We start from the raw sequence: 230,686 nt of genomic DNA on the forward strand, positions 1-230,686 counted from the left end.
AACTAGCTTTGATTTTTTAACCTGGTTGTCATCCAGGTGACTCGATCTCATCACTAAAAGTGACTTGACCCGCACATCTGTCAACAATATTCAGTTCTCAAAGTTCGTCTCACTGTCTCAGCGACAGCTTCTATATAATACCAGACTTTCGTTTCTTTGTCAACAACTTTTTTTCTTTCAATGTTTCAGTTGAAACATTTTGTTGTTGGAAACCCAGTCGGTCGTTGCCTTCTCAAAGAGAAATCTTGTATATAATATCAAAAACAGAGACAGCTGTCAACAACTTTTTTATTCTGCCAGTCCATATTCATTCTGACCCGGCTGGCTTTCTGCAAAAAGCAGGTACAGGAACATGAGCAGGTTCAGGGCCGGCACCACACAAACAAACATCCAGAAGCCGGAATGGCCCCGGTCGTGGAGCCGCCGGACCGCCAGGGAGATCTGGGATACAAAAAGCCCCAGAAGTGCCAGATAGCCCAGGGGAGCCAGGAAGGGAAGGATGCCGCAGATAAGGCCGATGATCACCGCTGCCAGCAGCAGCACCAGCCACCGGCAGATATAGGTCCCCCGGCTCATCCGTCCGTTGAAGGAGAAGTACATGGGTTTCCAGGTGTTGGCATCGGGGATGTTGGCCTGGAACCGGGCACTGAAGCTGGGGTTCCCGTTGGGACCATACTGCTGGTACTGCTGTTGCTGGTACCCCTGCTGCCAGTTTCCCTGACTCTGCTGCTGCCAGGTCTGTTGGCCCTGGGTTTCCCCGGCAGACCCCTCTCCCTTCTGATCAGGAGCCGGTTCCGCCGGTACTGCCGGCTGTTCCGGCTGGGCGCCGTCCCCCCGCATGGCCTGACTCACCGGAGTCAGCACCAGGGGCGTGCCGTCTTCCGAACAGAAATTCTGGGAATCCTCATAGATTTTATGACATTTGGGACAGGTTTTCATGATTTGCTCCTCTGCTTTTTCTGGGGATGCTTTGCATAATAGGTGGCCAGCTGGTCCCCGATATATTCTCCGTAGGTGTCGCCTTTTTTGTTCCACACATCGTTCACCGCATAGTGATCGGTCATGTTGTTCTCTTCGTCAAAGGTACACAGATACAGGGTCTTCGCCTTTTCGTTCTTTACATCATACCGGGTCTGGGACACCAGGATCTTGGTGCCGTTCACCGGCTTTTTCATGACGGTCTTTTCCCACACCTGATAGGTGTTGGGGCCTTTCTTTTCCAGGGAATCCGGATTGAACCATTTCCGGCCCAGACCAGGGAGGGTCTTAATGAACACCCAGGGTCCCCGCCACCGGGAATAATCCCATTCGTACCGGGCCCGGGTAAAGAGACTGGTCATGGGCTGGAATTCCTGCCATTCCTGGACCTTCCGGTTCCCGGCAGTCTTCCTCCCTTTGGCATCCAGCTGATAGCTGCTCAGCTGCCGCCACTTTTTCCCCTTCATGTCGTATTCCCGGTGCCGGAGTTCGCCAGTCATTCCTTTGGCATCGGGCTGATCCCAGAGAACTTTCTCCCAGACCAGCAGGGAGGTGTCCTCCGGCCGTTTCAGGCTGTCCCGGTCCATAAAGATCCGGCCCTCTTCGCTGCCCCCCAGGGTCATCCAGTGGACGGCCAGGGCCGGCAGGGGAAGGACCGTCAGGAGCAGGCCCGTCACACAGGCTCCCAACCACTTTTTCATAACTGACACCTCCGGAAATTTTCTGCTTTGCCCCCCATTATAACATGAAAAAAGGGGCTGTGAAACAGCCCCTTTTTTCAATCTTCCTTATGCACCAGGACTTCCCGCACGGCCTTTTCGAACTTGGCCCTGGGCAGCAGCACGTAATGGCCGCAGCCCCGGCATTTAATGCCGAAGTCCATGCCCACCCGGAGCACGTCCCATTCATAGGATCCGCAGGGATGGGCTTTTTTCATCCGGACAATGTCCCCCACTTTGTAATCCGTGTCAGTTTTCATGGGCATCATCTACTTTCAGGGTGGAAATGTCGGTGATCACGAACCCGGCATCTCGGATGGTCTGGATGATGTCCATGGCGTTTGTCAGATCAGCCCGTACGGTAATGGCAGCCCGTTTGGGTCCGATCTTCCGGGTCAGGACGGAAATGATGTTTACGCCCCGTTTCTTGAAGATGTCTGCCAGCTCGGCCAGCACCCCTACCCGGTCCTGGGTATCCACAGTGATCTTGGTGGACGTCTTGGCATAGCCCAACAGGTCCACAAAGGCCTTGAACACATCCGTATCGGAAATGATCCCCACCACTTTGTTGGCGGTATCCACCACCGGCAGGGCTCCGATTTTGAATTTGTACATGAGATAGGCGGCGGTTTCCACCCCGTCTTCCGCCTTGACGGTGATCACCGCCTTGGTCATCAGGTCCTTGGCTTTCAGTTTGCCCAGGATGTAGTTGGCTTCATACCGGTCCAGGGTACTGGCGTCGGAAGGCGTGGCCCGGGCCACATCCCCGTCGGTGACAATGCCCTTCAGGTGGCCGTCTCCGTCCACCACCGGGATCCGGCGCAGGTTGTTGTTCAGCATCAGTTCCCGGATTTCCAGCAGGGACTGTTCCCCGGTGACTACTTTTACGACTTTGGTCATCAGATCTTTCACTTGCATGGTTCTGCCTCCTTGTCAGCCGCCCAGATAGGCTTTCTGCACGGCTTCACTGGCTGCCAGTTCGGCGGCCGTCCCGGACAGGACCACCCGCCCGGTTTCCAGTACATAGGCCCGGTCTGCAATGGACAGGGCCATGTTGGCGTTCTGTTCCACCAGGAGGACCGTGGTGCCTTCGCTGTTGATTTCCTTGATGATGGAGAAGATTTCCCGCACCAGAAGGGGCGCCAGCCCCATGGAAGGTTCGTCCAGGATCAGCAGCTGAGGACGGCTCATAAGAGCCCGGCCCATGGCCAGCATCTGCTGTTCCCCGCCGGACAGGGTGCCGGCGGTCTGGCTGATCCGTTCCTTCAGACGGGGGAATTTTTCAAAGACTTTCTCTTTGTCCCGGGCAATGCCGTCTTTGTCGGTCCGGAGATAGGCCCCCATGTCCAGGTTTTCCATAACCGTCATTTCCGCAAACACGTGACGGCCTTCCGGCACCTGTACCAGCCCCCGTCCCACCAGTTTGTGGGCGGGAATTCCCACGATTTCTTCCCCTTTATAGAGGATGCTGCCGGTTTTGGGTTTGATCAGTCCGGAAATGGTATGAAGGGTGGTGGATTTCCCGGCCCCGTTGGAACCGATCAGGGTGACGATTTCCCCATCCCCCACTTCCATGTTCAGATCCTTCACGGCGTGGATGGCCCCGTAGTAGACATTCAGATTTTTGATGGTGAGCATCAGGATACCTCCTCGCCCAGATAGGCCTTGATGACCCGTTTGTTGTGCTTGATTTCCTCAGGGGTGCCGTTGGCAATGCAGATGCCGTATTCCAGCACATAGATTCGCTGGCACACGTTCATGACCAGGCCCATGTCGTGTTCGATCAGGAGGATGCTCAGGTTGAATTCCTTTTTGATCCACCGGATCATTTCCATCAGTTCCTTGGTTTCCTGGGGGTTCATGCCCGCTGCCGGTTCGTCCAGCAGCAGCAGTTTGGGAGAGGTGGCCAGGGCCCGGGCGATTTCCAGCCGCCGCTGTTCCCCGTAGGGCAGGTTCTTGGCGGTTTCGTCCCGGAGCTTCTCCAGGTGGAAGATCTTCAGCAGGGCCAGTGCCTTTTCCTCGATGGATTCCTCTTCTTTGAAATACCGGCCGAACCGGCCGATGGCTTCCACCAGACCGTACCGGACCTGGCTGTTGAAGGCGATCTTTACATTGTCCAGCACCGACAGTTCTGAGAACAGCCGGATGTTCTGGAAGGTCCGGGCGATTCCCATCTGGGTCACCTGATAGGGTTTCTTTCCGTTGATCCGCTGACCGTTGAAGGTGATTTCCCCTTCAGAGGGTTCATACACCCCGGTGAGCATGTTGAAGGCCGTGGTTTTCCCGGCGCCGTTGGGACCGATGAGACCGATCAGTTCTCCTTCGTCGATCTGCATGGTCAGGTTGGATACAGCCCGGAGGCCCCCAAAGATCATGGACGCGTTATTCACTTTGAGCAGTTCCGCCACGAGACCCACCTCCCAGTTTCATAGATTGGAACATTTTCAGGCTCAGTTCCTTGTTGCCGAAGATCCCCTGAGGCCGGTTCAGCATCAGGACGATCAGGACGATGGAGTAGATCACCATCCGCCATTCCGGATAATCTGCCAGGGCGGCGGAAATGGCCGTCAGCAGCACAGCCCCGGAAATGGACCCGCTGATGGAGCCCAGACCTCCCAGCACCACCATGGTCAGTACGTCAAAGGAACGCATGAAGGTGAAGGATGCAGGATGGGCGATGTAGTAGTAATGGGAGAACAGGGCACCGGCGGTACCGGCAAACCCGGCGCCGATGGTGAAGGCCATCACCTTGTACTTGGTGGTGTTGATGCCCATGGTTTCCGCGGCGATCTCGTTTTCCCGGATGGCCAGGCAGGCCCGGCCGTCAGCGGAATTCTTGAAGTTCTTGATGAAATAGACCACGAACACCGTTATCCAGAAGGCAATGGGGAAAGTGGTCAGCCGGGGGATCCCCATAAAGCCGGAGGCCCCGCCCACATAGTCGATGTTCAGGATGGCGATCCGGATGATTTCCCCCAGGCCCAGGGTGGCAATGGCCAGATAGTCCCCGTTGAGCCGCAGGGTGGGCATGCCGATCAGGAAGCCCAGGAAGGCGGCGGACACGGTGGCCACAATGAGAGCAATGGGGAAATCCATCCCCAGCTTCACGGTGATGATGGCGGAAGTATAGGCCCCTACCGCCATGAAGCCTGCATGGCCGATGGAGAACTGGCCGGTAAGGCCGTTGATCAGGTTCAGGCTCACGGCCATGATGATGTTGATCAGGATCAGGATCACGTTGGTTTCCCAGTAATCATCCAGGATCTCTTCGTCAAAGAGGAAGTAGAACACAACAAAGAGGATCACCATGATTCCCAGGCCCAGCAGGTCCTGTTTGTGGAGGGATTGACGTAAACTCTTCATGGCATTCACCTACACTTTCTCTTTCACGTTCTTGCCCAACAGACCGGTCGGCTTGTAGAGCAGGATCAGGATCAGGATGGCGAAAGCCGCCGCATCCCGGTAGGTGGAAGAAAAGAAGCCGGAGACCATGGCTTCCACCAGGCCCATGATGATGCCCCCCAGCATGGCGCCGGGCAGGATCCCGATGCCGCCCACAACGGCGGCGATAAAGGCTTTGATCCCGGGCATCATGCCCATGAGGGGATCGATGGAGTTATAGTAGATCCCCACCAGCACACCGGCAGCCGCTGCCAGAGCGGACCCCAGGGCAAAGGTGGTAGAAATCACCCGGTCGGTGTCGATGCCCATGAGCTTGGCGGCATCTGCATCATAGCTTACCGCCCGCATGGCTTTCCCGGCCTTGGTCTTGTTGACGATGTAGGTCAGGGCCAGCATCAGCAGCAGGGCGCTGACCAGGATCAGGATCTGCTGGTTGTTCACCACCACGCCCCCGATATGGTACACCGTGGGAGCGAACACCGGCGGGAAGGTCCGGGGCTGGGGAGAAACCAGCAGGATCATGCCGTTTTCCAGAAAGAAGGAAACGCCGATGGCGGTGATCAGAGCCGCGATCCGGGGCGCGTTCCGCATGGGTTTGTAGGCGATCCGTTCAATGAGGATCCCGGCCAGGGCCGCCCCGATCATGGCCACGATCAGGGCCGGAAAGAACGGCAGTCCGGCTTTGGTAATGGCCACAAAGCCGATATAGGCGCCCAGCATGTAAATATCCCCGTGGGCGAAGTTGATGAGTTTGATGATCCCGTAGATCATGGTGTAGCCCAGAGCGATCAGGGCATAGATGCTGCCCAGGGATACCCCGTTGACGATCTGTTGGGCGAACTGATGGGCAAAGGATCCGGTATCCATAAGCACCCCTCCTTGTGAAAAAGTTTGGCGTCAGACCGGAGACCGATCCGACGCCGTATGGTAATGGTTTCTTACAGCGTAATCTTTTGTTTGAAGGTCTGTACGCCGTCTTTCATTTCGATGATGATCCCGCCGGAAACAGGGTTGTGATCCTGGTCCAGGGTGTATTTGCCGGTGGCAACCTGCAGATCCTTGATCTTGCTCAGGGCATCAGCAATCTTGGTGCCGTCGGTGGAGCCGGCCTGTTTGATGGCTTCCGCCACAGCCAGGGTCCCATCGTAAGCATGGATGGCGAAGGTATCCGGTTCTTCGTTGAATTTGGCTTTGTAGTCCTTGATGAACTGCTGGACATGAGGATCCTTGTCCTGGGCAGAATAAGCGCTGGTGAAGTAGGTGCCGTTCAGGGCTTCTGCACCGGCGATCTGGGCCAGTTTGGGAGAATCCCAGCCGTCGCTGCCCAGGATCGGGCAGGTCAGCCCAACTTCACGGGCCTGTTTGATGATCTTGGAGACTTCTTCATAGTACCCGGGCACATACAGAGCTTCCGGATTGGTGGCTTTCAGTTTGGTCAGTGCGGACTTGAAGTCCTGGTCCTTGGCCAGGAAGGCTTCCTTGCCTACCACCTTGCCGCCTTTTTCTTCCAGGGTCTTGCCGAACACATCCATCAGACCTTTGGAGTAGTCACTGGAAGAATCATAGAAAATCGCAACGTTCTTCAGTTTCAGGGTATCTACGGCGAACTTGGCCATCAGTTTGCCCTGGAAGGGATCCGTGAAGCAGGCACGGAAGATGAAGGGCCGTACCTTGCCTTTTTCATCCACGGTGATCCCGGGAGCCGTGGCCACAGGAGCCATCAGAGGCACCTTGCTGTTGGTCACTACCGGCGTGGCGGCAGATACGCAGCCGCTGGTGGCCGGCCCGATGATAACCGAAACCTTATCCTTGGTGATCAGCTTGGTGGCTGCGTTCCCGGATTCGGAAGGCTCGGACTTGTTGTCCGCTTCCACCAGCTTGATTTTCTTGCCGTTGATGCCGCCTTTGGCATTGATCTGTTCCACCGCCAGCTGTACCCCTTTGTAGGTGGATTTGCCGTAGTTGGCTACGTTCCCCGTCAGTTCGAACAAAGCACCGATCTTGATTTCATTGCCATTGTCTTTCGCTGCATCTTTCTTGCCGCAGCCGGTAAACATAGACGCCACGAGAGTTGTCATCGCCAGCGCGCCGACCGCTTTTTTCCATGCTTTCATCAACAACACCTTTGCTTTCCTGGTATTTCTTGCCGGGGACCCGTATAAAATGACCGGTCGGCCTTGCAAGCTATAGTTATTATACGCACTAATTCACATTTTTGCAACATTCTTTTTTACAAAACATATTACGATTTTTAAAAATATACAGTTGTTTTATGTACATTTTTTAACTAGTTCGTCTGGAAAGGATTTTTGTATTTATTTCAAGAACATTTTCTGAAAACAAGGAGGGCCGCTGAACTTTCTCCTTTGGGCACGAAAAAAGAGCTGCCGCTTTCGCAACAGCCCTTTTCTCTTACAGTTTCCGATATTCCGCCTTCCACCGGATGGCTTCGATGGCCTTTTTGGGATCTTCCACAGGGATCCCGTTCAGCCCTTCCTTCACTGCCTGGCACACCACTTTTTCCGCCAGGATCTTGGTGAAATTCCCCATTTCCCGGACAGGAGGCAGAACGGAAGCCCCGGGCTTTTTCATGTCCACCAGATCGGTAAGGGCATGGGCCGCTGCTGCCAGCATCCCGGGAGAAACCTTCCGGGCCCGGCAGGCCGCCACAGCCAGCCCCATCCCCGGGAACACCAGGGAGTTGTTGGCCTGGCCGATTTCAAAAATGGTCCCGTGATACACCACTTTCCGGGAAGCGGTACCCGTGGCCACCAGGGCTTTTCCGTCGGTCCAGTGGAGCAGGTCGTCAGCATTGGCTTCCGCCAGGTCCGCCGGATTGCTCAAAGGGAAGATAATGGGCCGGGGAGTATGGGCGGCCATTTCCTGGACGATTTCCTTGGTAAAGGCTCCGGCGGCGGTGGAAGCTCCCACCAGGATGGTGGGATGGATGGCCTTCACCACGTCTTCCAGATTGTCCAGTTTGGCTCCTGCCGGGAATTCACTCCGTTTCCGGGCATAGGGTTTCTGCTGGGGCGTCATCCCTTCCGTATCTTCAAACAGCAGCCCCTGCTGGTCCACCAGATAGAACCGGCTCCGGGCTTCTTCCTCGCTGAGCCCCTGGAGCTTCATTTCTTCAAAGACCTGCCGGACAATGCCCATGCCGGAGGTACCGGCCCCGAAGCACAGGAAGGTCTGGTCCGTAAGCTTTTCCCCGGAGGCTTTCAGGCCCCCCAGGATGGCAGCCAGGGTCACGGCTCCGGTGCCTTCGATGTCGTCGTTGTACACCGCGTACTGGTCTTCATACCGTTCCAGGAGACGGGCGGCATTTTCCCGTCCGAAGTCCTCGAAATGGACATACAGATGAGGAAAGAGCTTTTCCGCGGTCTGGAGGAAGGCATCCACAAAGGCGTCGTACCGTTCGTCGCTGATCCGTTCGTGATGGAGTCCCAGGTACAGAGGATCATCGATCAGGGCCTGACGGTTGGTCCCGGCATCCAGCACCACCGGCAGTACCTTGGCAGGATCGATGCCGGCGGCCGCGGTGTACACCAGGATCTTCCCGGTGGAAATGCTCACTCCGTTGGTGCCCCAGTCCCCGATGCCCAGGATGCTTTCCCCGTCGGTGACCACAATCAGCTGGATTTCCCGGCCGGAAGCCCCGTTCTTCAGGGATTCCTCAATGTCGTCCATATTGTCGATGGACAGGTACACGGCGTTCTGGGGAGTGGTGAACAGTTCGCTGTACTGCTTCACACTTTCCGCCACCCCGGGAGCATAGAGCACCGGCATGAGTTTTTCCAGGTGGTGGGAGAACAGATGGAAGAACAGGGTCCGGTTCCGGCTGAACAGCTTCATCAGGTAATGGCGCTGGACCGCCTTGTTGGGCCGTTCGCAGAAGTTGTCATAGGCCTGTTTGTCCTGGAGTTCGATGGTTTCCACCTGAGGGGGCAGAATACCGATCAGGCCGTACTTTTTCCGTTCCTCCCGGGTGAAGGCCGTTCCCTTGTTCAAAAATGGATCATTCAGCAGATCATAACCGCGTTTGCTGATTGTCATGATAATTTCCTCTCTTTCCCACTGCACAGCAGCCATGGACAGGTTGTTTCCAGATTGTTTTCGTATGCCCATTGTATCCATTGAAACAGAAAAAGTACAATATTTTATTTTCTCTGACCCAAACTTCAGGTTATAATAAAATGACAGCTGACCGCTGACCGTTTTTTAACAAGGAGCCCATCATGAAACTTACTCAGATTGAATATTTCATCGCCGTCTGCGAATGCGGGAGTTTTTCCCGGGCGGCGGAAAAATGCCATATTTCACAGCCGGGAATTTCCAAGGCCATCCGGGAACTGGAGGAGGAATGCGGGGTGGCCCTGTTCCAGCGGAACCGGAACAACATCCAGATCACCCGCCGGGGCCGGATCCTCCTGGAACACGCCCGGCAGTTCCAGAACCACTACCGGAACCTGTGCCAGGTGGTCCGTACCCTGGGCACCGGAAAGGCCCTGATCCGGATCGGCATCGCCACCATGCGGGGAAACACCATCTTCCCCCAGATCCACGGGGCCTTTCTGAAATCCCACCCCCAGATCACTATCGAAACGGTGGAAGAGACCACCAAGGTGCTCTACGAACTGCTGGACCGGCAGGAAATCGACTTTGCCCTGTGCGTCACCAACCGGCTGCCGGAGGAACCCAGCCACTGTCTGCTGCTGCGGAAAAGCTATCTGAAGCTGTTCGTCCGCCAGGACCATCCCCTGGCCCAAAAAGAGGCGGTGGATCTCCTGGAGCTCCGGAATATCCCTCTGGTGCTGTTTTCCGACCATTTCGACCAGACCGCCTACATCCGCCGCATGTTTGCCCAGAGCGGGGTCCATCCCTGGATCCTCCACCAGACCACCCAGGTGTTCACCATCCTGGAATACATCCGGTCCGAAGGGGCCGCCGGATTCCTGACGGAAGAAATCGCCCAGCAGGAACCGGACCTCCATGCCCTGTCCGTCCGTCAGTTCCAGCCTGCCTTCATTACCCTGGACTGGAACAAAGACCTCCATTTCAACCCGGCCATGGAGGAATTTGTGCGGTTTGTGAAAAAGGGTCTGCCGACTGTATAAAAAACAGTCAGCAGACCCTTTTGTCAGCTGTTATTCCCAGATCGTCTTCATGATTTCTTTGTACTTCTCGTCCAGTTCCTTGCTGATCATCTGGAACAGGCCATACATCATGTTCCCGTCCACCTGGGGTTCCCGGAAGATCACGCAGGTGTCCATGATCAGGGATTCTTCCTTGTCCAGATAGAATTTGAAAGCCTTGTAGGTGCTGTTGTACTGGTTCAGCATTTCCAGCAGGGCTTTTTTGTTGCTTTCTTTCAGGGCCTTGGGAGCCAGCAGCACCCGAATCACCCCGAAGGCGCTGTCATCCAGTACCACGATCAGCTGGAGGGGAGTCCCTTCCACGTCCAGATGGGACCGGAACACCACCGTATGGAACGGATCGTCTTTGATGGGATCCACCACAAAGGCCTTGGGATCTTTCTTTTCTACAAAACGCTTGAAGCTTTCCGCTTTCTGGTTCAGTGCTGCCATTGGTATCCTCCTTCAGCGGGAGCGGTCCCGCTTTCTTTCTTAACAGGATAAGCCATGGAGGAAATCCCGTCAAGTTTTCCACTTATCAACAGGCTTATCCACAAAAATGGTCAGGTTATCCACATTTCCTGTGGATAACTCTGTGGGTAAGTCCCAGATATAGTGCAAAAGTCCGTTCACCCCACAATATCCAGAGCCACTTATCCACTTGTGCACAGGATATCCACAGGAAAAGGGGGCTGTTGCATGAGCAACAGCCCCTCAGTCAGAAGTCCGGAGTCTGAAGTCGGAAGCCTCAGGACAGGATCCGCCTGGCTGGACGGATCCTTTTGATTATGTAAAACCAGAATCGAAATCAATCTGAGCAATCATTTCGTCCAAAGGTTCTACATATTCAAAAATTTGCATGCAAATTTAACATTCGGCTCCAGACTTCAGACTCCAGACTTGAGCCGCTACGCGGCTCTACAGCTAGGGGGGTGTTGCACGTAACGTGCAACACCCCCCTTTTTCTTACTCTTCCTCACCCACCGTATTCACTACGGCCAGTGCGGCTACTTTATCCCCTGCTTCCAGATCCATGAGCTTTACGCCCTGGGCATTCCTTCCGTAGGTGGAAATATCAGCGGCGTTCATCCGGATGATGATGCCCGCTGCGGAAATCAGCATGATTTCCTGGGATTCGTTGATGAATTTGGAGCCCACGATCAGGCCGGTCTTGTTGGTCACCTTCAGGTTGATGATCCCCTTGCCGCCCCGGGTCTGGACCCGGTATTCAGAAATGTTGGTCCGTTTCCCCTGGCCCTTGTCCGTTACCGTGAGCACTTCTCCCGTGTCGTCCACACAGCTGTCCATGGAGACCACGCTGTCGTGAGGCCGCAGGTTGATGCCCCGTACCCCGTGGCTGGTGCGGCCCATGGACCGTACGTCGTCTTCCTGGAAGTGGATGGCGTACCCGTCCCGGGTGGCCAGCAGGATGTCATTGTGGCCGCTGGTGAGCTTCACGTCGATCAGCTCTTCCCCTTCGCCCAGGTTGATGGCAATCAGGCCGCCTTTCCGGGCGGACTTGAATTCGCTGACGCTGGTCCGCTTCACAAAGCCCAGGTTGGTGGCCATGAACAGGAACTTCTTCTCGTCCTCGCTGATGCCGCTCTTTACGGCAATCACCGCATTGACCTTTTCGTTCTCTTCCAGAGGCAACAGGTTCCGGATAAAGGTCCCCTTGGCGGTGCGGCTGGCTTCCGGGATCTCGAATCCCTTCTGCCGGTACACCCGGCCCCGGTTGGTGAAGAACAGGATGTTGTCATGGGTGCTGGCCATGAGCAGATGTTCCGAGAAGTCTCCCTTCACCTTGTTGTCTTCCTTCACAATCTTGCCGCTGCCGGCTTTGATGCCCCGGCCGCCCCGGTTCTGGTTCCGGAAGTTGGTGAGAGCCTGGCGCTTGATGTAGCTCTGGTGGCTGATGGTAATCACCACGTCTTCTTCGGCGATCAGGTCTTCGGTTTCCAGATCCCCGGTGTCCGGCACAATGGAAGTCCGGCGGGCATCCCCGAACCGTTTCTTCACATCCAGCAGGTCTTCCCGGGCAATGCCCATGATCTTGTGTTCATCGCTGAGCACGTCTTCCAGGTAGGCAATGGTGGCCATGACTTCTTTATATTCATCCTCGATCTTCTGCCGTTCCAGACCGGTGAGGCGCTGGAGACGCATATCCAGGATGGCCTGGGCCTGGCGGTCGCTGAGGCCGAATTTTTCCATCAAAGCGGCCTTGGCCACGTCCCCATTGGCGCTGGCCCGGATGGTGGCGATCACTTCGTCCAGATGGTCCAGGGCGATCTTCAAGCCCTCCAAAATGTGGGCCCGTTCTTTTGCTTTCTTCAGTTCATACCGGCATTTCCGGGTAATGACGTCCTTCTGGTGATCCAGATAGTATTCCAGAATCTGCTTCAGGTTCAGGATCCGGGGATGGCCGCTGACCAGGGCCAGCATGATGATCCCGAAGGAATCCTGGAGCTGGGTGTGCTTGTACAGCTTGTTCAGCATGATCTCCGGGACTACATCGCTGCGCAGTTCGATGACGATGCGCATGCCCTTCCGGTCCGATTCATCCCGCAGGTCGGTGATCCCTTCCAGGGTCTTGTCCTGGACCAGGTGGGCGATGTTCTCGATGAGCTTGGCCTTGTTCACCTGGTAGGGGATTTCCGTCACCACGATCCGGTTCTTGTTCTTGGGCATGGGTTCCACATGGGTCTTGGCCCGTACCTTCACAACCCCCCGGCCGGTGGTATAGGCCTGGCGGATCCCGGACAGGCCCAGGATCTTGGCCCCGGTAGGGAAGTCCGGCCCTTTGATGGCGGTCATCAGCTGGTCGATGGTGGCATCCGGATTGTCGATGAGCATCACGCAGGCATCCACCACTTCTCCCAGGTTGTGGGGCGGAATGTTGGTGGCCATGCCCACGGCGATCCCGGCGGAACCGTTGATCAGGAGAGCCGGCACCTTGGCAGGCAGCACCGTGGGTTCCTTCAGGGATTCATCGTAGTTGGGGATGAAATCCACCGTATCCTTTTCGATGTCCCGGAGCATCTCCACGGCGATCTTCCCCATCCGGACTTCCGTATACCGCATGGCGGCCGGTGGGTCCCCGTCCACGGAACCGAAGTTCCCGTGGCCGTCCACCATCAGATACCGGGTGGAGAAATCCTGGGCCAGACGCACAATGGCGTCATACACCGAGGAATCCCCGTGGGGATGGTATTTCCCCAAAACATCGCCCACGATACGGGCGCTTTTTTTATAAGCCTTGTTGGGCAGCATCCCTGCCTCGTTCATGGCATAGAGGATGCGGCGGTGGACCGGCTTCAGACCGTCCCGCACATCCGGCAGGGCCCGCTGGACGATGACGCTCATGGCGTAGTCGATGTAGCATTTCTGCATCTCATCTTCCACATAGACGGGGATTACCTTGCCGGCAGAGATGGTCTGCTTGTCATTCTGCTGATCATCCACGTTCTCACGCTTCCTTCCTGCGTCTTTTTGACGCGGTTATTTCAAGAAAAGGTCATAGACCTGCTTGCCGATCAGCAGGACGGTCATGACCAGGTACAGGGTGCGGATGTAGCCCACACCTTTTTGTATGGCAATCTTCGCTCCCAGCCGGGCGCCCAGGATCTCCACCAGCCCCATGGGCAGGGCATAGGCCAGATACACCCGGCCCAGCATCAGGAAAGCCACAAGGCCTCCCAGGTTGCTGGCCAGGTTCAGGGCCTTGGTATTCCCGGCAGCGGTTACGAAGTTATAGCCGAAATAGAGGAATCCGAAGATCAGGAACGAACCTGTCCCCGGTCCGAAAAAACCGTCGTACATGCCCAGGAACCAGGCCATGGCGGCGATGCCCAGGGCAACGGACCGGGTCATTTCGGTCATTTCATTGACCCCGTCCCAGTTTTTCCGGTAATAGGTATAGCAAGCCACTCCCACCAGGGCCAGCACCACAATGTACCGGAGCAGCTGTTCCGGCAGCAGGGAGGCAATACAGGCCCCGGCGGCACTGCCCAAAAAGGACAGGGGCATCATCTTCAGGATCTTCCGGTCCACTTTCCCGGACCGGGCAAAGGTAAAGAAACTGGTCACCGCGCCGATGGAGGAGGCCAGTTTGTTGGACCCCAGGGCAAAGGGGGTGGGGATGCCGGTGGCCATAAAGGCCGGCAGGGTGATCAGACCACCGCCGCCTACCGCCGCATCTACAAAAGAGCCGATGAAGCCGGCTGCCAAAAGGAAAATCAAATCCTGCCAGTGGAATTCCAGCATGGGGTCACTCCTTCCAGGTGAAATAGACGCCGGCGATGCCCTCCCGGCAGAAGGCATTCAAGGCCGGCTCCGTCATCTTGTTGCTGACGGCATAAGGGTTGGCCTGGGTCAGTTCCGCATTGTCCAGGGGCCAGCGGACCCCGGTAATGCTTACCCGGCAGGAGGGAGTAAGAGGCAGCAGGCTCACTGCCCGGGGCCGTTTCCTCCCGGCGGTAAACCGCAGACCCTCTCCCGGCTGCAGGTAGCACAGCATTTCCTGGTCATCGGCCAGGATGGCGCTGCCTCCCCTCCGGGCATAGGCCAGCAGGGTATACAGATTGCCGAACAGATGGTCCGCCCGGCCGCCCCAGATGCCGGTGGCCAGCACCGTCCGGTCACCGGGGATATCCTGGAGCACCAGGGACAGATCCGTATCGTCCTTGTTCACCGGGTAGGTCTTGACCCGGGCGCCCTGGCGGGCAAATGCCTCCCAGGCTCCCGGTGCCGCACTGTCCCGGTCCCCGTACAGGAACCCGGGCACCACCCCGGCCGCCCGGCAGTGGTCCGCGCCCCGGTCCGCCGCTGCCACCACAAGGCCGGCGGCAGCCTTTTGCAGCCACTGGGGATCCGGGCGCCGGCCCCCGGCCACCACCATCAGGAGCGGTCCTCCCGTCCGGCTGCACTGGAGCTTCCCCTGGGGAAGCTGGATTTCCATGGTCATGAAACGCTCCTTAGAAGTCCAGGTTGGTAACCTTGCCGGCGTTTTCCTCGATGAACTGCCGGCGGGGTTCCACCTTGTCCCCCATGAGCACGGAGAACACGGAATCCGCCGTGGCCGCATCCTCCAGCTGCACCTGGAGCACTGTCCGCTTGCTGGGATCCATGGTGGTTTCCCACAGCTGTTCCGGGTTCATTTCCCCCAGGCCTTTGTACCGCTGGACATAGGGGTTGTTCTGACGTCCCACTTCGTCCAGTTTCTTCTGGAGTTCCTCATCGCTGTAGGCATAGGTGTGCTTCTTGCCCGTGCGGATCAGGTACAGAGGAGGCTGGGCAATGAACACGTTCCCGTGGATGATGAGGGGCTTCATGTACCGGTAGAAGAAAGTGAGCAGCAGGGTCCGGATATGGGCCCCGTCCACATCCGCATCGGTCATGATGATGATTTTCCCGTACCGGGCTTTGGAAATGTCGAATTCCTCCCCGATGCCGCAGCCAAAGGCGGTGATCATGGCCCGGATTTCCTGGCTGTTGAGCATTTTGTCCAGACGGGCCTTTTCCACGTTCAGGATCTTGCCCCGGAGGGGCAGGATGGCCTGGAAGTTCCGGTCCCGGCCCTGTTTGGCGCTGCCCCCTGCGGAATCCCCTTCCACCAGGTAGATTTCCGTTTCTTCCGCGTTTTTGCTGGAACAGTCCGCCAGCTTCCCAGGCAGGCTGCTCACTTCCAAAGCCGATTTCCGGCGGGTCAGGTCCCTTGCTTTTCTGGCGGCAGACCGGGCCCGGCTGGCCATAATAGCTTTTTCCACGATTTTCTTGGCCACCGGCGCGTTTTCTTCGAAGTATTCGGTGAGGGTTTCCGTCACCATATTGTCCACAATGCCCCGGACTTCGCTGTTCCCCAGCTTGGTCTTGGTCTGGCCTTCGAACTGGGGTTCCCGGACCTTCAGGCTCATGACACAGGTGAGCCCTTCCCGGACATCGTCCCCGGACAGGTTGTCCTCGTTGTCCTTCAAGAGGCCGTTTTTCCGGGCATAGTCGTTGATGCACCGGGTCAGGGCCTGTTTCAGCCCGGCCAGATGGGTGCCCCCTTCCTCCGTGTTGATGTTGTTCACGAAGGTGTAGATGTTTTCCGTGTAGGCGTCGGTGTACTGCATGGCCACTTCCACAATGGTGTCCTGCCGTTCCCCTTCCACGTAGATGGGTTTGGCATGGAGGGGTTCCTTCCCTTTGTTGACGAATTCCACAAAGGAAATGATGCCCCCTTCGTAGTGGAACACCTCATCCTGGCCGCTCCGTTCGTCGGTGAGCTGGATCTTGACCCCTTTGTTCAGGAAAGCCAGTTCCCGGATCCGGTGCTTCAGGGTGTCATAGCTGTAGACGGTTTCCGTGAAAATGGTGTCATCCGGCCAGAAGGTGACGCTGGTGCCGGTTTCGTTTTCCGGGCATTCTCCCTTCACATACAGGGGACGGGTGGTCTTGCCTTTGGAAAATTCGATGCCGTAGATCTTCCCGTTCTTCTTGACCTCCACCACCATCTTCTTGCTCAGGGCGTTGACGCAGGAAACCCCCACGCCATGGAGCCCGCCGGAGACCTTGTAGCCGCCGTCGCCGAATTTGCCCCCGGCATGGAGGACCGTCATGACCACTTCGATGGCCGGTTTCCCCACCTTGTGCATTTCCACCGGGATCCCCCGGCCGTTGTCCGTAACAGTGATGCTGTTGTCCTGGTGGATGATCACCCGGATATGGTCACAGTAGCCTGCCAGGGCTTCGTCGATACTGTTGTCGATGACTTCGTACACCAGATGGTGAAGCCCCCGGCCGCTGATGCTGCCGATGTACATGCTGGGACGTTTCCGCACGGCTTCCAGGCCTTCCAGGACCTGGATCTGTTCCGCCCCGTAATCCCCGTGGACGGCAATCTCTTCTTCAATCGTCTGTTTCTTTTTCGCCATACAAACCTCCCGATTTTATCGCTTGCGCAGGGTCCTGCTGGAAATTCCCGACAGGATGATCTTGTCCCGGGTGACCACACAGCTGGCCGGCGGGTAGTCCTCGGTCAGGTCCACCACATTGTCCCCGCCCAGTCTGGGCTTCAGGAAAAACCGGTAGATGTTGGTCCGTTTGTTCCGGATGTCGAAGATCCCGATGATCTCGTCGCAGCGCACCACATAATTATTTCCTACGTGCAGGTACATAAGTCCGTCTCCTTCTGGCTTTTTCCAGGGTTTGCCGGATGGTTTCCTCCGAAAGGGCTTCCGGCCGGAGGCCTGTTTCCACCATGACGGCAAAAGCCTTTTCCCCGGCAGTGGCACGGGGGTCCAGAGCCCGGTTCAGGGCCCATTCCTCCAGTACTGCCTTCACGTCAGTAAATGTTATTCTATCACACTTCACCAGCTCCCGGCAATCTTCATACCGGAGCCAGGGCCGCAGATCCAGCTGTTTCCGGATTTCCCGGCGCAGTTCTTCCTGCTGTTTCCGGCGGCAGCCGGAGCAGATTTCCTCATCTCCGATAAGGGGTACTCCGCACAGAGGACATTTCCGGCTGTCGTCCCGCCGGGGCATGAAGGGTTTTGCCTCCTGTCGGGGCTGGGGTTCTTCCTCAATGACCCCGTGGTAGAACTTCAGTTCCCGGATCAGCCGTTTCCGTCCCTGGAGCGCCGGCACCAGGAGCCGGTTCAGCTGATTCAGCAGTTTCCCCTGCATCATGTGGAACTGGTTGGACCACATGGGATTGTCCGTATGGACGTACAGGACTCCCTCTTCCAGCCGGTAAGGCTGGGAATGGCTGGCCCCGGTGTGGCCCAGGATCTCCGGCCAGTGGCTTTTCAGCCAGTGGAGCAGGAACTGCTGCCGGGCCCGGGGAGTCCGGAGCACTTTCAGGATGAGAAGTTCCGAATCTTTCATGGCTGTTCCTCCAGGGTTCCCTCTGCCACCCGGTAAGCCGCCACATCTCCTTCCACCGGAGCCAGATGACGGTCGTTGACGGTCAGGAAGGTCTGGACCGTTCCGTTGATGAAGCCCAGGAGCTTCTCCCGCCGGTGCTGGTCCAGTTCACTGAGCACATCGTCCAGGAGCAGCACCGGATATTCTTCCCGGACGGACCGGATGAATTCCAGTTCCGACAGTTTCAGGGCCAGCGCGGCGGTCCGCTGCTGACCCTGGGATCCGTAGGCCCGGAGAGGCCTTCCCTCATGAAAAATCTCCAGATCGTCCCGGTGGGGCCCCAGGCTGGTGTAGCCCCGGACATAGTCCAGCCGGTGGCGCAGCTGGAGCTGCTGCCGGTAAAAAGTTTCCCAGGCTGCCGGCCCGGGGTTTTCCGTAATCCCCTGCTCCCCTTCGCTGCGCTTCTGCACATAGGAAAGGGTCAGGGCACCCTGGGTGCCGGTGATCCCGTCATAAACCTGTTGGGCCGCATGGACGATCCCCGCCAGGGCCTGGAGCCGCAGGTCCAGGATCCCCGCCGCCAGCCGGGCCAGGGCTCCGTCCCACACCAGCAGCTGGGCTTCCTCCAGCTGTTCCCGGTCCCGGCACTGTTTCAGGAACCGGTTCCGCTGCTGGAGCACCCGGTTGTATTTGGTCAGAAGGTCATAGTACACCGGGCTGGTCTGGGCGATCTCCATATTCAGAAATTTCCGCCGGAGGGCAGGATCCCCTTTCACCAGCTGAAGGTCATCGGGGGTAAAGAGCACCAGGTTCACCAGGCCGTACTGTTCCCGGGGGCTTACCGGGTTCCCGTTCAGGAGATTCTCTTTTTTGGTCCGGCCCCGGACCGGATACCGTTTCACCAGCAGGCGGTTGGACCCGTACCGGTCCCGGTACTGGAGTTCTGCCGCCCATTCTTCCGCTCCGAAGCTGGGCAGCTCTTCCTCATGACGGGTCCGGAAGGAAAACCCCCGGGCGGCAGTATAGATCCCTTCCAGCAGGTTGGTTTTCCCCTGGGCGTTGTCCCCATAAAAGATGGTTATATCATGTGCAAGAGGAAGGGACACCTGGCTGTAGTTCCGGAAATGGAGCAGCCGCAGGTTTTCCAGGCGCATCAGAAGATGACCCGCACCGGGGTCAGGATGTAGGTGTAGCTTTCATCCCCTTCCGGCATGAGCCGGGCCGGAGACAGAGAGGCGTTGGTTTCCAGGCTCACCCGGTCCGTGCCGCAGTTCTTGAAAAAGTCGGTCATGTACCGGGAATTGAAAGCGATGTTCAGCGGCAGGGATTCCCCCACGGTCTGGCAGGCGATGATTTCCTTCCCCTGGCCCATGTCGCTGACGGCGGAAGACAGCACGATCCCGTCTGCATCAATGGCCAGCCGGACAATGTTGTAGTCGGACTGGGAAAACAGGGATACCCGCTGGATGGCCTTTTCCATGTCCACCCGGTTGAAAACCGTCCGGTTGCTGAAGGAAGGAGGGATGGGTCGTCTGTAATCAGGGAATTTTCCTTCGATCAGGCTTGAAATAATGGTGAGATTTCCCATCTGGGCCATGATCTGCCGTTCTTTCAGAGTCAGGGTCACCGGTTCCGGCAGTTCTCCGTTCAGATTGCTGCCGATTTCCTTCAGGAGACGGGCAGGGATCAGCAGGGAAAATTCGCTGTCATCCCCCTCCGGCAGTTCCAGATCCTTGATGGCCAGACGGTGGGTATTGGTGCCCACGGCAGTGAGCCGCTGACCGGATTTTTCCAGGTAGACCCCGGTGTACAGCGGCCGGCTGGCATCAGTGGAACAGGCGTACACCGTGGTGGAGATCAGTTTCCCCATCACTTCTTCGGAAAGCCGGAGCACCCGGTCCCCTTCAAAAGAGGGCATGGCCGGATATTCTTCCGGGTCCATCAGGGGAATGTGGTACTGGCCTCTGGCCTTGGCTGCTTTCAGGGTCATTTCTTTTTCACCGGGCAGCTGCTGAAGGGTGAGCACTTCGTCCGGATCGAAACGGGCCAGCAGATCCCCGATGGCTTTGGCGGGGATGAGAAGCTCTCCGTCCTCCTGTCCGTTCACGTCCATTTTCTTGTTCATCATGTAGGTATTGTCCATGGCAATCAACTGAAGGGTGTTTCCTTGGAGAATGGCATGGATCCCGGAAAAAATCGGTGCGTTATTGCTGGATGAAATGGCTCTTTTTACGATATTGACGCTCTGAGCCAGTTCTTTGCTTTCACATGAAAACTGCATGGCAGTACCTCCTTGTTTCTAAAACGATGAAATTATAAAAATTCGTAGTCTTCGTAGTAGGGCCTGTGGGTATGTGGAAAAGTCGCTCCAGCCCCATTCCAGGCTGTTGGAACCATTGGGATAACTCTGTGGATAACCGGTTTTCACTTATCCACATATCCACTTTTTCAGGGACTTTCCGGGTTATCCACAAAATTACCAACAAGTTATACACAAGATTATCCACAAGTTGTGGATAACTCAGGGATCATTTCTTCAGATCTTCCACCAGTTTGGCCAGCTGCCGTTCCAGATTGTCATTTTTCGCTTTGTCGTCAGCGATCTTGTCACAGGCATGGAGGACTGTGGTGTGGTCCCGGCCTCCGAAACATTCTCCGATCCGGGGCAGGGACAGGTCCGTCAGTTCCCGGGTAAGATACATGGCGATCTGCCGGGGATAGGCGATGGAGCGGGTCCGTTTCTTGGCTTTCAGGTCTTCCACCCGGATCTTGTACCGGGCGGCCACAAGTTCCTGGATGGCTTCCACGGTGATCACCTTGTCCACAGTGCTTCCCATATCCAGGTCCTTCAGGGCTTTCCGGGCCAGTTCCATGGTCACCGGCTGGTGGTTCAGGTTGGCAAAGGCGTGGACCTTGGTGTAGGCGCCTTCCAGCTCACGGATGTTGGTCTTTACATTGGTGGCGATCAGCTGGATCACTTCCAGAGGGAATTCCAGATGGTCCTTTTCCGCCATGCTCCGCAAAATGGCACTGCGGGTTTCGAAATCCGGGTGGTTGATCTCGATGATCAGTCCCTGCATGAACCGGCTGGTGAGCCGCTCTTCCAGGGTGTCCAGTTCCTTGGGAGGCCGGTCGCTGGAGATGATGATCTGTTTGTCCGCCTGTTTCAGGGCTTCGAAGGTGTGGAAGAATTCTTCCTGGGTGGATTCTTTTTTCCGCAGGAACTGGATATCGTCGATGAGCAGCACGTCGATGTTTCGGTATTTGTTCCGGAAGGCTTCGTTGGTGTTGTGCTGGATGGCGCCGATCAGTTCATTGGTGAAGGTTTCACTGGAAGTGTAGAGGATCTTCATCTGGGGGAATTTCTTGTGGATATAGTTGCCGATGGCGTTCATCAGGTGGGTTTTCCCCAGGCCCGGGTCGCTGTACAGGAACAGGGGGTTGTAGCTTTTGGCCGGTGCGTTGGCCACCCCCATGGAAAAGTTGAAGGCTTCTTCATTTGATTTGCCCCGGATGAAATTGTCAAAGGTGTATTTGGGGGACAGATGGGAATCGAATTCCTGGGCCGGTTTGGCCGCCGGCTGGGGTTCCGGCTGGTAGGCTGCGGGAGCCGGGGCTTCTTCCGGCTGGGCAGGGGTGTCCGGAAACAGGTTCTGTTCCTCTTTGGGCGGTTCCACTACGTCGATCTGGATCTCCATGGGCTGGCCGCAGATCTGGGAGAGGCTTTCTTCCATCATGGGCAGGTATTTTCCCTGGAGGGTATCCTTGGTGAACTGGTTGGATACATCCAGGGACAGGGTATTGCCCTCCAGGGTCCGGGGATGTGCCGCATCCATCCAGATTTTCCAGCTCCGGCCCTCCATGCTGGCGGAGAGGGCTGCAAGCATTTCGGCCCAGACCTGGGCCAGGTTTTTCGTCGTCATATCCGATCCATCCTTTATCCTTTTAATAGAGACTTCATTATATCACGAAACAGGCCGGTCCTGTGGAAAAACCTGTGGACAATGTGGATAACTTTTTTCCCGGGCCGCCGGAAGAACGGGGCAGGGGGCCCGGTTCCGGTTATCCACAAATCCAGAGTTATACACAGGGAGTTATCCACAGATGTGGATAACTCCCTGTTGAAAAACATGGTCAGCGGTTGAACAGACGGTCCCAGAAACTCCGGTTCTTCAGCCGGGAGGCTTCTTCTTCCGCGGCTTTGGCCCGGGCTTCCGCCGCGGCGATTTTTTCATCGGCGGCCTTCAGACTGGCGGCGGCGGTTTCCTTGGCGGCGGTAAGGGCGCCGATCTGCTGTTCCTTCAGCCGCAGCACCGCTTCCTGCTGGTCTGCTTTGGCCTGGGCGGCGTCCCGGGCCCGGGCCAGATCCTTCAGCTGGACTTCCTTCTGTTCCGACTGGGCCTTGTATTCCAGATACTGGACCTTTTCCTGGGTCAGCAGCTTGGTGGCGTTCATTTCCGCAATGAGCTTCTGCTGGACTTTCCCCAGCTGGTCCTGGACCGTATTCATCTGGATCAGCAGCACTTTGTTTTCGTGGCGGAGCTGTTCCAGTTCCTCATCCTTGTTCTGTTCATAGACGATCACGGGGTTTTCCGACCGTTTGCTGTCCAGGAACTGGACGGCTTCGTCATCCAGCATCAGGAAACGGTTCTGTTTGACCAGGTGGCCTTCCAGTTCTTCTTCATACCGTTTGATCTGTTTGCGGATGGCTTCGTAGGAAACTCCCTTTTGTTTGGCATAGTCTTTAATGGTGATCATGGCGGACATCCCTCAATATGATATAGATTTCCAGAACAGGAAGAAAACCGCCAGGGGCCCGGCGGCTTTCCAGACAACCGGCGTCCTGCAATGTTCCCACAACGTTGTATGGAAAAGGAGCCGGCCGGTTCCAAAGGTTGTATGAGTATAGTATAGCATATTCCGGCCCGTTTGTCCGGCCCCTGTGCATAACTGGAGGAAAGAAACCGGAAAAAGCCCGGCCAGCCAGGGGTCCCCGGGTTTTCCACAGGGTAAAAAGTTTTCCACCGGAAGTTATCCACAGATGTGGATAACTTTGGGGATAAGCCCATTTCATGGGGGCGGAGAGGGAGGAGGGGGTGTGGATAACTTAAGTCAGGAGTCAGGAGTCTGAAGTCGGAAGCCTCAGGACAGGATCCGTCTGGCTGGACGGATCCCTTTGATTCTGTAGAACCAGAATCAAAAGCAATCTGAGAGATCATTTCGTCCAAAGGTTCTACACATTCAAAAAATTTGCCTGCAAATTTAACCTTCGGCTCCAGACTCCCGACTCCAGACTTGAGCCGCTATGCGGCTCTACAGCTAGGAGGTGTTGCAGGTTTTGTACAACACCTCCAGTGGACATGTGGATAAATCTGGGGATAAAGTCCCGGATCCGGCATGGGCTGTGGCTCCAGGGGTTTTCCACAAGCCAGGGAGTTTTCCACTGAAAGTTATCCACAGGTGTGGATAAGTATGTGGATAATCCCTTTTTATGGGGCTTCCTGGCTGTGGAACAGGGATTTCCCCTGTGGAAAACTGCTTCCCACCGGGCAAAAAACACCCCTGTCCCTGTGCAAAGAGCAGGGACAGGGGTTACAGAGAGCTGGGATGCAATAGGGGGTGTTCCATGGAAAATGCAACATCCCAGTCCCGGGTCGCGACCCGGGACTCTCGGCTCGGGAACGGGGGTGTGAAGTTTTCACACTCCCTTTTTCAACGCAGCCGTCAGGGCCTCGATTTCCTTGTTCAGCTCCGGATCTTTCTGCCGGTCTTTTTGGATCTTTTCGCAGGCGTGGATGATGGTGCTGTGGTCCCGGCCCCCGAAACATTCTCCGATTTTCTTCAGGGACAGGCCGGCCATTTCCTTGGTCAGGTAAATGGCGATCATCCGGGGCACCGCCACCCGTTTGGTCCGTTTCTTTTCGATCAGTTCCGACCGGTGGAGCCGGAAATGGTCCGCCACCTGCTGCTGGATGGCGTCCACGGTAACGAACTGGGGGGTGTCCAGCAGGGCCAGTTCTTTCAGGGCCCGGCGGCACAGATCCAGGGTAATGGGTTCCCGGGTCACGGTGGAATAAGCGCAGACCCGGTTGTAGGCTCCCTCCAGTTCCCGGATATTGCTGGTGATGCTGCTGGCAATCAGCAGAATCACATCGTTGGGAAAGGGAACCTGCTCTGTATGGGCCAGGTTCTGGAGGATGGCCATCCGGGTTTCCAGATCCGGGTGCTGGATGTCGGCGGTAAGGCCGGAATTGAACCGGCTGATCATCCGTTCTTCCAGGGTGTCCAGTTCCCCGGGGGGACGGTCGCTGGAAATGATGATCTGCTTGTTGGCCTTTTCCAGGGTGTTGAAGGTGTGGAAAAACTCCTCCTGGGTGGATTCCCGGTTCCGGAGGAACTGGATGTCGTCGATGAGGAGCACGTCGATGTTCCGGTATTTTTCCCGGAAGGCTTCCAGCCGGTTGTGTTCCACGCTTTCGATCAGCTCATTGGTGAAGGTTTCGCTGGAAATGTACAGCACTTTCATATCCGGGTGGTTCTTCCGGATCTGGTTGCCGATGGCATTCATCAGATGGGTTTTCCCCAGGCCGGAGTCGCTGAACAGGAAAAAGGGGTTGTAGGCAAAGGCCGGGTTGTTGGCCACGGCCATGGCGGCTGCCTTGGCAAATCGGTTGGAATTTCCCACCACGAAATTGTCGAAGGTGTACCGGGGAGAAAGGTTGGTGACAAAGGGCTTTTTCAGGACCGGGGGAGCCGGTCTTTTCCGGGCCGAGGGCGGGGGGGACGGATGTTCCGCTGCCGGTTCCTGCTCGGCGAACAGGTCCAGTTCCACCAGTTTTTTCTTGGCCATGACAAACCTCCTTTCTCCTGTAAGGGATATTTTTCATTATACCATATTCCCCGGCATGTGGATAAGTGCCGGGAGCAAGAGGGGGGAACCCGCAGAAAACCTGGCTCCAGGGAGTTTTCCACAGGAAAGGGAGTTTTCCACAGAAAGTTATCCACAGGTGTGGACAACTTTGGGGAAAACCCCGGAAATACAGGCCGGACGGGGGATTTGTGAACGTGCGTTCTGTGGACAAAGGGATGCTGGGAAGCCGCAGCCTTGCATCTCCTTTCGCAATTTCCTATAATGGAACCAACTGCAGCGCCGGGAAAACCGGCGGAAGGAGGAAACTTATGAGCAAATGCCGCATTGCCATTACGGCGGATACCTATCCTTATGCATCGGAGGTGACCAACCTGGTGGAGGCGCCTTTTGCCCCCCGGGGACTGGTGGAAGTGATTGCCCGGCTGGGGGCCATCCCGGTGGTGCTTCCAGATGTGCCCGGAGCCCGGGGGGAGGACTATGTGGACCTGTTCGACGGGCTGATCATCCCCGGAGGGCCGGACGTGGATCCCACTCTGTTCGGGGAGGAACCCAAGTGGAAGATCGGCCGGACCAACTACAAACGGGATCTGTTCGAACTGGAGCTGTTCCGGGCCTTCTACCAGGCCGGAAAACCCATTTTCGGCATCTGCCGGGGCTGCCAGCTGATTAACATCGCTCTGGGAGGGAATGTGTACCAGGATCTGCCCAGTGAGGATCCCCAGTGCACCATCCGTCATTCCCAGGGGGCACCGGGAGGGTATCCCACCCATCATGTGACTTTAGTTCCCGGCAGCAACCTGTTTGAGTCCCTGGGAGAAAAGGCTTATGTAAACTCCCGGCACCATCAGGCCATCCACCGGGTCGCAGAGGCCCTGGAAGTCACCGCCGTGGCTCCTGACGGGGTCCAGGAAAGCGTGGAATCCCACGACCACAAGCAGATAGTAGCCGTCCAGTGGCATCCGGAAAACATGTGGCAGGAGCATCCGGAACAGCTGAAGCTGTTCGAGGATTTCCTGGCACGGGTAAAAGAAAAGGTGTGAAGCGCTGCTTCACACCTTTTCTTGTCAGCGGTCAATGGCCGCTGACCGCTGACAGGGCTGCTGCGTACCCAGCAGCCCTGTTTATCTATCCGTACTTCTCCTTCCGTACATCACGCCCTTGTCCTTGTACATCTTCCGGTCCACCTGGGTGATGATCTGGTCCACGTCAGGGATGGGGGTCCGGCAGGTAACGGCGCCCAGGGCCACGCTGATGCCCCGGGCTTTGTACCGGTCCTTCAGGCTGTGGATCAGCTCATCAGCCTCTGCTGGAGCGTCGATTTCCCGGATCAGGAGGAATTCATCGCCCCCCATCCGGAACACCTTTCCCAGGCCTTTCATTTCGTCCAGTACCTGGGCGGCGGAACGGATCAGCCGGTCTCCCGCTTCATGGCCCTGGGTGTCGTTGACCCGCTTCAGGCCATTGATGTCCCCGAACACAAAGACCAGATCCTGTCCACTGGGCAGGGAGGCTATGGTGTCGTGGAAGGCATACCGGTTCCCCAGGCCGGTGAGCTGGTCCGTCCGGCTGTTGGCCTGGAGGGTCCGCCGGTTGTTCCGGATCCGGAGCATAATGGCAAAGAACCGGGTCAGGGTGGCCAACAGCAGGCTGGCGGACCGGAAGGTATCCGGGGTGGGGTTCACCACTTCCGTATACCCCAGGGACCGTTCCCCCTGGGTGAGATGGCCGGACACAATGCTGCGGATCCCGGGAATCCGGAGATGGAAATCCGGTTGTTTGGCCAGCAGCTGGGGCATATCCGGGATCAAGGCCAGTTGTTCCTTGTCAAAGGAGTTGTACAACAGTTGTACGTCTTTTTTGGGTACGTGCTGGAGCTGATCCTTCATGGGTTCCAGCCCTTTCCGGACCCATTCATAGGTGGCGCTCACCGTGTCATCGGGGCCTTCCTCAAAAATGTAGAACCGTTCCGCTCCCATGTTTTCCGCCAGTTGGATGATCATTTTCTGGATCCCCAGGTCCGGATCTTCTTCCCGGAGACCGATGGCAATCGCGTCATTGGCGGCGGCTTCCCGGAAGATCAGATCGTTCCGGGCAATGTCCATATCCACATATTCCTTCAGGTTCAGGGCCATGGAGAAGTGGAGCACCCGCCCCCGCCAGGGTACCAGAGTATCCCGGACCAGAAGGTCCAGGCCGGATTTCACACTGTGATGGGTGGCGGTGTGGAACCGGTCCTGCCGGAGGATGGACAGGGGACAGTAGGCACAGGGGGCCTTCTGTCCTTCCAGCAGTTCGTAGCATTTTTTCTCTTTATACTCCCGGGGCCCGTCCACGTGGTAGGCCTTTTGGGCAGCCTGGTTCATGTAGACCATCTCATAGGTTTCCGGATCGCTGATCATCACCAGTTCGTCCATGGTGTCGAATTTTTCCCGGTCAAAGACGATCCGGTCTCCGATGAACACCGATTCCCCGTACCGCTGATCCCGGGATTCCTTCAGCCGTTCCGTGAGAAGGGCCAGCAGGTTGTCCAGGTTGTCCACTTCCGATCCCCGGGCCAGGGCATACTGGAGGTACAGGGTGCAGCTGTAGCCGTCCACTTCCGTAATGCTGTGGATGGCCTGGGTCAGCTTTTGGATCTGGCTGTCCAGCTGGTCCTTCAGGGTGGTCTTGGTAAAGCCCAGGAAGCAGCAGCTGCCGATGTGAGCCAGGGAAATGGTGGGAAGATGGAGATGCTGGAAGGTTTCTACCACTTTGGTCAGCAGTTTCCGGCCCGCTTCCGGCCCGTAGGTCCGGCGGAACTGGTCGAATTCCGGGATGTCCAGCAGGAAGGCGGCATAGTCATCCTGCTGGTACCGCCAGGAATCCGTATATTGGAGGCCGGCTTCCAGCATGCCCCGGTAGCTGAGAAAGCCGGTTTCCGGATCTTTCAGATTCAGGTCCCGGATCAGTTCCGCCTGGGCGGGATAGTTCTCCAGATCGTCAAAATAGCCCAAAAGTCCCACAATCTGATTCCCTTTGTACAGAGGGGATTTGGTGGCTACAATGGGATGGGGGACTCCCCGGACAATGCAGGTCCCCAGGTGCTGGGTAATGGTCCGGCCCTGATGCACCACCTCTTCCTCATCGTTCTGAAAGGTGCCGGGCATGGGGTGCCAGCCCATTTCCTCGTCGGTTTTCCCCAGGATGTCCTTTTCTTCCAGGCCGTAGAATTTCAGGAAGGAGCGGCTGGCACCCCGGAACCGGCGCTGGCTGTCCTTCCAGAAGAATTTCAGGGGGGAGGTGCGCACCGCATTCCACAGCAGGGTCTGGTAGTCGTGTTCCGTCTGGGGTATCTTTTCCAGAGGGACTCCCAGGGACATGTTGAACAGAGGCAGTTCTTTCCGGCGGGTGGTCAGATCCTTCCGTTCCCACACATTGTCCTGGACGGTCAGCAGGATGTTCCGGGTGGGATCTTTGTACAGGAACATGGCATGGAAAATCATCCACCGGTAGTTTCCGTCAGGCCGGCGGATCCGGAACTGGTCCTTGGCATCCACCCGGCCCTGTTCCCGGCCCTGGGCGTGGAGACTGTCCGGATCTGTGAACTGGAGAAATTTTTCCCGGTCGTCCGGATGGACGAATTTCTTGGCGTAGCGGGCCAGGAAGCCGGCAATGTCCGGATAAACGGCGTCACTGTTCAGGGAAGGCACGGAGCTTTGGAGCACCTGGACCTGGTCTTTCCCGATATCCAGATACATCAGGGAGTCGTACATGAGCACCAGGTTCCGGAACAGTTTGTCCAGTTTGTGGTGGAGCCGGGTGTTTTTGTCAAAGGTGATGTTCTGGATTTCCAGCCGGCCCAGACAGAACTGGGGATTGCCCATGATTTTCCGGGCCTTGATCCGGATGTACTGGCCGTTGTCCACATATACCAGGGAATGGGTGGCGGTGCTGTCCGCCACCTGGTCCAGGAACATCCGGAACTTGTCCCGGAAGGGATAGGCGGGATCCAGCAGGTTCTCATTGGCTTCTTCCAGGGAATGGGTGCCCACACTGGCCAGAACCTTCTGGTAGGCCTCGTTGATGTACAGCAGGGTGGCGTATTTCCGGGTATATCGGAACAGGCCCAGGGGGGCTTCGGACACCACGTTCATGAGACCGGCCTGTTCATAGCACTGGTTTTCCAGGCTGTTTTCCGGCTTGATGTGCATTTTCATCAGATGGGTCAGGAGCTTTTCGTAGGGCAGGGGACGGCTGTAGTAGAATCCTTGGATCTTTTCACAGCCGATCTTTTTCAGGAAGGCCAGCTGTTCTTCCGTTTCCACGCCTTCTGCCAGGGTATGGACTCCCAGGGTCTTGGCCATGAGCACGATGGAGGTGATGATTTCCTTCCCCTTGTCGTTCAGGTTCTTCAGGAAGGCCTGATCGATCTTCAGCTCATCGAAATGGTAGTTGTGGAGCACGTTCAGGGAGGAGTAGGCACTGCCGAAATCGTCCAGCCAGATTTTGTAGCCGCTGTTGTGGAATTTCTGGAGGGTCTGGAAAATGTGGGAGGAATGCTGGACCAGAGCGCTTTCCGTCACTTCAATGCACAGGAAGTTCCGCTGGAGCCCGTATTTCCGTACCACTTTTTCCACCAGCTGGAAGGGGTCGGTGACCAGGAAATCCACCCGGGAGAAGTTCACGGAAATGGGGATCATGGGCTGGTGGTTCCGCCGCTGTTCCCGGAGCAGTTTGCCGGCCTGGCTCAGTACATACTGATCCAGCTGGTGGATCAGCCGGGCTTCTTCCAGGATGGGCACAAAGATCCCCGGAGAGATCATCCCCCGTTCCGGATCGATCCATCGGGCCAGGGCCTCCAGGCTGCACAGTTTGCCCGTAAGGCTCCGGATAATGGGCTGGTAGTACACCTGGATCTGGCCGGACTGGAGTGCCCGGGAGAAGTTTTCCAGCACAAAGACCCGGGTCTCCTGCTGGGCGGCCAGTTCCGGGGTATAGACAGCCCAGGACTGGATGGCGTTTTTCTTGATGGAATCGCAGGCGAATTTGGCCATGTCGAAGGCATGGCGCAGATCCGTCAGGGAAGTTTTTTCATTGGGGGGATAGATTCCTGCCTTCAGCTGGATGGTGGGGTTGCCGGTGCACTGGTCCACCTGCCGGGCGGCTTCCTGGAGTTTGTCCCGGAGCTTTTCCGCCGGAGCCAGGAGCACAAATCCGTCCCCGGTAAGCCGGGTCATCAGCTGGCCCGGGAACAGGGACTGGAGAATGCTGGCCACGGACCGGAGCAGGTTGTCCCCGGCCTGGATCCCCCAGGTGGCATTGTACAATTTGAAGTTGGTCAGGTTCAGGTATACCGGGTTGTAGGATTTCAGTCTGCCCTGGGCCTTTTTTTCCAGGGACAGGTTCAGGGCAGTCTGGTAGAAGGCACGGACCCCCATAAGCCCGGTGACCGGATCCTGTTTCCGGACCAGCACTTTCTGGGAGCTGCTCACCAGGTTCATGATCCATACGGTACCCACCTGGGGCAGGGTGCCTTTGGACAGGGTCCCTTCTATCCGCCGGAAATGGCCTTCCCGGGTCTTGATCCGGAAGGTCAGGTAAATCTGGGTCATGCCGGTTTCCTGGTGAGAGACAGCGGCGGCCTTCTGGCCCAGGGTTTCCAGGGGCTGGTAGTCTTCCGGATCCACCATGCCCTGGAAGGTGCCTCCGGTAAGGACCTGGAATTCCTCTTCAGTGGTGCAGGAATACAGGGACAGGAAGCCCGGGTTCACAAAAAGGATCTGTTCTGATCCCTGGGTGGTAAAAAGACAAATCCCGCTGGGCAGGGTATCGTAAAAACTGTGGAGTTCCTGGAATTTGCCCGGTGTATTCAAAAAAATCCCCCTCTTTGCCTGTGACAGATCCGGAAACCGCTGTGGAAGCAGTGTGTCCGGTCATATGTCCATAATCATATCCTTATATTATACTCCATCTGGAGGGTTCTGCCAGAAAAAGTTAACTGGGGATGTTAATTGCCAGCGGAAAGAAAAAAATTCTGATCACCCTTTACAAAAAAGAAAAAATTTGCTAAAATACAATCTATCTGATGCGGGCATAGTTCATTGGTAGAATGAAAGCTTCCCAAGCTTTAGAGGTGGGTTCGATTCCCATTGCCCGCTCCATATTGAAAGACGGAAGGCTGTTGCTGAGGCAACAGCTTTTTTTGTTTTCTCAGGAGCCAGGGTATGATATAATAATCTTTTACAGAAAACGAATTTGATTTGTCTGGAAGAAACGGGAGGAAGACATGGCGGAGTACAATTTACTGCAGAAAAAGATCCTGGCGGACGGCATCATCAAAAGCGGGGATGTGCTGAAGGTGGACAGTTTCCTGAACCACCAGATCGATGTGCCCTTCATCAGCAAGCTGGGAGAAGAATTCTATCAGCTGTTCAAGGACCGGCCCATCAGCAAGATCCTGACCATCGAGGCTTCCGGCATCGGCATTGCCTGCCTGACGGCAGTCCATTTCCGGGTGCCGGTGGTGTTTGCCAAGAAAAGCGCCGGCAGCAACATGGACAAAGAAGTGTACAGCACGGAAATCAGATCCTTTACCCACAACAAGGTGAACCATGTAATCGTTTCCAAGAAGTATCTCAACGCAGGAGACCATGTGCTGATCATCGATGACTTCCTGGCCAACGGCTGCGCGGTGGAAGGCCTTATCGACCTGGTCCACCAGGCCGGCGCCGAAGTGGAAGGGGTGGGCATCGCCATCGAAAAAGGTTTCCAGGGAGGCGGGGACGCCCTGCGGAAGAAAGGTTATGATGTAAAGAGCCTGGCTATCATCGAAAAGATGGATGCGGCCACCGGCACCATCGTATTCCGGTAAGGGGGCGCCATGGAAGAAGAAAAAATCCAGGAACCGGCCCAGACTGGCACTGACCCGATTTACCAGTTTGATGGAAAAATCTCCCTGAAGAAAGCGGCGCCTTTCGGACTCCAGCATGTACTGGCCATGTTCGTGGCCAACATCGCTCCCATCCTGATTGTCACCGGGGCGGTAAAGATGCCTACGGAACAGGCGGCGGCCCTGATCCAGGCGGCCATGATCATGGCCGGGGTAGGGTCCCTGTTCCAGATGTTCCCGGTGGGGCCTCTGGGCAGCCGGCTGCCCATTATCATGGGGATCAGCTTCACCTTTGTGTCCACCTTCTGCGTCATCGGAGCCAAATACGGCTATGGGGCCATCCTGGGGGCGGCTCTGGTAGGGGGCTGTCTGGAAGGGTGCCTGGGGCTCATTGCCCGGTGGTGGCGCCGGTTCATCCCTCCCATTGTGTCCGCCAGCGTGGTGACCTCCATCGGGTTCTCCCTGCTGGGGATCGGGGCCAATTCCTTCGGAGGCGGCTTCGGGAATCCCCATTTCGGGGAAGCTCCCTACATGATCGTGGGTACCGTGACCCTGGTTTCCTGTCTGCTGTTCAACATCAAGGCCAAATCCTTCTACAAGCAGCTGTCCGTGCTGTTTGGCCTGGTGGTAGGGTACATCACCGCCTTTTTCTACGGTATGGTGGATCTGTCCAAGATCAGTTCCGCCGGGCTGTTTTCCCTGCCCCAGCCTCTGCCCTATGGGCTGGAATTCCATCCGGATGCCATTTTTTCCGTATTCCTGATTTTCCTGGTGTCTGCCACGGAAACCCTGGGGGATACCTCTGCCTTGACGGTGATGGGCTTCGGCCGGAATGCCACGGATAAGGAAATCGAAGGGTCCATCGGAGTGGACGGGTTCATCAGTGCCCTGTCCTCCCTGTTCGGCTGTCTGCCTATTACGTCCTTCAGCCAGAACGTGGGGCTCATTGCCATGACCCATGTGGTGAACCGGAAGGCCGTGGCCAGCGGGGCCGCCATTATGATCCTGGCCGGACTGTTCCCGGTGCTGGGAGTGATCCTGGCTTCCCTGCCGGAAGCGGTGCTGGGAGGATGCACCCTGATGATGTTCGGGTCCATTGTGGTCAGCGGGGTCCGGATGCTGGGCAGCTGCGGCTACAGCCAGCGGAACATGATCATCGCTGCCCTGAGCCTGTCCATCGGCATCGGCTTCACCCAGAATCCCTCCATCTTTAAGATTTTCCCGGACCTGATGAAAAGCGTCTTCGCAGAAAACTGCGTGGCGGTAGTGTTCGTGGTGGCCGTAGTGCTGAATCTGATTCTGCCGGATGAGATGAAATAAGGGCTGCTGCACGCAGCGTGCAGAAGCCCGGTCGCGGCCCGCGACCAGAAGGCTCCTCACGTTAGCGTGAGGAGCCTTCTTTTTTATTCGAAACAACCGGTTGTTTAACCGGTTGTTTTCCTTTATTCGCCGCCTGGTTCAGCTTTTCCACCCATTGGGCTCCGTTGTCCCCATACTGGAGGCTCATGATCCGCTGGCCGCCGAAGTAGAGATTGCTGCCATCCTGTTCAGCAGAAGGTTGTGTATTGGGTTGTTCGTGGTAGACTTTGGCCAGGCTGCCGGCCACCAGGTAGGTCCGCTCCCGGCTGCTCATATCCCCTCCGGGCTGGACCAGCCCCAGGTCCTTTTTGTTCACCAGGATGGCTCCGGTCTTTTTGTCCACATTCACATGTTTTCCGCTGTATTCATACAGCCGCTGGGTATACTTGTCCCGGCGGGATCCGTTGTTGGGATGGTCGCTGGGCATGAAGATGGTGCCCAGGAAGGTTTCCCGGTTGTTGCCCATCTTTTCCATTACCCGCTGCCACAGGGCACTGCCGGCTCCCGGGTTGTATCCGGCTTCCGTGGCGTAGGTGAAGCCCAGCTCATCCGCTTTCTTTTCCATAGGCAGGGTCACCAGCTTGGCACTGCCCAGGTTGGCCAGCAGGTTGGTGCCCACTGCTTCCAGCATATTGCTCTGGCTGCCGGCCACGGCTGCCAGAAGGGCAATGGGGAAGGTACGCTTCACTCCGTTGGCCGGGTCGTGCTGCTCCCCGTGACCCAGTTCATGGCCCAATACAAAGGCCAGTTCGTCCTCGTTGTAGTTCAGGGTGGTGAACAGGCCCATGTTTACGGATACATTGTGGCCCAGGGTGCAGTAAGCATTGAATTTGGTGCTGTCGTTGACAAAATAATGATAGGGATTCTTTTCGATGGAAGGATCAGTCTTGGCAATGGCGGCGGACAGCCGGCCCATGACCCGGTCCAGCATGGCATTGGCTTCCGGATCCTCATTGACCCCTTCCTGCTGCTTGATCTGATTCAGGTATTCTCCCCGGCCCTTGCCGTCCAGGTAGGCCACCTGCTTGTTCAGCATGCTGTACTGGGCGGACACCAGGACGATGGAGCCGATGGCATTGCTCCAGTCAAAGGCTTCCGCTGCCGGCAGGGCGGACAGGGTCAGGGATGTGGTCAGGACCAGGCCGGACAGGGCCAGGGCCAGCTTTTTCTTCAGGTTTCGGGTGTGCAGACAGATCATGGGAATTCCCCCTCCAAAGGTAACAGAAAATATATAAACAACCATAAAACAACCATTGTTTTATACCAAAACAACCGCATACAACCTTGAAAAATCCGGGAAACCTGTCACTTCCTCTGTCTGGATGACCTACATATGATATAATTGTTTCTATAGATTATAGAACAAGGAGAACCAGAAATCCATGAAAAAAATACTCTTTCTGACCACTGGCGGCACCATTGCCTGTACGGTAACCGATGAAGGCCTGGAACCTACCCTGAAGGGAGAGGACATCCTGAAACAGGTGCCGGAACTCCGGACCCTGGGAGAGATCACCGTCCGGGATCTGACCCTCCTGGACAGCAGCAATCTGGAACCGGCCCACTGGAGCGCCTGGGCCCGGCTGATCGGGGACAATTACAGCGATTATGACGCTTTTGTGCTCACCCACGGCACCGATACCCTGGCCTATACCTCCAGCGCCCTGTGCCGGATGCTGATCAATCTGGGGAAGCCGGTGGTGCTCACCGGGGCCCAGGTCCCCCTCAGCCTTACCAACAGCGATGCCCGGAGCAACCTGGAACTGGCTTTTTCCGTGGCGGCCAGCGGTCTGCCCGGGGTGTTCGTGGCCTTCGGGAACAAGGTGATCAAAGGGGACTGCGCCAAGAAGATCTTCACCCGGAACCCCAATGCCTTTGAAAGTGTCAATGAAGCTCCCGTACTGTATTTCGGCAAGGAGGGGGTCAAAAAGAACCTGCCCAGCCGGGAAAACGTGGGTGGCTTCCGGGTGGAAGAGAAACTGGAACCCCGGGTGATGGCGGTGACCATGACTCCCGGGCTGAAACCGGATATCATCGATTATGCGGTGGACCGGGGCTACAAGGGCCTGGTGCTGGAATGCTACGGAGCCGGCGGGGTGAATACGGACCAGCAGAACTTCCTGCCGGCCATCCGCCGGGCCATCAAAAAAGGCGTCCGGGTGGTGTGCGTCAGCCAGTGCCTTTTTGACGGGGTGGATCTGTCCCTGTATCCCATGGGGATCCTGGCGGCCCAGGCCGGAGTGGAATCCGGGGGCCCCATGACCCTGGAAGCGGCCGTGACCCGGCTTATGTGGAGCCTGGCCAACGAAACAGAAGAAGCATAAAGGAGGGAATCGTATGGCCGGAGATGCCAAAGCCCTGGTATCCCAGTTCCTGCAGGCCTGGCAGCGGGAACGGGACCATAAAATCAAGATCTGCCTCTTCGGGCAGCCGGGAGCCGGGAAAAGCTCTCTGATCAATGAACTGGCCGGCCAGCGGGTGGCCCGGGTGAGCCAGGCCACGGACACCACCCGTCAGGCCCAGATCGTGGAGTGTCCGGATGTGATCTATGTGGACCTGCCCGGCTATGACACCAGCCTGTTCCCGGAAAATGCTTATTTCAGCGCCTTCAATCCTCTCCAGTACGACCTGTTCCTGTGCGTGTTCGCCGGAAAGCTCCATGAGGCGGATGTGGAATTTTTCGGGAAGATCGCCCGGACCGGTCGGGTGTGTCTGTTTGTCCGGAACAAATGCGACGGGCTCTACGATCCTTCCTGCAGCCGGGAAGAGCTGGAGGAGAAGATCACCCGGGATGTCCACCATCTGGTGGGACCCCGGGAACAGGTGGTATTCACCAGCTGCCGGCGGAACCGGCCGGCGGCGGAACGGGGGATCCTGGAACTGGAACGGGCCATGGGGGCGCTTTTGCCGGAAGCCCAGCGGGACCGGTTCTTCCGCCATGCCAAAGCCTATACGGAAGAAGCCCTGCTGGTGAAGCGGAAGGCGGCGGAACGGTCCCTGAAGAAATTCATGGTCCTGGCGGCGGCCAACGGCCTGAACCCGGTGATCGGCATGGACGCGGCCCTGGACAGCCAGATCCTGAAAAGCCTGTACCGGGCCATCCGGGAAGCCTTCGGAGTCAGCGAAAAGGAAGTCCAGCCGGAAGGGCCCAGTTCCCAGGTGGTGAAGAAACTGGCGGAAGGAGTCACCGGAGAACGGGTAACCAAGGGGCTGACCTGGCTCCTGCGGAAAAAGGCCTCCGGGAAAGTGGCCAAAGTGATCCCGGTGGTGGGGGGCGCGGCAGTAATGGGCTTCAACGCCGGAAGCATGTACTTTTTAGGTGAAAAATACATCGATGCCTGCTGGGAGTACGCCCTGGAACGGCTCCAGGCGGAAATCCAGATGGGGGAACCATGACAAAAGACGGAAATGCCATCAGAGAAAAACTGAAGAACCTGGATCAGGAGAATGTGACCATTGTGCTGTTCGGACAGCCGGGCTCCGGGAAGTCCAGCCTGATCAATGCCATCTGCGGCTACCAGGCGGCCCCGGTGGGGGTGGAAACGGACACCACCCGGGAGCCGTTGTTGGTGGAGCACGGGGATGCCACCTTTATCGATCTGCCGGGCTATGGGACAAAATCCTTTCCCTGGAATGAGTTCATAGAACAATTCCATCTTTTCAAGTATGATATGTTCCTGTGCGTATTCTCCGACAAGCTCCACCAGGGGGATACGGAACTGTTCCGGCAGCTGACCGCCCAGGGCAAGTCCTGTATCTTTGTCCGGAACAAGACGGACCTGATCTATGAGGAGGGGCTGAGCCTGGAGGAAAGCGAAGAGGCCATCCGCCGGGATGTGGCCGGACAGCTGGGCCGGGAAGACTTTGAACTGGTCTTTGTGTGTGCCCGGAAGGATGCCCCTTCGGGGCTGGATGAACTGAATGACGCCATCATCCGGAAAATGCCTGCGGCCCGGCGGGAGAAGTACATCCTCACCGCAGAGGCCCGGACCCGGCAGCAGCTGGATGCCAAACGGGAAGCGGCCCGGAGCTATGTGCGCCGGAGTTCCACCTACGCCGCCTACAACGGGATCAATCCCATCATCGGGGTGGATGCGGCAGTGGACCTTCTGATCTTGTACCAGATGTACGGATGCATCCGGGATGCCTTCGGGATCACCCCGGAACTGATCCACGGCAGCCGGAAGGTGTCTCTCCGGGACAAGGCCATGGTCCTGGGGGGCATGAGCAAGGAAGGGATCAAGGTGATCATCAAGACCCTGGGCCGGAAATTCGCCGCCCGGAGTTTCCTGAAGGCGGTGCCGGTGGTGGGCCAGGCAGCTTCGGCTCTCCTGGGGTACCAGCTGGTGCGCCAGGCAGGGCTCACCTATATCGATGCCTGCTATGAACTGGCCCGGGAACGGCTTCTGGACGAGCTGGACGCCCGACGGGACAAGCCGGGGAAGAAGTAAAACAACCTGTGTCCGGCAATGGTTGTACAACAGTTGTTTAAGAAAAAGGGAGGTCGAAACCTATGAATCTGGAACCCTATGAAAAGGAACTGGAGAAACTGAATGCCTGTATCTGGGACTTTGCAGAACTGAAATTCCAGGAATTCCAGTCCGCCCAGGCTATGGAGGATCTGCTGGAGCGCCACGGTTTCCAGGTGACCCGGGGACTGGCCCACATGCCCACCGCCTTTGTGGCGGAATACGGCAGCGGGAAGCCGGTGATCGCCATCCTGGGAGAATATGATGCCTTGAGCGGTCTCAGCCAGGAAGACGGGATCTGGGAGGAGAAGCCCCGGGAAGGGAATCCCAACGGCCACGGCTGCGGCCACTGCCTTCTGGGCACAGCGGCAGTGGGGGCAGGCCTTCTCCTGAAGGATTACCTGGCTGCCCATCCCGGCCGGGGAACCGTACGGGTCTATGGATGCCCGGCGGAAGAAGGGGGCAGCGGCAAAACCTACCTGACCCGGGAAGGGGCTTTTGCTGACGTGGATGCAGCCCTTACCTGGCATCCCGGGACCCAGAACGAAGTGATGGTGGGATCCAACCAGGCCAACATCCAGGCGGCCTTTACCTTCCGGGGCCGGGCGGCCCATGCGGCGGCTGCTCCCCAGAACGGCCGGAGCGCCCTGGACGCGGTGGAACTTATGGATGTGGGAGTCAACTACATGCGGGAGCATATGGCGGATTATGATCGGGTCCACTATGCCATCCTGGACACCGGCGGGGTTTCACCCAACGTTGTACAACCCAAGGCGGAAGTGCTGTATCTGGTCCGCTCCCGGACCAATGAAGAGACCAAACGGCTGTATGACCGGGTGGTGAACATTGCCCGGGGGGCGGCTCTCATGACGGAAACGGAGCTGTCCGTCCGGTTCGACAAGGCAGTGTCCAACCTGGTGCCCAACCGGACCCTGGGAAAAGTGCTGCATGATGCCATGGTCCAGGTGGGCGCTCCCCTCCGTACGGAAGCGGAAAAAGCCTTCCTGAAGAAGTTCCAGGACCAGCTGGCTCCGGAACGGGTGTGGCAGGATCCCGGGATGGCGCCTTTCCCGGATCCGGAACTCCGGGAGGAACTGATCCGGAAGGACCCCACCGGAGCCTATATCCTGCCCTACCAGCCCACCAACGCGGTGGCCATGGGGTCTTCGGATACCGGGGATGTAAGTTATGTGACTCCTCTGGCCCAGTTTGCCGCCGCCTGCTTTGCCATCGGCACCAGTGCCCATTCCTGGCAGTGGGTGGCCCAGGACAAGGGCACCGTGGCCCTGAAGGGCTGCTTCTTCGCTGCCCGGGTGCTGGCGGAAGGGGCCCGGACCCTTTATGAACAGCCGGCGGTGCTGCAGGAAGCCCGGGCCGAACTGGAAAAGCGTATGGCCGGCCGCACTTACCAGTGTCCCATCCCTCCGGACGTGATGCCCAGAGGGTATGGAAAATAAGGGTGCTGCTGCAGAGACAGCAGCCCCATACACAAAGGAGGTTGATACCATGTTCCGTCCCATGCGGCGATTCAAACAGGCCCTTCCGGAAGAGGAATGCCGGAAGGTGCTGGAAGAGGAAAAACGGGGGACCCTGGCTCTGGCCGGGGATGAGGGATATCCCTATGCCCTGCCCATCAACTATTATTACCACCGGGAAACCGGCCGGATCTATTTCCACGGAGCCGGGGAAGGCCACAAGATCGATGCCATCCGGCGCTGTGACAAAGTGTCTTTCTGCGTCCACGATGCCGGAGTGAAGCTCCCGGGGGACTGGGCTTACACAGTCCGGTCGGTGATCGTGTTCGGCCGGCTCCATGTGCTGGAGGATCCGGAACGGGCCATGGCCCTTTTGCGGCAGATCGGCCTGAAATACTACCCTTCGGCGGAGGAAGTGGACCAGGTGATGGCCCGGGCGGCCAGCCGGGTGACCATGCTGGAACTGGTGCCGGAACACATTACCGGGAAACGGGTCCATGAAAAGTAAAAAAATCAGTCATTTTCTCCTCTTTTCTTTGTAAATATATTGACACCCTCCCTTTTTCCTCTTATAATGATATGAGCTGTCAAACGATTTACTTATTATAGATCTTGACGTATCTTTGGAGGCAAGGGAGGGTTAGGAACATGAAGAGAACTTTTCAACCGAATAACAATCGGAGAAAAAAGACTCATGGCTTCAGAGAAAGAATGAAGACTCTGGGTGGTAAACAAGTCTTGAAAAGAAGACGTGCAAAAGGCAGAAAGAGATTGTCTGCATAAAGATCAAGATAGGCCGCTCTTCGCGGCCTATTTTACTACAAGGCAGGTGCAGGACTTTGGAACAGAATGTTCCTCCAATGAAATATACCCAGGCCAACCGGGTCAAGTCCCACCAGCGGTTCCAGGAGGTCTATGAAAAAGGCCGTTCCTTTGCGGACCGGTACGGGGTCTTTTACGTGCTCCCTTCCGAAAACGGAGAGAACCAGCTGGGGACGGCTGTGGGCAAAAAGCTGGGACATGCTGTGCTGCGGAACCAGGTAAAGCGCCGGATGCGGGAGGTGTTCCGGAAGGAACAGGCCCGTCTGAAGGGGAAACACGCCATTGTCTGGGTAGCCCGTCATCGTCTGGCACACGCTCCCTATGAAGTTTACGAGGAAGTTTTCCGGCGGCTGGCCAGAAAGGCCGGGCTGCTGTAAAACCCCGGAGGGTCTATGAAAACAATTGCCATTGCCCTGATCCGTTTTTATCAGGTATGGATTTCTCCCTGTTTTCCGCCCCGGTGCAGGTTCGTACCCACCTGTTCCCAATATGCGCTGGAGGCAGTCCGGAAATACGGGTTCCTGAAGGGATCCTTTCTGGCTGTGAAGAGAATACTCAAATGTCATCCTTTCCACAAGGGAGGATATGATCCTGTACCGTAACGGACAGGAAGAAAAGGAGTCGAACTTTGGAAATTTTAAGCTCGTTTGTCCAACAGGTTGTGGCCCACATCTATGAACTGACCCGTCTTATCGGTGAACCCAGCTACGGCCTGGCCATCATCATCATGACCATCCTGATCAAACTGATCCTGTGGCCCCTTACCGCCAAACAGATTTCGTCCACCCGGGCCATGAGCCGGATCCAGCCCAAGATGAAGGAGCTGCAGGCCCGGTACAAGGATGACAAGGTGACCCTGAACCAGAAAATGTCCGAACTGTACAAGGCCGAAGGGGTGAACCCCCTGGCAGGCTGCCTGCCTCTCCTGATCCAGATGCCCATCATGATCGGGATTTTCTATGGCATCCGGGATTTCCAGTATGCAGGCCCCAGTTCCTTCCTGTGGATGCAGAGCATTGCGGATCCGGATCCCTATTACATCCTGCCCATCCTGTCCGCACTGACCACTTTTATCCAGTCCAAACAGACCATGCCGGCTTCTGACAATCCCCAGGGGAAGGTCATGCTGTATTTCATGCCCCTGTTCATCGGGTACATCAGCTTCAAGTTCCCGGCGGGCCTGGTGCTGTACTGGGTAGTCATGAACATTATGCAGATTGGACAGCAGTTCCTGCTGGACCGGAAGAAATAAGAAGACAAAACAGGTGCCTCGGGGCCTGTAAGGAGGCTTGAAGATGAACATGGTGGAAAAGACGGGCAAAACCGTCGAGGATGCAGTGAAGGCAGCGCTGGCCGAACTGGGCGTCAGCCGGGACCAGGCGGAGGTGGAAGTCCTGGAAGAATCCAAACCTTCCCTCCTGGGCCTGTTCGGAGGCCGGGATGCCAAAGTCCGGGTAACGGTGAAGGAAGCGGAACCGGAAGCTCCGGCGGCTCCGGAAGCAGCGGAAGCCCCTGTGGAGAAGACGGAAGCGGTTCCCCAGGAGGATGCCAAGGCTCCGGAGGACCGGGAAGAGGAACGGCAGGCGGCAGCAGCGGCAGCCAAGGCCTTCCTGGAAGAAATCTTCCGGGCCATGGGCATGGATCTGCTCATCGAAAAATTCATCAGCCGGAAGGATGAGGAAATCATCCTGAAGATCCACGGGGACGGCATCGGCGTGCTGATCGGCAAACACGGCCAGACCCTGGATGCCCTCCAGTACCTGACCAACCTGGCCGGGAACCGGGGACGGAAGAACTGGAACCGGATCATCCTGGATGCGGAAAACTACCGGGAACGCCGGCGGGAAACCCTGGAACGGCTGGCCCGGAACCTGGCGGACCGGGTGAAACGGACCCGGAAAAAAGCCATGCTGGAACCCATGAATCCCTACGAACGGAAGATCGTACACATGAGTCTCCAGAACGATCCGGCGGTGACCACTTACAGCGAAGGGGAAGAACCTTACCGGAAAGTGGTCATTGATTTGAAATAATGGAACTGCATGAGGGGGTGCTGCACATGAAAAGCGGATATGCAGCACCCCCGTCAATGGTCAATGGTCAGTGGCCGGATGATAAAATTTGCAGGCAAATTTTTTTGGATTGAATCAAACCTGGTCTTAAAATAGACAGTCATTGCTAGAGTAAGCACGATATGTTTTTGCATAATAAAAGAATCTGTCTGACAGGACAGATTCTTTCCTTCGGCAATTGACCATTGACAATTGACAATTGACAAGGGGTTGTTGCTCAGGCAACAACCCCTTTTTTTGGAGGAAAAAAAGATGGATGATACAATCAGTGCCATTGCCACTGCCCTGGGGGTGGGCTCCATCGGGGTGATCCGGATCAGCGGGCCCCACAGCCTGGCCATTGCAGACCGGCTGTTCGACGGCCGGGAAAAGCTGGGGAAGGAAAACGCTCGGAAGTTGTTGTACGGCCATATCCGGGACGGCAAAGGCCAGGTGGTGGATGAGGTGCTGGCAGTGTACATGCCCGGCCCCCATTCCTATACCGGGGAGGATGTGTGCGAGATCCAGTGCCACGGAGGACGGGAAGCCCTCCAGGAGATCCTGTCCCTGACCTTCCAGGCAGGGGCCCGGCCGGCGGAACCGGGGGAATTCACCAAACGGGCCTTTTTGAACGGCCGTCTGGACCTGGCGGAAGCGGAAAGCGTCATGGACATCATCAACGCCCGGAGCCGGCAGGCCCTGGCGGCAGCCAACCGGGGCCATCAGGGCGGTCTGTCCCGGCAGGTGAAGGCCCTGCGGAAGAAGCTCCGGGATCTGGTGGTCCAGCTGGAAGCCTGCATCGACTATCCGGAAGACGATATTGAAGAAGTGACCTATGACCGGACTGTGTCCATCCTGGAAGAAGGAAAACAGGCGGTGGAGACCCTGGTACGCCGGGGCACTGCCGGACGGATCCTCCGGGAAGGGCTGCGGACTGCCATTGTGGGCCGGCCCAATGTGGGGAAATCCAGCCTGCTGAACAGCCTGCTCCAGGCGGACCGGGCCATTGTTTCCAACATCCCCGGCACCACCCGGGACATCATTGAAGAACAGATGACCATCGGAGGGATCCCTCTGGTGCTCACCGATACTGCCGGGCTCCGGGACACCAGCGACCTGGTGGAAAAGATCGGGGTGGAACGGTCCCGGGCGGCCCTGGAAGATGCCCAGCTGGCCCTGGTGGTGCTGGACGGCTCCCAGCCGCTGGATCCGGAGGACCGGCAGCTGCTGGACAGCCTCCGGGACCGGAAGAAACTAATCCTGGTGAACAAGGCGGACCTGCCTCTGGCCCTGGACGTGGAAGCCCTCCGGAAAGCCTGTGGGGACAGGGATGTGATCGTCCTGTCCGTGAAGGAAGGCCGGGGCCTGGACCAGGTGGAACAGTGGCTCCGGGATTTCGTGTACGGGGAAGGCTCTGACAGCGAAAGCAGCAGCATGACCCAGAACGCCCGGCAGCAGAACCTGCTGGAAAAGGCCCTCCAGAGCCTGGAGGATGCCCTGACAGGGGCCCGGCAGCACCTGCCCTATGACTGTCTTACCATCGACCTGACCCAGGCCCTCCATGACCTGGGGGAGATCACCGGGGAAGATGTGCCGGATGAAATCATCGATGAGATTTTTGCCCAGTTCTGTGTGGGCAAGTAAAAGCGGAGGAAAACAGCATGATCGTAGTGGATCATTATGATGTGGTTGTTGTGGGAGCCGGCCATGCAGGGTGCGAAGCGGCTCTGGCAGCAGCCCGGATGGGACAGAAGACCCTTCTGGCTACCCTGTCCATGGACAATATCGCCCTGATGCCCTGCAACCCTTCCGTAGGGGGACCGGCCAAGGGACACCTGGTCCGGGAAATCGACGCCCTGGGCGGGCAGATGGGCCTGGCGGCAGATGAGGCCTGCATCCAGATGCGGATGCTGAATACCGGGAAAGGGTATGCGGTCCAGGCGCTCCGGGCCCAGGCGGACAAGCCTTTGTATCACACCATCATGAAGGAAGTGGTGGAAAACCAGGACAACCTGGATGTGAAGCAGCTGATGATCGACAAGCTGCTGGTGAAGAACGGCCAGGTCCAGGGGGTGGAAGCGGAAACCGGGGAAGTGTTCGAAGCGGATGCGGTGATCCTGTGCACCGGTACCTATCTCCGGGGGAAGATCCTCTACGGGGAAGTGGCCTACATGTCCGGCCCCATCGGCCAGCGGTCCGCCATGAAGCTTACCGGGTCCCTCCAGGAAGCGGGACTCCAGCTCATGCGGTTCAAGACCGGCACCCCTGCCCGGGTGGATGCCCGGACCCTGGACTACACCAAGATGGAACCTCAGTACGGGGATGAACGGGTCCGGAACTTCTCCTTCATGAGCACCATCACCACCCGGAACCAGGTGCCCTGCTATCTGACCTACACCAATCCCCGGACCCATCAGATCATCCGGGACAACCTGGACCGGAGCTGCATGTTCAACGGCATGATCGAAGGGGTGGGGCCCCGGTACTGCCCCAGCATCGAATCCAAGATCATCCGGTTCGCCGACAAGGACCGGCACCAGCTGTTCCTGGAACCGGAAGGGCTCCGGACCAACGAAGTGTATGTCCAGGGCATGAGCTCTTCCCTGCCGGCGGAGATCCAGGTGGCCTTCATGCAGACCATCCCGGGGCTGGAACACTGCAAGATGATGCGGGCCGGCTATGCCATCGAATATGACTGCCTGGATCCTCTCCAGCTGAAAGCCAACCTGGAACACAAGGCCATCAGCGGCCTGTTCAGTGCCGGCCAGGCCAACGGCACCAGCGGGTATGAAGAAGCCGCTGCCCAGGGCCTTATGGCCGGGATCAACGCAGCCCTGAAGCTCCAGGGGAAGAAGCCCCTGATCCTGAAACGGAGCGATGCCTACATCGGGGTGCTCATCGATGACCTGGTGACCAAGGGGACCACGGAACCCTACCGGATGATGACCAGCCGGGCGGAATACCGGCTGCTCCTCCGCCAGGACAATGCAGACCTGCGGCTGACCCAGAAGGGCCGGGATGCGGGGCTGGTCACCGATGAGCGGTATGACGCCTTTACGAAGAAGCGGGACATCATTGAACGGACCCTGGCCAATCTGTCCAAGATCAACCTGGCCCCCAGCGAGGAAAACCAGGAAAAGATCACCGGCCTGGGATCCACGGCCCTCCGGAGTTCCATCAATATGCTGGATCTCCTCCGGCGGCCGGAAGTGACCTATGAAAAACTGGCGGACGCCTTCGGCCTGGAAAAACTGCCGGTGGATGCGGCGGAACAGGTGGATGTGCAGGTGAAGTACCAGGGCTATATCCGGAAACAGAAACAGGAAGTGGAACGGGCCCTGAAACTGGAAGACAAGCTGCTGCCGGAGGACCTGGACTACAGCCGGATCCAGGAACTGTCTTCGGAAGCCATGGAGAAGCTCACCAAACAGCGGCCGGTATCCATCGGCCAGGCCAGCCGGATTTCCGGGGTATCCCCGGCGGACATCAGCGTGCTGATGGTGTATCTGGAGACCCAGCGGCGGAAGGGAGAAGAAGCATGAGTTACCGGGAAACACTGAAACAGGCGGCAGAGGCTGTCGGCTTCCCTCTTACGGAAGGACAGCTGGACCAGTTCCAGCAGTATGGGGACCTGCTGCTGGAAACCAACAAAAGCCTGAACCTGACCGCCATTACGGATCCGGAGGAAGTGGCGGTGAAGCATATGGTGGACTCCCTGCTGGTGTACAACCGGGAAGCCTTTCACAACCACACCATTGTGGACGTGGGAACAGGGGCCGGTTTTCCGGGACTGCCCCTGAAGATCTATGATCCGGGGATGCGGGTGACCCTTATCGATTCCCTCCAGAAACGGCTGAACTTCCTGGGTCAGGTGGTGGAGACCCTGGGCCTGGGGCAGGTCCGGCTGGTCCACGGCCGGGCGGAAGATGCCGGGAAGGATCCGGCTCTCCGGGAGAAATTCGATGTGGCGGTGGCCCGGGCGGTGGCGGCTCTGCCGGTGCTGGCGGAATACTGCCTGCCACTGGTCCGGGTAGGCGGAGTGTTCTACGCCATGAAGGGCAGCAAATACCAGGAAGAAGCGGATGCCGCCCGCCATGCAGTGGAAGTGCTGGGCGGAAAGATCCGGGAGGTCCGGCCGGTGCAGCTGCCGGGGCTCACAGACAAACGGGCCATCATCACCATAGAAAAAGTCCGCTCCACCCCGAAACAGTATCCCAGAAAAGCGGGGACGGCAGTAAAGAAGCCTTTGTAAGCGGCAAAAGAAAGGCAATGTTTCACGTGAAACATTGCCTTTTTTATAGTCGAGAGTCGGAAGTCTGAAGTCTGGAGCCTCAGGAAAGGATCTGCCTGGTTGGGCGGATCCTTTCGATTATATAGAACCGGACTCGAAATCGACCCGGGATATCATTTTGCCCAAAGGTTCTACACATTCAAAAATTTGCCTGCAAATTTATCCTTCGGCTCCTGACTTCAGACTCCGGACTTGAGCCGCCATGCGGCTCTACAGCTTGGGATTGTTGCACAGAACGTGCAACAATCCCATTTGTCACACAAACGTAACTTCTTTATGATATCCTAGGGGAGATACAACCGGAAGGAGGCTCCATCATGAACAAAAAAATTGCAGCTGCGGTACTTTCCGCCTATCTGCTGGGGGCAGGTACCGCTGCCCTGCCGGCTCAGGCCTTTGACCTGGGATCCGTGCTGAAACTGGGAGGCATCAGCTACCTGGTCAGCCGGTTCGGCGGGGAGATCAACACCTTCATCAACAAACTGACTCTCCAGAAAGGCCTGGATACCCACTACGCCACCAAAGTGGTGCCCATTCTCAGTATGGGCAGCGGAAGCTATATCGGGGCCGTCCAGGTGGTGGGCCCCAAAGCTCAAGTGGACAAGGTAAAAGCCGTGGGACAGCTGGAAGGAAAATTCCTCAGCGTGGCCCGGGTCAAGGCCATGATCCCCATCGACGCCACCAGCATCACCAACATCAACCGGGTTGACGGAGTGGGCGTGGGAGCCATTGTGGATTTTAAGCTGTGATAAGGTGTGAAAAGCAGGCTTTTCACACCGTCAATAGTCAATTGACCATTGACAATTGACATGGGGACAGCTTTTTGTCCCCCCCCAAAAAAATCGGAAAGGAATGATACCATGATCGACTCCCAAAAAATCACCAACCGTTTCCTGAACTACGTTTCTTTCGATACCCAATCCAGCGAAGAAAATGACCGAGAACTGCCCAGCACACCGGGCCAGATGGTGCTGGCCAGATTCCTGGCGGAAGAACTGAAAAGTCTGGGGCTTACGGATGTGTCCCTGGATGGCCAGGGGTATGTAATGGGCACCCTGCCGGCCACAGAAGGGATCACCGGTTCCACCGTGGGATTCATCGCCCATATGGACACCAGTCCGGAAGCTTCCGGCAAGGACGTGAAGCCCCTCCTGGTCCGGAACTATGACGGAAAAGACATCCTGTTGAACCGGGACAAACAGATCCTGTTTTCCACGGAAGATTTCCCGGAGGTCAAAAAGTACCGGGGCCAGGATATCCTGTTCACCGACGGCACCACCCTTTTGGGGGCGGACGACAAAGCCGGGGTGGCGGCCATTGTGACGGCTCTGGAATATTTCCGGGACCATCCGGAAATTCCCCACGGGACTCTCCGGGTGGGCTTTACCCCTGATGAGGAAACCGGCCGGAGCTCCTCTGCCTTCGATGTGGCAAAATTCGGGGCGGACTTTGCCTATACCGTGGACGGGGGCGAACTGGGAGGCCTGGAATATGAGAACTTCAACGCGGACAATCCGGTGATCACCTTCCACGGCCGCAGCGTCCACACTGGCTCCGCCAAAGGGAAGATGAAGAATGCCCTGACCCTGGCCATGGAATGGCAGCAGGCCCTGCCTGCCGGGGAAAAGCCGGAATATACCGAAGGGTACGAAGGATTCTTCCATGTACACAAGATCACCGGGGATGTGGAGACCTGCAAAATCCACATGCTGATCCGGGACCATGACAAAAAGCATTTTGAGGAACGGAAAGCCTTCCTGGACCGTCTGGCCGCTTTCCTGAATGAAAAGTACGGGGCCGGCAGCGTGGAAGTGGAGCATCGGGACATGTACTTCAACATGGGGGAAAAGATCCGGGACGGACACATGGCCGTAGTGGAACTGGCCAAAGAGGCCATGGAAGCCGTTGGGGTCACTCCGTCGGTGGATCCCATCCGGGGCGGCACCGACGGAGCCCGGCTGTCCTGGCGGGGTCTGCCCTGCCCCAACCTGTTCACCGGAGGAGCCAATTTCCACGGCCGGTTCGAATACCTCCCCATCCCCAGCCTGGTGAAAGCCTGTGAGACGGTGGTGGAAATCGGGAAGAGAGGATACAGGGTTTAGGGCCGTAAAACCGCATGAGGTTGTTGCTGCTATGTGCAACAACCTCATTTCTATGTTACAATATCCTACAGTGTCCCAAAAAGAAACGAAAGGAGTGGACCCTATGACCCGAGTCATTGCCGTGGCCAACCAGAAGGGCGGGGTGGGGAAGACCACCACCAGCATCAGCCTGGCGGCCTGTCTGGCGGAAAGCCGGAAAAAGACCCTGCTGGTGGACCTGGATGCCCAGGGAAACGCCACCAGCGGTCTGGGTATCGATAAAAGCAGCCTGGCCTGCTGCATGTACGATGTGCTGATCAACAATACGGAGCTGGACAGCATCATCCAGCCCACTGCCTGGAAGAACCTGTGGGTGGCTCCCGCCACCATGAACCTGGCAGGGGCGGAAATCGACCTGATCGAAAAGAAGAATCCCGCCAATGCCCTGAAGAAGCATCTGTCCAAAATAAAAGACAATTATGAATACGTAATCATCGACTGTCCTCCTTCCCTCAGTTTCCTGACGGTGAATGCCCTGACGGCGGCGGATGGAGTGCTGGTTCCCATCCAGTGCGAATTCTATGCCCTGGAAGGGGTGACCCAGCTGCTGGCTACGGTGGACCGGATCCGCCAGTCCACCAATCCGGACCTGGCCATTGAAGGGATCGTCATGACCATGACCGACAGCCGGACCAACCTGTCCAATGATGTGGTGGGCCAGGTGAAGGAACATTTCCCGGATCTTCTGTTCAAGACCATGATCCCCCGTTCCGTACGGCTGGGAGAGGCGCCCAGCTACGGCCAGCCCATTACGGTGTACGATCCCCACGGGAAGGCGGCAGAGGCTTACAGGAGCCTGGCAAGGGAGGTGAAGCGCCGTGGCCGGTAAGAAAGGCGGTCTGGGCATGACGGGCCTGGACAAGATGTTTGGAGGGCGCAGGACCAAGGCACCGGCTCCCAAACCGGTGGTGGAAGAAAAGAAAGCCGGGGAAACCGTAGGGGAAGTGGCCCTGAAGAATCTGAAGCCCAATCCCTACCAGCCCCGGAAGACCTTCGATCCGGACAAGCTCCGGGAACTGGAGGAAAGCATCCGGCAAAGCGGGGTGATCCAGCCTCTCATCGTCCGGAAAAAAGGCCGGCAGTATGAAATCGTGGCCGGAGAACGGCGCTGGCGGGCGGCCAAAGCCGCCGGGCTCACCAAAGTGCCGGTGGTGGTCCGGGAATACGATGACGGTGCCATGATGGAAGTGGCCCTGGTGGAAAACATGCAGCGCAGCGATCTGGATCCCATGGAAGAGGCCCGGGGCATCCAGAACCTGATGGAAAGCCTGGGGCTCACCCAGGAGGAGGCTGCGGCCAAGCTGGGGAAGAGCCGGGCTGCGGTGGCCAATGCCCTGAGGCTGCTGAAACTGCCTCCTGAGGCGGCGGAAATGGTCTCTGCAGGCAAACTTACCCCCGGCCAGGTACGGCCGCTCCTGGGACTGGATGCGCCGGAGAAAATCACGGAACTGGCCCGGAAGGCAGCGGAAGGAGGCTGGTCCGCCCGGGTGGTGGAAGAAGTGGCCAAGGCGGAACGGGAAGGGAAGCCCTGGCATCTGTATTTCCAGACGGAAGAGGACCTGATTCCTCCGGAAAAACCGGAAAAACAGAAGAAGGGCGGTAAGAAAGCCGCCGGCAGGGAAAGCCAGCCCCAGGATACGGATACCCATGCCTTCCAGGAAAAACTGATCCAGTATCTGGGGACCCGGGTGAAGATAGAACCGTTCAAAAAGGACAGAGGAGGACGGATCCTCATCGAATACTACGGGCCGGAAGATCTGGAACGGCTCTATGATCTGCTGAAAGGGCCGGAAAAAAACGTCGGCCGGAAAAAAACCGGCCGCTTTACCGTGTAGGAGGCGGCTATGGTGGGAATGGGAACGGTTGTGAATGTGGCCGCCATTGCAGGAGGCAGTCTGATCGGTCTTTTGGTGGGCCGGGGAATCAAGGAAAAATACCAGGAAACCGTAATCTACGGACTGGCTTTGTGTGTCATTGTACTGGGGATCCAGATGGCTCTCCAGGGGCAGCACATCCTGCTGACCATCATCAGTCTGGTGGTGGGCTCCATCCTGGGAGAAGCCCTGGGTATTGAGGAAAAACTGGAACAGGTGGGAACCCTCCTGGCTGAAAAATTCCAAAAATCCCGGAAGAAGGGGGATGCCGGGACGGACGCCTTTGTGGAAGGGTTCCTGAACGCCAGTCTGCTGTACTGTGTAGGGGCTATGGCCATTGTGGGGTCCATCCAGGACGGGCTGTCCGGGGATCCCACCACCCTTTACACCAAGGCGCTGATCGACGGTCTCAGCGGCATTATCTATGCTTCCAATTTTGGGGTCGGTGTCCTGTTCTCGGCTCTGTCCGTTGGGGTTTATCAGGGAATCCTTACCGCTCTGGCAGGATTCCTGGGGCCCTGGATGAGCCAGCTTGTGGTCCAGGAAGTTGCCGCCTGCGGCGGACTGATGATCCTGGGGATCGGCATCAACATGACTAAACTGTTGAAGATCCGGGTGGGAAACATGCTGCCGGGGCTGTTGGTGGTCGGCGTGGCTGCCGGAATTTTTTTCTAAAAAACCTTGCATTATTTGGACAAGTAGCGTATAATACAATTTATCGGGATTATAGCTCAGTTGGTTAGAGCGCATCGCTCACATCGATGAGGTCTACGGTTCGAATCCGCATAATCCCACCAATTGAAAATGAAAAGAAGCTGTTGCTCCGGCAACAGCTTCTTTTTTTATTTGTGCCAAAAGAAAAAAGAGGAAAAGGGCGGTGGGTTGGCAGCCGCGGGTTTCCTCCTTCAGCTGTTGACCATTGACTGCTGATCGGAGGCTGCTGCCTCTGCAGCCGCCTCCTCCCCTTTTTCCTGTAAACTCCTACACTTTTTTTATGCACTTTCCCCGTTAAGGCTGTTTTTTCCATTCCAAAACCGTTCTTCCTCTTGTTCCACGGGCCTTTCGGTGTTACACTCCTTCTGGAAACACAGTTTTTTACTCTATCGGAAATGAGGTCTTGCCATGTACACTTCTCAACTGAAACATTCCCTGGCTGCCGGGGCGGTTGTACTGGTCCTGGGCACTGCCGGCCTGGGGGCTGCCGCTCCTGCTGACGAAGGATCCGTCCAGATCCCCAACCCCATTGTCAGTTATGGAACCTATGGATCCGCCGCCCGTGTCCTGGGGTTTGCACCACTGACCCTTAGCCTGGATTCGGGGTACGCTCCAGATGGATTTTCCGTAATCGGAGGACGGTTCGCAGACTTGTCTTTTCTTCGTCTGGGACAGCCAGAGACCAAGGTGAGGATCCGCACAGGCTTGAAAAAAGAGATAAACAAAGAAGAATTAAGTGGAATATATGGAAAAGAATGGCATAAGCAACGTATAAATGAGACAAATGCGGAAATTGCCCAGCTGGGCCCCCCAATCCTACGCAGCCCGCTGGGAAACCGGGAACTATGTGTTCGCTGTCCAGGGAGAGGGGATGGAACCGGCAGCCTTCCGCAGCCTCCTGGCCAACAGCCTGGTGGAAGATACGGAACACTATTTCATCTCCATGGAAAAGAATCCAGAGAAAAACGAAAAGAAATCCATTTACAGCAGTTTGTAAAAAAAGGGGGGTGTGAAAAAATTCACATCTCCTTTCTCAATTCCCTGGGAACCCACAGGGTCCGGTCAAACTGAGGCAGCCACTGATGGGTTTTGTGGCTGTAGGTGCGGATCAGGATCTTTTCCGGGTACAGGTACAGGGAATTGGTCCATACCTGTTTTCCGTCCCAGGTGGGGTTGTACACATCCAGGATGGCTGTACCGGCAATCTGGTTCACCGGATTGGAAAAACTGGGATTTTTGGGAGAAGTATGGGTATGGCCGGAAACCCACAGGAGGATCTGGGGATTGGCCCGGAGCAGTTTGCCTATGGCTTTGGCCGGCTGGACATAATTCCGGGGTTTGTCCAGTTTGCTGCCGGGGACCATGGTTCCGGTGACAGGGGCATGACAGAAGATCAGGGTGGGTTCCTGCCGGTGGTCTTTCAGTTCCTTTTTCAGCCAGTCCAGCTGTTCTTTGGACAGTTCCACTGCATATTTGCTTTCCAGGGTATCCGGGGACAGGAACAGCAGGAAGTAGGGGCCCAGTTTCCGGGAATGATACAGGGGACCAAAGTCCTTTTCATACTGTTGCATATGGAGACCCCGTTCGTAGGAATCTGCCGGAACCAGTTTTCCGGTGCTGGACAGATCCCGGTGGTAGATGATTTCGTGGTTCCCGGCCAGGAATTCCTTGGGCTTTTTCAGATGATCCGTCAGCTTCCGGGCCAGTTTGTAATCTGCCGGGCTGCCGGTTTTCTGGACCATATCCCCGGTAAAGACGCACAGGTCCACATCCTGCCAGCGGTTGATGTCCCGGACCGCCTGTTCCTTGTTGTGGATCTTCCGGGTCCGGACGTCCGGCTTTTGGGATTTGCTCCCATAATGGATGTCACTGAGGATCACCACCCGCTGGTACCGGCGGGCCTCCGCGGTGGGGGCCAGGACCTCCATGGGCAGCAGACAGGCCAGGACCGTCAGCAAGGCGGTCATCGAAAGCCAAAATTTTTTATACATGGGGAACACTCCTTTCAGACAGGACCCATTATAGCAGTTTTCCAGGATGCTGCAGAGCAGCACAGGCATGGTGTGAAATCGTTTGCAGGAGAAAAACGGAAAAAGATAAAAAATGGAAAAAAGCCGAAGGAGCGCATCAATACTAGGTAAGTCCTGAAAATTGCAATGCAAAAAATTGCGGAACTGTCAGAAAATATTGACGGGGAACCGGAAAACATGATATAAAATAGCCAAGGTTGATGCAAACGATTGCAGAGACAAGCGAAAAATATAAGATCATTTTCAGGAGGTTTTCACCATGGCAAAAGTAAAGAACTTCAAGACCATTTTCCCGGCGGTATCCGTTCCTCTGAATGCTGATTATTCCATCAACGAACCGGAATTCAGAGCGTACCTGCGCTGGATCAAATCCTTCTACAACAAAGGCATCGAAGGCCTGGTCTGCAACGGCCATACCGGCGAAGTCACCGGCCTGACCCGGGAAGAACGGAAACGGGTTACGGAAATCTGTGCGGAAGAATGCGGGGATGTGATGACCATCATCTCCGGGGTCAACTGTGAAAATACCGAAGGCGCCATCGAAATGGCCAAAGATGCCAAAGACGCCGGGGCTGACGGGATCCTGCTGATGCCTCCTCATATGTGGCTGCGTTTCGGGATGAACCCCAAAGCTCCCTTCCAGTTCGTGAAAGACGTGGCTGACGGTGCCGACATCGACATTATCATCCATCTGTATCCGGCCACCAGCAAAGCCTTCTATCCGGTGGAAACCCTGATCAAGATGGTCAAGGAAATCCCCCATGTAAAGGCCATCAAGATGGGCACCCGTGTCACCGCCATCTACGAACATGATGTCCGTGAACTGCGGAAAGCCTGCCCGGATGTATCTCTGATCACCTGCCATGACGAAACCCTGTGCGTATCCTGGTTCCCTGGCATGGACGGCGCTCTCATCGGGTTTGCCGGCTGCGTGCCTGAACTGATCACTGCAGCCTGGAACGTCTTCAAGGATCCAGCCAACCACACCCTGAAGGAAGCCCAGGATGCTTCCAACAACATCTACCCCATCAGCCAGGCCATTTACGGCGGCGGCCAGCCTTCCGGTGAAGCCCATGCCCGCCTGAAGGAAGCTCTGGTACAGCGGGGCGTATTCACCAGCGGCCTCATGCGGAAACCGGTGCTGCCTCTGGACCAGGAAGAAAAAGACTGGGTGGCAGAAGGTCTGAAAAAGAGCGGCCTGCCTAAAGTGGATATGAAACCGTTTGAAAAATAAACAAACCCATCCTCCTAAAACAGGCGAAAACAATCCCTTTTAACGGATTGATTCAATCCACCCTTCTTACCTTCTATAAAGGAAACTGCAAAGCGGCTGCTCATCCAATGACGGGCAGCCGCTTTATTATCAGCAAAGGAATACACAATGGAAACAACAATCAATAAACAACTCGGATTCGACCCGGCGACAGTCAAACGGCTGACTGCCCTGGAAATCCTCAAACGGATCGGCCCCGGGATCATCCTGGCCGGGGTGGTGGTGGGGCCGGGAGCCATTACCACCGCAGCCATGCTGGGTTCCAGCTATGGGTACAGGATGCTGTGGCTGTTCATTCCCATTTTCATCATGAGCATTACCTTTATGCTTACCTGTTACAGGCTGGCCATGCTTACCGGGATGCCTCTGCTCCACGGCATCCGGCATTATTATGGCAAAGGAGCAGCGGCCTTTGTAGGCATCTGCCTGTTCTTTTCCTGCCTGTTTTTCACTTTTGGGAACATTTCCGGCAGCGGGGCAGGGATGAATCTGCTGTTTGGGGTGGACTGGAAGGTGGGAGCGCTGATTATGCTGGCACTATTGCTGGGGCTGTATTTTTCCAAGGACACCTATTCCAAAATCGAAAAAGGGGTGATGGTCTGTATCCTGGGCATGATCGTGGCGTTTTATGCCACGCTGTACGCTTCCGGGGGACCGGATCCCCAGGGCTTTTTCCAGGGAATCATCCACTGGGGATTTCCGGAAGGGAGTGTCCTAAGCTCTCTGGCCTTTCTCAGCACCCATGCGTCCATTACCGCCGGGATTTATGGAACGTATCTGGGGGCAGAGAAAAAATGGAAGAAGCAGGATCTGTTCAATGGGACCATGCTGTCCGATGCCTGTGCCCATGTCCTGACGGTCATCCTGATTTCCGGGGCCATTGTGACCGTGGGAGCCATTGTGCTCCACCCCAGGGGCCTTCAGATCAGCAGTCCGGTACAGATGGCCGGGATGCTGGAACCGGTCCTGGGAAGCAAAGCCCGCTATGTGATGGGGGCAGCGCTGCTGGGATCTGCGTTTTCCGCTCTTATGGGGAACACCCAGCGGGGAGTGGTGCTGCTGAACGCCGGAATGGACTGGGAAGTGAGCCTGGAAAGCAAACGGGTCCGGTGGAGCTGCGTGGCCTGCCTGCTGCTGGGGGTGGCTGTGTGCTTTGCCTACAGTGGGTCTCCCACCCAGCTGATTTTCCTGGCCAACCTGGCCACCAGTATCGGAACGCCTACAGCCGGTCTGTTCGTTACATTGATGATCTGGCGGAAAGACGTCCAGGCCGGCCTGAAGCCGCCCCGGCTGCTCCAGATTGCCATGACTGTATGCTATCTGTTCACCACGGCCTTGACAGTATACAGCTTCGGTTCAAAATTTATGTAAAAAAGGGAGCTGTGAAAAAAAGATTTCTCATTTTTTCACAGCTCCCTTGGTCCGCCCGCATCCAGTGACCAGTGAGAAGAGGCCAGTGACAGGGGTGTTGCACACAACGTGCAACACCTTTTTTCATCCAACTCATGTCCTACAATGGTTGCACAACAGTTGTATCAGGTGCTTTCCCGCTCGATCAGTACCGAATCATAGACCACATGCTGGATGGCCACGGCACTCCGATCCTTGGCTTCGATCTGTTCCAGCACCAGCTGGGCGGCTTTCCGGCCGATTTCCCGGGCGGGCATTTCCAGAGTGGTCATGGTGGTTTCCAGCATACTGCCGATTTCGTGACCGGTCAGACTGATGATCCGCACATTTCTGGGGACCTTTTTCCCTGCTTCCTTCAGGGCCCGCATGGCTCCGATCCCCTGGGCATCCATGGCCGCCAGGATGGCGTCCAGTTCCGGATGCTCCTGGAGCATCTGCCGGGTGGCCTGGTAGCCATATTCCAGGGAATTGGTGAAACCTTTGGCTTCGGAGGTGATCTCTTTCAATCCCAATTCCTCCAGGGCCTCCTTATAGCCCTGATACCGGAATTTATAGGGAGACAGTTTCAAAGAACCGGTTATGAGACCGGGATGGCGGCTGCCTTTGGCATACAGGTACTTTACCGCTTCGTAGCCGCATTTTACATAGTCCACGGTAACACTGGACAAGGTATCGTCCTGGATCCGGATCACCTGGGTCACCGGGATCCCGGAGGCCTGGATGTCCCGGACCAGTTTTTTGTTCTTGCCGGTGCCTGCCAGCAGGATCCCGTCCACCAGGCCGTTCCGCAGCCGGCTGAGGCCGTCTTTTTCCATCTGAGGGTCATCTTCCGTGCTGCACAGCAGTGTGGCGTATCCCTGGTCACGGGCCGCCTCCTCGATGGCCTGGGCCACGGTGGAGAACACTGTCAAGTGGAGCCGGGGAACCACCACTCCGATGGTGTGGCGTTTGCCCTGGCGCAGACCTTTGGCCAGCAGGTTGGGCCGGTAGCTGAGCTTTTCCACGGCGGCCATGATCCGGGCTTTGGTTTCCGCGTGGACACAGGGATTGTTGTTCAGGGCCCGGGAGACCGTGCTTACGTCCACACAGGCCAGCCTGGCCACGTCTTTCAGGGTTGGCATGGGTTTCCCTCCTTTCCGGACGGACCTTTTCGGACTGCGTCTGGATTTTTTTCTATTTCCGCTGATTTCTGAAAACGTTTGCAGATAAGAAATACATATCATACCTGGTGAAAAAAGTCAATAAAAAGCTGAAAAAGCCCGTGAATACTGATTATATAGTGCTGCTCACCCTGCAAGAAATTGCAGAAGTATCAGAAAACATTGACGGAAACAGGAGGAAAATGCTATAAAATAACCAGAAATAATGCAAACGATTGCAAGCAGCTGCCCCAAACAATCCCAAATTACCCGCTGCCGTCGGCCGGGAACCGGCAGCAGCGGACATGGACAAGGAGAAGGTATTATGTACATTGAACATTTGGGCTTTGACCCGGAGACGGTTCCCAAATTGACTTTTCTGCAGATGCTGAAGCGGATCGGTCCCGGCATCGTGCTGACCGGGGTGGTCATAGGCCCGGGAGCCATTACCACCGCCTCCATGCTGGGGGCCAACTATGGCTATGACATGCTGTGGCTGTTCATCCCCATTTTCATCATGGGCATCACCTTCATGCTGACCTGCTACCGGATCACCATGCTCACCGGACTGCCCATCATCCACGCCATCCGGCATTTTTACGGAAAAGCCGCAGCTGCTTTTGTAGGCTGCTGTCTGTTCCTGGCCTGCCTGTTTTTCACTTTTGGGAACATTTCCGGCAGCGGCGCCGGCATGAACCTGCTTTTCGGCATCAACTGGAAGATCGGATCCCTGATCATGATTGCCATCCTGCTGGCCATGTATTTTGCCAAGAATACCTATTCCAAAGTGGAAAAGGGAATCCTGCTGTGCATCCTGGCCATGATCGCCGCCTTCTACGCCACCCTGTATGTAGCCGGGGGACCGGAATGGGGCGGGTTCTTCCGGGGTGTTACCCACTGGGGCTTCCCCAACGGCAGCATCCGCCACTCCCTGGCGTTTATCAGCACCCATGCGGCCATTACCGCCGGGGTCTACGGCACCTACCTGGGAGCGGAAAAGAAATGGAACAAAAAGGACATGTTCAACGGCACTATGCTGGCGGACGCCATTGCCCATGTGGTGACGGTGATCCTGATTTCCGGGGCTGTGGTGCTGGTAGGGGCCATCGTCCTCCATCCTCAGGGACTGCGGATCAAATCCCCTGTCCAGCTGGCGGATATGCTCCGGCCCTTCCTGGGCAGCTATGCCAACCTGGTCATGGGACTGGCTCTGTTGGGAGCCGCTTTCTCCAGCCTGCTGGGGAATACCCAGCGGGGCGTGGTGCTGCTGAACGCAGGGCTGGACAAGGATGTGAGCCTGGAAAGCAGACTGGTCCGGTGGAGCTGTACCGCCTGCATCGTGTTCGGGACGGTGATCTGCTTCCTGTACAACGGGTCTCCCACCCAGCTGATCTTCATTGCCAACCTGGCCACGGCCATCGGTACCCCCACCGCCGGGTTCTTCGTTACCCGGATGATCTGGCGGAAAGACGTGAACGAAGGGCTGAAACCGCCCCGGCTCCTCCAGATTTCCATGACCATCTGCTACCTGTTCGCCCTGGGCATGACCATCTACGCACTGGTGGCGAAGTTGTAAAGAGGTGGGGTGAAAATCACCCCACACCCCCCGTTTTTGTTGCCAACTTCCTTTTCATCCGGTAATATAATATAGAAAACAACTGGGAAAAGGAGCGATCGTATGGGAAAATACAACTTTGACCGGATCATCGACCGGAAGGGCACCAGCTGCCTGAAATATGATTTTGGGATGAAACGGAAGGGGCGGACGGATCTTTTGCCCATGTGGGTGGCAGATATGGATTTCGCCCTGCCGGAAGAGATCCTGGAAGACTTCCACAAACGGATCGACCACGGGATCTTCGGTTACACGGATCCGGACGCCGAATATTTCACCGCCCTGGACCGGTGGTTCTCCCTTCACCACGGATACCACATCCAGCCGGAATGGGTGACCCTGGGCTGCGGAGTGGTCTTTGGCCTGGCCACCGGGGTCAAGGCCTTTACCGAACCGGGGGATGCCGTGCTGATCCAGCAGCCGGTGTACTACCCCTTCCGGGAAGTGATTGAAGACAATGGACGGAAATTCATCAACAGTCAGCTCCATTACGAAAACGGAAAATATACCATTGACTTCGCTGATTTCGAGCAGAAAATCCTAGAGAACCAGGTAAAGGTATTCCTGCTGTGCAGTCCCCACAACCCGGCAGGACGGGTGTGGACCAAAGAAGAACTGACCCGGCTGGGAGATATCTGCCTGAAGCACGGGGTGATCATCCTGGACGACGAGATCCACTGCGACTTTGTCTATGCGCCCCACCATTTCACCAGCTTCCTGGCCCTGGATGAAAAGTACAGAGACAATCTGGTTGTTTTCAACTCCCCCAGCAAAACCTTCAATGTGGCGGGACTCCAGCCCGGGAACATCATCATCCCCAATAAAGAACTCCGCCGGAGATACCGGAAGGCCAACGCCGCCGCCGGCTACAGCCAGGGCAGCATCATGGGCCAGGTGGCAGTGAAGAGCTGCTATACCAAAGGGGATGCATGGGTGAAGGAACTGGTGGAATACATTGCCGGGAACATTGCCTGGGTACGGGATTTTGTGAAGGAAAACCTTCCCAAAGCCACCTTTGTGGAACCGGAAGGCACCTATCTGGTGTGGATCGACTTTTCCGGCTACGGGCTCTCCGATGAGGAACTGGAGCACCTGGTGGTGGATGAAGCCAAACTGTGGCTGGATTCCGGGAAGATCTTCGGACCGGCTACCTCCCAGTTCGAACGGTTCAACATGGCTTGTCCCCGTGCCACCGTGGAAAAGGCCTTCCACCAGCTGAAAGACGCACTGGAGGAAAAGGGGCTTTAAAAAAGAAAATTCTCTGTCTTGTAAAATAATATACTCTAAAGTATTATACTCTAGAGTATATTATTTTTTTATAAACAGGATAAAAAACAGGGCAGAAAGGAGGAAGAAAACCTATTATGAACATGACAAAACTCACTCTGGCTCCCCAGCAGAAACAGCAGCTGAACCTGTATCTGGTCCAGCAGATGAAGCTGCTCCAGCTGGGAGCTCTGGAAATGGAACAGTACATCCAGGAGGCGGTGGAAGCCAATCCTCTGCTGGACTTTCCCGGGGAAGGGACGGCTCCGGACTGGCGGGAGACGGCGGGAGAACAGAGGCGGGACCGGACCGTCCGGGACCGGGAGGATGATTCCCTGCCGGACCCGGTAGCCAATGCAGGCCGGCAGGAAAAGACTCTCCAGCAGGTGGTGGAGGAACAGGTGGGGTGTCTGCGGCTTTCCGGAGCAGAACGGCACCTGGCCTTTTACATAGCCGGGACTCTGGACAGCCGGGGCTGGTGGACGGAAAGCGTCCCGGATACTGCCCGGGCCTTCGGGGTCACGGAAGAAAAGGTCCGGAAGGTGCTGGGGCTGATCCAGCAGCTGGAACCGGCTGGGGTGGGAGCCCGGGATCTGTCCCAGTGTCTGCTGCTCCAGCTGGAAAACCAGGGGAAAGAGGCGGACCTGGCCCGGAAAATCGTCCGGGAAGGACTGGATCTCCTGGGGCAGAACCAGATCCCGGCTCTGGCCCGGAAATTCCGTTGCACCCAGGAAGAAGTCCTCAAAGCCCGGGAACGGATCCGGGCTCTGGATCCCAAGCCCGGCAGCCGGTATGCTGCCAGTGGACCGGTGGTCTATCAGCGGGAAGACGTATGGGTGGAAGATACGGGAAAAGAGCTTCAGGTGACAGTCCATGATCCCTGGGGCCGGAAATTCATCCTGAACCAGGCGTACATGGACTGGGGCCGGAACCAGGGAACCCAGGTGAAATCCTATTTGAAGGAACAGCTGATAAAAGCCCGGCAGCTTCAGCAGCTGCTGAAGGAACGGCATCAGACCCTGCTCCTGGTGTTCCAGGCTCTGGTGACTCACCAGGAAGCCTTTTTCCGGCTGGGTCCCGGCCACCGGAAGCCTTTGAAGCTGGCGGATCTGGCGGAAGATACAGGACTGTCCCTGTCCACGGTGAGCCGGGCCCTCCAGCACAAGATCCTGGGGTGCCGGTGGGGCAGCTTCACCGCCGGCAGTTTCCTCCAGGGTCAGGCGGCCTCCCGGGAAGAGGGCCAGGTGACGGAAGAGAAGCTCCAGCAGCTGATCCGGGAACTGATCAACGGAGAAGACAAGCACCACCCCCTCAGCGACCAGGCTCTCTGCAGGGCCCTGGAACGACAGGGCATCCAGGTGGCCCGCCGGACTGTGAACAAATACCGGATAAAGATGGGAATCGGGGATAAAAGTGCCAGAAGGGAGTGGTGAGTGGCAGGGGCTGCTGTATGGGCAGCAGTCTTCCTTAAATTATCTCAAATTCCGTAAAATTATTTACAATTTACCCCTGAACAAAACATCTAAATGTGAACTGAATGTGAAGTACTATACATGAACAATACATGAGTTATAATAAAGACAGTTCGGAAATAGCCGAACAAAAAAGGAGGGGTTCTTATGGGAATGAATGGTAAAATGGAAACGATGGCTCGCACGGAAGCCGGCAGCGTAGAAGAGAAGATCCTGGAACTGTTCGCTCCCAGCCTGTCCGGAAGCGATGTCCCCAGCCTGAAAGACTGGGATCCCATGGGGTATTTCGATTTCGAGTAAACGGAACCGGTCCCTGGCATGATGGCAAGAAAGTAGGAGGGATGGATCATGGGAATGACAGCGAAAAGCGGTTACGAAATGACGAAAAAAGTGGAAGGGTTGCTGGATATCCTGACATTGGGTGTCCTGGCCACCAGTAAAGCGAAATCCAAAGTCACCGGGTATGAAGTAGAAATACCGGGGATGGTAAGACGGGAATTTCGGGTATAAAAAATAAGGTGTGCTGCAGAAAAAACTGCAGCACACCTTATTTTTTATACCGGCCATTGACAATTGACCATTGACCGCTGACAAAAAAAGGGGCCTGCGCCCCTTTTTTTATTTCGTCGCCTTATCCGCTGCCGCTTTCACCAGGGCCTGGAAAAATTTCAGGGACACTTTGGTGTCGCAGTAGTCTTTGGCGTCTTTTTTGTTGATCAGCACCTGTTTCAGGTCGTTTTCCGGATGGAACTGGAGAGCCACCGTAAAGGTGTTCTTGGGATATTCCACCCCTTCGATGATGGAAATGCCATTGTAGGTAGTTTCTGCCGTCTGGACCAGATCCGTTCCGGTGATGCTGCCGATAGCCTGATGGTGCCAGGAAGAAACGTTCTTCAGTTCATCAGCTCCCACGATTTCCCGGAGATGGGAATGGGCCGGCAGGATGTGCACATCATGACGGGCATAATCCCGGTTGGGGGTTCCCGGAGGCATCCGGTGGAAGTCGTCATGATAGGTCTTCCCCTGTTCCTTGTAGTAATCCGTCAGATCCTGGATCATTTTGGCTCCGGAGACAACCCCCAGCATCTGTTCGCTGCGGCATACATCCAAAGTAGGGATGTTGTTGGCCAGGCAGTAGGCCTGGAGGGTATAGTCGGAAATATCCCGGGTGGCGTTGATCCCTTCCCCGTGGTTCTTTTCCTTTTCCGCATCTTTGTACAGGGACGGGCTGATGTCCTCTCCGCCGGTACCGAAGACCCCGTCCACACCCTGCATCACCGTGGCGATGTTGGTTTTGGCAAAGTCTTTGGCTTTGATCTTGTTGGCGTATTTCTGCTTCAGCATGCCGGATTTTTCCAGGGCAGATTTGTCCACGGCACCGTCGCTGTCATATTTCACATCCGTGCTTTTGATCTGGCCCAGTTCCACCGGAACCCCGCCGGCCAGTTCGATGATCTTTTTGAAGGCCGCATAATCCTGTTTGTTGCTCTTCCAGGAAATCCCGATCACCGGTTTCCCTCCCACCATGGCATGGACATCATAGGCCATCCCCAGGGAGAAACTCAGGGATAGGGCAGTTACCGCAAGGACTTTTTCCAGTTTCTTCAGCTTCATGGACATGCACTTCCTTTTTTAGAATGGTTCCGGATTCATAATGAACAGAACAAGGTCAGTGTAGCTGATTATTCACAAAAAGTCAAAAAATATGTGAATGGTTCGTAAAGAAATGTTAAACTTGTTAGGAATGATACAGGAAAATAAGTATAAGCGTCTGCTTATACTGAACTATTTTTATAAGTAAAGATGTGCAGTTCGGAAATTAAAGCTGCTGCAGGGCTGCTGTCCCCCTTGCATTCCTTTCCTCTACCCGGTACAATACGGTCAAAAGAGACAAAAAGGAGCGAGACACCATGATCCTGTTTTATGGAAGTGAAATCTGTATCGACTGCCGGAATACCCTGGCCATCCTGAAGGCCCGGAATCTGGAGGACAAGTTCCGGTTCATCGACATGACGGCGAATACTGACAATATGAAAGACTTCCTTACCCTCCGGGACCGGGAAGCTGCCTTTGCCCCGGCCCGGGAAGGGGCAAACGGCCGTTCCTTCATTGGCATCCCCGCCTTTGTAAACGAAGAGGGAAAAGTCACCCTGGACCTGGACCAGGCCCTGGCCTGGCTGGGCCAGCCGGCGGTGAAGGAAGCGGAGATTGTGGAGAGGTAAGCCGGATAAAAATCCTGCTGGCAGGCTGAAAAGGAATTATCGTTGACTTGAAGGAGGTTGTATCATGCTGACTCTTGAATCCATCTTTCAGGCACAGAACCGGCTCCGGCCCTATGTGCTGCACACGCCGCTGCTCCGTCTTCCGTCTCTGGATGCTCTGTTGGGCTGTCAGGTCTATGTGAAGGCAGAATGCATGCAGCTGACCCATTCTTTCAAGATCCGGGGGGCTCTGAACCGGATCCTGCAGCTGACTCCGGAAGAACGGGCAAAAGGTGTGGTCACGGCTTCCAGCGGCAATCATGGCAGGGGCGTGGCCTATGGGGCAAAAATGCTGGGAATCCAGGCTACGGTGGTCATCCCGGAACATGCGCCGGCCATCAAGATCCAGGCCGTCCGTGACCTGGGGGCCAATGTGATCCTGTGTGAAAAGTCCCAGCGTTTTGCCATTGCGGAAAGGATGCGGGACGAACAGGGACTTTGCTATGTGCCACCGTTCAATGATTATGATGTCATGGCCGGTCAAGGGACCATTGCACTGGAAATCTTCGAAGATCTGCCGGATCCGGATGGAGTGGTTGTTCCTCTGGGCGGGGGCGGTCTTACCAGCGGGATTGCCACGGCTGTCAAAGGCATCCGTCCGGAAACCCGGGTCGTTGCCTGCGAACCGGACCGGATCCCCCGTTTCACCGTAAGCCTGAAAGAAGGGCGGCCCATAGAAGTTCCTCAGGCGGATACCATTGCCGACGGAGTGGCTACCCTGTGCCCGGGAGACAAAACCTTCCCCCTTGTCCGGGATAAAGTGGACCAGGTCATCGACGTGCCGGAAGATGCTCTGCTCCCAGCCATGAAGCTGCTCCTTACAGAAGGCAAGGTCCTGGCCGAACCCTCCTCCACCATTGGTCTGGCGGCCATCCAGAGCGGGAAACTGGCCTTCAAACCGGAAGACAAAGTGGTGTTTATCCTTTCCGGAGGAAATGTGGATTTTTCCCTGGTACAGGGATTGTAAATTCGATGCTGTTGGAAATCAATTTTTGCAAATTGATCTTGAAATGGAAAAAAACGGAGGCAGATGGGGAACAGCTGGTTTCCTTTGGCAACAGCACTGAACTGGTGATAAGGACGGTCCCAAAGTCCGCCCTGTGAGGGGCGTAAGCAGGCGCCCGACGCTTCAGCGGCGTTGGCGGTCGCTTATGCCGTAGCTGGGGACCGTGCGGAGCACGGTGGTGGGGGCATCGGCGATAGCCGATATTTTGCAGGACCGGCCGAAAACAAGGGCGTGTCCGGCAGAAGTAGAAATATGATGACCGCAGTATCCATTGCTGTCTCTCAGGTAGATAGTTCCGATACCACCGTCAAGGTATTCGGTCCTTTCAGGACCTCATGCCCCCACCACCGGGCAAGCCCGGTCCCCCGCCCCTGCAGGGCGGACTTGGCCTCCGGCCTTGCTGGTACTTTGTACGGGTATACATCGATTCTCCGGGAGCCGGGAGGGAATCCGTTGAAGTCCGTCCCCTGAAAGGGGCGGGGGACCATTGCGCTTGTGCAATGGTGGTGGGGTTCTCCTATTCGTCACATCCGTCGCGGGAGACACAGCCCTGCGGGCGGCATCGCAATGGGCCATCCAACTGCGCCGACATCTCTCTGCACTCTTCACTTTCGGACATGAATGAATAACTATACTGTGATGAAGGCTTTACCGAGAACTTGTTGACACATACCTGCAGCCCCCTTTTCCCTTGACAGAATCCCTGCCAGTTCGATAGACTATAAAAAATACCATTTTAAAGGAAACGAGGTTTTTCCTATGTCCATTCACGAATTGGAAGAAGCCAACCGGTGTCTCCAGTGCAAAAAGCCCCGGTGCCGGGAAGGCTGTCCCATCCATACCAATATTCCGGAAATGATCCGGCTGTTCAAGGAAAACGACCTGATGACGGCCGCCCAGATGCTGTTTGACAACAACCCTCTTTCCGTAGTCTGCAGTCTGGTGTGCAACCATGCAGCCCAGTGCGAAGGTCACTGCATCCGGGGCATCAAGGGAGCTCCCGTGCACATTTCCGCCATTGAAAACTACATCTCCGATTCCTGCTTCGACCGGCTGAAGATCGACCAGGCTCCCTCCAACGGGAAAAAAGTGGCCATCATCGGCGCCGGCCCTGCCGGGATCACCATTGCCATCATCCTGGCCAAACGGGGCTACCAGATCACCGTTTTCGATTCCCGGGACAAGATCGGGGGCATCATGCGGTACGGGATCCCGGAATTCCGGCTGCCCCGGTACATCCTGGACCGGTTCGAAGACCGGATGAAGAAAATGGGCATCAAGTTCCGGTTCAACTTCACCATCGGCGGCAACATCACCCTGAAGGACCTGTTTGCCGACGGGTACAAATCCGTGTTCATCGGCACCGGTGCCTGGCGGCCCAAACGGATGCTGATCCCCGGGGAAACCTTTGGGAATGTCCACTATGCCATCAGCTACCTGAACAACCCGGATGCAGTGGATCTGGGCCAGAGCGTGGCCATTTTCGGGTCCGGGAACTCCGCCATGGACGTGGCCCGTACCGCCGTCCGTCACGGCTGCAAAAGCGTCACTGTCTATGTGCGCCGGGACCATGTGTCCGCCTCCCAGGATGAATACGAATATTCCCTGCTGGACGGAGTGAAGTACGAATTCAACAAAACCGCCGTGGCCATCAAGGACGAAGGCCCAATGGTGGCGGATACCAAAGTGGAAGACGGCCATGTGATTGTGCTGGAAGACACCGCCCGTCTGGTGCCGGTGGACAGCGTGGTGATCGCCGTATCCCAGGTGCCCAAGCGCCGGCTGGTGGAACACAACGAAGGCCTGGAGCTCAACGACCGGGGGAACCTGAAGACCAGCGAAGACGGGGAAACCACCCTGCCCGGGGTCTTTGCCTCCGGAGATGTGGTCACCGGAGCCAAGACCGTGGTCCATGCGGTGGAGTATTCCAAGAAGATTGCCGACGAAATGGATCTTTACATGAAAAATTTGGATAAAAAGGGTTGACAAAATCCGGTACTTCACGCTATAATGATTAAGCTGTAACGCAATGATTCACTAGCTCAGTTGGTAGAGCACCTGACTTTTAATCAGGGTGTCCCGGGTTCGAGTCCCGGGTGGATCACCATTTGAAAGCCAAAGGCCTGTCCCGTTGGGACAGGTCTTTTTTTGTGTGCGGCGGGCGGACCGGGCGGCACAGCTGCGCCGGTCCAGGGCAAAATGTGGGCAGAGCCGCCTGCAGCTTGCCGGCCTGTTTGAACGTGTACGCCGGATCCGTAGGGGCGGCAGGCCCGGCCGCCCGCAGTCACTACGGACTTCTGTGCATTGGACAATCCATAAGACACAAAAACGCCATAAATAAATTTGATAAAATTGTGAATTGGAACATATAAAAATCAATTATTATGAACAAATAATGTCTTTATGCAATCTATTGTATACAATAGATTGAACGATTTCATGTTGAATCCGAGAAAACTGTATGTTATACTGAATCCATAGAATTCACGGAAATATGAAAATAAACAATAATTTTATCAAATATAAATTCTGCTGATAGCGGATTGCCTTTTTATGATTTACCCCCTTTTCTTTCTGAATTCAGCCCTTCACCGGGTTTGAAGAGCCTTTATTCCATCAATCTAAGGAGGGATTATTGTGAAAAAGTGGTTTGCAGTATTGATGGCAGGGATGCTGGCCGTAACAGCCGCAGGCTGCGGCGGCTCCGGGGACAAGAAATCTGCTGACGGAAAACTGGACCGGAGCAAACAGTTCATCACCGTGCTTACCGGTCCTACCAGCGGTATCTATTTCCCTATCGGAGGCGCTTTCTCCAAAGTCGTCGGGGAAATGGGCTACAAGACTTCTGCTACGGCTACCGGGGCTACGGTGGAAAACATCAACGGGATCCTTACCGGCAAGGGTGAAATGGCCATTGCCATGTCCGACTCGGTGATCCAGTGCCAGGACGCTTTCGGGGCCTTTGAAGGCAAGAAAAAGGAGCCGGACCTGCGGGTGATGATGGGTCTGTGGCCCAACGTGGTCCAGATCGTTACTACGGAAGATTCCGGCATCAAGACCTTCCAGGACATCAAAGGCAAGAGAGTGGGGGTCGGGGCTCCCAACTCCGGGGTGGAACTGAATGCCCGGATGATCTTTGAAGCCAATGGCATGAGCTACAAGGACGCCAAGGTGGACTACCTGTCTTACGGGGAAGCCATCGACCAGATCAAGAACGGCCAGTGCGACGTGGCCTTCGTGACTTCCGGCCTGGGAAATGCCACCATCAAGGAACTGGGCACCATGAAGAAAATCCGGTTCATTCCCATCGACGGGGAAGCCATCAAGAACCTGACCGCCAAGTATCCCTTCTACATGCCCTTCAAGATTCCCAAGGAATCCTATGACACGGACGCGGATACGCCTACCGCTGCCGTTATGAACGTGATGCTGGTGGACAAGAAGCTGCCTGATGATGTGGTGTATGACCTGCTTACCGGGATCTATTCCCAGAAGGGGCTGGAAACCATCGGAGCTTCCCATGCTACGGCCAAACGGGAAATCACCCTGGATACCGGTCTGAGAGGCATCAAAGGGACCTCTCTGAAGCTGCATCCCGGGGCGGAAAAATTCTGGAAAGAAAAAGGGAAGCTCTAAGGCTGTCCCGTGAAGGGTAAAACAAGGATCCTGGCCTGTCTGGCCCTGCCCTTTGCCATCGGACTGCTGTTCTGGTGGCACTGGGCCGGCCGGACAGTCCTGCGGATCAGGGATTATCAGACAGGGAAAATTTATGTGGAATATCCCGCCGGGCCGGGGGACAGGCTGTTTTTCGGATGGATCCATTCTCTGGAGCACATCCACTGGCATGAATATTTCCATGTGGCGCCGGACAACAGCCTGGTGCTGGATACCATTTCCTTCCCGGCTTTCGGGGCGGGGATTCCGGAAAACAGGGGGAAGAAGACCTGGATCGATGAAAAAGGGAACATTTACATGGACCAGATCGACCAGGTGTTTCCCCGGATCGACTGGCTGAACTCCCATTACGCCACCCGGGAGATCCGGATCAACGACCAGCTGCTCACCAGCGGCCGGCTGTTGCCGGAACATACCCGGCTGACCCTGATCATAGAGAAAAGGGGGTATTTTGATGGACGACTTGAAGAAACGCTCTGCAGCTCCGGGCTCCGACGCTTTCTCCCAGGCTCCCGTCAATAAGGACGGGATCATCACGGGAGACATGACGGAAGAAATGGCGGCCAAGACCAATGCCATCATCGAAAAGGTGGACAAGGAAAGCGCCACCCGGAAATTCACCGGCAAAATCAAAAGTTTCTTTTACATTTTTGCCATCCTGGTTTCTCTCTACCATCTGTATACGGCTATTTTTGGACCTCCGGTGACCCTGGTCCACCGGTCTCTCCATGTGGCCATGATGTGTTCCATGTGCTTTTTGATGTATCCCATGAGGAAAAAATCCAGCCGGACTACCCCCAGCTGGTTCGACTGGTTCCTGGCGGCCATTTCCTTCGTGATTCCTTTCTACATCTGGCATGATTACCTGGGTGTGGTGGAACGGGCCGGACGGGCCAGCGATATGGATATGGTCATGGCTACCCTGCTGGTGGTGCTGGTGCTGGAAGCCACCCGGCGCTGCAGCGGCAAAGCCCTGCCCATCTTGAGCATCTGCTTCATCCTTTACGGGATGTATGGCCGGGAGTTTCCCGGGATGTTCATGCACCGGGGCTACGACTGGCTCAGTCTGTCCAACCATTTCTTCGCCAATACGGAAGGGATCTACGGCACTTCCGTCAACGTATCTTCCAGCTATATTTTCCTGTTTATATTGTTTGGCTGCGTCATGACCAAATCCGGCATGGGAAAGTTCTTCAATGACATTTCTCTGTCCATTGCCGGTCACACCAAAGGCGGTCCCGCCAAGGTGTCCGTGGTGGCAGCAGGGCTCCTGGGCTCCATCAACGGCTCTGCGGTGGCCAATGTGGTGACCACCGGGTCCTTTACCATTCCTTTGATGAAGAAGACCGGTTATTCGGCGGAATTTGCCGGCGCGGTGTCGGCGGCAGCTTCCGTAGGAGGCCAGCTGCTTCCGCCCATTATGGGGGCGGCAGCCTTCATCATGGCAGAAATCCTGGGGGTCAAGTATTCGGAAATCATCGTCTGGGCGGCCATTCCGGCGCTTCTGTACTACATGGGGATCCTGATCCAGGTCCAGCTCCGGGCGTCCAAAGACGGTCTGGTAGGGGTACCCAAAGAACAGCTGCCCCGTACCCGGGATGTGCTGAAGGCCCAGGGCCATCTGATCATTCCCATTGTGTTCCTGCTGTACATGCTGTTCATGTCCGGTTCCACGGTGGTTTATGCGGCGGTGCTCACCATCGGGGTGACCATCCTGGTGGCCGCTTTGAAAAAAGCCACCCGGATGAAACCCAAAGCCATTGTGGATGCCCTGGCGGAAGGAGCCAAGCAGACGGTCAGTGTGGCCATTGCCTGTGCCTGCGTGGGCATTGTGGTGGGGGTTTCCTCCAAAACCGGGTTCGGGCTCACCATGGCCAACACCATCATCAGTCTGGGGAATACCAGCATCATGTTCACCCTGGTGTTCACCATGATCACCTGCATGATCCTGGGGATGGGACTGCCTTCCATTCCTTCCTACATCATCACTTCCTCCATTGCGGCGCCGGCCCTGTTCAAATTGGGCATCCCCAATGCGGCGGCCCATATGTTCAGCTTCTACTTTGCCATGTTCGCCAACCTGACGCCTCCTGTGGCCCTGGCGGCCTTTGCCGCGGCAGGGGTGTCCGGCGGGGATCCCATGAAGACCGGCTGGACCTCGGTGAAGCTGGCAGTGGCCGGGTTCATCATTCCCTATATTTTCGTCTTGTCGCCTCAGCTGATGCTGATCAATACAACCTTAGGGGAAGGGTTGTTTACGGCGGCAACGGCGGCGCTGGGGGTGTTCCTCCTGGCGGTGGCCTGCGAAGGATATGTGTACGCACCGGTGAATGTGGTCATGCGGTTGGTGTCCCTGGTCGGGGCCCTGCTGCTGATGATCCCGGGAATCCAGACCGATATTATCGGAGCCGTGATCCTCATCGGCGTGATTTTCTTCCAGAAAAAGAAAGCGGCTTCTTTGCAGGCGGCATAAAGAATGGCCTCCACCGGCCGTTGACTTCTGATCGATGATAGAGGGGACTGTTGCATGCGCAACAGCCCCTCTTCTTCATTTGACAAACCTCCAGGGCTATGGAATAATGCAGATATCATAGGAAAAGCGAGGGGATATCATGGCGAAAAAAGAGGAATGGCGTCTGGAACGGGATTCTATGGGTGAAATCAAAGTCCCGGCGGACAAATACTGGGGTGCCCAGTCGGAACGGAGCTTTGAAAACTTCAAGATCGGTACGGAAAAAATGCCCCTGGAAGTGATCCGGGCCTTTGCCTATCTGAAGAAAAGCGCGGCCCAGGCCAATGGGGCTCTGGACAAACTGGACAAGAAACGCTGCCAGACCATCGGGAAGGTCTGCGATGAGATCCTCAAGGGCAAACTGGACGAAAACTTCCCGCTGGCGGTATGGCAGACCGGCAGCGGCACCCAGAGCAACATGAACGTCAACGAAGTGATCGCCCACCGGGGCAATGAACTGGCCGGGGAAGCCCTGCTCCATCCCAACGACCATGTGAACATGTCCCAGAGCTCCAACGACACCTTCCCCACCGCCATGCACATTGCTGCCGTCTGGGAACTGGAAAAACACCTGCTGCCGGCCCTGGATGAGCTGGTGGCTGCTTTCAAAAAGCTGGAAAAAGAAAACAAAGGCATTGTGACCACCGGCCGGACCCATCTCCAGGATGCAGTGCCTGTGGCTTTCTCCCAAGAAATCTCCGGCTGGCGGACCATGCTGGAACGGAACCGGCAGGAAATCAAAGCCGCGGAAAAAGGGCTGCTGGAACTGGCCCTGGGGGGCACGGCCGTAGGTACCGGCCTCAATGCCCCCAAAGGCTTTGACAAAAAGGTGGCGGGCTTCATTGCCAAGAACACCGGGTTCCCCTTTGTGACAGCCCCCAACAAATTCCATGCTCTCACCAGCCTGGATGATATGGTCTTTGCCCATGGGGCCCTGAAGGCCCTGGCCGCCAACCTGATGAAAATGGCCAACGATGTGCGCTGGCTGGCTTCCGGCCCCCGGGACGGACTGGGAGAGATCACCATCCCCGCCAACGAACCGGGTTCTTCCATTATGCCCGGGAAGGTGAACCCCACCCAGTGTGAAGCGGTGACCATGGTGGCGGTGCAGGTGATGGGCAACGATGCGGCCATCGGCTTTGCCGCTTCCCAGGGGAACTTCCAGCTGAACGTGTTCCTGCCGGTGACCATCTACAACTTCCTTCAGTCCGTACGGCTCCTGGGAGATGTAATGGAATCCTTCCGGAAGAACTGTGTGGTGGGCATTAAGGCCAACAAGGAAAAAATGGCCCACAACCTGCACAATTCCCTGATGCTGGTAACGGCCCTGAGCCCCTATATCGGCTACGACAAATGTGCCCAGGTGGCCAAACTGGCCTTCAAGGACGACATTTCCCTAAAAGAAGCCGTCCTGAAGCTGGGCTTCATGGAAGAAAAAGAATTCGACAAAGTGTTTCATCCGGAGAAGATGGTATAAAAAAGGAGCTGTTGCACATGCAACAGCTCCTTTTTTTTTATTCCCCCAACATCTCCAGAATCTTCGCTCCGGCGGTGCAGGCGGGGCAGAAGCAGTACTTGCCTCCTTCTGCCTTTACTTTCTGGCCCTGGGCCAGCAGCTGGGCAGCGGTTTCGGCTCCGAAGGCCTTTTTGGCCTCGTCAGAAGCGAAGAAGGGCAGCACCTGGTCAATGGTGTTTACATCTTCCTTCAGGGCAGCCCGGAGCAGGGCCGTCAGGTTGGCCTGGGCGGCGGTGCCCTCAGCGGCCAGCCATTGTTCCGCCAGATCTTTCAGACCGCTGTACACGCTGGGGGCTGCGGCCAGATTCTTTACTTCAGCAACCAGTTCTTCATGATTTGCCATGGGAATCATCCTTCCTGTAATAAGATTAATTACATCATACCCTCTTTTCTCCAAAACTGCAAGCGTCTCTTTTCCATCGATATTGTGATAAAAATGAAAAGTTCGTGAAATATACACTTGTAAAAAAGAAGGCTTTGGGAACACAAGGCGTTTTCCGGGACGGGAGAAAGTTTCCTCTGGTATAGTGAAGACGTGGAAAACTACCACAGATCCTGGAACGAAGAGAAGCGCAGGATTGCCGGCACCTGTAGAGGAAACAAGGCCACTCGCACAGAACCCGGGAAGCAGGCGAACCCCTTCCGGACAGGAAATTACCAGAAGGAGGATTTTTATCATGAAAAAAAACTTAGTGTGTGCTCTGGCTATGGCTATGGGCATCAGCGCCACGGCATTTGCCGCCAACCCGTTCTCTGATCTGCCTGCAGGCCACTGGGCTTATGGAGCTGTAGCAAAACTGGCTGCTGCCGGTGTGGTGGACGGATATCCTGATGGCACCTTCAAAGGTGACAAAACCATGACCCGGTATGAAATGGCACAGATTGTAGCCAAAGCTCTGGCCAAAGGAGCCATCGGTGCCGATGACAAGCTGGTCAGCGAATTCGCTGATGAACTGGACAACCTGGGTGTCCGGGTGGCCAAACTGGAAAAGAACGCCGACAATGTGAAGATCACCGGGAACGTCCGGCTGAGCTATGATCACAGCTCCGGCGGTGCCGTAAACAAATGGCAGGCTGCCAAAGCCGGCCGTGACAACGACGACGCCCGGCTCCGTACCCGTCTGTTCCTCACCGGCGAAGTCAACGACAACTGGCATTACGTATCCATGCTGGAAAACAACCAGCACTTCATCGGCCAGAACGAATCCGGTGACGATGACACGGAATTCCAGAGAGCTTACCTGACCGGGAACATCGGGGTGGTAAACCTGACCGGCGGCCGGTTCCAGGACTTCATCGCTGACGGGAACATCTACGATAGCCGTGTGGATGCCATCAAAGCCGATGTGAAGATTGGCCAGGCCTACATCACCGGGGTCTGGGGCAAAATGGCCAACAAGAGCGAATACAGCTGGAGCGATTCCAACAACGATTCCGTGGCCGACAAATACTGGAGGGCGGAAGTAGGCGGCCGTTGGGGCAACCTGAACATGGCAGCCAACTACGTCCGGGCAGACGATGTAACCGCCATGGGCATGGGCAAAGATGATGACTCCATCTGGACGGTCGGTGCCGACTACACCGCAGGCAAGTTCAACTTCGGGGCCATGTACCTGAACGGGGACAATGATCACCTGGATGACATGGGTAAAGATGACGACGGGGTCGTTGCCTGGCTGCAATACGGCGGCGCCACCGCTTCCAAACCCGGCAGCTGGGGCCTGTTCACCAAATACTATGATCAGGCGGCCACCACTACCATTGCTCATACCATGAACGGCCGGTATGATGTGTTCCCGGAAGAAGGGTTCAAGGGCTGGCACTTCGGCGGCAACGTAACCTTGGCCAAGAACATGGTGGCCCAGGTGGAATACTTCGACCTGAAAGGCAAGGACAGCGACGAACATGCACGGACCCTGTGGTCTCAGATGGTCGTAACCTTCTAATCAGCAACCAACACGAGAGGACTGCATACTGGCGGCAGTCCTCTTGTTTTTTTAGCCGGAAGGGATTTGGTATAATGGAAACAGAAGCTGCGGCAAAGGAGGATGTTCTGATGGGAAGACGGAAAAAGGAAGAAAAACTGCTGGAAGAAAAGGATGAGGCCCTGCACCGGAAGATCCGCCACCGGGCCAAGGAGATGTTCCTGGAACTGGGATATGTGCGGACCACCCTGCCCAAACTGGCGGAATCCCTGGGGATTCCCCAGCGGCAGATCAGTCTCTGGTACCGGACCAAGGAAGAACTGTTGGATGACCTGGCTGCCCAGCTGATGGAACGGACCCGGGATTATATCTGCCACACCTTCCTGCCAGATGAGGCTTTCCCCGAATCCTGGACCCGGGAGGAAATGGCCCTGTACCGGTATGTGATGCTGCTGGGGATGGAAATGGAGGTACTGGACACCAACACCATGCTGTGGAGTTTCTGGAAGACTGCCTACTGTATCCCCCATCTGCTCGAACGAGTGGTGGCCCGCCATTACCGGTATGTGACCAGACTGTTTTCCGTCCGGATGTCCAGTCAGTTCAGCTACGAAAAGATGCTGCTGGTGTGTTCCGGACTGGGAGGCTATGTGATGGCCCACGGGTTCCGGAAGCCCTACCACTGGGACCGGATCCGCCGGACCTTCCTGACCCATTCCCTACGGATCTTCGGGATTTCTTCCGGGACCATCCAGAAAATGCTGGACCGGCTGGAGGAGCAGCGGCCCCTGCTGGAGGAAATCAGCGGGAAAATCCTGGGGAGCTTATAGGCATTCCGGCGGAAATCTTTTATAATAGGGAGAAGAAATACGGATGCCCGAGGGCCCTTTCCGGAAAAAGGGCCGGGCCGTGAAAGGAACGGATGGATATGAAACTTTTCCCAAAACTGACTTCTGCTGTGCTGGCCGGCCTGCTGGCCGCCGGCTTCTCCCTGCCGGTGCTGGCGGCCAACCGGAACTTCAGTGATGACATGAAATTCCAGGAACCGGCGAAAATCACCCAGGACCAGGGGGCTGCTTCCATAGAGCGGAAGCTGGATCACAAAAAGACCATTTATTACACTCACCCGGACTTCTACCATATGCATTCCAAAGGGTCCCTGGTGCTGCTGCCGGCTTTCAAGACCATCCAGCAGTCCAGTGAATGGTCCTGCGGACCGGCGGCAGCCCTGATGGTGCTCCGGTGGTATGACCGGCAGAAGGACTGGACGGAACAGAAGCTGGCGGATCTGCGCCATCCCCTGAAGGACGTGAATGTCCCTGGCTTCCCGGACGGATATCCGGGCACCACCCTGGAACAGATGAAGGACATGTTCCAGAAGGTGGGAGGGTTCGACTTGGTGACCACGGAAGACTATGCAAAGGCCGGGAAGACCTTCGGACCGGAAGACATCAAGGCCACCCTGAAGGCCGGAAAGCCTATCCTGGCAGGATGGATCGACTGGGGCGGCCACTGGCAGGTAATCATCGGCTATGATGACATGGGCACCGCCGACACCCAGGACGATGTGCTGATCGTGGCGGATCCCTACGACACCACGGACCATAACCAGGACGGCTACGGCATCTACCCGGCCGCCCGGTTCTTCTCCACCTTCGACATGTACGGCCAGTTCCCGGAAAAAGAGGGAGGGAACCACAATCTGTTCCTGATCGCCTCTCCGGCCCGGGTGAAGCTGTGATTTTTTAGAGGGGCTGCTGCACATGCAACAGCCCCATTCCTCTCCTCTAAAAAGTCAAAAAAACTTTGACTTTTTAGCACTCAATGCTTGACAGTGCTAACAACCTGTGCTATTATAATACCAGAACGAAGGAAAGACCACAGAGAAGGGTTCCCAAGAGAACCTGGAACGTAGGACGGGCCCCTGAGGGGCCGCAGGAATCCAGCCTTTCGGTAGTTCCAAAAGCTGACCTTCAAGGCCAAGATTGAATGGAGGAATGGCTTATGTTACTGCCTAGCGTTTTCAATGACAATGTGTTCGATGATCTCATGAATGACTTTGATGATGTGTTTACGGCCAGAAATCCTCTGTACGGGAAACACTCCAGAAATATGATGAAGACCGATGTGCGGGATGTGGGCGACCACTATGAACTGGACATTGACCTGCCGGGGTTCAAGAAGGATGAAATCCATGCACAGCTGGAAAACGGATATCTGACCATCAGTGCCAGCAAGGGTGTGGACAAGGATGAAAAAGACAAGAAAGGCCAGTATATCCGCCGTGAACGGACCTTTGGCCAGTGCGCCCGGAGCTTCTATGTAGGCGAAGGGGTCACCGAGGCTGATGTGAAGGCCAAGTACGAAAACGGTATCCTGGAACTGAGCATCCCCAAAAAGGAACCCCAGAAGGTGGACAACAAGAAATATATCGCCATCGAAGGATAACGAGGGCGGGAGACTCCGTGGAAAGTCGGAGCTCCATAGAGAAAAAGGACTGCTGCTTGAGCGGCAGTCCTTTTTTTGTGCAACAAATGTATGACTGTATAGTCGGAAACAGACTGTTTAGTCATGGCTCAAGTGCAAGAAGTTACAGGATTTTCGAGGGATACTTGTGGCAGAAAAATGAAAACAATGAATTTTTTCGCTATTGATTGATGAAGTTTTTGCCCCGTGATACACTAAAATCATACCGCAAAATATTGCAGGAAGAATGGAGTCACAGGATTTATGGGCAGAAATCGAAAACAACCGTTGGCAGACGTTACTCCACAGGACCTGACCGGCCGGGAACGGGTCCTGAAAAGTGCAGCCAGACTGCTGCTGGATGTAGGCTACCAGCGGATGACTCTCAGCCGGATCAGTGAGGAATCTGGAGTGGGAGGGCTGGAGATCCGCCGCTGGTACAAAACCAAGGACGAAATCCTGGCGGCTCTTTCGGAGCAGCTGAAACGGCTGATCCTGACCCAGGCCCTGGAGATTTTCGGGGTGCCGGAGAAAAGATCGAACTACTCCTGGTGGAACTGGAAACCCAAAAAGAGAAAATGCTGGAAATCGGGCAGCAGCTGTTTGAAGAGCTGTGAGACCGTTGAAGGGGTTGTTGCTTAGGCAACAGCCCCTTTTTCCTTGACATCCTCCCCCAGTCCCCATAAACTATATTCTATACTGTATTGTAGCAAAGGAGCATCGCAGCATGGAAAAACCGATTCCGGAACTGATTACGGTGGAAGCAGCCCGTGATACCCATCGCTGGGTGGCCATGACGGCCCTGCTGCTGGCCATTGGGGTCATCCTCCATACCATCAGCCCCAACGTGGGCGGGGTCACCCCCAACTGGACCATCGCCATGTATTCCATTACCATCTGTCTGACGAAGCCAGGGCCCACCCGGGCTTTGGGCATCGGCTTTGTGGCCGGGCTCACCCTGATCCCTTCGTCCAAATCCGCCTTCCCGCTGGGGAACATTGCCAGTGAACTGTGCGGGGCCCTTACCGCCTGTATCCTGGTGAAGGCCTTCGCCCTGGCCCACTTGGAACAGCTGAAGGTGAAGCCTTTTATTGTAGGGTTCCTGGCCACTTCCGTCAGCGGCAGTGTGTTCACCTACATCTTGAAACTGGTGCTGGGGCTGCCCCTTGCCGTGTGGACTCATGCCATGCTGCCGGTGGTGCTCACCGTAGGGGTCCTGAACGGTGTGGTCACCCAGGTGCTCTACGGCCCGGTACGGAAGATTTTCTTTGCTACGGAGGGGAAACACCATGTGTGAAACAGCCATCCGGATTTCTGATTTTTATTTTGCCTATCTGAACAGTGACCTGGTGCTGAAAGACATCAACCTGGACATCCAGAAAGGCAGCTTCACCGCCATTGCCGGGCCCAGCGGCGCCGGCAAGACCACCCTGTGCAAGGCCATGACCGGCATCGTCCCCCATTATTACGGGGGCCGGTACCACGGCAGGGTGGAAGTGCTGGGAGAAGACCTGAAGGGCCGGAAGATCTCCGAAATCGCCATGCGGGTGGGGATCATGATGGACGACTACGAAAGCCAGATGGTGTCCCTGACTGCCGGGGAAGAAATCGCCTTCGGCCTGCTGAACCACGGGTTCTCCCCGGAAGAGGTGGATGCCCGGGTGAGCCAGGCCCTGGAGGATGTAGGGCTTCCCGGCCGGGAAAACTACCAGCTGGACGAACTGTCCGGAGGCCAGCGGCAGCGGCTGCTCCTGGCATCCGTGCTGGCCTGCCGTCCGGAAGTGCTGATCCTGGATGAACCGGTGTCCGCCCTGGATCCTGACGGGGCCCGGTCCCTGTATGCCCTGCTGTACAAGATTTACCGGCAGCATCAGATGACCGTAGTGGTGGTGGAACATGACCTGAACTACCTGCTGCCCTATATGACGGACCTGGTGCTCATCAGCCAGGGAGAGGCCCGGGTCCAGGGACCCTTTGCCGAAGCCGCCCGGAACGCCTTCGCCCAGGAGGACCTGCGGGAGAACCTGCCGGAACTGTGGCAGGTGAAACTGGGCCTGGAAGAAAAGTACCAGGTGAAGCTGGGAGACTGGAGAACGGAAGAAGAAGCAGAAAAGGAACTGCTCCAGAAATTTCAGGGAGGCGCCAAGGAATGATTGAAGCAAAAGCAGTGAACTTTGCCTACCGGAGAGGCATCCCTGTGCTCCAGGACATCAGCTGCCAAGTGGAAGACGGGGAAGCGGTGGCTCTCCTGGGCCACAACGGCAGCGGCAAGACCACCCTCAGCCGGCTGTTCATGGCCCTGAACCATCCCCGGAGCGGCCAGGTGCTGGTGGACGGAGTGGATATTGCCGGCTACGAACCGGCGGACCTGGCGGACAAGGTGGGGTATGTGTTCCAGAATCCAGACCTCCAGCTGCTGGGGGATACGGTATATGATGAAGTGGCCTACGGCCTCCAGAACCGGAAAATGCCCAAAGAGGCCCTGGACCGGCAGGTCCGGGATGCGGTGGAAGCCATGGGGCTGACCCCCTGCCTGGACCAGTATCCCCGGGGGCTTTCCTTCGGCCAGAAACGGCGGCTGGGGGTGGCAGTGGCGCTGGCTCTCCAGCCCCGGACTTTGATCTTGGACGAAATCACCAACGGTCAGGACGAACAGGAAAAACAGCATATGATGGACTACCTGGCCAAACTCCAGAAAGAAAAACACATGACCCTGATCCTGATCACCCATGATATGGAAATCGCCCGGAAATTCACCACCCATGCCCTGGTGCTCCACGACGGCCAGCTGGTGTATGACGGGAAGACCGGCAATCTGTTCGACGGAAAGCGGCCCATTGAGGAATGGGGTCTGAAGCAGCCGGTGCTGTCCCGGCTGGGAGCCCTGTTCGGGGTCCAGGCGGACAGTCCGGAAGATCTGTGCAGCAAGATCCAGCCGAAAGAAGGTGCCAAAGCATGAAGATCACAGCCTTTACCAAACTGATCCTGGTGCTGGCGGTCACCGCCTGGGTGTTCCTGCTGCCGGTGCCGGCGGTGGCCACCCTGCTGGTGCTGGAACTGGTGATCCTGCTGTATATCAAACGGGACCGGATGACCATGGCGGCCATCGGCACCCTTACCGTGTTCACCGGCATGATGGTGCTGCTCCAGCTGCTGTTCGGTTCTCCCTTGTATGTGGCCCTCACCGGGGGCCTGCGGATGTTCGTCATGACCACCGCCTTTCTGTGCCTTCTGGCCTCCACCCGGATCCAGGACATTGCCCAGGCTCTGGTGGAAAAATTCCATATGCCCTATGAATACGCCTTTATGCTCACTACGGCTCTCCGGTTCGTGCCGGACTTCCTGTCCGATTCCGCCATTACCCTGGACGCCCAGTCCTGCCGGGGCTATTCCAACCGGGGGAACGCCTTCAAACGGCTTTACGCCTATCTGGCGGTGGTAAAACCCCTGGTCATGCGGGCGGTAGCCAAATCCGACACCCTGGCCCTGTCCATGGAACTGAAAGGGTTCGGTCCCAACACCTATAAAAACCGCCGTCCCATGAAGCTGCATCTGGGGGATTATGCTACCTTGCTGGTAGTGGTCATTCTCAGTACATATCCGATCTGGATAAAACATATTTAAGGACCGGCGGAGCCGGTTTCCTTCGGTGACTGGTCTCCAGCTGAATGAGAAATTTGCAGGCAAATTTTTTTGAAGGGAAACGCAGCTGGCGCTGCTAACCCACCACCAGCCTGACGGCTGGTCTCCCGCCCTTGAAAAGGGCGGATAATAAGTACGTGGGCTCATGCCCTTGTACTGAAAAAACAATGGCCGCCAGCCTAAGCGTATATCCGCCCTTTTCAAGCCCATACACTGGCTGCCACCATGATACCTACGGTCAGCGCCAGCCAGAGCGTATATCCGCCCTTTTCAAGGGCGGGGGACCGTTGCGCTTGCGCAATGGTGGTGGGTTAGCAGCCTTTGGCTGCGTTTTCTTTCCCGGAAACCCGTTGCCGCGGGTTTCTTCCTTCGGCCATTGACTATTGACCATTGACGGGAGCTGCTGCTTGTGCAGCAGCTCCCTTTCTGTGAAAGGACAAACCAATGAAACCAACTGACATCGCCCCTCTCATTGCCCGGGAACTGTCCGTCCAGCCCTGGCAGGTGGAAAAAACCGTGGAACTGCTGGACGGAGGGAACACCGTTCCCTTTATTGCCCGGTACCGGAAGGAGGCCACCGGATCCCTTCTGGACGAACAGATCCGGACCATCGAAGAACGGCTGGGGACCCTCCGGAACCTGGTGAAGCGCCAGGAGGAGATCCTGGCCAAAATCGACGAACAGGGGAAACTGACCCCGGAACTGCGTACCGCCATTGAAAAGGCCCAGAAACTCACAGAACTGGAAGATTATTACCTGCCTTACAAGCAAAAACGGCGGACCCGTGCTCAACAGGCTCGGGAAAAAGGCTTGGAACCCTTGGCCACAGCCTTCCTTCTCCAGCGGGACCAGAAAGGGGATGCCCTTTCCGCCGCCCGGGCCTATGTGGACCCGGATAAAGGGGTGGAAACCCCGGAAGACGCCCTGGCCGGAGCCCGGGACATTGTGGCGGAACTGGCGGCGGAAGACCCCACCCTCCGGCAGATCCTCCGGGACCAGCTGTGGAACCACGGGATGATCCGGACGGAACTGGTGGAAGATGCTGAGGGAGCCCAGACCTTTCTCATGTACAAGGACTATCAGGAACCGGTCCGGACCCTGCCCTCCCACCGGGTGCTGGCCATCAACCGGGGAGAAAAGAAAGGCTGCCTGAAGGTCCATCTGGTGTGGGAGGAACAGAACGCCCTGCGGAAAATGGAATGGCGGGTCCTCCGCCGTCCCTGCATCTACCGGGACCAGCTGAAGGAAGCCCTGGCAGACAGCTGGAAGCGGCTGCTGTTCCCGGCTTTGGAACGGGAAATCCGGAACCGGCTTACGGAACAGGCGGAAGCCCAGGCCATCAGGATCTTTGGGGCCAACCTGGGCCAGCTGCTGCTCCAGGCACCTCTGGGAGGCCATACGGTCATGGGCCTGGATCCGGGCTATCGGACCGGCTGCAAAGTGGCGGTGGTGGATCCCACCGGCCAGGTGGTGGACCATGGGGTGATCCAGGTGACCCAGAACGAAGCCCGGAAGAAGGAAGCGGAAGCCCTGCTCCTTTCCATGATCCGGAAGCACCATGTGACCCTCCTGTCCATTGGCAACGGCACCGCCTCCTATGAAACAGAACAGTTTGCCGCCAGCCTGATCCAGGCCCACCATCTGGACGTCCATTATCTCATTACCAATGAAGCGGGAGCTTCTGTCTATTCCGCTTCCAAACTGGCCCAGGAAGAGCTGCCGGAATACGATGTGACCATCCGGGGCGCCGTATCCCTGGCCCGGCGGGTCCAGGACCCTCTGGCGGAACTGGTGAAGATCGATCCCCAGGCCATAGGGGTGGGCCAGTACCAGCATGATGTGGACCAGAAGGCGCTCACCGGTACCCTGGACGGGGTGGTGGAACGGGTGGTGAACCATGTGGGAGTGGACCTGAACACTGCGTCCCCCGCCCTGCTCCGCCATGTGGCCGGGATCACCGCCGCCACCGCCGGGAACATAGTGGCCTGGCGGAACGCCAACGGCCGGTTCACCGGACGGCGGCAGCTGCTGAAGGTGCCCCGGCTGGGGCCTGCAGCCTTTACCCAGTGTGCCGGGTTCCTTCGGATCCACAACGGGAAATCTCCTCTGGACGATACCCCGGTCCATCCGGAATCCTATGATCTGGCCAAGAAAATCCTGGAAAAACTGGGCTTCGGCCTGGAAGACCTGAAGGACAGGGAAAAACTGGCCCGGCTGGCCACCCGGCGGAAACAGGTGGATGAAGCCCGGCTGGCCCGGGAACTGGAAGCCGGGGAACCCACGGTCCATGACATCCTGGATGCCCTGGTGGCTCCCGGCCGGGATCCCCGGGCGGACCTGCCCGCACCTCTTACCCGGCAGAACATCGTGAAGCTTTCCGACATCAAAGTGGGCACCATCCTCCGGGGCACCATCCGGAACGTCACCGACTTTGGCGCCTTCGTGGACATCGGCATAAAAACCGCCGGCCTGATCCACATTTCCCACCTGAGCCAGAAAAAGATCAAACACCCTCTGGATGTGGTCAGTGTAGGAGAAACGGTCCAGGTGAAGGTGATCAGCGTAGAGGAGGAGAGGGGGAGGATAGGGCTGGCCTTGGTAACGGCTGACGCATAACCCAGGCGCACGATATGGGCCCATCTGCTTTGTCAGGAGGGATTTGGAAGCCGGGCATATACCACTTGGTAACGGCTGACGCATAACCCAGGGGCGGAATATGCACCCATCTACTTTGTCAGCAGCGGATTTTGACTGGAGCATGTACGTCCTTGTACTATGCCTCAGCCAAAATCCGCTGCTTTCGCGTATCTGGGCACATCTTCCGCGCCTGGCGGGAAACCGAAGGTTATGCCACGAACCAAATCCCACGCTTTCGCGTATCTGACCCACTCTGACGCCCAGGGAAGAGGTCGGGGATGAGTACTATGCCTCAGCCAAAATCCGCTGCTTTCGCGCATCTGGGCACATCTTCCGCGCCTGGCCTCCCTCTTTTTTTATCCGCCCTTTTCAAGGGCGGGGGACCATCCGCAAGGATGGTGGTGGGTTAGCAGCCATAGGCTGCGTTTCTCTTTTTAGAAAACCGCGGTGCGGTTTTCCTCCTTTGGCTGGAGACCAGTGACTAGAGGCCAGAGACTGATGCGGCTGCCCAGGCAGCCGCATCCTATGCTATAATATCTCCAAAACACCCAAGGAGGAATTGCCCATGTCTCAACTGACCCAACAACTGCTTGACCGTTTTCTCCGGTATGTGAACATCCCTTCCCAGAGCCGGGCCGGAATTTCCTCCGTCCCCAGCACCCAGGACCAGTGGCATATGGCCCGGCAGCTGGAAGCGGAACTGGAAATCATGGATCTGGAGGACCTGCATCTCAGCGACCGGTGCGTCCTTACCGGATACCTGCCGGCCAACCTGCCGGAAGGCTTCACCGGTTCTGTGCCTAAAATCGGCTTCTGCTGCCATCTGGATACGGTGGATGTGAACCTGAGCCCGGAGGTCCATCCCCAGGTGGTCCGGAACTACCCTGGGGGAGACCTGGTCCTCAACGCTGAAAAAGGCATCCTCATGAAGGCCGCCGAACACCCGGAGCTGGCGGATTATGTGGGACAGGACATTGTGTTCACCGACGGCACCAGCGTCCTGGGGGCGGACAACAAGGCCGCGGTGGCCAATGTAATGACCATGCTCCAGTATTTTACGGACCATCCGGAAATCCACCACGGGGCCATTTACGTGGCCTTCGTCCCGGACGAGGAAGTGGGGCTGAAAGGGTCCAAAGCCCTGGACATCAGCCGGTTCCCGGTGGATTTTGCCTACACCATCGACTGCTGCGCCCTGGGAGAAGTGGTGTACGAAACCTTCAATGCCGGTTCCGCCCAGGTGGACATCCAGGGGGTCAGCGCCCATCCCATGAACGCCAAGGGGAACCTGGTGAATCCCACCCTGCTGGCGGTGGATTTCGCCAACTTCTTCGACCGGAAGGAAACTCCGGAATGCACCGAAGGGAAGGAAGGCTACATCTGGATCAAGAGCATCCAGTCCAACGCCACCCACGCCACGGTCCAGCTGGCCATCCGGGACCATGACAAAGCCCGTTACGAGGCCCGGAAACAGACCATCCTGGCCAATGTGGAACGGCTGAAGCAACAGGAACCCCGGGCCCAGGTCCGCTGCACCCTGGAAGACATCTACGGGAACATTGCTGACGCCATGACTCCGGACAACCGGCAGGCAGTGGACTTCCTCTACGAAGCCCTGGACGAACTGGCCATTACTCCCAAAACCATTGCCATGCGGGGGGGCACCGACGGCTCCTATTTGTCCACCCGGGGGATCTTCACCCCCAATTATTTCACCGGGGCCCTGAATTTCCACTCCCGGTACGAATTCCTGCCCCTGCCTTCTCTGGAAAAATCCTGCCAGGTGACCCTGAAACTGGTGGAAAAAGTCTTCCGGAAGGCTGCTGGAAAATAAAACGGAAAAAATCCGAAAAGTTCCTTGAAAAATGGACCCGTTTCCTGTAAAGTGTAAGGAGCTTCTATTGCCATTCTGTATTTGAGGGAAAGAAAGAGGAATCCTTATGCTTCAGCGCAAGATCGAAAAATTCCTGCAGACCTGGAAACAGGTTCCGCAGCACAATCCCCTGGTGGTCAAGGGATGCCGCCACTGTGGGAAAACCACTTCCATCCTGGATTTCGCCAAAAAGGAATACGACCATGTGGTGTATCTGAACTTCCAGGAAAAGCCCGACTATGCGGCTATTTTCCGGGACTCCATGGATGTGAACTACCTGGTGATGCTGATCACCGCCCTGGCCGGTCCCGAAGCGGTGTTTGAACCCTATAAAACCGTCCTGGTGCTGGACGAGATCCAGGAATGTCCCGAAGCCCGTACCGCCCTGAAGGCCTTTAAAATAGACGGCCGGTATGACGTGATCGCTGCCGGATCCCTGCTGGGGGTGAAAGGCTACGGCAAAGAGCCCGCTCCCATTGCGGTGGGCTGCGAAACCGTGGTGAACATGGTGCCCCTGGATTTTGAGGAATTCCTCTGGGCCAACGGGATCACCACTCCGGTGCTGGACATGCTCCACCAGAGCCTGGACAAGGAAACCCCCGTGCCGGAAGCCCTCCACCTGCGGCTCAACGAACTGCTCCGCCAGTATGCCCTGGTAGGCGGCTACCCTGCCGTAGTGGAAACCTATGTCCAGACCCATGACATGAATGCGGTGCTGGAACAGCAGCAGGCCATCCTCCGGGATTATGAGGAGAACCTGTTCGTGGACGTGAACAAACGGGCCCGGGCCAAGCTGAAGACCGTACTGGACGCGGTGCCCCTCCAGCTGAACAAGGAAAACAAAAAATACCAGTATGCCCAGCTGAAAAAAGGCTCCAAGGCCTCCCAGTTCGAAGGGGCTCTCTCCTGGCTGGAAGAGGCGGGCATCGTCAGCCGGTGCTACAACCTGACGGAACCGGGGCTGCCCCTGGAACGCCATGCCATCGATTCCATTTTCAAGGTCTATATGAAGGACGTGGGCCTCTATGCCGCCATGCTCACCGGGGATGACCGGCTGAAGCTCCTCCAGGGAGATCTTTCCGGCTGCCAGGGCGCTGTCTACGAAAGCCTGGCTGCCGATCTCCTCAGCAAGGGCGGCCGGAAACTCTACTACTACCACAAGAACTCCGGCCTGGAAGTGGATTTCGTCATCCGCTGCCAGGGCAAGAGCACCCTGGTGAAGGCCACTCCCTCCACCGGCAACACCAAAAGCCTCAAGACCCTCCTCCAGCAGCCGGAAAAATACCAGGTGGAACAGGCCATCCAGTTGACCACCGACAACGTGTCCCGGAAAGGGCAGGTGGTGGAGATGCCGATGTATATGGGATTTTTGCTGGGCTGAGCTAACGCATAACCCAGGCGCACGATATGGGCCCATCTGCTTTGTCAGCGGGGATTTTCGAAAGCGGCATGTACCCTTTAGTACTATGCCGCCCTCGAAAATCTCCGCTTTCGCGCATCTGGACCCATCTCGTGCGCCTGGAAGAAGTCGGGGCATATGCCACGAATCAAATCCCGCGCTTTCGCGCATCTGACCCACTCTGACGCCCAGGGCGGGAATCGGAGGCGAGTACTGTGCCGCCCTCGAAAATCCCCGCTTTCGCGCATCTGGATCCAACTCGTACGCCTGGCCCCCTCTCCCTTTTTATATCCGCCCTTTTCAAGGGCGGGGGACCATCCGTAAGGATGGTGGTGGGTTAGCAGCCTTTGGCTGCGTTTCACTTTCCAGAAAACCGCGGTGCGGTTTTCTTCCTTAACGACGAACGACAAACGATGAACCCACAGCAGGCCGCCCGACGTGCGGCCCCTACGGACTGGTGTACACTGTCTTCTTTACAAGGAGGTATTCCCATGGATTACAATCTTTCTTCCTATCCTTATCCTTCCCGCCGCCGGGTGATCCTGGCCCGGCGGGGGATGGTTTGTACCGGCCAGCCTCTGGCGGCCCAGGCGGGGCTCCGGATGCTGCTCCAGGGGGGCAACGCGGTGGACGCTGCCCTGGCCACTGCCATCTGCCTTACGGTGGTGGAACCTGACTGCAACGGCCTGGGCAGCGATGCCTTTGCCCTGGTGTGGATCAAAGACCGTCTTTACGGTCTCAACGGCAGCGGCCCGGCCCCGGCGCGCCTGACCCGGGAAAAGGTCCTGGCCGCCGGGTATACGGAAATGCCCCAGCGGGGCTGGATCCCGGTTACCGTACCCGGGGCTGTGTCTGCCTGGGCAGAACTCCACCGGCGGTTCGGCCGGCTGCCTTTTGCCAAACTCTTTGAACCAGCTATTGAATACGCCCGGGACGGGTTCCCGGTTTCCCCCATTGCGGGAAAACTGTGGAAAGCCGCCGAAACCACCTTCGCTCCCTTTAGGGACGACCCGGCTTTTGCCGGCTTTTTCTCCACCTTCCTGCCCACAGGATCCGCTCCGGAAGTAGGGGAAACCGTTGCCTTCCCGGACCATGCCCGGACTCTGGAACGGCTGGCCCAAACCGGCGGCGAAGCCTTCTACCGGGGTGAACTGGCAGACAAAATCGACCAGTTCAGCCGGGCCACCGGAGGCTATCTCCGGAAAGAAGACCTGGCCGGCTACCGGGCCCAGTGGGTGGATCCCATCCGCACCGACTACCGGGGCTATGATGTGTGGGAGATTCCTCCCAACGGCCACGGGATCACCGCCCTGATGGCCCTGAACATCATGAAGGGCTTCCATCTGGATAGCCGGGAAACCCTGGACAGCTACCACAAACAGATCGAAGCCATGAAACTGGCCTTTTCCGATGCCCGGCACTATGTGGCGGACCCCCGGTTCATGCACGCCCGGGTGGAAGACCTGCTGAGCCAGGACTATGCGGACCAGCGCCGGAGCCTGATCGGGGACCGGGCCCTGGAACCCCGGTGGGGGAAACCCTTCAGCGGAGGCACCGTGTACCTGTGCACTGCTGATGGAGAAGGGAACATGGTATCCTTCATCCAGAGCAACTTCCGGGGCTTCGGCTCCGGCATGGTGATCCCCGGCACCGGCATCGCCCTCAACGACCGGGGAAACAATTTCAGTCTGGATCCGGCCATGGACAACTGCCTGGCCCCTGGGAAGAAACCCTACCACACCATCATCCCCGGCTTTCTTACCAAAGACGGAAAGGCCGTGGGGCCCTTCGGGGTCATGGGAGGCTTCATGCAGCCCCAGGGCCATCTCCAGGTCATCCTGAACACCCTGGATTTCCATATGAATCCCCAGGCCGCCCTGGATGCACCCCGGTGGCAGTGGATCGAAGGGAAAAAAGTGGAAGTGGAAGCTCAGGTGGATCCGGCCATTATAGAAGGCCTCCGGGCCCGGGGCCACGAAATCGTCGTGAAACAGGACCGCTCCACCTTCGGCCGGGGCCAGATCATCTGGCGCCGGGAAGACGGCACCCTGGTGGGGGCCACGGAGGGGAGGACGGATGGGACGGTGGCGGCGTTTTAGGGCTACCGCATAACCCAGGCGCGGAATATGCACCCATCTACTTTGTCAGCGGGAGTTTTGGAGCTGGGCATGTACCACTTAGTACTATGCCCAGCTCCAAAACTCCCGCTTTCGCGTATCTGGGTACATCTTCCGCGCCTGGCGGGAAACGGGTGCCCATCTCTTTTCGCGCATCTGACCCATCTCGCGGGCCTGTCTCCTCCTTCCTTCGGCTGGAGACTAGTGACTGCCGGCTAGTGACAGGAAGTGCTGCATCCGGCAACACTTCCTTGTTGACATTCCATTGCAACGGCTGTATAATGCAAAACATCAAGTACAGAGGGGTTGATGGATTATGGCATCCGTTAATGTAAATATCCGTATGGATGCGGATCTGAAAAAAGAGTTTGAGGAATTTTGCAGCAACGTGGGCATGAACATGACCACTGCTTTCACCATTTTTGCCAGAAGAACGGTCCGGGAAAACCGGATTCCCTTTGAAGTGTCCGCCGACTGCCGCCGGGCAGCCATCCACCAGGTACCGGTGGATCCTACTCCGGCCCAGGGAACGGCCACCAAGAGACCGGAAGACATGTTTGAGGAAATCAAGCAGGATTTCAATATTTGAAAAAAATCCGGCTGCCGCCAGAAAAAACTGGAGCAGCCGGATTTTTGTCACTCGACCAGTGACAAGTAACAAGAGAACAGTAACCGGGGGTGTGAATTTTTTCACACCCCCTTTTTAATTGTTTCAGGGTTTGGCATCCTATGGGAAAGGAACCCATCTGCCGGAGGCAGATGCTGTTGAAGGGAAACGCAGCCATAGGCTGCTAACCCACCACCAGCCTGGCGGCTGGTCCCCCGCCCTTGCAAAGGGCGGATAAATTGATCGGAAGCATCTACGTGCTGGAAGCCCTGTCCCTCCCGCCCTTGCAAAGGGACGGATAAATGGCACGCAGGCTTCGCCCTGGGGCCAGAAGCGAGGGCGTCAGCCCCAGCGTATATCCGCCCTTTTCAAGGGCGGGGGACCGTTGCGCTTGCGCAAGGGTGGTGGGTTAGCAGCGTCGGCTGCGTTTCCCTTTCAATCCGGCGGAGCCGGTTTCCACAACCACCAACGATGAACCCCAAGGCACCTAACCACCTAACCACCTAACCACTTAGCCACTTATCCCCCCTGTCCCCCTCCAACCTCATGTAAAATGATACCAAATACAAAGAAAAAACGAATAAATAACCAATATTGACAAGCATCTTACAGCCACATATAATGGAAATATAATATGTATAGAACGATGTTATGTTTTCTATAATTTAAAAGTACAGCAAAAGAGTAGACTTTTTACGGCAGAAAGAGGAATCTTTCAGGGAGGATATGGTCATGAACAAAATCTACAAAGTCATCTGGAGCCGGGTCCGGCACTGCTATGTGGTGGTGTCTGAGCTGGCTAAACGGGCTGGAAAGGAAAAAAGCACCTGTCTGTCCACGGCAGGAAAGACGGTAGCCGTGCTGGGCCTGGGAGCGGTGCTCTTTATGGGGAGCCCCTGTTCAGAAGCGTTTGCGGCAACAGGGAAAGTCACTGGGGGTGCTTCAACCAACCAGGCAACAGGAGAAAATGCCACAGTCAGCGGTGGTGAAAAAAACAAGGCCGAAGGGAAAAATTCCAGCGTTAGCGGCGGTGGTGATAATGAAGCTGTAGGCGAATCCTCCAGCATTAGCGGTGGCATGCAGAATAAAGCCACCGGGAAACATTCCAGCGTTACCGGCGGTACTCAGAATCAGGCAGGGGGCCAATTTGCCACGGTCAGTGGGGGCAGCGGCAACAAAGCCTTTGGCGCAGATTCTGTGGTTATTGGGGGTACCGGCAATATTACAGGTAAAGTGGCTGTAGATAAAAACGGGGATCCTCTTCTGGATGCCAACAGAAATGAATATGCGGCCGACGCCTCCAATCCATTTCCTATTTATGGGGTAGGCTCCGTAGCCATAGGCGGCTATTCTTCCACTATCCAGGGAAACTATTCCGTAGGCATCGCTGGCGGCAGCACCAGTGCAGGGGCTGCCAGCGCTGTGGCGGCCGGCAACCAGGCCACGGTGACTGTGGCCAATGGGGTGGCCATCGGCTATGAAGCCACGGCTTCTGTCATTGATTCTTCTCGTGCAGCCGATACAGAAGGTCGTATTGTATCCTTTGGCCATAAAAAAGGTGATGTATATTATACGGTACAGTATCAGAATCATACCGTTACGGAAAACACCTATGATTCTGACGCCTACAACCGCCTGGTCAACGTAGCCGACGGCATCGATGACCATGACGTGGTGGTCATGGAACAGTTGACCAAGGCCAAAGCGGAAGCGGTGGCAACGGCTAAAAACCAGATCAAGGTCAAGGGTGATGAAACCAACGTCCATGCGGAAGAAACCACGGACCAGGACGGCGTACAGACCACCACCATCAGCCTGAAGCCCAAGGTCACGTTGAAGGACAGCACCGACACCACCGGTGCCAAGCAGGTGGTGCTGGACGGCACGGCTGGCACCATTTCCGCCGGCCTCAGCACGGACACGGGGAATTTTATTTCCCTAGACGGGACCCAAGGCCTTGCCAAGGTGGGAGCAATCCAGATCGGCAATCAGTCCTTTACCTATGATTATATGAAGCCGGGCAGTCTCAATGACGATGGGGCCACCCTCAAGCTGGAATCTGTCCGGGCAAGTGCATCGGGGAACTTTGTGACGGGCCTTTCCAACCGTACCTGGACGCCGGGAAATTATGTGACCGGCCGGGCTGCCACGGAAGACCAGCTGGAACAGGCGGGCCGCCACTTCCTGAGCATCAAGACGGCCTATAAAGATGATGATGGCAATTCGATAACGCCGGTTGCAGAAAACAGCTTGGCCAATTACTACAATGATGGAGCCAGTGGCTCGGCTTCCATGGCCTTTGGCGTGGGAACTACAGCATCCGGCGATTTGTCTTTGTCCATGGGTGTGAACAGCGCTGCTTCAGGTATCAATTCCTTGGCCATCGGCTATGGCAATGAGGCTGCTGGTACCCAGTCGGTGGCTGTGGGCAACAGTACCAACGCCAGCGGAAATTTTTCGGTTGCCATGGGCCTTGGAGCCCAGGCCGGTACGAAAAATGATGATGCAGAGTCCACCGAACATGGAGCCGCTGTGGCCGTGGGTTATGGTGCAGAAGCGGTGGAAACCGGTTCTGCTGCTTACGGCTATTCGGCTGGGGCAAATGCTGTCGAATCTTCCGCTTTTGGTACCAGTGCTAATGCCACGGCAGATGGTGGCGTAGCTTTAGGCGCACACTCTGTTGCCAATCGGGAAAAAGGATCTACCGGCTATTTGGCTCCGGATATGACGGATCCTGCCAATGCAGCTAAGGCAGCCACTTGGGTGTCCACTTCCGGGGGTGTTTCCCTGGGGGGGACAGATGTAGAAGGTAAGACCATCAGCCGCCAGATCACCAATTTGGCTGCCGGGTCTGCGGATTCCGATGCGGTGAACGTGGCCCAGCTGAAGGCTGTGGAAACCAAGGGCATGAACTTCCAGGGCAATGATACTGACACTTCTGTCCATGTAGACCAGGGGGGGACTCTCCAGATCCAGGGCAGCGGCCGGAAGGAAGATACGGAATACTCCACCCAGAACATCAAGGTGCTGACGGATACGGCCAACAACCGGCTTTCCATTTCTCTGGACAAGAATCCAGTGTTTGATTCCGTCACTGCCGGTACGGAAAGGACTTCCGCTGACGGAGGCCAGGCCGGCTCCCTCAAGATCGTAGGAGCGGACAGCAGCAGTACCAACAAGGCCACCACCATCACTGCCGGTTATGTTGATACACCGGAACTTTCCGGTACCACTGGCACGGGCCGCCTCAGCTACACCGATGGGGATGGCGCGGCCCATACGGTGGCTACTCTCGGGGATGGTCTGAAACTGGCTGGAGATACGGGAACGGGCAGCGTTGCACTGGACAAGACGCTTGACGTAAAGGGCGGTGCAACTGACCTGGCAACGGGCAATAATATCGGCGTTACCGCCAATGGTTCCACCCTGTCCCTGAAACTGGCCAGGGATATCACCGGGCTGGATACAGTGACCGCTGGGGGCGCTAAATTGGGCACCCAGACCGACGGGAATAATCCTGCCCAAAGCGGTGACTATCTTACCGGATTGGACAATACCACCTGGACCGTAGGGCAGACCCAGCCTGTCACCGGCCGTGCGGCTACGGAAGATCAGTTGAAGAGCGTGTCCGATGTGGTGGACAGCAACAAGACCCAGATTACCACCAATACGGAAGCCATCGCCCAAGGCCTGAATTTCTCGGCCAGCAACAAGGTAGATGGCACCTATAAGACGGTCAAAAAGAACCTGGGCGATACGGTGGCCGTCCGCGCCAACGATGCTCAGGATGGGCACACCTACAAGACGGACAACCTGACCACGGAAATCGACGATAACGGCATCATCACCGTGAAGATGGACACCCAGCTTACGGCGGACAAGGTGACTGTGGGAACAGGAGATAAAACCATTACGGTGGATGGAAATAGTGGCAATATGACCACTGGTTCTTCTACTCTGGGCAGCAACGGCCTGACCATCAACAATGGTCCCAGTGTCACCCTCAGCGGCATCAGCGGCGGCAGTAAGCAGATTTCCGATGTAGCCAGTGGCAAGTCTAGGGATGATGAATCCGGCAACCCTGTTTATGAAACAGAAACCAATGCCGCCAATATCGGCGATGTGAAGAATATCGCCGCCAAGACCGTAACCGTCAGCGGAGATGGGGCGAATACGAAAGTCGAAAGAACTCCTAATACCACAGACGGAACAGTGGACTACAAGGTTTCCCTGAATGACACCGTGACTCTGGGCAGCGATGCCGACAAGAAAATCGCTCTTGATGGCACGGCTGGCACTGTTTCTGTAGGGGATAAAGTCACCCTGAATGGAAATACAGGAACGGCCACCATTGGCGGAGCCACCCTTGGCAAGTCTGGCTCGGATACATATCTGACCGGCCTGACCAACAAAACTTGGGATGGTACAGCTGTGAGTGGTCGTGCGGCCACCGAAGATCAGCTGAAGAGTGTGTCTGATACAGTGAATACTGGCTGGAATGCCAAAGTGGGAGACCAGATCCTGGCGGTTACTCCTGCCAATAAGACCCTTACTTTTACAGCGGGAGATAATATTGCTCTTACACCAACTGACAGCAGCAAAACCATTACCATTGCTACCCAACCCAATGTAAACTTCACCACGGTCCGTGTGGGAAGTACGGATGGAACCGATGGTATTTACATCGGCAGCCAGCCCGGCGGCGGTGCCAACGGCAGTGCCACGTCAAACATTACCAGTATTACAGGACTCAAAAATACAGCATGGGTGACGGACCATTTTATGTCCGGCCGGGCAGCTACGGAAGATCAGCTGAATGAAGTAGCGAAAACCATCAAAGGGGAAGCCAGTGCTTCGGATATTTATGTAGAAAGTGGCTCCGTTTCTTATGGCAATAATGGGGAAGGCACAGGGACTTTAGTCAGGAAGAATGACAAGACCACTGGGCAACTCACCGGGCTCCACGATTACTATGTCACCGGCGGCAGTGTCAGCACGGATGGTAAGACCCTGAATCTGACGAAAAATGGCGGTGATGCCATTCCGGGCATTGATATGACCAATGTGCTGAAGCTGAATCAGGACAGCCATCTGGTGGCTGCCGACAGTGGTGAATACACGGTAGGCAGCGACGGCAAGGTAACGCTGAAGGTGAAAAATAACGCAGCGGGAAGCACTCCTACGGATGTGGTGATTTCTGGTATTGCCAGCAATGCGGCTCTGCAGCAGGGCTTGAATTTTGAAGCCAATGAGGCAGAGAAGGAGGGCGGAAGTGCTGCCTACAAGGCTCAGCTGGGCGGCAAAGTCAGTATCAAGGGTGGTGCTGCTCAGAACGGCCATACATACAATACGGACAATATCACCACTACCATGGATAATGGCACCATCACAGTGAAGTTGGACAATGACCTGACGGCTCACAGCCTGACGGCCGGGTCCAGTACGGTCAACGGTACGGTCAGAGTGACCGGTACCGGCGGAGCTTATATTGAAATGGATGGCAGTGACGGGTCCCTCCATATGGGGAACAATGGCGGCCGGTATTCTGCTCTTTATCAGGATTATGGCGGTGCCGGTTTCCTGAATTCTGCAGACAGCTCACCTCGGCTGAAATATGATGTGGATACCGCCAAAGGCACCTATCATACCATTGCTACCCTGGAAGATGGCCTGAAATTTGCCGGTGATGATGCCAAAAATGATACATCCAAAGTCGTCAGCACAACCCTCAACAGCACCCTAAATATCACCGGCGGTGCTGCCGGCAATCTGACTGATAACAACATCGGCGTGGTGAAGAACGATGCTGGCGACGGCCTGGCAGTCAAGCTGAATAAGGACCTCACCAATATGGGCACCATCAGCTTTGCACCCACTACAGGGACTACAGGCAGTGGTATCAAGATTGGTTCTCAGACCATCGCCAACAATGGCACCAGCCCCAATGATGCTGCTGGGGATTACATTACGGGCCTGACCAACACCAAATGGTCGAAAGATGGCATCGTCAGCGGTCGGGCGGCTACGGAAGACCAGCTCCAGCAGGTGGCCAAGTCCATTGTGGACGGGAAGGAAACCGGCGGTGGCTTCGGCCTCAGCGACAATGCAGGCAATGTGGTGAAGCAGGATCTGGGCGGTTCCATCCAGCTGAAGGCGGCAGACGACAATTTGACCACCACAGCGGATACCACTGGCAAAGCCATCACCATTGGTCTGAGCAGGACGCTGACCGATATGACCAGTGCCACCTTCAAGGACGGCACCAGCGGAGCCACTGCCGTAGTGGATGGCAAGGGCATTGTGGTGACGCCGAACCAGGGAAGCGAAGCCGACAAGGTGAAACTGACCGCCGACGGCCTGTCCAATGGCGGCAAGCAGATCACCAATGTGAAGAGCGGACTCTATGATACGGCACAGAATAAGCCGGTGGATATCTCCACCATTACGGCAGGCAGCCCTATGCTGCAAAATGGGGCCACTATCGGCGATTTGCAGACCGTCAGCAATGGTGTGAAAACAGAACTGACGGACAAGGGCCTGAACTTCAAGGGCAATGACGCTACCACCACTGTCCATAGAAATCTGGGCGACACCCTGACCATCCAGGGAACCGGCGCGGATGGCCGTGACTACGACGGCGGCGCCAATGTGCAGGTCAAGGCGGATAAGAATGCCAATACGCTGACGGTCCAGCTGGATCGTGACCTCAATGCCCATACCCTGACGTTGGGGAAAGCATCCACCGGAACGGGAACAGGGGAAGCAGGGAAGCTGATCCTCAATGGGACCAACAAGGATAATGGGATGAGCCCGGTATCCATCGGTGTCACCTATCGGGGAAATCAGGACAAAGAAGCCATGAAGACGGCCATGTCCCGGATTACCTATAAGGGCGGTAATGGAAATGACCACACCGTGGCTACCCTGGAAGACGGGCTGCAGCTGGCCGGGGACAATGGGGAAGCCCTCAATACCACCCTGGACAAGAAGGTGACCATCAAGGGCGGCGTCGCGAAGGACAAGCTGGTGGACAATACCACGGACCCCACGAAGAACAACAACATCGGCGTCGTTGCCAGCCAGGATAAAGATGGCAATACCACCCTCTCCCTGCAGCTGGCCAAGGATATCACCGGCCTTAATACGGTGACGGCCGGCACGGTTGTTATGGGGAATCAGAGTGTCGTCAGTGACGGCAAGGTTACAGAAACAGGAAACTTTGTTGCCGGGCTTGAGAACACAGACTGGGATGGGAAGGATTATGTTTCCGGCCGGGCGGCTACGGAAGACCAGCTGAAAAAGGTCAATGATTCCATTACCAAAGTCCTGGGCAATGGGACATTTGCCATTACGGCCGGTGGCAGAGGGGAAGCCGTGGATGCCACCATTGAACAGAATCTGGGCAGTGCCATCCGGATTTTTGGGGATGCCCCTGTAACCAACGAGAAAAACGATGGCTCCGGGGATTTCTGGGATCGGAGCAAGGCCAATATCCTGACCAAGGTGAAGAAAGACCATGATGGAAATGATTACGTTTCCGTAGAACTCCAGGATCATCTGGACGTGGGTGTCCATGGGGATGGTAAAACCATCGAAGGCACGGACGGCAGCATGCAGTTTAAAGGCAAGTCTGCCAAAGAAGTAAATATTACCGGCGATACCGGGATCACCCTGAGCGACAATGGCAAAAAGGCCGTTGCTCTCCGCCAGGCTGACGGCGCAGGCTATCTGGATCTGACGGGGACGGCTGGAACCCAAGCTACGGTATCCGTCCATACCGTTGCCAAGAACCTGGCCCAGCAGGACCAGACTCGGCTTACCTATACCGACCAGGGCAACAAGGCTCATGAGGTGGCTACCCTGGAGGATGGGCTGATCTTCGCCGGGGATACTGATGACAATGTGAGCCGGACCCTGAACGGCACCCTGAAGATTTATGGCGGTGCAGATGTAAACAGTCTGTCCGATGGGAAGAATATCGGTGTGGTGGCTTCTTCCGACGGCCTGCAGCTGAAACTGGCCAAAAATCTTACCGGCATCGAAAGCATCACCGGGCTGACCAATACCACCATTACATCTGCTGATTTTGCCACCAAAGGCCGGGCAGCTACGGAAGAACAGCTGAAACAGGCCATGAGCAGCGTTACCACAGTCACTTCCGGAGGCGGCTTCGGGCTGACGGCAGATGATGGGAAATCGGTTAAAGCGGATTTGGGCCAGACGGTTTCCGTCAAAGGGAGCAGCAACATCACCACTTCCGTGTCCGAAGATGGCAAGTCCATCAACATCAAGCTGAACAACAATGTGGATTTGGGCTCTGAAGGCTCCATTTCTGCTGGTGGCGTGACCATCAACAACAGTGGCATTGATGCCGGCGGCAAGAACATCACCAACGTGAACAGCGGCATCGTCAAGGGCGATGACAGCGACAACACCAACGCCGCCAACATCGGCGATGTGAAGAAACTGGCCGGTGAAGCGGCCCAGGGGGCTGTGGACAGCCTGGGTACCCGGGACTTTACCGGGGATGACGGAGAAACAATCTCCCGAAAACTGGGCAAATCCATGAAACTGTCCGGCGGGGCAGATACGGCCAAACTCACCGACAAGAACATCGGTGTGGTGAAGAACGCCGACGGCACCGGCCTGGACATCAAACTGTCCAAGGAACTGACCGGCCTTACCAGCGTCACCACCGGCAACAGCACCTTGAACAATGATGGCCTGACCATCAACAACAGTGAAGGCAAAGCCGGTACGACCATCACCAACAGCGGTATCAAGATTGCCGCCAATGGGGAGGGGACCCACAATGTGGAAATCAGCAGCAGCAATGTAAGCATGGGAGGCCAGCAGATCCACGATGTGGCTCCCGGCACGGCACCCACCGATGCGGTGAACGTAAGCCAGCTGGGGGGTGTGGTCAATGGAGTGAACAATGCCATTACCCGTCTGGACAGCCGGGTGGACCGGGTGGGGGCCGGCGCCTCTGCTCTGGCGGCTCTCCATCCGCTGGAATTCGATCCGGAAGACAAACTGAACTTCGCCGCCGGCTTCGGCCATTACCGGAGCGCCAATGCGGCGGCCATCGGGGCTTTCTACCAGCCTACGGAAAGCGTCCGCTTCAATGTGGGCGGCAGCTTCGGGGGCGGGGAGAACATGGTGAATGCCGGGGTGACCTTCTCTCTGGATCCCCAGCGGCGGGACCGGTTCCAGAGCCGGATCGCTCTGATGCGGACGGTCCAGCAGCTGCGCAGCGACAACGAAACCCTGCGTCAGGACAACCAGAAAGTCCACGCCCAGCTGGACGCCATGAACGACCGGCTGAACAAGCTGACGGCCCTGGTGGAACAACTGAGCGCGAAGCAGTAACAGGCAGGAGGCTTCCGACTCCTGACTTCCGACTAAGAGGCTGTGAAGAAATGCACGATGCATTTTTTCACAGCCTCTTTTTCACGGCTTCAACGGTTCCAGCACGAACCCGATCAGCTTATCCAGCAGCTGTTCCGCCGGACATCCTTCCGGGTTCAGGGACAGGGGCCGGTCTTTGATCAGGAACAGCATTTCCGTAATGGCCGTCAGGATGAAGGTGACATATCCATAGCCGTGGTCCTGCTGGGGTGTCCGGAGCTCGCCAGCCTCCACCGCTTTTACCAGCAGGCTCTGGATGTAGTCTCCCAGCCGGGTGAGCCGCTGCCAGGAATCGTCGTTCAGGAGCCCGGAGGGGGTGAGCAGTTCCTGGTACAGGATGATCATGTGCTGGTGAGGATCCAATTGGCTTTGCAAAATGGCGTGGAGGTATTTCTTTAGCCGCTGGAGAGGCGGTTTTGCCTCTTTTTCGATGGATTCTTCCAACCGGTGGAGCACTTTCAGCTGGCTGTCGATAATGGACTGGTACAGGGCCTGTTTGCTGCCGAAATGATAGGAAATCAGGGCACTGTTGCATCCGGCCAGCCGGCCGATCTCCTTGATGGAAACATTGTGGTATCCCTTTTTGTCGAACAGTTCCGCCCCGGCATCCATCAGCCGCTGCATGGTTTCTTCCGAATTCCGTCTGTGCATGATTGCTCCCCTCTTTACTTAAAATAATTAGTTATGTGATTAATTTAATTATAACGCAGAAAAGGGAGGGGGTAAAGGCAAAAACACCTGTTTGCTGCCCTTCTTTTTTGCTATAATGGAAGAAGAATTTTACGAAAGGCGGAAACTGTCATGGAAACCATTTTGCTGGGGGCGGTGCTGTGCGCCCTCCTTGTTTTGATCGTGCTGCTGGTCCAGCTCCAGAAATCCCTGGGGGCCCAGGAAGAAGTCCGGGCCCAGCAGGCCCGGGAGGAGGCGGACCGGCTCCGGGACAGCCTGGACCAGAAGGTGACCCTGTCCATGAGCGTGGTCAGCGACCGGCTGGCTATGGTGAACCGGGGCCTGGGGTCCATGCAGTCCCTGGCCCAGGGCGTGGGGGATCTGAAGAAGGTCCTGACCAATGTGAAGAACCGGGGGATCTGGGGGGAAATGCAGCTGGGAAACCTGCTGGGAGACATGCTGGCTCCGGAACAGTACGGCACCAACGTGGCCATCCGTCCCCGGAGCCAGGAACGGGTGGAATTTGCCATCCGGCTGCCCGGCCGCACCGGGGATGCCCCTGTATGGCTGCCCATTGACGCTAAATTCCCTCTGGAAGACTACCAGCGGCTGGTCCAGGCCCGGGAAGACGGAGACGCCGACGCCGAAACCCTGGCCCTGAAACAGCTGGAAATCCGGCTGAAAAGCGAGGCCAGGGACATCCGGGACAAATACATCGCCCCTCCCTATTCCACGGATTTCGGCCTGCTGTACCTGCCTCTGGAAGGGCTTTTTGCAGAAGCCGTGTCCCGGCCGGGCCTCATCAGCGAACTCCAGCGGAAATACCGGGTGACCCTGGTGGGGCCCACCACCCTGGCCGCTGTGGTGAACAGCCTCCAGATGGGCTTCCGTACCCTGGTGGTCCAGAAACAGACCAGCCAGGTGTGGCGGCTGGTGGCCCAGATCAACACCGACCTGGGTGCCTTCGAAACGGCAGTGGAACGGGCGGAAAAGAAACTGGCCGAAGCCCAGTCCGCCATGGAGTCCGTGGGGGACCGTACGCGGATTCTGAAAAAGCACCTGGACCGGGCAGAAAAATTTACGAAAGCACTTGACAATACAGTAGAGAATGAGTAAAATCGTAAGCAAGTGCTTGATGTACCTAAATAGATATACTGAATAAACTGTCCATGAAGGAACCAAGTACACAAGGCCTTTTCTTCCAGAGAGCTGCTGGGTGTGGGAAGCAGCGGAAGACCCTGTGGAATCCACTCCTGAGACGATGGGGGCAGCAACCCATCCGGCCAAGCCGTTATCCTGGAAATGAGGCTGCAGTGCAGCGAAATAAGGTGGCACCACGTGAGAGGTTCTCCCGTCCTTGACATACCCGTTTAGGGGGTCAGGCACGGGAGTTTTTATTTTATACAAGGTACCCGTGAGGGGCGAAGGAGAGACAATCATGGACAAGAAAAAAGTCATCGTGGTGGAACGGATTTCGGACAAGGGCGTGGAAATGCTGAAGGCCCAGCCGGACCTGGAAGTGGATGTAAAGTTCGACATTCCCCGGGAAGAGCTGCTGAAGATCGTAGGGGCCTATGACGCCATCATCGTCCGCAGCGTCACCAAAGTCAACGAAGAATTCTACAAGGCGGCCAAGAACCTGAAAGTGGTGGGCCGTGCGGGCAACGGGGTGGACAACATCGATATCGAAGGTGCCACCAAACGGGGAATCATTGTAGTGAACACTCCGGAAGCCAACGTGATTTCCGCTGCCGAACACACCATCGGCCTGATGCTGGCCTCCTGCCGGAACACCGTACGGGCCCAGAAGATGATCGAAAGCCGGGTCTGGGACCGGAAGAACCTGAAGGGAGTGGAACTGTACCACAAGACCCTGGGGATCATCGGCCTGGGCCGGATCGGTACCCTGGTAACCAAACGGATGCAGGCTTTTGAAATGAAGGTCATCGCCTACGATCCCTACATCCCGGATGCCCGGTTCAAACGGCTGGGTGTGGAAAAATGCGAAACCCTGGATGATCTGCTGGCCAAGGCCGATATCATCACCATCCATACTCCCAAAACGGAAGAAACCATCAACATGATCGGCAAGGAAGAACTGAAGAAATGCAAGAAGGGCGTCCGTCTGGTGAATTGCGCCCGGGGCGGCCTGTACAATGAACAGGCAGTGGCGGAAGCCATCCAGGAAGGCCAGGTGGCCAGCATCGGTCTGGACGTGCTGGTGGACGAACCCAAACCCATTTCTCCCCTGATCGGTCTGGACCAGTGCGTGCTGACGCCCCACCTGGGAGCGGACACCGTGGAAGCCCAGGACAAGGTGGGCATTTCCATTGCCCAGGAAGTGGTGAACGTGCTCAATGGTCAGATGGTGCCCAACGCGGTAAACCTGCCGGCCCTCCATCCTCAGGAACTGGAAGGGATGTTGGGATACCTGCAGCTGGGTGAATGCCTGGGCAAACTGTACTACCAGCTGGAAAAGGATCCGGTGGATAAGGTGGAAGTGGTTTATGAAGGCCCTGCCGCCAACCTGGAAACCACCCTGATCACCCGGAGCATCCTGAAGGGCCTGTTCGATCCCATCCTGAAGGAACGGGTGAACATGGTCAATGCGGAACTGGCTGCGGAAACCCGTGGGGTGGCCGTGGTGGAAGGGAAGATGAACGGGGAAGACCGGCTGAACCGGGTATCCGTGAAGATTTCCAGCGGGAACAAGGTATTCACCGCCGCCGGCATGGTGGCACCGGACGAAACGCCCCACATTACGGAAGTCCAGGGCTACCACTATGACCTGGTGCCGGAACACTACATGATCCTGGCCAAGAACGACGACAAGCCCGGGATGATCGGCCAGATGGGGACCCTCCTGGGGGCGGCTCATGTGAACATTGCCAACATGCAGGTGGCCCGGAAGCCCAAAACCGGCAACGCCATGATGATCATGACCGTGGACAGCCCGGTGGAAAAAGCCACCCTGCAGATGATCGCCGGCCTGGACGGGATCCAGAGCGCGGATTTTGTGACCCTGTAAAGAGAACGGCTGCCGCAGGCAGCCGTTCTGTCACTGGTCTCTGGTCACTAGTCACTAGCGGAAGGAAGGAACCCGGGCAGCGGGTTCCTTTTATTGAGAACGCAGCTTTCGGGCTGCGTTTTTTTGCAGCCGGCCGGGAAGGGCGGGCCTGCGGCACGCCCCTGCCTCGTTGCTGTCGGACCATGGTTTCAACGGTCGGAGAAACGGGGTCTTCGACAATGCTGTTATTGTGATTTCGCCCGGACCTTTGACCCCAACGGCGTAGGGGCTTGCCGTGGCGAGCCCATCCCGGCCCCCATTCCATCGGTTGTCCGTGCAGACGGGATGACCGGGCGGGATTGCAGGGGCAGCCCTGGGTCAAGATGGCTCACTTCATTGTCTTGCAATTCTCCAGGTCAGATGATATACTGGCAGTAGGCAAAATGTTGACAGTGCTCTTGAAGCACGCGAAAAACCCGGTGCGGCAACACCGGGTTTTTCTGTACCATTTTGGAGAAGGCGGTTTAAACCTCAGGCTGACTACCGCTGATGCTTCTCGTCCAGCCATTTGCAAAGGTAGTAGGCGACTACGCTTGCCGCGCCAGAGAGCAAAAATGTTGACAGAAGACTCAAGAAGCACACCCCCTTCCTTCTACCTGTCTGGGGGTGGTAGCCGTTTTAGTATAGCATATAATACAGAAAAATCAAAATAAATAGATTAAAACTTACAAATAATAAATTTTCACAGACTTGTAGGGGGCAGCCGTAAGGGCGGTTCAAGACTTTTGCAAAGCAAAATGTCGCCAGAGCCGCCCGCCAATGCCCCAACAATCGGTGCAGCAGGTCCGGGATGACCGGGCGGGATTGCAGTGCAACCCTGGGTCATCCCCTACGGGGTACAGCCAACCTAAATACAACCCTCGTACAACCTGCGTTGTTCCAAAATCTCATGGCATAATCCTGTCAAAAGGCGTATAATATGCAAATCAAAGCATAAATATACACGGAGGGAACTGCCATGAAAAAACTGATGACTGCCATCCTGACTGCCGGACTGCTGGGGACCTGCATGGCCCGGAGCCTGGCTGCGGAACCTGTTTACAAATACGGGAACGGGGAGAAAAAAGGGAATATTTTAACGGTGGCTGTGGCCTGGAAACAGACTGCTGCCGAATACCGGGCCCTGTACCACCAGGCTTTCAATATTGCCCAGGAACGGGTGGACCAGGCCCTGGCTGCCCGGAAGCCCGGGGACAAACCCCTGTGCGTGGTCACCGATGTGGACGATACCCTGATCCTCCATCCCGACTACTGGGGCTCCCTGATTGCCACCAAACACGACGCCTTCGATGATCCCCTGTGGGACGAGCATATCAAACAGGACAAACTGACCGCAGCTCCCGGAGCCCTGGACTTCCTCAACTACTGTAAATCCAAAGGAGTGGAAGTGTTCTACGTCACCAGCCGGGACCAGGGAGAAGGCACCTACGGCTATGCCCTGAAGAACCTCCAGGACCTGTCCTTCCCCTATGCCGACAAGGACCATCTCACTGTGCTCATCGACACCTCCAACAAGGAAAAGAAACAGAAAAAAATCGCCCAGACCCACAATATTGCCGTGTATCTGGGGGACAGCCTGAATGATTTCCAGCGGGTGTACTATGTAAAGGACGTGGATCAGCGGAATGCCCTGATGGAAAAGGACAAAGACCTGTTCGGGAAAAAATTCATCCTCATGCCCAACCCCACCGACGGCCATTGGGTACGGGCCATTTTCGGGGAATCCGAACCGGCTCCCACCAAGAAAAACCGGGAAACCTGGAAAAAAGCCGCCGAAAAGCAGCAGAGCCAGTTGATCCGGGAACATATGGGGAAATGAAGGCGGTCAACGGCCGAATGATAAAATTTGCAGGCAAATTTTATTGAATGGATAAAACCGCAGGCCGGGAAGGGCGGGCCTGCGGCACGCCCCTACCTCGTTGCTGTCGGACCATGGTTTCAACGGTCGGAGAAACGGGGTCTTCGACAATGCTGTTATTGTGATTTCGCCCGGACCTTTGACCCCAACGGCGTAGGGGCTTGCTGCAGGCAAGCCCGTCCCGGCCTCCCGGCAGGGCACTACTGCAATGGACAATACGATTGTACCGGGTCCGTAGGGGCGGCAGGCCCGGCCGCCCGCAGACGGCCTGTTGTACAGCCCCTGTAGTAATCTATTTATTCAAAGTCACTAAAAAATACGGAGAAAATCGGAAAAAGATTTATCGTTTTCGTGCAAAATTGGCCTAAAACATTTATTGTTTTCGTGCTATAATAACCTAAAAGATTTATCGTTTTCGTGCAAAAACGAGGATAAACATTTCTTGTTTTGTGTAAGCCATAGCAAAAGGAGGGTATAGGGTGCTGTTTCGGAGAAAGGTTTATGAAAAACTGCTGTATTGGAAAAAAATGGCAGCCGGTTCTACTGCGGTACTGCTGGAAGGGGCCCGCCGCATCGGAAAAAGCACCATCATTGAGGAATTTGCCAAAAACGAGTATGATGATTATCTGATTTTGGATTTTGCCCTGGAAAATCAGGATATCAGAGAGATTTTCCGGGAAAACCTGAACGACTTGGATGCTTTTTTTCGTACCCTTTTCCTTTTGAAAGGGAAATCGCTCAAGGGAAAACGCTGTGCCATTATTTTCGACGAGGTGCAGCTTTTTCCGGAAGCCAGACAGGCCATCAAGTATCTGGTGAAGGACGGCCGGTACGATTACCTGGAAACAGGCTCTCTGATTTCCATCCGCAAAAATGTACAAAATATCCTGATTCCTTCCGAAGAATATCGGATAAAAATGTTTCCTATGGATTTTGAAGAATATCTGTGGGCCATTCAGGATGAAATCACAGCGCCGGCCATCAGGGACGCATTTGCAAGAAGAAAACCATTGGGTGATAAAATCCATCGGGCCGTTATGAAAAAATTTCGTACCTACATGGCCGTAGGCGGAATGCCCCAGGCGGTGGAGGCACTTGTGGAAGGCAAGGATTTTGCCCAGATCGATTTTATCAAACGCAATATCCTGGACTTGTATGAAGAAGATCTGGCAAAATATGATCAGCAGAATCATGAAAAGGCTTCTGTGGTGTTCCGCACAATCCCGGAGCAATTGGAGAACAAGAATTCCCACTTTAAACTGTCTCTGTTGGAAAAGAACGCACGGTATCGGAACTATGTAGAGGCCGTTTCCTTTATAGCAGATTCCATGATCGGCAATGAATGCATCAACGTAACCAAACCGGAACCTGCACTGGAACTGTTTGCAGACCGCAGCAACTTTAAACTGTATATGGGAGATACGGGGCTGCTAGTGACCCAGATCATGCGCAGTGATGCAGAAACGGGGAATGCCCTGTACAAGGCGCTGATTACCGGCCGGTTGGGCATCAATGAAGGGATGGTTGTGGAAAACATGGTGGCCCAGATGCTGCGGGCAGCCGGACATGGACTGTATTTCCATGAATACCGCTACCGTCCTGAAGGCAGCCAACGGGAGAATTCTTATGAAATCGATTTTCTAATTGTACGGAATAAGAAAATCTGTCCCCTGGAAGTCAAATCATCAGGCTACCAGACCCATAAATCCTTTGATTATCTGATGAAAAAGTACCAGATGAAAATGGAAGAAAGATACATACTCTATACCCGGGATCTGCAAATGAAAGACGGTATCGGCTTCATCCCTTTGTATATGACCATGTGTCTGTAAAACCAGGAAATAAGGGAGAAAACCATTTATGGACACCAGACTCATTGAACATATCCTGAAAATCGCAGAAGAAAAGAGCATCACCAAAGCGGCGGAAAAGTTGTTCCTGACCCAGTCAGCCCTAAATCAGCAATTGCTTCACTTGGAGCACGAACTGGGAACTCCTCTCTTTAAGCGCAGCAAAACCAATTGGGGTCCGACACGGGCAGGAGAGATCTACCTGGAAGGAGCCCGGGAAATGCTCCGGGTGAAGCAGAACACCTACAGCCGGATCAGCGATCTGACCCATGGGTATACGGGGACTATCCGTGTAGGGATGACCCCGGTACGAGGACCAGAGATGTTCATCCATGTATATCCGGCTTTTCATCGGGAGTATCCCAACCTGGTGGTGGTTCCCTATGAATTGAACGTGTTTCAGATGCAGAAACTGGTTACGGCAGGAGAACTGGACCTGGGGTTCATGACATTGTTCGAAAGTCAGCGGGATGACAATGAGTATGAGGATTTGTACGAAGAGGAAATCCTTATTGCTGTTCCGGAAAGTTGGAAACTTGAAGGTACCGAGCAAACAGAAGGTGAACAGCGGCCCCGTCTTCCTCTTCAGGCGTTGAAAGGGCGTCCCATGATCCTGCTGAGAAAGCAGACCACCATGCGGCCTGTGCTGGATAAACTTTTCAGAGCCCGGCAGATGGTACCTCAGATCCTGTTTGACACGGCCAATCCAGCTACCATTCTGGAAATGGTCCGGGCTGGGATCAGTTGCGGCATTGTGGCTGAATCCACAACCAGGGAATTTCAGAAAGGTATCCGGTATTATTCTTTCGAAAAGCTATTGCGGTGGAATGTGGCAGTCTGTTATCCCAAGGGAGCATTCCTGAATCAGGCAGAGAAGCTGTTTATTGCCCAGGCCAAGGAATACTGGGGGAAAAAAGAATAAAAGGAAAAAGCTGGTCAAGAGGAGCTTTGACCAGCTTTTTCCTTTTTTATGAATTAGCACCATGACAGGATGGGCAGCTAACATCTTAGACCAATTTTAATTAATGACTTAAATTTTTGTTGATTTAAAACAGGCACTAATATAAGGAATATTGCTCTTTTATATGGTTTACAAATGACTTTAGAAGAGGGAAATAATTTAACTGTTTCCGATAGACCATATAGATGGTGCGTGTAATAGGAGGGTTGAGTGGCCGTAGAACGATATGAGGAAAGTTGTAATAAGAAGCTACTTCCTGACTGCAAAAAGTGATGCCCATGTTTTTATCCACAAGAGCCAGGCTTGCTTCAATCTGATTGCATTTATGACTGTATTCCGGGAATATCTGACTGTCAGTCATGCTTTTCAGGATAATATGCTGCAGCACGAAGCTGTCTCCGCTGATAATTAGGGATTCATGGATCAGCTGTTGAGGCGCAATCCAGGGCTGGGCCGCCAGTGGATGAGATTCATGGACAGCAGCATAAATGGTGGACATCTTTAAGGGGAGGGCTGTTACTTCTTTTTTTAAATCATCTTTTTCCAGGATGGCAATAATAACATCCAAGTCATCACCAGCCAGTTTTTTCAGTAAATGAAGGCTGCCATCTACCATCAGACTTATTCTGATTTGAGGATATTCTTTTTGAAAAGAGGCAACAGCTTCTGGCAGAGATAAAGAACAAAGGATAGGAAGCAGCCCCAACCGCAGAGAACCTTTTTTCAGCTGGGAAAATTCTTCCATTGTATGTTCCAGATTCTGCTCCTGGTTGAGGATTTTTTGGGATTGGGTAGCAAAATATTGGCCGGCGTCTGTTAAATAAACCCTTTTTCGGCGTCGTTCCAATAAAGAGATGCCCAACTGTTTTTCTAAAGCGATGATCTGATTGCTTAAAGAAGGCTGTGAGATATGGAGCTGTTGAGCCGCTTTCGTAATATTGCCGGTCTGGGCTACGGCCAGCAGATATTTCATTTGGAGATGACTGATCATAGAATGGCCTCCTTTAGAAAATGGAGATAAGATAGTTATAACCTATGAACTTTATAGAATCAATGATTTTTACCAGAAATAAATAGAATATTATAATTACAGGAGACGAAAGGGGCGATGCTGATGATTCAAAAAAAATATGATGTGATAGTAGTTGGAGGTGGGGCTTCTGGAATGGCGGCTGCCATTGGAGCTGCTAAAACTGGTGCCAGCTGCCTTTTGATAGAACGGTATGGCTGCTTGGGTGGGCAGGCAACCACAGCCAATGTCTCGTCCTATTGCGGCTTTTTTACCCATGGGGATAAAGCGCAGCAGATTGTCAAAGGAGTAGGCCAGGAAGTATTGGAGGAGCTGCACCGCCTGGGACAGTATGATGGCTATACACTTTCTCCCGTGGGAAATGCCATTGTTGCCCTGGATCAGGAAGCTGTGAAATTTGCCTTGGATGAAGTGCTTTTCCGGTATCCCGTGGATGTGCTGCTCCATTGCCGGATGGTGCAGGCAGAGGCGGACCGGCAAACAGGGAAGATCCAAAAAGTTGTATGTGTAGATGACCAGGACCGTTATGAATTTACGGCGAATGCTTTTGTGGATGCCACCGGTGATGCCAATCTGGCTTATCTTGCAGGAGCCAAGCTGCGCTATGGAGATGGAACTGGAAAAGGTCAGGCTTCGACTCGGATCCTGATGCTGGATAGAGTATCCCCCGATGTACGTTTCAAACCAGCGATTTTGGAAGAAGTCCTTACAAAGGCCAAAAGAGATGGATACAAGAATCTGACAAAAGAATCCGGGATTGTTTTCCGGGTCAATGATGATACGGTATGTGCCATCTTACCCAGTGTATGGGTTCCAGATTTAAGTGCAAAGACCCTGACTGCCTGCGAAAGAAATACACGGAGACAGGCACAGGAATATCTGGAAGTGTTCCACAAATATATGCCGGGTATGGAAAAGTGCCGGCTGATTTCTACTGGCGTGCAACTTGGGTTAAGGGATACCAGACATGTTCTGGGAGAAAAGACTTTGACTGGAGAACAGGTGCTGCACGCAGTGAAACCCAAAGATTCAGTGGCACGAGGTGGCTGGCCCTGCGAAATGCATCTGGATGTCAATAAAATTGCAAAATACATTTTCGTAGATAATGATGACTATTATGGGATTCCTTTGGGGTGCCTCAAAGCAAAAGGGTGGATGAATTTGTGGTGTGCAGGCAGAACGATCAGTGCAGACCCTACCGCTTTTGCTTCCGTACGGGTCATGGGATGCGGTTTTGCCACTGGCCAGGCAGCTGGAGTTGCGGCGGCTCTTTCTCAAGGGGAAAACGGTGCCGTTGAAACCGTGCAAAGAGAATTGGTACGCCAAGGAGCTTTGATTTAAGGGGGTATGCAGGATGAAGCGGCAAACGGCTGTAATTTTAGGGCTGCTGTGCATGTTTTTGGGAAAAGTGCTTCCACCGATGGGCGGTCTGACCTCGGCGGGAATGCAGGTACTTGGGATTTTTGCTGGTGTATTGGTTATGTGGCTGACCATAGCCATCCATTGGCCCAGTTTATTGGGGATTGCCATGCTGGCTACAGTACCCGGGTTGAATTTAAATAAATTACTGGCAGTATCCGTAGGAAATTCCACTTTTTCTTTTTTGCTGTTTACTTTTATGTGTACTTATGCGTTGTCGAAGACACCCTTTGTAAAACGGTGTGCCATTCGATTTATCTGCAGCCGGATAGCAAGGAAAGGGTCCTGGTGGTTCCTGATTTCCTACTGTGCCTCGGTTCTTATTATTGGGATGTTCATGTCTCCAGTGGTGCTGTTTGTTATTTATCTCCCCATATTGGATGCGATTTGCGAAGAACTGCAACTGCAGAACAAAGATTCACTGACCAACAGCATGGTTTTGGGGCAGCTGATTTGTGCAGAAATGTCCTGTGGTATGACTCCCATAGCCCATGTATTCCCAATTATGGCACTGGGCTTTTATAGTGCAGCCACTGGGAAAACCATCGCCTATGGGGATTACATGATGTTTGCGGTACCGGTAGGGCTGATTTGCTTTGGGGCTCTTATGCTGATATTCCGTTTTGTACTAAAACCTAATATGTCAAAAATCGCCAATTTGGATTTCGATGCCTTGGAAAAGACAGTGCCTCCCATGGAAAAGTATGAAAAAATCGTTCTTTCCATTTGCGCATTGGTGGTTATTATGTGGATCGTTCCAGGCTTTTTGAAATCCTCTTGTCCTGGCATTTATCAGTTCTTTAAAAATCAGGGAACCGCTTTCCCGCCTCTTGTAGGAGCCAGCCTGCTGTGCTTATTGACGCTAGGAGGAAAACCACTGCTTGACTTTAAAGAAGCCGTCAGCAAAGGTGTTGATTGGAGCAGCATCATTATGGCAGCCGGAACGCTGGCACTGGGGGCAGCTATGACAAACAAGACCGTGGGGATCACGGAATGGATTACGCAGACCATAGCACCTCTGCTGCAATCAGCCTCTGCGGCTTCGCTGGTACTCTTTCTTATTGCCTGGGCGTCCATCCAGACCAATGTATCTTCGAATATGGTAACGGTTACTGTGGTAACTGCCATTGCCATTCCTTTGTGCAATGCCACCAATGGGGCAGTAAATACTGCTGTTGTCTGTGCATTGATTGGGATGATTGCCAGTTACGCTTATGCAACGCCCCCGGCACATCCGGCGGTGGCACTGGCCATAGGATCTGAAAAAACGACTACTGGCCAAGTGCTGAAACTGGGGATTGCCATGATGATCGTAGCTGTGGCAGTAACGGTAGCGGTGGGCTATCCTTTAGGTGTGGCTGTTTTGGGATGAGGTTAAAATTTGATATAAAGTAGACTATCTAAGTAAATTCTACCAAAATTTAGTAATCACAAGATTATCATGTGGATAATCCAACGTAATAGTCCCTGCCAATCAAAGTTGGCAGGGACTATTGATTGCTTGCATGTTTCTAGAATGCATCAGGCTAGGGTATCAACAAAGTTTTTTCCCTTTTGCCAAAGAACAGAAAATAGGTTAACTAAAGGTGTGATTCCATATAAAACTGATTTTAGCGTGCTTACATAATAGGATGAAGTACAAGTTTTTTCTTGTATTAGTACAAAATTTAAAAGGGGAAAGCAACACTATTGAATATCAGATGAATCAGAAAATATGAAAAACATGAAAAAAGAATACAAAAACAAGTTTAATCTTGTAAACATACTGAAATTACTTGTTTTTCCTTGTATTAAATCCATGCTACAGTATATTTGAACAAAGCGAAAAGGACCGGTCCCCCATAAGCTTTGACGATTGAAAATGTGTCAGAAATTGTGGGAGATAAAGTATGGACAATAAAAGTTTACTTCAGAGAGCAAAAGAATTACAGAGAGGCGCCTATGATTTGCACGTACATTCTTTACCATCGGTGTTCCCTAGAAAGTTAGACGGAGCAGAAGTAATTCGAGATGGTGAACAATCTGGTATGGCGGGAATCCTTTTAAAAAGCCATTATGAGCCGACGGCGTTACGAGCAACGCTGATCAATAAATACAGCCATTGTCAATGTAAAGCATTTGGTGGTCTGGTTTTGAACTGGCCAGTGGGTGGATTGAACCCTTATGCTGTGTATGAAGCTGTAAGGGCTGGAGCAAAAATCATATGGATGCCTACAAGAGATGCGAAAAACAGTCTGAATTTTGGAAATATGGATGGCGATTTTTTCAATAGACCTGGAATCAGCATATTGAATGAGAACGGCAAAATTAAAGATGTAGTTTATGAAATTATGGATATTATTAAAGAAAGGGGCGGATGCCTGGCAACAGGTCATATTAGTCCACAGGAATCTATTGTGCTGTGCAAAGAAGGGCGAGCTAGGGGTGTTCCTATGATTCTCACCCATCCCGAATTTCAGAGAACAAAGATTTCAGGTGAGATACAGAAGGAATTGGCGGAGCAAGGTGTATTTATCGAAAAAAATTGGCTAAATCTTGTAACGGGTTCTGTGACAGCAGAGGAAATGGCTGCCAATATTCGATTGGCGGGTGTGGAACATGTATATTTGGCAACAGATCGAGGACAGAAAATTGGGCCTTCTCCAGTAGACGAATACAGAAACTTTATTCTGGCAATGCTTGAACAAGAATTTACAGAGAAGGAAATCCTCATTATGACTCATAAAGTTCCGGCACAAATTATCCATTTATCTGCATAAAGGTCAGGGGGAAATAAAATTATGAAAACAAGAAAAATATTTTTGGGACTGCTTATGGCAGTACTTGTAGTAAGTGCTTCTGGCTGTGGTTTATTTTCATCTGAAAAGAAAAAAGATGGAACGATAACAATCGGTATTGGATATACCACAGCAGCGAACCCCGATGATCCATATCATGTAACAGCTCTGGCTTTTAAGAATTATGTAGAAAAACATACAAATGGACGGATTAAAGTTAATGAATATCCGAGTAGCCAGCTGGGAAGTGAACCAGAAATGTGGGAAGGTATGCAAATTGGGACTTGTGATGCTGCAGTATTAACGAATGCTTACGTTGCTTCCTATGTTCGTGCAAATGGTGCCTTGGACTTACCTTTTATTTTTAAGGATGTAAAGCAGGCAAGAGATATCTTAGATGGAAAATTCGGGCAGGAACTTATGGACAACATGAAAGAAACAGGAGTTACGGCTTTGGCTTATTCAGAAGGCGGATTTCGACAGTTATGCACCAGAGATAAGGCGATTCGGAACCCTGAAGATTTGGTTGGCTTGAAAATTCGCTGTATGGAAACGAAAACTTATTTGTCTGCATATCATTCTTTAGGGGTAAATGCAACTCCCATGGCATGGGGGGAACTTTTAACAGCGTTGCAGCAGGGAGCAGTAGATGGCTGTGATGCACCTCTTAGTGTATTGTATACGAATGGATTTCCAGATATTTGCAAATATATTGATAATGTGAACTTGTTTTATTCTCCGCTTCCGGTATGTATTTCGACAAAAGTTTATAATAGCTTGACTCCGGAAGATCAAAAAATTGTGAAAGAAGCCGCAGTTGAAGCTGCAAAAGCAGCACGAAAAAATAATGATGACTCTGCTGCACGTATGGAAAAAGACTTAAGCAGTAAGGGAATGACCATTATTCCGGAGAAAGAAGTCGATAGTGAAGGATTCCGTCAGGTTGCAAAGTCCTGCTATAAAGAAATGGAATCTTATATTGGCAGTAAATGGGTACAGAAGCTGGAAAAAGAAGTAGGCCTTCTGTAAGCTTTATGGAAGGGGAGAGCACAATGGGAAATTTAGTAAAAGTATCAGATCGAATCAATAAAATTGTAAGCCATGTAGGTGCCGTTAGTTTCGTTGTTCTTATCTTTGCCTGTGTCTTACAGGTGTTCTGCAGATTTATCTTAAATCATTCTCTGTCCTGGACGGAAGAATTGGCACGGTATGCTTTTATTTGGATGCATATGATAGGAGCTTCCTTGCTTATTGGAAATGGAGGCCATGCAACTGTAACGGCTATTTTAGATTTACTGCATGGAGGATTGCGGAAGAGTGCTGATTTGTTCATTGAAGCAGTAATCCTCATCGATGGGGTACTCATGACCTATGCTGGCACGTACCTTTCTTATGCTTCTCGAACCAATTTGAGCACAGCGATGTCGGTTCCCATGTGGTGTATTAACTCATCAGTAGCTGTTGGAGGGATTCTGTTGATCATCCAGGCTTTGGTGAAAATAATTATAGTCTGGAATGGGGAGAAATAATAGAGAAGGGGGAGATTGAATATGAGTATAGTATTTATCGTCCTTTTTGGACTGATGCTGATAGGCGTTCCTGTTGCCTTCGCTATTATGAGTTCCGGAGTTGCCTATCTGGCAATCACAGATACGAATGTAGCAGTTTTGGCACAGCGTATGGTCTATGGAATGAATTCTTTTACTTTGCTTGCAGTACCATTGTTTATTCTTGTAGGAAATTTAATGGACTTCGGCGGAATCTCCAGACGGCTAACGGATTGGGCAAAAAGTCTGTTGGGATGGCTACCTGGAGGCTTGGGTGTGGTTACAGTATTTAGCTGTGCAATTTTTGCAGCTCTAACTGGATCTGGGCCTGCTACAGTAGCAGCTATAGGATCGATCATGCTGCCGGCAATGACGAAAGCTGGTTATTCAAAAGAAACAAGTGCTGGATTGGTCGCTTCTGCAGGAGCGTTGGGCCCAATTATTCCTCCGTCCATTCCCATGATTGTATACGGTGTAACAATGAATCTTTCTATTCCTGCAATGTTTGTATCGGGGATTATACCGGGTTTAGTGATTGCTGGAGCACTTTCTATCGTAAATGTTATCTTTGCATACCGGAATCCAGAGGTATTGAAGTTTGCCGGAACTGTAAAATTTGATGGGGCCTACTGTTTGAAGATGTTCTGGAAAGCCTTAGGTGCATTGGGATTACCTGTTTTAATTCTCGGAGGTATTTATGGTGGGATTTTCACTCCGACGGAATCAGCTGCAATTGGGATTGTTTATGCGTTGATTTTAGGATTTGCTTTGGGAGAATTAAAAGTAAAAGATCTTCCCAAAATACTCATTTCCTCTCTAAAGACATCTACAATGGTGAATTTTATTATTGCAGCAGCTTCTTTGTTTTCCTGGGTTATATCCAAGAGTCAAATTGGCATAACAATTTCGCAAGCTTTTATTTCTATGGTTGCGGGAAGCCGTACCATTTACTTATTGGCACTGGTCGTAATTCTGCTGATTGTTGGTTGCTTGATGGATAACATTGCGGCAACTCTTATCTTGGCACCCATTATGATTCCTGTTGGCATCAAACTGGGATGCAGCCCACTTCATCTTGGCATGCTGTTCTGTATTTGTTTGGTAGTAGGCTTCGTAACTCCGCCTTTTGGATATAATCTGTTTACGGCCATTTCAATTTCAGGACTTAACTTTAAACAGATTGTTCGAGGATCCTTACCCTTTTTAATGGTCGAAATTGCGCTACTGTTTGTATTTGCATTTATCCCAGGTATTATTACTTGGCTTCCGGGTTTAATGGGATTTAAGATTTAACAGTTATTCATGAGAAGTATGAAAAAAGCAGCTTTTCCTTGTGAGATGAGCTGCTTTTTTCTATAATGGAAAACAAGACATATTATTCTGTTAAGAATGGGAGAAATCTGATGAAAATAGGGTTTGAAGTTTTTTTGACAGTGTGTGAAGAAATGAGTATTACCAGGGCGGCCAGACGGCTTTTTATAACACAGCAGGCGGTCAGTGATCATATCAGACGTCTGGAAGAAAAATATAAAATTAGTCTTTTTCAAAGAAAACCAGATTTTCATCTTACTGCGGAAGGTGAAATTATGCGCAGCAGCCTGCAACAGATGAAAATTATGGAAAGAAATATGGAAAGAACTCTTTCTTTTTATTCAAAGGGAAGTATGGGAAATTTTACAGTAGGAATCAGTACCTCTAGGGCACCCATTATATTACCACAGATTCTTCCAGAGTTTTCGCGGGAATTTCCATTGGTCCGCGTTTCTTTTGATGAAGAAGATACACAAATTTTGGAAGAACGATTGCGACAGGGAAATATCGATCTTTTTATTGGAGTTAACACAACGCCTGATGATAACTTGGAAATACATACAATTGCATATGATGAAATCATGCTGGTGGTGCCGGAGAACCTATTGCAGCAATATTTTTCTCCTGAACAGGTGAATGCAATGAAAGGAACTGCTGACTTGAGAGATTTTATTAAAATTCCTTTTGTGTTGCCAAATTTCATGACAGGGAAAGTCAGTCATGTTATACAGGAATACTTAGCATCACATCATGTGCAGCTAAACGTACAGTATAATATCAGTGATAGCGAAACTCAAATTGATATTTGCTCAGCAGGAAAATGTGCAGCTATTTGTCCTCGTATGTTATTGGGATACGTAGATCAAAATAACCGTCTTGCTGGGAAAAATGTTCAATTAAGGGTATTTTCATTGAAAGATATCTGGGAAAAGTTAAGTATTGATTTGGTTATTCATAAAAGAGTAGTATATCCTCCCTATGTGGTGCGCTTTATGGAATTGGTGAAAGAGAAGATTGGGACACCTATGCATTAAATATATAATTGCATGTATACTTTTTCGCTTTATCCACCAAAATATATAATACCATTTAAATAAATAAGTTTTTACTAGTATTGCTGGAAAAATCTGCCTAAGCAATAAATAGTTGTATTGCAATGAAGGCTTTGCCAAGAACTTATTGATGCATAATTAAGGCAGCTCTTCCTTGAGAGACAAGCTGCTTTTCTTTATAATAGGAGATGGAATTCCTTTTGCAACGGGAACTCCCTATGGAAAAAATTGGAAAAAGTGGGACTTTGATATACTAAACGCTTATATAATATGGAGAAACCCAATCGAAATATAGCAAACAGAAGCAGATCGATTTGTGAGGATTTGGAAATATGGATGACAGAGATTTACTGATTTTGAAGTATTTGGCGGAGTTCAAAAATATCACCAAGACGGCAAATGCATTGTTCATTTCTCAGCCGGCTTTGACAAAAAGAATCAAACAACTGGAAAAAGAGTTGGACACACATTTGATTCGGAGTACCAATAAAGGGATTGCACTGACGCCAACCGGTATGGAAACAGCAGCATATGCGGATGAGGCACTGCGCCATTATGATGAATTAAAAACGAGGATTACAGCCATTGACAACCGGAATGCTGGCATCATCAAATTGACGGCGCCCAATATTATTTGTGAATATTATTTCCCGACGTTGATCAAGGAATTTAAGAAAAGCTATCCTGAGGTAAAATTTTCCATTACCATGGCACCCTCCAGCAAAGTGGTTTCGTTGATGAACAACAACAAATGCCATTTTGGTTTTTTACGGAATGATTTTGGCTGGGATGAGAGCCAACGGATCCATCTGGCGACAAATTTCATTGCAGCAGCCTCCACTCAGCCTTTTCAGTTGGCAGACTTGGCAAATATGAGCCGTGTTGCTTATACAACGGATGCATATTATATGAAAATGCTGGACTTATGGTGGGACAATAATTTCAAGACCCCTCCCCATACGGAAGTGTTGGTCAACAGTCTGGATCTTTGCAGGGAAATGGTGTTCAGCGGCATTGGGTTTGGTCTTTTGCCTTCTGTGCTGCTCACGGATGCGCCTTTTCTCCATCAGCTGATTTTAAAAGATAAAAATGGTTCTCCGATTCAACGACATACTTGGCTGATATTTAAGAAAAAGAATATCAATACACCGTTATTGAAGAATTTCATTGAGTTTATAAAAGAACGAGAATTTAAAGATTTTTTGCAGCCTAAAGAAATCCCCTTTAATGGATGACTGATAAAAGCACCTTGCAAGATTTTGGCAAGGTGCTTTTTTGTGAGTCCTACCATGCATTTTGGTTATGATGGTCATCCAATTATTCCATTATACAAACTGAAAATATTCAGATATATTTGAAGTGTAAGAGGCACAGGATGAACCGGTTCTGGCAGAAAAGGATTCATGAAAGGAGCATTGTAAATGGGCGGCATGATTGGATTGGGAATTATCTCATTGGTTTTGTATGTTGCAATTATCTTAATACTCAATGTAGGATTTAAACGCCGAGCTTCTGAAGCGATGATGTGGTCATATCTCATTATTGTAGCCATTGCGGGAGCTTTTTCAAAACATTCACTGCAGTCGGTCTTTGTAAAAAGTTTTTCTTACGGAATCCATGCAGAAGTTGTTTATGCAGCAATGGCATTTGTATTCATGTCTTATCTGATGGAAAAAACAGGTGTGATTATGCGTTTGGTCAATATCTTAAACAGTGTGATTGGACGTCTGCCTGGAGGGAGTGGCTATGTGTCCACTATTGGTTCTGCTCTTTTTGGTATGGTGTCAGGTTCCGGATCGGGAAATGCAGCAGCCATCGGTTCCATAACGATTCCATGGATGATGCAGACCGGTTGGTCTGTTGAACAGGCTACCTTGATTTGTGCCGGCAATGCCGGGATGGGAATGATTTTTCCGCCTTCCACCTCCATGCTGCTCCTGTTGGGGATGGAAAGTATTGAAAAAGAATTGTCCCCGGGGACATTATATGTAGGCTTACTGGGGGCTGGTTTTATTATCCTGGCTTATCGCTTGGTAGTGATTTATTATTTTGCCAAAAAATCAGGATTGAAACCCATTCCTGCTGAAAAAATCATACCTTTTGGACAGGCTTTGAAAGAAAATGGCTCTTCTCTGCTGATTTTCTTGGGTGTTCTGATTCCTTTGGCAGCTACGATGGGACCTACTGGGGCGTGGGTAAAGAGTGCCATGAATGGTTCATTCCCGAAAGCTTTTAAATCTATTTCCATCGTATTCTGGATTCCCATCTGGATGTCTTTGTTTACCATGATTGAAGGATGGAAATATCTTCCTCATTCTTTCGCTGGATGGAGAAAAATGATCAAGGAATCCATAGGAAAATATGCAGATGTTGGCATGCTGCTCTTCACGGCATTCGCTGCTTCCGGGGTTCTCAATCAATTGGGCATGACCCAGGAAGTCAAGAATATCTTTGCCCATCTGGGATCTTATTCACCTCTCCTTGTCATTCTCGTTATTGCAGTACTGATTACTATGATGGATGGTCCCTTTTCAGGGACTGCAACTACAAGTGCGCTGGGAGCCGCCGTATATGCAGCCTTACGGGCCATTGGGCTGCCACCTGTCGTATGCTGTGTTGCTTTCTTGAATTTGATTTCTAATGAAGGCGCAATCCCTCCCAATGCGGCACCTCTTTACATTGCCAGTGGGATTTCGGGATTGGAGGATCCTTCTAAAATTTTCCGTCCCATCATGGTTTATTATGTTCTGCCTACCATGTTTCTAGCGATATTGATTATGGCAAGGATCATCCCTGTTATTGGTGCGTGAGGTGATGGAGAGATGGAGAAAACGTTAAAAACGTTGTGCATGACGGTATTTGAAATTACGATGCCATTGTTTATGTTGGTGGGAATTGCTCTTGTGCTAATCCAGACGATGGCCATTTTTAGCGGAAATGGGAGCTTGTTGGTGTGGATACGGAAAACGTTATATCCCTGGGCTTCTAATGCCTCAAGTGTCTGTATGTTTGCTGCATTTATTTTCAGCTATGTGAAACATGCTGAGTGATACTGATTGCTGAATTTGATTTAGAGGAGGTCTTATCAGATGGAGTTTTCTGCAAACGCAGTCCGTGCAGGCAGTGATGCCAAGCATGACCTGATGGTCCAGCTGGAACTGGGCGGAGATGCCAGAGAAGTGGAAATCCACAGCAAAGTGGAAAAAAAATTCGGAGAAGCCATCCAGGAGGATGTGGAACAGGTCCTGGACGAATTCGGGATCTGCGGCGTAAAGATCCAGATTGATGATTTGGGAGCATGGGACTTCGCTATCAAGGCACGGGTCCGCACCGCTGTGAAGCGGGCACTGGCTCAAAAAGGAGGCGAACCGGCATGAACTCTTTATATAGGACCATGTTCTTTGTTCCGGGGAATGCCCCTGGAAAAATCGCCAAAGGCGAAATCTACGGAGCCGATGCCCTGATCTACGATTTGGAAGATGCGGTATCCGTCAATGAAAAAGATGCCGCCAGAGATCTTGTCTGCAGTTTTCTTTCCACCTATCGGCCGGACTGCCGGATTGGGATCCGGATCAACGGCCAGGATACGCCCTATTATGAAGACGATGTCCGGGCGCTGGTGCCCCTGAAACCGGATTTTCTCCGCTTGCCCAAATCGGAGACAGCGGAAAATGTCCAGGCTCTGGATGCGCTGATTACGGAAGTAGAACAGGCCAACAAGATACCGGTAGGGACTGTGAAGATTGCCTGTACCATTGAGACAGCTCTTGGCGTTTATAATGCTTATCAGATTGCCAAAGCGTCTCCCCGGGTCTTTGCCATCGGCCTGGGGGCCGAGGATTTCCGCACGGATATGCGGATGGCCCGCAGCGAAGATGCGGAAGAGATCCTTTTTGCCCGGAACCAGATTTCCCTTTGTGCCCATGCTGCCAAGGTCATCCCCATGGATTACGTGAACAGCAATTTCAAGGACCCGGAAGGTTTCAAGAAAGACGTAGCCTTTGGGAAAATGCTGGGCTTCACCTGTAAATCCGTGATCCACCCCACCCAAATCGGGTTGGTCCATGAAGTCTATACTCCCACTGATAAGGAAATCGAACATGCTAAAAAGGTGGTAGCTGTCTATGAAGAAGCCATGGCCAACGCTTCCGGTGTCATTGCCCTGGACGGGAAGATGATAGATATGCCCATCGTGACCCGTGCCAAGGACGTACTGGCCTATGCCAAAGCGGCCGGAAAGGAGATCTGATCCATGGTTGATGAAAAATATATGGAACAAATCCGAAAAGTTCCTGGATGGGAAACAAAACATGCCTTTTCCGGTGCCTACAGTGCCCATCCGGAAGGCTTCCGGATGGCACCTCGCCCGGTCAAATTTTTCCGTCCTGGTACGGATAAAGTGAAAAGCCTGGACTACATCCTGGATGCCATTGGGCTGAAAGACGGGATGACCATCTCTTTCCATCACTGCCTGCGGAACGGAGATGCAGTCATGCTGTATGTGGTGGACGCCATTGCCAAAAAAGGGATTAAAGACTTGACCCTCTCTGCCTCTTCGCTGAGCAAAGTTCAAGACTGCCTGCTGCCCTATTTTGAAAGCGGTGTAATCACGGCCGTGGACACCAGCGGTGCCCGGAGCAAGCTGGGTAGCTTCATCCAGAAAGGCGGCCTGAAGAAACCGGCCATCTTCCGTACCCACGGAGGACGGGCCCGGGCCATTGAAACAGGAGAGCTCCATATCGATGCCGCCTTCATTGCAGCCCCTGCCTGCGACCGGTTCGGCAATCTGAACGGTGTGGAAGGCAAAAGTGCCTGCGGGTCCCTGGGCTATGCCATGCCCGATGCAGAGTATGCGGACCATGTGATTGCCGTCACCGACGGGCTTTCCGATACCCCACTGGATTATGTGAGCATTCCCCAGACCCAGGTGGATTACGTAACTACTGTGGATTCCATCGGGGATCCGGCAGGTATAGCTACCGGGTCCATTCGAGTCAGTAAAAATCCGGCGGAACTGATCATTTCACACTATGCTGCGCAGGTCATTGCTGCAACGCCTTATTTTCATGACAATATGGTATTCCAGTTCGGCAGCGGTGGTATGGCCATTGCCACGGCCGGCTATATCCGGCAGGAGATGCTGCAGAAGGGATATACAGCAGCGGCCGGTGTAGGCGGAGTTTCGGGATTCCATGTACAGATGCTGAAGGAAGGCCTGATTAAGACTTTCTATGATCCTCAGGATTTTGATCTTACGGCTATCGATTCCCTGCGGACTGATATTAAACATCATGAAATTTCTGCTTCTGCTTATGCCAATCCTTTTTCTGCCTGTCCCTATGTGAATATGCTGGACTTTACCGTACTTAGCGCCACTGAAATCGATGTGGACTTTAACGTAAATGTTCTGACTGACTCCTACGGAAAACTGCTGGGTGCTCCTGGGGGACATCCAGATGCTGCCGCAGGGGCTCAGATGACTCTGATTACTATGCCTCTTCTTCGGGGTCGGTTGCCCATGCTGCTGGATCATGTGACCACTGTAGTTACACCTGGAGAAAGTGTAGATGTACTGGTGACAGAATATGGTATTGCGGTAAATCCTCGGCGTCCGGATATTGCAGAATGTTTGAAGGGCAAAGGCCTGCCGATTACTTCCATTGAAGCTCTGCGGGAAAAGGCCGTGAAACTTTCTGGTAAAGCCTCTCCTTTGGAACTCAGTGATAAAATCTGTGGCGTTGTGGAATACCGGGATGGTAGCATCATTGATGTGATCCATGAATTATAATGACCGTTTTTACAGCTCCTGTATTTTACAGGCTGATTAAGACGTAGATGAATTTACTGATAAAACATATGGTTGTGAAAGTTTCCAGTTATTTTACTGGAAACTTTCACAACCGCTTTTATTTTTTCTCGTTATAACCAATCCGTTAGGGGATGCAGTAGGAGAAAAAAGATATTCTTCAGTTCCCCTTCATTAGCCTCCACAAGGTTGTTCGACTAATGCCCAGACGTTTAGAGGCTTTTGTCTGATTGTTGTTTTCTTCCTGCAGAACTTTTGCTACAACCTGCTGGATAATTTGATGGAGTGGCTGATCCAAGTCCAACTGGGACTGGGGGAACTGCAGGGATGAACGCTGTTCTTCCTGGAGCGCAAGACGAATGGTTCGGGCTGTGATCCAGGGAGCGTCCGTGGACAGTACAGCTTTTTGCAGCACCCGTTGCAGCTGCTTCAGGTTCTGGGGCCAGTTATACTGACACAGTAAGGCAATTGCTTCCGGTTCCATGCCAGCAATGTGTGTGTCTTCCGCATGATTGTGGGATTGGATATATAAAAGAGCATAATTTAGAATTTGGTCTCCTTTATTCCGCAGCGTAGGAAGCAGAATCGTATGGAGCTGAAACCGATCCTGCAGTTGCTGATGCCGTGATTCCAGATTTCCCTGACGGTTCGTCCCTTCAAAGGAAAAATAGAGACTGGCGGTGCTTTCATAGGATGCAATGCTGAGTTCCTCTACCAGATATCGGAAACAGGCGTCATCCATCTGGGCCAGGTTCCTGAAATAGAGGACAGCATGGGGATGAAAAAGGGGTGAATGGGAATTGATACAGAGCTGGCGGATATCATTTTCCTTCAACAGCAGAGAATTGATACAGTACAATGGTTCTGTGGTATTGGAACTTTTTTCATACAGGGCATAGGCTAAATTGTCACTGTCCGTTCCTGCTTCTCCGATAAGACAGCAGTTAAAACCATTGGAAACAAGCTGCAGGGCTCGTTTCCAGGCTGCCGGGGAAAGCAACTGCAGGATATTGGGTAGCCGCTGGGGCAGAGGACGGAGAGTAGAGGGCTCAAAGAGCGAAAGGTAGGGAGTATTTTCTTCTCCTGGTCTTAGAGAAGCAAGCTTTTTTATACTGAAAAGATAATATGGGAGCTTACGGACCAGAAAACGGTTCCCTCGGATTTCAAGGAAATTGCCCTGCCATTGTTTCTGGGTAAGTATTGTTTGATTTTTTTCCAGAACGGGAATCTGGTGAGCACAAAAGGTTTGGAGAGGTTGCTCGTCCGCGTCTCCTTCTGTATACAAGAGCTTTTTCTGGCAGTCGAAATAGAGAATGTTTTCCTGATGGCTTTGACAGTAGTGATGGAACAGGCTGACATCAATCTGAAAGGGTTCCATATAGGAGCAGACTTTAAGGATTTGGTCGAAAGCGTCCCGGACGCTGGCGGCACTGGAAGTCAGCAAGATACTTTGGATACCCAGTTTTTCCGCATGGATTACGGAAACCGCATCGCCGATGATCAGGGTATAACCCTGATCTTTCAGCTGCTGAACTTTTTCCTTGGCATTATGCCAGGCGTTGATAATGAAGATGTTATAAGGAAAATGCAGCAGATTGCAGAGAACTTTAGCCGCATGGGCAATGTTTTCATAGGTCAGGATGGCGATTTTTCCCTGGTAATGTTCCACCAGCTTGATTATATTCAATAAGTCAAAGTAGGAGATGGGAATCTCAAAAACGGGCAGGGTGGTATGCTTTTCGATTTCCATTTTAGTTCCGCCCCGGGACAGGATGGCATCGAACTGGCTTAGGTCATATTTCTGAAGTCTTTTCAACCCTTCGTAGATGGGGCCCACTTCCACTGTTATGTCCAGCTGGGGATATTCTTTGGCTGTCTGCAGCAGGACTCCCTTCAGACTTTCGTAGGGGGCCACTGCTAAAATTTTGAATTTCCGGTTCATACTCTCACACTCCTGTTTCATATTTTAACGATTTAATATAAAAATTACAATAAAATTAAAAATAATAAAAGCGTTTCAGATATAAACAATTATCAGAAAAAACAGCATTGTCTGTCTGCTGGATATTGGATACAATGAAGTCATCTTAAGGGGGCATTGAACAATGCCAGAGGAGGGTTTAAAGATGAATGCGGTCATTCATGTAAACAGCAAAGACAATTTGGTAACTTGTCTGCGTCCCATCAAAAAGGGCGAGAAAATCGAGTTTGAAGGAAAAACCTATATTGCAACCAGTGATATTCCCAAGTTCCACAAAATGTCCGTGGCTGATATTCCCAAAGGAGGATATTGCTACAAATATGGTCAGATTATCGGGGAAGCTCTGGAGGATCTGCATCCTGGCGATTACGTCCATGTGCATAATCTGGCAAGTACCCGCGGCCGTGGGGATCTAAAGGCATAAGGTTTACAGGAGGAATGGACATGAAAATTTTGGGATACAGACGGGAAAACGGAACTTTTGGCGTACGGAATCATCTGCTGATTCTGCCCACATCTGTGTGCGCAACGGATACCGCAGAAAAAATCGCGGCTCAGGTACCGGGAGCCATTGCAGTGCCGAACCAGCACGGCTGCTGCCAAATCGGTTCTGACCAGGAACAGACGGAACGGACCCTGGAAGGCTTCGGGAAGAATGCCAATGTAGGGGCTGTACTGGTTGTAGGTCTGGGCTGTGACGGGATCCAGGCTGCCGAACTGGCTCAGCGGATTGCTGTGACCGGCAAACCGGTGGAAGCAATCACCATCCAGGGCTGCGGCGGTACCCTGAAAGCCATTGCCAGAGGCGGCGAAATTGCCTGCGCTATGGCTGCCAAACTGTCTACGGAAGTCCGGACGGAAGGGGATATCAGCGAACTCATCCTGGGGATGGAATGCGGCGGATCCGATCCTACCAGCGGACTGGCTTCCAATCCCACCATTGGTTATGTATCCGATAAACTGGTTTCTCTGGGCGGCAGCAGTATCCTCAGCGAGACCACGGAAGTCATCGGGGCAGAACATATCCTGGCTCAACGGTTCGGTGACCCGACTCAGCGGGAAAAATTCCTGACCATGGTCCACAATGTGGAAGAACGGGCCTTGAAGCTGGGCGAAGACCTGCGTACTGGCCAACCCACTCCCGGGAACAAAGCAGGCGGACTGTCCACCATCGAAGAAAAATCTCTGGGCTGCATGTACAAAGCCGGGAATACGGCACCGTTCCAGGGCGCCCTGGAATATTCCGAACCCCTGCCTCTGGATAAAAAAGGCCTGTATTTCATGGATACCCCTGGCCAGGATATTGATTCCATCACCGGTATGGTAGCCGGCGGCGCCACTGCTATTGTGTTTTCCACCGGACGGGGAACGCCTACTGGTAGCCCCATTGCTCCTGTTATCAAAATTACCGGAAATACGGATACTTTCAACAATATGCCGGACAATATTGATGTAAACGCCGGTAAAATCATTACTGAAGGGGCTACTATTAAAGATATCGGTGAAGAAACCTTCCAGCTGCTGGTGGAAGTCTGCAACGGGAAGTTTACGAAGGCAGAAGCTCTGGGCCATCGGGAATTTGGCATTTACAAAGTTTCTGGTACCTTCTAATCTGAAATGAAGCTGGCTTTTAGGAGGATATTATGAAAATCTTGCAGACCGTAAAGAAATGTCCAGGGGGACTGATGATTGTTCCGTTGCTGCTTGGCGCTTTGGTCAATACCCTGGCTCCGCAGTTCTGGGTTATTTTCAAAGAAACTTTTACCACTCATCTCTGGAAAACGGGTGCTATGCCCCTCCTGGCAGCCTTCCTGTTTTGCAACGGTACCACCATTGATGTGAAGCAGGCCGGAACGACGCTGACCAAAGGGGTCCTGCTCACCGCCGTGAAGGTCTTGGTGGGCATGGGAATCGGGATTGCCGTCAGCTATACCTTTGGGGAAGCGGGAATTTTCGGTTTAGCACCTATCGCCATCATTGCTGCCATCGCTAACTCCAACGGGGGACTGTATGCGGCTCTGGCTGGGGAATATGGTGATGCCACGGATGTTGGGGCGGTATCTGTCCTGTCCATCAATGATGGGCCTTTCTTCACGCTGTTGGCTCTGGGAGCTGCCGGATATGGGGTACCTGTTGAAGTACTCATCGGCTGTGTCATCCCCATTGTGGTAGGCTGCGTATTGGGGAATCTGGATCCGGAAATCAAGAAATTCTGTGAACCGGGGACTACTCTGCTGATTCCTTTCTTTGCCTTCCCTCTGGGTGCCGGGCTGACTCTGACTTCCATTGTAAGCGCAGGCCCTTCCGGGGTCCTGCTGGGAGTTGCTTCCACGGTTACCACGGGTCTTGCCGGATATGCGATGTACAAAGTAATGAAATACAAACATCCGGAAGTAGGGGCTGCCATCGGGACCACCGCAGGGAATGCGGCCAGTACTCCGGCAGCAGTGGCGGCAGCAGGGGTTATTTCTAAAGCTCTTAGCGATGCGGCTACAGTTCAGGTTTCTGCGGCCATTATTACCACTGCTATCCTGTGCCCTCTTCTGGTAACTTTCCTGCATAAGAAAGAAGTGCAGGCTCATCCGGAAAACTATAAATGAGATATCATGAATCATTGGGGGTGCTGCATGTCCATATGCAGCACCTTTTGTCTTCTGCTATTTGCATAAGGGAAGAAAAAATTTTAAAATAGGGAAGAGAACGGGAAAGAAAGAGGAGATGACGATGGATTTATTGATCTTGGCGGATGACCTTACAGGAGCCCTGGATACAGGAATCCAGTTTGTGGCGGCCGGAGCTGCTACTCGAGTGGTCCTGGATCCCCATTATGATTTACGGCAGGTGGATCCAGAGGTCCAGGTTCTGGTGGTGGATACGGAATCCCGGCATATTGCCCAGGAAGACGCAGCAACCCTGATCCAAGGAATCGTCCGGCAGGCCGTGGGACTTTCGGTTTCCTGTATCTACAAAAAAACCGATTCGGCACTCCGGGGCAACGTGGGTGCAGAATTGGGGGCAGCCCTGGAGGCCAGTGGAGCAGAGCAACTGCATTTCATTCCAGCTTATCCCAAAACAAAAAGGACAACAAAGAATGGAATCCATTATATTGATGGAATTCCAGTAGGAGAAAGCGTTTTCAGAAATGACCCTTTCAATCCGGTCTTGTGCTCCCGAGTGGCAGAAATCCTTTCAGAAGGCAGCGGACTGCCCATGATATCCGTGAAAAAGGAAGAAATAGCAGGAGAACTTCCAGGAATCCAGATCTATGATGCGGAAACCGATGCGGATATCCTGGAACGGAGCCGTGAACTCCAAGCCAAGGGGAAATTGTTTTTGCTGGCCGGTTGCGCCGGCTTTGCCTCAGTGCTGTCGGAATTGATGGATCTCCGCAGCAAACCGGCAGAGACACTGGAGCTGCCTGGAGCCTTCCTGATGGCCTGCGGCAGCGTGAACCCTATTACCCGGGAACAGGTCAAAGAAGCCGTGGAAAGCGGCCGTTTCCAGTATTTTCCCATTCCTCCGGAAGAAAGCCTGACGCCCCATTGGTTCACGGCGAAAGAAAAAGGACAAGCCCAGGTACAAGAGTGGGCGGACTATTTGGCACGGGGCGAAAAGTGCATCCTGGATACCAATGATATCCCCGGCCGCACCACGGCTTATGAATATGCCCAGCAGCAGGGATGGACCCTGGAGGATGTCCGGCACCAGATTCCCGTCGCTATGGGAGAAGCCTTGCGAGCCCTTCTGGAAAAGGACGTGGAGGCGACTCTGATGGTGACTGGGGGCGACGTCCTGATGGGATTCATGCGGGAAATGGAAATCTGTGAAATCGAGCCGGTCCAGGAACTATTCACCGGGACCGTCCTGTCCTATGTGCGAATCAACGGGAAAAAGCAACCCCTGATTTCCAAATCTGGCGGGTTCGGTTCTCCGGATCTGCTGCTCCAGCTGCTGGAAAAACTTAGTTGATAGAAAAGAGGAAAAGAAATGGAAAACAAACCGATTGTAGCCATTACCATGGGCGATCCCTTTGGAAATGGTCCTGAAATCACGGTCAAGGCACTCCATGACCCGAAATTGTATGAGACCTGTCGACCTCTGGTGGTGGGCGATGCTTCTTGCATGGCATATGCCCTGGAGGTGGCCCGGAAGGTATCTGGGATTGATCTCCAGCTGCATCCGATCCAGGAAGTCAAAGAAGCACTGTTCCAGTACGGGACCATCGATTTGATCGACCTGGGCCTGGTGGAACCGGAACAGATCCCCCATAACGAAAAAGACGGGAAGCCAGCCCCCTTTGGCGTCGGTGCCTGTGCCCTGGGCGGGGAAGCCGCTTTCCAGTATGTGATCAAGGTCATCGATCTGGCCATGAAGAAACAGGTGGATGCCACCGTGACCAATGCCCTGAGCAAAGAAGCCATCAATATGGCCGGGCATCATTATTCCGGACACACGGAAATCTATGCGGAATACACCCATACGGAACACTATACCATGATGCTGGCTCACGAAAATCTCCGGGTGGTCCACGTCTCCACCCATGTGTCTCTCCGGGAAGCCATTGAACGGGTGAAGAAGCCCCGGGTCCTGGAAGTCATCCGGATTGCCAACGCCGGCTGCAAGGCTCTGGGCATCAAGCAGCCCAAAATCGCCGTAGCCGGGCTGAATCCCCACTGCGGAGAAGGCGGACTCTTCGGACGGGAAGAAATCGAAGAGATCCAGCCGGCTATCGATGAAGCCATGGCAGAAGGCATCTGCATCCCCGATAAGAAACCCACCCCGCCGGATACGGTTTTTTCCAAGGCACTGGGCGGCTGGTACGACATCGTAGTCTGCATGTATCATGACCAGGGCCATATCCCCCTGAAGGTCAAAGGGTTCGTGTACAACCATGAACTGGGTCATTGGGATGCAGTGGCCGGGGTAAACATCACCCTGGGTCTGCCCATCATCCGGGCCAGCGTGGACCACGGCACCGGCTTCGGCCATGCCGGCAATGGCGGAGCCAACGAACTGAGCCTGAAGAACGCCATTTCCTATGCCATCCAGCTGGCGAAGAATCGGGAATGAGAAGGAAAGGGGCTGTTGCATGTGTGAGATTTGATGTGACCCCAAAAAGTTAGACCTTAGTAACGAGATGGTTTTTACTGTCTCGTTACTTTTTTATGCTGCCTGCAAAGGAAGCCTGTATTGAACAGGACTTTTCCAGCCCAGTCACCGGTCATGCGCCGATACCCATAATCTTTATGCTGGCTGCGGATTTCCTGTATTTTGTCCTCTACTTCCTGGTCTGGATTCACGCGATCAAACCGTTTCTGCCAGTACATATAGGTCGCTTTGGGCATTTGCGTATAGGAGAGAAGGTCTTTCAGTTTGAATGATCCTCGGAGACTGGAGATGATTTTCGCAACTCTCTCATTTTTGCTTCGTCCTCTAAACGCAGTCTTCTCAGTTCTTTAAAAAAAGCATTCTCTATACGGAGTTTAAGATTTTCATCCTCTAACTCCTGGACATGTTCCACACTGATGTCGACCATCGGCTGCGCTGTGTTTTGCCATAAAAAACTGACCCCCAATTGTTAGATTTATGGTCTAACAATTGGGGGTCAGCTTAAATCTCACACATGCAACAGCCCCCCGTTTATTTCTCCCTCAGCCACCGTTTCAGCAGGAAACCGAGAAAATAAGGTATGGTGTAGAATTTTCCGTTCCAGCCGATGTTTCCGGTGCTGAGTTTGATGCCGTACCGGATGTCCGGATAATGGCTCGAATCTTCCAGAAGCCGGTTCAGGGAGCGGGTACTGCCGTCGGTGGCTTTCACCTCCACGGGGATCAGGGAATCTGCATCCCGGACGAAAAAGTCCATTTCCAGGGTGCCTTGGGTGTTTTTGTAGTAATACAGGCCGTAGCCCTGCTGGACCAGCATCTGGGCGGCCATGTTTTCAAAGAGAGCGCCTTTGTAAACGCCGAAGTTACGGTTCCGGCGCAGATCCAGCTGGGCTTCTTCGTCCAGAGAGGCGATCAGGAGACCGGTGTCGGCAAAATACAGCTTGTACTGGTCTGGGTTGTAATTCCCTTTCAAAGGCAGTTCCGGGTGGTCCAGGCAATAGCAGACATTGACGATGCCGGCGTTGGACAGCCAGTCCACTACCCCCAGATATTCCCGGCTCCGGGCTCCGTGGGCCACTTTGGAAATCTGGAATTTTTTGTTTTCCTTTCCCAGAAATACAGGGATTTTCCGGTAGACATTCAGGATTTTTCCTTTGTCCAGGCCGCCGGCATATTTGGTGATGTCCTCTTCATAGTCCAGGAGCAGCTGTTGCTGGAGCTGGAGAGTGCCGCTGAAATTGTTCTGCTGGATGAACCGCCAGACTACTGCAGGCATGCCTCCCAGCACCAGATAGTCCTGGAAGTTTTTTTGCAGCACGTCCATTTCCAGCCTGGAAAGGGGCCGGGTTTCCAGCAGATGCTGATAAAAAAGGTCCACCTGTTCCGGAGTGTAGCCTCTGGCCCAGAGAAATTCTTCGAAATCCAGCGGATACAGGGTCCGGTCTTCCTTATAGCCCACACTGTTGGATTCGATTTCCTGATAACTGATGCCCATAAGGGATCCGGAACAGATCACATCATAGCGGCCGTCCAGCTGGAAGGCCTTGAGACTGGTGGCACAGTTGGGACAGGCCTGGAGTTCGTCGAAAAAAATCAGGGTTTCATGGGGTTCCAGCTGCAGTCTGGGGTCCAGGAAGGTGATGTTCTGAAGGATCCGGTCCACATCGAATCCGTCATCAAAGATGTGCCGGTATTCTTTCTGGAGGACAAAGTTGATTTCCACCAGGTGTGTGTAATGGGTGCGGGCAAAATTCTTGATGGCTTCCGTTTTTCCCACCTGCCGGGCTCCTTTGATGATGAGAGGAAGGTGATGGGGGGAATTCTTCCATTGGACCAGGAAGGAATCGATTTTCCGGGTAAGCCGGTTCACAAAAATCACGCCCTTTCTTCTCTAAAAATCACAAAAATCATGGTATTTTAGATGATTATATCACAAAATTATTAAAAATAGGGAGGAGTGCACGGTGGAAAGCGGCAGAGCCCCTTTCCAGTCTCACACCGGCCGGTTTTTTTGAAGGGTTAAAACCCCCAGGCCGGGACGGGCGGGCCTTTGGCACGCCCCTACGGCGTTGGGGTCGAGTGTTGTTTGTTCGACCGATTGGACGGGGATGCCGTTGTGACGGCAAAAGAGGGCCGGCTGTATGGGCGGTCCTCTTTTGTCATTCAGGGGAGAGGCTTCATAAGGAAACCGTTGTTAGCCGGTTCCTGGACAGCGACGGCGTAGGGGCTTGCCCCAGGCAAACCCGTCCCGGCCGCCCAGGGGGCATAGATTCAAAAAGGAGGTGCTGCACAGAACGTGCAGCACCTCCTTTTTTCGTTCATCCCAATAAAACACTGTTGTTATTCTATACTAAACAAAATAATGGAAAACAGAAGCTGCATAAATTTATAGAGCTTCTGTTTTTCTTTAAAACTATTGTATTCCTTATGAAATCACAGATAAAAAGAATACTGGAAATTTTCTAAAAATACCATTGACAAGGAGAATATGTTTAATTATACTGTACATAACAAAGAAATTATGTTTAATAAATCTGAACGGAGGGATTTGTGATGGATGCGGAAAAGTACATTGCTCAGGACCCGGTGATCCGGGAAGTTTCGGAAAAGAAGGAAACGGTGTGGGTGAACCCCCGGTACCTTCCTTTTGACATGACCAATGCTGTTTGCAGCCTGGTGGTGTCCGATGCCATGATCGACGATGCGGCAGACCGGCTCCAGCGGTTTGCGCCTTTCATTGAACGGTGCTTCCCGGAAACGGAAGTGACCCATGGGCTGATTGAATCTCCCCTGAAAGCCATTCCGGATATGCAGAAGGCCCTGGAAAAGGACTTTGCCTGCACCATCCCCGGCCATCTGCTGCTGAAGATGGACAGCCATCTGGCCATTGCCGGTTCCGTCAAGGCCAGAGGGGGCATCTATGAAGTCCTGAAACATGCGGAAGACCTGGCCCTGGCTGCGGGCAAACTGAAGGTAACGGACAACTATGCCAAACTGGCAGATCAGAATATGAAGGAATTCTTCCATCAGTATACGGTACAGGTGGGCTCCACCGGGAACCTGGGCCTGTCCATCGGGATCATGAGTGCGGCGCTGGGCTTCAAGGTGAAGGTCCACATGTCCATGGATGCCCGTCAGTGGAAAAAAGATCTGCTCCGGCAGAAGGGCGTGGAAGTCATCGAATATGCCGATGACTATTCCAAGGCGGTGGCGGAAGGCCGCCGGCTGTCCGACCAGGATCCCACCAGCTATTTCGTGGATGACGAAAAATCCGTGAACCTGTTCCTGGGCTATGCTGTGGCTGCCAGACGGCTGAAGAAACAGCTGGATGACATGAACATCACTGTGGATGCTGACCATCCTCTGATTGTTTACATCCCGGCCGGTGTGGGCGGGGCCCCCGGCGGCGTTTCCTACGGTCTGAAACGGATCTTCAAGGACAATGTCCATGTGTTCTTTACGGAACCCACCCTTTGCCCTTCCGTCCTGCTGGGCACGGCCACCCAGGAATTCGAAAAGGCCAACGTCCACGACTTCCACATTGACGGGATTACAGAAGCGGACGGCCTGGCCTGTGCCAGCCCCTCCGGGTTTGTGACCCGGATCATGACCAACCTGCTGTCCGGGGACTTTACGGTGGATGATTACCGGCTCTTCGATTTCCTCCGGGATCTGAAGAAAACCGAAGACGTGGAAATCGAACCTTCCAGCTGTGCGGCCTTCATCGGACCCTGCCGGCTGACGGTGTATGAAGGGACCCGGAAATATCTGAAGGACCAGGGCCTGGATGCAGGCAAACTGGCCAACGCCACCCAGATTGCCTGGGCCACCGGCGGCCGTCTGGTACCAGAAGAAATCCGGAAAGAATACCTGAATACCTATTTGAAAAAATAAGATCTGTTCCCCCAAGGGGAAGGAGGGATTTCCATGAATGGCGCATTTCCTGTGATTGCCGGGCTGGTCCTTGCGGTGCTGGCCCTGGTGATCTGTACTGTCAAACTGAAGCTTCACCCGTTCTTTGCCCTGATTGCCACGTCCTTTGTCTTTGCTATTGTGTCCGGCATGGGCATGGAGCCTATGCTGAAGGCCTTTGCAGACGGCATGGGAGGAACGGTGGCGGATATCGGCCTGGTCATTGCCCTGGGGACGGTGACCGGGGCTCTGCTGGAAAAATCCGGGGCCGCAGAAACCATGGCCAAGACCATTTTGAAGATCACCGGCAAGAAACATGCAGCCCTGGGGCTGGCCATTACCGGGTACTTCGTTTCCATCCCGGTGTTCTGTGATTCCGCTTTCGTCCTGCTGAGCCCCATTGCCAAACGGCTCTCCCGGGATACCAAGATTTCCATGACCACCATGGCCATTTCCCTGTGCATGGGCCTCCACGCCACCCACATGTTCGTGCCGCCCACCCCTGGCCCTCTGGCAGTGGCCGGGATCCTCAGCGCCGACCTGGGACAGGTGATCCTGTTCGGGGCTCTGGTATCCATTCCCGTGACCCTGGTGGCTTACCTGGCTTCCCTCTATGCCGGGAATAAATACTACTATCTGCCCACCAGTGTGGAAGACACGCCGGAACATCAGAATCTGCCTAGTGCCATGATGTCCTTCCTGCCCATCCTGGTGCCCATTGCCCTGATGCTGCTGAAAACTGTAGGCAGCATGTGCAAGCTTACCGGGACCCTGGCCCTGGTGCTGAACATTGTAGGGACTCCGGCGGTGGCTTTGCTGATCGGGCTGCTGATTGCCGCTGTGGGCTACCACAACATCTTTCCGGAAGACACCAAAGCCTGGGGCTTTGACGGGGTCATTGCCGACGCCATGAAGACGGCCGGACAGATTGTCCTGATCGTAGGGGCCGGCGGGGCCTTCTCCGGAGTGCTGAAAGCCTCTCCTCTTCGGGATATCCTCACCGCCAGCATGAGCGGGGTTTCCATCGGAATCCTGGCACCTTTCCTGATTGGGTTCCTGTTCCGGACCTGCGTAGGCTCCGCCACCATCGCCATGGTAACGGCGGCCACCATGATCACTCCTTTGATCGATGTGCTGGGCTTCGGTTCTCCCATGGGCCGGGTGATTGCCATGCTGGCCTGTGCTGCCGGGGGCATGATGGTATTCCACGGGAATGACGACTTCTTCTGGGTAACGGCCACCACCTCCGACATGGATACGTCCATTGCCTACAAGACCATTCCTATTATCAGTGTGCTCCAGTCCATGACCGCACTGGTCACCGTGTTCCTGCTGAGCATGGTATTGCTGTAACAAAAAAACTGCCGCGGCTGCGGCAGTTTTTTTGTGCTTAAAAAGAAGGAGGAGTCACGGCGAAGATGACCCGGACCAGTTCTTTGGAACGGTTGGACCATTTGTGGGGATGACCGGGAAGAATCCGTATGCTGTCTCCGGCGGAAAGCTGGTAGGTCTGGTCATCCACGGTAATTTCCACCTGGCCTTCCATCACATAGGCGGTCTCTTCTCCCTGGTGCCCCCGGGGAACTTTGGTGGTGATGGTGCCGGCGGGGATTTCCATCAGGATGAATTCAATGGTGCTGTCCGTATCCGGAGTCAGCAGCTTGTAGGTGACTTCCGTGCCCCAGTGGCCGATGATCCGGTGCTCTCCCTGGCGGACGATCTGGTCTGCAGGAGTGGGGGCCTGGGGCTTGAAGAATTTGTACAAAGGGATCTGGAGGACTTCTGCAATGCTCTTCAGGGTGTTGATGGAGGGGTTGACGGCGTTGTTTTCAATCTGGCTGAGCATGGAAGGAGAGATCTCCGCATGGGCGGCCAGTTCCCGGAGACTCATCCCGGCAGCTTTGCGGTATTCCTGGATCCGCCCTCCAATGTCCATCTCTTCCATGATAACAGCTCCTTCAACAGTTGATTTCTGTCTTCATTGTAACATAAAAAGAGAGAGAAAATGGAAGGAAATTTTAGGACAGGAGTCCTGCGTTTCACACCGATGGATACCATCTGCCGGGGGCAGATGCTTCTGAACTTGTACCCCCCCAGGCCGGGACGGGCGGGCCTGCGGCCCGCCCCTACGGCGTTGGGGTCGGGCATTGTTTGTTCGACCGATTGGATGGGGATGCCGTCCAGGGGAGAGGTGTCATAAGGAAACCGTTGACAGCTGACAGGGGTGCTGCGCCTGGCGCAGCACTCCCTTTATTTCTCCCTCAGCCACCGTTTCAGCAGGAAACCGAGAAAATAAGGTATGGTGTAGAATTTTCCGTTCCAGCCGATGTTTTTGGTGCTGAGTTTGATGCCGTACCGGATGTCCGGATAATGGCTTGAATCTTCCAGGAGACGGTTCAGAGAGCGGGTACTGCCGTCGGTGGCTTTCACCTCCACGGGGATCAGGAAATCTGCATCCCGGACGAAAAAGTCCATTTCCAGGGTGCCTTGGGTGTTTTTGTAGTAATACAGGCCGTAGCCCTGCTGGACCAGCATCTGGGCGGCCATGTTTTCAAAGAGAGCGCCTTTGTAAACGCCGAAGTTACGGTTCCGGCGCAGATCCAGCTGGGCTTCTTCGTCCAGAGAGGCGATCAGGAGACCGGTGTCGGCAAAATACAGCTTGTACTGGTCTGGGTTGTAATTCCCTTTCAAAGGCAGTTCCGGATGGTCCAGGCAATAGCAGACATTGACGATGCCGGCGTTGGACAGCCAGTCCACTACCCCCAGATATTCCCGGTTCCGGGCTCCGTGGGCCACTTTGGAAATCTGGAATTTTTTGTTTTCCTTTCCCAGAAATACAGGGATTTTCCGGTAGACATTCAGGATTTTTCCTTTGTCCAGGCCGCCGGCATATTTGGTGATGTCATCTTCATAGTCCAGGAGCAGCTGTTGCTGGAGCTGGAGAGTGCCGCTGAAATTGTTCTGCTGGATGAACCGCCAGACTACGGCAGGCATGCCTCCCAGCACCAGATAGTCCTGGAAGTTTTTCTGAAGAACGTCCATCTCAAGCCTGGAAAGGGGCCGGGTTTCCAGCAGATGCTGATAAAACAGGTCCACCTGTTCCGGAGTGTAGCCTCTGGCCCAGAGAAATTCTTCGAAATCCAGCGGGTACAGGGTCCGGTCTTCCTTATAGCCCACACTGTTGGATTCGATTTCCTGATAACTGATGCCCATAAGGGATCCGGAACAGATCACATCATAGCGGCCGTCCAGCTGGAAGGCCTTGAGACTGGTGGCACAGTTGGGACAGGCCTGGAGTTCGTCGAAAAAAATCAGGGTTTCATGGGGTTCCAGCTGCAGTCTGGGGTCCAGGAAGGTGATGTTCTGAAGGATCCGGTCCACATCGAATCCGTCATCAAAGATGTGCCGGTATTCTTTCTGGAGGACAAAGTTGATTTCCACCAGGTGTGTGTAATGGGTGCGGGCAAAATTCTTGATGGCTTCCGTTTTTCCCACCTGCCGGGCTCCTTTGATGATGAGAGGAAGGTGATGGGGGGAATTCTTCCATTGGACCAGGAAGGAATCGATTTTCCGGGTAAGCCGGTTCACAAAAATCACGCCCTTTCTTCTCTAAAAACCACAAAAATCATAGTATTTTAGATGATTATATCACAAAATTATTAAAAATAGGGAGGAGTGCACGGTGGAAAGCGGCAGAGCCCCTTTCCAGTCTCACGCCGGCCGTTTTTTTGAAGAGTTGAACCCCCCAGGCCGGGACGGGCGGGCCTTTGGCACGCCCCTACGGCGTTGGGGTCGGGCATTGTTTGTTCGACCGATTGGACGGGGATGCCGTTGTGACGGCAAAGCGGGCCGGCTGTATGGTCGGTCCTCTTTTGTCATTCAGGGGAGAGGCTTCATAAGGAAATCGTTGTTAGCCGGCTCCTGGACAGCGACGGCGTAGGGGCTTGCCACAGGCAAGCCCGTCCCGGCCGCCCAGGGGGCATAGATTTAAAATGGGGCTGTTGCATGAGCAACGGCCCCTCTTTTTTTCACTTCCCCAGCACTTCAAAGATCACCTGATCCAGGGCCCGGGTGGCTTTGGAATGGTACCGGCCCGGGGCCATGGCGGTACCCAGGGGAATGGAGGTACCGTCTTTGCCCAGGGACAGCAGCTGGGCCCGGTGGAAGTACTGGCGGCTGCTGGCGTAGGTGAAGGCCAGTCCCAGACCGTTGGCGGCCAGGGCAGCGGCAAACAGGGCGGACAGGTTCTCGTTGTAGTAGGTGGGGTTCATGCCGTGGCGGAGGAAAATCCGCCGGGCTTCCCGGCCCAGGATGGTGCCGTAGCCGCTGAGCAAAAATTCGAACCGGGCCGCATCCTGGATGTTGATGTACTGGGACAATTGGGAAGGCTGCTGGCCGGCCTGGCCCTGATGGACCAGTTCCATCACCGGATGGTCCGGATGGGTGATCAGGCAGATTTCGTCGTGCATCAGGAACCGGGCCTGGATCCGGCTGCGTTTTTCCGGCATCACCAGAAGGGCCAGGTCGATTTTCCCGGTGAGCAGCAGCTGTTCCAGGGCCAGGGAATTCTCTTCCACGATCTGGACCCGCACCCCCGGATATTTCTGCTGGAAAGCCTGGAGTACGGGCGGCAGCAGGAAGGATCCCCGGAAAGAACTGATTCCCAGGATCACATGGCCCCCTTTCAGGTTGCCGATATCCTGGATCTCATCCTTGGCCCGGTGGAATTCCGCCAGGGTATCCTGGGCGAACCGGATCATCCGTTTTCCCGGTTCCGTGGGCCGGATGCCGCTGGAAGTGCGGATGAACAGTTTGTATCCTAAATGAGACTCTGTGGTGCTGAGAAACTGGGACAGGCTGGACTGGGCCATGAACAGCCGTTCCGCCGCCCGGGAAATGCTCTTTTCTTCCGCCAGGGCAAGCAGGTAGTGAAGTTCCCGAAGATCCATTGTATCCTCTCCTTTGCCATCGGTATTTCCTATACAAGATATCGTATTTTATCGGCTTCTGCAATAGCCAGCCCCGCGGTACACTAAAAGCAAATTTATTCAGAATACTTGTACAACAGGGAGGAATCAGAATGAGCAGAGTTTCACTGAAGGGTATCTGCGATATGCATGTGCATACCAATCCGGATCTACGGCTGCGGGCCTACAACGATCTGGAACTGGCGGATGCGGCGGTGCGGGTGGGGGCCCGGGCCATTGTGATCAAGTCCCACCTGGGGTTCACGGTGAACCGGGCGGCCATTGCCAATGCCTATGTGAAGAAGGTCTATGGGGACAGCACCAACTTCACCATGTACGGCGGGGTGGTCATGAACAAAGTCATCGGGGGTGTGAACCCGGAAGCGGTGGAAAAAGGCCTGAAGCTGGGGGCCAAGGTGATCTGGCTGCCCACCCAGTCCGCCCGGCGGCATCTGGAAAAAATGGGGAAAAATCCCGATGAGGGAATCCAGCTGGTCCGGGACGGGAAAGTGATCCCGGAACTGGAAACGGTGTTCGGTCTGATCAAAGACCATGATGCAGTACTGGCCACCGCCCATGTATCTCCGGAAGAGGCTTTTGTGGTGGTGGAAGCGGCCCGGAAGGCCGGGGTGGAAAAAATCGTCATCACCCATCCGGAATGGTGGGTGTGCGGGTACACCCTGGAAGACCAGATCCGTCTGGTGAAGGATTATGACGTAATCCTGGAACGGTGCTATGCCCAGAACATGGGGAAAGGGAAGAAGTACCACATGAACCTGCGGGAAAATGCGGAACTGATCCAGGCTGTAGGGTACCAGCATGTCATGGTGGATACGGACGGGGGACAGACGGAAAATCCGGACTGGGAAACGGAAATCTACGAATACATGCATTACCTGGTGGAATACGGGATTCCTGAAGAACAGGTGTACTACATGACCAAAACCATTCCCTACCGGCTGCTGGGCATCCAGGAAGAACCGGTGGGCGCAGCCAAAGACTGAAACAAGGGGGAGGAAGCATTATGCTGAGTGCGGCGATTGTCCTGGCCATAGCCATTGCCATTTATCTGGGGTATAAAACCGGTCTGAACACCGGGCTGTTCTGTATTGTCTTTGCTTATCTGATCGGGTGTCTGGTCATGGGGCTGAAACCCAAAGCGGTGATCGGGTTCTGGCCCATCAGTACCATGTTCGTGATTTTGTCCGTGTCCCTGTTCTACAATGTGGCGGCCATCAACGGGACTCTGGAAAAAATGTCAGGCTCCCTGCTCTATGCCTGCCGGAAATTCCCGGGGATGCTGCCCTATGCCCTGTTCGGAGTGGCCGTGGTGCTGTCGGTGATGGGGGCCACCTATTTTACGGTGCTGGCTTTCCTGGCGCCCATTACCCTTTTGATCTGTGATGAATCCCGGATGGACAAACTCACCGGGGCGGTGGCCATCAACTGCGGGGCCCTGTGCGGCGGGAACTTTCCCACCTCCAATCTGGGGGTGATTTTCCGGGGGCTGTCGGATACAGCCTATGAAGCCCTGAAGCTGAAGGCTCCCATGGATTCCTTTGCCATGGAAATGGAAATCTTCCTGCTGTCCTTTGCCTTTTCCCTGGTGCTGATCACCCTGTTCCGGTATGGCATCAAGGCCAACCGGAACATCGGCCAGGGGGTCACCTTCAAAAAGCCGGAACCTTTTACGAAAGTCCAGAGCCAGACCCTGACCCTGATGCTGGTGATGATGGCAGTGGTGCTGGTGTTCCCCCTGCTGAAGATCCTGGTGCCCGGGAACGCAGGAATCGCCTATATGGCCGGTAAAGTGGATGTGGGCCTGGTGGCCATTATCTTTGCGGTCATCGCCCTGCTGATGAAGCTGGCGCCCCAGAAGGAAGCCATTTCGAAGATTCCCTGGAACACCATCATCATGATTGCCGGGGCCGGGATGCTGATTGCGGTGGCGGTGAAAGCCGGGACCATCAAGATGCTCAGCGCCTGGGTGGGAGCCAATGTGCCCACGCCGCTGATCCCTCTGGCTTTCTCCATCATTGCCGCCATCATGAGCTTCTTCAGTTCCACCACTGGGGTGGTGACCCCGGCTCTGTTCCCTCTGATTCCGGGTCTGGCGGAAAGCACAGGATTGTCTGCCTCCGCCCTGTTTGCCTGTACGGTACTGGGGGCCCAGTCCAGTGCCATCAGTCCCTTCTCTTCCGGCGGATCTTTGATCCTGGGGTCCACGCCCAAAGAAGAGGACCGGAACACCCTGTTCAACAAGCTGCTGCTCCGGGCCGTGCCTGTCAGCGTCCTGGCGGCAGCTGCCTACAATTTTATTGTGGCTTTTGTGCTGTAAGGAAAAGTGCGGGTTCCTTTGAAAGGTTAACCCCTCAGGCCGGGACGGGCGGGCCTGCGGCACGCCCCTACGGCGTTGGGGTCGGGCATTGTTTGTTCGACCGCTTGGACGGGGATGCCGTCCATGGGAGAGTCTCCATAAGGAAATCGTTGTTAGCCGGTTCCTGGACAGCGATGGCGTAGGGGCTCGCCCCAGGCAAGCCCGTCCCGGCCGCCCAGAGGGCATAGATTCAAAAAGGACCCGCCTTCATGAGAGGCGGGTCCTTTCCTTCGGCAATTGACCATTGACCGTTGACGGGGCTGCTGTGCCTGGCGCAGCAGTCCCTATTCCTTACACTCCCTGCAGAGCCCCAGGAAATAGGTCTGGTGGCAGCGGATGGTGAAACCGGTTTTTTTGGCCACGTCCTGGTCCAGGTGTTTGTGGTAGGCAAAATCCAGGTTGAACACCTTGCCGCATTTTTCGCAGCGGAAATGGGGGTGGGGATGGGGATCCACATCGTAGCGCATGGTCCCGTCGCCTACATCCACAGTCTGGATCAGGTGCATCCGGCAGAAAAATCCCAGAGACTGGTAGATAGTGGCAAAACTCAGGGTAGGCATCTGCTGCCGCACTTTTTCATAGATTTCTGTAGCCGTGGGATGGTCTTCGGGGCCGGTAAAGGCCCGGTATACTTCCAGCCGCTGGGGGGTGATCTTCATCCCCTGGGCTTTCAGGACTTCTGACAGTTCCTTTGGACTGAGCATGGCAAAGCCTCCTTATATATAGATAGAATAAAATTGTTAAAAGAGAAGTTTCTTTAATAATAACTTTTAATACGTAAAATGTCAATAAAATCAGCCATTTCCAATGGGCGGCTTCCTCCATAACCAAACAGTTCATCCCAAGAGGGGAGATGTTGTGTTACAATTATATGATAAGATTTTGGAAAAGATCAGGGAGTGTGAAACCATATGGCGCAAGGACAGGAAAAAGAAATCAAACTGCTTTCCACCAAGGCGGGCCGCCGGAAATTCTTCCAGCTGCCTCTGGTGAAGGAAAAAATCATTCCCGGCAGCCGGCATACCCTGGACCTTTGGAACCAGTACTTGGATACCCGGGACCGGAAACTGACCCGCAGCGGCATGGCCTACCGGATCCGCCGGACCAACGGGAAGGCCTTCGAAGCCACGGTGAAAAGCCAGGGGAAGGCGGTGAACGGCTTCTCCAGCCGGGAGGAATACACGGTGCCTCTGACAAAGCCGGAGCCGGTGCTCCAGGGCTTTGCTCCCCAGCTGGACCAGAAGCTCCAGACCCTGCTCCAGGAAGACGAACTGCTTCCTTTGTGTACGGTGGAATTTACCCGGAAAACGGCTCTGATCCAGCTGTCCGCCGTGACGGTGGTGGAAGCGGCCCTGGACCAGGGAACCTTGACCGCCGGGGATAAAAAGGCTCCCATCGAGGAATTGGAACTGGAGATCAAACGGGGCCAGGAACGGGACCTGCTGCGGTTTACGGCGGCTCTGGCCCAGGCCATCCCTCTGTGGCCGGAAGAGCGGAGCAAGTTCAAACGGGGGCTGGATCTTACCGACTGGAAGGGGAACCCACCCAAAGACGGGAAGGCACCTGGCTGGAATCAGGAAACGGAGCCGTCGGAAGTGTGGCGGACCCTGGTCCAGCAGGCCCTGGGCAGGGGGCTGGATCTTCTGGTGCCCGGAGAGAACCGGGAATTTGAGAGCCGGGAACTGCTCACCATTCTCCAGCAGTGCGCCGGACTGTGGAACCTGGGCCAGGGCTTTTTGTCCCGGACCTCTTGGAAAAAGGGTCGGGATCTGTTGGACGGGCTCCTGGGGGTGCTGGAACCGGTGGATTACCTGGAAACGTCTGACCGGCAGCGGGAAAAGCCTTTCCCGGAAGAGCTCCTCTCCCTGGAACCGGCCTGGCAGTGGCTGGAAGACCGGTGGGTGGCGGCGGCCCAGCACTGTGCGGACTGCTGCGCCCGGGAAGCGGCAGCGGCCCTGTGGCAGCTGCTGTACCTGGCCACTCTGGCCAAAAAGGACGGAGAGAACTCCACCCTGGAAAAATTCCTCCAGGTCCGGTGGAATCGGTGGCAGCAGGAACAGCAGTTCCTGGAAGATGCCGGCAGCCCGGACCCCTGGGAACGGAAAGGCCAGCTGGAAGACCTGGCCGGGCTCCTGACCCTGGAACGGGGCCTGGGAGAAAAACGGCTGGTGAAGCGAGGGGAAGCCTACTGGGAAAAGTGGTGGAAATACTGCCGCAGCTATGCCCGGACGGGAGCCCTGGCAGAAGGGGCCGAAGGAGCCCGGGACCGGGAACTGACCCTGTCCCTGGCAGCCCTCTGTGGCCAGGAAGGGATCCGGACGGAGAAACGGGGGGACAAGGCGGATGCCGCCGGGAAGGCCTTCTTCCGGGAAGTGGCCCGTCATCCGGAATGGTCCTGTCTGGCCAAAGAAAAATAAAATCAAAAAAAGTCAAAAAAACGAAAATAATATTTGACTTTTTGACTTTTAATGGGTATAATAAGACCCGGGAAGTGAGAAAAGAGACTTCCCGGGCCCTGTTTGTTTCGGGCTCTGAATGAAGAAGATAACCCATTGATCCAATGGTTTTTGGAGGTGTTTGTTATGCAGGCAGAACGCTTGAGTGATGAAGTGCGTGGATTGTTGGAAGCTGCCCAGCAGCAAGCCGTTATGAATTACAACCAGGAACTGACCACCGTCCATCTGCTGTCCGCTATGTGCAGCCAGCCGGACGGGTTCTTCAAGTTTGTGCTGAAGAGCCTGAACGTGGATGAGACCCAGTTCAGCCGGGAGGTGGACCGTCTGCTGAAGCAGATCCCTTCCGTGAAGGGGTCCGATCAGCTGAGCATGAGCACGGGCCTGGCCCGGGTGTTTGCCCTGGCGGAAAAAGCCGCCGGCCAGAACCCGGTGACTGCATCCCATTTGCTGGCCGCCCTGTGTGAAGACGGGGATACGGAAGTGGTGGACCTGTGCAAAAAGTACGGGATCACCCGCAGTGCCATCCGTGGTTTGATCGACAAGTATGAAAACAATGGGGATGCGGATGAAAACCGCAAGACCCTGGAGAAATTCGGCCAGGACCTGACCCAGAAAGCCCGGGATGGGAAGCTGGATCCGGTAATCGGCCGTGACGATGAAATCCGCCGGACCATCGAAATCCTGTCCCGCCGGAAAAAGAACAACCCGGTGCTGATCGGTGAACCGGGCGTGGGCAAAACCGCCATTGTGGAAGGCCTGGCCCGCCGGATCGTGGCCGGGGACGTTCCTGAATCCCTGAAGAATAAGACCCTGTATGCCCTGGACCTGGCGTCCCTGGTGGCCGGGGCCAAGTACAGAGGGGAATTTGAGGAACGGTTGAAGAAAGTCCTGAAAATCGTGTCCGATTCTGCCGGCCAGATCATCATGTTCATCGATGAACTGCACACGGTGGTGGGGGCCGGGGCTTCTGAAGGCTCCATGGATGCGGGGAACATCCTGAAACCCATGCTGGCCAGAGGGGAACTCCGGTGCATCGGTGCCACCACCCTGAAGGAATACCGGAAATACATTGAAAAGGATTCCGCACTGGAACGGCGTTTCCAGCCGGTACTGGTGAAGGAACCCAGTGTGGAGGACACCATTTCCATCCTGAGAGGGCTGAAGGAACGGTACGAAGTCCATCATGGGGTACGGATCAAGGATTCCGCCTTGGTGGCTGCTGCCACGTTGAGCAACCGGTACATCAATGACCGGTTCCTGCCGGACAAGGCCATCGACCTGGTGGATGAAGCCGCTGCCCGTCTGCGGGTGGAAATCGATTCCATGCCTACGGAACTGGATGAAAGCCGTCGCCGGATGCTCCAGCTCCAGATCGAGGAACAGGCCCTGTCCAAGGAAGAGGACGATGCTTCCAAGGCCCGTCTGGAAAAGATCAAAGAGGAACTGGCCAAACTGAAGGGCGAGAACGACAAGCTCATGGACCAGTGGAAGGCCGAAAAGGGCGGCATTGCCAAGATCCGTCAAGTCAAGAAGGATATGGACAATGTGAAGAAGGAAATGGAAGAAGCGGAACGGTCCTATGACCTGAACCGGCTGGCGGAACTGAAGTACGGCAAGCTGCCGGAACTCCAGAAACAGCTGGCGGCCCTGGAAAAAGAGGAACATTCCGACAAACGCTTGCTGAAGGAAGAAGTGGACGAGGATGATATCGCCAAGGTGGTGAGCACCTGGACGGGCATCCCTGTGAACCGTCTGATGGAAGGAGAAAAGAAGAAACTGGCGCATCTGCCGGAAATCCTCCACAAACGGGTGATCGGCCAGGACGAAGCGGTGGAAGCTGTCAGCGAAGCCGTAATCCGGGCCCGGGCCGGGATCAAGGATCCCAACAAACCCATCGGTTCCTTCATCTTCCTGGGGCCTACCGGTGTGGGCAAGACCGAACTGGCCAAAGCCCTGGCGGAAGTGCTGTTCAATGATGAAAAGAGCATTATCCGTATCGATATGAGTGAATACATGGAGAAACATACGGTGTCCCGTCTGATCGGTGCCCCTCCTGGATATGTGGGCTATGAAGAAGGCGGCCAGCTGACGGAAGCTGTGCGGCGCCATCCTTATTCCGTGATCCTGTTCGATGAAATCGAAAAGGCTCACCCGGATGTGTTCAACGTACTGCTCCAGGTGCTGGACGACGGCCGTTTGACCGACGGCCAGGGCCGTATGGTGGACTTCAAGAATACCCTGATCATCATGACCAGCAACCTGGGGTCCCATGAGATCATGGAAAAGAAGGGCAACATCAGCAAGGACGAAGTCCGGAGCATGCTGATGAAGTTCTTCCGGCCGGAATTCCTGAACCGGGTGGACGACATTGTGGTGTTCAAACCTCTCCAGGAAGAACAGCTGAAGGATATCGTACGGCTGATCCTGAACCATCTGGGAAGCCGGCTCCACAGCCAGCTGGAACTGACACTGACGGCCACCGACGAAGCCGTTGCCTACCTGGCCAAAGCCGGGTTCGACCCTGCCTTTGGGGCCCGTCCTCTGAAGAGACTGATTGTCCATACGGTGGAAACCGTAGTGAGCAACAAGATCGTCCAGGGCGAGATCCAGAGAGGGGACCATATCGAAGTGGTTCTCCAGAACGGGAACATCGACGTGGTGAAGAAGTGAATGAAAACAGGGACTGCTGCCTGGGCAGCAGTCCCTGTTTTTTTTTGTCAGCTGTCAATAGTCAGCGGCCGAAGGAGACCATCTGCCAGGGGCAGATGCTCCTGAAGGGAAACGCAGCCTTACGGCTGCTAACCTACCACCAGCCTGGCGGCTGGTCCCCAGCTACGGCATAAGCGACCTCGCTATCCGCTGAAGCGGATGCTCCCTGCTTACGCCCTTGAAAAGGGCGGATAGACAGTACGCGGGCTGCTGCCCTTGTACTGAAAAGCAATGGGCGCCAGCCCGAGCGTATATCCGCCCTTTGCAAGGGCGGGGGTATCCATGCGCAGCATGGGTGGTGGGTTAGCAGCGCCAGCTGCGTTCCCATTCAATAAAATTTGTCTGCAAATTTTATCATTCGGCCATTGACGATTGACAATTGACCATTGACAGGGCTGCTGCAGCGCAGCAGCCCCCCTTTTTACCCCTCCAGTACGTGGAGGATCCGGTACAGTTTTTCTTTCAAATCGGCCACTTCTTCGGCTGTGAACAGGGGACCTTTCCGGTTGATCAGGCAGCCCATGGCATGGGGGACTTTCAGGGCCTTGTCCCGGAGGGCCAGTCCATCGGGGGTGATTTCCACCATGACGATCCGCTCATCTTCAGGCTTCCGGGAACGCTTCACATAGCCCATGGCCTCCAGCTTCTTCAGCACTGGGGTCAGGGTCCCGGAATCCAGGTACAGCCGTTCGCCCAAGTGGTGCATGGTAGTGGCCTTTTCTTCCCAGAGCACCATCATGGTTACATACTGGGCATAGGTGAGGCCGATTTCTTTCAGGAAGGGAGTATAGGCAGCTACGATTTTCCGGGCGCTGGCATACAGGGGGAAGCAGAGCTGGTTTCCCAGCAGCAGGGGATTGCAGGCATCCTTTTCATTCATATCGATCATACCTCCGGTACGGAAAAACTTTTGATTACACTTTATTGTAACAGGAAAAGAACATGAGAACAAATTAAATTTAGCAAAATTAAATTTGACAAAATTAAATAAAACGGGTATAATGGGTTTCACAAGAGGCCGATGGCCAGAAGAAAAGAAACAGAAAGCTCCGCTTTACGGGGGCAAGGGAAAACAGGAGGAAAAGACAATGAGCATTTACGGACAGACCAAAGGAACGGAACTGGAAGCTATGGCAAAAACCATGATGCAGGGAGAAGCCAACGGCACCATGATGTATTATGCACTGGCCCGGCTGGCCAAAGAACAGGGCTATGAAGATCTGGTGCCCCTGTTCATTGAAGCCGCCAACCAGGAAGCGGTCCATGCGGGCTTCTATGCCGTGCTCAACGGGAAATATCCCCAGGATTTCTGGGGCCTGGTGAAAACCCTCCAAAAAGCGGAAACCAATGGGGAGGCTCAGGTAAAGGCCATGGCGGACAAGGTGCGGGCTGCCGGGTTTGCCGAAGCGGCTGACGAAATGGAAGTGTTTGCCAAACAGGAAGGCCACCATGGGGAACTGATGGCGGAAATCCTGGCCCGATATCCTCAGGCAGAGAAAAAGGAAAAGGCCAAAAAGGTGTATGTGTGCCCGGTCTGCGGCTATGAATACGAAGGGGACATCAACAGCGAAAGCGACGACTGGGTCTGCCCTCTCTGCGGCCAGCCCAAAAGTGCGTTCAAGGAAGTAAAATAAGAGGATGAAAAACAGGGGGTGCTGCACATACCGTGCAACACCCCCTTCTTGACATTTCCGGGAATTTTTTCTACTATGTACTCTCAGAATGTATTTTTGTGTCTGAAGGTGAAACTGTTGGAAAACGAAAATCCTGCTTTTGTGCGCCGGGCGGATGCCCGGCTGTTTCTGTCCATATTGGCCGCGGGGGCGGTTCAAGGTTTTCGACCCAGGCGAAATATCGCCAGAGCCGAACGCTCCGTGTATCAAAGGAGGCTCATCATGTCATTTGGCAAAGGGAAAGAATATCTGGATACCAGGGGATCTGGGGGACCGGATCTTCGTTCTGGAATAACGAATAAGGAAGGATGTTGTTTATGAATCCACTGATTGCACCGGAAAACACCTGGCTGCTGCTGGCCCTGACCTGCGGGGTAGTGGCAGGCTCCATCTGGCTGGAACAGACCTATGCCTGGGCCTCCCGGATCTCCGGGGCCGTACTGGCTCTGGTGGCGGCCATTGTGCTGGTGAACCTGAACGTGATCCCCAGCCATGCCCCCATTTATGACGATATCATCTGGGGATACGCCGTACCCCTGGCCATTCCTCTGCTGCTGCTCCAGGCCAACCTGACGAAGATCTGGCAGGAAACCGGCCGGCTGCTGTTCATTTTCCTCATCGGGGCGGTGGGGACCGTGTGCGGAGCCGTGCTGGGCTGCTGGCTTTTGGGGAGCCGGATCGACGGGCTGGCCAAGGTGGCGGCCATGATGACCGGGTCCTACATCGGAGGCGGAGTCAATTTCGTGGCCCTGGCCGATGCCTTCCACACGGAAGGGACCCTGGTTTCCGCTACGGTGGTGGCGGACAACCTGAACATGGCGGTGTATTTCCTGGTACTGCTGAAATGTGTGGGCAGCGCCTTTTTCCAGAAACACTATCCCCATCCCCACATGGACCGGGTGGCCCGGGAAGGACGGGAAGACGCCCAGACCCAGGCGGCAGCCTACTGGCAGCCCAAGAACATTTCCTTAAAGGACATTGCCCTGGACCTGTTCTATGCGGTGGCGGTGGTGACCCTGTCCCAGAACCTGGGGAAGGCCCTGGGGGCCGCCATTCCCACCGGCAGCGGCCTGGGACATATGGCCAACACCTTCTTCAGCAGCCAGTATGTGTGGATCACCCTGTTTTCCATGGGGTTCGCCACTTTTTTTGAAAAACAGGCGGCAGCCCTGGCCGGAGCCCAGGAAATCGGCACCTATTTCATCTACCTGTTCTTCTTCGCCATCGGGGTGCCCGCTTCCATCCTGGAAATCCTCCGGAACGCGCCGCTGCTGTTCGTGTTCTGCTTCCTGATGGTGGTGGTGAACATGGCCTTCTGCTTTGTGGGAGGGAAACTGTTCCATTTCAGTCTGGAAGACATCGTCCTGGCCTCCAATGCCAACATCGGAGGTCCCACCACCGCGGCAGGAATGGCCATTTCCCAGGGCTGGACGGCCCTGGTGGGCCCCAGCATGCTGGTAGGCACCTTCGGCTACGTAATCGGTACCTATCTGGGTATGGTGGTCGGGGGAATATTGGGGGCGTGAAAAAGGGACTGTTGCTCTTGCAACAGTCCCTTTGCTTTCCCCTTTATCCGCTCCGCCTCTTCCCCTTCCACCAGGGTGGGACGGTAATCGTTCCAATCCGGGGTGGAGGAGATCCGGCAGGGGATCACTTTTCCCGGGTCCGTTCCCACCAGATGGCCGTCCCGGAACCGGAAGGTCTGCTGGTAGATGAAGGTGTCCTTGTCCCCCGGGTTGCTGTTGCCTCCGAAACAGAAATTCCCCAGGCTGTAGCAGATGGTCTTTCCCTTGTAGGTTTCCAGAGGCTGGATCACATGGGGATGGGACCCCAGCACCAGGTCGGCTCCGTGATCCACCGCCAGATGGGCCAGCCACACCTGGTCCTCGTCCGGATGGGTTTCCAGTTCGCTGCCCCAGTGGAAATAGACCACTTTCAGCCGGGCTCCTTTTTCCCTGATTTTGGCCAGTTCTGCCACCAGCTGATCGGCGGCCCCGGCTTCCAGGGCGTTGATTCCCACCAGGCCTACAGGGATTCCCTTCACCGGGAGAATCTGGCTTTCCTCATAGCCGAAGGGCATGATCCCGTTGTCTCCCAAGGTCTTGAAGGTGTCCCAGTACCCGTCGTTCCCATAGTCGTAACTGTGGTTGTTGGCCAGGGAGGCGGCTTCCACGCTGCCGGCTTTCAGCACTTCCACATAGGCCGGATCGCCCCGGAAGGCGAAGGTCTTGTCCTGGCGCTGGCCCCGGGTGGTGAGAGGGCCTTCCAGGTTCACCACCGTCAGGTCGTCCTTGGCGAAAACAGACTGGACGCCTGCCAGGAATACGGAACCGTCTCCGCCGGCGGCGTCCCAGGCAGCCGGGAAGGTGGCCTCATAGCCGAAGCTTTCTTCCGTGCCCAGGGTGCAGTCCCCGGCGGCGCTGAGGGTCACGGTGGTGACGGGGTCCTCCGGAGGCCGGGGTGCCGGAGCGGGAGAGACAGGGGCCGGGAGAGTTTCCGGTGATCCGGGAGATGCTTCCGGAGCCGCAGGAGCGGCTGCCGGGGCGGCAGGGGTTTCCGCCGGGACCGGCGCCGGTACCTTCCGGGCTCCCAGAGACGCCGGGGAGGCCAGGGCGGGAGCTGCCAGAAAGGTCAGGGCCGCCAGACAGGAGATGAACAGGGTGGAAATGGGATGGGTCATAGAGCAGGTTCCTTTCTCTGAAATTTCAGTCCTTATCATAATGAGCCGCATAGCGGCTCGGTCTCGAGTCTCGAGTCTCGAGCCAAATGAAAAATTTGCAGGCAAATTTTTGAACGTGTAAATCGGTACCGTAGGGGCTGCACGCCGGGCAGCCCGCCAAATCATCGATGATCTGCGCATTTTGCGGGGCGCCGGGCCTGCGCCCCCTACGGTTATACACAATAAGAAGAACCTGGCCGAAGGACAGGTTCTATCCAGCGGCCCGAGACTCATGACTCGAGACCCGAGACCTGAAGAGGAGGCTGTTGCTTTTGCAACAGCCTCTACATCTTCCACCCAAAATGATCCGTGTGGAGGAGTTTTTCTGCTTTGGGGCTCAGGGGCTTGCCCAGGAACTCTTTGTACAGCCGCTGGACCTGGGGATTCTGGTGGGAGAACCGGAGATGGCTGTGCTTGTCCAGGGTCCGGAGCTCTTCTCCCCGGACGCCTTCCAGCTCCACATCCTCCTGGGGAATGGGCTGGCCGCCTCCTCCGGCACAGCCGCCGGGACAGGCCATCACTTCCACGAAATCGTAATGGACTTCTTTCCGTTTCAAAGCCTGGATCAGCTGCCGGGTGTTCCCCAGGCCGCTGACCACGGCGCAGCGGATTTCTTTGCCGGCCATGGTGTATACTGCATCCCGGAGCCCGGTGCCGTTCCGCAAAGGGGCAAACAGGTCCGGATCGGGATTTTCCCCGGTCAGGGTGGCGTAGGCTGTACGGAGAGCCGCTTCCAGTACCCCGCCGGTGGTGCCGAAAATGGTCCCGGCTCCCGTAAAGGTGCCCATGGGATCATCCAGCGGTTCTTCCGGCAGGAGAGCCGGATCCAGGTGGTCCGCCCGGAGCATCCGGATGAATTCCCGGGTGGTGAGGGCCAGGTCCACATCGGGTCCGTAAGGCCCCTGCATGGTGGGCAGGGCACATTCCGCCTTTTTGGCCAGGCAGGGCATGATGGAAACGCAGTACAGCTTTTCCGGAGGCACCTGGAGCTTTTCTGCCAGCCAGGTCTTGGCAATGGCCCCGAACATCTGCTGGGGGGATTTGGAGGTGGACAGCCGTCCGGTCAGTTCCGGATACTGGCCTTTCAGGAACCGGACCCAGCCGGGGCAGCAGCTGGTGAACATGGGGAACTCTTTCGTGTCCCCGGCCTGGAACCGTTCCAGGAACTCATTGGCCTCTTCCATAATGGTGAGGTCCGCCCCGAAGGTGGTGTCGTACACATGGTCGAACCCCAGCTGCCGGAGGGCCGCCGCCATTTTCCCGATGGTCCCCTGCTCCCGGGGCAGGCCGAAGGCTTCGCACCAGGCCGTCCGCACCGCCGGAGCCACCTGGACCAGGGTCACTTTGTCCGGGTCCGCCAGGGCTTCGTAGAGTTTGTCCGTATCGTCCCGTTCCCGGAGCCCGGCCACTGGACAGTGGGTGATGCACTGGCCGCACAGGGTGCAGTCCGAATCCTTGATCACCCGGTTGCCGGACACATCCACCGTGGTCCGCCCCCCGGTGCCCGCCACGTCCCAGATGTGCATGGCCTGGATCTTGTCGCAGACCTGAATGCAGCGCATGCATTTGATGCATTTGTTGTAGTCGTGGAACAGGGGATAGGTGGTGGTCCAGGCCCGGCGCAGGCCTTTGGGCAGCTGTTCCTCATAGGGATTGTCGTGGATCCCCAGGCTGTTGGCCAGGGACTGGAGCCGGCAGTTGCCGCTGCGGACACAGACGGCGCACCGGCAGTCGTGCTGGGACAGGATCAGTTCCACGTTGATCTTCCGGGTTTCCCGGACCCGGGGAGAATGGGTGTGGACCACCATACCCTCTTTGACAGGACTGTTGCAGGCGGTAATCATTCCCGGTTCTCCTTCCACCTCCACACAGCACACCCGGCAGGCGGCGATTTCGTTGAGTCCTTTCAGATAGCACAGGTGGGGGATCTGGATCCGGGCCTGCCGGGCCGCTTCCATAATGGTGGTCCCTTCCGGCACCTGGATGATTTTGCCGTCAATGGTACAGGTTACCATTCCCGATTCCTCCCTCCTTTAAAGCTGCCGTAGCCAAAGTGGTCACAGCGCAGACACCGGCTGGCTTCCTGATGGGCTTCTTCCGGGGTCATCCCTTCCGCCACCAGACGGAAATCTCCCACACAGTCCGGAGTGCAGTGGTGCTTCAGGTTCACCCGGCCGCAGGGAGGGGTCTGGGTGAAGTAGGCGTCAGGGATCTCCACCTGGCAGGAAATCCGGTGGTGGCAGCCGAAGAAGGAATCGATGTTGTCGGCGGCCACTTTCCCGGCGGCCACTGCCCGGATCACTGTGGCGGGACCGGAAACCGCATCCCCGCCGGCAAACAGGTTCCCCAGGCCCGGGATGCTGGTGGACAGATCCGCCTGGATGGCCCCCCGGTGGGTGGTGACCCCGATGGCCTCAAAAGGCTTGGTGACAATGGACTGGCCGATGGCCACAATCAGGATGTCGCAGGGGAACCGCCGTTCCGGCAGATCCGCCTTTATGGGGTTTGGCCGGTCCTTTCCATTGTAGGGGCCGATGTGCTGGGGCTGGGTCCAGATGGCCGTTACCTGGCCCGCTGCGTTGGTTTCAATCCGGCTGGGGGCTTCCAGGGTGACGATTTCGCAGCCTTCCGCCATGGCCGCCTGGATCTCTTCCGGCAGAGCGGTCATATCTTCCAGCCGGCGCCGGTACAGGCACTGGACGGAAGCCGCCCCCAGCCGTTTGGCCGTGCGGGTGGCGTCCATGGACACGTTGCCGCCTCCGATGATGCAGACCCGTTTGCCGGTGAAATCCGGAATCCGGCCTTCCCCGATGTCCCGGAGCAGCCGGACAGCACTGTACACCCCCTGGGCGTCTTCCCCGGGGATATGGAGTTTCTTGTCGCTGTGGGCCCCGATGGCGATGTACACCGCATCATACTGTTGCTGGAGCTTTTCCACCGGAATGTCCGTTCCCACGGAAACTCCGGTGCGGACCTGGATCCCGGTGGTGAGGATGTAGTCCAGGTCCCGATCCAGCACTTCCAGGGGCAGACGGTAGTCCGGGATCCCGTACCGGAGCATGCCGCCCAGCTGGGGCCGCTGTTCGTACACGGTGACGCTGTGGCCCATAAGAGCCAGATAATAGGCTGCCGTCAGGCCTCCCGGGCCGCCTCCGATCACCGCTACGGTCTTGCCGGTGGCAGGGGCGGGCTTTGGCGCCCGGGCCGGCTGGGCATGGTCCACGGCAAACCGCTTCAGCCCGCAGATGTTCACCGGGGCGTCCACCATCCCCCGGCGGCAGTGGTGTTCGCAGGGATGCTCGCATACATAGGCGCAGGCGGCGGGGAAGGGATTGTCCTTCCGGATCAGTTCCAGGGCGTCTTCATACCGGCCTTCCCGGATGAGCGCCACATAACCGGGAATATCCACATGGGCCGGGCAGGTGGACACACAGGGCACCGGGTGGCTGAGACCGCAGATGCACCGGCCGGTGAGCACGTGCTCCTTATAATCCTCCCGGAAGCCCCGGACCCCCTTCAGTACCATATAGGCCGCCTCGTAGCCGATGGCACAGTCCGAAGAAGAGGCGATGCTCCGGGCGGTCCGTTCAATAAGGTCGATGGTGTCCAGGGTAGCCGTCCGGTCCAGCACCCGTTCAATGAGCACCTCCAGCTGGCCCAGGCCCACCCGGCAGGGCACGCATTTGCCGCAGCTCTGGGCATGGCAGAACCGGAGAAAGTTCAGGGCCATGTCCACCGGGCACAGCCCCGGAGAACTGGCACTGATCCTTCGGTGCATATCCTGATACAAACCGTTCAGGACCGTCTGGGCCCGTCCCGGTGTTTCGATCTGTAAGCGACGCACGATTTTCTCCCCCTCCATGAATTTTCAGTATGGAATCCGGAAACAGAATGAACAGATACGATATTATTTTACCGTTCAGAAGCAAAGAGTGTCAACTGATTCGGTGAAAAAATCTGATAAATCGGGGGGTGCGAAATTCCTAAAAATTACTAGGAATTCACCTTTCCTTTTGGAAAATTCTATAGTACAATTATAGGAAATTATTCTTGCTGCGAGGAGGAACCATGAAAATCTCTACCAAGGGACGGTATGCCCTGCGCCTGATGATTGATCTGGCCATCAACGGCACCGAATCCTATGTACCTATTAAAAGCGTCTCTCAGAGACAGGAAATCTCAGAAAAATACCTGGAACAGATCATTACCCAGCTCTCCCGCGCCAAACTGGTTAAAAGTGCCAGAGGAGCCCAGGGAGGATACAAACTGGTCCGTGATCCCAAAGACTATACCGCCGGAGAGATCCTCCGGGCCGTGGAAGGGTCCCTGGCTCCCGTGGCCTGCCTGGAACCCGGCCACGCAATCTGCAGCCGGGCCGCCCACTGCGTTACCCTGGACCTGTGGAAAGAAATCCAGGATGCCATCGACAACATTGTGGATAACACCACCCTGGCAGATCTGGTGGAAAAGCAGGAAAAGAAGGGGCTGTGAATTTTTCACACTCCCCTTTCCGATTTTTCCTTGCACACTCTTCCCGGAAGCGCTATAATACTACGTATTGGGGCATTAGCTCAGCTGGGAGAGCGCAAGGTTCGCAATCTTGAGGTCAGGGGTTCGATCCCCCTATGCTCCACCAATTATCAAGCCGAAACGGTGAAATGTTTCAAAGTGTTTCAAACCGTGTTGCCATGCGGGGTTAGCGGTTTTCAAGACAGTTTGAAGCGTTTCAAACCGTTTCTTTTTTTGCGCACTTTTGCGCACTTTTTGCGCACTTTCTCAAAAATCAACCCCGGTAATTTGCGCACTTTTTTCAGGGCCGGGGGGGCCGCTTCCTGTCTAGGGTTGCGGCCTTTTTTTGTGCTCATTTTTCAAATGGTCATTCTTTCCAGACATTCGTCAAGCTGTTCTTTCATTTCTTGCGTGATATGGGTATAAACTGACAAGGTAACTTTTGGATCTGAATGGCCTACCCTTTCCATGATTGCCTTTACAGGAACCCCCATGGCCGCAAGCATAGAAATATGCGTGTGTCTGAAAATATGGGTACTGATCCGTTTACCCGGGATCTGCACGCCCCGCAACAGGCGGTTTATGTATTGCCGATTCAACGGGAACCCCGTATCCGTGGTGAATATATAGCCCCTGTCCTTGTATTGGGAACACAGGCTGTTTCCCTGCTTCCCCCACCGTGCAAGGCGTTTGTTGTCGGTATAGAACCATTCCAGGATATGAACGGCCCGCATACTCAAATCAATGGTTCTGTATGACGTTCTTGTTTTAGGCGTTCCCCTCTGAATGGCTTCCCCGTTTTTGGCTGTAACAAGAATGGTTCCCGTGACTGAAAGTTGCCGCTTATCCAGGTTCACGTCTTGACGGCGCAAAGCCAGGAGTTCCCCGCACCGTAGCCCCGTGAGTGAAATAAATTCCATGGCCAGGCCTACACGGAAATTCCGTTCTTTGAGCTGATCCAGGCAATTTTTTAATTCTTCCTTGTCCAGGAACTTGTTGTTCTTTTTAGCCAGTTCTTCCGGGGTATCCGGGCGGCGTTTCAATTCAATTTCTTCAAAGTCGGTTACATTGTCGGTGTAACCGGCTTTTTTGGCATACCGCATTATCGCTTTCACAGTGATTAGCAGGGACTTGCAATAATTAAAAGAGAGTTTATCCAGGTAGTAATAGCGGAACAGCATTTTTTCCGCCATCGGGGCGGTGAAATCCTTGAACAGGATCCCATCCGGCAAGCCGGCCAGGATCTTCCGTATATACAAGGCGTGGTTTATCCTGGTTGCCTCTTTTATCCGCATATCCGTTAATTCTTGCCATTCCCGCAAGACGGTAGACAGGGCCAGGGATTCAATGCGGCTAGCCTTTTGGGCTTCCCCATTGTCTGCTTTTTCCTGGAACTTTTCCCGCAACATTTGCGCCGCCACCTTTTGGGCATGGGCGTTTCTGCTGTTCAGAGTAACGGACACAAAAATACTTTTACCGGTTTTTTCATCCTGGAAGCGTTCCCGATACATATACCGGGATCCCTTCCCGTTCTTCTTTTCAGTGATCCACATTCCAATAACCTTCCTTCCGTCCCCACACAATACCCCTGCGAAGGCCATAGAGTTAGGAGAAAGGAAGAAATTATTTTTCGGCAAAATTAAAACAATAATCAAATCTTGAATAGTTAAATGTTGCGGCGTCTAAAACAATCTTGTATTTCTTTTTTATATCGTTGAGAAAAACGTACAGAACCCTTGACGCAAAATCTAATTGTAAGTCTTTGGGCAAAAATGGGAAAACAACGTCTTTTTGTGATTCAAGAAATAACGTTCTTGTATTAGTGGCTAAACAATCTTCTTGTACTATCCCCAAATTAAACGCTACACGATTAACAGGGAAAGAAGAAGATTTAAAACGAATTTCACCCCTAAAAATAGGAGGATTAAGGGCAAAATATTTTGAGCTTTCACAAACAGAGGATTGCTTTTCATAAGATAGAATTTCAACAGAATCAATCTCTAAACCGTACACATAAAGCAAATCGTTTGTTTGACAATGGAAATAAGTACATAGTTTGTTTATCGTATCGAAATTAATTCCTTTTCCTTTCCCGTAATATAAGGCTGTCAAAGTTGGACGGGATATATCGGTATCCTTGCAAATATCTGCAATTTTTAATCTTTTAGTTGCCATAAGGTGAGAGAGCCGAACAAATAACATGTAATCACTTCCTTGTGTTGTAAATCTTGACTTTAGTATAAAGCACACTTTCCAAAATAGCAAATATATCTTGACTTATAAAAACAGATAATGTAATATCATTATTGAAAAATGGAAAGCATACTTTATAATTTGAAATCTATGTATTCCGTTTTACAAAGAAAGGCGGTGAAATTATGGGAATAACTTTTAGTGTGGATATGGAAAAGGTTTACAAACTGACACAAGAAAAATTTTGGACTACAGCAGAGTTATGCCGTAAAGCGCATTTATCACAAGCAACTATTTTTTCACTGAAAGCGAAACGGCGAAACGCTAGTATGTTGACAGTACGAAAATTGGCCGCCGCCCTGGACGTATCCCCGGCGGAAATCATTGAAAAATAACTCTGAATCCCCTGCAAGGCCATAGAGTTAGGAGAGAGAAAGGAACAGGCATGGACAGAATGGAATGGGTCATAGCGAAAGCAGGAGCGGAAAAGAAACCGCTCATTGCATTTCCAGAGCAAGTCGGGGAACAATCGGCACGGCGTGTTTTCCAGGATAAAACCCAATGGGAAGCATTGGAACAGCGGTTCCAGTTTTCCGGGCCGTACAAACTTGTTCTTCTAGCGGTGAAGTCGTGGCGGAAATACCGGCGGCGGACGTATGAGAAGGCCCTAAACGGTCAGTGCACCGCCAAAATATGGGGGATCCATTACAGCACGGACGATAAACACGTATTAAGAAGCCGCATAACCCCGGCGGCTGTTGTGATTTTGAAGGCAATGGACATATAAGGGGGCAAGCATGGGAAGTAAACAATATGGAATCATGGTAGCGGATCCAGGCGGGGAATATACCAAACTACTCTTTATCATGGGATCCAGAAAGAAGGCCAGGGAATTAGCCGGGACGATCAAAGGCCGCAAGGTTGCCGTTGTGGTGAAAAAAAGCCCCGGATCCGATTCACTCAATGACATTGTAGTGAATGGGGCCATAGTTGAAATACTGGAAGAAAGAGAGGCGGGAGAAAATGGTTAAAAAGCGTTTTGGCGTGATCCTGGAAGGCTTCCACCAGTTTGTTTTAACTACAGACACATTGGAACAGGCCAGGGAATTGGCGGCGGGGAAATTCAAAGAAATGAACTCTGCTATTGTAGAAATCAACCATGGTCCGATAGTGAAGGATATGCCCGCAATGGGACAACTAGTACCTATAGAAAGCGGGGCCTTCTTGTCAATCCTGGAAGAGAGAAAGGCGGCGATGATATGACCGTATTACGTATGGAAACGGTACGGGTTGACGATTGCGGGGGCCGTTGGTTGCGGCCGGTACAGCTTCAAAAAAAGTTTTCCCTAGGCCGTACTACCATATACAGACTGTTGGAAAAAATGCGGGAGAAGCCTAAATACAAGGGGGATTTCCTGGAACTGTCCAAAACTTTGAAACTAGTTCGGGAACAGGCGTTCCTGGAATTTCTGAAAGGCCAGGACAGGGCATACTTGAAAGAGTAGAAACCCCGGCTGAACGCTTCCCAAAGCGTTTACAGGGAATAAAAATAGCCCCCTATACAATTCCATAGGCCAGGGGACTTATACCGGAAAAACCCCGGTTAAACCCGGCGCAAATTAGTACAGAGGGCAAAAGAAAGGGCGTGAATATATGGCAAAATCACAGAGAGTTGTTATTAAGGACGTGAAAGCCCCATCAATGGCCAAAGCAATTCGCAAGAAATGTTTAGACTGTTCCGGCGGCCAGGCTATGGAAGTTCGGGAGTGTTGGGCGGAAAATTGCCCCCTGTTCCCTTATCGGTTCGGGAGCAATCCAAAGGCGGCCATAAACAGCCTGGAAAAGTATTACACCGTGGAAGTCAAATAAAAACGGCCGCCATAGGGTAGGAACCTACAGCGGCCAGGACAACAAACCAGAACAGGGGAAATTGTCCAACACCATTGTACCAGAACACAGAGGGCGGGGAAAGGGAAAAAGCCAAAGAGCGGAAACCCTACCCCGCCATTTTGAAAGGGGAATAGAATGATCTACGAAATACTGAAAGCACACAAGGCCAGGGGGCCAGAACAGGCAATCACTACCGGGGAACTCATGGAAAGAACCGGCCTGGATTTACGGGAATTGCGGCGAGTGATCCAGAAGGAACGCCGCCGCCACATTATATGCGGCAAAACATACGGAAGCGGCGGCTATTACCGACCCGCTTGCAGGGATGACATAACCGCCTACCGAAAACTGTTTGAAAAGCGGATACGGGAGTTTTCGGAAACCCTGGAACTTCCCCGGCGCATGACGAAACGAGGAAAGCGGATCTAAAGGCGGTGAAAACATGGCCAGAAAGAAATATACAGACTTCAAAGCATGGGAAACAGCAAAAAAAGAGAAAGGGCCAGAAAGACAGTTTAGCCGTATCAGTGCTACCCTTTTACAGCACCCTGCTTTTACCGCATTGAAGCCCGGGGCCAGGCTTATTTATTTGACTATGGTCATGGCGGCGGCGGGGAAAAGAGAATTTAACTTCCCCCGTGCTTCTTATACTGGTTTATATGGGCTGTCCCATAATATCGTATGCAAAGCGATCCCCGAACTTGTGAAGGCGGGTTTTATCCAGGTAAAGCAATCGGGACAGAACACCCGCACCCCTAATATTTACGAATTTGTGAGTACCTGGAAAGACCGCTACAAGCCCCCTTGAATGGCCGTACACTGTCTGGTTTCCAGACAGCACAGAAAGCACTAAACAATTTTTTGGCTGTCTGAAAAGCAGACAGTACACTGTCTGGAAACCAGACAGCCCTATGTTTCAGAACGTTTACGGAAATTTTTAGACTGTCTGAAAATCAGACAGTGCAGAAAAGCAGGAAAAATCCGGGGAACCGCATAAAACCTGGACTTTCTACTTTTTAGGAGAAGGCGGCGGGGGCTGTTACACTGTCTGGAAACCAGACGCATACTATTATAATAGCCATCCCAGGCGGCCAAAAAGGGGGCCGGGGCCACCCCCACCCCCCACCAGGGCAACACACCATTAAGGGGAACCAGGGGCCACCACCCCACCCCCAAAAACGGCAAACCGAAAAGGGAAGGCGGCGGCCTTTTCCCTGGAAGAAAGGAACGAGGAAATGACAGACACCAAAATAGAACTGACCGACAATCAGCGGGGAAAACTCTGCAAAATGTTGCACAGCATGTATTTACAGGGACTTTGTGACGCAATCCTAGACCGGACGACAGACGAAAAGAGCGCAAAGGCCCTGGCTACGGTAGAGAATGAGAGCATGAAAACCGTGGCCAGGTTGAGCCGGGAACTATTCGGCGGCCCTATCCTATAGGGGGCAAAAGCCCCGGCGGCGGGGACGGTTGAAGTTAGGGTGAAGTTAGGAAAAATCAGCTTTCGAGGTGTGAGCATGGGCAACGTGGAACGGCTTCAACACTGGTTGAAGCATTACAGGGAATGGAAGGCGTTCATCCGTAACAATGGGCAAATGATAGCGAACTACCAGAAGGAAATGGAACTGGAAGCGGCCCCGGGAACAGCACATTATGGGCCAGGGGCAACAGGCGGCGGCCCTTTCCAGAGTCAAGAGGAAGCGGCCTTATTGAGAAAAGAGCGGTTGCAGGCCCGTATTACAGCCCTACAGGCCAGGGGACAGGCGGCAAACACAAAGACCATGGCTATAGAAAACGCCCTGGAAGAAATGGAACCAGAGGGGCGGGCAATCATCCAGAAAAGGGACATAGAAGGCAAGCAATGGGCGGCGGTTGCGGCGGCGTTCGGCTACTCTGATAGTGCTGTACGGCGGAAACACAAAGCCCTGTTACAGGAAATGGCCGGGATCATATTTGGGGACAGCGTAGAAGTATAGGCGGCGGGCGGATAATCCGCCCCTTTTCCTTTCCTAGTCGGTTAAACCGACACGAACCCCGACACGAACCCCGACATGAACCCCGACACGGGGGAACCAGGGGCCGGGCGGCGGCTTCCGTGCTTAATTTTACGTTAAACAAACTGACCAGCAAACCGACAGCAAACTGACCAGCAAATGTATCAGCAGTCCGACCAGCAAACCGACAGCAAACCGACCAACAAAAACGGCCTTCAAAATGGCCGTATAAAGCGAGAAAAAAGAGCGGGCTATATTAACTATAAGGGCCAGGGGACTTATACCTAAATAAACGCTTCTCAAACGCCACAGGAGAACACAGAGGGCATTTCCAGGGAGAGGAAAGGGGCATGTTCCACCAGGGCAAACAGGACAGGGAGACATTGCCGCATGGATCACCCCGGATTCATTGAACCCCGAGGGAACCCCGAGAAATGGCAAGGAGCCGCACGGATCCCCCGCACTCTTTGAAGCGGCGAGCAAAAGACGAACCAAAGGAAAAGCCCCACCCCTGCATAGGTCCCCCCGGCCTGGTGAAGTGAGAGCGAACAGAAAGAAAACACCAGGTAAAACAGAAATCATGTTTTAACCATGCGGGTCAAAATGAACCGCAAAGTGAACCGCAAATGAACCGCAAAACAGGGCCAGGGGCAAAATAAAAGGCCCCGCACCACAAGGGCAACGGGGCCAGTACCTAACACAAGCGTGTCAAGTTTTACCGTATCAGCATATCACAGATTCACCAGGGCAACAAGGCCAGAAGCCCCGGGCGGCGGCCCTTTCTAGGTGTTCACACTCAATGGACAGGGCCAAAAATACAAAAAAAGCGAAAATCACAAACCCGTAGAGCAAGGCCCCATGCGGGTTCTGACGTTTTACGTCCTATAACATACATTATGTAAAATACATAACTAGGGTAATTTGCAATAATGAGTCAGTTATATTATAATATCCCTATACTAAATCAGTCAAGAAAGAGGGCGGAACGCATGAAAGAAGAAGGCAAGAAAGTACGTGTGAATTTCATAGCAGACCCGGAACTAATTGAACAGGCCAAACTGTTGGCCGGGTTGCGGGGCCGGTCATTGTCGGCCCTTATATGCGAACTCATGGAAATGTATATAGCCAAAAACAAAGGCGTATTGCAGGAACAGCAGGAACTTGCAAAGAAACTAAAAGGGATCTAACCGGCCAGGGGCCGCCACCAGGGGCCGCAATGGCCACCAGGAAGGGCAAACAGCCCCGGCCTATAGAATGGCCCCGGGGACAGGATCCGGAGATTTCGGAGGCCCTAAAAAGGAAGCCCCGGCCCCTGGATCCAGGCAAAATGAAAGCCCCTGGAAGTGATCCAGGAGCCTTGTATAAATTGCAGGGGTATTGTGGAATTTTGGTTAGTTGCGCACTTTTGGCGCATTTTTCTATATAAAGGAGCATAAAGCAAGGAAATATGAGCCTTTCCCCCTATGCTCCACCAGACCAAAAGCAAGCATCCATGCGGGGTTTGACCGTGTGGGTGCTTTTTTGTGCGCAAAAAGAGAGTGCTGCATAAAACATGCAGCACCCTCTTTTTTCCTTATTCCATTTTCACTGCCATGCGCAGCCGTTCGATGCTCTGGGTCAGGTTCTCCAGTTTCTCTTCCATGCGTACCAGCAGGTACCAGGAAATGACCATGGGGAATCCGTACTGGGCAGCCTGGCCGGCCAGCAGGGACAGGTCCTCCATGGGTTAGCCCTCGGTGACTTCGTCAGTTCCGTCAGAGAGCAGATCCTTGACATCGGTCACTTTGGCCCCCTGGATGGTTTCCACAGGAATGCCGTTCTTGGTGAGGAAGACTTTGCTTTCCACCACTTTGTTCATCACCGGCAGCACCATTTCCCGGTCCACGTCAGAACGGGGATTTACGATGCGGATGTTTTTGGTTGCTTTTTCGCTGTCCTTGAAAATCAGGTCCAGTTTTCTGGAATCTGCCATTGTGCACTACCTCCTTTACGCCACTTCTTCCAGGGTATGCCGTTCCACGATGTACATCCCCTTGGGAGCTTCTGCCATCAGCCCGCCGAATTCCTTGCCCACTTCCGCCAGTTTTTCAGGGGTGGCATCGGTGGACAGCTTTTCGTAGCTGATGTTCTTGAATTTGGGCTGGTCATTTTTGTCCACCCCGTTGCTGATTTCCAGCTGCAGGGTCACTGCGGTGAGGTTCTTCTGGATTGCCATTTTCATTCCTCCTTTGGATTGTCAGGATAAGGTTGCATCACAGGGTGTAAGGGGGCGGGGCCCGGCAGGGCCGGGCCAGTCACTAGTCACTAGCCGATGGAGACCATCTGCCGGAGGCAGATGCTTCTGAAGGGAAACGCAGCCCCTGGGGGCTGCTAACCCACCACCATTGCGCAAGCGCAACGGTCCCCCGCCCTTGCAAAGGGCGGATATACGCTCGGGCTGACGCCCATTGCTGTATATAGGTATGCGGCCTAACGGTCCATTGCTTTATGTGGGTGCCAGGGCGTAAGCCCGCGTACCCACTATCCGCCCTTTTCAAGGGCGGGGGACCGGCCGACAGGCTGGTGGTGGGTTAGCAGCGTCAGCTGCGTCCTCATTCACAGGAACCCGGGTACGGGTTCCTTCCATAACGACTCACGATGAACGACAAACGATGAACCCACCTTTTACCCGCTTCACCCACTGATAATACAGTCCCTTCCCCCGGAGCACCGCCCCGCCGCTGCGCCATACTCCGTCATAGTCTTTCAGCTTCCACAGATCCCACCGTTCAAAAGCGGGCGTCCCGGCCATGCTTGGCCCGTAACCGTCCAGGTCGGCAGCCTCTGCATGGGTCATGATCTGGGCAGGCTCCAGAGGGAGTTTCCAGACATCTGACAGGGTGGCCAGCAGGATGGAAGTGCTTTCCACCTGCAGGGGAGTGGGGGGATAATCCCCCAGGTCGAAGGTGCCGTCTGCGTAGAGCATGGCATCTTTGGCACAGCACAGGGCAATGCCCAGGGCACCGGTATTCCGGTTCCAGGTGTGGGGGAGGATCCGGGTCCAGTCCCGGGTACTGGTTACCAGGCTCCCGTCCCCCCGGACCAGAAGGTGATAGTCCGGGAACAGCTGGTCATAGGTTCCAGCCGTCCAGTGCAGGTAGATTTTCTGGATGTGCCCACGGGCCCTGCGGGCCAGTTCCAGAACCTCCTGCCGTTTGATTGCTTCCATGTCACCGCCTCCTTACACTGTATAAGAGACGGCAGGGAGGATTTTTTCGGAGGAAATTGGGAAAAGGGGCAGGGACGCTTTTCCGTCTCACGCAGAAGGAGACCATCTGCCGGAGGCGGATGGTCATGAGCTGACAGTCACTAGTCTCTAGTCTCTAGCGGCAGGAGGGAACCCACCGGGGCGGTTTCCTGGGAACGGATAAAAACCGGAGGCCGGGACGGGCGGGCCTGCGGCCCGCCCCTACAACCTTGGGGTCGGATGTTGGATACAACGGTCAAAGGGACGGATTTTTTGACAACCCCGTTTCTCTGATTTCCTGCTGGTCCTCTGCCCCCAACGTGGTAGGGGCTGCCCGCAGGGAAGCCCATTCCGGCCGCCGGGTTTCACGTTCAAAGGCAGATGCGCAGCATCTGGCATCCGACTTTCAGGGGGACACATCTGGATGCCTTGGTTACGGGACAACATCGGGTGCTGACGCTCCTGGGGTGGAGCACGCGGGCGATGGGGTCCGGCTTCCTGGTCCGTAGCCGCTGTCTTTGACCGTCAGGGCAAGGCGATAGGCTGTGAGCCTCCCGCCAGGGACGAACGGGTTTGCCTGCGGCGAAACCCCTACGTCGTCGACCTCAAAGCAACGATAAAAAATTTTTGACCCCATTTCTGAATAACTATACGGCGATGAAGGATTCACCGAGAACTTGTTGACACATACTTCAGATACATGGAAACGGCTTGCCCCTGGCAGATTGTGCTATAATATTCTGTATAAACAGTTTTTTTGCTCCAACCGTCTGCAGTTTCTGTCTGAAAGGGAGGAAGATATCGTGGGACTCAGGAAATTCAGCTTTAATTTTGGCAGGACCACCCAGGAAGTGGAACTGCCGGAGGAACGGATCAGCAGCATCATCGAAGGCCGTCCGGTGCCGGCGGTGGATGTGGAGCAGGCTACCCTGGAGGCCATGCGCCATCCCATCGGCTGCCGGCCTCTCCAGGACATGTTCGGGAAAGGGGACAAAGTCTGCCTGGTCATCGCCGATGTGACCCGTTCCTGGAACCGGTCTTCTGAATATGTGATCCATGTGGTCAATGAACTGAACCTGGCCGGGGTGCCGGATGAGGACATGTACATCGTCTTTGCCCAGGGAACCCACCGGGAGCAGACTCCGGAGGAAAATGTCCGGGTGGTGGGAGAAGAAGTGGCCCGGCGGATCCGGATGTACCAGCATCACTGCCGGAACAACGATGAACTGACCTGTGTGGGGACCACCCGGTTCGGGACCCGTGTGATGCTGAACAAGCGGGTGGTGGAAGCGGACAAGATCGTGATCATCGACGGCATCACCGCCCATCTTTTTGCCGGCTATGGGGGCGGCCGGAAACTGCTCCTGCCCGGGGTGGCCGGCTGGGATACCATCCAGGAGAACCACTGCCATGCCCTGGCGGACCATTTTGGGGACGGCATCAACCCCAAGACCCGGAACGGAGTACTCCAGGACAACCCGGTGAACTACGATATGCTGGATGCCATGGAGATGGTCAAGCCCACGTTCCTGGTCCATTCCATCATCAACAATGAAGGGAAAATCTGCCGCATGGTGGCCGGTGATCCCTACCAGGCCTGGCTGGAAGGGACCCGGATCTGCCATGACAACCAAGCGGTCTCTTTCAAGGCCCGGGCGGATGTGACCTTTGCCTGTGCCGGGGGCTATCCCAAGGATGTATCCCTGTATCAGGGCTGCAAATGCTATGATCCGGCAGATGTGACCACCAAACCGGGGGGCATCATCATCGCCATCATGGAGGCCAGTGACCTGTACGAACCGCCGGAATATCTGGGCAGTTTCAAGTATGACAGCGAGAAGGACATGGAAAAGGCCCTGCGGGAGAATTTCAGCATTCCCTTCTTTGTGGCGTTCAACCTGTTCTGCATGACCCACCGGTACACCATCTACCTGGTGACGAAAAAGGAGAATTTCGACGCCATCCGGAAGACCAATCAGATCCCCTGCGCCACGGTGGCCGAAGCCTGGGAAAAGGCCCAGGCCCAGCTGGCCCGGGAGGGGAAGAAGGACTATACCCTGAACCTCATCCCTCACTGCGGAGGGGTCATCGCGGAGGAGCCGGAGAAATAGATGAAAAACTCTTCATCTTCCCTTCATTTCCCCCGTTTACAATCGTTAGTATTATCTAACGAGGGGGCAGATCATAATCAATCGGCCAGTGACCAGTGACCGTTGACCAGTGACAAAAGGGACTGTGAAAAAATGATTTCTCATTTTTTCACAGTCCCTTTTGTCATTTCTTTGCATTCTTCGTCATTTCGTCGGTGGCGGTGCGGATGATGGCAGCCAGCAGGGTGTCGGAATCGTATTCCGTGCTGGTCCGTGCATCGGTGACCTGGTAGATGGTCTGGCCGTTCTTGGTGGCCAGGAAGGTGACGCCTGCGTAAGCGGTTTCCCCTTTGGCCAGCTTGTTCCCTTTCCGGGCAGCGGGCTCGGTGCCGTCAGCGGTCTCGATCCCCACCGGGTTCACCTGGACCTGGAGGGTGATGGTGTTCCGGAGCTTCTTGTCCGGCAGCATCACCGGGTTGCTGTATACGGTGACCCCTTCTTTCTTGAAGTCCCGCTGGAGGGTCAGCAGGGTCTTCCGGACCGCATCGTCGTCCCGGGTAAAGGCGGGATGGGCTTTCCGGAAGTCCGTATCCTGCCGGGAAAGATCCTTCAGATACACGACTTTCACATTTTTAAAAGCAAAGGTGCTGCTCTTCCAGCCGCTGCGTTCCGCGCCTGCCGTCAGGGGCAGGGCCAGCAGAGTCAGGAGCAGGGTGGCCATAGCCAGGAATTTTTTCATGGGTGTTCCTCCTCTTAGGTTCTGTCTTCCCATTTTACAACGGATAGGGACAGCTTTCAACGGCTTTTCGTTTTGACTAACCTGGGGAATCGGGCTATAATTTGTAGAGTTATCTTGTATCCGCTGTGGGTACAGTGCAGGAAACGGAGGAAATCCTATGCCAATACCTCTTGTGGTGTGGGCGGCTGCCGGGATCGGCGCTGCCGGACTGAAACTGTATAAAAGTGCCACCAGCTCTGAAAATATGGTGAAAAATGCCATTGAACGGTATAATGAAGAAAGGTTCAAATTCTACAAGGTGCTGGAGCAGCTGACTCCGGAAGTGGAAGAACTGGGCCGGCTGAAGCTCCATATCTGGGGCTGCTACGACAAGGTCTTTGCCATCCTGGACAAGATCGAGAACAAACCGGGCCATTATACCTACAAGACCCATAAGAATCTCCATCTGCTGCCCCAGGATGTGCGGAAGCTGAAACGGATCCGCCGGGTGGTGGACCGGATCCAGGAAAAGAAACTGGATACGGAAGGCACCGGGATGCTGACGGTGGTGGCTCTCCAGGGGGGAGCGGCCAGTTCCTACAGCCAGTCGGAACTGGAACGGGACGAGGCCAAGCTGGTGATGGAACAGATCATGGACCAGCCTCTGTACACTTCAGAAGTGACGGCCCTGGATGAAATGAGCGTGCTGGAATCCATCATGTGCTTCCCCAAGGTGCTGCGGCCCGGGTATTTTTCCGACAAGGACGGGTCCAAAATGACCAAGGATGAGGCGGTCCATTTCAAGACGGATACGGATACCCAGTCCCTGCTCCTGGCGGATGCGGAGGCCCGGGGAGAACGGCTGCTGGAAGTGGTCCGCCATGTGTACAAGACCACCGAGACCCTGAAAAACGAACAGCGGGAGCAGATCCAGTTCTTCCAGCGGCTGCTCCTGGAAAAGACCGATTACCAGATCTTTACCCTGGAGGAAAAGGACCGTCTGAATTTCCTGGTGGCCCTGGGCTTTGTGCTCCGGGAACTGGCACGGACGGATATTGTGCTGAAAAACGGCAGCATGGCCATCCTGAACCGAAGCGGCCTGCGGGTGCCCCTGGGCAAGGCCCAGGACCTGCTGCCCATGGAAAACCTGGCTCTTTTGGATGAGAACGACTAATTGTGGGGAGGAACCATCATGATCAGTACCAAAGCGTTTAAAGCCTATGACATCCGGGGCATCGTCCCCAGCGAAGTGAACGAAGACCTGGCTTACCGGCTGGGACGGGCCCTGGCCTGGAAGCTCCAGGCCAAAGAACTGGTGGTGGGCCATGACATCCGGCTCAGCGGACCGGCCCTCAGCGAAGCGGCGGTAAAGGGCATGCGGGATGCCGGGGCCAATGTCCAGGATCTGGGCCAGTGCGGCACGGAAATGATCTATTTCGCCACCGCCCACCTGAAAACCGATGGGGGTATGATGATCACCGCCAGCCACAACCCCAAGGACTACAATGGCATGAAGCTGGTCCGTTCCGAAGCCCGGCCCATTTCTGCGGATACGGGGCTGAAGGACCTGGCGGAACTGGTGGCAGCGGAAGACTTCGAGACCCGGGTGCCCAAGGCGGCGGAACCGGGAACCTACAAAAAAGTGGATATCGTCCCCAGCTATGTGGACCATCTTCTTTCCTATATCAATGTAAAGAGCCTGCTGCCTCTCAAGATCGTGGCCAACCCGGGGAACGGGGGCGCCGGTCCCATTGTGAAGGAACTGGCAAAGCACCTGCCCTGCCAGTTCATCATGATTAATGATACCCCGGACGGCACTTTCCCCAACGGGGTGCCCAACCCGCTCCTGCCGGAAAACCGGGCAGCCACCTCGGACGCTGTGAAAAAGAACGGGGCCGACCTGGGGATTGCCTGGGACGGGGACTTCGACCGGTGCTTCTTCTTTGACGAAAACGGCCGGTTCATCGAAGGGTATTATCTGGTGGGGCTCTTTGCCCAGTACTTCCTCCAGAAGCATCCCGGCAGCAAGATTCTTTACGATCCCCGGCTCACCTGGAATACGGAAGACATCATTGCCCGGTACGACGGCCAGCCGGTACGGTGCAAGAGCGGCCACGCCTTCATCAAGGAATGCATGCGCCGGCAGGGTGTGCTGTACGGGGGCGAAATGAGCGCCCACCATTATTTCCGGGATTTCTCCTACTGCGACAGCGGGATGATCCCCTGGCTGCTGCTGATCTCCCTTCTGTCCACTTCCGGCATGACCCTGTCCCAGCTGGTGGATGCCCGGATCAGCGAGTATCCCTGCAGCGGGGAAATCAACCTGAAGGTGAAGGATGCGGACGAAGTGCTGGAACGGCTGTCCAAGCATTTCCGTTCCGGGATCCAGGACCGGATGGACGGGCTCAGCGTGGTGTACAATGAATGGCGGTTCAACCTGCGGAAATCCAACACGGAACCGGTGGTGCGGCTGAATGTGGAAACCCGGGGGGACAAGGATCTGCTGAAACAGAAGACCCGGGAAATGCTGGATCTGATCGGCGGAGAAAGAGCATAGGAGGCAAAACGGATGAATGTACTGGTAACAGGGGGAGCCGGCTATATCGGCTCCTATGTGGTGGAAGAACTGACGGCCAACGGATATACGCCCATTGTCTATGACAATTTCAGCACCGGCCATGTGGATGCGGTGTCGGACAAGGTCCAGCTCATCGAAGGGGATATCCATGACTTCAACTTCCTGAAGCATATCCTGGGGGAATATGAAATCGACGGGGTCCTCCATTTTGCGGCCAGCAGCCAGGTGGGAGAATCCATGGTGAACCCGGGGAAATACTACTACAACAATGTGGCCGGCACCCTGGGGCTTTTGGATGCCATGCGGGAAGCGGGAGTGGAACAGCTGGTGTTCTCCTCCACAGCGGCTGTCTACGGGGAGCCGGCCCAGGTGCCCATTACGGAAGACATGCCTCTCCAGCCTACCAATGTGTACGGCCGGACCAAGCTGATGATCGAAAAGATGATGGAAGACTACAGCCATGCCTACGGCCTGCGCTATGTGGCCCTCCGGTACTTCAACGCCGCCGGGGCGTCCCTTTTGGGGAACATCGGGGAAGACCACCGGCCGGAGACCCATCTGATCCCTCTCATTATCCAGGCGGCCCTGGGCCAGCGGGAAAGCGTGTCCATTTTCGGCACGGATTATCCCACTCCTGACGGCACCTGCCTCCGGGACTACATCCATGTGAAGGATCTGGCCAGCGCCCATGTACTGGCCATGGACCATCTCCGGAACGGCGGGGACTGCCGAACTTACAACCTGGGAACGGAAAACGGCTTTTCCGTCCGGGAAATCATCGACGCGGTGAAGAAGGTCACGGGACGGAACTTTACAGTGAAGGAAGAGGCCCGGCGGGCAGGAGACCCGGCGAAACTGATCGCCTCTTCGGAAAAAATCAAGAAGGAGCTCCATTGGGAGCCCAAGCACAGCCAGATCGAAGAAATCGTGGAAACCGCCTGGCGGTGGCATGAAGGGCATCCCAAAGGATACGAGAAATAAGGAGTATGGATATTTTGGTGACCGTGGACGGCCTGAAAAAAAGTTTCGGCGTCCACGATATTTTTCAGAATGTAAGCTTTACCATCCGCCAGGGAGAAAAAGTGGGCCTGGTGGGGGTCAACGGCAGCGGGAAGACCACCCTGCTCCGGTGTCTGCTGAACCCGGATTTCGCCGACGGAGGGTCGGTGAAGTTCGCCGGGGAACTGCGGCTGGGGTATGTGGAACAGGGATTTGACGACTTCCGGGAGGAAACGGTCCGGGAGTTCATGCAGCACGCCTGCCCGGATATCCTGGACCTGCGGGAGAAGATGCGCCGGTTGGAGGAAGCCAGCGGCCGGGCCCAGGGAGAAGAGCTCCAGGGGATCCTGGACCAGTATGCCCGGACGGAAAGCCGGTATGCCCATCTGGATGGGTACCACTACGAAAGTAACATCAAACGAGTGCTGCTGGGGCTGGGGTATCCGGAAGACACCTGGCAGTGGCGGGCGGACAAGCTGTCCGGGGGACAGAAGACCCGGCTCCAGCTGGCGGCGGCCCTGGTGAATTCTCCGGACATGCTGATCCTGGACGAACCCACCAACCATCTGGACATCGTCATGAGCGAATGGCTGGAAAAGTACCTCCGGGAATTCCGGGGCGGGGTGCTGGTGATTTCCCATGACCGGGCCTTCCTGGACAATGTGGTGGAAGAGATCCTGGAAATGGAAGGGGGCACGATCCACCGGTTCAAGGGGAACTATTCCCGGTATCTGGAACAGAAGGAAATCCAGGTGCTGACCCAGACCCGGGCCTATGAGGCCCAGCAGGAATACATCGCCCGGCAGGAGGCCTACATCCGCCGGTTCAAGGCGGGGATCAAGAGCAAGATGGCCCGGGGCCGCCAGTCCCAGCTGGACCGGCTGGAGCGGATCGACGCCCCGGTCCAGGAGGAAGAGTTCCAGCTGCGGCTGCCCCATGCGGCGGAGTGCGCGGAAAAGGTGATCATGCTGGAACACCTGGATGTGGGGTATCCCCAGCATCTTTTGCTCCAGGATGTGGACCTGACCCTGCGCCGGGGAGAAAAGGTGGCCATCATCGGCCCCAACGGCTGCGGGAAATCCACCCTGCTGAAGACCATCCTCCAGGAACTGCCACCCCTTAAGGGGGAAGCCCGGATCGGGAACCGGGTGAAGATCGGCTATTTCTCCCAGAGCTATGAACGGCTGGACGAGAAACAGACCATTATGGAGAACTTCCTGACGGAATACGGGCTCACCGACGAACAGACCCGCCGTCTCCTGGGGAGCATGATGTTCCACGGGGAGGATGTGTTCAAGGTGATCGGGACTCTGTCCGGGGGCCAGAAGGCCCGGCTGGTGCTGCTGAAGCTGGTGCTGGACGGGGCCAACTGCCTGCTCCTGGACGAACCTACCAACCATCTGGACATCGCCGCCAAGGAGGCGGTGGAAGCGGCCCTGGAAACCTTTGACGGCACCGTGCTCCTGGTAAGCCACGACCGGTATCTGGTGAACGAGGTGGCCGGCCGGATCTGGGCGGTGGAAGAAGGCCATGTGACCGATTACAAAGGAAACTACGACTTCTATCTGGAAGAACGGGACAAGAACCGGAGCCGGGAAGGACAAACGGCTCCGGCGGTACCGGCTGCCTCCCGGAAGGAAGAAAAGCCGGCGTCCCAGGGAGCACAGGAACCGGCGGCCGCCAAACCGGCAGCCCCGGTGCCCCCTGCGGAAAAGAAAACGGAAAAGAAGCCCTACAGCCCGGCGGAAGCACAGAAACTGCTGCCCCAGGTGGAACTGAAGATCCGGGAATATGAAGCCCTCCAGAAGGTGCTCAGTGACAAAATCGCCGACCCGGCCAACCAGCAGGACCTGGAAACCAGCACCAGACTGGCGGAAGAGTACGCGGAACAGGACAAGATCCTGGATGGGCTTATGGAAAAATGGGAAAAACTCATGGAGTCACTGGAATGACAATCGACGAATTTCTGCATGCCCTGCAGCAGTTCCATGGGGACGGCTGCTTCAATCCCTGGGGGGAGTATGATCCCTCCTGCGATATCGGACCGGAAGCTCCGGTGATCCGGTCCGCCAATTTCCGCCGGTACCTCCAGCTCCGGCAACAGGCCCGGTTCCTGTTCATTGCGGAAGGGCTGGGATACCAGGGGGGCCATTTTTCCGGCATGGCCATGACCAGCGAACGGATCCTCCTGGGCCACCATCCTGCAGTGCGGCCGGAGGTGGTGCTGGGAGAAGGCTGGGATTACCGGCGGACCAGCAATCCGGACAGCCCTCTTTTGAACCGGAAACAGAAGGAGGAAGGGTTCAACGAACCCACCGCCACCATTATGTGGGGAGAACTGGCGGCCCAGGGGCTGGCTCCCTTCCAGACCATTTTGTGGAACATTTTCCCCTTCCATCCCTACAAGCCTTCCGGGATCCTCACCAACCGGACTCCCACGGGACCGGAACTGGATCAGGGAATCCGCTATGCCCGGATGCTCCTGGACCTGGTGCCCGGGCTCCAGGTGATCGCCATCGGACGGAAAAGCGCCGGTACCCTGGAGAAATACGGGGTGCCCTGTGCGGCGGTGCCCCATCCCTCCATGGGCGGGGCCAACCGGTTCCGGGCGGCGGTAGGGGCCCTTTTTGCCCAACCGAGGTGAAACTATGACCAAAAGTACCTTAGCATCCATGAGCAAGGAACAGGTGCTGAAAATCGCCCTGACCGCCGGAAAGATCCTGCTGGTCAGCGGGGCGGAGACCTACCGGGTGGAGGACACCATGCTGCGGATCTGCCACGAGGGAGGCATGAACACCATTGCGGCCTTCTGCACCCCTTCCCTGATCATGATCGGGGAGGAGACCATGGAAGGGGCCAGCCTCATGTACCGGGTGACCCACCGGGGGACGGATCTGACCCTCATCAGCGAAGTGAACGACATGAGCTTCCACATGCCCACCTGGGGAAAGAGCTTCCAGGACACCATGGCCATCCTGGAGGAGAAGACCATGCGGAAACCCCGTCCGGCCCGGGAGGAGATCTTCTGGTCCGGCCTGGCCGGGGCTTTCTTCGCCGTGGTGCTGGGAGGCGGTTATCTGGAATTTTTGGCGGCCCTGCTGGGGTCCCTGCTTTCCATGGCCTTTGTGAAGGCGGTGTCTCCCTTCCGGCCCAGCAGCTTCTGGGAGACCACCATGGCCGGGGCCATTATCTGTCTTACGGTGGTATTGTTCCGGATGGCCTGTCCGGACCTTGTGATGGAACTGGCCATTGCCGGGGGCGTGATGCCCTACCTGCCGGGGATGGCCTTTACCAACGGGATCCGGGATTTCATGGCCGGAGACCTGCTCAGCGGCACCTGCCGGGCCGGGGAAGCCATTTTCCTGGTGGGCGGGGTGGCCATCGGCATCGCCACCGTCCTGGGCGTACTGTACATGTAGGAGGCTTTTATGCCGCTGGCAGCAACCATTTTCATCAAAACCGTATTTTCCTTTTTTGCCACCGTGGCCTTCGGCAAACTGTTCAAATGCCCGGAAAGCTGCCTGTACAAGGCGGGGTTCGTGGGCATGGTGGGCTTCGGGGTGTACATCATCCTGTTGAGCGGCTTCGGCCTCAGCTCCATGCTCAGCAACTTTGCCGGCACCGTGGCCCTTTCCATCTGCAGCGAGATCTTTGCCCGCTGGTACCGGCAGCCGGTGCCCATCTTCTCCATTCCGGGGATCATCCCCCTGGTGCCCGGACTGCCCTTGTACCGGGCCATGAACTACACCATGCTCAATGCCTACAGCCTGGGGATGCACACCTTTGTGTCCGCCGCCCTGGATGCCACAGCCATTGCCATGGGGATCCTGCTGGTATCCGGCCTGGCCAAGGTGTACAAGACCAGCAAGAAGATGGTCCGGGACAAACGTCGGCACGGCCGTTGAGAAAAAACGGAAGACTGACTATAATACAGACAGGAAATGTGAAGGAGGAATGCCCAATGGCAGTATTCACGAAACGAGAAAAACAGGTGGTCAATAATCCAGGGACCGGGACCATCGAAAAGGAAATCCTCATGGACCCGTCCGCTTTCCAGGGGAACAATGACCTGTTCGCCCAGATCACCCTGCATCCGGGCTGTGCCGTCCCTGTCCATCAGCATCTGGGGAACAATGAGACCTACTACCTGCTCCAGGGAGAAGGGGAATACACCGACGAGGACAAGAAGCTGCCCGTAAAGGCCGGGGACGTGACCTTCTGCGCCGACGGAGGCACCCACGGCCTGAAGAACACCGGCAAGGAGGATCTGGTGTTCATCGCCCTGATCTGCAATACGCCGGGGTATAAGAGATAAGGATTGTCAATGGTCAATTGTCAACGGTCAATGGCCGGAGGAGGAAACCCGCTTTTGGCGGGTTTCTTTTTTTATTTGTAAAAAAAATGTGAACTCTTGTATAAAAAATGCATTTTTTTCGGCTGAATTGACCTTAAATCTGCGAAAATTTCCCTGCTTTACTGCGGTACCAGTGTCCGGGAAGCGAGGAAATTTCCCCTTGTTTACACTAAAAGAAACGCACGGAACTGTGTAAAGAAAGAAGCGCATAAAATGTGGCCGAAAACCGAAAAAAATCCCGAAAAAATATTGACATTGGCTGTCAGTAATGTTACAATACCACAGTGTCACAGAGGGGTAGTATGTCTTTTGGAGGTGTCAAATGTTTCTCGCAGACGTAAAAAACGGTTCGCCGGTTGTAGTCGGTGTGAAGCAGTCCCAAAAGGCCATTGCCCGGGATCGGGCCGCAGGAGTCCTGATCGCCCGGGATGCGGATGACCATGTAACAGGGCCTGTCAGGGACCTGTGTGAAGCCAAGAGCATCACAGTGGAAACTGTGGATACCATGCTGGAACTCGGCAAGGCCTGCGGCATCCATGTGGGAGCTTCCGTAGCCGCTGTGCTCAAAACCCGGTAGAATCTGCCGGAAACGGCAGATCTTCATAATCATTAAATCTTATTCTCGAGAAAGGAGGTGCCGGAATGCCTACAATCAACCAATTGGTTCGTAAAGGTAGACAAGTTATTACTCAAAAATCCACGGCGCCAGCATTGAAAAATTCACCGCAAAAACGCGGTGTCTGCACGAGAGTGTACACCACCACTCCGAAAAAACCTAACTCTGCTCTGCGGAAGGTTGCCCGTGTCCGTCTGACCAATGGGATTGAAGTCACTGCTTACATTCCTGGTATTGGCCACAATCTGCAGGAACACTCCGTTGTTCTGATCAGAGGCGGAAGAGTCAAGGATCTTCCCGGTGTTCGTTATCACATCATTCGCGGCGCATTGGATACCGCCGGTGTTGCTGACCGCAACCAGGGCCGTTCCAAATACGGTGCAAAACGCCCGAAAGCAGCCAAGAAATAAGCTGCCTGCTGTAGAATGAGACAATAACGAAGGAGGAAATACAGATGCCGAGAAAAGGTCCTGTAACCAAAAGAGACGTATTACCGGATCCAGTATATGGTTCCAAACTGTTAACCAGATTCATCAACAAAATTATGCTCGACGGCAAAAAAGGTGTTGCTGAGCGTATCGTATATGACGCATTCGATCTGATCCATTCCAAGACCGGGAAGGATCCCATGGAAGTGTTCGACGCTGCCATGAAGAACGTAATGCCTGTCCTGGAAGTAAAAGCACGCCGGGTGGGCGGTGCCAACTACCAGGTTCCTGTGGAAGTCAGAGCTGACCGGAAAACCACTCTGGGTATCCGGTGGCTGGTCAACTATTCCCGCCTGCGCGGTGAAAAGACCATGTGCGAACGGGTTGCCGGCGAACTGATGGATGCCGCCAACAACACCGGCGCTTCCGTGAAGAAACGTGAAGACACGCACAAGATGGCTGAAGCAAACAGAGCTTTTGCTCACTATCGTTGGTAAGATTCCTTAAGGAGGAGTAATTCGTGGGTAGAGAGTTTCCCTTAGATAAAATTAGAAACATCGGTATCATGGCTCACATCGATGCCGGTAAAACTACGACCACGGAACGTATCCTGTTCTACACCGGCAAGACGCACAAGATCGGTGAAGTTCATGATGGGGCTGCCACCATGGACTGGATGGTCCAGGAACAAGAACGTGGTATTACGATTACTTCCGCTGCTACGACCTGCCATTGGAAAGGCCATTCCATTAACATCATCGACACCCCGGGGCACGTTGACTTCACCGTTGAAGTAGAACGTTCCCTGCGTGTGCTGGATGGCTCTGTGGCTGTATTCAGCGCCAAAGGCGGTGTTGAACCCCAGTCCGAAACCGTATGGCGTCAGGCGGAAGAATACAACGTCCCCCGTATCGCTTATGTAAACAAGATGGATACCACCGGGGCTGACTTCTTCAACGTAATCCAGATGATGAAAGACCGTCTGGGTGCCAACGCAGTTGCCATTCAGGTTCCCATGGGCGCCGAAGACAGCTTCGTAGGCCTGATCGACCTGGTAAAGATGCAGGCCATCATTTACGGGGACAAGCTGGGCAAGGATGAAGAATTCGAACCCATCCCTGAAGAATACGTGGAAGAAGCCCAGAAATACCGCCAGATCCTGCTGGAAGCCGTTGCGGAAAGCGACGACGACCTGATGGAAAAATATCTGGAAGGTGAAGATCTGACCGAAGAAGAAATCAAAGGCGCCATCCGGAAGATGACCTGCCAGTGCAAGCTCTTCCCTGTAACCTGCGGTTCTTCCTACAAGAACAAAGGCGTACAGCCGCTGCTGGATGCCATCATCGACTACATGCCCTCTCCTCTGGATGTGCCCGCCATCAAAGGGACCAACCCGGAAACCGGGGAAGAAGAAGAACGGCCTTCCGATGACAACGCTCCTTTCGCGGCTCTGGCCTTCAAGATCGCTACCGACCCCTATGTGGGCCGTCTGGCATTCTTCAGAGTGTACTCCGGTACCCTGACCGCCGGCTCCTATGTCTACAACGCCAACAAAGACAAGAGAGAACGGATCGGCCGTATCCTGCGGATGCACTCCAACCACAGAACGGAAATCGAAGAAGTATTTGCCGGGGACATTGCTGCTGCCGTAGGTCTGAAAGACACCGGCACCGGTGATACCCTGTGCGACGATAAAGCTCCCATCATCCTGGAATCCATGGTGTTCCCTGATCCGGTTATTTCCGTGGCCATCGAACCCAAGACCAAGGCTGACCAGGAAAAAATGGGCATCGCCCTGGGCAAGCTGGCTGAAGAAGACCCCACCTTCCGTGTCCGCACGGATCCGGAATCTTCCCAGACCATCATCTCCGGGATGGGCGAACTTCACCTGGACATCATCGTTGACCGGCTGAAGAGAGAATTCCATGTAGACTGCACCGTGGGCAACCCGCAGGTAGCTTACAGAGAAACCATCCGCAAGGAAGTGGAAAGCCAGGGTAAATTCGTACGGCAGTCCGGTGGTAAAGGGCAGTACGGCGATTGCTGGCTGAAACTGACTCCGCTGCAGCCGGGCGAAGGCTTCAAGTTCGAAAACAAGATCGTTGGCGGTGCCATTCCCAAGGAATACATCGCTCCTGTTGAAGCCGGTGTCAAGGAAGCTATGGAAAACGGTGTCATCGCCGGATATCCCATGGTGGATATCGGAGTTACCGTGTTCGACGGCTCCTACCACGAAGTCGACTCCTCTGAAATGGCATTTAAGATTGCCGGTTCCATGGGCTTCAAGAATGGTGCCCTGAAAGCAAACCCTGTTCTGCTGGAACCGTACATGAAAGTGGAAGTCACCATCCCTGAAGAGTACATGGGCGACGTTATCGGCGACCTGAACTCCCGCCGGGGCCGCATCGAAGGCATGGAAGCAAGAAGCGGTGCACAGGTTATCACGGCTTATGTTCCCCTGTCTGAAATGTTCGGGTATGCAACGGACCTGCGTTCCAAGACCCAGGGCCGCGGCAACTACTCCATGGAAGTAGACCATTACGAAGAAGTTCCCAAGAACATCGCGGAAGCGATCGTTGCCAAAAATAAGGGGACCGCACAGGACTAATGTCCTGGCATCACTAGGAGGATATCACAATGGCTAAAGAGAAATTTGAAAGAACCAAACCCCATGTTAACATTGGTACCATTGGTCACGTCGATCACGGCAAGACCACTCTGACTGCGGCTATCACCAAAGTCCTGTCCGAAACTCCGGGCTGCAAAGCCACTTTCGAAGCTTATGCCGATATCGATAAGGCTCCGGAAGAAAGAGAACGTGGGATTACCATCAACACCGCTCACGTTGAATACGAAACCGAAACCAGACACTATGCACACGTTGACTGCCCGGGGCACGCTGACTATGTAAAGAACATGATCACCGGTGCTGCTCAGATGGACGGCGCCATCCTGGTTGTTTCCGCTGCTGACGGCCCCATGCCTCAGACCCGTGAACACATCCTGCTGGCCCGCCAGGTTGGCGTACCTGCCATCGTAGTGTTCCTGAACAAATCCGACCAAGTGGACGATCCTGAACTGATCGAACTGGTTGAAATGGAAGTCCGTGACCTGCTGAGCCAGTACGGCTATCCTGGAGACGATGTGCCCATCGTTGTGGGCTCCGCTCTGAAAGCCCTGGAAGGGGACAAAGAACAGGAAGACAACATCCGGAAACTGATGAAGGCTGTTGACGAATACATCCCCACTCCGGAACATGACCTGGCAAAACCCTTCCTGATGCCTGTCGAAGACGTGTTCACCATCACTGGCCGTGGTACCGTAGCTACCGGCCGTGTGGAACGTGGCGTGATCAAAGTTGGGGACACTGTTGAAATCGTTGGTCTGTCCGACGAAAAGAAACAGTCCGTAGCCACCGGTCTGGAAATGTTCCGTAAGACCCTGGATCAGGCTGAAGCCGGCGACAACATCGGCTGCCTGCTGCGTGGTATCGACCGTACCGAAATCGAAAGAGGTCAGGTACTGGCCAAACCGGGCACCATCCATCCTCATACCAAATTCAAAGGCCAGGTTTACGTACTGACCAAAGAAGAAGGCGGCCGTCATACTCCGTTCTTCAACGGCTACCGTCCGCAGTTCTACTTCCGTACCACCGACGTTACCGGTGTTGCTCACCTGCCTGAAGGCACCGAAATGGTTATGCCTGGGGACAACGTGGTGATGGATGTTGAACTGATCACCCCGATCGCCATCGAACAAGGTCTGCGTTTCGCTATCCGCGAAGGCGGCCATACCGTTGGTGCCGGTGTTGTTACCGAAATCGAAGGCTAATCCTTCCGATTCAATCTAAAGAAAGCCCATATGAGGGGCTAGGCCAAAGCCCCTCATATTCTTATGCTTTACAGGGCCCGCGATGAGGCAGAAGATGGCTTCTGGCCCGCTGGCAAAGAAGGGAACTTCTGCTGAGTATGTCCGTTCTTGGAAACGTGGCGAATGGAGGAATTAAAAACAATGGCAAAGACTCAAAAAATCCGTATACGCCTGAAAGCGTATGACTACAAAGCACTGGATCAGAGTGCTTCCAAAATCGTAGAAACGGCGAAACGTACCGGTGCTCAGGTTTCCGGCCCGATTCCCCTGCCTACGGAAAAAAACATCTATACGATTCTGCGTTCCCCTCATGTAAACAAAGACTCTCGTGAACAGTTCGAAATGCGGACCCACAAGAGACTGGTTGACATCCTGGAACCTACAGCTAAGACGATCGATGCACTGACTCGCTTGGATCTTCCTGCTGGTGTAGATATCGAGATCAAAGCGTAAGGAGGTGCGATGATGGCTAAAGGAATCTTAGGCAAAAAATTAGGTATGACCCAAATTTTTGAAGCTGACGGTACTTTGGTTCCCGTAACTGTTGTGGAAGCGGGTCCCTGCGTCGTGCTGCAGAACAAAACGGAAGAAAAAGACGGCTACAATGCTGTTCAGCTGGGTTTTGGGGATATCAAAGAAAAACAAGTCAACAAACCCATGAAGGGCTTCTTCGACAAAGCTGGTGTGGCTCCTGTAAAGGTTGTCCGCGAAGTTCGTCTGGATGCTCCTTCTGAATATAAAGTCGGTGACAAGATTGCTGCTGACATTTTCGCAGCCGGCGATCTGGTTGACGCTGTCGGCGTTTCCCGCGGTAAAGGGTTCGCTGGTACGATCAAACGCCACAACTTCGCACGTGGTCCTATGAAACACGGTTCCAAATCTCATCGTGAACCTGGTTCCAATGGTCCTATGCATTCCGGTCCTGGCGGCCGTGTTATCAAAGGCAAGAAACTGCCTGGCCGTATGGGCGGGATCAGCGCGACTGTGCAGCGCTTGACGATCGCAAAAGTGGATAAGGACCGCAACCTGATCATGGTGAAAGGTTCTGTACCTGGTGCCGCTGGTACCTTCCTGCTGCTGAGAGACACGGTTCGTCCCGATGTCGTGAAAGCAGAACAAAAATAAGGTTTAACGAAAGGAGGGCGTTTCAATGCCGAAAGTAGCAGTTTACGATATGACCGGCAAACAGACCGGTGAAGAAATAGAATTGATGGATTACGTCTTTGGCGTAGAATTCAACGAAGCCGTTGTCCATCAGGCTGTTGTTATGCAGCAAGCCAACGAACGTCAGGGCACTCATGCAACCAAGACCCGCGGTATGGTACGGGGCGGTGGCAGAAAACCCTGGAAACAGAAAGGTACTGGCCGGGCTCGTGCCGGTTCCGTCCGTTCTCCTCTGTGGGTAGGCGGTGGTACCGTCTTCGGTCCTGCTCCCCGGAGCCATGCAAAAGATATGCCCCGGAAGGCCCGTCGTCTGGCCATCCGCTGCGCACTGAGCGCAAAAGTCGCTGAAGGTGCTCTGGTTGTGGTTGACAACTTGACCTTCGATGCTCCCAAGACCAAAGATGCAGTTGCTCTGCTGAATGGCTTCGAAGCTGTCGACAAAAAAGCCCTGATCATCACTGACGGGGAAAACGAAAACGTAGAAAAATCTTCCCGCAACATCGAAAAAGTAAAGGCCCTGTCCAATGACTGCCTGAACGTTTACGATATCCTGAATGCGGAAAAAGTACTGCTGGCAAAAGATGCCGTAGCAAGAATTGAGGAGGTGCTCGCATAATGGCTGCCAATCCTCGCGACATTATCATCAGACCCATTGTGACCGAAAAGACTTCTGACATGATGAAGGACAACAAATACACTTTCCAGGTGGCAATGGGCGCAAACAAGACTGAAATCCGCCAGGCCATTGAAGCCATCTTCAATGTGAAGGTTGTGAATGTCAACACCATCCGCGTTCTGGGCAAAACCAAGCGTATGGGCAAATATGAAGGCAAGCGTTCCGATTACAAGAAAGCAATTGTAAAACTGGCTGAAGGTAATACAATTCCGCTCTTCGAAGGAATGTAATTCGTCTAAGGAGGTCAAACAATGGCTATTAAAAGCTTTAATCCGTATTCTCCTTCCAGACGCAGCATGACTGTGTCCACCTTTGAAGAGATCACTACGGACAAGCCCCATCGCCCTTTAGTTGTTAAACTGAACCAGCATGCCGGCCGGAACAACACCGGTAAAATGACGGTTCGTCATCAGGGCGGCGGTCACAAAAGACAGTATCGTATCATCGATTTCAAACGGAATAAAGACAACATCCCCGCAAAAGTTGCGACCATCGAATATGATCCCAACCGGAGCGCCAACATTGCTCTGCTGAACTATGCAGACGGTGAAAAACGCTACATCCTGGCTCCTCAGGGCCTGAAGGTGGGCGACGTTGTTGTCAGCGGTCCCGAAGCCGATATCAAAGTGGGCAACGCACTGCCCCTGCAGAACATCCCTCTGGGTACCATGGTCCACAATGTGGAACTGAAGATCGGCAAAGGCGGCCAGATGGGCCGGAGCGCCGGTGCTGCCATCCAGCTGATGGCCAAAGAAGGCAGCTATGCCCTGCTGCGTATGCCTTCCGGCGAACTGCGTCAGGTACACATCAACTGCCGTGCCACCATCGGTCAGATCGGCAACCTGGATCATGAAAACCTGACTCTGGGTAAAGCAGGCCGTTCCCGCTGGCTGGGTGTCCGTCCCGCCAACCGTGGTGTGGCAATGAACCCGAACGACCATCCTCATGGCGGCGGTGAAGGTCACTCCCCTGTTGGTCGTAAGCGTCCTGTTACTCCCTGGGGCAAGAGTGCTTTTGGTACCCGTACCCGGAAGAACAAGAAGGCTTCTTCCAAACTGATCCTGAAACGCAGAACGAAATAACAGAGTTTGTTGAAAGGAGGCATACAGAGTGTCCAGATCCGTTAAAAAAGGACCTTATGTCCAAGCTAGTCTGCTGAAGAAAATTGAAGCGCTGAACGCTGCCCAGGATAAGAAAGTCGTTAAAACCTGGTCCCGCAGCTCCACGATTCTCCCTGAATTCCTGGGTCACACCATTGCTGTCCATGATGGCCGCAAACATGTGCCTGTGTATATCACCGAAGATATGGTCGGCCATAAATTAGGCGAATTCGCTCCTACCCGTCTGTTCAAGGGCCATGGCGATAAAGCCGCTGCCGTAACGAAATAATCAGGGGAAGGAGGATAAAATAGATGCAAGAAGCTAAAGCTGTTGCCAAATACATCCGTATCGCACCTCGCAAACTGCGCATCGTGATCAACCTGATCCGGGGCAAGTCTGTGAACGAAGCCTTTGCAATCCTCAAGTTTACCCCGAAAGTTGGTTCTGAGGTTATTGAAAAAGTTCTTCGCTCCGCTGTTGCGAACGCTGAACACAATTTTGACATGAACGCTGACAATCTGGTCGTTTCCAACGCTTTCGTTGACCAGGGTCCCACCATGAAGAGAATCCATCCGCGGTCCCGTGGACAGGCCTTCAAGATCCTGAAACGTTCCAGCCATGTCACCGTGGCTGTTTCCGAAAAATAATCATCCTGACAGAAGGAGGGAATGAATAGTGGGTCAAAAAGTTAATCCACATGGTTTCAGAGTGGGCGTAATCGATGATTGGGATTCCAAATGGTTCGCCGACAAGGACTATCAAAAGAATCTGTTGGAAGACATCAAGATTCGTGATTTCATTAAAGATAAACAATTCCAGGCTGGTATCTCTCGGGTTACCATCGAAAGAACGGAACAGAAGATGCGGATCAGCATCTACACCGCTAAACCTGGTATCGTCATCGGCCGTCAGGGCAGCAACATCGAACTGCTGAAAAAAGACCTGGCCAAAATGACCGACAGCAAGCTGGACATCAACATCATCGAGGTTAAACAACCGGATATGGATGCCACCCTGGTTGCTGAAAACGTTGCTTCCCAGCTGGAACGCCGGATCGCTTTCCGCCGTGCCATGAAGCAGTGCGTGGGCCGTACCATGCGTCTGGGTGCCAAAGGGATCAAGATCCAGTGCGCCGGCCGTCTGGGCGGGGCTGAAATCGCCCGTACCGAAAGCTATCGTGATGGCAGCATTCCTCTGCATACCCTGCGTGCCAACATCGACTATGGGACTGCTGAAGCTCATACCACTTATGGCCGGATCGGCGTAAAGGTATGGATCTACAAAGGCGAAGTCCTGCCGACCAAGGCCGTGAAGAAGGAAGCTCCTGAAGCGCAAGAAGGAGGGGCGAAATAATGTTATTACCGAAGAGAGTACAGCATCGTAAACAGCATAGAGGCCGCATGAAAGGCCGTGCAATGCGGGGCAACAGAGTGGCTCATGGTCAGTTCGGCCTGGTGGCCCTGGAACCGTCCTGGATCACCAACCGGCAGATCGAAGCCGCCCGTATCGCCATGACCCGTTACATCAAACGTGGCGGTCAGGTATGGATCCAGATTTTCCCTGACAAGCCTGTAACTGCCAAAGCTGCTGGCAGCCGTATGGGTAGTGGTAAAGGTTCTCCTGAATACTGGGTAGCCGTGGTTAAACCTGGCCGGGTTCTGTTCGAAATGGCAGGCGTTACTGAAGATATCGCTAAGGAAGCTATGCGTCTGGCCGGCAACAAGCTGCCGATCAAGACCCGCTTCGTTACGAAGGAACAGCTGGATGCCGAAGTCACCGCGCGTGAAAATGGAGTAGGTGGTGAAGCTTAATGAAAACTAACGAAATCAGAGAAATGTCTGTTGAAGAGCTGGAATCCAAGCTGGCAGGCTTAAAAGATGAACTTTTTAATTTGCGTTTTCAAATGGCAACCGGACAACTGGACAATCCGATGAAGATCAGAGAAGTCAAGAAATCCATTGCCCAGATCAAAACGATCCAGCGGGAACGCGAAGTGAACGCTTAATCCGGGTTAGACCCTAAGCGAAGGAGGAAACATTCCGTGGCTGAAGAGAGAAACTTGCGTGTTACGCGTACTGGTAAAGTCGTAAGCGACAAGATGCAGAAAACCGTTGTGGTCGCTATTGAACGTCTGGTTCAACACCCTCTTTACAAAAAAGGCGTAATGCATACCATTAAACTGAAGGCTCATGACGAAAACAATGATGCTCATACTGGGGATATCGTGAAGATTGCTCAGACCCGGCCCCTGTCCAAAGACAAATGCTGGCGCGTCGTTGAAATCGTAGAACGGGCAAAATAAGATAGACTGCTGAGCATAGCTTGGCAAGGGAGGTAAACCATGATTCAACAGCAGACTGTGCTGAATGTTGGGGACAATACCGGCGCCAAAAAGATTATGTGCATCCGTGTGCTGGGCGGTTCCTATCGGAGATACGCCAACATCGGTGACATCATTGTGGCTTCTGTCAAAGATGCTACACCCGGTGGCGTTGTCCAAAAAGGTGATGTAGTGAAGGCCGTTGTGGTGCGTTCCGTAAAAGGCACCCGCCGTCCGGATGGTTCTTACATCCGTTTCGACGAAAACGCTGCGGTTCTGATCAAAGACGATAAGACCCCTCAGGGCACTCGTATTTTTGGGCCTGTTGCCCGGGAACTCCGTGATAAAGACTTCATGAAGATCATTTCCCTGGCACCGGAAGTGCTCTAAGAACAAGGAGGTGTTGCAGAAATGGCTGAAGCCGTGAAATTGCACGTGAAAAAAGGCGATACCGTGGTGGTATTGGCTGGTAAAGATAAAGGCAAGGAAGGCAAAGTGACCGCTGCTTTCCCGAAGAAATCCAAGGTGACTGTGGAAGGCGTGAACCAGGTAAAACGGCACACGAAACCTTCTCAGAGCAACCCTCAGGGTGGGATCATTACCAAGGAAGCTCCTATCAGCGTTTCCAACGTAATGCTGGTATGCCCGTCCTGCAAGAAACCGACCCGTATCAAAAAAGTGGCCGCTGGCAATGGTTTTGTCAGAGCCTGCAAAAAATGCGGGGAAGTCATCGATAAATAATCTTCGGGAAAGGAGGAAAACAGATGGCAACGAGACTGCAAGACAAATACAATTCCGAAGCTGTGAAAGGCTTAATGGAAAAATTCAATTACAAGAACGTCAACGAAATTCCGAAACTGGAAAAAGTTGTTTTGAATATTGGCTGCGGTGAAGCAGTGACCAACAGCAAGGCTATTGAATCTGCTGTGGCTGACATGACCATGATCGCCGGTCAGAAACCCATCATCACCAAGGCAAAGAAATCCATCGCTGCATTCAAACTCCGTGAAGGCATGCCCATCGGTGTGAAAGTCACCCTGCGTGGCAGCCGGATGTATGAATTCCTGGATAAATTCATGAACATTGCCCTGCCCCGGGTACGTGACTTCAGAGGGGTCAACCCCAAGTCCTTCGACGGCCGTGGCAACTATTCCATCGGCCTGAAAGAACAGCTGATTTTCCCTGAAATCGACTATGATAAAGTCGACAAAGTCCGCGGCATGGATGTTATCATCGTAACGACTGCTAAAACCGATGAAGAAGGCAGAGAACTGCTGAAGCTTCTGGGTATGCCGTTTGGGGCATAAGGAGGGAAAACCGTGGCAAAGACCGCATTGATTGAAAAATGGAAAGCGGAACCGAAGTTCAAGGTCCGCAAATATAATCGCTGCAAAATCTGTGGCAGACCGCATGCTTACATGCGCAAATTCGGCATTTGCCGTATCTGCTTCCGGAAGTATGCTTACGAAGGCGCTATTCCCGGCGTAACGAAAGCAAGCTGGTAAGAGCGGAAAAAGGAAGGAGGGCTTTTATAAATGACCATGACTGATCCGATTGCCGATATGCTTACGAGAATCCGTAATGCCAATTCGGTTCATCACGATAAAGTTGAAATCCCCTGCTCCAAAATCAAAACTGCCATTGCAGAGATTTTGAAGAGCGAAGGATTCATTAAAGATTTCGAAGTCGTAGCCGGTGAACACCAGAATGTGATCCGTGTACAGCTGAAATACGGTCCCAACAAGGAAAAAGTTATTTCCGGCATTAAGCGTATCTCCAAACCCGGTTTGAGAGTCTACACCCAGAAAGACCAGCTGCCTCGCGTACTGGGCGGCCTGGGCATCGCCGTAATCTCCACTTCCAAGGGCATGATGACCGACAAGGCTGCCCGGAAAGCTGGATTGGGCGGCGAAGTAGTGGCTTACGTTTGGTAAGATATTCCCTAGACCGGAGGTGCTTATAAGTGTCAAGAATTGGAAAAGCTCCGATTACCGTCCCTGATAAAGTTACGGTAACGGTGGAAGATAACCTGGTCTCCGTTAAGGGACCGAAAGGCGAACTGAGCCGTCAAATCAGCAAAGAACTGACCGTGGCCCTGAATGATGGGGTGATCACCGTGACCCGTCCTTCCGACGACAAGGTGCACCGCAGCCTCCACGGCCTGTCCCGTACCCTGATCAACAACATGATCATCGGCGTTACGGAAGGGTATTCCAAACACCTGGAAATCCAGGGTGTTGGGTACCGTGTAGCCAAGAAGGGCAAAGCCCTGAGCTTCACCCTGGGCTTCTCCCATCCCTGCGTGATGGATCCTCCCGAAGGCATTTCCTTCGACTGCCCGAACTCCACGGAAATCATCGTTTCCGGTATCGACAAGGAAAAAGTTGGTGCTGTGGCTGCTGAAATCCGCAGCCTGCGTGCTCCCGAACCCTACAAAGGCAAAGGGATCCGCTATGTAGGCGAACATATCATCCGCAAGGTTGGTAAAGCCGGCGCCAAAGGCAAGAAATAATTTCTAATAGGAAGGAGTGAATCTCTTGCTGAACAAGAAAGATAAAAACGCAGCACGTCAGAAACGTCACCTGCGTATGCGCAGAAATATTGTGGGAACGGCTGAAAAACCCCGTTTCAATGTATATCGCAGCCTGAGCAACATCTACGCTCAGATCATCAACGATGAAACTGGTGAAACTCTGGTTTCCGCCAGCACCGTGGAAAAGGCCAACAAAGCCAACTACGGCGGCAACATCGAAGCTGCTAAAGCTGTCGGCACTGAAATCGCCAAAAAAGCTCTGGAAAAGGGCATCAAGACTGTTGTATTCGACCGCGGTGGTTACCTGTATCACGGCCGTGTAGCAGCCCTGGCTGAAGCGGCTCGCGAAGCTGGTCTGGAATTTTAACAGAGGGAGGACAAAAGAGTGGCTAATTACGAAAAACAAGATGATGGCTTCAAAGAAAGAGTAGTCTTCATCAACCGCGTAGCTAAGGTCGTAAAAGGCGGACGTCGTTTCTCCTTCTCTGCTTTGGTTGTTGTTGGTGATGAAAACGGCAAGGTTGGCATGGGCCTGGGCAAAGCTGCCGAAGTTCCCGAAGCAATCCGCAAGGGTGTGGATGATGCCAAAAAGAACCTGATCACCGTTCCTCTGAAAGGCACCACCATTCCTCACGAAGTAATCGGTGTGTTCGGTGCAGGCCGCGTCCTGCTGAAACCGGCTATGGAAGGTACCGGGGTTATCGCCGGCGGTGCTGTCCGTGCCGTCCTGGAACTGGCTGGCGTTCGGGACATCCTGACCAAATCTCAGGGTACTTCCAACCCCAACAATGTGGTCCGGGCAACTCTGCAGGGTCTGAAATCCCTGAAGAACGCCAAAGAAGTTGCTGCTCTGCGCGGCAAAACTGTTGAAGAACTGTTAGGCTAAGGAGGTAGCATGATGGCACAGGTAAAAATCACGCTGACCCGTAGCTTAATCGGGTATCCCAAAGACCAACGCGCTACTGTCAAGGCTCTGGGTCTGACCAAGATCCGTACCAGCGTTGTGAAAGAAGACTCTCCTGCTCTGCGCGGTATGATCCACAAAGTGGAACATATGGTCAAAGTAGAAGAAGTGAAGGCGTAATAAGGAGGTCTGCAAATGTATTTGCATGAATTGGCTCCCGCTGCCGGCTCCAAAAAAGCTCGCGTCCGTGTAGGCCGCGGTCTTGGTTCCGGCCTGGGCAAAACATCCGGCAAAGGCCAAAAAGGTCAGAAATCCCGTAGCGGCGGGGTGAAACGTCCTGGGTTCGAAGGTGGCCAAAAGCCGTTGTACCTGCGTCTGCCGAAACGCGGTTTCTACAATAAATTCGGCAAACATTACACTGAGATCAATGTGGAAGTATTCAACTGCTTTGACGACGGTGCTGTAATCGATCCTGTAGCCCTGATCGAAGCCGGCCTGGTGAAAAACATCCGTGACGGCATTCGTGTCCTGGGCAATGGCGAACTGACCAAAAAGGTCACGGTAAGAGCCATGGGCTTCAGCAAAACTGCTCAATCCAAGATCGAAGCTGCCGGCGGTAAGGTAGAGGTGATCTAATTGGCATCAGCCCTTGATAACCTGTTAAAGGCTACGGAACTCCGAAAGAAAGTATTATTTACCCTTGCGATGTTCATAGTATTCAGGGCTGGTACGCAAATTCCCGTTCCGGGGGTTAACGCAGCCATGATCGAACGGCTTTTCACCAGTGGAAACCTGTTCGGTCTTCTGGATCTGTTCTCCGGCGGTGCTCTCAGCAAATTCTCCATATTTGCCATGAGCATTACTCCTTACATCAATGCGTCAATTATTACGCAGCTGCTGACAGTGGTGATCCCGACTTTGGAAGAATGGTCCAAAGAGGGAGCGGAAGGAGCAAAAAAAATCAACAAAATCAACCGCTATGCGGCGGTGGGCCTGGGCGCCATTCAGGCAATCGGGATGGCATATGGCTTGCGGGCGGCAGTCAACAACCCTGACTTCTTCTCCTTTGCCATGATTGTCATCACCCTTACCGCAGGCTCTCTGCTGCTGATGTGGATTGGGGAACAGATTACGGCCAAAGGGATCGGGAACGGGATTTCTTTGATCATCTTTGCCGGGATCATTTCCCGACTGCCCAACGGGCTGGCTGTGATCGGCCGGTACCTGCAGGCAGGAACTATCAACGTCTTCAACGTATTGATCTTCGCTGTGCTGGCTGTACTGATGGTGATGTTCGTGGTGGCCATTACGGTTTCCTACCGGAAAGTCCCCGTCCAGTACGCAAAGCGGATCGTAGGTCGGAAGATGTACGGCGGACACACCACCTACATTCCCCTGAAGGTGAATCAGGCCGGTGTTATGCCCATCATCTTCGCTTCTTCCGTATTGATGTTTCCTGTGACCATTGCGCAGTTCATCAAGATCCCCTGGATCCAGAAAGTGGCCGGCTATTTAGCATGGGGCACACCGTTGCAGACCTCGCTGTACATCCTGCTCATCCTGTTCTTCACTTACTTCTATACCGCAGTAAGCCTGAACATCCCGGATATGTCCGACAACATCAAGAAATACGGCGGCTTCATCCCCGGGCTGCGGCCTGGCAAACCGACCACGGACTATCTGGACAAGGTGATGAACCGGATCACCCTGGCGGGTGCTGTTTTTCTGGCGTTCATTGCTATTATGCCCAACATGATCGTCTGGCTCACAGGAATTTCCGGAGTATACTTCGGCGGAACGGCTTTGTTGATCGTAGTTGGCGTAGCGCTTGACACAATGAAACAGGTAGAGTCCATGACCCTCATGCGGCACTACCAGGGTTTCATGAAATAAGGAGAGAGAACATGCATATTCTTTTAATGGGACCTCCTGGCGCAGGCAAGGGGACCCAAGCGGAAAAATTAGTTGCCGATTTCCCCATTCCCCATATTTCTACGGGAGATATGTTCCGTGCGGCTGTGAAAAATGGGACGGAATTGGGGAAAGAAGCCAAGAAATATATGGACGCCGGCGGTTTGGTTCCGGACAGTGTCACGATCGGCATTGTGAAGGAACGTCTGAGCCAGCCGGACTGTGCCAAAGGATTCATCCTGGACGGTTTTCCCCGTACCAAAGATCAGGCAGAAGCCCTGGACGACATCCTGAAGAATCTCGGGATCTCCCTGACTGCTGCGGTCAACATCAGCGTGCCTGATGAAGACCTGGTAGCCCGGGTTACCGGCCGGCGGATCTGCAAAAACTGTGGTGCCACCTATCATGTGGTGTACAATCCTCCCAAACAGGAAAACGTATGCGACAAATGCGGTGGGGAACTTTACCAGCGGGATGATGACAAAGAAACCACTGTGAAAAAACGTTTGGAAGCGTACCATAGCCAAACTGCTCCTCTCATTGCGTATTACAAGGCGGAAGGCGTGTACAGGGAAATTGACGGCACTCAGCCCATCGACAAGGTGTATGCTGATGTGGTCGCTGCTGTAAAAGGGTAAGGAGGCATAAGCGTGTCAAAACAAGATGCGATCGAAGTAGAAGGTACTGTCTTGGAATCTTTACCCAATGCGATGTTCCGGGTAAAACTGGAAAACGATCATGAAATCCTGGCACATATTTCCGGAAAAATACGTATGAACTTTATTAAGATCCTCCCAGGGGATAAGGTGACCGTAGAGCTGACGCCCTATGATCTGAACCGGGGTCGGATTACTTATCGGTTCAAATAAGAGGATTGGCAAGAGGAGGTTCAAGCAACATGAAAGTAAGACCGTCTGTAAAACGCATTTGCGAAAAATGCAAGATCATCAAACGCAAAGGCCGCGTCATGGTCATTTGCGAAAACCCGAAACATAAACAGAGACAAGGATAAGAAGGAGGTGCTTTGAATGGCTCGTATCGCCGGTGTAGATTTGCCTAGAGATAAACGTATCGAATACGCTCTGCCGTACATTTACGGGATCGGTCTGACCCTGTCCCGGGAAATCCTGGCTAAAACCGGGATCAACCCTGACACCCGTGTCCGGGATCTGACGGAAGCGGAAATTGCCAAGCTGCGTGAAATCCTGGATCATGAATACAAAGTGGAAGGGGACCTTCGTCGTGAAGAATCCCTGAACATTAAACGCCTGGTGGAAATCGGTTGCTACCGCGGCCGGAGACATCGTGCAGGCCTGCCTGTACGGGGTCAGAACACCAAGAACAATGCTCGTACCCGCAAAGGCCCGAAAAAAGTGGCCGGCGCTAAGAAGTAAGTCTGTCTAAGGAGGGATTAGACGAGTGGCTGGTAAAAAAGTTGTCCGTGCCAAACGGAAAGTAAGCAAGAACATTGAAGCTGGTGTAGCACATATCCGCTCCACCTTTAATAACACGATCGTAACGATTTCCGATCTGAACGGGGCTGTCCTGAGCTGGGCTTCTGCCGGCGGTCAGGGCTTCCGCGGTTCCCGGAAAAGCACTCCTTTTGCAGCTCAGATGGCTGCTGAATCCGCTGCCAAAGCCGCTATGGAACATGGTCTGAAACGGATCGAAGTATTCGTCAAGGGCCCCGGCGCTGGCCGTGAAGCTGCTATCCGCGCTCTGCAGGCTGCAGGCCTGGAAGTGGAATCCATCAAAGATGTGACTCCCATTCCTCATAACGGCTGCCGTCCGCCGAAACGCAGAAGAGTATAATTGGAGGTGAAAGACTAGATGGCTATTGATAAGACTCCTGTTCTGAAAAGATGCAGATCTCTGGGCATGTCTCCGGCTTTCGTTGGGGTTATGAAAGAATCCAACCGGCAGCCGAAACGCCAGTTCAAAAAGAAGAGCGAATATGGTATGCAGCTGGCTGAAAAACAGAAAGCCAAGTTCATCTATGGCGTTCTGGAAAAACAGTTCCGCGGCTACTATGAAAAAGCCAAGAAAATGGAAGGCATCGCTGGTGCCAACCTGCTGATCCTGCTGGAACGCAGACTGGACAACGTGGTATACCGCATGGGCCTGGCCCATACCCGCCGTCAGGCTCGCCAGCTGGTGACCCATGGCCACATTGCCGTAAACGGCAAGCGCCTGGACATCCCCTCTGCTCTGGTTAAAGCCGGGGATGTAGTCTCCGTAATGGAAAACAGCCGCAGCTCTGCCTACTTCAAAGGCATGGCTGAAGTCCTGGGCAAGACCTCCGTTCCTGCCTGGATCTCCGTGGACGCTCAAAACCTCAGCGGAAAGGTTGACCGTCTGCCGGTTCGGGAAGACATCGACGTACCTGTTGAAGAACAGATGATCGTCGAATTGTACTCCAAGTAATCCGATACTGTTCTCCACTTACTTATACCGCGTATTGTGGTAATGCGCGAAAGGAGGCTTCCGCATGAAGGAAATCGAAAAACCTAGCCTGGTTGTCGACGAAATTTCTCCTGACGGACGTTATGGCAAGTTCGTCTGGGAACCTTTGGAACGTGGATACGGTATTACTTTAGGTAACAGTCTGCGTCGTGTACTGCTTTCTTCCTTGTCCGGCATGGCTGTGACGGGCATCAAAATCGATGGAGTCCTCCATGAGTTCTCTACCATTGAGGGAGTCAGAGAAGACGTTGCGGATATCGTATTAAACATCAAAGCCCTGTGCTTCAAAGTGGGTCTGGATGACCAGACCTCCTTTGAACCCAAGACGTTCTACATCAAGAAGGCTGGCGAAGGCGAAGTGACCGGCGCCGACGTGATCACCGATCAGGACACGGAAGTTCTGAATCCGGAGCTGCACATTGCAACCCTGGACAAGAACGGATCCCTGAACATGGAAATCTACGTTGACGTGGGCCGTGGCTACGTCCAGGCGGAGAAGAACAAATCCAAGGATCAGCCCATCGGCTTCATCCCTGTGGATTCCATCTACTCCCCCATCACCCGTGTGAAATTCGGTGTCACCGATACCCGGGTGGGCAACGTGACCAACTACGACCGGCTGACCCTTGAAGTATGGACCGACGGGAGCCTGGGGCCGGATGAAGCTGTGACTTCTGCAGCCGAAATCCTGATCAAGTATCTGGCTCTGTTCAAGACCACCAACGTGCCCCGCATCCAGGGGGACGAAGATGGTACCAAGACCAGCGATGAAGGCACCAAGTCTTCTGTGCTGCAGATGTCCATCGATGATCTGGATCTGACTGTCCGTTCCAACAACTGCTTGAGACGGGCCGGCATCAATACGGTAGAAGATATCATCAACAAGACGGAAGACGAGCTGATTTGCGTCCGCAACCTGGGCAGCAAATCCTTGGAAGAAGTCAAGAACAAAATCGAAGAATTGGGATTGCACCTGCGCAATTCTGACGAAGAATAGGAGGAAGACGAAAGATGTCCTACAGAAAATTCAACCGGAACACCAGCAACCGGAAAGCTATGTTCCGCAGCGTCTTGACCGCCTTCTTCAAAAACGAGAGAATCGAAACCACTGAAACGAAAGCCAAAGAAATCAGCGGTCTGGCTGATAAAATGATCACCCTGGCTAAAAAAGGTGATCTGAGCGCTCGTCGTCAGGTTCTGGCATTCCTCGTGGATGAAGATGCCACCAAGAAGCTGTTTGATGTAATCGCCCCCAAATACGCTGACCGCAACGGCGGTTATACCCGTATTTACAAAACGGCTCCCCGCCGCGGCGATGCTGCTGAAATGGCAATCCTGGAACTGATCTGAGTTCTGTAAAAAAGGGCTGTTGCGCATGCAACAGCCTCTTTTTTGTCACTGGTCAACGGTCACTGGCCGATGGAAAGAACCCGTGGCTGACGGGTTCTTTTTTATTGTATCCGGATTTCACCTTATGATATACTGAGTCTGCCGGATTCATGTTTTCCCGGCAGACTGGTAAAAAATCAGAAAAAACAGAAAGGATGAGATCCATGAAACTGCTGCAAGGCATCCGTACGCTGGTGCTGGGGGGAATCCTGACTATGGCCGGGGCTTCCGGAGCTCTGGCGGAATACACCAGCTGGCAGGATACGGACTATGATTTCAGCCAGGTGAAGACGGTGTACCTGTCGGATATGGATATGAGCGGCTACCATCTCCAGAGTGGTACCAAGGCTCAGAAAATGCTTCAGGACTACCGGAAAAAAGCCGGAAAGGCCAAGGGGGTGAAAGTGGTACTGGCCCCGGAGATCCAGTTCCGGGCTCTTTTGCCGGGAGAAGGGGAAGAAAAAGACCCCCTGGTTTCTGCTGGAAAAACAGAGAAATCAGGGGAAAAAGACGGGAAAAGTCAGGTCCAGACAACAGATGGGGAAAGAAGAGCAGTGGCCATCCCCCAGGCAGCCCTGGACGCAGGGGCCCAGCTGTACATCCTGGCCGCCCTGGACAACTGCCAGGTGGATTCTTACCTGGTGCCCGCCCATACGGAATGGAAGACCCGGGAAATCGATGACAGCTACCGGGATGACCAGGGAAACTGGCATACGTTTTATCGGACCATCACCTATCCGGAATACATCCCGGATTATTACGTGCCCTATGCCAGCGTCACCGTCCGGTTCCTGTGGTTCGACACCAGAACCGGGAAACTGGTGGCCTCCAGCGAAGATGCCCGGGTACGGGACAGTGAAAACGATCCCTTGGGAGTGTACAACCGGATCATCGACCGGTTCTTCAAGAATCTGAAGGAAACGGTGAAAAAGTAAAAGGGAGGGTGTTGCACGTTATGTGCAACACCCCCTTAGCTGTAGAGCCGCATAGCGGCTCAAGTCTGGAGTCGGAAGTCTGGAGCCGAAGGTTAAATTTGCAGGCAAATTTTTTGAATGTGTAGAACCTTTGGACGAAATGATCGCTCAGATTGATTTCGATTCTGGTTTTACATAATCAAAAGGATCCGTCCAGCCAGACGGATCCTGTCCTGAGGCTTCCGACTTCAGACTCCCGACTTCCGACTAAGGGGCTGTTGCTCATGCAACAGCCCTTTTTTTTTACAACCTGTACGTTACTCCCAGAAGGGCCGTGCGGCCGTAGGCGGGGCAGTCGCCCAGGGTCCGGGAGCCCACGTCTTCGTAACTTTCATCCAGCAGGTTCCTGAGCTTCAGCCAGGTGCTCCAGTGCTGGTTGAATCTGTAATTGACATTGGCGTCCAGGGTGAAGGCATTGCCGGTGTACCATCCCTTGTCCCGGCCCCAGGCGGCCTGGAACAGCAGGCTGTTGGTCCACCGTTTGTCCCGGTAGGTCAAGGCCGCCTTGACGGCATGGGGCGCCACTTCATCGGTGTATTGGGGATCGATGCCGCTGCCGTAGGTGGTGTCCGTACGGGTCCAGGCGTAGGAGGCGGTGAGACCGTATTTCGGGCTGAACTGGTCTTCCCAGGTGACCTGGATTCCATCCTTGTTCTGGCTTTCCAGATTTTTGGGTGTCCAGGTCCCGGCCTCCCTGTACCACACAATGGGATTGTTGATGTGGGACACAAAGGCGTTGGCCCCCAGGGTACTGTGGCTGCTGAGCCGGTACCGGATGCCTCCGTTCCATTTGAAGCCGGTTTCCGGCTGGAGGTGCTCATTTCCCCGGATCTTCCAGGCTCCGTCAGAATCCCGGTTGTAATTGTTGTAGTACAGTTCGTCCAGGGTGGGGACGGAATAGATCCGCTGGAGGGATCCGTAAAAGGTCAGTCTGTCGTCCGGCCGGTATTCCAGGGAGTCTCCGTACACATATTCATTATCGAACCGGGTGTTGTGATTGAACAGGGAGGTGCTCTGGAGGGACAGCTTGCCGTACCGGGTCTTGGTGGTCACATAGCCGGACAGATTGCTGATGCCCTGGTTGTAGTTCTTGGCAAAGTTATGGGCATCCAGCAGGTTCTGCTCCGTATCCAGGGAGGTGTGCTGCCAGGTGATCCCGGCCGTGACGGTGGAATGCTTTCCCACTTTCCAGCCGTCCCGCCAGTCCAGTCCGTTGGTGTAAGACTTCCACCGGCTGTAGCTGGGGAGTTCATCCTGTTCTTCCGTTCCTGCGGGGTAGTAAGAATCAGCCTGGCTGTAGTTGTGATACAGGGAAATCCAGCCGGGAGCCGCTGTGTCCTCTTTGTAGTTGTAGGTCAGATTCACATTGTTGGCCAGCTTTTCCGGGCGTGGGAGATCTTGGCGGCATCCTCCCGGGCCAGAGCCGGCAAAGGCCGGAACCCGGAAGAAACCATTCCCAGCACCGCCAGGAAAAGAGAAAAGGAAATTTTTCTGGAAGGAATCATGATCCTGGTCCTCCTATTCCAAGGCTTTCCAGAGGGGCCGGTCCTCTTCCAGCACCATATAGCTGTGGGGAGTGCCGGCTTTGGGCAGGGAAACGGAGCCCGGGTTCCAGTACCGGTTGTCCTGGCCCCAGGGCTCGTTGGCGGGGATGTGGGTGTGGCCGTGGAGGAGAATGTCTCCGGGCTGGAGGAGAGGCGGGTGCTGGAGGTTGTACCGGTGGCCGTGGGTGACGAAGATCAGGTGATGGTTCCATTCCAGCAGGGCATAGTCCGCCAGCACCGGGAACTGGAGGACCATCTGGTCCACTTCCGCCTCGCAGTTGCCCCGGACGCAGAAGATCCGGTCCTTCAGGCCGTTCAGGAGGGCGATCACCTCTTTGGGGGCATAGCCTTCCGGCAGGTCGTTCCGGGGCCCGTGGTACAAAAGGTCGCCCAAAAGAAGCAGTCGGTCGGCCCCTTCGGCACGGAACCGTTCCAGCAGCTGCCGGGTGAACAAGGCGGACCCATGGATATCAGAAGCAATGAGCCATTTCATGAGTATCAGTCCTTTCATGGGTCCATTATAACAAAAAAGGAGCTGTGAAAAAATAATTCACAACTCCTATATTTGCCAGCGACAGCTGGCTTCCATCAGCTAGAGACTAGTGACAGGGTGTGAAAAGCATTTTCACATCCTTTATTACTTCAATCCCCAATACCGGATCCCGTTCCAGTAGAGAGGTTTGTACACTTCCGCCTTTTCCGGCAGGTGCACGTCCCGGAGGATGTACCGGAGGAATTCTTCCGGACCGGTCCGGTCCACCATGTAGCCGATGTGTTCTTTGCCCCCGGGAGCTTCCGGGTCGATGTACTTCCGGGCGTAGTCATACACATTGCTGACAATCTTCACAACGCTGTCCGCATCCGCCCATTTGATGAAGTCCACACCCATCCGGGGGTTCTTCTTGCCGCTGCGGCCCAAAAGGGTGATCCGGAAATACTGGGTCCTGCTCCGGGTCCAGGCCCGGTTGGGGCAGGCATGGGCGCAGACTCCGCAGCCGATGCATTTTTCCACGTTCCGCACCGGGCGGAATTTGTCCATGTGCAGGGCTTCCACGGAAAGCTGTTTGCATTTCTTCACACAGGCGCCGCAGCTGATGCACCGGGAGGGATCGAACTGGGGCTCGGTCATGCCGATGATCCCGAAATCGTGCATCCGCACCTTGCAGCAGTCGTTGGGGCAGCCGGTAAGGGCCACCTTCACATGGAGGTCGTTGGGGAAGATGGCCTTTTCGATCCGTTTGGCCAGGGCGGTGGTGTCGTAGTTCCCGAAGGGGCACACCCGGTTCCCCACACAGGCCATGATGTTCCGGGTCCCGGAAGCGGGATAGCCGGTGCCGGGGGCTTCCTGGTTGATGTCCAGTTCCTCGATGATGGGCTGGAGAGCCTTGTTCACTTCGGGAACCTTTTCAAAGGGAATCCCCAGGATCTCGAAGCCCTGGCGGATGGTCAGATGGACCTGGCCGTTGCCGTAGGTTTCCGCGATTTCCTGGATCTTCCCCAGTACATCGGCGGTGAGATGGCCGCCGGGCACCCGCACCCGGGAAGAGGTGATGCCCCGGTGCTTGGTCACCCGGTAGGCGTTCTTTTTCAGTTTTCCACAATCCATATCCAGCATGGGACGCCTCCTAGTCAATGAAGGACCGGACCTGGGTGTATTTGAACACCGGTCCATCCTGGCACACGTAGATTTCGCCGATCCGGCAGTGGCCGCATTTGCCCACGCCGCAGCACATTTTCCGGGATTCAGAGACCCAGACCTTTTCTTCGTCGAAGCCCAGGCCCAGCAGGGTCTTGATGGAGAATTTGATCATCATGGGAGGACCCACCACCACGGCAATGGCGTTGTCCGGATCCTGGAGGTTCATTTCCGGGATGTACTGGGTCACCAGGCCCACATGGCCGTCATAGTCCGGGTCGTCGTCCGCCTTGTCCACGGTGTAAATCAGGTTCATGCCGCTTTGTTTCCACCGTTTCAGGTCTTCCCGGAACAGGATGTCGTGGGGGGATTTGAAGCCCACGATCACCGTCAGCCGTTCACATTCGTCCATATGGTCCGCAAAGTAGTCGATGACCCCGTGGATGGGGGACAGGCCGGACCCACCGGCCACCAGGATGATTTCCTTGCCTTTGAACATGTTCACGTCGAACCCGTTGCCGTAGGGCCCCCGGAGGAAGAAATGGTCCCCCACGTAGTTTTCGAAGATTTCGTTGGTGAGGCTGCCCACTTTCCGGATGGTGAAATCCAGGGAATGGTCGGTGATGCCGCTGACGGAAATGGGAGCTTCCCCGTATTTGGGGATGGAGATCTCAAAGAACTGGCCCGGTTTCACCGGATGTTCCTTGCCCCGGTCATAGGCCATCCGGAAGGTGTATTCCAGGTCCGCATGCTTGATCACTTCCAGGATCTCGGAGCGGAAGGGCAGGTAGGTGTTATCTTTCATCTTTCGTGACCTCCTTCATGCCGTCCGCCAGTTTGTCGATGCAGCGGACAAAGGAAATGTATTCCGGGCAGATGGCATCGCACCGGCCGCAGCCCACGCACATCTGGTATCCGGCCCGTTTCTTGAAGTCCAGGACCTTGTGGAGCACCTTGAAGCGCATCCGTTCCCCGCCCTTCTGGCGGAACTTCAGGCCCCCGGCCACGTCGGTGTAGCCGTCGATCATGCAGGAAGCCTGGACCCGGCGCCGTTCCCCGGCTTTGCCGTTTTCCGTGTAGAAAAGATCCTGCATGGACCAGCAGGTGCAGGTGGGGCACACCAGGGTGCACCTGCCGCATTTGATGCACCGTTTGTCGTATTCGTCCCAGATGGTGCTCTGGGCCACGGCACTGGTCAGGTCCTCCGGCACCGTGACGGTGAAGTCGTTGGCTTCCACGGCGTCAGGGACCACGTCTCCACAGAGGGTTCCGGCCTTTTCCAGGGCGGCGGCCAGGAAGCTGTCGGCGGCTTCAGCCTGGTAGCCCTCTTTCCGGCGGTTCAGGGCTGCGTCCCAGCCGGCAGTACGGTTGGTGCCCATGCTGACGCAGAAACAGCCCTCAAAGGAATGGTCACAACCCATGAGGACGAATTTAATCTTGTCCCGGCGGGACCGGTAGTAGGAATCTTCCGGTCCGTTCTGGAGGAAGATGTAGTCGAACCGCTGTACCGCAGCCAGGTCACAGCTCCGGAGCAGGACAATCTTGCCCCGGTCCGGATCCTTGGCTTCCGTGACCGTTTCTTCCGTAAAGTACAGCAGGGTCTGGCAGACCGGCAGCACCGCTTCCTTCCAGGAATAGTCGGACCGCTGGTCCCAGATCACTTCTTCCGGCGCGGTCACCGTCCCATAGCGGATCACATCCGTTTCAGAAAAGCGGCCGGTCCCTTCGAACCGTTTGGGAGCGTAGATGTCATACTCCCGGCTCCAGTCGGCGAATACCTGACGGAGTCCTTCTTGTGTCAGTTGATAACCCATGTTTTTCTCCTCTTGCAGCGCAGTTATAAGGGTCATGGGTCCGCCACCCGTGCGGCAGACCCTTAGCGGGGACATTATAACATACAGTCTGTACAGATGTCTGTTGTTTCTGCAACTATTGGAATCATTGAACGGGAAGAGGATTTTATGGTATACTTAACCGATTATAGAGGGTGAAAAGTATTTTTCACCCTGTCAGCGGTCAATGGTCAATGGCCGAAGGAAGCCAGCTTTGCTGGCGGTGAACGAATCAACAAAAGGAGTTCTTGCATGAGTGTTTTGGATGTTGCCCATCTTTCCCACAGCTATGGGGGACGGGAAATTTTCGACGATGTTTCTTTCCGCCTGGAAAAGGGGGAACATGTGGCCCTGGTGGGGGCCAACGGGGAAGGGAAATCCACCTTTATGTCCATCATCACCGGGAAACTGACTCCCGATGAAGGAAAGGTGACCTGGGCCCGGCGGACCAAAGTGGGCTACCTGGACCAGCATTCCGCCCTGGAGCCCGGGAAGACCATCCGGGAAACCCTCCGCACCGCCTTCCAGGACCTGGTGGAACAGGAACAGGAAATGCTGGGGGACTACGACAAAATGGAAAGCGCTTCCCCGGAAGAAATGGAACGGCTTATGGAGGAAGTGGGGGAAATCCAGGAACGGCTGGAAGCGGCGGACTATTACAACCTGGATGCCAAAATCGAAGAAGTGGCCGGAGGCCTGGGGCTCCGGGACATCGGCCTGGAACACAAGGTGGACGAACTGTCCGGGGGCCAGCGGACCAAGGTGCTGCTCACCAAGCTGCTGCTGGAGAACCCTGACATCCTGCTGCTGGACGAACCCACCAACTACCTGGATGCGGAGCACATCCAGTGGCTTACCCGGTATCTCCAGGACTACGAAAACGCCTTCATCCTGATTTCCCACGATGTACCCTTCCTCAATGCAGTGACCAACATCATCTGGCATGTGGACAACCTGAAGCTGGACCGGTATACCGGGAACTACGAGAAGTTCGAGGAGATGGCGGCCCTGAAGCGGCGCCAGGAAGAGGCGGCCTACGAACGGCAGCAGGCGGAGATCAAAAAGGAACAGGACTTCATTGCCCGGAACAAGGCCCGGGTGGCCACCCGGGGCATGGCCAACAGCCGGCAGAAGAAACTGGACAAAATGGAGCTCCTTACCAAACGGGCGGAAAAGCCCAAGCCTCATTTCCGGTTCCTGGAAGACCGGACCCCGTCCCGGTTCGTGCTTACTGCCAGCAATCTGGTGCTGGGGTATGATGTGCCTCTCACCAAACAGGTGGATCTGAAGCTGGAACGGGGCCAGAAAATCGCCATCCGGGGTACCAACGGCCTGGGGAAATCCACCCTGCTGAAGACCCTTTTGGGGATGATCCCTCCGGTGGCAGGCAGTGTGGAACAGGGAGATTTCGTGTCCGTAGGGTATTTCGAACAGGAAAGTGCCAAAGGGAACCAGAACACTGCCCTGGAGGAACTGTGGCAGGAATACCCGGGGATGACCAATTCGGAAGTCCGGGCTGCCCTGGCCGCCTGCGGCCTCACCAACGACCACATCACCACCAAAATGACGGCTCTTTCCGGGGGTGAAGCGGCCAAGGTGCGGCTGTGCAAGATTATGCAGCGGCCGGCCAACCTGCTGGTGCTGGACGAACCCACCAACCATCTGGATGTGGAAGCCAAGGAAGAGCTCCGGCGGGCCCTCCGGGAGTACAAGGGAACCCTGCTGCTGGTATCCCACGAACCGGAATTCTACGAAGACTGGGTGGACCAAGTGTGGAACATCGAGGGATGGTCCACGAAGATTGTGTGAATTGTCAATTGTCAATGGTCAATAGTCAATGGCCGAAGGAAGCCAGCACTGCTGGCCATGAATAAGGGGAGAAAAAATGGAAGACAGCAAAGCGAAAAACCTGACTTTGGATGAACTGTATCACAAGATGCTGAAACGGGCGGCGGAAGGGAAGAATGTGGAAGACATCGACAACGCCGATCCCAAGATGATCGAATGCCTGGCCCATCCGGAAGAAACCAGCCTGGTGTGGCGGGTGAAGCCCTGCACCTGTTCGGAAGACAAGCAGGCGGACTGTGTGAAGGTCTGCCAGTGGGATGCCATGCATCCCAGTGCTGACGGGGTCCAGATCGATCCGGACAAATGCGTGGGCTGCCAGGCCTGTGTGGATGCCTGCAAACTGGAATCCCTGAAGACCAAGAAGGACATCATCCCCGTGGTGGAAGAACTGAAGAAGGGAGATACCCCCATCTATGCCCTGGTGGCTCCCGCCTTCTCCGGCCAGTTCGGCCCGGAAGTCACCGCCGGCAAACTGCGGACGGCCCTGAAGCTGCTGGGCTTTTCCGGGATGCTGGAAGTGGCGGTGTTCGCCGATATCCTGACCCTGAAGGAAGCCCTGGAGTTCGACAAGAACGTCAATAAAGAAGGGGACTTCCAGCTCACCAGCTGCTGCTGCCCCATGTGGATCGCCATGATCCGCCGGCTGTACCACCAGCTGATGCCCAATGTGCCCGGTTCCGTATCTCCCATGATCGCCGGGGGCCGGACGGTGAAGGTGCTCCATCCGGAAGCGAAGACCGTGTTCATCGGGCCCTGCATGGCCAAGAAGGCGGAAATCAAGGAACCGGATCTGAAGGGAGCCATCGACTACGTGCTCACCTATGAAGAGCTCCGGGATCTGTTCTCCACCACCCAGCTGGATCTGACTTCCCTGGAAGAAGACAATGTGCCTCACGCCTCCAAGGCCGGGATCCGCTACGCCTACGCCGGCGGGGTGGCGGCAGCTGTGGATGCCACCGTGAAGAAGCTGAACCCTCACCGGAAGATCGAAATGAAGATCCGCCGGGCGGACAGTGTGCCTGAATGCCGGGCCATGATTGACAGCATCCTGAAAGGGAACCACGAAGGGAACTTCTTTGAAGGCATGGGCTGCAAAGGCGGCTGCGTAGGCGGCCCCAAAGCGCTGGTGAACCGGGAGGAAGGCAAGAAGAACGTACAGGCCTACAGTGATGAGGCCCAGTACAAGACTCCTGCGGAAAACCCCTACGTAATCGAGCTGCTGAAAAAGCTGGGCTTTGCCACGGTGGAAGAGTTCCTGGCCAAGAGCGATCTGTACGACCGGAAGTTTGATTGAGAAAAATCGGGAGTGCCTGAGGCACTCCCGATTTTTGTCAACAGCTCCTTTTTTATTCCGTCTTCCCAAAATTCTGCAGCAGCAGATCCAGGAACCCCTGGACGGCCGGGGTGAACAGCTGGCCCCGTTTCCAGATCAGGCTCATGGTATCCAGAAGGGGAGGGCTGCAGGGCCGGAAGCAAAGGGGACTGCCGCTGGTGTTGATGAGCCCGTCCAGCCCCATGGCCAGCCCCAGCCCCCCGGCCACCACTAAGAAGTTTTTCAGGGTTTCACTGTCCATCAGGATCCCTCCTTTGTATTTATTATATCATGCAAAAAATTTATTATAGATGATGAAAACTAACTATTTCACATGAATTCTATCTTCTGTTATACTCAGAACCATCAGAAACAAACCACATGATTTGGAAGACAAAAGGAGAAAACCATGTTAGGAAATTTTACATACTGCAATCCCACCAAACTGTTCTTCGGCAAAGGGGCCCTGGAAAACATCCGGACGGAGCTGGACAAATACGGCAGCCGGGTGATGCTGGTATACGGCGGGGGTTCCATCAAACGGAACGGCATCTATGACCAGGTGGTCCGGGTGCTGGCGGAAACAGGCAAGCAGGTGGCGGAGATTTCCGGGGTCATGCCCAACCCGACGGTGGACAAGCTCCGGGAAGGCATCGCCCTGGCCCGGCAGCACAAGGCGGACTTCATCCTGGCCGTGGGAGGCGGTTCCTGCTGCGACTATGCCAAGGCTCTGGCCGTATCCATCCATTGTGAGGAAGATCCCTGGGAAAAATACTTTGTGAAGTTCGAAGAACCTTCCTGCCCCATTGTTCCCGTGGGCTGCGTGCTCACCATGGTGGGGACCGGATCCGAAATGAATGCCGGGGCTGTCATCACCAACCCGGAACAGAAACTGAAGATCGGCCATGTGTTTGCCAGTGAAGAAGTGATGCCCCGGTTCTCCGTGCTGGATCCCACCTATACCCTGACCCTGCCCCGGTACCAGATGGTGGCCGGCATCTACGACATTTTCAACCACATCTGCGAACAGTATTTTTCCGGGAACGATGACAATACCAGTGATTACTTGGCGGAAGGCCTGATGCGTTCGGTGATCCATGCCAGCCGGATCGCCAGCCAGGATCCTCAGAACTATGAAGCCCGGAGCAACCTGATGTGGGATGCCACCTGGGCATTGAACACCCTGATCGCCAAAGGCAAGAACACCGACTGGATGATCCATATGCTGGGCCAGTCCGTAGGAGCTCTGACCAATGCCACCCATGGCATGACCCTGGCTGCCGTATCCCTGCCTTATTACCGGTACATCCTGCCCTATGGGCTGTGCAAATTCAAACGGTTTGCGGTCAATGTGTGGAATGTGGACCCTCAGGGCAAAACGGACCGGGAAGTGGCGGAAGCTGGACTCCAGGCCATGGAAGACTGGATGCACGGCCTGGGTCTTGTGATGAAGACTTCCCAGCTGGGGGCCACCGAAGCCATGATCCCGGATCTGGTCCGGGGCACCCTGATCCTGGAAGGGGGCTACAAAGTCCTGGACCAGGAAGAAATTGCCGCCATCTTCCGGGAAAGCCTGTAAAAAGAGAAAATTACGGACAGGGAAGGAGAAAAAACATGAAAGCAAAAAAAATCAGTGCATGGACCAGCAGTCTGCTGCTGGGACTGACTCTTTTCGGAAGCACCATGGCAGGAGCTTCTGAACGGGTGGCGGATCAGTCCAAAGATCCCTGGTTCGCTCCTCTGCCCAAAGTAATGCCGGCTCCCCGGTATGCGGACCACGGGGCGGACAATTTCTACAAGAGCAGCAAGGTGACCAGGAAGCCGGTGACCTTCAAGAACCAGTTCAACATGAAGGTGGCCGGGAACCTGTACATTCCCAAGACTTACCAGAAGGGCCAGAAACTGCCGGCGGTGATCGTGGGCCATCCCATGGGGGCCGTGAAGGAACAGAGCGGTACTCTCTATGCCCAGAAAATTACAGACCAGGGCTTCGTAACCCTGGCGGTAGATACGCCTTACTGGGGATCCAGTGAAGGGGCACCCCGGAAGCTGCTGGGGGGAACCACCCATACCCTGAATGAGCAAACCAATCCCATCCAGCAGGAATTCTACGATTTCTACCGGACCACCCGGGGTGCGGCAGCAGGCAAAGGGCAGGATATGAACACCACCACCCATCCCACCTACACCAGCAATGTGAAGTTCATGAACTTCTATCCTTTCCAGGATATCGAGACCATCTCTCCCCGTCCCATGCTGTTCATCACCGGTGATCAGGCCCACTCCAGAGAATTCAGCGAAGACGCCTACCGCCGGGCCAAGGGACCCAAGGAACTGTATTATGTGAAAGGGGCCGGCCATGTGGATCTGTACGATAAAACCGAACTGATCCCCTTTGACAAGATCACCTCTTTCTTCAGCCAGTATCTCCATTTGAAAAAATAAATAAAGGAGCTGTGAAAAAATGATTTCTCATTTTTTCACAGCTTCTTTTCCTTTTTCTCCTTCCCAAGCCCCGGCACCGTGTCTACATTGGGTCCGTGGACCGTGTGGCCGGCGCCGGCAGGGGCATGGGGTGCGTCCGCCAGGCCTGGCTGGGGATGGGGCCCGTGGTAGGACAGGTTGTTTTCCAGGATCCCGTCCGGATTGGTGGCCACATGGGGATGGACATAGGTGGTGCCTCCCCCGGGGGTGGATCGGAAATAGCCGTTTACGTGGTGGACGGGAACCGGGTGATCGCCTGTGGGAGCGTATCCGTCCCCGGTGCCGTGGAACCCATCTGGAGCCATATGGCCTCCATGGCCGGCGTCGGTAAAGGCGGCTCCGTCGAAGGCCCCCAAAATCTTCAGGAACGGCAGCAGGAAGGAAATTACCACCAGGGGCAGGCCGAACAGCACCGTAAGAGCGTTGCGGCTTTCATACCCTTTCCGGTAGGCCATCCAGAGGAACAGATGGACCAGGAGCACCGGCAGCCCGGCGGCCAGGAGAATGGCCAGGTAGGCCAAAAAGTGCCGGAGCTGCCAGGACAGGGCAAACAGGTGGTTCAGGGTCACCAGCTTGTAGCAGGCTTCCACCAGTTTCCAGCCCAGGTGCATGTGATCGGCAAAGAGATAATAGTACACCAGGTACACCAGGAAGCCGCTGGCCAACAGCTGGGCGTTCTGGATCACGTACCGGATCCGGAGGATGAAGAACACGATGCCGATGATGAGAAAGATAATGGCCGCCGGTGGAAATATCCGGGACAGGAACAGCATGGCTCCCGCAAAGGCCAGCATGGTCCACAGCATGGGGGCGGTTTCCACCAAAAGGAAAAGCCCCCAGCCTGCCATGGCGGCGGTCATATGCCCCCGGCCTGCCCAGCCCAACGTGTAATATCCCAGTCCCCACAGTGCCAGCATACTCCCCCAGTGCCAGGGGCTCCGTATCTGGCTCCGTACCCATTCTGCCCTTGTCATTTCAACAGCTCCCTTTGAAAAAGTCTGTCATACGTTATACGACGCTTAAAAAATAATTTTAGCAAATTGATCGGAAATTTTCAAAGTTCTTTTGCAGGGCTGTGATAAAACCGGATAAAAAGTTCACCCTAGGAGGGGGGGCAAGGTATAATTTTCTCTTCTTCATTTTTTTATTGACTCTACTACAAAGCAGCATTGCCAATTACGGACCCAGCTGCAGTCCCCATGGGACACTTGGACGCAGCCCTGAAATGGTGATGGGAACGGACCCAAAGTCCGCCCTGGGAGGGGCGGGGGACCATCCGCAAGGATGGTGGTGGGGGCATCGGCGCCAGCCGATACTTTGCAGGTACGGCAGACAACAATGGAGTGAACGGGTAGGAGCAAAGTCTCTGGGTCTACAGTTTCCATTGCTGCATTTCCAGCCGCTGAGCCCGTACCCATGTCAAGGTATTCGGTCCTTTCAGGACCTCATGCCCCCACCACCGGGCAAGCCCGGTCCCCCGCCCCTGCAGGGCGGGCCTGTCCTCCCGGCGGAGAGCCCTTGCGGGTGTATGGGTATAGAAGTTTTTGCCCTCTGTGCGGCCGGGACGGGTTTGCCTGCGGCGAAACCCCTACATCGTTGGGGTCAGAGACTCGTACATCTGGCGAGCCGCCGGTTGTGCGGTCTCTGCGGGCCCATGCTCTTCACTCTGCACTCTTCACTTTCGGACATGAATGAATAACTATACTGTGATGAAGGTTTTACTGAGAACTTGTTGACACATACGGGAAAACAAGATGAAATTGACAACGGGGTGGGGGTATGTTAAAATTTTTACGGTTTGAAGATTCGTTCATGGATTTTCAGAAATTTCACGGACCACTGGACAGGGGTACTGCCTTTTCGGGGCAGCTGTCCGGTCAAGGCCATACGGACAGCCGGGTCCACTGCCGAATTGGCGGCAACTGGTTTGCAGCCTTATTGATTGAACTTTTGGGTTCAACTTTTATAAGTTGGTTACTTCATAACCGCAATGCGTCTGTGCGCAGACTTGTGAAACGGTCAATAAGAGTCGTTCGTAACGGGGATCCCCTGATAGAAGCAAACCGAAATACCGGATGAGACCTTAAAACGCAAGCTGCAAGGGGGCAGCTTGCGTTTTTTTGTACAGAAGTAAAAAATGAACTGGGGAGGGAAAAAGCTTGGAAAAGCAATATCGGTTGAAACAGGATCGGGCGCCCATCTACGAAGCTCTGGAAAAGTTCCGGAAAATGCGGGTGGTGCCCTTTGACGTACCCGGCCACAAACGGGGCCGGGGCAACCCGGAACTGACGGAGTTCCTGGGCGAAAAATGTGTGGGGGTGGATGTGAACAGCATGAAGCCCCTGGACAACCTGTGCCATCCGGTGTCGGTGATCCGGGAGGCGGAACAGCTGGCCGCTGACGCCTTCGGAGCCAGCCAGGCCTTCCTGATGGTGGGGGGCACCACCAGTGCCGTCCAGTCCATGATCCTGTCCGCCTGCAAACGGGGCGACAAGATCATTCTGCCCCGGAACGTCCACAAAAGCATGATCAACGCCCTGGTGCTCTGCGGAGCCATTCCTGTATACGTGAACCCGGACGTGGACAAGCGGCTGGGGATCAGCCTGGGGATGAAGCGGGATGCAGTGGCCAAGGCCATCCGGGAGAACCCGGACGCGGTGGCTGTGGTGGTGAACAACCCCACTTATTACGGAGTGTGCAGTGACCTCCGGGCCATTGTAAAGATGGCCCACGATGCCGGGATGCTGTGCCTGGCCGATGAAGCCCACGGCACCCATTTCTACTTCGGCAGCGGGCTGCCTGTTTCCGCCATGGCCGCCGGGGCCGACATGGCCGCCATTTCCATGCACAAAAGCGGGGGCAGCCTGACCCAGTCCAGCTTCCTGCTCACCGGTCCCAAGGTCCACGCCGGCTATGTGCGCCAGATCATCAACCTGACCCAGACCACCTCCGGCAGCTACCTGCTCATGTCCAGCCTGGACATCAGCCGCCGGCGGCTGGCTCTCCACGGACGGGAAATCTTCCACAAAGTGGTGGACATGGCGGAATACGCCCGGCAGGAAATCAACAACATCGGAGGCTACTATGCCTTTGGCCGGGAACTGATGAACGGAGATTCCGTGTTCGACTTCGACAACACCAAACTGAGCATCCACACCCTGGATATCGGTCTGGCCGGCATCGAAGTGTACGACATCCTCCGGGATGATTATGACATCCAGATCGAATTCGGGGATATCGGCAACATCCTGGCCTACCTGTCCATGGGGGACCGGATCCAGGATCTGGAACGGCTGGTCAGCGCCCTGGCGGAAATCCGCCGCCGGTATCAGAAGGATCCCACCGGCATGCTCACCCAGGAATATGTGGAACCGGTGGTGGTCACCAGTCCCCAGGAAGCCTTCTATGCCGAGAAGGTAAGCCTGCCTCTGGAGCAGTGTGAGGGCCGGGTGTGCAGCGAATTCGTCATGTGCTATCCTCCGGGGATTCCGCTTCTGGCCCCTGGGGAAAAAATCACCAAAACCGTACTGGAACATATCCGGTACGCCAAAGAAAAGGGCTGCAGCATGACCGGTTCGGAAGATCCGGAACTGCTCCACCTGAATGTATTAGCATAAGAGGGGGATACAACCAATGGAAATGTGGTTCAGTGAATTCCATACCCCGGATGTGAAACACAGCCTCCGGGTCAACCGTCACCTGTTCTCCAAACAGAGTGACTTCCAGCGGATCGATATTTTCGAGACGCCGGAATTCGGCCGGGTGCTCACCCTGGACGGGAACGTGATGCTGACGGAACGGGATGAATTCATCTACGACGAAATGATGACCCATGTGCCCATGGCCGTCCACAAGGGCATCAAGGACATCCTGGTAATCGGCGCCGGGGACGGGGGCGTGGTCCGGGAACTGACCCGGTACGACCGGGTGGAGAAAATCGACCTGGTGGAAATGGATCCCATGGTGGTGGAAGCCTGCCGGAACTATCTGCCCGGGAACGCCTGCCGGATGGACGACCGTCGGGTGCACATCTACTTTGAAAACGCCCTGAAATTCATCCGCCACCGGGAAAATTCCTACGACCTGATCATTGTGGATTCCGTGGATCCTTTCGGTCCCTCCGAAGGGTTCTTCACCCGGGAATTCTACGGCAGCTGCTACAATGCCCTCCGGGAAGACGGGATCATGGTGAACCAGCAGGGGAGCCCCTTCTACAAGGAAGACGCCATTGCCATGCAGCGGAGCCACCAGCGGATCGTCAGCACCTTCCCCATCAGCAAGGTATACCAGGCCCACATCCCCACCTATGCGGCAGGGTACTGGACCTTCGGCTTTGCCAGCAAGAAGTACCATCCCATCAACGACCTGGACGCTCCCGCCTGGGAAGCCCTGAACATGCACACCCGGTACTACACCACCCGGCTCCATGTGGGAGCTTTCTGGCTGCCGGCTTTCCTGGAGGAAATGCTCAAAGAAGTGGAAACGGAAGAAGGCTGCAAAAATGCTGACAAATAATGTGGAAACCTTCCTGGCCTGCGACGCTCCTTACGAAAAGGCCAAAATCGTCCTGTTCGGAGCCCCCTTTGATTCCACCACCAGCTATCGGCCCGGCACCCGGTTCGGGTCTTCCGCTATCCGCCACGAAAGCTTCGGCCTGGAAACCTACAGTCCCTACCAGGACAAGGATCTGACGGACTATGCAGTGTTCGACAGCGGGGACCTGGAACTGTGCTTTGGCAGTTCGGAAATGGCCCTGAAGGACATTGAGGACCGGACTGCCACTATCCTCCAGGACGGGAAGCTGCCCTTTATGATCGGAGGCGAACACCTGGTGACCCTGGGCGCCTTCCGGGCAGTGCTGAAAAAGTACCCGGACCTCCAGATCGTCCACTTTGATGCCCACACGGACCTGCGGGATGACTACCTGGGGGCGAAACTGAGCCATGCCTGTGTGATCCGTCGGTGCCACGACCTGATCGGGGACGGGAAAATCCACCAGTTCTGCATCCGCAGCGGGGAACGGGAAGAATGGCAGTTCGCCCATGCCCACACGGACCTGCATCCCTTCAGTTTCGGAGGGCTGGAACAGCTGGTCCGGGATCTGGAAAAGAGCCAGGCTCCGGTGTATTTCACCATCGACCTGGACTGCCTGGATCCTTCCGTGTTCCCGGGCACCGGGACCCCGGAAGCCGGGGGCATCACCTTCATGCAGCTGCTGAACGCCCTGCGGCTGGTGGCCAGGACCAATGTGGTGGCTGCCGATGTGAACGAACTGGCCCCCATGCTGGATGCCAGCGGAGCCTCCACAGCCGTGGCCTGCAAAGTGGTCCGGGAACTGCTGCTGGCGCTGTTGTAAAGGTATGCTGCAAAAGCAGCATACCAGCTGTAGAGCCGCACAGCGGCTCAAGTCTGAAGTCTGGAGTCTGGAGCCGAAGGATAAATTTGCAGGCAAATTTATGAATGTGTAAATCGGATCCGGTTTTACAAATTACTGAGGACCCGGCCATAAAGACGGGTCCTATCCTGGGGCTTCAGACTTCCGACTCCAGACTTCCGACTCAGGTCTGCTGCTTGTGCAGCAGACCTCTTAGACACAATATTCCAAGGAGGAAAATATCATGAGCAGAGTCCTTGTTATCGGCTGCGGCGGAGTTGCTTCTGTAGCCATCCAGAAATGCTGTCAGGTCAGCGATGTGTTCACCGAGCTGTGCATTGCCAGCCGGACCAAATCCAAATGCGATGCCCTGGCGGAAAAACTGAAAGGGAAGACCGCCACCAAAGTCACCACCGCCCAGGTGGATGCGGACCATGTGGACCAGGTGATCGCCCTGATCAAAAGCTACCAGCCGGACCTGGTGATGAACATTGCCCTGCCTTATCAGGATCTGACCATTATGGATGCCTGCCTGGCCTGCGGGGTGAACTATATGGACACCGCCAACTACGAACCGGAAGACACGGACGATCCCAAATGGCGGGCCATCTACGAAAAACGCTGCAAGGAAGAAGGATTCTCCGCCTACTTCGACTACAGCTGGCAGTGGGCCTACAAAGAAAAATTCGAAAAGGCCGGCCTTACCGCCCTGCTGGGCTGCGGCTTCGATCCGGGGGTGACCCAGGCTTACTGCGCCTATGCCCAGAAGCATGAATTCGATACCATCGACACCATCGACATCCTGGACTGCAACGGCGGGGACCACGGGTACGCCTTTGCCACCAACTTCAACCCGGAAGTGAACCTGCGGGAAGTGTCCGCTCCCGGCAGCTACTGGGAAAACGGCCACTGGGTGGAAATCCCGGCCATGAGCATCAAACGGGAATACAACTTCGACCAGGTGGGAGAAAAGGACATGTACCTGCTCCACCACGAAGAAATCGAAAGCCTGGCCAAGAACATCCCCGGGGTGAAACGGATCCGGTTCTTCATGACCTTCGGCCAGAGCTATCTGGATCATATGCGCTGTCTGGAGGATGTGGGCATGCTGTCCACCACCCCCATCAACTTTGAAGGCCACGAAATCGTTCCCATCAAATTCCTCAAGGCCCTGCTGCCGGATCCGGCCAGCCTGGGTCCCCGGACCAAGGGCAAGACCAACATCGGCTGCATCTTCACCGGGAAGAAAGACGGGAAGGAAAAGACCTACTACATCTACAATGTGTGCGACCATCAGGCCTGCTACCGGGAAGTGGGCAGCCAGGCCATCAGCTACACCACCGGCGTGCCGGCCATGTGCGGCGCCCTGATGCTGCTTACTGGGAAATGGACCACTCCCGGGGTCCACACGGTGGAAGAATTCGATCCGGATCCCTTCCTGGATGCCCTGGACAAGCACGGCCTGCCCCGGAGCGAATCCCATGATCCGGCCCTGGTGAAATAATGGACTGGAACAAGGTGCGGGAAGAGCGGCCCGCCTTTGCAGGGCTCCGGGGGAAGACTCCGGAAGCCGCCTTCGGAGGGCTGACCACTCCCTGTTACATCCTGGACAAGGCAGCCCTCCGCCGGAACGGGGAGATCCTGAAAGGGGTCCAGGACCGGACCGGCTGCCGGATCCTCCTGGCCCAGAAGGCTTTTTCCAACTACGACCTGTACCCGGTGCTGGAGCCCTACCTGGCCGGCACCGAAGCCAGCGGCCTTTATGAGGCCAAACTGGGCCGGGAAGCCATGCCCGGGAAGGAAGTCCATGTGTTCTGCGGGGCCTACCGGGAAGACCAGATGGAAGAAGTGTGCCAGGTGGCGGACCATATTGTGTTCAATTCCCCCCGGCAGCTGAAGACCTGGGGCCCCATGGCCAAAAAGGCCGGGAAAAGCGTGGGGCTCCGGATCAACCCGGAATGTTCTACCCAGGAAGGCCATGCCATCTATGATCCCTGTGCCCCCGGCAGCCGGATGGGCACCACCCGGGCCCAGTGGGATGCCTGGATGACCCCGGATCTGGTGGAGCTTCTGGACGGGATCCACTTCCACACTCTGTGCGAACAGGATGCCCAGGACCTGAAAAAGACCCTGGATGCTGTGGAAGAAAAGTTCGGGGATGTGCTGCCCCACATGAAATGGGTGAACATGGGGGGCGGCCACCACATCACCCGGCCAGGGTACCATATTCCCCTGCTGGAGGAATGCATCCGCAGGGCCCAGAAGGCCTGGGACGTTACCGTGTACCTGGAACCGGGAGAAGCCTGTGCCCTGAACGCCGGGTACCTGGCCACCCGGGTGCTGGATGTGGTGGAAAACGGAGAGGTGAAGATCGCCATATTGGACACCAGCGCCGCCTGCCATATGCCGGATGTGCTGGAAATGCCTTACCGGCCGCCCCTTTACGGAGCCGGGGAACCGGGAGAGCGGCCTGTGACCTGGCGGCTGGGCAGCGGTACCTGCCTGGCCGGGGACGTGGCCGGAGACTACAGCTTCGACGGGGAACTGGAAGTGGGGGACCTGCTGCTCTTCGGAGACATGGCCATTTACACCACCTGCAAGAACAACACCTTCAACGGCATGCCCCTGCCGGATATCGACGTGCTGGAAGAGGACGGGACGGTGAAGGTGCTGAAACGGTTCGGCTATGAAGATTTCAAGATGAGGTTGGGAAGGTAAAGGGCGGCGCCCTTTGCCTGTCAATTGACGAGAGTGTTGCAAAAGCGACACTCTCTTTTTTTACAATTCTTTACAAAACCCTGCTCTTACTTTTTACATGGCTCTGGTATCTTATAGCTATAGACAAAAGCAATACTACTGTCATCATGGATTTTCTGTAAGGGAGCGATGAAGATGATCTTGAAAAACAAATGGAAAAAACTGGCTGTGACAGTCCTGGCTGGGATGATGGTCATGGGCGCTTTGGGGTGCGGCGGCCAGAAGGCTGCTGACACCAAGAAGCCGGCTGCGGTCCGCGGAAACATCACCGGGTCCGGTTCTTCCGCCCTGCTGCCTCTGGTCAAGGATGCTGCCGAAAGCTTCAAGAAGCAGCATAAGGAAGTGAGCATCAGCCTGAACGCCGGCGGTTCCGGCATGGGCCTGAAACAGGTGTCCGACGGGTCCGTGGATATGGGGAACTCCGACGTACCGGCGGCTTCCAAACTGCCCAAAGACAAGGCTGACAAACTGGAAGACCACAAGATCTGCGTTATGACTGTGGCCACCATCGTGAACAAGGATGTGGCTGAAAAAGTCAAGAGCCTGACCAAACAGCAGCTTACCGACATCTTCACCGCCAAAGTCACCAACTGGAAAGAAGTGGGCGGCCCGGATGAACCCATTACCCTGGTAACCCGGCCCAAGACCTCCGGTACCCGTGCCCTGTTCGCCAAATACGCCATGGGCGGTGCGGAAGAAGCTTCCAACAAATCTCTGGAAACCGATAACTCCGGCCTGCTGGTACAGAGCGTAGCCCAGAACAAAGGGGCCATCGGTTATGTGGCTCTGCCTTACCTGACCAAGAATGACACCGTAGCCACCATCTCCATCGACGGTGTGGCTCCCACCCTGGAAAACACCTACTCCGGCAAATACAATGTGTGGGGTTATGAACACATCTACACCAGCAAGAATCCGAAAGCTGCCGTCAAAGCCTTCCTGGATTACATCCTGTCCGCCGACTACGGCAAACGGATCGAAGAACTGGGTTATGGTGTGAGCAGCAAGATGCAGGTTAAAGATACCGCTCATGATTAATGAAAAAGGTTTACAAAAGCTGGTACAGGTTCACCGCAAAGAGTCCTTGTCACAGACTGTAATCACGGCCTGCGGCATTGCAGCGGCCCTGCTGCCTTTCCTGATGGCCGCTTTCCTTCTCGTGAAGGGAAGCGGCACCTTTTGGGATTTCGGCCACAGTATTACGGAATTCCTGTTTTCCGCCCAGTGGAAACCCAGTGATACCATGGAGGGCGGCGGCCAGGTAGGGGCGGCCATGTTCATCAGCGGCTCCCTGGTCACCTGCTTCCTGTCCCTGGTATTTGCCCTGCCGGTGAGCCTGGCAGCGGCCATCTACATGTCGGAAATGGCATCTCCGGCGGTACAGCGGCTGATCCGCCCGGTGGTGGAAATGTTCACCGGGATCCCTTCTGTTATTTACGGCTGGGTGGGCCTTACCGTACTGGTGCCCTTCCTCCGGAAAATCTTCCCCATGCCCTTCGGGTTCTCGGTACTGGCCGCGTCCCTGGTGCTGGCGGTGATGATCTTCCCGGTGATCACCACCATGGCCGCTGACGCCATGCTGGCGGTACCCAAGAGCTGGCGGGATGCTTCCTACGGTCTGGGAGCCACCCGGTGGGAAACCATCCGGAACGTGATCCTCCCGGCTGCCCAGCGGGGCATCTTCACCGGCGTGGTGCTGGGCCTGGCCCGTGCCCTGGGGGAAGCCCTGGCCGTGGCCATGGTCATCGGCCAGATGAAACGGTTCCCCACGTCCCTGTTCCTGCCGGCGTCCACCATGACCACGGTGATCGCCAACGACATGGGAGGTGCCATGGAAGGCGGGGAATACAGTGCAGCCCTGTGGACGTTGGGTCTGCTGCTGTTTGTGATTTCGTTCATCCTGATCTTTATCATCCATACCTTTGGTAAAGATCCCCTGAAACTGAAAGAGGAGGACTGACCATGGGAGACATTGCCAAGAAAAAGACCATGGACCGGTTCATGAGCCTGCTGTTCACCGCCGGCGCAGCCGGGTCCGCAGTCCTGCTCTTCGCCTTTATCCTGGATGTGGTGGGACAGGGCCTGGGAGCCCTCAGCACGGATATCCTGCTGAGCCTCCGGGACATGTTCTTCAACACCCTGTACCTGGTGTTCCTGGCCCTGGTGATCAGTGCCCTGTGGGGCATTCCCGCCGGGATCTACCTGGCGGAATACGCCCAGGACGGGAAACTGACCAACTGGGTGCGGATGGCGGTGGAGACCCTGTCTTCCCTGCCTTCCATCGTAGTCGGCTTGTTCGGCTACCTGGTGTTCATCGTCATGACCGGTTCCCAGTGGAACCTGATGGCCGGCGCCCTGTCCGTTTCCATCCTGACCCTGCCCCTTATGGTGTCGGTGACGGAAAACGCCCTGAAGGACCTGCCCCCTGAATACACCCTGGGCAGCCTGGGACTGGGGGCTTCCAAATGGCAGACCATCTGGAACGTGCTGCTGCCGGCCTGCCTGCCCCGGATCATGACCGGCCTGATCCTGGCAGCGGGCCGTGGCTTCGGGGAAGCCGCCGCTTTGATGTTCACCGCCGGGATGTCCACGGACATCGATTGGGGCAACTGGGACTTCAGCTCCACCACCTGCCCTTTGAACCCCTTCCGTCCCGGGGAAACCCTGGCCCTCCATGTGTGGGTCATGCGGACAGAAGCCCTGAGCCCGGATGCGGGGAAGATCGCCGGGGTCACTTCCGCCATCCTGATGCTGGTGGTGGTGCTGTTCAACGTACTGGCCCGGTACATCAGCTGGAGACTGGAAAAGAAGATGGAGGGAACTGCCGATGAGTGAGCAAGGAAACGGACCTGTTTCTCCGGAAACACTGGTCTTCGATATCCAGCACCTGAACCTGTTCTACGGGAAGCACCAGGCCCTGAAGGATATCAATATGAAAGTGAAGCGCAATGAAATCACCGCCCTGATCGGGCCTTCCGGGTGCGGCAAAAGTACCCTGCTGAAGACCCTGAACCGGATGAACGACTGGGTATCCGGCTGCCGGGTGGAAGGGAAGATCCTGTTCGAAGGAAAGGATATTTTCAAGGAAGTGGATCCTCTGGCCCTCCGGTACCGGGTGGGCATGGTGTTCCAGCAGCCTTCTCCTTTCCCCAAGAGCATTTTTGACAACGTGGCCTACGGTCCCCGTGTCCAGGGCATCACCAACAAGGCCCAGCTGACGGAGATCGTGGAAAAGAGCCTGCGCCAGGCGGCCATCTGGGATGAACTGAAGGACCGTCTGGACAAAAGCGCCCTGGGCCTGTCCGGCGGACAGCAGCAGCGGCTGTGCATCGCCCGTACCCTGGCTGCCCAGCCTTCGGTGATCCTTATGGACGAACCCACCTCCGCCCTGGACCCCATTTCCACCCAGAAAATCGAAGACCTGGCCCTGGAACTGAAAAAGGATTACACCATCGTCATCGTTACCCACAACATGCAGCAGGCCAGCCGTATTTCCGACAAGACCGCCTTCTTCTACCTGGGAGAACTGGTGGAAATGAACGATACGGAAACCCTGTTCACCAATCCTTCCGAACCTCGGACGGAATCTTACATCACCGGCCGGTTCGGCTGAGAGAGGAGCCATTATGAGAGATGCCTATGTAAAGACCCTGGTGGAAATCCAGGACGATGTGCGGGTGCTGATCACCAGCCTGGAAAAGACCCTGGAAGAGACCAAGACGGCCCTGTTCAGCCAGGACCTGGACAAAGCCCGGATGGTCCGGGACGGGGACGACAAGTTCGACGAACAGATCCGGGGAATCATGCGGAAAGACCTGACCGTCCAGGTGCTCCAGTCTCCGGTGGCTTCCGACTGGCGGAGCCTGATGGGGACCTTCCGGGTGCTCAGCGAACTGGAACGGATTGCGGACCACTGCTCTGACATGGCCCTGTACATTGCCCGGATCCTGGAGCGGAATCCGGTGGTGAAGCCTCCTGAAGGGTTCAAAGAGATGTACGAGGACATGCAGTCCCTGCTGGAAGAAAGCTTCCGGTGCTACCTGGAAGGGGACGACGAAAAGGCCCGGTACATCGGGGACAAGGACGACATCGTGGATGCGGATTTCGAACGGCTGCTGCCCAGACTCACCGACGAGATCAAGAAAAATCCTGATGACGTGGCCTCCTACGTGGACTACGTGCTGCTCCTGAAATACATGGAACGGACCGCCGACCACGGCACCAACATCGGCAACTGGGTGCTGTACATGAAGAAGAACCTCCTGAAGGGGGACAATGGATTTACCATGGACTGAGGAAAAAGGGGAGTGTGGAACGTGGAAAAACGCACGTTCCACACTCCCTTTTTATCAGCTGTCAATAGTCAGCGGTCAGCGGCCGGTGGTAGGCCTCTACCTGCCTTCCTTTCGGCTGGAGGAGGGGGAAGCCTGGGGGGTGGAAGGCCCTTGTGGCAGGGCTTCCTGGCCCCGCTGCTCCTTGTGGGAGACGGCACCCTGGGCGGGGTGATCCCCCTGTGGCTGCTGCGGAAAAAGGATATTGCCCCGTATCTCTGAGGGGCTATGGTATAATGAGAACCATACGGACGGAAGAAACCGAAAGAAAGCAGGAAAAACCATGACTTTACAACAATTGCGCTATATTGTGGCCATTGCTGAGGCAGGGACCTTCAGCGGGGCGGCCAAAGCCCTGTTCATCACTCAGCCCAGCCTGACCAAGATGGTCCGGGAACTGGAACGGGAAATGGGTATCCAGATCTTCGAACGGACCAACAAGGGGGTCCATCTGTCCAGGGACGGGGAAATCTTCCTGGGCTATGCCCGGCAGGTGCTGGAACAGGCGGATCTTCTGGAATCCCGGTACAAGAAGCAGGCGGGAGGCAAGCAGGAATTTACCGTGTCCACCCAGCATTATTCCTTTGCGGTGAACGCCTTTGTGGACCTGATCAAGGAATACGGCCGGGACGCCTACGACTTCAGCCTCCAGGAGACCCAGACCTACACCATCATCGACGATGTGGCCCATATGCGCAGTGAAATCGGGATCCTGTACTACAACGATTTCAACCGAGCCGTGCTCCAGAAGATCTTCAAGGCCAACGACCTGGTGTTCCGGGAACTGTTCGTGGCCCGGCCCCATGTGTTCCTGAACGCCTCCCATCCCCTGGCAGGACGGGAAAGCGTCTCCATGGAAGAACTGGCCCCCTATCCCTATTTGTCCTATATCCAGGGGGACCACAACGCCTTCTATTTCTCCGAAGAGATCTTCAGCACCGTGGTCCGCAGCAAGAACATCCGGGTCACCGACCGGGCCACCCTGTTCAACCTGCTGATCGGCCTTAACGGATACACCGTTTGCAGCGGGGTCATCGACCAGAAGCTGAACGGGGCCAGCATCATCGCCGTGCCCCTCCAGAAAGAAGGGGACATGCACATCGGCCTTCTGACCCACAAACAGACCCATCTCAGCCGCCTGGGGAAAGCCTATGTGGAGGCCCTGGAACGGTATATTGCCGGGGTCCAGGGGCAGGAGCAGTCCCCAGTCACTAGTCAGCAGCTTAGGGAGGAAACCCGCAGGGCGGGTTCCTGAAAACGTATGAAATCCGGAGGCCCGCCCTTCCCGGCCTCCGGGTTTTGTCTCTGCCCCCCGGAATGCGCCTTTCTGGGACAGTAAAGACATAGTTCAAAAATAACTATACATATAACTGGATATATGCAACAAAACGTACAGATTTTGCCATATTATTGCTTTTATTGTATAATAGCTTTTGTGGAATCATAAAAGAAGCAAATACTTCTTATGAGAAAAATAAATGAACACAACAGGCAGGGGAGATACAATGGAACTGAAAGAACAGCGGTATGTGTGCACGCTGGCAGAATGCGGAAATCTTACAAGGGCGGCGGACCGGCTGTACATATCCCAGCCGGCTCTCAGCATCTACATCAGCAATCTGGAAAAACATCTGGGGATGCCTCTTTTCGACCGGGAGGGGAAAAAATTTGAACTGACCAAGGCCGGGGAACGGTACGTCCATTACGCCCGGAAGATTTTGGAAGAATCCAACCAGTTCAACGAAGAGCTGAACATGATCCTCAGCGATGAAGTGGGCCGGCTGCGGCTGGGGATTTCTCTCCTCCGGGGAGCCTGGCTGCTGCCCCGGGTGTTCAAAACCTTCTGCAGCAAATGGCCCCATGTGGAACTGACCCTCCGGCAGGGGAACATTATGTTCCTGAACGATCTGCTGAAGAACCACGAACTGGATATGATCATCGTCAACGGAGAGAATCTGGACAAATCCATGGACAGCCGGGAACTGTTCCAGGAAGAATTCCTGGTGGCGGTGCCCCAGGGCCATCCCCTGAACAGCCAGGCCGTGTTCCGGGAAGGCCAGCCCTACGGGATCCTCTCTCCGGAAGCCCTGAAAGGCCAGGTGTTCCTGTCCACCACCCTGGAACAGTCCTCCCGGGAACTCCAGGATAAAATCTTCCGGAAATACAAGATCCAGCCCCAGCACATTTACACCATCCGGAGCATTGAACTGATTCTCCAGCTGGTGGCAGAAGGATTCGGCATCACCCTGGTACGGGAAGCCTTTACCCGGACCTTCCGGTATTCCAAGTCCGTGAACCTGTACCAGCTGGACATTCCGGAACACAAACGGGCTGTGGTGGCCGCCTTCCATCATCGGGAAAAGATTCCCCGGTATATGGAGGACATGATGGACCTGCTCCGGAAACGGGGCCTGGAAATCATGGCCGGAAGACTGTAACGGAAGAGAGACTTTTAGTTTTTAAATATTACTCTTAATAAAAATATATTTCGAAAAAATCCATTTTCCTGGTATGCTTTAGTAAGATAAAGGATACAGAAAATGGATTTTTTTTCGTCCGATTTTGCATGTCTAGACAAATGTGTGACCGGGAGGCGGTATAATGGGCAGATGGCGGCAGAACACCGGACAGGGATATTTACATAATTATAAATAAAAAAGAATAAAATATTCGTGAAACGTATCAAGAATTGTGGTATAATACAAAAATATTCTTCCGTAAGAAATAATTGTTTTTTACAGATAGACTTCGTTGAGAATTTTGATGTTCTGAACAAGAGAGATTCTTTACAGAGAAAGCGGGTATGATTATGGACAATCAGATGAGAAGAGAAAAACTGTACGAAATGCTGGAAAACGCTGAAGCTCCTCTCACCGGGGTGGCCCTGTCCAAGGCCCTGAACGTGACCCGGCAGATCATCGTGGGGGACGTGGCCCTGCTCCGGAGCAGCGGGAAGAAGATCATCTCCACGGCCCGGGGGTATCAGCTGGCCGGAGAAGTGCCGGAGAAAGGCTTTCACCAGGAAATCCACTGCCAGAGCCGGAATATGGATGCTGCTGAATTGGAAGCAGAGCTGAATGTGGTGGTGGACAACGGGGGCATCGTCCGGGGGCTGACCCTTACCCATGACGTATACGGGGTGATCCGGGTACCCATGGACCTGTACAGCCGCCGGGACGTGCGTCAGTACATGGACCGGCTGAAAGAAGAAAAAGGGCCCCTGATTGTAACCATTACCCAGGGACGTCATGTGCTCCAGGTGGAAACCCGGAATGACGAGGATATGGAAGCCTTGGGAGAAGGGCTGAAGGAACTGGGGATATTGGCCTAAGAGGGTGTGGAAACGTACTTTCACACCCGGTCTGGAACGGAAACCGGTCTTTTGGATCTTTTAAATTATCAAAGTATTTCATTTATTTATTTTATTCCCGATGAAAAAGGAAAGAAGAAAAGAAAAAAACATCTGATAACATGTGTATATACATATGTTCCATAAAATAACACTAGAATATACATAAATTATAAATAATCTTTACAAGTTGTAAAAACTCTCCTGAGAATGGTAGCATAAGAACCGGATCAACGGCATGGATTTGCTGAAAGGGGAGAAAACAGCTCGCAGAGATTATTTTTTTACGAATGAATCAATAATTATTCCTGAAAGAAAATTCAACGTGAAACAGAAATTTCATAAAAACATAATTTTTTCAAAAAATAGAAATTTGCCCATAGGGCAAACAGGGGCAGAAGGGCCCGGGGAGGAAAGAAACCATGAACAGAATTTACAAGGTCATTTGGAGCAAGGTGCGGAACGCCTATGTGGTGGTGTCCGAATTGGCCAAGAGCCATGGGAAGGACAAAAGTGAACGAATCAGCGGCGGAGCAGGGAAGAGCCTGAAGACCAGTCTCTTGGCTGTCTGTGCAGCCGGTGGCCTGCTGCTGAGCGGCGTGCATCCGGTATGGGCCGCCAGTTCGGTGGATGCCGGGACTACGTCTAATGGGGATACCAATACCTTGGCAGTGGGGAGCGGATCTTCTGCCAATGGCAAGGGCGCCCTGGCCGTGGGCGGCGGCAGCCAGGCTTCCGGGGATACGGCAGTGGCCCTGGCCTGGGGCAGCCAGGCTCTGTCCGACTATGCCATCGCCATCGGTCATTCGGCCCATGTGGGAGGCAGTTATACGTATGCCCAGGATGGCAGTACCACAGGTATCCGGGGGACGGCCCAGAATGCCATTGCCATTGGCAATACTGCCGTTGCCAATGGGAAGGACGATGTAGTCATCGGGGCCAACAATACAGCTGAGACGCCCACGGCTTCCTATGTGGAAACTAATAAAACCGGAGCTTATGCCCAGGGCGGCCGGGTCATTGTGGGCCATGACAACAGTATCAATGGGCGTTCCGGCAATTCCACCGCCATCGGATCCGCCAATACCATCAATGCGGTCCATGGAATTGCCCTCGGCCAGAATGTCCAGGTCGGGCAGAAATCTGGGGCTACAGGAACAAAAGCTGATAAGACGTCAGTGATGCTGGAGTATGAAAACAGCATGGGTATCGGTGTGAATGCCAAGTCGTTGTCCAGCAACTCCATTGCTTTGGGAAATGGGGCAGTCGCCGGAAATGAGCGGACCACCGATATCGATACGGATTGGAATGGCAAGGGTGCCATTGCCATTGGAGAAACAGCGCAGGCAACGGGATATTATGCCCTGGGCCTGGGGGCAGAGAGCCAATCTACAGGCGACAGAACGGTCGTATTGGGCCATGGAACTCAGGCTTCGGCGCAGTTGGCCACAGCTCTTGGTTCAGAAGCTACTGCCAGTGGGGCCCGCAGTACCGTTGTAGGGGAAGAAGCCAGCGCTACGGCTACCCGGGCCATTGCAGTAGGCGCCAAAGCAAAAGCAGCTGGGCGTTTTGCAGTAGCGATAGGCGAAGAAGCAGATGGCAGTGGTGAAAATGGAACGGCTGTGGGCCCGGAAGCCAAAGCACAGGGAAAAAACAGTGTGGCTGCCGGTTATCAGGCGGCGGCTCTTTCCGAAGGGGAAATTGCCATTGGCACCAGTGCCGGTAATGGCGATAACCGGAGCAATGTAAACAATGCCGTTTCCATCGGTACCAGTGCCCATTCCCGGGAAGCCGGCGGTGTGGCTTTGGGGAATGCAGCCCTGGCCAATCTGGGGAAATCCGTGGCTATTGGTGACAGTGCCAAGGCCAACAATGCGGACAGCATCGCCATCGGCAGCGGAGCTACAGCTAATGGCAGTGTCGGCAGCATAGCCCTTGGCAGTAACTCCTCTGTAGGCCGTGCTGCTGGTGCGGCGGGTGGTCCCCGCTGGAGTACTTCGGCAGCTATAGGCGGCCGCTGGTATACTTGGGCATCGGCCAAAAACTCTACGGAAAGCACAGGGGGCACCTGGACCAGTACCATCGACCCTAAGTCTACCGTATGGCAAAGCAATCTGGGCGCTGTTTCCATTGGTACCGACGGCCTGAGCGGCACCACCTACACCCGCCAGCTGACGGGCCTGGCCGCTGGTACCCAGGATACGGATGCGGTGAACGTGGCCCAGTGGAAAAACACCATGCTGGCCACCATCGGGGATGCCAAGGAAGACAGCAGCAATACCCGTTACGGCTCAGATGGTGTGGCCCGGAACGTAACCCGTCTGGTCGATGAATATCTGACTTTGACCGGTGCTGCTGACAACGGCACGACTCTGACCAAAGGCCAGCTGACCACCGATGCCAATATCGGTACCATTGTAGGCGACAATAAGATCACCTTCCGACTGGCCAAAGATCTGAAGAGCCTGGATTCCGTCACTGCTGGGAACACAAAGATGGAATCGGCTGGTATTACCATTACCAATAGCGATAGCAAGAAGAGCATTACATTGGACGGAACCAATGGCCGGGCTATTATCGGTGGCGTGACTGTTGGACATGTAAATGATGGGGATTTAGAGACTTCAACTCATACTGTAGTACCGGCGGGGAACTATGCGTACAATTTGACCAACACCACTTGGAATCCGTCTACTTATGTATCAGGTCGGGCTGCTACGGAAGATCAGCTGTACAGTTTGGGCACCCAAGTGGCCGGTGACATCAATACTATAAATCAAGTGCTTGGTGACGGCAGTTTTGGGCTTTCCGCAGATGATGATGCAAGTACATCTACAAATCTGGGCAGTACGATTAAGGTAAAGGGCGACGGCCAGAATATTGCGACCAAAGTAGATGGTACAGATCTCCAAATCGAACTGAACAAAGATCTGAACCTGGGAGCCAACGGTTCCGTGACCATGGGGAATACCCTGCTCAACGGGTCCGGACTGACACTCAGCGGTGCCGATGAAAACAGCAAGATCCAGATTTCCCAGGGGAATGTTTCCATGGGTGGGCAGCAGATCCACAACGTGGCCAATGGGACGGAAAATACAGATGCAGTAAATCTGTCCCAGCTGAACGAAGTGAAAAATATGGCTGGCAAGCAGACTGCCATTACCGTGGAAGGGGGAACGAAAGCTGGGACGGATACCTATACCGGAACCAATCTCCAGCTGAAATCCTCTACGGATTCCAATGGTCTGACCACCTACGACCTGAAACTCAATGATAACCTGAACATCGGCGGTGCCGGGAAAGACGGCGCTCCGGGCCAGGATGGCCATATGGGCATCAACGGGGCCGACGGGAACTCCGGCGTGGCCATCGACGGCAAAGACGGCATTTCCATCAAGGGAGAAAACGGCAAAGATGGCGTCACCATCAAAGGCATCGACGGGAAAGACGGCGTCGATGGTGCCGAAGGCCATATCGGTCTCAACGGGAAAGACGGCATTACGGATATCTGGACGACGGCAGGTACACCTGGCCTGAACGGCAAGGATGGGGAAACCATGACCCGGATTGTTTACAAAGATCCGAAGGGTGATACCCACGAAGCTGCCACCCTGGATGACGGCCTGAAATTCGGCGGCGACTTTGGCACGGCTTCTGCTGTGAAACTGAACAAGCAGGTCAACGTCAAGGGCAATGCCAAGAATGAAGCCGACCTCACGGATGGGAACATCGGTGTGGTATCCAGCCAGGACAGCGACAACGGTCAGCTGCTGGTGAAATTGAACAAGGATCTGAACCTGGGAGCCAACGGTTCCGTGACCATGGGGAATACCCTGCTCAACGGGTCTGGACTGACACTCAGCGGTGCCGATGAAAACAGCAAGATCCAGATTTCTCAGGGGAATGTTTCCATGGGTGGGCAGCAGATCCACAACGTGGCCAATGGGACGGCAAATACAGATGCAGTAAATCTGTCTCAGCTGAATGAAATCAAAAATGCCGGTGTCAACGGCGGCTTTGGGTTGGCTGCCGATGATGGGAACTCTGTGAAGAAAAACCTGGGAGAAACGGTCACTGTCAAAGGAGACGGAACCAACATCTCTACCAAAGTGGACAATGGTGCCATTCAAGTGGAATTGAATAAAGACATCCATCTGGGTATGGATGGCAGCGTAACAGCCGGCGAAACTACTATCAACAAAGATGGAGTGGATACCAACCAAGTCAAAGTCGGTGACATCACCATTACCAAAGACGGCATCAATGGTGGCCAGCAGCAGATCACCAACATGGGCAGCGGCATCCACGGGCAGGTCTACGACACCAGTACGGCCGGCCAGGAAAACTGGAACAATGCCGCCAGTGTTGGGGATGTGCATACCATCATCGGAGAAGAAGCCGGCAAAGTAGCAGACGCAGTGAAAGCCAAAAGCGGCAAGAACATCACCGTGGATGCCGACAACAAAGTGAACCTGAATGACGATATTACTCTGGGGGATGCTGATGATGCGTCCAAACAGGTGAAAATCGACGGGAACAAGGCCCAGATCATCCTGGGGGGCAAAACAGTCCTGGGGAATCAGAATGGCGGCGGAGCCAACCCGGATGCTGGCAGCTATCTGACCGGTCTGGACAACAAGAACTGGGATGCTTCCAATATCCAGTCCGGACGGGCCGCTACGGAAGACCAGCTGAAAGTGGTGGATGACAAAATCTCCGGCGGACGGAAGTTTACCGGGGACGACGGCCAGCAGCTGACCGTGGGCCTGGGCCAGGATCTGAGTCTCACCGGCGGTGCCCAGGCGGACAATCTGTCCGACGGGAACATCGGCGTGGTGAAGAACGGAGACAGCGGTCTGTCTGTGAAACTGGCCAAAGACCTTACCGGGCTTACCAGTGTCACCACCGGCAATACTACCATGACCAGCGACGGAATCACCATCAAGAGCAGTGACAGCAGCAAAGGCGGGGACATCAAGCTGGCCACAGGAGACATTTCCATGGGCGGAAGCCAGATCCACGATGTGGCACCGGGTACCCAGGGAACCGATGCGGTGAACAAGAACCAGTTGGATTCTGCCGTGAACCAGGTGGGCCGGTCCATCACCAAACTGGACGCCCGGGTAGACCGGGTGGGGGCTAATGCAGCAGCCCTGGCGGCTCTCCATCCTCTGGATTTCGATCCAGACGACAAACTGGACTTTGCAGTGGGTGCCGGCAGTTACAGCGGCGCCAATGCAGTGTCCCTGGGGGCTTTCTACCGGCCCAACGAGGATGTGATGTTCAGCCTGGGAGGCAGCGTCGGCGGCGGTGAAAACATGGTGAATGTGGGGGCCACCTTCAAATTGGGCCAGCACAACCATGTATCCAACAGCCGGGTGGCCATGGCCAAGGAAATCCGGAGTTTGAAGGAATTGGTGGCCAAACAGGATGGGGAAATGCAGCAGCTGAAGACCCTGATGAACCAGATGGCCGGCAGGACGGTGCTGAAAGTGGACAAAGACACCCTGTTCCCGGATATCCCTGAAAACCACTGGGCCTATGACTACGTGACCAAACTGGCCAAAGCGGGAATCGTGGAAGGGTATCCGGATGGAGAATTCAAAGGGGACCGGATGATGACCCGGTATGAATTCGCAGCCCTGGTCTATCGGGCCATTATGGCCGGAGCCGGGTCCAATCCGGCTTTGGATCAGGATGGTACCCTGGGCAGATTGGTGAAGGAGTTCGACGGGGAATTGAAATACATCCGCATCGACGTGATCGAAAAAGACAAACACGGCAATCCCAGTATCGAAAGAGTACGGACCGTGGAAGACAGCAAAAAACATTATGGGAAGTAATGTGAAGAGGGCTGTTGCCCATGCAACAGCCCTCTTCACATGGATAATCCAGGTACCCTGCTGAAAATGGCAGGGTATTTCTTATGGGACAGGAGGACAGAGAGGTTTTCCAGGGGACAGGCAAGGACCATACAGCTACAAGACAGAAGGGAAACAGAAAGGAAAAGAAAAAAGCGGGAGTTGTTGATGATATAGATAGATGAAATATAAAATTGGACTAATGTAAAGATATTTTATTTATATTATATACATATTGTAAATAAAATGACATATTGATAGGATTATACCACCAAATAGGCAAGGATTCATGGGGAAAAAGGAGAGCATATGAACAAATTTGTATCAGGTGGTATGAAACTGTCAGGAACGGCAAAAAGGAAAGGACAAAAAGAAGTACGGGGTGCTGTTTTGACTCTGCTGGTCCTGGCCGCTTTGGGCAACTGCGCCTATGGGGCGGACAGTGCAGCAGGATCCGGCAATGGTGTGGCTGTGGGCACAGGAAGCAGCGCTCCCAAAGCAGAGAATGTGGCCCTTGGCAAAGGGGCCGGCATTTCCTATTCCAACGGAGCCAGCAATGCTACCGGGGATATTGCGGTGGGAAACGGAGCCAACATCAACAACTACGCCAGCCAGGGCGGCAGCATCGCCATTGGCAAAAATGCCAGGATCGAAAATATGGCCGGAGGAGGAGAAGCCAGTTTTGCCTTTGGCCAGACAACCTACAGCGGAAGCTGGTGGTCTTCCGCACGGATCCCGGCCGATCCCACAAAGGTCGTGGGGAGCATTGCCATGGGGGACAATACCTTTGCCCGTACCGGCAGCATCATGATTGGGTCCCACAATTACAAGGGAGAACTGGGAGATACTACCGTGGACAGTGCTTCCACCCGGACCAGTGCCCTAAATGTATATGCCACCACCATCGGGGCCAACAGCTTCAGCAACGGGGCGTTCACCACCAGCACCGGTGTGTACAACATCATTTCCAGTGAATACAACGGGGGCCGTACGGCCAATCCGGTGAAGAACCTGGGGGCCACCATCAACGGAGCTCTGAACAGCGTTGAATCCATGGGAGGAAACTATTATGCAGGGATTGCCAATACCATCAGCGGGGTAGCCAACCGGGCGGTCAATTCCAACGGGGCGCTGATTTATGGGGCCGGGAACGAAATCACCAATTCAGTGACAAGTCTGGACGGTGTTCCCACGGACAGCGGAGATTCCGCCAAAGCCTTTGCGGACAAACTTCGGACGGCCATTGCCGCCTCCGACAGCGGCGGGGCCACCCTGGCCATCGGGGGCGGGAACAAGGCGGATTACACCCAGAAAACAGCCATTATCGGGGTGGGGAACCAGGTGACCGGGACCAGCGGAGCCGTCAGTACGAACAATATGATTTCCGGATACAAAAATACCGCTTCCAATGTCCAGCATGTGTCCGTGATCGGGTCCGGCAATACGGTGGAAGATACGGATACGGCTTTGTTGCTGGGGGATAACCGTACTCTTTCTTCCGCCATCAACAGTATTGTGATTGGTTCGGCGGACAATGTGACTGCTACGGACCAGCAGAATGTGGTGGTCCTGGGCCACAATGCCAATGCGACAGTGAAAGGGGGCGTGGCCCTAGGGAGCGGGTCCCTGGCTTCGGTGGAAGCGGGAGAAGCCGGCTATGATCCTTCCACTAAACAGGCCTCCACAGATACTTCCTCCACCTGGGTGGCAACAGGAGCCGCCGTGGCCGTAGGCAGCGGAACGGAACTGACCCGGCAGATCACCAGTGTGGCCGCCGGGACCCGGGACACCGATGCGGTGAACGTGGCTCAGTTGAAAAAAATCAGTACGGATGTGGAGAAAAATACGGGAGACATCAGGAATCTTACCGGGGACGTCCAGAACATGGGAAGCCGCATTACCAAACTGGACGCCCGGGTGGACCGGGCAGGGGCCAATGCGGCAGCCCTGGCGGCTCTCCATCCTCTGGATTTCGATCCGGACGACAAACTGGATTTCGCCGTGGGTGCCGGCAGTTACAGCGGCGCCAACGCCGTGGCCCTGGGGGCCTTCTACCGGCCCAACGAGGATGTAATGCTCAGCTTGGGAGGCAGCACCGGCGGCGGTGAAAATATGGTGAACGTGGGCGCTACCTTCAAACTGGGCCAGCACAACCATGTGTCCAACAGCCGGGTGGCCATGGCCAAGGAAATCAAGGACCTGCGGAAAGAAGTGGAAAACCTCCGGGGAGCCCTGGTGGATGTATCCGCCGGCCGGAAGCTGGATCCCACCCTGACCAAACTGTTCCCGGATGTGGAAAAGAACCACTGGGCCTATGAGGAAATCGCCCAGCTGTACGGAAACGGCATGGTGGAAGGGTATCCGGACGGAGAATTCAAAGGGGACCGGATGATGAGCCGGTACGAATTCGCCATGGTGGTCTACCGGGAAATGCAGAAGGGCGCCCGGCTCAGTGAACGGCTCCTGAATGAGTTCGAACCGGAACTGGAACGGATCCGGGTGGACACCATTGCCAAAGACAAAAACGGCAATCCCACCATCCAGCGGGTCCGGGTGATCAAAGGAAGAGGATGACAGGGAGTGTGAAAAGCGGCAAAGCCGCTTTTCCGTCTCACGCCAAAGGAGACCATCTGCCGCAGGCAGATGCTTTTGAAGAGAGACGCAGCCCTACGCTGCTAACCCACCACCAGCCTATCGGCTGGTCCCCCGCCCTTGCAAAGGGCGGAGATACCTGTGGAGAACGCCAAAAAATGCCGGGCGGCGACCCCCGCCCTTACGAAGGGCGGAGATACGCTCGGGGCTTCGCCACATTGCTTTCGTGACACGTGGGCCGTGCCCTAGTGTCACTATCCGCCCTTTGCAAGGGCGGGGGACCGTTGCGCTTGCGCAATGGTGGTGGGTTAGCAGCGTTAGCTGCGTCTTTATTCAAAGGAACTCGGTCACGGGTTCCTTCCATAACGACTCACGATGAACGATCAACGAATCCTCTCCTTTTAAATTTTCAATATCATTCTTAACAAAAACCTAACATAAAAAAGTTCTCCTTCGCTCCTGCGCTTTACCTGGATAAAAGGCAGCACGGGGCCGGAGGGCTTTTTTGTTTTTCTGGATACAGCCCTGGGACAGGTGCATGGACTTGTTCCATTAACCAAAGTTTATGGCCCGGTTAAGTTTCCTATAATGGGAAAATCCTGTAGTTACTGGTATAGTGAAGATGCGGAAAAGGAACGGATTGCAGTGGGGTGGAAAAATCCGGGAACAAGGACTTTTTACACCACTGAATGGATAATAATTCCTTTTGAGAAAGAAAATAAAATCAATATGAATCATTGAAAAACAGACCGAACAGGGAATCCGAAGTTGGACAGGGGGCGTGTTGGTATGACGGGCGTGGAAAGAAAAATCGTTTTTGCACTGGCATCCATGGCGGTGTGGGGGGTGGCCCTGCCTGCAGCGGCAGAGACACATGATAAGATCGGGATTTCGGTAACCAGGGATACGGTGATGGCAGATGAAACCAAAAGTCCATTCACTGCCTATGCAGAGCCGTTGGAGATAGGGCTGAAGAATATCATAGGCATACAAGTGTCCCAGGGGGCTGCCTTGGATCTGGGAAAGCAAAGTGAAACGATTACAACGGCTGGTGGATCCATTGATGGAGATGGTAAATGGGATATCATCAGTTTGGAAGTCAAGGACCAGGGAAGCAGTCTGCTGGGCGGTGCGCAGACCACTATCCAGGCAATCCAGGAAACGGATGGTACCCATAATGTGATTGGATTGGAAGCCCAGGCCGGTACAGCCGTAACGCTGGGAGAACAGGCTTCCATCACAGCAACAGTGAATCCCGAACTGGTTACTACAGGCTCCAGTGGCCCATACAAAAACACGCGCAGCTATGGAATGATTGTCAATGGATCGGTTGTTGAACTGGGACCTG

Annotated in this window: 212 protein-coding genes, 4 tRNA genes and 1 pseudogene (1 of these 217 cut by a window edge); 162 read left to right on the plus strand and 55 right to left on the minus strand. The window is 54.7% G+C overall.

Annotated features, from left to right (window positions below):
* Positions 1 to 288: 288 nt before the first annotated feature.
* The 10 genes from ACTQY5_RS06855 to maeA all read right to left on the minus strand — a co-directional run bounded on the left by ACTQY5_RS06855 (position 289) and on the right by maeA (position 9,155).
* Positions 289 to 939, minus strand: coding sequence for a DUF805 domain-containing protein (locus ACTQY5_RS06855; protein ID WP_441368981.1), 651 nt, complete (start codon positions 937 to 939; stop codon positions 289 to 291).
* Positions 936 to 1,679, minus strand: a complete 744-nt coding sequence (locus ACTQY5_RS06860; RefSeq protein ID WP_441368982.1) for a hypothetical protein — start codon at positions 1,677 to 1,679, stop codon at positions 936 to 938. The genes ACTQY5_RS06855 and ACTQY5_RS06860 overlap by 4 nt, the downstream gene beginning before the upstream one ends.
* Before the next feature lie 77 nt (positions 1,680 to 1,756).
* Positions 1,757 to 1,957, minus strand: a complete 201-nt coding sequence (locus tag ACTQY5_RS06865) for a DUF951 domain-containing protein (protein ID WP_022486834.1) — start codon at positions 1,955 to 1,957, stop codon at positions 1,757 to 1,759.
* Positions 1,947 to 2,615 carry a CBS and ACT domain-containing protein gene (locus tag ACTQY5_RS06870; protein WP_154488005.1) on the minus strand — a complete coding sequence of 223 codons (669 nt, stop codon included), beginning with the start codon at positions 2,613 to 2,615 and terminating at the stop codon, positions 1,947 to 1,949. Before ACTQY5_RS06870 ends, ACTQY5_RS06865 begins: the two co-directional genes overlap by 11 nt.
* 15 nt (positions 2,616 to 2,630) lie before the next feature.
* The gene (locus ACTQY5_RS06875) at positions 2,631 to 3,335 is read right to left on the minus strand and encodes an ABC transporter ATP-binding protein (RefSeq protein ID WP_288310362.1); all 705 of its coding nucleotides are present in this window, start codon (positions 3,333 to 3,335) and stop codon (positions 2,631 to 2,633) included.
* Positions 3,335 to 4,105 (minus strand): ABC transporter ATP-binding protein, encoded by a 771-nt coding sequence (locus ACTQY5_RS06880; RefSeq protein WP_022486831.1) that lies wholly within the window; start codon positions 4,103 to 4,105, stop codon positions 3,335 to 3,337. Before ACTQY5_RS06880 ends, ACTQY5_RS06875 begins: the two co-directional genes overlap by 1 nt.
* Positions 4,080 to 5,060 (minus strand): branched-chain amino acid ABC transporter permease, encoded by a 981-nt coding sequence (locus ACTQY5_RS06885; RefSeq protein ID WP_022486830.1) that lies wholly within the window; start codon positions 5,058 to 5,060, stop codon positions 4,080 to 4,082. The genes ACTQY5_RS06880 and ACTQY5_RS06885 overlap by 26 nt, the downstream gene beginning before the upstream one ends.
* Positions 5,061 to 5,069: 9 nt before the next feature.
* Positions 5,070 to 5,966, minus strand: a complete 897-nt coding sequence (locus tag ACTQY5_RS06890) for a branched-chain amino acid ABC transporter permease (RefSeq protein WP_279128236.1) — start codon at positions 5,964 to 5,966, stop codon at positions 5,070 to 5,072.
* Between the two features lie 71 nt (positions 5,967 to 6,037).
* Positions 6,038 to 7,213, minus strand: coding sequence for an ABC transporter substrate-binding protein (locus tag ACTQY5_RS06895; protein ID WP_370833325.1), 1,176 nt, complete (start codon positions 7,211 to 7,213; stop codon positions 6,038 to 6,040).
* 298 nt (positions 7,214 to 7,511) lie between these two features.
* Positions 7,512 to 9,155, minus strand: coding sequence for an NAD-dependent malic enzyme (maeA, locus tag ACTQY5_RS06900; RefSeq protein WP_022486827.1), 1,644 nt, complete (start codon positions 9,153 to 9,155; stop codon positions 7,512 to 7,514).
* Between the two features lie 182 nt (positions 9,156 to 9,337).
* On the opposite strand from maeA, the gene ACTQY5_RS06905 reads away from it, so the two are divergent.
* Positions 9,338 to 10,216, plus strand: a complete 879-nt coding sequence (locus ACTQY5_RS06905; RefSeq protein WP_022486826.1) for a LysR family transcriptional regulator — start codon at positions 9,338 to 9,340, stop codon at positions 10,214 to 10,216.
* A 30-nt stretch (positions 10,217 to 10,246) separates the two neighbouring features.
* On the opposite strand, the gene ACTQY5_RS06910 is transcribed toward ACTQY5_RS06905, so the two are convergent.
* From ACTQY5_RS06910 to dnaA (ACTQY5_RS06965), 12 genes are all read right to left on the minus strand, one after another.
* A complete protein-coding gene (locus tag ACTQY5_RS06910) occupies positions 10,247 to 10,687 on the minus strand; it encodes a YbjN domain-containing protein (protein ID WP_022486825.1) in 441 nt (146 codons plus the stop codon).
* Positions 10,688 to 11,200: 513 nt separating this feature from the next.
* Entirely contained in the window at positions 11,201 to 13,696 is a 2,496-nt protein-coding gene (gene gyrA, locus ACTQY5_RS06915; protein ID WP_308664236.1) for a DNA gyrase subunit A, read from the minus strand.
* A gap of 36 nt (positions 13,697 to 13,732) precedes the next feature.
* The gene (locus ACTQY5_RS06920; protein ID WP_022488059.1) at positions 13,733 to 14,497 is read right to left on the minus strand and encodes a sulfite exporter TauE/SafE family protein; all 765 of its coding nucleotides are present in this window, start codon (positions 14,495 to 14,497) and stop codon (positions 13,733 to 13,735) included.
* Positions 14,498 to 14,501: 4 nt separating this feature from the next.
* Complete coding sequence (locus ACTQY5_RS06925) at positions 14,502 to 15,197, minus strand: thiamine diphosphokinase (RefSeq protein ID WP_229778446.1); 696 nt, start codon at positions 15,195 to 15,197, stop codon at positions 14,502 to 14,504.
* A gap of 10 nt (positions 15,198 to 15,207) precedes the next feature.
* Positions 15,208 to 17,148, minus strand: a complete 1,941-nt coding sequence (gene gyrB, locus ACTQY5_RS06930; protein WP_441368983.1) for a DNA topoisomerase (ATP-hydrolyzing) subunit B — start codon at positions 17,146 to 17,148, stop codon at positions 15,208 to 15,210.
* Positions 17,149 to 17,163: 15 nt separating this feature from the next.
* Positions 17,164 to 17,391: an extracellular matrix regulator RemB gene (remB, locus tag ACTQY5_RS06935; protein WP_022488056.1), complete on the minus strand. Its 228-nt coding sequence runs from the start codon at positions 17,389 to 17,391 to the stop codon at positions 17,164 to 17,166.
* Positions 17,369 to 18,100 carry a DUF721 domain-containing protein gene (locus tag ACTQY5_RS06940; RefSeq protein ID WP_022488055.1) on the minus strand — a complete coding sequence of 244 codons (732 nt, stop codon included), beginning with the start codon at positions 18,098 to 18,100 and terminating at the stop codon, positions 17,369 to 17,371. The genes remB and ACTQY5_RS06940 overlap by 23 nt, the downstream gene beginning before the upstream one ends.
* On the minus strand, positions 18,097 to 19,233 hold the full coding sequence (gene recF, locus ACTQY5_RS06945; protein ID WP_441368984.1) for a DNA replication/repair protein RecF: 1,137 nt from the start codon (positions 19,231 to 19,233) through the stop codon (positions 18,097 to 18,099). Before recF ends, ACTQY5_RS06940 begins: the two co-directional genes overlap by 4 nt.
* On the minus strand, positions 19,233 to 20,360 hold the full coding sequence (gene dnaN / locus ACTQY5_RS06950; RefSeq protein WP_308664237.1) for a DNA polymerase III subunit beta: 1,128 nt from the start codon (positions 20,358 to 20,360) through the stop codon (positions 19,233 to 19,235). The genes recF and dnaN overlap by 1 nt, the downstream gene beginning before the upstream one ends.
* 247 nt (positions 20,361 to 20,607) lie before the next feature.
* A complete protein-coding gene (gene dnaA, locus ACTQY5_RS06955; protein WP_308664238.1) occupies positions 20,608 to 22,002 on the minus strand; it encodes a chromosomal replication initiator protein DnaA in 1,395 nt (464 codons plus the stop codon).
* 211 nt (positions 22,003 to 22,213) lie between these two features.
* Positions 22,214 to 22,837, minus strand: a complete 624-nt coding sequence (locus tag ACTQY5_RS06960; protein WP_022488051.1) for a hypothetical protein — start codon at positions 22,835 to 22,837, stop codon at positions 22,214 to 22,216.
* 940 nt (positions 22,838 to 23,777) lie between these two features.
* Positions 23,778 to 24,929: a chromosomal replication initiator protein DnaA gene (dnaA, locus tag ACTQY5_RS06965; RefSeq protein WP_441368985.1), complete on the minus strand. Its 1,152-nt coding sequence runs from the start codon at positions 24,927 to 24,929 to the stop codon at positions 23,778 to 23,780.
* A gap of 329 nt (positions 24,930 to 25,258) precedes the next feature.
* Here dnaA (ACTQY5_RS06965) and ACTQY5_RS06970 point away from each other — a divergent pair, with 329 nt between their 5' ends.
* A complete protein-coding gene (locus ACTQY5_RS06970) occupies positions 25,259 to 25,990 on the plus strand; it encodes a gamma-glutamyl-gamma-aminobutyrate hydrolase family protein (RefSeq protein ID WP_022488049.1) in 732 nt (243 codons plus the stop codon).
* A gap of 81 nt (positions 25,991 to 26,071) precedes the next feature.
* Here ACTQY5_RS06970 and ACTQY5_RS06975 read toward each other — a convergent pair whose 3' ends face one another.
* A complete protein-coding gene (locus ACTQY5_RS06975; protein ID WP_441368986.1) occupies positions 26,072 to 30,802 on the minus strand; it encodes an EAL domain-containing protein in 4,731 nt (1,576 codons plus the stop codon).
* A 214-nt stretch (positions 30,803 to 31,016) separates the two neighbouring features.
* Between ACTQY5_RS06975 and ACTQY5_RS06980 the strand changes: the two genes are divergently transcribed.
* The 3 genes from ACTQY5_RS06980 (at position 31,017) to ACTQY5_RS06990 (ending at position 33,138) form a co-directional block, all read left to right on the plus strand.
* A tRNA-Gly gene (locus tag ACTQY5_RS06980) sits at positions 31,017 to 31,090 on the plus strand.
* Positions 31,091 to 31,215: 125 nt separating this feature from the next.
* Positions 31,216 to 31,800, plus strand: a complete 585-nt coding sequence (locus ACTQY5_RS06985) for a xanthine phosphoribosyltransferase (protein WP_022488046.1) — start codon at positions 31,216 to 31,218, stop codon at positions 31,798 to 31,800.
* Positions 31,801 to 31,809: 9 nt separating this feature from the next.
* Positions 31,810 to 33,138, plus strand: a complete 1,329-nt coding sequence (locus tag ACTQY5_RS06990; protein WP_154487995.1) for a uracil-xanthine permease family protein — start codon at positions 31,810 to 31,812, stop codon at positions 33,136 to 33,138.
* A 61-nt stretch (positions 33,139 to 33,199) separates the two neighbouring features.
* On the opposite strand, the gene ACTQY5_RS06995 is transcribed toward ACTQY5_RS06990, so the two are convergent.
* Positions 33,200 to 34,375 (minus strand): M48 family metallopeptidase, encoded by a 1,176-nt coding sequence (locus tag ACTQY5_RS06995; RefSeq protein ID WP_195839615.1) that lies wholly within the window; start codon positions 34,373 to 34,375, stop codon positions 33,200 to 33,202.
* A gap of 184 nt (positions 34,376 to 34,559) precedes the next feature.
* On the opposite strand from ACTQY5_RS06995, the gene ACTQY5_RS07000 reads away from it, so the two are divergent.
* The 20 genes from ACTQY5_RS07000 (at position 34,560) to ACTQY5_RS07095 (ending at position 52,011) form a co-directional block, all read left to right on the plus strand.
* A complete protein-coding gene (locus tag ACTQY5_RS07000) occupies positions 34,560 to 35,501 on the plus strand; it encodes an asparaginase (protein ID WP_022488043.1) in 942 nt (313 codons plus the stop codon).
* 13 nt (positions 35,502 to 35,514) lie between these two features.
* Entirely contained in the window at positions 35,515 to 36,573 is a 1,059-nt protein-coding gene (locus ACTQY5_RS07005; protein ID WP_441368987.1) for a GTPase, read from the plus strand.
* The gene (locus tag ACTQY5_RS07010) at positions 36,570 to 37,628 is read left to right on the plus strand and encodes a GTPase (RefSeq protein ID WP_441368988.1); all 1,059 of its coding nucleotides are present in this window, start codon (positions 36,570 to 36,572) and stop codon (positions 37,626 to 37,628) included. Before ACTQY5_RS07005 ends, ACTQY5_RS07010 begins: the two co-directional genes overlap by 4 nt.
* Positions 37,629 to 37,690: 62 nt before the next feature.
* Complete coding sequence (locus ACTQY5_RS07015; protein ID WP_288310329.1) at positions 37,691 to 39,103, plus strand: amidohydrolase; 1,413 nt, start codon at positions 37,691 to 37,693, stop codon at positions 39,101 to 39,103.
* A 49-nt stretch (positions 39,104 to 39,152) separates the two neighbouring features.
* Entirely contained in the window at positions 39,153 to 39,629 is a 477-nt protein-coding gene (locus ACTQY5_RS07020) for a pyridoxamine 5'-phosphate oxidase family protein (RefSeq protein ID WP_154487992.1), read from the plus strand.
* A gap of 140 nt (positions 39,630 to 39,769) precedes the next feature.
* Positions 39,770 to 39,904, plus strand: coding sequence for a 50S ribosomal protein L34 (gene rpmH / locus ACTQY5_RS07025; RefSeq protein ID WP_075579283.1), 135 nt, complete (start codon positions 39,770 to 39,772; stop codon positions 39,902 to 39,904).
* 77 nt (positions 39,905 to 39,981) lie between these two features.
* Entirely contained in the window at positions 39,982 to 40,320 is a 339-nt protein-coding gene (gene rnpA, locus ACTQY5_RS07030; RefSeq protein WP_022488038.1) for a ribonuclease P protein component, read from the plus strand.
* Positions 40,321 to 40,335: 15 nt separating this feature from the next.
* Positions 40,336 to 40,545, plus strand: coding sequence for a membrane protein insertion efficiency factor YidD (gene yidD / locus ACTQY5_RS07035; protein WP_022488037.1), 210 nt, complete (start codon positions 40,336 to 40,338; stop codon positions 40,543 to 40,545).
* Positions 40,546 to 40,571: 26 nt separating this feature from the next.
* On the plus strand, positions 40,572 to 41,195 hold the full coding sequence (locus ACTQY5_RS07040) for a YidC/Oxa1 family membrane protein insertase (protein WP_022488036.1): 624 nt from the start codon (positions 40,572 to 40,574) through the stop codon (positions 41,193 to 41,195).
* A 43-nt stretch (positions 41,196 to 41,238) separates the two neighbouring features.
* The gene (gene jag, locus ACTQY5_RS07045) at positions 41,239 to 41,976 is read left to right on the plus strand and encodes an RNA-binding cell elongation regulator Jag/EloR (RefSeq protein WP_288310325.1); all 738 of its coding nucleotides are present in this window, start codon (positions 41,239 to 41,241) and stop codon (positions 41,974 to 41,976) included.
* 291 nt (positions 41,977 to 42,267) lie between these two features.
* Positions 42,268 to 43,638, plus strand: coding sequence for a tRNA uridine-5-carboxymethylaminomethyl(34) synthesis GTPase MnmE (gene mnmE, locus ACTQY5_RS07050; protein ID WP_022488034.1), 1,371 nt, complete (start codon positions 42,268 to 42,270; stop codon positions 43,636 to 43,638).
* A gap of 17 nt (positions 43,639 to 43,655) precedes the next feature.
* Positions 43,656 to 45,536 (plus strand): tRNA uridine-5-carboxymethylaminomethyl(34) synthesis enzyme MnmG, encoded by a 1,881-nt coding sequence (gene mnmG, locus ACTQY5_RS07055; RefSeq protein ID WP_022488033.1) that lies wholly within the window; start codon positions 43,656 to 43,658, stop codon positions 45,534 to 45,536.
* Positions 45,533 to 46,246, plus strand: a complete 714-nt coding sequence (gene rsmG, locus ACTQY5_RS07060; protein WP_441368989.1) for a 16S rRNA (guanine(527)-N(7))-methyltransferase RsmG — start codon at positions 45,533 to 45,535, stop codon at positions 46,244 to 46,246. The genes mnmG and rsmG overlap by 4 nt, the downstream gene beginning before the upstream one ends.
* Before the next feature lie 356 nt (positions 46,247 to 46,602).
* Positions 46,603 to 47,034 carry a hypothetical protein gene (locus tag ACTQY5_RS07065; RefSeq protein ID WP_022488031.1) on the plus strand — a complete coding sequence of 144 codons (432 nt, stop codon included), beginning with the start codon at positions 46,603 to 46,605 and terminating at the stop codon, positions 47,032 to 47,034.
* A 111-nt stretch (positions 47,035 to 47,145) separates the two neighbouring features.
* On the plus strand, positions 47,146 to 48,387 hold the full coding sequence (gene pepT, locus ACTQY5_RS07070; RefSeq protein ID WP_441368990.1) for a peptidase T: 1,242 nt from the start codon (positions 47,146 to 47,148) through the stop codon (positions 48,385 to 48,387).
* 103 nt (positions 48,388 to 48,490) lie between these two features.
* Positions 48,491 to 49,255: a ParA family protein gene (locus tag ACTQY5_RS07075; protein ID WP_441368991.1), complete on the plus strand. Its 765-nt coding sequence runs from the start codon at positions 48,491 to 48,493 to the stop codon at positions 49,253 to 49,255.
* Positions 49,245 to 50,261 (plus strand): ParB/RepB/Spo0J family partition protein, encoded by a 1,017-nt coding sequence (locus tag ACTQY5_RS07080; RefSeq protein ID WP_441368992.1) that lies wholly within the window; start codon positions 49,245 to 49,247, stop codon positions 50,259 to 50,261. The genes ACTQY5_RS07075 and ACTQY5_RS07080 overlap by 11 nt, the downstream gene beginning before the upstream one ends.
* A gap of 9 nt (positions 50,262 to 50,270) precedes the next feature.
* Complete coding sequence (locus ACTQY5_RS07085; RefSeq protein ID WP_441368993.1) at positions 50,271 to 50,975, plus strand: DUF554 domain-containing protein; 705 nt, start codon at positions 50,271 to 50,273, stop codon at positions 50,973 to 50,975.
* A gap of 45 nt (positions 50,976 to 51,020) precedes the next feature.
* Positions 51,021 to 51,097, plus strand: a tRNA-Val gene (locus ACTQY5_RS07090).
* Between the two features lie 701 nt (positions 51,098 to 51,798).
* Entirely contained in the window at positions 51,799 to 52,011 is a 213-nt protein-coding gene (locus ACTQY5_RS07095) for a hypothetical protein (RefSeq protein ID WP_441368994.1), read from the plus strand.
* 22 nt (positions 52,012 to 52,033) lie between these two features.
* Here ACTQY5_RS07095 and ACTQY5_RS07100 read toward each other — a convergent pair whose 3' ends face one another.
* Positions 52,034 to 53,005: a metallophosphoesterase family protein gene (locus ACTQY5_RS07100; protein WP_441368995.1), complete on the minus strand. Its 972-nt coding sequence runs from the start codon at positions 53,003 to 53,005 to the stop codon at positions 52,034 to 52,036.
* 298 nt (positions 53,006 to 53,303) lie between these two features.
* On the opposite strand from ACTQY5_RS07100, the gene ACTQY5_RS07105 reads away from it, so the two are divergent.
* Both ACTQY5_RS07105 and ACTQY5_RS07110 read left to right on the plus strand, forming a co-directional pair.
* Entirely contained in the window at positions 53,304 to 54,278 is a 975-nt protein-coding gene (locus ACTQY5_RS07105; RefSeq protein ID WP_302574950.1) for a dihydrodipicolinate synthase family protein, read from the plus strand.
* 147 nt (positions 54,279 to 54,425) lie between these two features.
* The gene (locus ACTQY5_RS07110) at positions 54,426 to 55,688 is read left to right on the plus strand and encodes an Nramp family divalent metal transporter (protein ID WP_022488023.1); all 1,263 of its coding nucleotides are present in this window, start codon (positions 54,426 to 54,428) and stop codon (positions 55,686 to 55,688) included.
* A gap of 164 nt (positions 55,689 to 55,852) precedes the next feature.
* Here the strand turns inward: ACTQY5_RS07110 and ACTQY5_RS07115 are convergent, their stop codons facing one another.
* The gene (locus ACTQY5_RS07115) at positions 55,853 to 56,848 is read right to left on the minus strand and encodes a LacI family DNA-binding transcriptional regulator (protein ID WP_022488022.1); all 996 of its coding nucleotides are present in this window, start codon (positions 56,846 to 56,848) and stop codon (positions 55,853 to 55,855) included.
* A 343-nt stretch (positions 56,849 to 57,191) separates the two neighbouring features.
* Here ACTQY5_RS07115 and ACTQY5_RS07120 point away from each other — a divergent pair, with 343 nt between their 5' ends.
* From ACTQY5_RS07120 to ACTQY5_RS07140, 5 genes are all read left to right on the plus strand, one after another.
* The gene (locus ACTQY5_RS07120; protein ID WP_288310310.1) at positions 57,192 to 58,442 is read left to right on the plus strand and encodes an Nramp family divalent metal transporter; all 1,251 of its coding nucleotides are present in this window, start codon (positions 57,192 to 57,194) and stop codon (positions 58,440 to 58,442) included.
* 102 nt (positions 58,443 to 58,544) lie between these two features.
* Entirely contained in the window at positions 58,545 to 59,729 is a 1,185-nt protein-coding gene (locus tag ACTQY5_RS07125) for a MalY/PatB family protein (RefSeq protein WP_022488020.1), read from the plus strand.
* 116 nt (positions 59,730 to 59,845) lie between these two features.
* On the plus strand, positions 59,846 to 61,180 hold the full coding sequence (gene rpoN, locus ACTQY5_RS07130; protein ID WP_022488019.1) for an RNA polymerase factor sigma-54: 1,335 nt from the start codon (positions 59,846 to 59,848) through the stop codon (positions 61,178 to 61,180).
* 186 nt (positions 61,181 to 61,366) lie between these two features.
* Complete coding sequence (locus ACTQY5_RS07135) at positions 61,367 to 61,519, plus strand: hypothetical protein (RefSeq protein WP_022488018.1); 153 nt, start codon at positions 61,367 to 61,369, stop codon at positions 61,517 to 61,519.
* 48 nt (positions 61,520 to 61,567) lie between these two features.
* On the plus strand, positions 61,568 to 61,729 hold the full coding sequence (locus ACTQY5_RS07140; RefSeq protein WP_022488017.1) for a hypothetical protein: 162 nt from the start codon (positions 61,568 to 61,570) through the stop codon (positions 61,727 to 61,729).
* A gap of 108 nt (positions 61,730 to 61,837) precedes the next feature.
* On the opposite strand, the gene ACTQY5_RS07145 is transcribed toward ACTQY5_RS07140, so the two are convergent.
* Positions 61,838 to 62,833, minus strand: a complete 996-nt coding sequence (locus ACTQY5_RS07145; protein WP_229778445.1) for a gamma-glutamyl-gamma-aminobutyrate hydrolase family protein — start codon at positions 62,831 to 62,833, stop codon at positions 61,838 to 61,840.
* 296 nt (positions 62,834 to 63,129) lie between these two features.
* Between ACTQY5_RS07145 and ACTQY5_RS07150 the strand changes: the two genes are divergently transcribed.
* The 8 genes from ACTQY5_RS07150 to fumC all read left to right on the plus strand — a co-directional run bounded on the left by ACTQY5_RS07150 (position 63,130) and on the right by fumC (position 72,150).
* Complete coding sequence (locus ACTQY5_RS07150; RefSeq protein WP_022486605.1) at positions 63,130 to 63,441, plus strand: hypothetical protein; 312 nt, start codon at positions 63,130 to 63,132, stop codon at positions 63,439 to 63,441.
* Positions 63,442 to 63,505: 64 nt separating this feature from the next.
* Positions 63,506 to 64,447, plus strand: a complete 942-nt coding sequence (locus ACTQY5_RS07155) for a threonine ammonia-lyase (protein WP_022486604.1) — start codon at positions 63,506 to 63,508, stop codon at positions 64,445 to 64,447.
* Positions 64,448 to 65,245: 798 nt separating this feature from the next.
* Entirely contained in the window at positions 65,246 to 66,472 is a 1,227-nt protein-coding gene (locus ACTQY5_RS07160; protein ID WP_022487534.1) for an NAD(P)-dependent oxidoreductase, read from the plus strand.
* Between the two features lie 45 nt (positions 66,473 to 66,517).
* A tRNA-Lys gene (locus ACTQY5_RS07165) sits at positions 66,518 to 66,593 on the plus strand.
* A 530-nt stretch (positions 66,594 to 67,123) separates the two neighbouring features.
* Positions 67,124 to 68,122, plus strand: a complete 999-nt coding sequence (locus ACTQY5_RS07170) for a TAXI family TRAP transporter solute-binding subunit (RefSeq protein WP_022487535.1) — start codon at positions 67,124 to 67,126, stop codon at positions 68,120 to 68,122.
* Between the two features lie 9 nt (positions 68,123 to 68,131).
* Positions 68,132 to 68,683 (plus strand): DUF1850 domain-containing protein, encoded by a 552-nt coding sequence (locus tag ACTQY5_RS07175; RefSeq protein ID WP_022487536.1) that lies wholly within the window; start codon positions 68,132 to 68,134, stop codon positions 68,681 to 68,683.
* Between the two features lie 22 nt (positions 68,684 to 68,705).
* Positions 68,706 to 70,634 carry a TRAP transporter permease gene (locus ACTQY5_RS07180; RefSeq protein WP_154488010.1) on the plus strand — a complete coding sequence of 643 codons (1,929 nt, stop codon included), beginning with the start codon at positions 68,706 to 68,708 and terminating at the stop codon, positions 70,632 to 70,634.
* Positions 70,635 to 70,773: 139 nt separating this feature from the next.
* On the plus strand, positions 70,774 to 72,150 hold the full coding sequence (fumC, locus tag ACTQY5_RS07185; RefSeq protein ID WP_022487538.1) for a class II fumarate hydratase: 1,377 nt from the start codon (positions 70,774 to 70,776) through the stop codon (positions 72,148 to 72,150).
* Positions 72,151 to 72,187: 37 nt separating this feature from the next.
* Here the strand turns inward: fumC and ACTQY5_RS07190 are convergent, their stop codons facing one another.
* A complete protein-coding gene (locus ACTQY5_RS07190; RefSeq protein ID WP_022487539.1) occupies positions 72,188 to 72,532 on the minus strand; it encodes a hypothetical protein in 345 nt (114 codons plus the stop codon).
* Between the two features lie 334 nt (positions 72,533 to 72,866).
* Here ACTQY5_RS07190 and ACTQY5_RS07195 point away from each other — a divergent pair, with 334 nt between their 5' ends.
* The 15 genes from ACTQY5_RS07195 (at position 72,867) to ACTQY5_RS07265 (ending at position 98,227) form a co-directional block, all read left to right on the plus strand.
* Positions 72,867 to 74,135, plus strand: coding sequence for an S-layer homology domain-containing protein (locus tag ACTQY5_RS07195; protein ID WP_022487540.1), 1,269 nt, complete (start codon positions 72,867 to 72,869; stop codon positions 74,133 to 74,135).
* 110 nt (positions 74,136 to 74,245) lie between these two features.
* Positions 74,246 to 74,944, plus strand: a complete 699-nt coding sequence (locus tag ACTQY5_RS07200) for a TetR/AcrR family transcriptional regulator (protein WP_022487541.1) — start codon at positions 74,246 to 74,248, stop codon at positions 74,942 to 74,944.
* Positions 74,945 to 75,042: 98 nt separating this feature from the next.
* Complete coding sequence (locus tag ACTQY5_RS07205) at positions 75,043 to 75,855, plus strand: C39 family peptidase (RefSeq protein WP_022487542.1); 813 nt, start codon at positions 75,043 to 75,045, stop codon at positions 75,853 to 75,855.
* Between the two features lie 263 nt (positions 75,856 to 76,118).
* Complete coding sequence (locus ACTQY5_RS07210; RefSeq protein ID WP_022487543.1) at positions 76,119 to 76,562, plus strand: Hsp20/alpha crystallin family protein; 444 nt, start codon at positions 76,119 to 76,121, stop codon at positions 76,560 to 76,562.
* A gap of 282 nt (positions 76,563 to 76,844) precedes the next feature.
* On the plus strand, positions 76,845 to 77,222 hold the full coding sequence (locus ACTQY5_RS07215) for a TetR/AcrR family transcriptional regulator (RefSeq protein WP_022487544.1): 378 nt from the start codon (positions 76,845 to 76,847) through the stop codon (positions 77,220 to 77,222).
* Between the two features lie 85 nt (positions 77,223 to 77,307).
* Positions 77,308 to 77,877, plus strand: coding sequence for a tryptophan transporter (locus ACTQY5_RS07220; RefSeq protein ID WP_022487545.1), 570 nt, complete (start codon positions 77,308 to 77,310; stop codon positions 77,875 to 77,877).
* A complete protein-coding gene (locus ACTQY5_RS07225; protein WP_022487546.1) occupies positions 77,870 to 78,733 on the plus strand; it encodes an energy-coupling factor ABC transporter ATP-binding protein in 864 nt (287 codons plus the stop codon). Before ACTQY5_RS07220 ends, ACTQY5_RS07225 begins: the two co-directional genes overlap by 8 nt.
* On the plus strand, positions 78,730 to 79,539 hold the full coding sequence (locus ACTQY5_RS07230) for an energy-coupling factor ABC transporter ATP-binding protein (protein WP_154487986.1): 810 nt from the start codon (positions 78,730 to 78,732) through the stop codon (positions 79,537 to 79,539). Before ACTQY5_RS07225 ends, ACTQY5_RS07230 begins: the two co-directional genes overlap by 4 nt.
* Positions 79,536 to 80,204 (plus strand): energy-coupling factor transporter transmembrane component T, encoded by a 669-nt coding sequence (locus tag ACTQY5_RS07235; RefSeq protein WP_154487985.1) that lies wholly within the window; start codon positions 79,536 to 79,538, stop codon positions 80,202 to 80,204. Before ACTQY5_RS07230 ends, ACTQY5_RS07235 begins: the two co-directional genes overlap by 4 nt.
* A gap of 462 nt (positions 80,205 to 80,666) precedes the next feature.
* Positions 80,667 to 82,838, plus strand: a complete 2,172-nt coding sequence (locus ACTQY5_RS07240) for a Tex family protein (RefSeq protein ID WP_441368996.1) — start codon at positions 80,667 to 80,669, stop codon at positions 82,836 to 82,838.
* 586 nt (positions 82,839 to 83,424) lie between these two features.
* Positions 83,425 to 84,693: a peptidase T gene (gene pepT, locus ACTQY5_RS07245; RefSeq protein ID WP_441368997.1), complete on the plus strand. Its 1,269-nt coding sequence runs from the start codon at positions 83,425 to 83,427 to the stop codon at positions 84,691 to 84,693.
* A gap of 106 nt (positions 84,694 to 84,799) precedes the next feature.
* Positions 84,800 to 86,113, plus strand: coding sequence for an ATP-binding protein (locus ACTQY5_RS07250; protein ID WP_441368998.1), 1,314 nt, complete (start codon positions 84,800 to 84,802; stop codon positions 86,111 to 86,113).
* A gap of 509 nt (positions 86,114 to 86,622) precedes the next feature.
* Positions 86,623 to 88,230, plus strand: coding sequence for a gamma-glutamyltransferase family protein (locus ACTQY5_RS07255; protein WP_441368999.1), 1,608 nt, complete (start codon positions 86,623 to 86,625; stop codon positions 88,228 to 88,230).
* Positions 88,231 to 88,564: 334 nt separating this feature from the next.
* Positions 88,565 to 88,837, plus strand: coding sequence for a type II toxin-antitoxin system RelB/DinJ family antitoxin (locus ACTQY5_RS07260; RefSeq protein WP_022487549.1), 273 nt, complete (start codon positions 88,565 to 88,567; stop codon positions 88,835 to 88,837).
* Between the two features lie 750 nt (positions 88,838 to 89,587).
* Positions 89,588 to 98,227, plus strand: coding sequence for an ESPR-type extended signal peptide-containing protein (locus ACTQY5_RS07265; protein ID WP_441369000.1), 8,640 nt, complete (start codon positions 89,588 to 89,590; stop codon positions 98,225 to 98,227).
* Between the two features lie 81 nt (positions 98,228 to 98,308).
* On the opposite strand, the gene ACTQY5_RS07270 is transcribed toward ACTQY5_RS07265, so the two are convergent.
* Entirely contained in the window at positions 98,309 to 98,917 is a 609-nt protein-coding gene (locus ACTQY5_RS07270) for a TetR/AcrR family transcriptional regulator (RefSeq protein WP_441369001.1), read from the minus strand.
* 150 nt (positions 98,918 to 99,067) lie between these two features.
* On the opposite strand from ACTQY5_RS07270, the gene ACTQY5_RS07275 reads away from it, so the two are divergent.
* From ACTQY5_RS07275 to ACTQY5_RS07295, 5 genes are all read left to right on the plus strand, one after another.
* Positions 99,068 to 100,051 carry a DNA recombination protein RmuC gene (locus ACTQY5_RS07275; RefSeq protein ID WP_022488281.1) on the plus strand — a complete coding sequence of 328 codons (984 nt, stop codon included), beginning with the start codon at positions 99,068 to 99,070 and terminating at the stop codon, positions 100,049 to 100,051.
* Between the two features lie 322 nt (positions 100,052 to 100,373).
* Entirely contained in the window at positions 100,374 to 101,963 is a 1,590-nt protein-coding gene (serA, locus tag ACTQY5_RS07280) for a phosphoglycerate dehydrogenase (protein WP_022488280.1), read from the plus strand.
* Positions 101,964 to 102,960: 997 nt separating this feature from the next.
* A complete protein-coding gene (locus ACTQY5_RS07285) occupies positions 102,961 to 103,821 on the plus strand; it encodes a 5'-nucleotidase, lipoprotein e(P4) family (RefSeq protein WP_441369002.1) in 861 nt (286 codons plus the stop codon).
* Positions 103,822 to 104,339: 518 nt separating this feature from the next.
* Entirely contained in the window at positions 104,340 to 105,692 is a 1,353-nt protein-coding gene (locus ACTQY5_RS07290) for an ATP-binding protein (RefSeq protein ID WP_441369003.1), read from the plus strand.
* Between the two features lie 28 nt (positions 105,693 to 105,720).
* Positions 105,721 to 106,632, plus strand: coding sequence for a LysR family transcriptional regulator (locus ACTQY5_RS07295; protein WP_441369004.1), 912 nt, complete (start codon positions 105,721 to 105,723; stop codon positions 106,630 to 106,632).
* 136 nt (positions 106,633 to 106,768) lie between these two features.
* On the opposite strand, the gene ACTQY5_RS07300 is transcribed toward ACTQY5_RS07295, so the two are convergent.
* On the minus strand, positions 106,769 to 107,662 hold the full coding sequence (locus ACTQY5_RS07300) for a LysR family transcriptional regulator (protein WP_302575788.1): 894 nt from the start codon (positions 107,660 to 107,662) through the stop codon (positions 106,769 to 106,771).
* A gap of 117 nt (positions 107,663 to 107,779) precedes the next feature.
* On the opposite strand from ACTQY5_RS07300, the gene ACTQY5_RS07305 reads away from it, so the two are divergent.
* The 13 genes from ACTQY5_RS07305 (at position 107,780) to citF (ending at position 121,595) form a co-directional block, all read left to right on the plus strand.
* Positions 107,780 to 109,042: an FAD-dependent oxidoreductase gene (locus ACTQY5_RS07305; protein ID WP_303226093.1), complete on the plus strand. Its 1,263-nt coding sequence runs from the start codon at positions 107,780 to 107,782 to the stop codon at positions 109,040 to 109,042.
* 13 nt (positions 109,043 to 109,055) lie between these two features.
* Positions 109,056 to 110,492: an SLC13 family permease gene (locus ACTQY5_RS07310; protein WP_302575784.1), complete on the plus strand. Its 1,437-nt coding sequence runs from the start codon at positions 109,056 to 109,058 to the stop codon at positions 110,490 to 110,492.
* Positions 110,493 to 111,009: 517 nt separating this feature from the next.
* On the plus strand, positions 111,010 to 111,879 hold the full coding sequence (locus ACTQY5_RS07315) for a DUF6282 family protein (protein WP_302575782.1): 870 nt from the start codon (positions 111,010 to 111,012) through the stop codon (positions 111,877 to 111,879).
* A gap of 21 nt (positions 111,880 to 111,900) precedes the next feature.
* Positions 111,901 to 112,926, plus strand: a complete 1,026-nt coding sequence (locus ACTQY5_RS07320; protein ID WP_441369005.1) for a TRAP transporter substrate-binding protein — start codon at positions 111,901 to 111,903, stop codon at positions 112,924 to 112,926.
* Positions 112,927 to 112,949: 23 nt separating this feature from the next.
* Positions 112,950 to 113,426, plus strand: coding sequence for a TRAP transporter small permease (locus ACTQY5_RS07325; protein ID WP_302575777.1), 477 nt, complete (start codon positions 112,950 to 112,952; stop codon positions 113,424 to 113,426).
* Positions 113,427 to 113,447: 21 nt separating this feature from the next.
* Entirely contained in the window at positions 113,448 to 114,737 is a 1,290-nt protein-coding gene (locus tag ACTQY5_RS07330; RefSeq protein WP_317423293.1) for a TRAP transporter large permease, read from the plus strand.
* A 110-nt stretch (positions 114,738 to 114,847) separates the two neighbouring features.
* Positions 114,848 to 115,789 carry a LysR family transcriptional regulator gene (locus ACTQY5_RS07335; RefSeq protein WP_441369006.1) on the plus strand — a complete coding sequence of 314 codons (942 nt, stop codon included), beginning with the start codon at positions 114,848 to 114,850 and terminating at the stop codon, positions 115,787 to 115,789.
* Positions 115,790 to 116,139: 350 nt separating this feature from the next.
* Positions 116,140 to 117,042, plus strand: a complete 903-nt coding sequence (locus tag ACTQY5_RS07340) for a LysR family transcriptional regulator (protein ID WP_441369007.1) — start codon at positions 116,140 to 116,142, stop codon at positions 117,040 to 117,042.
* A gap of 186 nt (positions 117,043 to 117,228) precedes the next feature.
* Positions 117,229 to 118,617 (plus strand): TRAP transporter large permease subunit, encoded by a 1,389-nt coding sequence (locus ACTQY5_RS07345; RefSeq protein WP_441369008.1) that lies wholly within the window; start codon positions 117,229 to 117,231, stop codon positions 118,615 to 118,617.
* A 12-nt stretch (positions 118,618 to 118,629) separates the two neighbouring features.
* Positions 118,630 to 118,857 (plus strand): hypothetical protein, encoded by a 228-nt coding sequence (locus ACTQY5_RS07350; protein WP_441369009.1) that lies wholly within the window; start codon positions 118,630 to 118,632, stop codon positions 118,855 to 118,857.
* Positions 118,858 to 118,896: 39 nt separating this feature from the next.
* On the plus strand, positions 118,897 to 119,184 hold the full coding sequence (locus ACTQY5_RS07355) for a citrate lyase subunit gamma (protein ID WP_297863019.1): 288 nt from the start codon (positions 118,897 to 118,899) through the stop codon (positions 119,182 to 119,184).
* Positions 119,181 to 120,056, plus strand: a complete 876-nt coding sequence (locus tag ACTQY5_RS07360) for an HpcH/HpaI aldolase/citrate lyase family protein (protein WP_276693108.1) — start codon at positions 119,181 to 119,183, stop codon at positions 120,054 to 120,056. Before ACTQY5_RS07355 ends, ACTQY5_RS07360 begins: the two co-directional genes overlap by 4 nt.
* 3 nt (positions 120,057 to 120,059) lie before the next feature.
* The gene (gene citF / locus ACTQY5_RS07365) at positions 120,060 to 121,595 is read left to right on the plus strand and encodes a citrate lyase subunit alpha (RefSeq protein WP_441369010.1); all 1,536 of its coding nucleotides are present in this window, start codon (positions 120,060 to 120,062) and stop codon (positions 121,593 to 121,595) included.
* A 178-nt stretch (positions 121,596 to 121,773) separates the two neighbouring features.
* Here the strand turns inward: citF and ACTQY5_RS07370 are convergent, their stop codons facing one another.
* Positions 121,774 to 123,555 carry a sigma-54-dependent Fis family transcriptional regulator gene (locus ACTQY5_RS07370; protein ID WP_302575763.1) on the minus strand — a complete coding sequence of 594 codons (1,782 nt, stop codon included), beginning with the start codon at positions 123,553 to 123,555 and terminating at the stop codon, positions 121,774 to 121,776.
* 184 nt (positions 123,556 to 123,739) lie between these two features.
* Between ACTQY5_RS07370 and ACTQY5_RS07375 the strand changes: the two genes are divergently transcribed.
* The 5 genes from ACTQY5_RS07375 to pdxA all read left to right on the plus strand — a co-directional run bounded on the left by ACTQY5_RS07375 (position 123,740) and on the right by pdxA (position 128,664).
* On the plus strand, positions 123,740 to 124,018 hold the full coding sequence (locus tag ACTQY5_RS07375; RefSeq protein WP_441369011.1) for a UxaA family hydrolase: 279 nt from the start codon (positions 123,740 to 123,742) through the stop codon (positions 124,016 to 124,018).
* A 20-nt stretch (positions 124,019 to 124,038) separates the two neighbouring features.
* Complete coding sequence (locus ACTQY5_RS07380) at positions 124,039 to 125,205, plus strand: UxaA family hydrolase (RefSeq protein ID WP_441369012.1); 1,167 nt, start codon at positions 124,039 to 124,041, stop codon at positions 125,203 to 125,205.
* 32 nt (positions 125,206 to 125,237) lie between these two features.
* On the plus strand, positions 125,238 to 126,194 hold the full coding sequence (locus ACTQY5_RS07385; RefSeq protein WP_441369013.1) for a 2-keto-3-deoxygluconate permease: 957 nt from the start codon (positions 125,238 to 125,240) through the stop codon (positions 126,192 to 126,194).
* Between the two features lie 124 nt (positions 126,195 to 126,318).
* Positions 126,319 to 127,563 carry a four-carbon acid sugar kinase family protein gene (locus ACTQY5_RS07390; protein ID WP_441369014.1) on the plus strand — a complete coding sequence of 415 codons (1,245 nt, stop codon included), beginning with the start codon at positions 126,319 to 126,321 and terminating at the stop codon, positions 127,561 to 127,563.
* An 18-nt stretch (positions 127,564 to 127,581) separates the two neighbouring features.
* On the plus strand, positions 127,582 to 128,664 hold the full coding sequence (gene pdxA / locus ACTQY5_RS07395) for a 4-hydroxythreonine-4-phosphate dehydrogenase PdxA (RefSeq protein WP_441369015.1): 1,083 nt from the start codon (positions 127,582 to 127,584) through the stop codon (positions 128,662 to 128,664).
* Positions 128,665 to 129,234: 570 nt separating this feature from the next.
* Here pdxA and ACTQY5_RS07400 read toward each other — a convergent pair.
* Entirely contained in the window at positions 129,235 to 130,572 is a 1,338-nt protein-coding gene (locus ACTQY5_RS07400; protein ID WP_441369048.1) for an ATP-binding protein, read from the minus strand.
* Positions 130,573 to 131,255: 683 nt separating this feature from the next.
* On the opposite strand from ACTQY5_RS07400, the gene dsdA reads away from it, so the two are divergent.
* Both dsdA and ACTQY5_RS07410 read left to right on the plus strand, forming a co-directional pair.
* Complete coding sequence (gene dsdA / locus ACTQY5_RS07405; RefSeq protein WP_441369016.1) at positions 131,256 to 132,596, plus strand: D-serine ammonia-lyase; 1,341 nt, start codon at positions 131,256 to 131,258, stop codon at positions 132,594 to 132,596.
* A 33-nt stretch (positions 132,597 to 132,629) separates the two neighbouring features.
* Positions 132,630 to 133,967 carry a GntP family permease gene (locus ACTQY5_RS07410; RefSeq protein ID WP_022488240.1) on the plus strand — a complete coding sequence of 446 codons (1,338 nt, stop codon included), beginning with the start codon at positions 132,630 to 132,632 and terminating at the stop codon, positions 133,965 to 133,967.
* Positions 133,968 to 134,004: 37 nt separating this feature from the next.
* Here ACTQY5_RS07410 and ACTQY5_RS07415 read toward each other — a convergent pair whose 3' ends face one another.
* The 3 genes from ACTQY5_RS07415 to ACTQY5_RS07425 all read right to left on the minus strand — a co-directional run bounded on the left by ACTQY5_RS07415 (position 134,005) and on the right by ACTQY5_RS07425 (position 137,563).
* Positions 134,005 to 134,559 carry a cupin domain-containing protein gene (locus ACTQY5_RS07415; protein ID WP_308664170.1) on the minus strand — a complete coding sequence of 185 codons (555 nt, stop codon included), beginning with the start codon at positions 134,557 to 134,559 and terminating at the stop codon, positions 134,005 to 134,007.
* Positions 134,560 to 134,864: 305 nt separating this feature from the next.
* Complete coding sequence (locus tag ACTQY5_RS07420) at positions 134,865 to 136,202, minus strand: ATP-binding protein (RefSeq protein ID WP_441369049.1); 1,338 nt, start codon at positions 136,200 to 136,202, stop codon at positions 134,865 to 134,867.
* A 440-nt stretch (positions 136,203 to 136,642) separates the two neighbouring features.
* Positions 136,643 to 137,563: a LysR family transcriptional regulator gene (locus ACTQY5_RS07425; RefSeq protein ID WP_441369017.1), complete on the minus strand. Its 921-nt coding sequence runs from the start codon at positions 137,561 to 137,563 to the stop codon at positions 136,643 to 136,645.
* 131 nt (positions 137,564 to 137,694) lie between these two features.
* Between ACTQY5_RS07425 and ACTQY5_RS07430 the strand changes: the two genes are divergently transcribed.
* Positions 137,695 to 138,585 (plus strand): DUF6282 family protein, encoded by an 891-nt coding sequence (locus tag ACTQY5_RS07430; protein WP_022488236.1) that lies wholly within the window; start codon positions 137,695 to 137,697, stop codon positions 138,583 to 138,585.
* A gap of 20 nt (positions 138,586 to 138,605) precedes the next feature.
* The gene (locus tag ACTQY5_RS07435; protein ID WP_441369018.1) at positions 138,606 to 139,919 is read left to right on the plus strand and encodes an SLC13 family permease; all 1,314 of its coding nucleotides are present in this window, start codon (positions 138,606 to 138,608) and stop codon (positions 139,917 to 139,919) included.
* A 323-nt stretch (positions 139,920 to 140,242) separates the two neighbouring features.
* On the opposite strand, the gene ACTQY5_RS07440 is transcribed toward ACTQY5_RS07435, so the two are convergent.
* Entirely contained in the window at positions 140,243 to 140,662 is a 420-nt protein-coding gene (locus ACTQY5_RS07440) for a Fur family transcriptional regulator (protein ID WP_288311719.1), read from the minus strand.
* Between the two features lie 207 nt (positions 140,663 to 140,869).
* Between ACTQY5_RS07440 and ACTQY5_RS07445 the strand changes: the two genes are divergently transcribed.
* Entirely contained in the window at positions 140,870 to 142,375 is a 1,506-nt protein-coding gene (locus tag ACTQY5_RS07445; protein WP_441369019.1) for a CYTH domain-containing protein, read from the plus strand.
* A gap of 165 nt (positions 142,376 to 142,540) precedes the next feature.
* Positions 142,541 to 145,084, plus strand: a complete 2,544-nt coding sequence (gene clpB, locus ACTQY5_RS07450; RefSeq protein ID WP_303226128.1) for an ATP-dependent chaperone ClpB — start codon at positions 142,541 to 142,543, stop codon at positions 145,082 to 145,084.
* Positions 145,085 to 145,544: 460 nt separating this feature from the next.
* On the opposite strand, the gene ACTQY5_RS07455 is transcribed toward clpB, so the two are convergent.
* The gene (locus ACTQY5_RS07455; protein WP_441369020.1) at positions 145,545 to 146,012 is read right to left on the minus strand and encodes a MarR family winged helix-turn-helix transcriptional regulator; all 468 of its coding nucleotides are present in this window, start codon (positions 146,010 to 146,012) and stop codon (positions 145,545 to 145,547) included.
* A gap of 199 nt (positions 146,013 to 146,211) precedes the next feature.
* Here ACTQY5_RS07455 and ACTQY5_RS07460 point away from each other — a divergent pair, with 199 nt between their 5' ends.
* Positions 146,212 to 146,757 (plus strand): rubrerythrin family protein, encoded by a 546-nt coding sequence (locus ACTQY5_RS07460; RefSeq protein ID WP_154488634.1) that lies wholly within the window; start codon positions 146,212 to 146,214, stop codon positions 146,755 to 146,757.
* A 356-nt stretch (positions 146,758 to 147,113) separates the two neighbouring features.
* Positions 147,114 to 148,322 carry a DUF819 family protein gene (locus ACTQY5_RS07465; RefSeq protein WP_154488629.1) on the plus strand — a complete coding sequence of 403 codons (1,209 nt, stop codon included), beginning with the start codon at positions 147,114 to 147,116 and terminating at the stop codon, positions 148,320 to 148,322.
* Here the strand turns inward: ACTQY5_RS07465 and ACTQY5_RS07470 are convergent.
* The 3 genes from ACTQY5_RS07470 to ACTQY5_RS07480 all read right to left on the minus strand — a co-directional run bounded on the left by ACTQY5_RS07470 (position 148,283) and on the right by ACTQY5_RS07480 (position 153,359).
* On the minus strand, positions 148,283 to 149,476 hold the full coding sequence (locus ACTQY5_RS07470) for a CapA family protein (RefSeq protein ID WP_441369021.1): 1,194 nt from the start codon (positions 149,474 to 149,476) through the stop codon (positions 148,283 to 148,285). The genes ACTQY5_RS07465 and ACTQY5_RS07470 overlap by 40 nt on opposite strands.
* A gap of 323 nt (positions 149,477 to 149,799) precedes the next feature.
* Positions 149,800 to 151,530: a [FeFe] hydrogenase, group A gene (locus ACTQY5_RS07475; protein WP_329777388.1), complete on the minus strand. Its 1,731-nt coding sequence runs from the start codon at positions 151,528 to 151,530 to the stop codon at positions 149,800 to 149,802.
* Entirely contained in the window at positions 151,524 to 153,359 is a 1,836-nt protein-coding gene (locus ACTQY5_RS07480; RefSeq protein ID WP_441369022.1) for an NAD(P)-binding protein, read from the minus strand. Before ACTQY5_RS07480 ends, ACTQY5_RS07475 begins: the two co-directional genes overlap by 7 nt.
* Positions 153,360 to 153,583: 224 nt before the next feature.
* Here ACTQY5_RS07480 and ACTQY5_RS07485 point away from each other — a divergent pair, with 224 nt between their 5' ends.
* Together ACTQY5_RS07485 and ACTQY5_RS07490 are read left to right on the plus strand one after the other, a co-directional pair.
* Entirely contained in the window at positions 153,584 to 154,006 is a 423-nt protein-coding gene (locus ACTQY5_RS07485; RefSeq protein ID WP_441369023.1) for an RrF2 family transcriptional regulator, read from the plus strand.
* Positions 154,007 to 154,075: 69 nt separating this feature from the next.
* Positions 154,076 to 154,151: transfer RNA gene (locus ACTQY5_RS07490), tRNA-Ala, on the plus strand.
* A gap of 232 nt (positions 154,152 to 154,383) precedes the next feature.
* Here the strand turns inward: ACTQY5_RS07490 and ACTQY5_RS07495 are convergent.
* Together ACTQY5_RS07495 and ACTQY5_RS07500 are read right to left on the minus strand one after the other, a co-directional pair.
* Positions 154,384 to 155,577: a tyrosine-type recombinase/integrase gene (locus ACTQY5_RS07495; protein WP_441369024.1), complete on the minus strand. Its 1,194-nt coding sequence runs from the start codon at positions 155,575 to 155,577 to the stop codon at positions 154,384 to 154,386.
* A 70-nt stretch (positions 155,578 to 155,647) separates the two neighbouring features.
* The gene (locus ACTQY5_RS07500) at positions 155,648 to 156,226 is read right to left on the minus strand and encodes a helix-turn-helix domain-containing protein (protein ID WP_441369025.1); all 579 of its coding nucleotides are present in this window, start codon (positions 156,224 to 156,226) and stop codon (positions 155,648 to 155,650) included.
* 176 nt (positions 156,227 to 156,402) lie between these two features.
* On the opposite strand from ACTQY5_RS07500, the gene ACTQY5_RS07505 reads away from it, so the two are divergent.
* The 8 genes from ACTQY5_RS07505 to ACTQY5_RS07540 all read left to right on the plus strand — a co-directional run bounded on the left by ACTQY5_RS07505 (position 156,403) and on the right by ACTQY5_RS07540 (position 161,291).
* Positions 156,403 to 156,612 carry a helix-turn-helix domain-containing protein gene (locus ACTQY5_RS07505; RefSeq protein WP_441369026.1) on the plus strand — a complete coding sequence of 70 codons (210 nt, stop codon included), beginning with the start codon at positions 156,403 to 156,405 and terminating at the stop codon, positions 156,610 to 156,612.
* Positions 156,613 to 156,662: 50 nt separating this feature from the next.
* Entirely contained in the window at positions 156,663 to 157,004 is a 342-nt protein-coding gene (locus tag ACTQY5_RS07510) for a hypothetical protein (protein WP_441369027.1), read from the plus strand.
* A 10-nt stretch (positions 157,005 to 157,014) separates the two neighbouring features.
* The gene (locus ACTQY5_RS07515) at positions 157,015 to 157,248 is read left to right on the plus strand and encodes a hypothetical protein (protein ID WP_441369028.1); all 234 of its coding nucleotides are present in this window, start codon (positions 157,015 to 157,017) and stop codon (positions 157,246 to 157,248) included.
* On the plus strand, positions 157,241 to 157,480 hold the full coding sequence (locus ACTQY5_RS07520; RefSeq protein WP_441369029.1) for a hypothetical protein: 240 nt from the start codon (positions 157,241 to 157,243) through the stop codon (positions 157,478 to 157,480). Before ACTQY5_RS07515 ends, ACTQY5_RS07520 begins: the two co-directional genes overlap by 8 nt.
* A 762-nt stretch (positions 157,481 to 158,242) precedes the next feature.
* Positions 158,243 to 158,536 (plus strand): hypothetical protein, encoded by a 294-nt coding sequence (locus ACTQY5_RS07525; protein WP_441094551.1) that lies wholly within the window; start codon positions 158,243 to 158,245, stop codon positions 158,534 to 158,536.
* 13 nt (positions 158,537 to 158,549) lie between these two features.
* Positions 158,550 to 158,915 carry a hypothetical protein gene (locus ACTQY5_RS07530; protein WP_441369030.1) on the plus strand — a complete coding sequence of 122 codons (366 nt, stop codon included), beginning with the start codon at positions 158,550 to 158,552 and terminating at the stop codon, positions 158,913 to 158,915.
* Positions 158,916 to 159,627: 712 nt separating this feature from the next.
* A complete protein-coding gene (locus ACTQY5_RS07535) occupies positions 159,628 to 160,086 on the plus strand; it encodes a hypothetical protein (RefSeq protein ID WP_106787858.1) in 459 nt (152 codons plus the stop codon).
* Between the two features lie 1,007 nt (positions 160,087 to 161,093).
* Positions 161,094 to 161,291 carry a hypothetical protein gene (locus tag ACTQY5_RS07540; RefSeq protein ID WP_441369031.1) on the plus strand — a complete coding sequence of 66 codons (198 nt, stop codon included), beginning with the start codon at positions 161,094 to 161,096 and terminating at the stop codon, positions 161,289 to 161,291.
* Positions 161,292 to 161,677: 386 nt separating this feature from the next.
* Here the strand turns inward: ACTQY5_RS07540 and ACTQY5_RS07545 are convergent, their stop codons facing one another.
* The 4 genes from ACTQY5_RS07545 to ACTQY5_RS07560 all read right to left on the minus strand — a co-directional run bounded on the left by ACTQY5_RS07545 (position 161,678) and on the right by ACTQY5_RS07560 (position 163,312).
* Positions 161,678 to 161,827 (minus strand): YvrJ family protein, encoded by a 150-nt coding sequence (locus ACTQY5_RS07545; protein WP_022486652.1) that lies wholly within the window; start codon positions 161,825 to 161,827, stop codon positions 161,678 to 161,680.
* Positions 161,828 to 161,830: 3 nt separating this feature from the next.
* Positions 161,831 to 162,076 (minus strand): DUF2922 domain-containing protein, encoded by a 246-nt coding sequence (locus ACTQY5_RS07550; protein ID WP_154487234.1) that lies wholly within the window; start codon positions 162,074 to 162,076, stop codon positions 161,831 to 161,833.
* A 15-nt stretch (positions 162,077 to 162,091) separates the two neighbouring features.
* Positions 162,092 to 162,319: a DUF1659 domain-containing protein gene (locus ACTQY5_RS07555; protein WP_195839581.1), complete on the minus strand. Its 228-nt coding sequence runs from the start codon at positions 162,317 to 162,319 to the stop codon at positions 162,092 to 162,094.
* A gap of 417 nt (positions 162,320 to 162,736) precedes the next feature.
* Positions 162,737 to 163,312, minus strand: a complete 576-nt coding sequence (locus ACTQY5_RS07560; RefSeq protein WP_441369032.1) for a peptidoglycan recognition protein family protein — start codon at positions 163,310 to 163,312, stop codon at positions 162,737 to 162,739.
* 821 nt (positions 163,313 to 164,133) lie between these two features.
* Here ACTQY5_RS07560 and larA point away from each other — a divergent pair.
* Positions 164,134 to 165,441 (plus strand): nickel-dependent lactate racemase, encoded by a 1,308-nt coding sequence (gene larA, locus ACTQY5_RS07565; protein WP_441369033.1) that lies wholly within the window; start codon positions 164,134 to 164,136, stop codon positions 165,439 to 165,441.
* A gap of 163 nt (positions 165,442 to 165,604) precedes the next feature.
* Here the strand turns inward: larA and ACTQY5_RS07570 are convergent, their stop codons facing one another.
* On the minus strand, positions 165,605 to 166,159 hold the full coding sequence (locus ACTQY5_RS07570) for a hypothetical protein (RefSeq protein WP_154488465.1): 555 nt from the start codon (positions 166,157 to 166,159) through the stop codon (positions 165,605 to 165,607).
* A 157-nt stretch (positions 166,160 to 166,316) separates the two neighbouring features.
* Between ACTQY5_RS07570 and ACTQY5_RS07575 the strand changes: the two genes are divergently transcribed.
* From ACTQY5_RS07575 to ACTQY5_RS07790, 44 genes are all read left to right on the plus strand, one after another.
* On the plus strand, positions 166,317 to 167,312 hold the full coding sequence (locus tag ACTQY5_RS07575) for a hypothetical protein (protein ID WP_308664159.1): 996 nt from the start codon (positions 166,317 to 166,319) through the stop codon (positions 167,310 to 167,312).
* Between the two features lie 18 nt (positions 167,313 to 167,330).
* Positions 167,331 to 168,695 (plus strand): phosphomannomutase/phosphoglucomutase, encoded by a 1,365-nt coding sequence (locus ACTQY5_RS07580; RefSeq protein ID WP_022486819.1) that lies wholly within the window; start codon positions 167,331 to 167,333, stop codon positions 168,693 to 168,695.
* 12 nt (positions 168,696 to 168,707) lie between these two features.
* Positions 168,708 to 169,697: a UDP-glucose 4-epimerase GalE gene (galE, locus tag ACTQY5_RS07585; RefSeq protein WP_441369034.1), complete on the plus strand. Its 990-nt coding sequence runs from the start codon at positions 168,708 to 168,710 to the stop codon at positions 169,695 to 169,697.
* Between the two features lie 5 nt (positions 169,698 to 169,702).
* Entirely contained in the window at positions 169,703 to 171,667 is a 1,965-nt protein-coding gene (locus ACTQY5_RS07590; RefSeq protein ID WP_288174291.1) for an ABC-F family ATP-binding cassette domain-containing protein, read from the plus strand.
* Positions 171,664 to 172,359: a uracil-DNA glycosylase gene (locus ACTQY5_RS07595; protein WP_022486816.1), complete on the plus strand. Its 696-nt coding sequence runs from the start codon at positions 171,664 to 171,666 to the stop codon at positions 172,357 to 172,359. The genes ACTQY5_RS07590 and ACTQY5_RS07595 overlap by 4 nt, the downstream gene beginning before the upstream one ends.
* Before the next feature lie 4 nt (positions 172,360 to 172,363).
* The gene (locus tag ACTQY5_RS07600) at positions 172,364 to 173,134 is read left to right on the plus strand and encodes a threonine/serine ThrE exporter family protein (RefSeq protein ID WP_022486815.1); all 771 of its coding nucleotides are present in this window, start codon (positions 172,364 to 172,366) and stop codon (positions 173,132 to 173,134) included.
* A 9-nt stretch (positions 173,135 to 173,143) separates the two neighbouring features.
* Positions 173,144 to 173,620 (plus strand): threonine/serine exporter family protein, encoded by a 477-nt coding sequence (locus ACTQY5_RS07605; protein WP_022486814.1) that lies wholly within the window; start codon positions 173,144 to 173,146, stop codon positions 173,618 to 173,620.
* Positions 173,621 to 173,676: 56 nt separating this feature from the next.
* The gene (locus tag ACTQY5_RS07610) at positions 173,677 to 174,030 is read left to right on the plus strand and encodes a cupin domain-containing protein (RefSeq protein ID WP_022486813.1); all 354 of its coding nucleotides are present in this window, start codon (positions 173,677 to 173,679) and stop codon (positions 174,028 to 174,030) included.
* 361 nt (positions 174,031 to 174,391) lie between these two features.
* Complete coding sequence (locus ACTQY5_RS07615; protein ID WP_022486812.1) at positions 174,392 to 174,646, plus strand: L7Ae/L30e/S12e/Gadd45 family ribosomal protein; 255 nt, start codon at positions 174,392 to 174,394, stop codon at positions 174,644 to 174,646.
* 65 nt (positions 174,647 to 174,711) lie between these two features.
* Positions 174,712 to 175,095 carry a 30S ribosomal protein S12 gene (rpsL, locus tag ACTQY5_RS07620; protein ID WP_012939266.1) on the plus strand — a complete coding sequence of 128 codons (384 nt, stop codon included), beginning with the start codon at positions 174,712 to 174,714 and terminating at the stop codon, positions 175,093 to 175,095.
* A 44-nt stretch (positions 175,096 to 175,139) separates the two neighbouring features.
* The gene (gene rpsG, locus ACTQY5_RS07625) at positions 175,140 to 175,610 is read left to right on the plus strand and encodes a 30S ribosomal protein S7 (protein WP_012939265.1); all 471 of its coding nucleotides are present in this window, start codon (positions 175,140 to 175,142) and stop codon (positions 175,608 to 175,610) included.
* A 23-nt stretch (positions 175,611 to 175,633) separates the two neighbouring features.
* On the plus strand, positions 175,634 to 177,721 hold the full coding sequence (gene fusA / locus ACTQY5_RS07630; RefSeq protein ID WP_288311666.1) for an elongation factor G: 2,088 nt from the start codon (positions 175,634 to 175,636) through the stop codon (positions 177,719 to 177,721).
* 29 nt (positions 177,722 to 177,750) lie between these two features.
* On the plus strand, positions 177,751 to 178,944 hold the full coding sequence (gene tuf / locus ACTQY5_RS07635) for an elongation factor Tu (protein ID WP_308664059.1): 1,194 nt from the start codon (positions 177,751 to 177,753) through the stop codon (positions 178,942 to 178,944).
* Between the two features lie 180 nt (positions 178,945 to 179,124).
* Positions 179,125 to 179,436 carry a 30S ribosomal protein S10 gene (rpsJ, locus tag ACTQY5_RS07640; RefSeq protein ID WP_012939263.1) on the plus strand — a complete coding sequence of 104 codons (312 nt, stop codon included), beginning with the start codon at positions 179,125 to 179,127 and terminating at the stop codon, positions 179,434 to 179,436.
* A 12-nt stretch (positions 179,437 to 179,448) separates the two neighbouring features.
* The gene (gene rplC, locus ACTQY5_RS07645; protein WP_012939262.1) at positions 179,449 to 180,108 is read left to right on the plus strand and encodes a 50S ribosomal protein L3; all 660 of its coding nucleotides are present in this window, start codon (positions 179,449 to 179,451) and stop codon (positions 180,106 to 180,108) included.
* 25 nt (positions 180,109 to 180,133) lie between these two features.
* Positions 180,134 to 180,763: a 50S ribosomal protein L4 gene (gene rplD / locus ACTQY5_RS07650; protein ID WP_022486701.1), complete on the plus strand. Its 630-nt coding sequence runs from the start codon at positions 180,134 to 180,136 to the stop codon at positions 180,761 to 180,763.
* Positions 180,763 to 181,053 (plus strand): 50S ribosomal protein L23, encoded by a 291-nt coding sequence (gene rplW, locus ACTQY5_RS07655; protein WP_012939260.1) that lies wholly within the window; start codon positions 180,763 to 180,765, stop codon positions 181,051 to 181,053. The genes rplD and rplW overlap by 1 nt, the downstream gene beginning before the upstream one ends.
* A gap of 21 nt (positions 181,054 to 181,074) precedes the next feature.
* Positions 181,075 to 181,905: a 50S ribosomal protein L2 gene (gene rplB / locus ACTQY5_RS07660; RefSeq protein WP_022486700.1), complete on the plus strand. Its 831-nt coding sequence runs from the start codon at positions 181,075 to 181,077 to the stop codon at positions 181,903 to 181,905.
* Positions 181,906 to 181,933: 28 nt separating this feature from the next.
* Positions 181,934 to 182,212 carry a 30S ribosomal protein S19 gene (gene rpsS, locus ACTQY5_RS07665; protein ID WP_022486699.1) on the plus strand — a complete coding sequence of 93 codons (279 nt, stop codon included), beginning with the start codon at positions 181,934 to 181,936 and terminating at the stop codon, positions 182,210 to 182,212.
* A gap of 23 nt (positions 182,213 to 182,235) precedes the next feature.
* On the plus strand, positions 182,236 to 182,571 hold the full coding sequence (gene rplV / locus ACTQY5_RS07670) for a 50S ribosomal protein L22 (RefSeq protein WP_022486698.1): 336 nt from the start codon (positions 182,236 to 182,238) through the stop codon (positions 182,569 to 182,571).
* 28 nt (positions 182,572 to 182,599) lie between these two features.
* Positions 182,600 to 183,277, plus strand: coding sequence for a 30S ribosomal protein S3 (gene rpsC, locus ACTQY5_RS07675; protein WP_022486697.1), 678 nt, complete (start codon positions 182,600 to 182,602; stop codon positions 183,275 to 183,277).
* Positions 183,277 to 183,735 carry a 50S ribosomal protein L16 gene (gene rplP, locus ACTQY5_RS07680; RefSeq protein ID WP_022486696.1) on the plus strand — a complete coding sequence of 153 codons (459 nt, stop codon included), beginning with the start codon at positions 183,277 to 183,279 and terminating at the stop codon, positions 183,733 to 183,735. The genes rpsC and rplP overlap by 1 nt, the downstream gene beginning before the upstream one ends.
* The gene (gene rpmC / locus ACTQY5_RS07685) at positions 183,735 to 183,929 is read left to right on the plus strand and encodes a 50S ribosomal protein L29 (protein ID WP_022486695.1); all 195 of its coding nucleotides are present in this window, start codon (positions 183,735 to 183,737) and stop codon (positions 183,927 to 183,929) included. The genes rplP and rpmC overlap by 1 nt, the downstream gene beginning before the upstream one ends.
* Positions 183,930 to 183,965: 36 nt before the next feature.
* Positions 183,966 to 184,226 carry a 30S ribosomal protein S17 gene (gene rpsQ / locus ACTQY5_RS07690; protein ID WP_012939253.1) on the plus strand — a complete coding sequence of 87 codons (261 nt, stop codon included), beginning with the start codon at positions 183,966 to 183,968 and terminating at the stop codon, positions 184,224 to 184,226.
* A gap of 39 nt (positions 184,227 to 184,265) precedes the next feature.
* Positions 184,266 to 184,634, plus strand: coding sequence for a 50S ribosomal protein L14 (rplN, locus tag ACTQY5_RS07695; RefSeq protein WP_012939252.1), 369 nt, complete (start codon positions 184,266 to 184,268; stop codon positions 184,632 to 184,634).
* Positions 184,635 to 184,655: 21 nt separating this feature from the next.
* Complete coding sequence (gene rplX, locus ACTQY5_RS07700) at positions 184,656 to 184,985, plus strand: 50S ribosomal protein L24 (protein WP_012939251.1); 330 nt, start codon at positions 184,656 to 184,658, stop codon at positions 184,983 to 184,985.
* Between the two features lie 23 nt (positions 184,986 to 185,008).
* Positions 185,009 to 185,551: a 50S ribosomal protein L5 gene (rplE, locus tag ACTQY5_RS07705; RefSeq protein WP_022486694.1), complete on the plus strand. Its 543-nt coding sequence runs from the start codon at positions 185,009 to 185,011 to the stop codon at positions 185,549 to 185,551.
* A gap of 12 nt (positions 185,552 to 185,563) precedes the next feature.
* Entirely contained in the window at positions 185,564 to 185,749 is a 186-nt protein-coding gene (locus ACTQY5_RS07710) for a type Z 30S ribosomal protein S14 (protein ID WP_012939249.1), read from the plus strand.
* A 30-nt stretch (positions 185,750 to 185,779) separates the two neighbouring features.
* Positions 185,780 to 186,178: a 30S ribosomal protein S8 gene (gene rpsH / locus ACTQY5_RS07715; protein ID WP_012939248.1), complete on the plus strand. Its 399-nt coding sequence runs from the start codon at positions 185,780 to 185,782 to the stop codon at positions 186,176 to 186,178.
* Between the two features lie 29 nt (positions 186,179 to 186,207).
* Positions 186,208 to 186,756: a 50S ribosomal protein L6 gene (gene rplF / locus ACTQY5_RS07720; protein ID WP_012939247.1), complete on the plus strand. Its 549-nt coding sequence runs from the start codon at positions 186,208 to 186,210 to the stop codon at positions 186,754 to 186,756.
* Between the two features lie 25 nt (positions 186,757 to 186,781).
* The gene (rplR, locus tag ACTQY5_RS07725) at positions 186,782 to 187,144 is read left to right on the plus strand and encodes a 50S ribosomal protein L18 (protein ID WP_012939246.1); all 363 of its coding nucleotides are present in this window, start codon (positions 186,782 to 186,784) and stop codon (positions 187,142 to 187,144) included.
* Positions 187,145 to 187,162: 18 nt separating this feature from the next.
* The gene (gene rpsE / locus ACTQY5_RS07730; RefSeq protein WP_022486692.1) at positions 187,163 to 187,663 is read left to right on the plus strand and encodes a 30S ribosomal protein S5; all 501 of its coding nucleotides are present in this window, start codon (positions 187,163 to 187,165) and stop codon (positions 187,661 to 187,663) included.
* Between the two features lie 12 nt (positions 187,664 to 187,675).
* Positions 187,676 to 187,861, plus strand: coding sequence for a 50S ribosomal protein L30 (gene rpmD, locus ACTQY5_RS07735; RefSeq protein ID WP_154488505.1), 186 nt, complete (start codon positions 187,676 to 187,678; stop codon positions 187,859 to 187,861).
* A gap of 15 nt (positions 187,862 to 187,876) precedes the next feature.
* Positions 187,877 to 188,317 carry a 50S ribosomal protein L15 gene (gene rplO, locus ACTQY5_RS07740; protein WP_022486690.1) on the plus strand — a complete coding sequence of 147 codons (441 nt, stop codon included), beginning with the start codon at positions 187,877 to 187,879 and terminating at the stop codon, positions 188,315 to 188,317.
* A complete protein-coding gene (gene secY, locus ACTQY5_RS07745; protein ID WP_154488473.1) occupies positions 188,318 to 189,574 on the plus strand; it encodes a preprotein translocase subunit SecY in 1,257 nt (418 codons plus the stop codon).
* An 11-nt stretch (positions 189,575 to 189,585) separates the two neighbouring features.
* Positions 189,586 to 190,230, plus strand: coding sequence for an adenylate kinase (locus tag ACTQY5_RS07750; protein WP_022486688.1), 645 nt, complete (start codon positions 189,586 to 189,588; stop codon positions 190,228 to 190,230).
* 12 nt (positions 190,231 to 190,242) lie between these two features.
* Positions 190,243 to 190,461, plus strand: coding sequence for a translation initiation factor IF-1 (infA, locus tag ACTQY5_RS07755; protein ID WP_009015367.1), 219 nt, complete (start codon positions 190,243 to 190,245; stop codon positions 190,459 to 190,461).
* Positions 190,462 to 190,490: 29 nt separating this feature from the next.
* Entirely contained in the window at positions 190,491 to 190,604 is a 114-nt protein-coding gene (rpmJ, locus tag ACTQY5_RS07760) for a 50S ribosomal protein L36 (RefSeq protein WP_009015366.1), read from the plus strand.
* Between the two features lie 16 nt (positions 190,605 to 190,620).
* Positions 190,621 to 190,986 carry a 30S ribosomal protein S13 gene (gene rpsM / locus ACTQY5_RS07765; RefSeq protein WP_012939240.1) on the plus strand — a complete coding sequence of 122 codons (366 nt, stop codon included), beginning with the start codon at positions 190,621 to 190,623 and terminating at the stop codon, positions 190,984 to 190,986.
* A 25-nt stretch (positions 190,987 to 191,011) separates the two neighbouring features.
* Positions 191,012 to 191,404 carry a 30S ribosomal protein S11 gene (gene rpsK / locus ACTQY5_RS07770; protein ID WP_022486687.1) on the plus strand — a complete coding sequence of 131 codons (393 nt, stop codon included), beginning with the start codon at positions 191,012 to 191,014 and terminating at the stop codon, positions 191,402 to 191,404.
* 18 nt (positions 191,405 to 191,422) lie between these two features.
* Complete coding sequence (gene rpsD, locus ACTQY5_RS07775; protein ID WP_022486686.1) at positions 191,423 to 192,016, plus strand: 30S ribosomal protein S4; 594 nt, start codon at positions 191,423 to 191,425, stop codon at positions 192,014 to 192,016.
* A gap of 64 nt (positions 192,017 to 192,080) precedes the next feature.
* Positions 192,081 to 193,052, plus strand: coding sequence for a DNA-directed RNA polymerase subunit alpha (locus ACTQY5_RS07780; RefSeq protein WP_022486685.1), 972 nt, complete (start codon positions 192,081 to 192,083; stop codon positions 193,050 to 193,052).
* 14 nt (positions 193,053 to 193,066) lie between these two features.
* The gene (gene rplQ, locus ACTQY5_RS07785; RefSeq protein ID WP_012939236.1) at positions 193,067 to 193,405 is read left to right on the plus strand and encodes a 50S ribosomal protein L17; all 339 of its coding nucleotides are present in this window, start codon (positions 193,067 to 193,069) and stop codon (positions 193,403 to 193,405) included.
* Between the two features lie 203 nt (positions 193,406 to 193,608).
* Positions 193,609 to 194,379 (plus strand): hypothetical protein, encoded by a 771-nt coding sequence (locus tag ACTQY5_RS07790; RefSeq protein WP_022486684.1) that lies wholly within the window; start codon positions 193,609 to 193,611, stop codon positions 194,377 to 194,379.
* 282 nt (positions 194,380 to 194,661) lie between these two features.
* Here the strand turns inward: ACTQY5_RS07790 and ACTQY5_RS07795 are convergent.
* From ACTQY5_RS07795 to asrA, 6 genes and pseudogenes are all read right to left on the minus strand, one after another.
* Positions 194,662 to 195,828 (minus strand): annotated as a pseudogene (locus tag ACTQY5_RS07795) (TonB-dependent receptor plug domain-containing protein); the annotation flags it as partial.
* Complete coding sequence (locus ACTQY5_RS07800) at positions 195,780 to 195,923, minus strand: hypothetical protein (RefSeq protein WP_441369035.1); 144 nt, start codon at positions 195,921 to 195,923, stop codon at positions 195,780 to 195,782. The pseudogene ACTQY5_RS07795 and the gene ACTQY5_RS07800, both read right to left, overlap by 49 nt.
* Before the next feature lie 13 nt (positions 195,924 to 195,936).
* Positions 195,937 to 196,455, minus strand: a complete 519-nt coding sequence (yfcE, locus tag ACTQY5_RS07805; RefSeq protein ID WP_022486681.1) for a phosphodiesterase — start codon at positions 196,453 to 196,455, stop codon at positions 195,937 to 195,939.
* 144 nt (positions 196,456 to 196,599) lie between these two features.
* Positions 196,600 to 197,577 (minus strand): sulfite reductase subunit C, encoded by a 978-nt coding sequence (gene asrC, locus ACTQY5_RS07810; RefSeq protein WP_022486680.1) that lies wholly within the window; start codon positions 197,575 to 197,577, stop codon positions 196,600 to 196,602.
* A gap of 10 nt (positions 197,578 to 197,587) precedes the next feature.
* Complete coding sequence (gene asrB / locus ACTQY5_RS07815; RefSeq protein WP_329777517.1) at positions 197,588 to 198,403, minus strand: anaerobic sulfite reductase subunit AsrB; 816 nt, start codon at positions 198,401 to 198,403, stop codon at positions 197,588 to 197,590.
* Positions 198,393 to 199,412 carry an anaerobic sulfite reductase subunit AsrA gene (asrA, locus tag ACTQY5_RS07820; protein ID WP_308664152.1) on the minus strand — a complete coding sequence of 340 codons (1,020 nt, stop codon included), beginning with the start codon at positions 199,410 to 199,412 and terminating at the stop codon, positions 198,393 to 198,395. The genes asrB and asrA overlap by 11 nt, the downstream gene beginning before the upstream one ends.
* A gap of 270 nt (positions 199,413 to 199,682) precedes the next feature.
* On the opposite strand from asrA, the gene ACTQY5_RS07825 reads away from it, so the two are divergent.
* Together ACTQY5_RS07825 and ACTQY5_RS07830 are read left to right on the plus strand one after the other, a co-directional pair.
* Positions 199,683 to 201,239 carry an ABC-F family ATP-binding cassette domain-containing protein gene (locus tag ACTQY5_RS07825; protein ID WP_279126256.1) on the plus strand — a complete coding sequence of 519 codons (1,557 nt, stop codon included), beginning with the start codon at positions 199,683 to 199,685 and terminating at the stop codon, positions 201,237 to 201,239.
* 76 nt (positions 201,240 to 201,315) lie between these two features.
* A complete protein-coding gene (locus tag ACTQY5_RS07830) occupies positions 201,316 to 202,572 on the plus strand; it encodes a [Fe-Fe] hydrogenase large subunit C-terminal domain-containing protein (RefSeq protein WP_022486649.1) in 1,257 nt (418 codons plus the stop codon).
* A 52-nt stretch (positions 202,573 to 202,624) separates the two neighbouring features.
* On the opposite strand, the gene ACTQY5_RS07835 is transcribed toward ACTQY5_RS07830, so the two are convergent.
* Positions 202,625 to 202,852 carry a hypothetical protein gene (locus ACTQY5_RS07835; protein ID WP_441369036.1) on the minus strand — a complete coding sequence of 76 codons (228 nt, stop codon included), beginning with the start codon at positions 202,850 to 202,852 and terminating at the stop codon, positions 202,625 to 202,627.
* Positions 202,853 to 202,999: 147 nt separating this feature from the next.
* Here ACTQY5_RS07835 and ACTQY5_RS07840 point away from each other — a divergent pair, with 147 nt between their 5' ends.
* Together ACTQY5_RS07840 and ACTQY5_RS07845 are read left to right on the plus strand one after the other, a co-directional pair.
* Positions 203,000 to 204,169 carry an iron-containing alcohol dehydrogenase gene (locus tag ACTQY5_RS07840; protein WP_441369037.1) on the plus strand — a complete coding sequence of 390 codons (1,170 nt, stop codon included), beginning with the start codon at positions 203,000 to 203,002 and terminating at the stop codon, positions 204,167 to 204,169.
* A 35-nt stretch (positions 204,170 to 204,204) separates the two neighbouring features.
* The gene (locus ACTQY5_RS07845) at positions 204,205 to 205,035 is read left to right on the plus strand and encodes an alpha/beta hydrolase (protein ID WP_441369038.1); all 831 of its coding nucleotides are present in this window, start codon (positions 204,205 to 204,207) and stop codon (positions 205,033 to 205,035) included.
* A gap of 35 nt (positions 205,036 to 205,070) precedes the next feature.
* Here ACTQY5_RS07845 and ACTQY5_RS07850 read toward each other — a convergent pair whose 3' ends face one another.
* Positions 205,071 to 206,048, minus strand: coding sequence for a hypothetical protein (locus ACTQY5_RS07850; protein WP_441369039.1), 978 nt, complete (start codon positions 206,046 to 206,048; stop codon positions 205,071 to 205,073).
* 1,185 nt (positions 206,049 to 207,233) lie between these two features.
* Between ACTQY5_RS07850 and ACTQY5_RS07855 the strand changes: the two genes are divergently transcribed.
* From ACTQY5_RS07855 to ACTQY5_RS07935, 17 genes are all read left to right on the plus strand, one after another.
* A complete protein-coding gene (locus ACTQY5_RS07855) occupies positions 207,234 to 208,691 on the plus strand; it encodes an aminotransferase class I/II-fold pyridoxal phosphate-dependent enzyme (protein WP_022488189.1) in 1,458 nt (485 codons plus the stop codon).
* Positions 208,692 to 208,707: 16 nt separating this feature from the next.
* Entirely contained in the window at positions 208,708 to 209,589 is an 882-nt protein-coding gene (speE, locus tag ACTQY5_RS07860) for a polyamine aminopropyltransferase (protein WP_022488190.1), read from the plus strand.
* Positions 209,576 to 210,430, plus strand: coding sequence for an agmatinase (gene speB, locus ACTQY5_RS07865; protein WP_154488480.1), 855 nt, complete (start codon positions 209,576 to 209,578; stop codon positions 210,428 to 210,430). Before speE ends, speB begins: the two co-directional genes overlap by 14 nt.
* A 262-nt stretch (positions 210,431 to 210,692) precedes the next feature.
* The gene (locus ACTQY5_RS07870) at positions 210,693 to 211,952 is read left to right on the plus strand and encodes a saccharopine dehydrogenase family protein (RefSeq protein WP_154488481.1); all 1,260 of its coding nucleotides are present in this window, start codon (positions 210,693 to 210,695) and stop codon (positions 211,950 to 211,952) included.
* Positions 211,952 to 213,166 carry a carboxynorspermidine decarboxylase gene (locus ACTQY5_RS07875; protein WP_154488482.1) on the plus strand — a complete coding sequence of 405 codons (1,215 nt, stop codon included), beginning with the start codon at positions 211,952 to 211,954 and terminating at the stop codon, positions 213,164 to 213,166. Before ACTQY5_RS07870 ends, ACTQY5_RS07875 begins: the two co-directional genes overlap by 1 nt.
* Before the next feature lie 174 nt (positions 213,167 to 213,340).
* On the plus strand, positions 213,341 to 214,243 hold the full coding sequence (locus ACTQY5_RS07880) for a phosphate ABC transporter substrate-binding protein (protein WP_441369040.1): 903 nt from the start codon (positions 213,341 to 213,343) through the stop codon (positions 214,241 to 214,243).
* On the plus strand, positions 214,236 to 215,165 hold the full coding sequence (pstC, locus tag ACTQY5_RS07885) for a phosphate ABC transporter permease subunit PstC (protein ID WP_353844367.1): 930 nt from the start codon (positions 214,236 to 214,238) through the stop codon (positions 215,163 to 215,165). Before ACTQY5_RS07880 ends, pstC begins: the two co-directional genes overlap by 8 nt.
* Positions 215,166 to 215,167: 2 nt before the next feature.
* Positions 215,168 to 216,040: a phosphate ABC transporter permease PstA gene (pstA, locus tag ACTQY5_RS07890; RefSeq protein WP_022488196.1), complete on the plus strand. Its 873-nt coding sequence runs from the start codon at positions 215,168 to 215,170 to the stop codon at positions 216,038 to 216,040.
* Positions 216,033 to 216,818 (plus strand): phosphate ABC transporter ATP-binding protein PstB, encoded by a 786-nt coding sequence (gene pstB / locus ACTQY5_RS07895; RefSeq protein ID WP_154488486.1) that lies wholly within the window; start codon positions 216,033 to 216,035, stop codon positions 216,816 to 216,818. The genes pstA and pstB overlap by 8 nt, the downstream gene beginning before the upstream one ends.
* Positions 216,819 to 216,831: 13 nt before the next feature.
* The gene (gene phoU / locus ACTQY5_RS07900; protein WP_288310986.1) at positions 216,832 to 217,500 is read left to right on the plus strand and encodes a phosphate signaling complex protein PhoU; all 669 of its coding nucleotides are present in this window, start codon (positions 216,832 to 216,834) and stop codon (positions 217,498 to 217,500) included.
* A 319-nt stretch (positions 217,501 to 217,819) separates the two neighbouring features.
* Entirely contained in the window at positions 217,820 to 218,791 is a 972-nt protein-coding gene (locus ACTQY5_RS07905; RefSeq protein ID WP_288310987.1) for a LysR family transcriptional regulator, read from the plus strand.
* 250 nt (positions 218,792 to 219,041) lie between these two features.
* Positions 219,042 to 219,974, plus strand: a complete 933-nt coding sequence (locus tag ACTQY5_RS07910; protein ID WP_441369041.1) for a LysR family transcriptional regulator — start codon at positions 219,042 to 219,044, stop codon at positions 219,972 to 219,974.
* 371 nt (positions 219,975 to 220,345) lie between these two features.
* Complete coding sequence (locus ACTQY5_RS07915) at positions 220,346 to 220,867, plus strand: 3H domain-containing protein (RefSeq protein ID WP_441369042.1); 522 nt, start codon at positions 220,346 to 220,348, stop codon at positions 220,865 to 220,867.
* Positions 220,868 to 221,123: 256 nt separating this feature from the next.
* Complete coding sequence (locus ACTQY5_RS07920) at positions 221,124 to 221,402, plus strand: hypothetical protein (protein ID WP_441369043.1); 279 nt, start codon at positions 221,124 to 221,126, stop codon at positions 221,400 to 221,402.
* A complete protein-coding gene (locus ACTQY5_RS07925) occupies positions 221,308 to 226,728 on the plus strand; it encodes an ESPR-type extended signal peptide-containing protein (protein WP_441369044.1) in 5,421 nt (1,806 codons plus the stop codon). Before ACTQY5_RS07920 ends, ACTQY5_RS07925 begins: the two co-directional genes overlap by 95 nt.
* Before the next feature lie 351 nt (positions 226,729 to 227,079).
* Positions 227,080 to 229,320, plus strand: coding sequence for a YadA-like family protein (locus ACTQY5_RS07930; protein ID WP_441369050.1), 2,241 nt, complete (start codon positions 227,080 to 227,082; stop codon positions 229,318 to 229,320).
* An 807-nt stretch (positions 229,321 to 230,127) separates the two neighbouring features.
* A protein-coding gene (locus ACTQY5_RS07935; protein ID WP_441369045.1) for an autotransporter outer membrane beta-barrel domain-containing protein crosses the window boundary here: on the plus strand, positions 230,128 to 230,686 show its 5' end (the start). Its footprint extends 2,552 nt past the window's final position; only the first 559 of its 3,111 coding nucleotides appear in the window; it begins with the start codon at positions 230,128 to 230,130; its stop codon lies off the right edge, out of view.

The organism is Acidaminococcus sp. HCP3S3_H5 (assembly GCF_052122235.1).
Classification (GTDB): Bacteria; Bacillota; Negativicutes; order Acidaminococcales; family Acidaminococcaceae; genus Acidaminococcus.

Excerpts from the sequence above, each read along its gene's own strand:
- ACTQY5_RS07880 (WP_441369040.1), top strand. The coding sequence starts at position 213,341 with ATGATCTTGAAAAACAAATGGAAAAAACTGGCTGTGACAGTCCTGGCT.
- ACTQY5_RS06970 (WP_022488049.1), top strand. The coding sequence starts at position 25,259 with ATGAGCAAATGCCGCATTGCCATTACGGCGGATACCTATCCTTATGCA.
- ACTQY5_RS07520 (WP_441369029.1), top strand. The coding sequence starts at position 157,241 with ATGGTTAAAAAGCGTTTTGGCGTGATCCTGGAAGGCTTCCACCAGTTT.
- rplN (WP_012939252.1), top strand. The coding sequence starts at position 184,266 with ATGATTCAACAGCAGACTGTGCTGAATGTTGGGGACAATACCGGCGCC.
- ACTQY5_RS07915 (WP_441369042.1), top strand. The coding sequence starts at position 220,346 with ATGGACAATCAGATGAGAAGAGAAAAACTGTACGAAATGCTGGAAAAC.
- dsdA (WP_441369016.1), top strand. The coding sequence starts at position 131,256 with ATGGATGCGGAAAAGTACATTGCTCAGGACCCGGTGATCCGGGAAGTT.
- ACTQY5_RS07010 (WP_441368988.1), top strand. The coding sequence starts at position 36,570 with ATGACAAAAGACGGAAATGCCATCAGAGAAAAACTGAAGAACCTGGAT.
- ACTQY5_RS07595 (WP_022486816.1), top strand. The coding sequence starts at position 171,664 with ATGACAATCGACGAATTTCTGCATGCCCTGCAGCAGTTCCATGGGGAC.
- ACTQY5_RS07190 (WP_022487539.1), bottom strand. The coding sequence starts at position 72,532 with ATGGCAAATCATGAAGAACTGGTTGCTGAAGTAAAGAATCTGGCCGCA.
- ACTQY5_RS06920 (WP_022488059.1), bottom strand. The coding sequence starts at position 14,497 with ATGCTGGAATTCCACTGGCAGGATTTGATTTTCCTTTTGGCAGCCGGC.
- ACTQY5_RS07440 (WP_288311719.1), bottom strand. The coding sequence starts at position 140,662 with ATGCTCAGTCCAAAGGAACTGTCAGAAGTCCTGAAAGCCCAGGGGATG.
- ACTQY5_RS07120 (WP_288310310.1), top strand. The coding sequence starts at position 57,192 with ATGTACATTGAACATTTGGGCTTTGACCCGGAGACGGTTCCCAAATTG.
- ACTQY5_RS07350 (WP_441369009.1), top strand. The coding sequence starts at position 118,630 with ATGGAGAAAACGTTAAAAACGTTGTGCATGACGGTATTTGAAATTACG.
- mnmG (WP_022488033.1), top strand. The coding sequence starts at position 43,656 with ATGATCGTAGTGGATCATTATGATGTGGTTGTTGTGGGAGCCGGCCAT.
- pstA (WP_022488196.1), top strand. The coding sequence starts at position 215,168 with ATGGGAGACATTGCCAAGAAAAAGACCATGGACCGGTTCATGAGCCTG.
- ACTQY5_RS07495 (WP_441369024.1), bottom strand. The coding sequence starts at position 155,577 with ATGTGGATCACTGAAAAGAAGAACGGGAAGGGATCCCGGTATATGTAT.
- ACTQY5_RS07390 (WP_441369014.1), top strand. The coding sequence starts at position 126,319 with ATGGATTTATTGATCTTGGCGGATGACCTTACAGGAGCCCTGGATACA.
- rplP (WP_022486696.1), top strand. The coding sequence starts at position 183,277 with ATGTTATTACCGAAGAGAGTACAGCATCGTAAACAGCATAGAGGCCGC.
- ACTQY5_RS07415 (WP_308664170.1), bottom strand. The coding sequence starts at position 134,559 with ATGGAAGAGATGGACATTGGAGGGCGGATCCAGGAATACCGCAAAGCT.
- ACTQY5_RS07850 (WP_441369039.1), bottom strand. The coding sequence starts at position 206,048 with ATGACAAGGGCAGAATGGGTACGGAGCCAGATACGGAGCCCCTGGCAC.
- ACTQY5_RS07295 (WP_441369004.1), top strand. The coding sequence starts at position 105,721 with ATGGACACCAGACTCATTGAACATATCCTGAAAATCGCAGAAGAAAAG.
- ACTQY5_RS07105 (WP_302574950.1), top strand. The coding sequence starts at position 53,304 with ATGGCAAAAGTAAAGAACTTCAAGACCATTTTCCCGGCGGTATCCGTT.
- ACTQY5_RS07840 (WP_441369037.1), top strand. The coding sequence starts at position 203,000 with ATGTTAGGAAATTTTACATACTGCAATCCCACCAAACTGTTCTTCGGC.
- rplQ (WP_012939236.1), top strand. The coding sequence starts at position 193,067 with ATGTCCTACAGAAAATTCAACCGGAACACCAGCAACCGGAAAGCTATG.
- ACTQY5_RS06890 (WP_279128236.1), bottom strand. The coding sequence starts at position 5,966 with ATGGATACCGGATCCTTTGCCCATCAGTTCGCCCAACAGATCGTCAAC.
- ACTQY5_RS07020 (WP_154487992.1), top strand. The coding sequence starts at position 39,153 with ATGTTCCGTCCCATGCGGCGATTCAAACAGGCCCTTCCGGAAGAGGAA.
- ACTQY5_RS07500 (WP_441369025.1), bottom strand. The coding sequence starts at position 156,226 with ATGTTATTTGTTCGGCTCTCTCACCTTATGGCAACTAAAAGATTAAAA.
- ACTQY5_RS07905 (WP_288310987.1), top strand. The coding sequence starts at position 217,820 with ATGACTTTACAACAATTGCGCTATATTGTGGCCATTGCTGAGGCAGGG.
- recF (WP_441368984.1), bottom strand. The coding sequence starts at position 19,233 with ATGCGCCTGGAAAACCTGCGGCTGCTCCATTTCCGGAACTACAGCCAG.
- ACTQY5_RS07370 (WP_302575763.1), bottom strand. The coding sequence starts at position 123,555 with ATGAACCGGAAATTCAAAATTTTAGCAGTGGCCCCCTACGAAAGTCTG.
- ACTQY5_RS06995 (WP_195839615.1), bottom strand. The coding sequence starts at position 34,375 with ATGATCTGTCTGCACACCCGAAACCTGAAGAAAAAGCTGGCCCTGGCC.
- ACTQY5_RS07235 (WP_154487985.1), top strand. The coding sequence starts at position 79,536 with ATGAAGATCACAGCCTTTACCAAACTGATCCTGGTGCTGGCGGTCACC.
- rpsM (WP_012939240.1), top strand. The coding sequence starts at position 190,621 with ATGGCTCGTATCGCCGGTGTAGATTTGCCTAGAGATAAACGTATCGAA.
- ACTQY5_RS06855 (WP_441368981.1), bottom strand. The coding sequence starts at position 939 with ATGAAAACCTGTCCCAAATGTCATAAAATCTATGAGGATTCCCAGAAT.
- citF (WP_441369010.1), top strand. The coding sequence starts at position 120,060 with ATGGTTGATGAAAAATATATGGAACAAATCCGAAAAGTTCCTGGATGG.
- ACTQY5_RS07545 (WP_022486652.1), bottom strand. The coding sequence starts at position 161,827 with ATGGAGGACCTGTCCCTGCTGGCCGGCCAGGCTGCCCAGTACGGATTC.
- ACTQY5_RS07870 (WP_154488481.1), top strand. The coding sequence starts at position 210,693 with ATGAGCAGAGTCCTTGTTATCGGCTGCGGCGGAGTTGCTTCTGTAGCC.
- ACTQY5_RS07300 (WP_302575788.1), bottom strand. The coding sequence starts at position 107,662 with ATGATCAGTCATCTCCAAATGAAATATCTGCTGGCCGTAGCCCAGACC.
- remB (WP_022488056.1), bottom strand. The coding sequence starts at position 17,391 with ATGTACCTGCACGTAGGAAATAATTATGTGGTGCGCTGCGACGAGATC.
- pstB (WP_154488486.1), top strand. The coding sequence starts at position 216,033 with ATGAGTGAGCAAGGAAACGGACCTGTTTCTCCGGAAACACTGGTCTTC.
- ACTQY5_RS07825 (WP_279126256.1), top strand. The coding sequence starts at position 199,683 with ATGAGTGTTTTGGATGTTGCCCATCTTTCCCACAGCTATGGGGGACGG.
- ACTQY5_RS07605 (WP_022486814.1), top strand. The coding sequence starts at position 173,144 with ATGCCGCTGGCAGCAACCATTTTCATCAAAACCGTATTTTCCTTTTTT.
- ACTQY5_RS07410 (WP_022488240.1), top strand. The coding sequence starts at position 132,630 with ATGAATGGCGCATTTCCTGTGATTGCCGGGCTGGTCCTTGCGGTGCTG.
- ACTQY5_RS07750 (WP_022486688.1), top strand. The coding sequence starts at position 189,586 with ATGCATATTCTTTTAATGGGACCTCCTGGCGCAGGCAAGGGGACCCAA.
- ACTQY5_RS07800 (WP_441369035.1), bottom strand. The coding sequence starts at position 195,923 with ATGATTCCTTCCAGAAAAATTTCCTTTTCTCTTTTCCTGGCGGTGCTG.
- speE (WP_022488190.1), top strand. The coding sequence starts at position 208,708 with ATGGAAATGTGGTTCAGTGAATTCCATACCCCGGATGTGAAACACAGC.
- ACTQY5_RS07610 (WP_022486813.1), top strand. The coding sequence starts at position 173,677 with ATGGCAGTATTCACGAAACGAGAAAAACAGGTGGTCAATAATCCAGGG.
- rplE (WP_022486694.1), top strand. The coding sequence starts at position 185,009 with ATGGCAACGAGACTGCAAGACAAATACAATTCCGAAGCTGTGAAAGGC.
- ACTQY5_RS07195 (WP_022487540.1), top strand. The coding sequence starts at position 72,867 with ATGAAAAAAAACTTAGTGTGTGCTCTGGCTATGGCTATGGGCATCAGC.
- pepT (WP_441368997.1), top strand. The coding sequence starts at position 83,425 with ATGTCTCAACTGACCCAACAACTGCTTGACCGTTTTCTCCGGTATGTG.
- ACTQY5_RS07345 (WP_441369008.1), top strand. The coding sequence starts at position 117,229 with ATGGGCGGCATGATTGGATTGGGAATTATCTCATTGGTTTTGTATGTT.
- ACTQY5_RS07325 (WP_302575777.1), top strand. The coding sequence starts at position 112,950 with ATGGGAAATTTAGTAAAAGTATCAGATCGAATCAATAAAATTGTAAGC.
- ACTQY5_RS07355 (WP_297863019.1), top strand. The coding sequence starts at position 118,897 with ATGGAGTTTTCTGCAAACGCAGTCCGTGCAGGCAGTGATGCCAAGCAT.
- ACTQY5_RS07160 (WP_022487534.1), top strand. The coding sequence starts at position 65,246 with ATGTCCATTCACGAATTGGAAGAAGCCAACCGGTGTCTCCAGTGCAAA.
- rpsH (WP_012939248.1), top strand. The coding sequence starts at position 185,780 with ATGACCATGACTGATCCGATTGCCGATATGCTTACGAGAATCCGTAAT.
- pstC (WP_353844367.1), top strand. The coding sequence starts at position 214,236 with ATGATTAATGAAAAAGGTTTACAAAAGCTGGTACAGGTTCACCGCAAA.
- pdxA (WP_441369015.1), top strand. The coding sequence starts at position 127,582 with ATGGAAAACAAACCGATTGTAGCCATTACCATGGGCGATCCCTTTGGA.
- rpmD (WP_154488505.1), top strand. The coding sequence starts at position 187,676 with ATGGCACAGGTAAAAATCACGCTGACCCGTAGCTTAATCGGGTATCCC.
- ACTQY5_RS07265 (WP_441369000.1), top strand. The coding sequence starts at position 89,588 with ATGAACAAAATCTACAAAGTCATCTGGAGCCGGGTCCGGCACTGCTAT.
- ACTQY5_RS07205 (WP_022487542.1), top strand. The coding sequence starts at position 75,043 with ATGAAACTTTTCCCAAAACTGACTTCTGCTGTGCTGGCCGGCCTGCTG.
- ACTQY5_RS06905 (WP_022486826.1), top strand. The coding sequence starts at position 9,338 with ATGAAACTTACTCAGATTGAATATTTCATCGCCGTCTGCGAATGCGGG.
- ACTQY5_RS07875 (WP_154488482.1), top strand. The coding sequence starts at position 211,952 with ATGGACTGGAACAAGGTGCGGGAAGAGCGGCCCGCCTTTGCAGGGCTC.
- rplV (WP_022486698.1), top strand. The coding sequence starts at position 182,236 with ATGCAAGAAGCTAAAGCTGTTGCCAAATACATCCGTATCGCACCTCGC.
- rpsJ (WP_012939263.1), top strand. The coding sequence starts at position 179,125 with ATGGCAAAGACTCAAAAAATCCGTATACGCCTGAAAGCGTATGACTAC.
- ACTQY5_RS06990 (WP_154487995.1), top strand. The coding sequence starts at position 31,810 with ATGGAAGAAGAAAAAATCCAGGAACCGGCCCAGACTGGCACTGACCCG.
- ACTQY5_RS07470 (WP_441369021.1), bottom strand. The coding sequence starts at position 149,476 with ATGACCCATCCCATTTCCACCCTGTTCATCTCCTGTCTGGCGGCCCTG.
- ACTQY5_RS07240 (WP_441368996.1), top strand. The coding sequence starts at position 80,667 with ATGAAACCAACTGACATCGCCCCTCTCATTGCCCGGGAACTGTCCGTC.
- ACTQY5_RS07790 (WP_022486684.1), top strand. The coding sequence starts at position 193,609 with ATGAAACTGCTGCAAGGCATCCGTACGCTGGTGCTGGGGGGAATCCTG.
- ACTQY5_RS06885 (WP_022486830.1), bottom strand. The coding sequence starts at position 5,060 with ATGAAGAGTTTACGTCAATCCCTCCACAAACAGGACCTGCTGGGCCTG.
- ACTQY5_RS06925 (WP_229778446.1), bottom strand. The coding sequence starts at position 15,197 with ATGACCATGGAAATCCAGCTTCCCCAGGGGAAGCTCCAGTGCAGCCGG.
- ACTQY5_RS07560 (WP_441369032.1), bottom strand. The coding sequence starts at position 163,312 with ATGGAAGCAATCAAACGGCAGGAGGTTCTGGAACTGGCCCGCAGGGCC.
- ACTQY5_RS07330 (WP_317423293.1), top strand. The coding sequence starts at position 113,448 with ATGAGTATAGTATTTATCGTCCTTTTTGGACTGATGCTGATAGGCGTT.
- ACTQY5_RS07445 (WP_441369019.1), top strand. The coding sequence starts at position 140,870 with ATGGCGCAAGGACAGGAAAAAGAAATCAAACTGCTTTCCACCAAGGCG.
- asrB (WP_329777517.1), bottom strand. The coding sequence starts at position 198,403 with ATGAAAGATAACACCTACCTGCCCTTCCGCTCCGAGATCCTGGAAGTG.
- ACTQY5_RS07335 (WP_441369006.1), top strand. The coding sequence starts at position 114,848 with ATGAAAATAGGGTTTGAAGTTTTTTTGACAGTGTGTGAAGAAATGAGT.
- rpmH (WP_075579283.1), top strand. The coding sequence starts at position 39,770 with ATGAAGAGAACTTTTCAACCGAATAACAATCGGAGAAAAAAGACTCAT.
- ACTQY5_RS07075 (WP_441368991.1), top strand. The coding sequence starts at position 48,491 with ATGACCCGAGTCATTGCCGTGGCCAACCAGAAGGGCGGGGTGGGGAAG.
- rplW (WP_012939260.1), top strand. The coding sequence starts at position 180,763 with ATGGCTGCCAATCCTCGCGACATTATCATCAGACCCATTGTGACCGAA.
- ACTQY5_RS06895 (WP_370833325.1), bottom strand. The coding sequence starts at position 7,213 with ATGAAAGCATGGAAAAAAGCGGTCGGCGCGCTGGCGATGACAACTCTC.
- ACTQY5_RS07590 (WP_288174291.1), top strand. The coding sequence starts at position 169,703 with ATGGATATTTTGGTGACCGTGGACGGCCTGAAAAAAAGTTTCGGCGTC.
- rplD (WP_022486701.1), top strand. The coding sequence starts at position 180,134 with ATGCCGAAAGTAGCAGTTTACGATATGACCGGCAAACAGACCGGTGAA.
- rpsL (WP_012939266.1), top strand. The coding sequence starts at position 174,712 with ATGCCTACAATCAACCAATTGGTTCGTAAAGGTAGACAAGTTATTACT.
- ACTQY5_RS07260 (WP_022487549.1), top strand. The coding sequence starts at position 88,565 with ATGGCATCCGTTAATGTAAATATCCGTATGGATGCGGATCTGAAAAAA.
- ACTQY5_RS07095 (WP_441368994.1), top strand. The coding sequence starts at position 51,799 with ATGCGGAAATTGCCCAGCTGGGCCCCCCAATCCTACGCAGCCCGCTGG.
- ACTQY5_RS07835 (WP_441369036.1), bottom strand. The coding sequence starts at position 202,852 with ATGGACAGTGAAACCCTGAAAAACTTCTTAGTGGTGGCCGGGGGGCTG.
- asrC (WP_022486680.1), bottom strand. The coding sequence starts at position 197,577 with ATGCTGGATATGGATTGTGGAAAACTGAAAAAGAACGCCTACCGGGTG.
- ACTQY5_RS06865 (WP_022486834.1), bottom strand. The coding sequence starts at position 1,957 with ATGAAAACTGACACGGATTACAAAGTGGGGGACATTGTCCGGATGAAA.
- ACTQY5_RS07155 (WP_022486604.1), top strand. The coding sequence starts at position 63,506 with ATGCTGACTCTTGAATCCATCTTTCAGGCACAGAACCGGCTCCGGCCC.
- rpoN (WP_022488019.1), top strand. The coding sequence starts at position 59,846 with ATGAACATGACAAAACTCACTCTGGCTCCCCAGCAGAAACAGCAGCTG.
- asrA (WP_308664152.1), bottom strand. The coding sequence starts at position 199,412 with ATGGGTTATCAACTGACACAAGAAGGACTCCGTCAGGTATTCGCCGAC.
- ACTQY5_RS07305 (WP_303226093.1), top strand. The coding sequence starts at position 107,780 with ATGCTGATGATTCAAAAAAAATATGATGTGATAGTAGTTGGAGGTGGG.
- ACTQY5_RS07000 (WP_022488043.1), top strand. The coding sequence starts at position 34,560 with ATGAAAAAAATACTCTTTCTGACCACTGGCGGCACCATTGCCTGTACG.
- rplO (WP_022486690.1), top strand. The coding sequence starts at position 187,877 with ATGTATTTGCATGAATTGGCTCCCGCTGCCGGCTCCAAAAAAGCTCGC.
- ACTQY5_RS07310 (WP_302575784.1), top strand. The coding sequence starts at position 109,056 with ATGAAGCGGCAAACGGCTGTAATTTTAGGGCTGCTGTGCATGTTTTTG.
- ACTQY5_RS07115 (WP_022488022.1), bottom strand. The coding sequence starts at position 56,848 with ATGCCAACCCTGAAAGACGTGGCCAGGCTGGCCTGTGTGGACGTAAGC.
- ACTQY5_RS07360 (WP_276693108.1), top strand. The coding sequence starts at position 119,181 with ATGAACTCTTTATATAGGACCATGTTCTTTGTTCCGGGGAATGCCCCT.
- ACTQY5_RS07215 (WP_022487544.1), top strand. The coding sequence starts at position 76,845 with ATGGGCAGAAATCGAAAACAACCGTTGGCAGACGTTACTCCACAGGAC.
- ACTQY5_RS07085 (WP_441368993.1), top strand. The coding sequence starts at position 50,271 with ATGGTGGGAATGGGAACGGTTGTGAATGTGGCCGCCATTGCAGGAGGC.
- ACTQY5_RS07435 (WP_441369018.1), top strand. The coding sequence starts at position 138,606 with ATGCTGAGTGCGGCGATTGTCCTGGCCATAGCCATTGCCATTTATCTG.
- ACTQY5_RS07925 (WP_441369044.1), top strand. The coding sequence starts at position 221,308 with ATGAACAGAATTTACAAGGTCATTTGGAGCAAGGTGCGGAACGCCTAT.
- rpsD (WP_022486686.1), top strand. The coding sequence starts at position 191,423 with ATGGCTATTGATAAGACTCCTGTTCTGAAAAGATGCAGATCTCTGGGC.
- ACTQY5_RS06910 (WP_022486825.1), bottom strand. The coding sequence starts at position 10,687 with ATGGCAGCACTGAACCAGAAAGCGGAAAGCTTCAAGCGTTTTGTAGAA.
- ACTQY5_RS07015 (WP_288310329.1), top strand. The coding sequence starts at position 37,691 with ATGAATCTGGAACCCTATGAAAAGGAACTGGAGAAACTGAATGCCTGT.
- rplC (WP_012939262.1), top strand. The coding sequence starts at position 179,449 with ATGGCTAAAGGAATCTTAGGCAAAAAATTAGGTATGACCCAAATTTTT.
- ACTQY5_RS07255 (WP_441368999.1), top strand. The coding sequence starts at position 86,623 with ATGGATTACAATCTTTCTTCCTATCCTTATCCTTCCCGCCGCCGGGTG.
- ACTQY5_RS07465 (WP_154488629.1), top strand. The coding sequence starts at position 147,114 with ATGAATCCACTGATTGCACCGGAAAACACCTGGCTGCTGCTGGCCCTG.
- yidD (WP_022488037.1), top strand. The coding sequence starts at position 40,336 with ATGAAAACAATTGCCATTGCCCTGATCCGTTTTTATCAGGTATGGATT.
- rsmG (WP_441368989.1), top strand. The coding sequence starts at position 45,533 with ATGAGTTACCGGGAAACACTGAAACAGGCGGCAGAGGCTGTCGGCTTC.
- ACTQY5_RS07920 (WP_441369043.1), top strand. The coding sequence starts at position 221,124 with ATGGATTTGCTGAAAGGGGAGAAAACAGCTCGCAGAGATTATTTTTTT.
- ACTQY5_RS07200 (WP_022487541.1), top strand. The coding sequence starts at position 74,246 with ATGGGAAGACGGAAAAAGGAAGAAAAACTGCTGGAAGAAAAGGATGAG.
- ACTQY5_RS07780 (WP_022486685.1), top strand. The coding sequence starts at position 192,081 with ATGAAGGAAATCGAAAAACCTAGCCTGGTTGTCGACGAAATTTCTCCT.
- dnaA (WP_441368985.1), bottom strand. The coding sequence starts at position 24,929 with ATGGCCAAGAAAAAACTGGTGGAACTGGACCTGTTCGCCGAGCAGGAA.
- ACTQY5_RS06870 (WP_154488005.1), bottom strand. The coding sequence starts at position 2,615 with ATGCAAGTGAAAGATCTGATGACCAAAGTCGTAAAAGTAGTCACCGGG.
- ACTQY5_RS06860 (WP_441368982.1), bottom strand. The coding sequence starts at position 1,679 with ATGAAAAAGTGGTTGGGAGCCTGTGTGACGGGCCTGCTCCTGACGGTC.
- dnaN (WP_308664237.1), bottom strand. The coding sequence starts at position 20,360 with ATGCAGTTTTCATGTGAAAGCAAAGAACTGGCTCAGAGCGTCAATATC.
- ACTQY5_RS07615 (WP_022486812.1), top strand. The coding sequence starts at position 174,392 with ATGTTTCTCGCAGACGTAAAAAACGGTTCGCCGGTTGTAGTCGGTGTG.
- ACTQY5_RS07065 (WP_022488031.1), top strand. The coding sequence starts at position 46,603 with ATGAACAAAAAAATTGCAGCTGCGGTACTTTCCGCCTATCTGCTGGGG.
- gyrB (WP_441368983.1), bottom strand. The coding sequence starts at position 17,148 with ATGGCGAAAAAGAAACAGACGATTGAAGAAGAGATTGCCGTCCACGGG.
- ACTQY5_RS07230 (WP_154487986.1), top strand. The coding sequence starts at position 78,730 with ATGATTGAAGCAAAAGCAGTGAACTTTGCCTACCGGAGAGGCATCCCT.
- ACTQY5_RS07250 (WP_441368998.1), top strand. The coding sequence starts at position 84,800 with ATGCTTCAGCGCAAGATCGAAAAATTCCTGCAGACCTGGAAACAGGTT.
- ACTQY5_RS07385 (WP_441369013.1), top strand. The coding sequence starts at position 125,238 with ATGAAAATCTTGCAGACCGTAAAGAAATGTCCAGGGGGACTGATGATT.
- ACTQY5_RS07135 (WP_022488018.1), top strand. The coding sequence starts at position 61,367 with ATGGGAATGAATGGTAAAATGGAAACGATGGCTCGCACGGAAGCCGGC.
- ACTQY5_RS07930 (WP_441369050.1), top strand. The coding sequence starts at position 227,080 with ATGAAACTGTCAGGAACGGCAAAAAGGAAAGGACAAAAAGAAGTACGG.
- ACTQY5_RS07425 (WP_441369017.1), bottom strand. The coding sequence starts at position 137,563 with ATGGATCTTCGGGAACTTCACTACCTGCTTGCCCTGGCGGAAGAAAAG.
- ACTQY5_RS07225 (WP_022487546.1), top strand. The coding sequence starts at position 77,870 with ATGTGTGAAACAGCCATCCGGATTTCTGATTTTTATTTTGCCTATCTG.
- ACTQY5_RS07145 (WP_229778445.1), bottom strand. The coding sequence starts at position 62,833 with ATGAAGCTGAAGAAACTGGAAAAAGTCCTTGCGGTAACTGCCCTATCC.
- ACTQY5_RS07285 (WP_441369002.1), top strand. The coding sequence starts at position 102,961 with ATGAAAAAACTGATGACTGCCATCCTGACTGCCGGACTGCTGGGGACC.
- ACTQY5_RS07340 (WP_441369007.1), top strand. The coding sequence starts at position 116,140 with ATGGATGACAGAGATTTACTGATTTTGAAGTATTTGGCGGAGTTCAAA.
- fumC (WP_022487538.1), top strand. The coding sequence starts at position 70,774 with ATGGCGAAAAAAGAGGAATGGCGTCTGGAACGGGATTCTATGGGTGAA.
- ACTQY5_RS07555 (WP_195839581.1), bottom strand. The coding sequence starts at position 162,319 with ATGGCAATCCAGAAGAACCTCACCGCAGTGACCCTGCAGCTGGAAATC.
- rplX (WP_012939251.1), top strand. The coding sequence starts at position 184,656 with ATGGCTGAAGCCGTGAAATTGCACGTGAAAAAAGGCGATACCGTGGTG.
- ACTQY5_RS06875 (WP_288310362.1), bottom strand. The coding sequence starts at position 3,335 with ATGCTCACCATCAAAAATCTGAATGTCTACTACGGGGCCATCCACGCC.
- ACTQY5_RS07570 (WP_154488465.1), bottom strand. The coding sequence starts at position 166,159 with ATGAAAAAATTCCTGGCTATGGCCACCCTGCTCCTGACTCTGCTGGCC.
- ACTQY5_RS07220 (WP_022487545.1), top strand. The coding sequence starts at position 77,308 with ATGGAAAAACCGATTCCGGAACTGATTACGGTGGAAGCAGCCCGTGAT.
- ACTQY5_RS07515 (WP_441369028.1), top strand. The coding sequence starts at position 157,015 with ATGGGAAGTAAACAATATGGAATCATGGTAGCGGATCCAGGCGGGGAA.
- rnpA (WP_022488038.1), top strand. The coding sequence starts at position 39,982 with ATGAAATATACCCAGGCCAACCGGGTCAAGTCCCACCAGCGGTTCCAG.
- ACTQY5_RS07540 (WP_441369031.1), top strand. The coding sequence starts at position 161,094 with ATGAAAGAAGAAGGCAAGAAAGTACGTGTGAATTTCATAGCAGACCCG.
- rpmJ (WP_009015366.1), top strand. The coding sequence starts at position 190,491 with ATGAAAGTAAGACCGTCTGTAAAACGCATTTGCGAAAAATGCAAGATC.
- ACTQY5_RS06960 (WP_022488051.1), bottom strand. The coding sequence starts at position 22,837 with ATGATCACCATTAAAGACTATGCCAAACAAAAGGGAGTTTCCTACGAA.
- phoU (WP_288310986.1), top strand. The coding sequence starts at position 216,832 with ATGAGAGATGCCTATGTAAAGACCCTGGTGGAAATCCAGGACGATGTG.
- ACTQY5_RS07485 (WP_441369023.1), top strand. The coding sequence starts at position 153,584 with ATGAAAATCTCTACCAAGGGACGGTATGCCCTGCGCCTGATGATTGAT.
- rplB (WP_022486700.1), top strand. The coding sequence starts at position 181,075 with ATGGCTATTAAAAGCTTTAATCCGTATTCTCCTTCCAGACGCAGCATG.
- yfcE (WP_022486681.1), bottom strand. The coding sequence starts at position 196,455 with ATGAAATGGCTCATTGCTTCTGATATCCATGGGTCCGCCTTGTTCACC.
- maeA (WP_022486827.1), bottom strand. The coding sequence starts at position 9,155 with ATGACAATCAGCAAACGCGGTTATGATCTGCTGAATGATCCATTTTTG.
- ACTQY5_RS07910 (WP_441369041.1), top strand. The coding sequence starts at position 219,042 with ATGGAACTGAAAGAACAGCGGTATGTGTGCACGCTGGCAGAATGCGGA.
- ACTQY5_RS07575 (WP_308664159.1), top strand. The coding sequence starts at position 166,317 with ATGCCAATACCTCTTGTGGTGTGGGCGGCTGCCGGGATCGGCGCTGCC.
- galE (WP_441369034.1), top strand. The coding sequence starts at position 168,708 with ATGAATGTACTGGTAACAGGGGGAGCCGGCTATATCGGCTCCTATGTG.
- ACTQY5_RS07125 (WP_022488020.1), top strand. The coding sequence starts at position 58,545 with ATGGGAAAATACAACTTTGACCGGATCATCGACCGGAAGGGCACCAGC.
- ACTQY5_RS07530 (WP_441369030.1), top strand. The coding sequence starts at position 158,550 with ATGGCCAGAAAGAAATATACAGACTTCAAAGCATGGGAAACAGCAAAA.
- rpsG (WP_012939265.1), top strand. The coding sequence starts at position 175,140 with ATGCCGAGAAAAGGTCCTGTAACCAAAAGAGACGTATTACCGGATCCA.
- ACTQY5_RS07845 (WP_441369038.1), top strand. The coding sequence starts at position 204,205 with ATGAAAGCAAAAAAAATCAGTGCATGGACCAGCAGTCTGCTGCTGGGA.
- serA (WP_022488280.1), top strand. The coding sequence starts at position 100,374 with ATGGACAAGAAAAAAGTCATCGTGGTGGAACGGATTTCGGACAAGGGC.
- ACTQY5_RS07375 (WP_441369011.1), top strand. The coding sequence starts at position 123,740 with ATGAATGCGGTCATTCATGTAAACAGCAAAGACAATTTGGTAACTTGT.
- speB (WP_154488480.1), top strand. The coding sequence starts at position 209,576 with ATGCTGACAAATAATGTGGAAACCTTCCTGGCCTGCGACGCTCCTTAC.
- ACTQY5_RS07580 (WP_022486819.1), top strand. The coding sequence starts at position 167,331 with ATGATCAGTACCAAAGCGTTTAAAGCCTATGACATCCGGGGCATCGTC.
- dnaA (WP_308664238.1), bottom strand. The coding sequence starts at position 22,002 with ATGACGACGAAAAACCTGGCCCAGGTCTGGGCCGAAATGCTTGCAGCC.
- ACTQY5_RS07535 (WP_106787858.1), top strand. The coding sequence starts at position 159,628 with ATGGGCAACGTGGAACGGCTTCAACACTGGTTGAAGCATTACAGGGAA.
- ACTQY5_RS07550 (WP_154487234.1), bottom strand. The coding sequence starts at position 162,076 with ATGGCAGATTCCAGAAAACTGGACCTGATTTTCAAGGACAGCGAAAAA.
- ACTQY5_RS07460 (WP_154488634.1), top strand. The coding sequence starts at position 146,212 with ATGAGCATTTACGGACAGACCAAAGGAACGGAACTGGAAGCTATGGCA.
- ACTQY5_RS07110 (WP_022488023.1), top strand. The coding sequence starts at position 54,426 with ATGGAAACAACAATCAATAAACAACTCGGATTCGACCCGGCGACAGTC.
- ACTQY5_RS07005 (WP_441368987.1), top strand. The coding sequence starts at position 35,515 with ATGGCCGGAGATGCCAAAGCCCTGGTATCCCAGTTCCTGCAGGCCTGG.
- rpmC (WP_022486695.1), top strand. The coding sequence starts at position 183,735 with ATGAAAACTAACGAAATCAGAGAAATGTCTGTTGAAGAGCTGGAATCC.
- ACTQY5_RS07505 (WP_441369026.1), top strand. The coding sequence starts at position 156,403 with ATGGGAATAACTTTTAGTGTGGATATGGAAAAGGTTTACAAACTGACA.
- ACTQY5_RS07455 (WP_441369020.1), bottom strand. The coding sequence starts at position 146,012 with ATGATCGATATGAATGAAAAGGATGCCTGCAATCCCCTGCTGCTGGGA.
- tuf (WP_308664059.1), top strand. The coding sequence starts at position 177,751 with ATGGCTAAAGAGAAATTTGAAAGAACCAAACCCCATGTTAACATTGGT.
- clpB (WP_303226128.1), top strand. The coding sequence starts at position 142,541 with ATGCAGGCAGAACGCTTGAGTGATGAAGTGCGTGGATTGTTGGAAGCT.
- ACTQY5_RS07600 (WP_022486815.1), top strand. The coding sequence starts at position 172,364 with ATGACCAAAAGTACCTTAGCATCCATGAGCAAGGAACAGGTGCTGAAA.
- ACTQY5_RS07380 (WP_441369012.1), top strand. The coding sequence starts at position 124,039 with ATGAAAATTTTGGGATACAGACGGGAAAACGGAACTTTTGGCGTACGG.
- ACTQY5_RS07150 (WP_022486605.1), top strand. The coding sequence starts at position 63,130 with ATGATCCTGTTTTATGGAAGTGAAATCTGTATCGACTGCCGGAATACC.
- ACTQY5_RS07270 (WP_441369001.1), bottom strand. The coding sequence starts at position 98,917 with ATGCACAGACGGAATTCGGAAGAAACCATGCAGCGGCTGATGGATGCC.
- ACTQY5_RS07510 (WP_441369027.1), top strand. The coding sequence starts at position 156,663 with ATGGACAGAATGGAATGGGTCATAGCGAAAGCAGGAGCGGAAAAGAAA.
- mnmE (WP_022488034.1), top strand. The coding sequence starts at position 42,268 with ATGGATGATACAATCAGTGCCATTGCCACTGCCCTGGGGGTGGGCTCC.
- ACTQY5_RS07320 (WP_441369005.1), top strand. The coding sequence starts at position 111,901 with ATGAAAACAAGAAAAATATTTTTGGGACTGCTTATGGCAGTACTTGTA.
- ACTQY5_RS07525 (WP_441094551.1), top strand. The coding sequence starts at position 158,243 with ATGATCTACGAAATACTGAAAGCACACAAGGCCAGGGGGCCAGAACAG.
- ACTQY5_RS07475 (WP_329777388.1), bottom strand. The coding sequence starts at position 151,530 with ATGGTAACCTGTACCATTGACGGCAAAATCATCCAGGTGCCGGAAGGG.
- ACTQY5_RS07100 (WP_441368995.1), bottom strand. The coding sequence starts at position 53,005 with ATGTATAAAAAATTTTGGCTTTCGATGACCGCCTTGCTGACGGTCCTG.
- ACTQY5_RS07210 (WP_022487543.1), top strand. The coding sequence starts at position 76,119 with ATGTTACTGCCTAGCGTTTTCAATGACAATGTGTTCGATGATCTCATG.
- ACTQY5_RS07315 (WP_302575782.1), top strand. The coding sequence starts at position 111,010 with ATGGACAATAAAAGTTTACTTCAGAGAGCAAAAGAATTACAGAGAGGC.
- ACTQY5_RS07180 (WP_154488010.1), top strand. The coding sequence starts at position 68,706 with ATGACGGAAGAAATGGCGGCCAAGACCAATGCCATCATCGAAAAGGTG.
- ACTQY5_RS06985 (WP_022488046.1), top strand. The coding sequence starts at position 31,216 with ATGGCGGAGTACAATTTACTGCAGAAAAAGATCCTGGCGGACGGCATC.
- ACTQY5_RS06940 (WP_022488055.1), bottom strand. The coding sequence starts at position 18,100 with ATGAAAGATTCGGAACTTCTCATCCTGAAAGTGCTCCGGACTCCCCGG.
- jag (WP_288310325.1), top strand. The coding sequence starts at position 41,239 with ATGAACATGGTGGAAAAGACGGGCAAAACCGTCGAGGATGCAGTGAAG.
- ACTQY5_RS07430 (WP_022488236.1), top strand. The coding sequence starts at position 137,695 with ATGAGCAGAGTTTCACTGAAGGGTATCTGCGATATGCATGTGCATACC.
- ACTQY5_RS07140 (WP_022488017.1), top strand. The coding sequence starts at position 61,568 with ATGGGAATGACAGCGAAAAGCGGTTACGAAATGACGAAAAAAGTGGAA.
- ACTQY5_RS07830 (WP_022486649.1), top strand. The coding sequence starts at position 201,316 with ATGGAAGACAGCAAAGCGAAAAACCTGACTTTGGATGAACTGTATCAC.
- ACTQY5_RS07275 (WP_022488281.1), top strand. The coding sequence starts at position 99,068 with ATGGAAACCATTTTGCTGGGGGCGGTGCTGTGCGCCCTCCTTGTTTTG.
- pepT (WP_441368990.1), top strand. The coding sequence starts at position 47,146 with ATGATCGACTCCCAAAAAATCACCAACCGTTTCCTGAACTACGTTTCT.